At 62.8% G+C, this 230,686-nt stretch carries 191 protein-coding genes, 2 pseudogenes and 1 riboswitch (2 of these 194 only partly in view); of the genes and pseudogenes, 108 read left to right on the top strand and 85 right to left on the bottom strand.

Annotated features, from left to right (window positions below; all coding sequences use genetic code 11):
- Positions 1 to 919: the 3' portion of a LysR family transcriptional regulator gene (locus PPGU16_RS20000; RefSeq protein ID WP_180724511.1), read on the top strand. 26 nt of this gene lie to the left of the window's left edge; the window shows 919 of its 945 coding nt (coding positions 27-945); its start codon lies beyond the left edge, outside the window; it ends in the stop codon at positions 917 to 919.
- A 61-nt stretch (positions 920 to 980) separates the two neighbouring features.
- Here PPGU16_RS20000 and hpnN read toward each other — a convergent pair whose 3' ends face one another.
- From hpnN to PPGU16_RS19980, 4 genes are all read right to left on the bottom strand, one after another.
- Positions 981 to 3,593: a hopanoid transporter HpnN gene (gene hpnN, locus PPGU16_RS19995; RefSeq protein WP_180724510.1), complete on the bottom strand. Its 2,613-nt coding sequence runs from the start codon at positions 3,591 to 3,593 to the stop codon at positions 981 to 983.
- 229 nt (positions 3,594 to 3,822) lie between these two features.
- Positions 3,823 to 4,263: an ester cyclase gene (locus PPGU16_RS19990; protein WP_180724509.1), complete on the bottom strand. Its 441-nt coding sequence runs from the start codon at positions 4,261 to 4,263 to the stop codon at positions 3,823 to 3,825.
- 138 nt (positions 4,264 to 4,401) lie between these two features.
- Entirely contained in the window at positions 4,402 to 5,079 is a 678-nt protein-coding gene (locus PPGU16_RS19985) for a dihydrofolate reductase family protein (RefSeq protein ID WP_180724508.1), read from the bottom strand.
- 150 nt (positions 5,080 to 5,229) lie between these two features.
- The gene (locus PPGU16_RS19980; protein WP_224032009.1) at positions 5,230 to 5,973 is read right to left on the bottom strand and encodes a TetR/AcrR family transcriptional regulator; all 744 of its coding nucleotides are present in this window, start codon (positions 5,971 to 5,973) and stop codon (positions 5,230 to 5,232) included.
- A 296-nt stretch (positions 5,974 to 6,269) separates the two neighbouring features.
- Here PPGU16_RS19980 and PPGU16_RS19975 point away from each other — a divergent pair, with 296 nt between their 5' ends.
- The 7 genes from PPGU16_RS19975 to PPGU16_RS19945 all read left to right on the top strand — a co-directional run bounded on the left by PPGU16_RS19975 (position 6,270) and on the right by PPGU16_RS19945 (position 13,124).
- Complete coding sequence (locus tag PPGU16_RS19975; protein WP_180724507.1) at positions 6,270 to 6,971, top strand: HAD family hydrolase; 702 nt, start codon at positions 6,270 to 6,272, stop codon at positions 6,969 to 6,971.
- Positions 6,972 to 6,984: 13 nt separating this feature from the next.
- On the top strand, positions 6,985 to 8,112 hold the full coding sequence (locus PPGU16_RS19970; protein ID WP_180724506.1) for a branched-chain amino acid ABC transporter substrate-binding protein: 1,128 nt from the start codon (positions 6,985 to 6,987) through the stop codon (positions 8,110 to 8,112).
- Positions 8,113 to 8,166: 54 nt separating this feature from the next.
- Positions 8,167 to 9,498, top strand: coding sequence for an aspartate aminotransferase family protein (locus PPGU16_RS19965; RefSeq protein WP_180724505.1), 1,332 nt, complete (start codon positions 8,167 to 8,169; stop codon positions 9,496 to 9,498).
- Positions 9,499 to 9,520: 22 nt separating this feature from the next.
- A complete protein-coding gene (locus PPGU16_RS19960; RefSeq protein WP_180724504.1) occupies positions 9,521 to 11,317 on the top strand; it encodes an IlvD/Edd family dehydratase in 1,797 nt (598 codons plus the stop codon).
- Between the two features lie 10 nt (positions 11,318 to 11,327).
- Complete coding sequence (locus tag PPGU16_RS19955; RefSeq protein WP_180724503.1) at positions 11,328 to 12,098, top strand: SDR family oxidoreductase; 771 nt, start codon at positions 11,328 to 11,330, stop codon at positions 12,096 to 12,098.
- A gap of 303 nt (positions 12,099 to 12,401) precedes the next feature.
- A complete protein-coding gene (locus tag PPGU16_RS19950) occupies positions 12,402 to 12,755 on the top strand; it encodes a hypothetical protein (RefSeq protein ID WP_180724502.1) in 354 nt (117 codons plus the stop codon).
- 132 nt (positions 12,756 to 12,887) lie between these two features.
- Complete coding sequence (locus PPGU16_RS19945) at positions 12,888 to 13,124, top strand: hypothetical protein (protein ID WP_180724501.1); 237 nt, start codon at positions 12,888 to 12,890, stop codon at positions 13,122 to 13,124.
- 149 nt (positions 13,125 to 13,273) lie between these two features.
- Here PPGU16_RS19945 and PPGU16_RS19940 read toward each other — a convergent pair whose 3' ends face one another.
- Positions 13,274 to 13,852 carry a hydrolase gene (locus tag PPGU16_RS19940; protein ID WP_180724500.1) on the bottom strand — a complete coding sequence of 193 codons (579 nt, stop codon included), beginning with the start codon at positions 13,850 to 13,852 and terminating at the stop codon, positions 13,274 to 13,276.
- 208 nt (positions 13,853 to 14,060) lie between these two features.
- On the opposite strand from PPGU16_RS19940, the gene PPGU16_RS19935 reads away from it, so the two are divergent.
- Entirely contained in the window at positions 14,061 to 14,654 is a 594-nt protein-coding gene (locus PPGU16_RS19935) for a TetR/AcrR family transcriptional regulator (protein WP_243460640.1), read from the top strand.
- A gap of 104 nt (positions 14,655 to 14,758) precedes the next feature.
- Positions 14,759 to 15,024 (top strand): annotated as a pseudogene (locus PPGU16_RS19930) (S26 family signal peptidase); the annotation flags it as partial.
- Here PPGU16_RS19930 and PPGU16_RS19925 read toward each other — a convergent pair.
- Both PPGU16_RS19925 and PPGU16_RS19920 read right to left on the bottom strand, forming a co-directional pair.
- On the bottom strand, positions 15,021 to 16,499 hold the full coding sequence (locus PPGU16_RS19925; RefSeq protein ID WP_180724498.1) for a YncE family protein: 1,479 nt from the start codon (positions 16,497 to 16,499) through the stop codon (positions 15,021 to 15,023). The pseudogene PPGU16_RS19930 and the gene PPGU16_RS19925 sit on opposite strands and share 4 nt — an antisense overlap.
- The gene (locus PPGU16_RS19920; RefSeq protein WP_243460659.1) at positions 16,499 to 16,912 is read right to left on the bottom strand and encodes a DUF305 domain-containing protein; all 414 of its coding nucleotides are present in this window, start codon (positions 16,910 to 16,912) and stop codon (positions 16,499 to 16,501) included. Before PPGU16_RS19920 ends, PPGU16_RS19925 begins: the two co-directional genes overlap by 1 nt.
- 703 nt (positions 16,913 to 17,615) lie before the next feature.
- Here PPGU16_RS19920 and PPGU16_RS19915 point away from each other — a divergent pair.
- The 3 genes from PPGU16_RS19915 to PPGU16_RS19905 all read left to right on the top strand — a co-directional run bounded on the left by PPGU16_RS19915 (position 17,616) and on the right by PPGU16_RS19905 (position 20,227).
- Positions 17,616 to 18,587 (top strand): AraC family transcriptional regulator, encoded by a 972-nt coding sequence (locus tag PPGU16_RS19915; RefSeq protein ID WP_180724497.1) that lies wholly within the window; start codon positions 17,616 to 17,618, stop codon positions 18,585 to 18,587.
- 498 nt (positions 18,588 to 19,085) lie between these two features.
- Positions 19,086 to 19,667, top strand: coding sequence for a carboxymuconolactone decarboxylase family protein (locus PPGU16_RS19910; protein ID WP_180724496.1), 582 nt, complete (start codon positions 19,086 to 19,088; stop codon positions 19,665 to 19,667).
- A gap of 104 nt (positions 19,668 to 19,771) precedes the next feature.
- Positions 19,772 to 20,227 (top strand): RidA family protein, encoded by a 456-nt coding sequence (locus tag PPGU16_RS19905; RefSeq protein ID WP_180725143.1) that lies wholly within the window; start codon positions 19,772 to 19,774, stop codon positions 20,225 to 20,227.
- A 53-nt stretch (positions 20,228 to 20,280) separates the two neighbouring features.
- Here the strand turns inward: PPGU16_RS19905 and PPGU16_RS19900 are convergent, their stop codons facing one another.
- The gene (locus tag PPGU16_RS19900; RefSeq protein WP_180724495.1) at positions 20,281 to 20,874 is read right to left on the bottom strand and encodes a TetR/AcrR family transcriptional regulator; all 594 of its coding nucleotides are present in this window, start codon (positions 20,872 to 20,874) and stop codon (positions 20,281 to 20,283) included.
- Positions 20,875 to 20,953: 79 nt separating this feature from the next.
- Between PPGU16_RS19900 and PPGU16_RS19895 the strand changes: the two genes are divergently transcribed.
- From PPGU16_RS19895 to PPGU16_RS19880, 4 genes are all read left to right on the top strand, one after another.
- Entirely contained in the window at positions 20,954 to 21,835 is an 882-nt protein-coding gene (locus PPGU16_RS19895; protein WP_180724494.1) for an NmrA family NAD(P)-binding protein, read from the top strand.
- Positions 21,836 to 21,967: 132 nt separating this feature from the next.
- A complete protein-coding gene (locus PPGU16_RS19890; RefSeq protein WP_180724493.1) occupies positions 21,968 to 22,468 on the top strand; it encodes a YybH family protein in 501 nt (166 codons plus the stop codon).
- 12 nt (positions 22,469 to 22,480) lie between these two features.
- Positions 22,481 to 22,966: a YybH family protein gene (locus PPGU16_RS19885; protein WP_180724492.1), complete on the top strand. Its 486-nt coding sequence runs from the start codon at positions 22,481 to 22,483 to the stop codon at positions 22,964 to 22,966.
- A 1,004-nt stretch (positions 22,967 to 23,970) separates the two neighbouring features.
- Complete coding sequence (locus tag PPGU16_RS19880; protein ID WP_180724491.1) at positions 23,971 to 25,116, top strand: YncE family protein; 1,146 nt, start codon at positions 23,971 to 23,973, stop codon at positions 25,114 to 25,116.
- Positions 25,117 to 25,214: 98 nt separating this feature from the next.
- Here PPGU16_RS19880 and PPGU16_RS19875 read toward each other — a convergent pair whose 3' ends face one another.
- On the bottom strand, positions 25,215 to 26,765 hold the full coding sequence (locus tag PPGU16_RS19875; RefSeq protein WP_180724490.1) for a bifunctional AfsR/SARP family transcriptional regulator/alpha/beta hydrolase: 1,551 nt from the start codon (positions 26,763 to 26,765) through the stop codon (positions 25,215 to 25,217).
- A gap of 118 nt (positions 26,766 to 26,883) precedes the next feature.
- On the opposite strand from PPGU16_RS19875, the gene PPGU16_RS19870 reads away from it, so the two are divergent.
- Positions 26,884 to 28,266 (top strand): NAD(P)/FAD-dependent oxidoreductase, encoded by a 1,383-nt coding sequence (locus PPGU16_RS19870; RefSeq protein ID WP_180724489.1) that lies wholly within the window; start codon positions 26,884 to 26,886, stop codon positions 28,264 to 28,266.
- Between the two features lie 145 nt (positions 28,267 to 28,411).
- On the opposite strand, the gene PPGU16_RS19865 is transcribed toward PPGU16_RS19870, so the two are convergent.
- Complete coding sequence (locus PPGU16_RS19865) at positions 28,412 to 28,783, bottom strand: YciI family protein (RefSeq protein WP_180724488.1); 372 nt, start codon at positions 28,781 to 28,783, stop codon at positions 28,412 to 28,414.
- A gap of 461 nt (positions 28,784 to 29,244) precedes the next feature.
- On the opposite strand from PPGU16_RS19865, the gene PPGU16_RS19860 reads away from it, so the two are divergent.
- From PPGU16_RS19860 to PPGU16_RS19830, 7 genes are all read left to right on the top strand, one after another.
- Positions 29,245 to 29,964: a FadR/GntR family transcriptional regulator gene (locus PPGU16_RS19860; protein ID WP_180724487.1), complete on the top strand. Its 720-nt coding sequence runs from the start codon at positions 29,245 to 29,247 to the stop codon at positions 29,962 to 29,964.
- Positions 29,965 to 30,055: 91 nt separating this feature from the next.
- The gene (locus tag PPGU16_RS19855; RefSeq protein WP_180724486.1) at positions 30,056 to 30,823 is read left to right on the top strand and encodes an SDR family oxidoreductase; all 768 of its coding nucleotides are present in this window, start codon (positions 30,056 to 30,058) and stop codon (positions 30,821 to 30,823) included.
- 98 nt (positions 30,824 to 30,921) lie between these two features.
- Positions 30,922 to 32,211 carry an MFS transporter gene (locus PPGU16_RS19850; RefSeq protein WP_180724485.1) on the top strand — a complete coding sequence of 430 codons (1,290 nt, stop codon included), beginning with the start codon at positions 30,922 to 30,924 and terminating at the stop codon, positions 32,209 to 32,211.
- A gap of 45 nt (positions 32,212 to 32,256) precedes the next feature.
- Entirely contained in the window at positions 32,257 to 33,504 is a 1,248-nt protein-coding gene (locus tag PPGU16_RS19845) for an enolase C-terminal domain-like protein (RefSeq protein WP_180724484.1), read from the top strand.
- A 471-nt stretch (positions 33,505 to 33,975) separates the two neighbouring features.
- A complete protein-coding gene (locus tag PPGU16_RS19840) occupies positions 33,976 to 34,608 on the top strand; it encodes a TetR/AcrR family transcriptional regulator (RefSeq protein WP_180724483.1) in 633 nt (210 codons plus the stop codon).
- 47 nt (positions 34,609 to 34,655) lie between these two features.
- The gene (locus PPGU16_RS19835) at positions 34,656 to 36,161 is read left to right on the top strand and encodes an MFS transporter (RefSeq protein WP_180724482.1); all 1,506 of its coding nucleotides are present in this window, start codon (positions 34,656 to 34,658) and stop codon (positions 36,159 to 36,161) included.
- Positions 36,162 to 36,695: 534 nt separating this feature from the next.
- Complete coding sequence (locus PPGU16_RS19830) at positions 36,696 to 36,968, top strand: YodC family protein (protein WP_180724481.1); 273 nt, start codon at positions 36,696 to 36,698, stop codon at positions 36,966 to 36,968.
- 820 nt (positions 36,969 to 37,788) lie between these two features.
- Here the strand turns inward: PPGU16_RS19830 and PPGU16_RS19825 are convergent.
- Both PPGU16_RS19825 and PPGU16_RS19820 read right to left on the bottom strand, forming a co-directional pair.
- Complete coding sequence (locus PPGU16_RS19825; protein WP_180724480.1) at positions 37,789 to 38,421, bottom strand: LysE family translocator; 633 nt, start codon at positions 38,419 to 38,421, stop codon at positions 37,789 to 37,791.
- 39 nt (positions 38,422 to 38,460) lie between these two features.
- Positions 38,461 to 38,558: riboswitch (ZMP/ZTP riboswitch) on the bottom strand.
- Between the two features lie 46 nt (positions 38,559 to 38,604).
- Positions 38,605 to 38,922 carry a DMT family transporter gene (locus tag PPGU16_RS19820; RefSeq protein ID WP_180724479.1) on the bottom strand — a complete coding sequence of 106 codons (318 nt, stop codon included), beginning with the start codon at positions 38,920 to 38,922 and terminating at the stop codon, positions 38,605 to 38,607.
- An 82-nt stretch (positions 38,923 to 39,004) separates the two neighbouring features.
- Here PPGU16_RS19820 and PPGU16_RS19815 point away from each other — a divergent pair, with 82 nt between their 5' ends.
- The gene (locus PPGU16_RS19815) at positions 39,005 to 39,418 is read left to right on the top strand and encodes a winged helix-turn-helix transcriptional regulator (protein ID WP_243460639.1); all 414 of its coding nucleotides are present in this window, start codon (positions 39,005 to 39,007) and stop codon (positions 39,416 to 39,418) included.
- A gap of 28 nt (positions 39,419 to 39,446) precedes the next feature.
- Here PPGU16_RS19815 and PPGU16_RS19810 read toward each other — a convergent pair whose 3' ends face one another.
- The gene (locus tag PPGU16_RS19810; protein ID WP_180725142.1) at positions 39,447 to 40,601 is read right to left on the bottom strand and encodes an epoxide hydrolase family protein; all 1,155 of its coding nucleotides are present in this window, start codon (positions 40,599 to 40,601) and stop codon (positions 39,447 to 39,449) included.
- A gap of 35 nt (positions 40,602 to 40,636) precedes the next feature.
- Positions 40,637 to 40,945, bottom strand: a complete 309-nt coding sequence (locus PPGU16_RS19805) for a superinfection immunity protein (protein WP_180724477.1) — start codon at positions 40,943 to 40,945, stop codon at positions 40,637 to 40,639.
- Positions 40,946 to 41,124: 179 nt separating this feature from the next.
- Here PPGU16_RS19805 and PPGU16_RS19800 point away from each other — a divergent pair, with 179 nt between their 5' ends.
- The 3 genes from PPGU16_RS19800 (at position 41,125) to PPGU16_RS19790 (ending at position 45,106) form a co-directional block, all read left to right on the top strand.
- Positions 41,125 to 42,585 carry a M20 family metallopeptidase gene (locus PPGU16_RS19800; RefSeq protein ID WP_180724476.1) on the top strand — a complete coding sequence of 487 codons (1,461 nt, stop codon included), beginning with the start codon at positions 41,125 to 41,127 and terminating at the stop codon, positions 42,583 to 42,585.
- A 101-nt stretch (positions 42,586 to 42,686) separates the two neighbouring features.
- Positions 42,687 to 43,787: a malate/lactate/ureidoglycolate dehydrogenase gene (locus tag PPGU16_RS19795; protein ID WP_180724475.1), complete on the top strand. Its 1,101-nt coding sequence runs from the start codon at positions 42,687 to 42,689 to the stop codon at positions 43,785 to 43,787.
- Positions 43,788 to 44,227: 440 nt separating this feature from the next.
- Positions 44,228 to 45,106, top strand: coding sequence for a crotonase/enoyl-CoA hydratase family protein (locus PPGU16_RS19790; RefSeq protein ID WP_180724474.1), 879 nt, complete (start codon positions 44,228 to 44,230; stop codon positions 45,104 to 45,106).
- Between the two features lie 190 nt (positions 45,107 to 45,296).
- Here the strand turns inward: PPGU16_RS19790 and pdeR are convergent, their stop codons facing one another.
- On the bottom strand, positions 45,297 to 47,300 hold the full coding sequence (pdeR, locus tag PPGU16_RS19785) for a cyclic di-GMP phosphodiesterase (protein WP_180724473.1): 2,004 nt from the start codon (positions 47,298 to 47,300) through the stop codon (positions 45,297 to 45,299).
- 390 nt (positions 47,301 to 47,690) lie between these two features.
- Here pdeR and treA point away from each other — a divergent pair, with 390 nt between their 5' ends.
- A complete protein-coding gene (gene treA / locus PPGU16_RS19780; RefSeq protein WP_180725141.1) occupies positions 47,691 to 49,328 on the top strand; it encodes an alpha,alpha-trehalase TreA in 1,638 nt (545 codons plus the stop codon).
- 841 nt (positions 49,329 to 50,169) lie between these two features.
- Here the strand turns inward: treA and PPGU16_RS19775 are convergent.
- Positions 50,170 to 54,615, bottom strand: coding sequence for a DEAD/DEAH box helicase (locus tag PPGU16_RS19775; protein ID WP_243460637.1), 4,446 nt, complete (start codon positions 54,613 to 54,615; stop codon positions 50,170 to 50,172).
- A gap of 450 nt (positions 54,616 to 55,065) precedes the next feature.
- On the opposite strand from PPGU16_RS19775, the gene PPGU16_RS19770 reads away from it, so the two are divergent.
- Entirely contained in the window at positions 55,066 to 56,121 is a 1,056-nt protein-coding gene (locus PPGU16_RS19770; protein WP_180724472.1) for an aldo/keto reductase, read from the top strand.
- A 42-nt stretch (positions 56,122 to 56,163) separates the two neighbouring features.
- Here PPGU16_RS19770 and pelG read toward each other — a convergent pair whose 3' ends face one another.
- The 12 genes from pelG to PPGU16_RS19710 all read right to left on the bottom strand — a co-directional run bounded on the left by pelG (position 56,164) and on the right by PPGU16_RS19710 (position 72,860).
- Complete coding sequence (pelG, locus tag PPGU16_RS19765) at positions 56,164 to 57,534, bottom strand: exopolysaccharide Pel transporter PelG (RefSeq protein WP_180724471.1); 1,371 nt, start codon at positions 57,532 to 57,534, stop codon at positions 56,164 to 56,166.
- Between the two features lie 15 nt (positions 57,535 to 57,549).
- A complete protein-coding gene (gene pelF, locus PPGU16_RS19760) occupies positions 57,550 to 59,136 on the bottom strand; it encodes a GT4 family glycosyltransferase PelF (protein ID WP_180724470.1) in 1,587 nt (528 codons plus the stop codon).
- 10 nt (positions 59,137 to 59,146) lie between these two features.
- The gene (locus PPGU16_RS19755) at positions 59,147 to 60,316 is read right to left on the bottom strand and encodes a tetratricopeptide repeat protein (RefSeq protein WP_180724469.1); all 1,170 of its coding nucleotides are present in this window, start codon (positions 60,314 to 60,316) and stop codon (positions 59,147 to 59,149) included.
- A complete protein-coding gene (locus PPGU16_RS19750; RefSeq protein ID WP_180724468.1) occupies positions 60,303 to 61,781 on the bottom strand; it encodes a PelD GGDEF domain-containing protein in 1,479 nt (492 codons plus the stop codon). The genes PPGU16_RS19755 and PPGU16_RS19750 overlap by 14 nt, the downstream gene beginning before the upstream one ends.
- A gap of 58 nt (positions 61,782 to 61,839) precedes the next feature.
- Positions 61,840 to 62,391, bottom strand: a complete 552-nt coding sequence (locus PPGU16_RS19745; protein WP_180724467.1) for an LpoB-related protein — start codon at positions 62,389 to 62,391, stop codon at positions 61,840 to 61,842.
- A gap of 21 nt (positions 62,392 to 62,412) precedes the next feature.
- Entirely contained in the window at positions 62,413 to 66,348 is a 3,936-nt protein-coding gene (locus tag PPGU16_RS19740; RefSeq protein ID WP_180724466.1) for a tetratricopeptide repeat protein, read from the bottom strand.
- Positions 66,323 to 69,235 carry a bifunctional glycoside hydrolase/polysaccharide deacetylase family protein gene (locus PPGU16_RS19735; protein ID WP_180724465.1) on the bottom strand — a complete coding sequence of 971 codons (2,913 nt, stop codon included), beginning with the start codon at positions 69,233 to 69,235 and terminating at the stop codon, positions 66,323 to 66,325. Before PPGU16_RS19735 ends, PPGU16_RS19740 begins: the two co-directional genes overlap by 26 nt.
- Positions 69,236 to 69,460: 225 nt before the next feature.
- On the bottom strand, positions 69,461 to 70,810 hold the full coding sequence (locus tag PPGU16_RS19730) for a cation:proton antiporter (protein WP_180724464.1): 1,350 nt from the start codon (positions 70,808 to 70,810) through the stop codon (positions 69,461 to 69,463).
- A 22-nt stretch (positions 70,811 to 70,832) separates the two neighbouring features.
- Positions 70,833 to 71,282 (bottom strand): DUF3175 domain-containing protein, encoded by a 450-nt coding sequence (locus PPGU16_RS19725; RefSeq protein ID WP_180725140.1) that lies wholly within the window; start codon positions 71,280 to 71,282, stop codon positions 70,833 to 70,835.
- A gap of 96 nt (positions 71,283 to 71,378) precedes the next feature.
- On the bottom strand, positions 71,379 to 71,873 hold the full coding sequence (locus PPGU16_RS19720) for a PRC-barrel domain-containing protein (protein WP_180725139.1): 495 nt from the start codon (positions 71,871 to 71,873) through the stop codon (positions 71,379 to 71,381).
- Between the two features lie 69 nt (positions 71,874 to 71,942).
- Positions 71,943 to 72,080: a hypothetical protein gene (locus PPGU16_RS19715; RefSeq protein WP_180724463.1), complete on the bottom strand. Its 138-nt coding sequence runs from the start codon at positions 72,078 to 72,080 to the stop codon at positions 71,943 to 71,945.
- 105 nt (positions 72,081 to 72,185) lie between these two features.
- Positions 72,186 to 72,860, bottom strand: a complete 675-nt coding sequence (locus PPGU16_RS19710) for an HAD family hydrolase (protein WP_180724462.1) — start codon at positions 72,858 to 72,860, stop codon at positions 72,186 to 72,188.
- 289 nt (positions 72,861 to 73,149) lie between these two features.
- On the opposite strand from PPGU16_RS19710, the gene PPGU16_RS19705 reads away from it, so the two are divergent.
- The 3 genes from PPGU16_RS19705 (at position 73,150) to PPGU16_RS19695 (ending at position 74,216) form a co-directional block, all read left to right on the top strand.
- Complete coding sequence (locus PPGU16_RS19705) at positions 73,150 to 73,425, top strand: hypothetical protein (protein ID WP_180724461.1); 276 nt, start codon at positions 73,150 to 73,152, stop codon at positions 73,423 to 73,425.
- Positions 73,426 to 73,485: 60 nt separating this feature from the next.
- Positions 73,486 to 73,671, top strand: coding sequence for a hypothetical protein (locus tag PPGU16_RS19700; protein WP_180724460.1), 186 nt, complete (start codon positions 73,486 to 73,488; stop codon positions 73,669 to 73,671).
- 251 nt (positions 73,672 to 73,922) lie between these two features.
- Positions 73,923 to 74,216, top strand: a complete 294-nt coding sequence (locus tag PPGU16_RS19695) for a hypothetical protein (protein ID WP_180724459.1) — start codon at positions 73,923 to 73,925, stop codon at positions 74,214 to 74,216.
- 15 nt (positions 74,217 to 74,231) lie between these two features.
- Here the strand turns inward: PPGU16_RS19695 and PPGU16_RS19690 are convergent, their stop codons facing one another.
- Entirely contained in the window at positions 74,232 to 75,434 is a 1,203-nt protein-coding gene (locus PPGU16_RS19690) for a DNA topoisomerase IB (RefSeq protein ID WP_180724458.1), read from the bottom strand.
- Between the two features lie 191 nt (positions 75,435 to 75,625).
- Here PPGU16_RS19690 and PPGU16_RS19685 point away from each other — a divergent pair, with 191 nt between their 5' ends.
- The 4 genes from PPGU16_RS19685 to PPGU16_RS19670 all read left to right on the top strand — a co-directional run bounded on the left by PPGU16_RS19685 (position 75,626) and on the right by PPGU16_RS19670 (position 78,188).
- The gene (locus tag PPGU16_RS19685; protein ID WP_180724457.1) at positions 75,626 to 76,177 is read left to right on the top strand and encodes a type 1 glutamine amidotransferase domain-containing protein; all 552 of its coding nucleotides are present in this window, start codon (positions 75,626 to 75,628) and stop codon (positions 76,175 to 76,177) included.
- A 36-nt stretch (positions 76,178 to 76,213) separates the two neighbouring features.
- Positions 76,214 to 76,753 (top strand): DUF4142 domain-containing protein, encoded by a 540-nt coding sequence (locus PPGU16_RS19680; protein ID WP_180724456.1) that lies wholly within the window; start codon positions 76,214 to 76,216, stop codon positions 76,751 to 76,753.
- Positions 76,750 to 77,106: a DUF1488 family protein gene (locus tag PPGU16_RS19675; RefSeq protein WP_180724455.1), complete on the top strand. Its 357-nt coding sequence runs from the start codon at positions 76,750 to 76,752 to the stop codon at positions 77,104 to 77,106. The genes PPGU16_RS19680 and PPGU16_RS19675 overlap by 4 nt, the downstream gene beginning before the upstream one ends.
- Before the next feature lie 629 nt (positions 77,107 to 77,735).
- Positions 77,736 to 78,188, top strand: a complete 453-nt coding sequence (locus PPGU16_RS19670) for a PA2169 family four-helix-bundle protein (RefSeq protein ID WP_180724454.1) — start codon at positions 77,736 to 77,738, stop codon at positions 78,186 to 78,188.
- A 91-nt stretch (positions 78,189 to 78,279) separates the two neighbouring features.
- On the opposite strand, the gene PPGU16_RS19665 is transcribed toward PPGU16_RS19670, so the two are convergent.
- Positions 78,280 to 78,618: a BON domain-containing protein gene (locus PPGU16_RS19665; RefSeq protein ID WP_180724453.1), complete on the bottom strand. Its 339-nt coding sequence runs from the start codon at positions 78,616 to 78,618 to the stop codon at positions 78,280 to 78,282.
- A 422-nt stretch (positions 78,619 to 79,040) separates the two neighbouring features.
- Here PPGU16_RS19665 and PPGU16_RS19660 point away from each other — a divergent pair, with 422 nt between their 5' ends.
- On the top strand, positions 79,041 to 80,546 hold the full coding sequence (locus PPGU16_RS19660) for an RNA polymerase factor sigma-54 (protein WP_180724452.1): 1,506 nt from the start codon (positions 79,041 to 79,043) through the stop codon (positions 80,544 to 80,546).
- Positions 80,547 to 80,647: 101 nt separating this feature from the next.
- Here the strand turns inward: PPGU16_RS19660 and PPGU16_RS19655 are convergent, their stop codons facing one another.
- The 3 genes from PPGU16_RS19655 to PPGU16_RS19645 all read right to left on the bottom strand — a co-directional run bounded on the left by PPGU16_RS19655 (position 80,648) and on the right by PPGU16_RS19645 (position 84,323).
- Positions 80,648 to 81,820, bottom strand: coding sequence for a TIGR03118 family protein (locus PPGU16_RS19655; protein ID WP_180724451.1), 1,173 nt, complete (start codon positions 81,818 to 81,820; stop codon positions 80,648 to 80,650).
- A gap of 195 nt (positions 81,821 to 82,015) precedes the next feature.
- Positions 82,016 to 83,140 carry an FUSC family protein gene (locus PPGU16_RS19650; RefSeq protein ID WP_180724450.1) on the bottom strand — a complete coding sequence of 375 codons (1,125 nt, stop codon included), beginning with the start codon at positions 83,138 to 83,140 and terminating at the stop codon, positions 82,016 to 82,018.
- Positions 83,141 to 83,234: 94 nt separating this feature from the next.
- Complete coding sequence (locus tag PPGU16_RS19645) at positions 83,235 to 84,323, bottom strand: hypothetical protein (RefSeq protein WP_180724449.1); 1,089 nt, start codon at positions 84,321 to 84,323, stop codon at positions 83,235 to 83,237.
- Between the two features lie 283 nt (positions 84,324 to 84,606).
- On the opposite strand from PPGU16_RS19645, the gene PPGU16_RS19640 reads away from it, so the two are divergent.
- Positions 84,607 to 86,199 carry an MFS transporter gene (locus tag PPGU16_RS19640; RefSeq protein ID WP_180724448.1) on the top strand — a complete coding sequence of 531 codons (1,593 nt, stop codon included), beginning with the start codon at positions 84,607 to 84,609 and terminating at the stop codon, positions 86,197 to 86,199.
- Positions 86,200 to 86,798: 599 nt separating this feature from the next.
- Here the strand turns inward: PPGU16_RS19640 and PPGU16_RS19635 are convergent.
- Positions 86,799 to 87,371 (bottom strand): carboxymuconolactone decarboxylase family protein, encoded by a 573-nt coding sequence (locus PPGU16_RS19635; RefSeq protein WP_180724447.1) that lies wholly within the window; start codon positions 87,369 to 87,371, stop codon positions 86,799 to 86,801.
- Between the two features lie 82 nt (positions 87,372 to 87,453).
- Here PPGU16_RS19635 and PPGU16_RS19630 point away from each other — a divergent pair, with 82 nt between their 5' ends.
- Complete coding sequence (locus PPGU16_RS19630) at positions 87,454 to 88,470, top strand: IS30 family transposase (protein ID WP_180719837.1); 1,017 nt, start codon at positions 87,454 to 87,456, stop codon at positions 88,468 to 88,470.
- A gap of 158 nt (positions 88,471 to 88,628) precedes the next feature.
- On the opposite strand, the gene PPGU16_RS19625 is transcribed toward PPGU16_RS19630, so the two are convergent.
- The 3 genes and pseudogenes from PPGU16_RS19625 to PPGU16_RS19615 all read right to left on the bottom strand — a co-directional run bounded on the left by PPGU16_RS19625 (position 88,629) and on the right by PPGU16_RS19615 (position 91,869).
- A complete protein-coding gene (locus PPGU16_RS19625; protein WP_180725138.1) occupies positions 88,629 to 90,101 on the bottom strand; it encodes an MDR family MFS transporter in 1,473 nt (490 codons plus the stop codon).
- A gap of 373 nt (positions 90,102 to 90,474) precedes the next feature.
- Positions 90,475 to 90,631 (bottom strand): annotated as a pseudogene (locus PPGU16_RS19620) (cyanase); the annotation flags it as partial.
- Between the two features lie 488 nt (positions 90,632 to 91,119).
- Positions 91,120 to 91,869: an SDR family NAD(P)-dependent oxidoreductase gene (locus PPGU16_RS19615; RefSeq protein ID WP_180724446.1), complete on the bottom strand. Its 750-nt coding sequence runs from the start codon at positions 91,867 to 91,869 to the stop codon at positions 91,120 to 91,122.
- A gap of 102 nt (positions 91,870 to 91,971) precedes the next feature.
- Between PPGU16_RS19615 and PPGU16_RS19610 the strand changes: the two genes are divergently transcribed.
- From PPGU16_RS19610 to PPGU16_RS19585, 6 genes are all read left to right on the top strand, one after another.
- Positions 91,972 to 92,325, top strand: a complete 354-nt coding sequence (locus tag PPGU16_RS19610; RefSeq protein ID WP_180724445.1) for a winged helix-turn-helix transcriptional regulator — start codon at positions 91,972 to 91,974, stop codon at positions 92,323 to 92,325.
- Positions 92,326 to 92,610: 285 nt separating this feature from the next.
- Positions 92,611 to 94,230: an FAD-dependent oxidoreductase gene (locus tag PPGU16_RS19605; RefSeq protein ID WP_238268319.1), complete on the top strand. Its 1,620-nt coding sequence runs from the start codon at positions 92,611 to 92,613 to the stop codon at positions 94,228 to 94,230.
- 372 nt (positions 94,231 to 94,602) lie between these two features.
- A complete protein-coding gene (locus PPGU16_RS19600) occupies positions 94,603 to 94,779 on the top strand; it encodes a hypothetical protein (RefSeq protein WP_180724443.1) in 177 nt (58 codons plus the stop codon).
- Between the two features lie 465 nt (positions 94,780 to 95,244).
- Complete coding sequence (locus PPGU16_RS19595) at positions 95,245 to 96,486, top strand: serine hydrolase domain-containing protein (protein ID WP_180724442.1); 1,242 nt, start codon at positions 95,245 to 95,247, stop codon at positions 96,484 to 96,486.
- 49 nt (positions 96,487 to 96,535) lie between these two features.
- Positions 96,536 to 98,191, top strand: coding sequence for a D-alanyl-D-alanine carboxypeptidase/D-alanyl-D-alanine endopeptidase (dacB, locus tag PPGU16_RS19590; protein ID WP_180724441.1), 1,656 nt, complete (start codon positions 96,536 to 96,538; stop codon positions 98,189 to 98,191).
- Between the two features lie 45 nt (positions 98,192 to 98,236).
- A complete protein-coding gene (locus tag PPGU16_RS19585) occupies positions 98,237 to 99,865 on the top strand; it encodes a D-alanyl-D-alanine carboxypeptidase/D-alanyl-D-alanine-endopeptidase (protein ID WP_180724440.1) in 1,629 nt (542 codons plus the stop codon).
- Positions 99,866 to 100,090: 225 nt separating this feature from the next.
- On the opposite strand, the gene gcvA is transcribed toward PPGU16_RS19585, so the two are convergent.
- A complete protein-coding gene (gcvA, locus tag PPGU16_RS19580; RefSeq protein ID WP_180724439.1) occupies positions 100,091 to 100,990 on the bottom strand; it encodes a transcriptional regulator GcvA in 900 nt (299 codons plus the stop codon).
- 143 nt (positions 100,991 to 101,133) lie between these two features.
- Here gcvA and PPGU16_RS19575 point away from each other — a divergent pair, with 143 nt between their 5' ends.
- On the top strand, positions 101,134 to 102,429 hold the full coding sequence (locus tag PPGU16_RS19575; RefSeq protein WP_180724438.1) for an adenylosuccinate synthase: 1,296 nt from the start codon (positions 101,134 to 101,136) through the stop codon (positions 102,427 to 102,429).
- Between the two features lie 344 nt (positions 102,430 to 102,773).
- Here PPGU16_RS19575 and PPGU16_RS19570 read toward each other — a convergent pair whose 3' ends face one another.
- Complete coding sequence (locus PPGU16_RS19570; protein ID WP_243460635.1) at positions 102,774 to 105,047, bottom strand: PA14 domain-containing protein; 2,274 nt, start codon at positions 105,045 to 105,047, stop codon at positions 102,774 to 102,776.
- A gap of 863 nt (positions 105,048 to 105,910) precedes the next feature.
- Between PPGU16_RS19570 and PPGU16_RS19565 the strand changes: the two genes are divergently transcribed.
- The 6 genes from PPGU16_RS19565 to PPGU16_RS19540 all read left to right on the top strand — a co-directional run bounded on the left by PPGU16_RS19565 (position 105,911) and on the right by PPGU16_RS19540 (position 117,435).
- Positions 105,911 to 108,439, top strand: coding sequence for a type VI secretion system Vgr family protein (locus PPGU16_RS19565; RefSeq protein WP_180724437.1), 2,529 nt, complete (start codon positions 105,911 to 105,913; stop codon positions 108,437 to 108,439).
- Between the two features lie 47 nt (positions 108,440 to 108,486).
- Positions 108,487 to 111,372, top strand: coding sequence for a hypothetical protein (locus PPGU16_RS19560; RefSeq protein WP_180724436.1), 2,886 nt, complete (start codon positions 108,487 to 108,489; stop codon positions 111,370 to 111,372).
- Positions 111,373 to 111,392: 20 nt separating this feature from the next.
- On the top strand, positions 111,393 to 112,424 hold the full coding sequence (locus PPGU16_RS19555) for a hypothetical protein (protein WP_180724435.1): 1,032 nt from the start codon (positions 111,393 to 111,395) through the stop codon (positions 112,422 to 112,424).
- A 517-nt stretch (positions 112,425 to 112,941) separates the two neighbouring features.
- Entirely contained in the window at positions 112,942 to 114,660 is a 1,719-nt protein-coding gene (locus PPGU16_RS19550) for a VRR-NUC domain-containing protein (protein ID WP_180724434.1), read from the top strand.
- Complete coding sequence (locus PPGU16_RS19545) at positions 114,657 to 116,924, top strand: ATP-dependent DNA helicase (protein ID WP_180724433.1); 2,268 nt, start codon at positions 114,657 to 114,659, stop codon at positions 116,922 to 116,924. Before PPGU16_RS19550 ends, PPGU16_RS19545 begins: the two co-directional genes overlap by 4 nt.
- 22 nt (positions 116,925 to 116,946) lie before the next feature.
- Positions 116,947 to 117,435 (top strand): SRPBCC family protein, encoded by a 489-nt coding sequence (locus PPGU16_RS19540; protein ID WP_180724432.1) that lies wholly within the window; start codon positions 116,947 to 116,949, stop codon positions 117,433 to 117,435.
- A gap of 24 nt (positions 117,436 to 117,459) precedes the next feature.
- Here the strand turns inward: PPGU16_RS19540 and PPGU16_RS19535 are convergent, their stop codons facing one another.
- The 4 genes from PPGU16_RS19535 to PPGU16_RS19520 form a co-directional block, all read right to left on the bottom strand.
- The gene (locus PPGU16_RS19535; protein ID WP_180724431.1) at positions 117,460 to 120,072 is read right to left on the bottom strand and encodes a mechanosensitive ion channel domain-containing protein; all 2,613 of its coding nucleotides are present in this window, start codon (positions 120,070 to 120,072) and stop codon (positions 117,460 to 117,462) included.
- Positions 120,073 to 120,287: 215 nt separating this feature from the next.
- On the bottom strand, positions 120,288 to 120,629 hold the full coding sequence (locus PPGU16_RS19530) for an NIPSNAP family protein (protein ID WP_180724430.1): 342 nt from the start codon (positions 120,627 to 120,629) through the stop codon (positions 120,288 to 120,290).
- A 102-nt stretch (positions 120,630 to 120,731) separates the two neighbouring features.
- Positions 120,732 to 122,354: an MFS transporter gene (locus tag PPGU16_RS19525; RefSeq protein ID WP_180724429.1), complete on the bottom strand. Its 1,623-nt coding sequence runs from the start codon at positions 122,352 to 122,354 to the stop codon at positions 120,732 to 120,734.
- Positions 122,355 to 122,499: 145 nt separating this feature from the next.
- Complete coding sequence (locus PPGU16_RS19520; protein ID WP_180724428.1) at positions 122,500 to 123,993, bottom strand: sigma-54 dependent transcriptional regulator; 1,494 nt, start codon at positions 123,991 to 123,993, stop codon at positions 122,500 to 122,502.
- A gap of 1,012 nt (positions 123,994 to 125,005) precedes the next feature.
- Between PPGU16_RS19520 and PPGU16_RS19515 the strand changes: the two genes are divergently transcribed.
- The 21 genes from PPGU16_RS19515 to PPGU16_RS19415 all read left to right on the top strand — a co-directional run bounded on the left by PPGU16_RS19515 (position 125,006) and on the right by PPGU16_RS19415 (position 142,413).
- A complete protein-coding gene (locus PPGU16_RS19515) occupies positions 125,006 to 125,185 on the top strand; it encodes a Flp family type IVb pilin (protein ID WP_180724427.1) in 180 nt (59 codons plus the stop codon).
- 50 nt (positions 125,186 to 125,235) lie between these two features.
- Complete coding sequence (locus PPGU16_RS19510; protein ID WP_180724426.1) at positions 125,236 to 125,415, top strand: Flp family type IVb pilin; 180 nt, start codon at positions 125,236 to 125,238, stop codon at positions 125,413 to 125,415.
- A gap of 59 nt (positions 125,416 to 125,474) precedes the next feature.
- Positions 125,475 to 125,654 (top strand): Flp family type IVb pilin, encoded by a 180-nt coding sequence (locus tag PPGU16_RS19505; protein WP_180724425.1) that lies wholly within the window; start codon positions 125,475 to 125,477, stop codon positions 125,652 to 125,654.
- A gap of 124 nt (positions 125,655 to 125,778) precedes the next feature.
- Positions 125,779 to 126,330 (top strand): A24 family peptidase, encoded by a 552-nt coding sequence (locus PPGU16_RS19500; protein WP_180724424.1) that lies wholly within the window; start codon positions 125,779 to 125,781, stop codon positions 126,328 to 126,330.
- Between the two features lie 342 nt (positions 126,331 to 126,672).
- A complete protein-coding gene (locus PPGU16_RS19495; RefSeq protein ID WP_243460634.1) occupies positions 126,673 to 127,122 on the top strand; it encodes a hypothetical protein in 450 nt (149 codons plus the stop codon).
- A 77-nt stretch (positions 127,123 to 127,199) separates the two neighbouring features.
- Positions 127,200 to 128,039: a Flp pilus assembly protein CpaB gene (gene cpaB, locus PPGU16_RS19490; RefSeq protein WP_180724423.1), complete on the top strand. Its 840-nt coding sequence runs from the start codon at positions 127,200 to 127,202 to the stop codon at positions 128,037 to 128,039.
- A gap of 98 nt (positions 128,040 to 128,137) precedes the next feature.
- Positions 128,138 to 130,177, top strand: a complete 2,040-nt coding sequence (locus tag PPGU16_RS19485) for a type II and III secretion system protein family protein (protein ID WP_180724422.1) — start codon at positions 128,138 to 128,140, stop codon at positions 130,175 to 130,177.
- Positions 130,178 to 130,212: 35 nt separating this feature from the next.
- Positions 130,213 to 130,500 carry a cyclin family protein gene (locus tag PPGU16_RS19480; RefSeq protein ID WP_180724421.1) on the top strand — a complete coding sequence of 96 codons (288 nt, stop codon included), beginning with the start codon at positions 130,213 to 130,215 and terminating at the stop codon, positions 130,498 to 130,500.
- 85 nt (positions 130,501 to 130,585) lie between these two features.
- The gene (locus PPGU16_RS19475) at positions 130,586 to 131,788 is read left to right on the top strand and encodes a CpaE/TadZ family protein (protein ID WP_180724420.1); all 1,203 of its coding nucleotides are present in this window, start codon (positions 130,586 to 130,588) and stop codon (positions 131,786 to 131,788) included.
- A 40-nt stretch (positions 131,789 to 131,828) separates the two neighbouring features.
- Positions 131,829 to 133,205: a TadA family conjugal transfer-associated ATPase gene (locus tag PPGU16_RS19470; protein ID WP_180724419.1), complete on the top strand. Its 1,377-nt coding sequence runs from the start codon at positions 131,829 to 131,831 to the stop codon at positions 133,203 to 133,205.
- A 28-nt stretch (positions 133,206 to 133,233) separates the two neighbouring features.
- Positions 133,234 to 134,214 carry a type II secretion system F family protein gene (locus tag PPGU16_RS19465; RefSeq protein ID WP_180724418.1) on the top strand — a complete coding sequence of 327 codons (981 nt, stop codon included), beginning with the start codon at positions 133,234 to 133,236 and terminating at the stop codon, positions 134,212 to 134,214.
- Positions 134,215 to 134,263: 49 nt separating this feature from the next.
- Positions 134,264 to 135,241 carry a type II secretion system F family protein gene (locus PPGU16_RS19460; protein WP_180724417.1) on the top strand — a complete coding sequence of 326 codons (978 nt, stop codon included), beginning with the start codon at positions 134,264 to 134,266 and terminating at the stop codon, positions 135,239 to 135,241.
- A 21-nt stretch (positions 135,242 to 135,262) separates the two neighbouring features.
- Positions 135,263 to 135,790, top strand: a complete 528-nt coding sequence (locus PPGU16_RS19455) for a TadE/TadG family type IV pilus assembly protein (protein WP_180724416.1) — start codon at positions 135,263 to 135,265, stop codon at positions 135,788 to 135,790.
- Between the two features lies 1 nt (position 135,791).
- On the top strand, positions 135,792 to 136,436 hold the full coding sequence (locus PPGU16_RS19450; protein ID WP_180724415.1) for a TadE/TadG family type IV pilus assembly protein: 645 nt from the start codon (positions 135,792 to 135,794) through the stop codon (positions 136,434 to 136,436).
- A 32-nt stretch (positions 136,437 to 136,468) separates the two neighbouring features.
- Positions 136,469 to 137,926 (top strand): vWA domain-containing protein, encoded by a 1,458-nt coding sequence (locus PPGU16_RS19445; RefSeq protein WP_180724414.1) that lies wholly within the window; start codon positions 136,469 to 136,471, stop codon positions 137,924 to 137,926.
- A 172-nt stretch (positions 137,927 to 138,098) separates the two neighbouring features.
- Positions 138,099 to 139,376, top strand: coding sequence for a patatin-like phospholipase family protein (locus tag PPGU16_RS19440; RefSeq protein ID WP_180724413.1), 1,278 nt, complete (start codon positions 138,099 to 138,101; stop codon positions 139,374 to 139,376).
- A gap of 183 nt (positions 139,377 to 139,559) precedes the next feature.
- Complete coding sequence (locus PPGU16_RS19435) at positions 139,560 to 140,033, top strand: nuclear transport factor 2 family protein (protein ID WP_180724412.1); 474 nt, start codon at positions 139,560 to 139,562, stop codon at positions 140,031 to 140,033.
- A 75-nt stretch (positions 140,034 to 140,108) separates the two neighbouring features.
- Complete coding sequence (locus PPGU16_RS19430; RefSeq protein WP_180724411.1) at positions 140,109 to 140,966, top strand: 2OG-Fe(II) oxygenase; 858 nt, start codon at positions 140,109 to 140,111, stop codon at positions 140,964 to 140,966.
- A 140-nt stretch (positions 140,967 to 141,106) separates the two neighbouring features.
- On the top strand, positions 141,107 to 141,316 hold the full coding sequence (locus tag PPGU16_RS19425; protein ID WP_180724410.1) for a hypothetical protein: 210 nt from the start codon (positions 141,107 to 141,109) through the stop codon (positions 141,314 to 141,316).
- A gap of 89 nt (positions 141,317 to 141,405) precedes the next feature.
- Complete coding sequence (locus tag PPGU16_RS19420; RefSeq protein ID WP_180724409.1) at positions 141,406 to 141,600, top strand: CsbD family protein; 195 nt, start codon at positions 141,406 to 141,408, stop codon at positions 141,598 to 141,600.
- Between the two features lie 204 nt (positions 141,601 to 141,804).
- Positions 141,805 to 142,413: a biliverdin-producing heme oxygenase gene (locus PPGU16_RS19415; RefSeq protein ID WP_180724408.1), complete on the top strand. Its 609-nt coding sequence runs from the start codon at positions 141,805 to 141,807 to the stop codon at positions 142,411 to 142,413.
- A 10-nt stretch (positions 142,414 to 142,423) separates the two neighbouring features.
- Here the strand turns inward: PPGU16_RS19415 and PPGU16_RS19410 are convergent, their stop codons facing one another.
- Positions 142,424 to 142,855 carry a response regulator gene (locus PPGU16_RS19410; protein WP_180724407.1) on the bottom strand — a complete coding sequence of 144 codons (432 nt, stop codon included), beginning with the start codon at positions 142,853 to 142,855 and terminating at the stop codon, positions 142,424 to 142,426.
- A gap of 401 nt (positions 142,856 to 143,256) precedes the next feature.
- Here PPGU16_RS19410 and PPGU16_RS19405 point away from each other — a divergent pair, with 401 nt between their 5' ends.
- Entirely contained in the window at positions 143,257 to 144,897 is a 1,641-nt protein-coding gene (locus PPGU16_RS19405; protein ID WP_180724406.1) for a PAS domain-containing sensor histidine kinase, read from the top strand.
- On the opposite strand, the gene PPGU16_RS19400 is transcribed toward PPGU16_RS19405, so the two are convergent.
- Together PPGU16_RS19400 and PPGU16_RS19395 are read right to left on the bottom strand one after the other, a co-directional pair.
- Positions 144,888 to 145,322: a response regulator gene (locus PPGU16_RS19400; protein ID WP_180724405.1), complete on the bottom strand. Its 435-nt coding sequence runs from the start codon at positions 145,320 to 145,322 to the stop codon at positions 144,888 to 144,890. The genes PPGU16_RS19405 and PPGU16_RS19400 overlap by 10 nt on opposite strands.
- Before the next feature lie 27 nt (positions 145,323 to 145,349).
- A complete protein-coding gene (locus PPGU16_RS19395; RefSeq protein ID WP_180724404.1) occupies positions 145,350 to 147,794 on the bottom strand; it encodes an ATP-binding protein in 2,445 nt (814 codons plus the stop codon).
- A 186-nt stretch (positions 147,795 to 147,980) separates the two neighbouring features.
- Here PPGU16_RS19395 and glgX point away from each other — a divergent pair, with 186 nt between their 5' ends.
- Positions 147,981 to 150,152, top strand: coding sequence for a glycogen debranching protein GlgX (glgX, locus tag PPGU16_RS19390; protein WP_180724403.1), 2,172 nt, complete (start codon positions 147,981 to 147,983; stop codon positions 150,150 to 150,152).
- Between the two features lie 139 nt (positions 150,153 to 150,291).
- Here the strand turns inward: glgX and glgA are convergent, their stop codons facing one another.
- The 3 genes from glgA to PPGU16_RS19375 all read right to left on the bottom strand — a co-directional run bounded on the left by glgA (position 150,292) and on the right by PPGU16_RS19375 (position 153,584).
- On the bottom strand, positions 150,292 to 151,917 hold the full coding sequence (gene glgA / locus PPGU16_RS19385) for a glycogen synthase GlgA (protein ID WP_180724402.1): 1,626 nt from the start codon (positions 151,915 to 151,917) through the stop codon (positions 150,292 to 150,294).
- Positions 151,918 to 152,318: 401 nt separating this feature from the next.
- On the bottom strand, positions 152,319 to 152,906 hold the full coding sequence (locus PPGU16_RS19380; RefSeq protein ID WP_180724401.1) for a BPSL1445 family SYLF domain-containing lipoprotein: 588 nt from the start codon (positions 152,904 to 152,906) through the stop codon (positions 152,319 to 152,321).
- A gap of 234 nt (positions 152,907 to 153,140) precedes the next feature.
- Positions 153,141 to 153,584: a response regulator gene (locus PPGU16_RS19375; protein WP_180724400.1), complete on the bottom strand. Its 444-nt coding sequence runs from the start codon at positions 153,582 to 153,584 to the stop codon at positions 153,141 to 153,143.
- A gap of 374 nt (positions 153,585 to 153,958) precedes the next feature.
- On the opposite strand from PPGU16_RS19375, the gene cuyB reads away from it, so the two are divergent.
- The 3 genes from cuyB (at position 153,959) to PPGU16_RS19360 (ending at position 158,273) form a co-directional block, all read left to right on the top strand.
- A complete protein-coding gene (gene cuyB, locus PPGU16_RS19370; protein WP_180724399.1) occupies positions 153,959 to 155,452 on the top strand; it encodes a cysteate racemase in 1,494 nt (497 codons plus the stop codon).
- Between the two features lie 198 nt (positions 155,453 to 155,650).
- The gene (locus tag PPGU16_RS19365; protein WP_180724398.1) at positions 155,651 to 156,013 is read left to right on the top strand and encodes a RodZ family helix-turn-helix domain-containing protein; all 363 of its coding nucleotides are present in this window, start codon (positions 155,651 to 155,653) and stop codon (positions 156,011 to 156,013) included.
- Between the two features lie 106 nt (positions 156,014 to 156,119).
- A complete protein-coding gene (locus PPGU16_RS19360; protein WP_180724397.1) occupies positions 156,120 to 158,273 on the top strand; it encodes a phosphocholine-specific phospholipase C in 2,154 nt (717 codons plus the stop codon).
- Between the two features lie 88 nt (positions 158,274 to 158,361).
- Here the strand turns inward: PPGU16_RS19360 and PPGU16_RS19355 are convergent, their stop codons facing one another.
- The 5 genes from PPGU16_RS19355 to PPGU16_RS19335 all read right to left on the bottom strand — a co-directional run bounded on the left by PPGU16_RS19355 (position 158,362) and on the right by PPGU16_RS19335 (position 164,757).
- Positions 158,362 to 159,558, bottom strand: coding sequence for an amidohydrolase family protein (locus PPGU16_RS19355; protein ID WP_180724396.1), 1,197 nt, complete (start codon positions 159,556 to 159,558; stop codon positions 158,362 to 158,364).
- Entirely contained in the window at positions 159,555 to 160,190 is a 636-nt protein-coding gene (locus PPGU16_RS19350) for a VC0807 family protein (protein ID WP_180724395.1), read from the bottom strand. The genes PPGU16_RS19355 and PPGU16_RS19350 overlap by 4 nt, the downstream gene beginning before the upstream one ends.
- A 176-nt stretch (positions 160,191 to 160,366) precedes the next feature.
- Positions 160,367 to 161,335, bottom strand: a complete 969-nt coding sequence (locus PPGU16_RS19345) for a hypothetical protein (RefSeq protein ID WP_180724394.1) — start codon at positions 161,333 to 161,335, stop codon at positions 160,367 to 160,369.
- Between the two features lie 244 nt (positions 161,336 to 161,579).
- The gene (locus PPGU16_RS19340) at positions 161,580 to 162,665 is read right to left on the bottom strand and encodes an alpha/beta fold hydrolase (RefSeq protein ID WP_180724393.1); all 1,086 of its coding nucleotides are present in this window, start codon (positions 162,663 to 162,665) and stop codon (positions 161,580 to 161,582) included.
- 190 nt (positions 162,666 to 162,855) lie between these two features.
- Entirely contained in the window at positions 162,856 to 164,757 is a 1,902-nt protein-coding gene (locus PPGU16_RS19335; RefSeq protein WP_180724392.1) for an AI-2E family transporter, read from the bottom strand.
- 237 nt (positions 164,758 to 164,994) lie between these two features.
- Between PPGU16_RS19335 and pdxR the strand changes: the two genes are divergently transcribed.
- Positions 164,995 to 166,509, top strand: coding sequence for a MocR-like pyridoxine biosynthesis transcription factor PdxR (gene pdxR, locus PPGU16_RS19330; protein ID WP_180724391.1), 1,515 nt, complete (start codon positions 164,995 to 164,997; stop codon positions 166,507 to 166,509).
- Between the two features lie 10 nt (positions 166,510 to 166,519).
- On the opposite strand, the gene PPGU16_RS19325 is transcribed toward pdxR, so the two are convergent.
- The 7 genes from PPGU16_RS19325 to benA all read right to left on the bottom strand — a co-directional run bounded on the left by PPGU16_RS19325 (position 166,520) and on the right by benA (position 173,322).
- Positions 166,520 to 167,038 (bottom strand): cupin domain-containing protein, encoded by a 519-nt coding sequence (locus PPGU16_RS19325; RefSeq protein WP_180724390.1) that lies wholly within the window; start codon positions 167,036 to 167,038, stop codon positions 166,520 to 166,522.
- Complete coding sequence (locus PPGU16_RS19320; RefSeq protein ID WP_180724389.1) at positions 167,035 to 167,787, bottom strand: NAD-dependent epimerase/dehydratase family protein; 753 nt, start codon at positions 167,785 to 167,787, stop codon at positions 167,035 to 167,037. The genes PPGU16_RS19325 and PPGU16_RS19320 overlap by 4 nt, the downstream gene beginning before the upstream one ends.
- Before the next feature lie 220 nt (positions 167,788 to 168,007).
- Positions 168,008 to 169,174 carry a porin gene (locus PPGU16_RS19315; protein ID WP_180724388.1) on the bottom strand — a complete coding sequence of 389 codons (1,167 nt, stop codon included), beginning with the start codon at positions 169,172 to 169,174 and terminating at the stop codon, positions 168,008 to 168,010.
- Between the two features lie 414 nt (positions 169,175 to 169,588).
- A complete protein-coding gene (locus tag PPGU16_RS19310) occupies positions 169,589 to 170,368 on the bottom strand; it encodes a 1,6-dihydroxycyclohexa-2,4-diene-1-carboxylate dehydrogenase (RefSeq protein ID WP_180724387.1) in 780 nt (259 codons plus the stop codon).
- A 5-nt stretch (positions 170,369 to 170,373) separates the two neighbouring features.
- The gene (gene benC / locus PPGU16_RS19305; RefSeq protein ID WP_180724386.1) at positions 170,374 to 171,396 is read right to left on the bottom strand and encodes a benzoate 1,2-dioxygenase electron transfer component BenC; all 1,023 of its coding nucleotides are present in this window, start codon (positions 171,394 to 171,396) and stop codon (positions 170,374 to 170,376) included.
- Between the two features lie 58 nt (positions 171,397 to 171,454).
- On the bottom strand, positions 171,455 to 171,958 hold the full coding sequence (benB, locus tag PPGU16_RS19300; protein WP_180724385.1) for a benzoate 1,2-dioxygenase small subunit: 504 nt from the start codon (positions 171,956 to 171,958) through the stop codon (positions 171,455 to 171,457).
- The gene (gene benA, locus PPGU16_RS19295; protein ID WP_180724384.1) at positions 171,955 to 173,322 is read right to left on the bottom strand and encodes a benzoate 1,2-dioxygenase large subunit; all 1,368 of its coding nucleotides are present in this window, start codon (positions 173,320 to 173,322) and stop codon (positions 171,955 to 171,957) included. Before benA ends, benB begins: the two co-directional genes overlap by 4 nt.
- Positions 173,323 to 173,481: 159 nt before the next feature.
- Here benA and PPGU16_RS19290 point away from each other — a divergent pair, with 159 nt between their 5' ends.
- On the top strand, positions 173,482 to 174,402 hold the full coding sequence (locus PPGU16_RS19290; RefSeq protein ID WP_180724383.1) for a LysR family transcriptional regulator: 921 nt from the start codon (positions 173,482 to 173,484) through the stop codon (positions 174,400 to 174,402).
- A gap of 154 nt (positions 174,403 to 174,556) precedes the next feature.
- Here PPGU16_RS19290 and PPGU16_RS19285 read toward each other — a convergent pair whose 3' ends face one another.
- Positions 174,557 to 175,951, bottom strand: coding sequence for a dihydrolipoyl dehydrogenase (locus PPGU16_RS19285; RefSeq protein WP_180724382.1), 1,395 nt, complete (start codon positions 175,949 to 175,951; stop codon positions 174,557 to 174,559).
- A gap of 269 nt (positions 175,952 to 176,220) precedes the next feature.
- Here PPGU16_RS19285 and PPGU16_RS19280 point away from each other — a divergent pair, with 269 nt between their 5' ends.
- The 3 genes from PPGU16_RS19280 to grxC all read left to right on the top strand — a co-directional run bounded on the left by PPGU16_RS19280 (position 176,221) and on the right by grxC (position 178,134).
- On the top strand, positions 176,221 to 177,252 hold the full coding sequence (locus tag PPGU16_RS19280) for an AraC family transcriptional regulator (RefSeq protein WP_180724381.1): 1,032 nt from the start codon (positions 176,221 to 176,223) through the stop codon (positions 177,250 to 177,252).
- Between the two features lie 243 nt (positions 177,253 to 177,495).
- Positions 177,496 to 177,834: a DUF4148 domain-containing protein gene (locus tag PPGU16_RS19275; RefSeq protein WP_180724380.1), complete on the top strand. Its 339-nt coding sequence runs from the start codon at positions 177,496 to 177,498 to the stop codon at positions 177,832 to 177,834.
- A gap of 33 nt (positions 177,835 to 177,867) precedes the next feature.
- Positions 177,868 to 178,134, top strand: a complete 267-nt coding sequence (gene grxC, locus PPGU16_RS19270) for a glutaredoxin 3 (protein ID WP_180724379.1) — start codon at positions 177,868 to 177,870, stop codon at positions 178,132 to 178,134.
- A 78-nt stretch (positions 178,135 to 178,212) separates the two neighbouring features.
- On the opposite strand, the gene PPGU16_RS19265 is transcribed toward grxC, so the two are convergent.
- From PPGU16_RS19265 to PPGU16_RS19245, 5 genes are all read right to left on the bottom strand, one after another.
- Positions 178,213 to 179,097 carry a M23 family metallopeptidase gene (locus PPGU16_RS19265; RefSeq protein ID WP_180724378.1) on the bottom strand — a complete coding sequence of 295 codons (885 nt, stop codon included), beginning with the start codon at positions 179,095 to 179,097 and terminating at the stop codon, positions 178,213 to 178,215.
- A 194-nt stretch (positions 179,098 to 179,291) separates the two neighbouring features.
- Positions 179,292 to 179,528 carry a hypothetical protein gene (locus PPGU16_RS19260; RefSeq protein ID WP_180724377.1) on the bottom strand — a complete coding sequence of 79 codons (237 nt, stop codon included), beginning with the start codon at positions 179,526 to 179,528 and terminating at the stop codon, positions 179,292 to 179,294.
- Positions 179,529 to 179,537: 9 nt separating this feature from the next.
- Positions 179,538 to 181,256 carry an acid phosphatase gene (locus tag PPGU16_RS19255; protein ID WP_180724376.1) on the bottom strand — a complete coding sequence of 573 codons (1,719 nt, stop codon included), beginning with the start codon at positions 181,254 to 181,256 and terminating at the stop codon, positions 179,538 to 179,540.
- 283 nt (positions 181,257 to 181,539) lie between these two features.
- Entirely contained in the window at positions 181,540 to 182,244 is a 705-nt protein-coding gene (locus tag PPGU16_RS19250) for a YceH family protein (protein WP_180724375.1), read from the bottom strand.
- A gap of 127 nt (positions 182,245 to 182,371) precedes the next feature.
- Complete coding sequence (locus tag PPGU16_RS19245) at positions 182,372 to 182,761, bottom strand: DUF3022 domain-containing protein (RefSeq protein ID WP_180724374.1); 390 nt, start codon at positions 182,759 to 182,761, stop codon at positions 182,372 to 182,374.
- A 173-nt stretch (positions 182,762 to 182,934) separates the two neighbouring features.
- Between PPGU16_RS19245 and PPGU16_RS19240 the strand changes: the two genes are divergently transcribed.
- The 3 genes from PPGU16_RS19240 to PPGU16_RS19230 all read left to right on the top strand — a co-directional run bounded on the left by PPGU16_RS19240 (position 182,935) and on the right by PPGU16_RS19230 (position 184,483).
- Positions 182,935 to 183,360 carry a TOBE domain-containing protein gene (locus tag PPGU16_RS19240; protein ID WP_180724373.1) on the top strand — a complete coding sequence of 142 codons (426 nt, stop codon included), beginning with the start codon at positions 182,935 to 182,937 and terminating at the stop codon, positions 183,358 to 183,360.
- Between the two features lie 148 nt (positions 183,361 to 183,508).
- The gene (locus PPGU16_RS19235) at positions 183,509 to 184,000 is read left to right on the top strand and encodes a molybdopterin-dependent oxidoreductase (protein ID WP_007744073.1); all 492 of its coding nucleotides are present in this window, start codon (positions 183,509 to 183,511) and stop codon (positions 183,998 to 184,000) included.
- 159 nt (positions 184,001 to 184,159) lie between these two features.
- On the top strand, positions 184,160 to 184,483 hold the full coding sequence (locus PPGU16_RS19230) for a winged helix-turn-helix domain-containing protein (RefSeq protein ID WP_035991166.1): 324 nt from the start codon (positions 184,160 to 184,162) through the stop codon (positions 184,481 to 184,483).
- A gap of 25 nt (positions 184,484 to 184,508) precedes the next feature.
- On the opposite strand, the gene PPGU16_RS19225 is transcribed toward PPGU16_RS19230, so the two are convergent.
- The 4 genes from PPGU16_RS19225 to PPGU16_RS19210 form a co-directional block, all read right to left on the bottom strand.
- Entirely contained in the window at positions 184,509 to 185,825 is a 1,317-nt protein-coding gene (locus PPGU16_RS19225; protein WP_180724372.1) for a DUF2325 domain-containing protein, read from the bottom strand.
- A 99-nt stretch (positions 185,826 to 185,924) separates the two neighbouring features.
- Positions 185,925 to 186,449, bottom strand: a complete 525-nt coding sequence (locus PPGU16_RS19220) for a hypothetical protein (protein ID WP_180724371.1) — start codon at positions 186,447 to 186,449, stop codon at positions 185,925 to 185,927.
- A gap of 91 nt (positions 186,450 to 186,540) precedes the next feature.
- Positions 186,541 to 187,374, bottom strand: coding sequence for a DMT family transporter (locus tag PPGU16_RS19215; RefSeq protein WP_180724370.1), 834 nt, complete (start codon positions 187,372 to 187,374; stop codon positions 186,541 to 186,543).
- 169 nt (positions 187,375 to 187,543) lie between these two features.
- Positions 187,544 to 188,938 carry an FAD-binding oxidoreductase gene (locus PPGU16_RS19210; protein WP_180724369.1) on the bottom strand — a complete coding sequence of 465 codons (1,395 nt, stop codon included), beginning with the start codon at positions 188,936 to 188,938 and terminating at the stop codon, positions 187,544 to 187,546.
- A 907-nt stretch (positions 188,939 to 189,845) separates the two neighbouring features.
- Here PPGU16_RS19210 and PPGU16_RS19205 point away from each other — a divergent pair.
- From PPGU16_RS19205 to PPGU16_RS19170, 8 genes are all read left to right on the top strand, one after another.
- On the top strand, positions 189,846 to 190,958 hold the full coding sequence (locus tag PPGU16_RS19205) for an ABC transporter ATP-binding protein (RefSeq protein WP_180724368.1): 1,113 nt from the start codon (positions 189,846 to 189,848) through the stop codon (positions 190,956 to 190,958).
- Positions 190,945 to 192,051 (top strand): ABC transporter ATP-binding protein, encoded by a 1,107-nt coding sequence (locus PPGU16_RS19200; protein ID WP_180724367.1) that lies wholly within the window; start codon positions 190,945 to 190,947, stop codon positions 192,049 to 192,051. Before PPGU16_RS19205 ends, PPGU16_RS19200 begins: the two co-directional genes overlap by 14 nt.
- Positions 192,051 to 192,944 carry a carbohydrate ABC transporter permease gene (locus PPGU16_RS19195; protein WP_180724366.1) on the top strand — a complete coding sequence of 298 codons (894 nt, stop codon included), beginning with the start codon at positions 192,051 to 192,053 and terminating at the stop codon, positions 192,942 to 192,944. Before PPGU16_RS19200 ends, PPGU16_RS19195 begins: the two co-directional genes overlap by 1 nt.
- Complete coding sequence (locus PPGU16_RS19190; protein WP_180724365.1) at positions 192,937 to 193,749, top strand: carbohydrate ABC transporter permease; 813 nt, start codon at positions 192,937 to 192,939, stop codon at positions 193,747 to 193,749. Before PPGU16_RS19195 ends, PPGU16_RS19190 begins: the two co-directional genes overlap by 8 nt.
- A complete protein-coding gene (locus tag PPGU16_RS19185; protein WP_180724364.1) occupies positions 193,749 to 194,030 on the top strand; it encodes a DUF2160 domain-containing protein in 282 nt (93 codons plus the stop codon). Before PPGU16_RS19190 ends, PPGU16_RS19185 begins: the two co-directional genes overlap by 1 nt.
- 86 nt (positions 194,031 to 194,116) lie before the next feature.
- A complete protein-coding gene (locus PPGU16_RS19180) occupies positions 194,117 to 195,859 on the top strand; it encodes an ABC transporter substrate-binding protein (RefSeq protein ID WP_180724362.1) in 1,743 nt (580 codons plus the stop codon).
- A 341-nt stretch (positions 195,860 to 196,200) separates the two neighbouring features.
- Complete coding sequence (locus PPGU16_RS19175) at positions 196,201 to 198,438, top strand: TonB-dependent receptor (RefSeq protein WP_180725135.1); 2,238 nt, start codon at positions 196,201 to 196,203, stop codon at positions 198,436 to 198,438.
- Between the two features lie 100 nt (positions 198,439 to 198,538).
- The gene (locus tag PPGU16_RS19170) at positions 198,539 to 199,222 is read left to right on the top strand and encodes a Fe2+-dependent dioxygenase (protein ID WP_180724360.1); all 684 of its coding nucleotides are present in this window, start codon (positions 198,539 to 198,541) and stop codon (positions 199,220 to 199,222) included.
- A gap of 3 nt (positions 199,223 to 199,225) precedes the next feature.
- On the opposite strand, the gene PPGU16_RS19165 is transcribed toward PPGU16_RS19170, so the two are convergent.
- Entirely contained in the window at positions 199,226 to 200,137 is a 912-nt protein-coding gene (locus tag PPGU16_RS19165; protein ID WP_180724359.1) for a DMT family transporter, read from the bottom strand.
- 101 nt (positions 200,138 to 200,238) lie between these two features.
- On the opposite strand from PPGU16_RS19165, the gene PPGU16_RS19160 reads away from it, so the two are divergent.
- On the top strand, positions 200,239 to 201,117 hold the full coding sequence (locus PPGU16_RS19160; protein WP_180724357.1) for a LysR substrate-binding domain-containing protein: 879 nt from the start codon (positions 200,239 to 200,241) through the stop codon (positions 201,115 to 201,117).
- Positions 201,118 to 201,173: 56 nt separating this feature from the next.
- On the opposite strand, the gene PPGU16_RS19155 is transcribed toward PPGU16_RS19160, so the two are convergent.
- From PPGU16_RS19155 to PPGU16_RS19140, 4 genes are all read right to left on the bottom strand, one after another.
- Positions 201,174 to 202,886 carry a lactate permease LctP family transporter gene (locus PPGU16_RS19155; protein ID WP_180724355.1) on the bottom strand — a complete coding sequence of 571 codons (1,713 nt, stop codon included), beginning with the start codon at positions 202,884 to 202,886 and terminating at the stop codon, positions 201,174 to 201,176.
- A 114-nt stretch (positions 202,887 to 203,000) separates the two neighbouring features.
- Positions 203,001 to 204,446: a LutB/LldF family L-lactate oxidation iron-sulfur protein gene (locus PPGU16_RS19150; RefSeq protein WP_180724353.1), complete on the bottom strand. Its 1,446-nt coding sequence runs from the start codon at positions 204,444 to 204,446 to the stop codon at positions 203,001 to 203,003.
- Positions 204,443 to 205,159, bottom strand: a complete 717-nt coding sequence (locus PPGU16_RS19145; protein WP_180724351.1) for a LutC/YkgG family protein — start codon at positions 205,157 to 205,159, stop codon at positions 204,443 to 204,445. The genes PPGU16_RS19150 and PPGU16_RS19145 overlap by 4 nt, the downstream gene beginning before the upstream one ends.
- Positions 205,156 to 205,950, bottom strand: a complete 795-nt coding sequence (locus tag PPGU16_RS19140; RefSeq protein ID WP_180724349.1) for a (Fe-S)-binding protein — start codon at positions 205,948 to 205,950, stop codon at positions 205,156 to 205,158. Before PPGU16_RS19140 ends, PPGU16_RS19145 begins: the two co-directional genes overlap by 4 nt.
- A gap of 164 nt (positions 205,951 to 206,114) precedes the next feature.
- Between PPGU16_RS19140 and PPGU16_RS19135 the strand changes: the two genes are divergently transcribed.
- The gene (locus tag PPGU16_RS19135; RefSeq protein ID WP_180724348.1) at positions 206,115 to 206,825 is read left to right on the top strand and encodes a FadR/GntR family transcriptional regulator; all 711 of its coding nucleotides are present in this window, start codon (positions 206,115 to 206,117) and stop codon (positions 206,823 to 206,825) included.
- 55 nt (positions 206,826 to 206,880) lie between these two features.
- On the opposite strand, the gene PPGU16_RS19130 is transcribed toward PPGU16_RS19135, so the two are convergent.
- Positions 206,881 to 208,470: a methyl-accepting chemotaxis protein gene (locus tag PPGU16_RS19130; RefSeq protein WP_180724346.1), complete on the bottom strand. Its 1,590-nt coding sequence runs from the start codon at positions 208,468 to 208,470 to the stop codon at positions 206,881 to 206,883.
- 160 nt (positions 208,471 to 208,630) lie between these two features.
- Positions 208,631 to 209,554 carry a LysR family transcriptional regulator gene (locus PPGU16_RS19125; RefSeq protein ID WP_180724344.1) on the bottom strand — a complete coding sequence of 308 codons (924 nt, stop codon included), beginning with the start codon at positions 209,552 to 209,554 and terminating at the stop codon, positions 208,631 to 208,633.
- Positions 209,555 to 209,695: 141 nt separating this feature from the next.
- Here PPGU16_RS19125 and PPGU16_RS19120 point away from each other — a divergent pair, with 141 nt between their 5' ends.
- From PPGU16_RS19120 to PPGU16_RS19085, 8 genes are all read left to right on the top strand, one after another.
- A complete protein-coding gene (locus PPGU16_RS19120) occupies positions 209,696 to 210,439 on the top strand; it encodes an SDR family oxidoreductase (protein WP_180724342.1) in 744 nt (247 codons plus the stop codon).
- 172 nt (positions 210,440 to 210,611) lie between these two features.
- Positions 210,612 to 211,655 (top strand): transporter, encoded by a 1,044-nt coding sequence (locus tag PPGU16_RS19115; protein WP_180724340.1) that lies wholly within the window; start codon positions 210,612 to 210,614, stop codon positions 211,653 to 211,655.
- A gap of 159 nt (positions 211,656 to 211,814) precedes the next feature.
- The gene (locus PPGU16_RS19110; protein ID WP_079501429.1) at positions 211,815 to 212,123 is read left to right on the top strand and encodes an EthD family reductase; all 309 of its coding nucleotides are present in this window, start codon (positions 211,815 to 211,817) and stop codon (positions 212,121 to 212,123) included.
- Positions 212,124 to 212,324: 201 nt separating this feature from the next.
- A complete protein-coding gene (gene araD / locus PPGU16_RS19105; RefSeq protein WP_180724338.1) occupies positions 212,325 to 214,085 on the top strand; it encodes an L-arabinonate dehydratase in 1,761 nt (586 codons plus the stop codon).
- Positions 214,086 to 214,113: 28 nt separating this feature from the next.
- On the top strand, positions 214,114 to 214,851 hold the full coding sequence (locus tag PPGU16_RS19100) for a ribonuclease activity regulator RraA (RefSeq protein ID WP_180724336.1): 738 nt from the start codon (positions 214,114 to 214,116) through the stop codon (positions 214,849 to 214,851).
- A gap of 70 nt (positions 214,852 to 214,921) precedes the next feature.
- On the top strand, positions 214,922 to 216,247 hold the full coding sequence (locus PPGU16_RS19095; protein ID WP_180724335.1) for an MFS transporter: 1,326 nt from the start codon (positions 214,922 to 214,924) through the stop codon (positions 216,245 to 216,247).
- A gap of 45 nt (positions 216,248 to 216,292) precedes the next feature.
- Positions 216,293 to 217,351 (top strand): LacI family DNA-binding transcriptional regulator, encoded by a 1,059-nt coding sequence (locus PPGU16_RS19090; protein ID WP_180724334.1) that lies wholly within the window; start codon positions 216,293 to 216,295, stop codon positions 217,349 to 217,351.
- Between the two features lie 875 nt (positions 217,352 to 218,226).
- The gene (locus PPGU16_RS19085; protein WP_180724331.1) at positions 218,227 to 219,432 is read left to right on the top strand and encodes an NnrS family protein; all 1,206 of its coding nucleotides are present in this window, start codon (positions 218,227 to 218,229) and stop codon (positions 219,430 to 219,432) included.
- 36 nt (positions 219,433 to 219,468) lie between these two features.
- Here PPGU16_RS19085 and PPGU16_RS19080 read toward each other — a convergent pair whose 3' ends face one another.
- The 7 genes from PPGU16_RS19080 to PPGU16_RS19050 all read right to left on the bottom strand — a co-directional run bounded on the left by PPGU16_RS19080 (position 219,469) and on the right by PPGU16_RS19050 (position 228,330).
- Positions 219,469 to 220,587, bottom strand: coding sequence for a GGDEF domain-containing response regulator (locus tag PPGU16_RS19080; RefSeq protein WP_180724329.1), 1,119 nt, complete (start codon positions 220,585 to 220,587; stop codon positions 219,469 to 219,471).
- A 115-nt stretch (positions 220,588 to 220,702) separates the two neighbouring features.
- A complete protein-coding gene (locus tag PPGU16_RS19075) occupies positions 220,703 to 221,707 on the bottom strand; it encodes a chemotaxis response regulator protein-glutamate methylesterase (RefSeq protein ID WP_180724327.1) in 1,005 nt (334 codons plus the stop codon).
- Positions 221,704 to 224,007, bottom strand: coding sequence for a hybrid sensor histidine kinase/response regulator (locus tag PPGU16_RS19070; RefSeq protein ID WP_180724325.1), 2,304 nt, complete (start codon positions 224,005 to 224,007; stop codon positions 221,704 to 221,706). The genes PPGU16_RS19075 and PPGU16_RS19070 overlap by 4 nt, the downstream gene beginning before the upstream one ends.
- A complete protein-coding gene (locus PPGU16_RS19065) occupies positions 224,004 to 224,714 on the bottom strand; it encodes a chemotaxis protein CheW (RefSeq protein ID WP_180724323.1) in 711 nt (236 codons plus the stop codon). The genes PPGU16_RS19070 and PPGU16_RS19065 overlap by 4 nt, the downstream gene beginning before the upstream one ends.
- Positions 224,695 to 226,116 (bottom strand): CheR family methyltransferase, encoded by a 1,422-nt coding sequence (locus PPGU16_RS19060; RefSeq protein ID WP_180724321.1) that lies wholly within the window; start codon positions 226,114 to 226,116, stop codon positions 224,695 to 224,697. Before PPGU16_RS19060 ends, PPGU16_RS19065 begins: the two co-directional genes overlap by 20 nt.
- Positions 226,113 to 226,607 carry a chemotaxis protein CheW gene (locus tag PPGU16_RS19055; RefSeq protein ID WP_180724319.1) on the bottom strand — a complete coding sequence of 165 codons (495 nt, stop codon included), beginning with the start codon at positions 226,605 to 226,607 and terminating at the stop codon, positions 226,113 to 226,115. The genes PPGU16_RS19060 and PPGU16_RS19055 overlap by 4 nt, the downstream gene beginning before the upstream one ends.
- A 46-nt stretch (positions 226,608 to 226,653) precedes the next feature.
- Positions 226,654 to 228,330, bottom strand: coding sequence for a methyl-accepting chemotaxis protein (locus tag PPGU16_RS19050; protein WP_180724317.1), 1,677 nt, complete (start codon positions 228,328 to 228,330; stop codon positions 226,654 to 226,656).
- 483 nt (positions 228,331 to 228,813) lie between these two features.
- Between PPGU16_RS19050 and PPGU16_RS19045 the strand changes: the two genes are divergently transcribed.
- Positions 228,814 to 230,112 carry an MFS transporter gene (locus PPGU16_RS19045; protein WP_180724315.1) on the top strand — a complete coding sequence of 433 codons (1,299 nt, stop codon included), beginning with the start codon at positions 228,814 to 228,816 and terminating at the stop codon, positions 230,110 to 230,112.
- Between the two features lie 38 nt (positions 230,113 to 230,150).
- Positions 230,151 to 230,686, top strand: partial view of a winged helix-turn-helix domain-containing protein gene (locus tag PPGU16_RS19040; protein ID WP_180724314.1) — the beginning only. It continues 1,231 nt past the right edge of the window; 536 of the gene's 1,767 nt are visible here — the first part of the coding sequence; the start codon lies at positions 230,151 to 230,153; its stop codon lies beyond the right edge, outside the window.

Here is a 230,686-nt window from a genome sequence, read left to right as displayed (position 1 = left end):
CGCGTTTGTCACCATCGCGGATGTCGGATCGTTGACCCGCGCTGCGGAGAAGTTGCATCTGCCGAATTCGGTAATGAGCCGTCTGCTGCGCCGCATGGAGCAGAAGCTCGATACCACGCTGATGCGGCGCACAACCCGGAGCCTCGAGTTGACCGAAGAGGGGCAAGTCTTTCTCGAACATGCGCGTTCGATACTCGCTGCTGTCGATTTCGCGGAAGAACAAACCGTATCGCATCGCAAGCAGCTTGCCGGCCGGTTGCGCGTGAACGCCGCGACGCCGTTCATGCAGCATGTGCTGACGCCGCTGATTCCACAGTTTCATGTGTCCTATCCCGACATCGAGCTCGAACTGAATACGAGCGACGAAGTCATCGATCTGATCGAGCATCGTACCGACGTGGCGATACGGATCGGTGCACTTCGGGATTCGACGTTGAACGCGCGCGTGCTGGCTAACAGCAGGCTGCGCATTCTGGCCAGTCCGGAGTACCTCGACAGGGCGGGTAGGCCGGCTCGTCCAGCGGATCTCGAGAAGCATACGCTGCTCGGCTATTCCCAACTCGACACGCTCAATAACTGGCCGCTCCGCCATGCGGGCTATGACGTCTACAAAGTACGCCCGTCCGTGCGCGCGTCGAGTGGCGAAACGCTGCTCGCGCTGGCAGAAAACGGCACCGGCATTGCATGCCTTGGCGACTATATGACGACGGTAGCAAGACGTCGCGGCCGTCTGGTGGAAGTACTCGTCGACGACACGGTCGAGCTTTATCGGCCGATACACGCTGTCTATTACCGCAACACGAGGTTGTCGGCGAGGATCGCTGTGTTTCTGGACTTCGTCGCAGAACATTTCAAGGATGCGGGCGAAACCTCGCAAGGAAGATTGCCGTCCCGACGGCTTCAGACGGCGCTCAAATAGGGCGGCCGTTCAACGCGACATACGCGATGCGTATTCGACAACCGTGAGAAGCGACAAATGCTCAGGGTATTCGCACGGTCGCTTCGAATTGCGTGGTGCGCGGTCGGCCCATCAAGACCGGTTGGAAAACCACGGCGCCAATCAGCGTCGAGACGAGCGACAGCGCAAGTAACGCACCCAGGCTGGACGTGCCGGGGTGATGCGAGAACCACAGGCTGCCGAATGCCGCGCCCGTCGTCGCAGCACTGAAGATCACCGCATAGGTCAGGCTCGATTCGAGCAGGCGCATTTCGCCACCGCGCCACGCAATCACGAAATAGATCTTGAATGCAACGCCCACGCCGAGCATCAATGGCAACGCGATAATATTCGCAAAGTTCAGTTGCAGCCCGCACACCACGGACAACTCGAGCGTGAGCATTGCGGAAACCAGCAGCGGCACGATGGTTCGAAGGATATCGTCGATGCGGCGCAGTGCAATCCACAGAATGACGAAGATCGCCACCAGCGCATAGGCGCTTGCCTGAAGAAAAGCCTTGATGACGAGGTCGGCGGAATAAAGAATGGAAATCGGACCACCGATCGCGTTCGGCTCCGCAGCGCTTACGGCTCTCGCGAACTCTCTCAACAATGCGTCGTTATTCGGATCGACACCAGCCGGTACTTTCGGGGAGATTTCCACGATCGCTTTGCCATCGCTCGCGATCCAGTCCCTTGCTATTTCAGTCGGTAAATTGTCTTGCGTGATTTCGGCCGGTTCGAGCAAGTCCGTCAGTTGCCTGAGTGCAATCTTTAATGGCTGCGTCATTGCATAGTCGGCGCGGTCACGCACGGCGCTGGGTGCATCGGCGAGCCTGGTGAGGATGTGCGAGAGCCGCTTCGCTTCTTCGGCGCCTGGCCCGGGATGATCTTCAGCAGCGATAGCCAGCTGATTTGCCGCGCGTCGCAATGCGCTGACGCGCACGGCGTCGCTGACGGGCAGAGAAGGTGTTTGCGTGAGCGCCGGCAGCAAGGCTTGTGCGGTACTCGCAATCATCGCGAGCTTCTGTGGCTGGTCCGTTGGTATGAATGTGGTCAACGTGATGGTCCGGCCGACTTCGGGCAGCTTCGACAGGCGCGCGGCAATCGCATTGGCGCCCGTCAATGAAGAGGCCATTGCGCGCACATTGTTCACGCCCATCTCGGGCGAGTCCTTTAGCGCGAGCAAAGTCGCCATCGACTCGGTATGCGGATCTTTCAGGTGCAACGGATTGAAATCGAAACGCAATTTCCATAGTAGCGGTGACGCGCCAAGGATCACGACGGCCGCGAGCAGAAGAATGGACTTGCGATTCTGGTCGAGAAAATCGTCGGTGCCGGCGAGCTTTCTGAAACCCGGTGAGACTTGCTCCCTGTGCGGACGTAGAACCCGGATCAGCGCGGGCAAAAGCGTCACGCTGGTCACATAGGCCACGATCATGCCGACGCCCGCTATCTTTCCTAACTCGGACACGCCACGGTAAGCGGTCGGTATGAAGGAGAAGAAGCTGACGGCCACGGCAATCGCGGCAAGACGCAAGCGGCTTCCCAATGTCTTTGCGGTATTGATCAGCGCAGTGACGAGACGGTCGTCCTTGAAACGTTCCTCGCGATACTTGACGGTGAACTGCACGCCAAAGTCGACACCGAGGCCGACGAACAGCACCATGAACGCCACGGAGATCATGTTGAACGCGCCCACCATCATCAGACCGATGGCAGCCGTGAGCAGCAGTCCGACAATCAGCGTGATGAACACGGCGAGTACGAGCTTTGCCGATCGCAGCGCAAACCAGAGAATCGCGACGACGGCAATCAGGGTGAGCACGCCGTTGAACGCGGCGCCGTCCTGCACCGATGCGAATTCGTCGTCGGCGAGCGGTTGTTCGCCTGTGAGGCGGACACGAGCGCCATATTTTCGGCCCAGATTCAGCGAGCCGGCCATTTTGCGGATCGATTCAGTGGCGGTGCCGCCCGCTCTGAGTGACGCATAGTTCAATACGGGCTGCACGAGTACGAACGCACGCGCAGGCAGCTTCATATCATGGTCGCTCATCGCACGCCACGAGAACGCAGCGGGCTGATTCGCCTCGACTCGCTCCAGTACATTCGCACTACGCTGGAGCAGCGGTGCCATTCCCGCCAGCTTGACCTGTCCGATTTGCAGCGGAAGGAGCAGGGTGGTCGTCAGCAGGTTCGCAAGGCCGGTCAGACTCGGATCGTGGGCGAGGCCGTCGATGAGCGGGCGCGCTTGCGTCAGTTGCGTCGTGGTCGACTGCACGTCGGCCAATGGAAGAAAGAGCAAACCGTTGTGTCCGAAGAACTCGCCACCCTCGGGTTCTGTCACCGTGGTGAACTGGGCCGTGTCCTTCTTCAACGCGTTTGCAAGCTCTTTGGCGGCCGCATCGGCGAACTCGGGCGCATCCGCTTCGACGAGAACGAGTATGGACCCGCCACGCTGCGGGAAGGCGCGGTCCACCGCGGTCGACAATGCTTCCCATCGTTTGTCGACCGTCAATAGGCGGCTGGTGTCAGTGTTGATCTTGAAGTGATGAGCGACGAAATAGGCGCTCAGTATCGCAAGGACGAGCGAAAGTCCAATCACGCTAAAGCGGTGACGGACGGACCATAAGACGATGCGGACAACCGACGACATGATTGCACATGTGTACGGAAGCAATGGAAACGGTAGTGTAGCGAAGATCCTGAAAACGTGACGGCATGCGACGAAGCCGGCGCAGAGCGGCCGCGCATGAACGGAACTGCGGGATCACACGTTGTTTCGCATACGCACGTTGAGCGACCACGGCAGGAGAAATCACGCTAGCGTGATGTTTGCTCAATACCGGCCCGTGGTGCCGCAATCGTCGACTGATGACGCAAGCTCAGTGCTGGTCCATGCTTGCCGGCAAGGTTCCGATCTGTCGGAAGGCGGAAAACCAGTCTTCGATATGCCATGTTTTGGCGATCAGATTTCCGCGCAATTCATGGAATGAATGAACCGCAAATCTGATCGGCTTCGACGTAGCAGGAACGCCGAAAAGTTCGCCAGCCTGGGTGCCGCTGACGTCCGCCCGAACGCCCACGCGATTCCCGTGGATCAGCAGATCGAGAATTGTAATCTTCATGTCGGGAATCGATCTGGCCATGCGTTCGAAGGCCGGAATCATTTGATCAGGACCATGCTTCACGCCGGGCGGCTCGGGAATATATTCCCAGTCGTCGGTTACGACCGTCCGCAGCAGATCGATGTCCTTCGCAGCGAAGGCCTGATAGAACACGTCTATCGTCGAACGGACCGCGCTTTCATTCGCCGTGTCAGTCATGTCGGCATCCCAAGGCAGGTTGATGTCGCCTTAGAGAATAGCCGCATTCCGCCGATTGCGCAGTCCAGGCCATACAGTGCCGCGCGTTCTTATCCTGGCCTTCACTGGTGCGACCAAAATCGGGCTTCGGGCGATTCGCTATGAGGTGGTATAACGCAACCACACCGCGCCACGCTCCAGCTTTTCGATCGACGTCAGATTCAGGTACGCGGGCGCGCGCCACTTCTCCATGGGCACTTCGAACGATGAAGGATGCTCGCTGCGACCGTCCACGAGCGGGATGATCAGGACGCTCACCTCGTCGACGAGGCCTTCGTTCACGAAAGCGCCGCTGATACGCGAACCGCCTTCGACGATCAGCTTCGTGACGCTCAACTCAGTTGCCAAGGTTTGCACCACGTTCTTCAGATCGATTTCGCTCTTGCCGCCGAACATGTATGACACGCCGATGGACTGGAGATAGGCCAGATAATCGTCGGCCACGCCTTCCGTCACGACTTCGACGACATGCGAATTGAGCGCCGTATTGCTCTTCCACGCGACGCGCCCATGAGGATCGATAGAAATGGCGTATTGAGCGGCGTTGCGCTCCACAAAATGATGGGTGCGCGGGATCGGCCCTTTCGCGAGCCCTTTTGGATAATCGTCGCCGTGCGACACCTCCTGCATCGTGACGCGACCGCAGATCCAGCCCTGCGCACCGAAGGTGGCTGCAGTGTCTTCGTAAAGCTTGAAGACAAACTTGAGTTGCCAGCCGTCAGTCAGACTGCGACCGTCTAGTGACGACATCATGTGGACGACGATATGAGGTTTCATGACTGAGGCGCTCCAGATCGGATCAGGGGAAATCGATCCTATAGCAAGCGCCGTTCTCGCGTCGCGTAACAGGGGGAATTGGAAAAAGCAGGTCGTGAGCGGAGGCAGGGCGGTCTGTTTAGCGGTAAGACTTCCTGCCGTTGGGGGCGCTCATGTGCCTGGCAACTGCCGCTGAAGTCCATCTAGCACCACATCGATATAACGCTCATGGCTCTGCTTGAGCGATGGATTGGTGCCACCCTTCCATCGCACGATGAATGCCTGATTCGAAAGCCGCTTCACGTTCGACGTCAATACTGGAAAGGCGTTCGGATCCAGTTCTTCGAATCGCGTGCGCAACTTGCCTTCCCATGCGTCACGTTCATCAGCGCCGTGGCTTGCAAATTCCAGCGTCACAAATCCGACCATCGCCGTAATTACCGTGTTGTAGACGTGAATCAGGTCTTCCGGCCTGAAACCCGCAGTCAGCAAGGTCTGGAGAACAGCCTCCACCATCACGGGATTCATACTGGCGTTCGAGATGATCTGGGAACCCAGCAACGGCGCGATGTTCGGATGTCGCGCCACCGCATTGCGATAACGATTGAACAGTTCTTTCAACCAGTCACGCCAGCGTGCGGCAGGCAGTGCCGGGGGAACGAGGTCGCCTAGTGCCACTGCGATCACCTCGACGAGGAGTTCGTCGCGGCTCGGGACGTGCCAGTAGATTGCCGTCGGATAGACACCCAGCTCTCTCGCGACGTCGCGCAGGCTGAACGACGCATAGCCTTTGGCATCGATCAATGCGAGGGCTGCCTCGACGACACGTTCCCTCGACAGTCCCTGATCCCTTGCGGACCGGCCACGTCGCTTCTTTTCAGGCACAGGCGCCGCCGATTCTTCCTTTCTGCTCAACGTGAGTTCCCGCCAGTGAATTCGAACGAGCGTCACTCTACTGCAAACAATGCGATAGCGCGAGACGTCCGGGAAAACCCGCAAATTTGCGCGCTTGCGAAATTTAATTGTACAGCGTACATTAAATTCACTTCGAGGCCATCGACTGATGGTTCAGGACGTTTTTGACAATGTTTGCGCATCACCCGGAGAGACTGGGGGCGGCCCGCGTCGATCCAGCCCTTTACATCGAAGGACAGCTTTGCCGTCGTTCAATTTTCTTATGAATTAGTTGTACTACATGATGGAATGAACATATGAAACCCAAAGCGCTAACTTTCGACTACTTCGGTACGCTCGTCGACGTGACAACAGGCGGCATTCGCGGCATGGAAGCCGTGTTGCAGCATGTCGGGCTCGCGTCGGCGCACTCCGCCACCGACGTCTATCACGACTGGGACAAGCGCACCGTACAGGGGTACAGGAGCAGCGCGTACCGGCGCTATCGGGACGTCGCGCAAGATGCACTCACGAACTGTCTCGAGGCATTAACCAAAGGCAGCACCGATGGCGAGGACATGGCCGCGTTGACTGAACTGCTGCTGACGCATCTGGTCGAGTCATCTCCGCCTTTCGATGACGCTGTCGCATTTCTCGATTGGGCGCGTGACGAGTTCGTGCTGATGCCTATCACGAACATGGACACTGACCTGTGGCGTCGCAGCCGTCTTGCTGACTATTTTCCGCAAGTGACGACGGCGGAAATGGCGCGCGCGTATAAACCCTCGGAAACGATCTTCAAAACGGGACTCGCCACGCTTGGCCTGCGTGCCGACGAAATCTTCCATTGCTCGATCGGCACGTGGGCCGATATCGACGGTGCGAAACCGCTTGGTATCAAGGTCGCGTGGATCAATCGTGGCGCAGAGCAACTGGGTGATTTCCAGGCACGCCCGGACTACGAGTTCGCCACGCTCGAACCCGTTCGGGGCGTTCTCGAACATCTCATCAATCGGTGACAGGAGCACGATCATGCGCATTCCTGCAATGAAGACGCTTGTGGTTTGCTTGAGCGTTGCGTTCGCGTCCGCGACGGTTCATGCGGACACGCTCGTGAAGATCGGTGTCGCCGGTCCGCTGACGGGTTCGCAAGCTGCGAGCGGCAAGGACAATGAACGGGGCGCCAGACTCGCCGTCGATGACCTCAACGCAAAGCACATGACGTTGAATGGCCAGACGCTCAAATTCGAATTGATCTCTGTGGATGATCAATCGGACCCCAAAGCAGGCGTGACCGTCGCGCAGAAACTCGTGGATAGTGGCGTGCTCGCGGTGATCGGACACTGGAACTCGGGCGTGACGATTCCCGCGTCGAAGATCTACAACGACGCCAAGGTCATCATGATCACGCCTGCAGCGTCGAATCCTGCATTGACGGTACCCGGCTATCCCTACGTGTTCCGTCTGACGACCGACGACAACGTGCTCGGCGGGAAAATGGCCGATTACGCGGCGAACACGCTGCATCTGAAGCGCGTCGCTGTGATCGACGATCGCACCGCATATGGTTCGGGCGTAGCGGATGTGTTTGTCACGACGGCGAAGAAACTCGGCATCGATATCGTCGCGCGCGAATATTCGACGGACCACACGGTCGATTTCAAAGCGGTGCTGTCGAAAGTCAAACTCGAAAAGCCGCAGGGCATTTTCTACGGCGGCTATTACGGACAGGCGGCCTATCTGGCCCGGCAGATGCGTGACCTCGCGGTCAACGCGGTATTGATGGGTGGCGACGGGCTTTGCGTCGGTGAATTTCCGCGGCTCGCGGACGGTGCGCTCGACAGAAAGATGTACTGTCCGCAAGGCGGTGTGCCGCTTGCCGCGTTGCCCGATGGAAAGCGCTTCGAAACCCGCTTCAAGGCGGCATATGGTGTCGATCCCGATCAGAAGGGGCCGTCCTTCTATGCCGCCACGATGATGATCGGCGACGCGATCTCGGCGGCTCAGTCGCTATCGCCGGAAGCGCTCGACAAGACGCTTCACCAATCGGCCTTCAACACGCTTTTCGGCGTAGTGCGCTTCGATCAGCGTGGCGAATGGGTCAAGGCGCCGATGACCGTGTACTGGTCAGCGGGCGGTTCGATTGTGCCTGTCGAATGAGCGACCTCACTAAACCCGTATTCAGAAAAAGCATCGAATGGATCAGGAATTCATATGTCGATAGATAACGTATTGGCTCCGCAGCCGAATGTGGCCGAACTCACGCGCGCGGCTTCACTCGCCGCGGATGCGTTCGCGAAGTCGAATCCGAAAAGTGAAGCGGCGCATCTTGAAGCACTCTCGGTAATGCCGGGTGGCAATACCCGTTCCGTGCTGTTCTATCCGCCGTTCCCACTCACGATTGCGCGTGGCGAGGGCAAGCGGTTGTGGGACGTAGACGGTCACGCGTACACGGATTTTCTCGCCGAGTATACGACGGCGATGTATGGCCATAGTCATCCCGTGATTCGCGCAGCGATTGTCGAGGCACTCGATAACGGACTGAATCTGACAGGCCACAACACGCTGGAAGTACCGCTTGCGCGCCTGATGCAGGAACGTTTCGGTTCCGTCGAGTCGCTGCGCTTCACAAACTCGGGTACCGAGTCGAATCTGATGGCCATCGCGGCATCGCTCATCTTCACGGGACGCAAGAAGGTCATTGCCTTCAAGGGTGGCTATCACGGCGGCGTCCTGACGTTCGGCAGCGGCAACAGCGCGGTCAATGTGCCGCATGATTTCATCGTCGCGCCATACAACAATCTGCAAAGTATCGAAGCAATCTTTGCTGCGCATGCGGATGATATCGCCGCAGTCATCGTGGAGCCGATGCAGGTCGCGGGTGGATGTATCGTCGGCGAGCCTGAATTTCTGGAAGGATTGCGGGATCTGACGCAGCGTCATGGCGCATTGCTGATCTTCGACGAAGTGGTGACGTCGCGCCTGTCGGGCGGTGGACGGCAGGCCTTGCTCGGCATCCGTCCCGACCTCACGACGTTTGGCAAGTACATCGGCGGCGGCATGTCGTTCGGCGCATTTGGCGGCCGTCAGGACGTGATGTCACAGTTCGATCCGCGCTTGCCGGGTGCAACCCCGCACGCGGGTACCTTCAACAACAATGTGCTGTCGATGGCGGCGGGATACGCGGGGCTCTCGCGTCTTTATACGCCGGGCGCTGCCGCTGCACTCAACGAAAAGGGCGAGCGGCTGCGCGCGCGGCTCAACGGCCTGTGCCGCGAGCGCAATGTCGCGATGCAGTTCACGGGCATCGGATCGCTGATGAATCTTCATGCGGGTCTTCAGCCAATCCATTCCGTCGACGACCTCGGCGATGCCGAAACGCCGCTCAAAGATCTGTTCTTCTTACACATGATCGAACGCGGATGCTATGTCGCGCGTCGCGGCTTCATCGTGCTGACGCTGGCGCACGAAGAAGGCGATCTGCAACGTCTCGAAGAAGCGGTTGCGTCGTTCGTCGATCGTTACGAGCCGCTGCTGCACGCCTGACGGGAAGATCCAGGAGAACGCGTTGACATCTGATCAATCCGAACGCGCGCCACGGTCGCTGCGCAGTCGCCGGTGGTTCGACAACCCGTCGAACCCCGGCATGACCGCGCTGTACCTCGAGCGCTACATGAACTTCGGCATTACGCGCGACGAATTGCAGTCCGGCAAGCCGATCGTCGGAATCGCGCAGACGGGCTCCGATCTTGCACCATGCAATCGTCACCACATCGAGCTCGCGAAGCGCGTGCGCGACGGTATCCGCGATGCGGGTGGCATTCCGCTGGAGTTTCCTGTGCATCCGATCCAGGAAACCGGCAAGCGGCCCACGGCGGCACTGGATCGCAATCTCGCCTATCTTGGGCTGGTCGAAGTGCTGCACGGCTATCCGCTAGACGGGGTCGTGCTCACGACAGGCTGCGACAAGACCACGCCCGCCTGCCTGATGGCAGCGGCCACCGTCAACATTCCGTCGATCGTGCTCTCCGGCGGTCCGATGCTCGACGGCTGGTATCAGGGAAAGCTGGCGGGGTCCGGCACCGTCGTATGGGAGGCGCGCAAGGAACTGGCGAGGGGCGAACTCGACTACGCGACGTTCATGGAGAAGGTCGCTTCGTCCGCGCCTTCGGCGGGGCATTGCAATTCGATGGGCACCGCGCTTTCGATGAATTCGCTCGCGGAGGCGCTCGGCATGTCGTTGCCCGGCTGCGCATCGGTGCCTGCGCCGTATCGCGAGCGAGGCTGGTTTGCCTTCGAGACCGGCAAGCGGATCGTGCAGATGATCGAGGAGAACCTGAGGCCGTCAGACATCATGACGCGCGAGGCATTTGAAAATGCGGTAGCCGTCGCGGGGGCGATCGGCGCTTCTTCGAACTGCCCGATCCACATGATTGCAATCGCACGACACATGGGCGTAGCCCATTCGCTCGATGACTGGCAGCGAGTCGGCGCCGATATCCCATTGCTCGTCGATTGCCAACCGGCAGGGCGTTTTCTCGGCGAAGCCTTTCATCGTGCAGGAGGTGTACCAGGCGTGCTGAAGGAGCTTCTCGACGCAGGACGGCTACACGGTGAAGCGATGACTGTCACAGGGCGCACGCTAGCCGAGAATTTGTCCGGTGTTGCCGAGCCGGATCGCGAGGTCATTCGGGCATTCGGCGCGCCGCTCAAGCCTGCCGGCGGTCACGTCGTGCTCGGCGGCAATCTGTTTGAAAACGCGGTGATGAAAGTGAGCGTGATCGACGCGCGCTTTCGCGAGCACTTCCTGTCGAATCCCGACGATCCGGACGCGTTCGAAGTGACGGCGATCGTATTCGAGGGCCCTGAGGACTACCACGCGCGCATCGACGATCCTGCGCTTGGAATCGACGAGAACTCGATGCTGGTCATGCGGAACTGCGGACCGGTCGGTTACCCGGGCGGCGCGGAAGTGGTCAACATGCAGCCGCCCGCCGCGTTGATCCGTCGCGGCATCGACACGCTGCCGACGATGGGCGATGGGCGCCAGAGCGGCACATCGGGCAGTCCGTCGATTCTGAATGTATCGCCGGAAGCGGTGTTGGGCGGCGGGCTGGCGTTGCTGAAAACGGGCGACCGGCTGCGCATCGACCTGAAGACGCGTCGCGTCGATCTGCTGGTATCCGATGAAGAACTCGCTGTCCGGCGGGCTGCATGGTCGCCGCCAGCGTTGCCGAACCAGACGCCGTGGGAGGAGATCTATCGAAGCATGGTAGGCCAGCAAGGCAGCGGCGCATGTCTCGAACCGGCGACGTTGTTTCTCGACATCGTCGAGCTGCGCGGCGAATCGCGGGACAACCATTGATGGAGCACGTATGAGTCAGGAGAACCAGATAAGGATGCCGCGCGTGGCCATCGTGACGGGTGCCGGCTCCGGCATCGGCAAGGCAGCCGCTCTCGAATTGCTCAGTAACGGCTGGTCGGTTGCGCTGCTTGGCAGGCGCATCGAGCCGTTGCGCGAGATCGCGGATGCCGGTGCATTCGGTGGGCGCACGTTTGCCGTATCGTGCGATGTGTCCGATCCGCATGCGGTCGCGTCATCGTTCGATGCCGTCGTCGCGCGTTTCGGTCGGCTGGACCTGCTTTTCAACAATGCAGGCGTCGGCAATCCGCAGGGTTCGTTCGAAACATGGACGCCCGAGCAATGGCGCAGCACAGTCGATGTGAACCTCAACGGCATGTTCTTCTGCCTGCAGCGAGCGTTCAGAATCATGTCCACGCAATCGCCACGCGGTGGCCGCATCATCAACAACGGCTCGCTGTCGGCCTGGGTACCGAGGCCGAATTCGATAGCCTACACGGCAACGAAGCATGCGGTCACGGGCCTGACACGCTGTGCCGCGCTCGACGGCCGCCGGCACGACATTGCGGTGGGCCAGATCGATGTAGGCAATGCGCACAGCGCGCTTGCGGACCAGATGGCGCACGGCGTTCTGCAGGCCAATGGGGAACTCGCGGAGGAACCGCTTATCGACGCGGAAATCGTAGGGCGTTCCGTGGCCTATATGGCGAGCTTGCCACTCGATGCGAACGTGCTGTTTCACACCGTCATGGCAACAACAATGCCATTCGTCGGGCGAGGATGACGGCGATGCAATGAACACTGACGACATTTCGCGGGTTTGAATTGTGAACCACCTGAATGCCGCGAGGTGATCGTCCGTGCGATTTCGCCCTCCGGGCAAAGGGCGTCATCGCGCCGGCAAGCCGCACTACATTAGCGACACTTAATTGAAGTTAGAGAAATTAGCTTTTCTTGTTTCACGCATAGCAGCACACTGGCGCCATCCGATTCTCCACGTCCCCGATCCGACGGCCGCAATTCAACTGATCCAGCGGACCATTCCGTCGAACCCGACTATGCGACGAAGCGTGACCAGGAGGCAATCATGGCTATTCAAATCGGGAAACTCGCCAGGTTCTATAGCGCATTCCATCATCGTCGTGAACCGGTCATATACGCGTCCACGATAGTTGCCGGTAATAGACTGAAACTCTATAGCGTGCTGGCTGACAATCCGTCATCAGCAGAAGTGCTTGCGAATACAACCAGAACAGAATTGTGGTGCGTGCGCGATTGGCTGGCCGACCTCGCCGCATCTGGCTATCTCCAGTACGACGCAGCTAGCCAGCGATACTGGATGACCGAACAGCAGGCATATGCGCTCGCTGAGAAGACGGGTAATGCTTTTATCAAAGACGCCTTCGCAACCTCGCGCAATACGAAGTTATTGGCCAGATAACGCAAAACGAGAGTCACGCACGAGCGGCGTTGTCCGTGTTTCGTAACTTGTGACGCAATCAATCGCGCTGTCATGGATTGGCTTCTGCGACCCACCACTGGTGTTGGCCGCTCGTTGCTCGCGGATCGTGCCATGTTTCAGAACGTCATGCCTTCGTCGTGCCTGCCGAAACTGATTTCGATTGACGAAATTCTGTGCGCGCGTCCCCAGCAGCCGATTGCCACCACTCGCGGACGCGCCTGGAAGGGCGTGACAGTCGATTGTCATCGCCCCTATTTCAATTGCGCCGAAACCTATGCGGGTCTGGATCATCATCGGATCGGATATTGCCCTTCAGGGAGCGCCAGATTGATCCAGACCAGGGCGTGATAACCGTTGAACAGGATGCGCGCGCACGATCTCTGTTGTCATCGCCGGCGACGATGGTGCTCGGAACGCGTTGAATGGCACGCGCCTGTCACGTGCGTTGCGACGGCGGATGCGGCGAGGGCGCACAGCCGTCCGTTCATCTCGCCGCGTCAGTCGGCCAGTGCGCTCAGTACATCGGCAGATCGGCGCACCAGGCCGAGCCTCGGAAAGATGAAATCGAGCGATGCCTGATGATGCTCGGGCGCAGTGCAGCTCATGGCGTCCTCGACGAGCACCAGCGAGTAACCGTGTTCGTGCGCGGCACGGGCCGTCGACTCGACGCCGATATTCGTCGAAATCCCACCGAGCACAATGGTCTGGATGCCGCGGCGCCTCAATTGCAGATCGAGTTCGGTGCCATAGAAAGCGCTCCATTGGCGCTTCGTGATCTTGATGTCGTGCTCTTCCACGGCCAGTTCTGCGGGGAAATCCCACCAGTTCGCGGGCAATCCGCCAGGTGGGAGTGCTGCGGGTTGATCGACGGGCTGCTTCAGTGCGTCGCCGAAATCGGCGCTCCAGCCCACGCGGACCAGCACGACGGGCGCGTCCACTTCGCGAAAGCGCTTCGCGAGCGCGGCAGCCGCGGTCACGACGGCTTCACCGGAACGAGGTGCTTTGCCGAAGCCGAGAATGCCCTGCTGGAGATCGATCAGAACGAGCGCTGTCGTCTTGGGGTCGAGTTTTTGCATCGAGATGGTCTTCCGTTGAAAGGGATTGGCGGGTGATGTATTGTGAGGGGGTGCTCACAAATAGTATATGAGGATGGACTCACAAAAGTCAACTTTGGCCGCGAGCGAAGTCAAGGCGCCTAGCCGCGCGAGAGGCCATGCGCGGGTCGCATCGTTGCTCGAAGCCGCGAGTGCGGAATTTGCCGAAAAGGGGTATGAAGCAACGACGATGACGGCGATCGCCGCGCGCGCGAAGTCATCGATTGGTTCGCTCTACCAGTTCTTTCCGACAAAAGAGCAGATCGCAGGCACGCTGATCGAACACTATGTGACCGAGATCGAGGCAGCATTTGAGCGGCTGCGCGAGGAAGTGTCGTCGCTCGACGTGTCGACCGTTGCCGGCACGCTGACGACACTGTTTGCGACGTTTCGCAAGAGGCATCCCGCCTTCGTGACGCTGGCCGATGTGCACGATGTCGTGCTGCCCGGCGCCAATGGCGTGCGCGAAAGATTGCGCAAAGGGATCGCGTCTGTCTTGGCCGCACTCGCCCCGGGACTTTCCGCGAAAGAGGCGCTGTTCCGGGCCGTGATCGTCCAGCATTTGATGAAGGCGGCTGTCACGCTTAGCCACGACGCGAGCGTGAGCGACAGGAACGCGGCGATCCTGGAGTTCCAGCGCGTGATGCAGCATTACCTCGAGGACATGATGGCGGCGGCGCGCGGCGAACCGGCGAGTGAGACGCAACGGGGCGCTGCATCGAAAGAGCGCTCTAGTGCGGCCAGCAGTCCGAAGACCAAGGCGAAGGGGAAGCCGGGCGTGTAGGCGCCAACAGAAGGAGGCGATAAAAAATCGCCGCCTCAACGCCCCGATCAACCGCAAGCATTTGCTAGCGGCTGTCTGAGAAATGGAGCACCACGTCGTGGGCAATCGCGATGGGCGACAACGTGCTGTACGTCGACGGGACGCGCGCACGATATCAGGCGCTCGGGATGAACAGGCTAACCGGCGATGCGATGCTCGGCGACAATCTCGACAATAGTGGGACTCGCGATATTTCGGATTCTTCCCTCGCGATGAGATCATGGGCCGGGTGCGCCCGGTCGCATTCTCGCTGGACCCGGCGCATCTCTACCCGCCGCGATCCGACCGGTTCGGCACGCGTCTGGATTCCCTGAAGCGCGTGCCTGGCTAAAGCGCTTGCACCTGGACCACCGCGCCACGTTTCCCCGCAACGTGTGGAGCGATCATCAGATAACGACGCCTGTCGCCCGCTGCGCCCGTTTCGGGTGCGACCAGTTGGCGGATCTGGCCCAGCGCGGTGACGATGGCTGCGCCGGCTCCGTTGGTCATGAAGTCGGCCAGCGGTTCCACGGTGCCGCTGCCGTCGGGCTTGTCCGAAAGACACAGCACGTAGGGCTGTCTGGGCTCCAGCCCGGTGACAGCGGCCTGCAGCACCTGAATCAATCCCTGATCGAACAGTGTGACGGTGGTGGGCACACCGGCAGCGTCAGCGGGTTTGCCTGTTGCGACGGCTTTCATTGCGAGGTGCGTGGTCTGTCCCGCCAGGCCAAGCGGCTGCGTGTTCGCCGTACCGTCGCCTTCGGGCACCGCGTTCGGCACATAAGCTACCGCCTGCGGTGCCTGTCCGATCGGTACGTTGGCAATGACCTTGTTCGCCAGCGTATCGATGACGGTCATTGCGTCGTCGTTTTCGAGGCCGACGTAGACGCGGCTGCCGTCGCCCGATGGCCAGATCCCATGCGGCAGGTTGCCGACCGGAATCGTTGCGACCTGCGAGAAGTCGTCGGTGCGGAACACCTTGACCTGATTCAGGCCACCTACGGTCACATAGGCAAACATGCCATTCGCGTTGCGCACGATGTTGACGTGGTTCGTGATGGGCCCGGTTTCGATCGTCGTCAACGACGCAAACGGCGGTCGGGCATCGAACACCTGAATCTTGCCGACATCTTTTAGCGTGAACCATACCTGCCTGCCGTCCGGCGTCGCGGCGAGGTCCGGGCAGAACGGGCTTTCCTGCCTGACCTTGCCGACGATCCTGTGGTCCGCCACCGAAATGACTTCGATCTCCGGGTTGAACGAAGAACATACGTAGCCATACTTGCCGTCGGGCGAGAATATCTGCATGCCCGGGCCCGCGGGAACGGTAATGCGTGTCTTCTCCTTGAACGTCTTGCCGTCGAGCACGTCGACATAGTTCTCGCCGCGCACCGTCACCCACACCTCGTTGCCGTCGCGCGTGAAGAACGCTTCGTGCGGCGATCGGCCGACATAGCTGACATGTTTGATCGCGTTCGTCTGCGTATCGATGAACGTGACGGAATTGGAGCCGATCGATACCACCGCGAGTGTGCGGTGGTCCGGTGAAAAACCCATGCCGTGCACCAGCACCTGGCCGTGATATAGCGGGCTGAAGTTTGCCGGCGTCGGATCGCCGAGGCGAACCAGGCCGACCAGGTGGTTGTCGGCCGGGTCGATCACAGAGACTGTGTTGGAAAACTGCTCGGCCGCGTACACGCGATCACGATGGGTGATGGGGATATCCGGATCCGACTGCAAACCGGGTACCTGACCTGCCGAGGCTGGCTGCAGCGCGGCGAGCATGAGAGCCGCGAGTGTCGTCGCTGCGATGGACGTGGTTTTCATCATGGCTCCTTCTGCATGTTCATGTGAGTCGGGGAGGTCGAATGCAGTGGCGCGGGGATCGATGCCGGCGTAGCCTGGTCCGGCGCAGGGGCAGGAGCGGGCAATGGCTGACCCAGCGCGAGCCGCATTGCGACGATTCCCTGCTGTTGCTCGACCACGATCTCCTGGGCGATGCGACGCAATCGTTCGTTGTGTCCGTAGCGCAGTTCGGCTTGCGCCATGTCGATTGCGCCCTGATGGTGCGGTGCCATCATCGCCACGAAGTCCCGGTCGACGTCGCCTGTCGGTTTGATGGACATGTCGTCCATCATTTTCGTCATCGCCTTGTCGTTTTCGGAGAGAAAGGGCGCTTCTCCGGCTTCCACATCGACAGCGCCAGCCGTTGAGGCGGGAACACATGCACCCGCTATCATCACGAGGGCAGCGAGTACCACGGGTCTGTGTCTTTGCAGGCGGAGTACTGAAAGCATGATGAAATTCCTGTACGCAATCCGGACGGGCTTCACGTTGGCGTGTGCTGTTACCCGCGCCTCGTATGCGAAGTTTCCGGCGATTCCTTGGCTTGCGGCGTCTATTGCGAAATCGACTCCAGCGACCGGCCGCGTGTCGCCGGTCCCAGCACGCCGATCACGAGAGCATCGATGGGCCATGCACGCAGCGATCAGCAGGAGCGTAGCCGATACCCCACCGCCGCGCAGCGCATAGGCAACCAGAAATCCGCTGAAGATTCCCGACAGGCGGCGCCGCGCATAGACAAAGCCTGTCGCACGCGCCCGTACGCGTGTTGGGTAGAGTTCAGACTGATACGCGTGGAAGTTGTACGACAGCGTCGTCGCGCCGAGCGTCACAAGCGCGCCCGTCAGCACGGTCAGGGCAGCGGGGCGCGATTGTGCAGAACAGAGCCCGGTGGCGGCAACCCGCAGCGCCGGGCCGACGATCTGCCATTTGCGCTCCACGCGATCGCCATCCCACATCGCGATGAGCGGCCCGCAAGGCATGACCAGTGCGATGCCGGGCGTGTACGCGAGGCTCGTCGTCAAGCAGCTGTTAGTCTCCTGACCATCGCACACATCGTTGATGGGCGCAGCCCTGTGAATATGCCCCGAGGAGTCACCCATGCCGTCCGAGCACGCCGATGTCCTGTCGCAGGTACTCAAGCTGATCCGCCTTCGTGGAGATCACGTTTTTCACGGCGAGCTGGGCGGTTCCACTGAAGTGATTTTTCCGCCAGGGCCGGCAACGTTTTTACATCTGCGTGCGGGCGAACTGTCGGTGTCTCAATGCAATGGTCCCTCTGTGACGCTTCGATCAGGCGACTTCGTTCTCTTGCCACATGCGGACGGACATACGATTCGAAGCGGGCCAGGCAGGAAAGCACGTCAACGCTTCGAGGTGGCGGTGGACTTTGCCCCGAGCAGACATGCTCAGACGTTCAAATGGGCGGCTGACGAGGGCACGGCGGGATCCTTTCTCGCAGGATCATTCTATTTTGACGGGGCGCCGTTACGCTCTTTGCTCACCGGCCTTCCCGGGCTGATTCATCTGACATGCGACAAAGTCAGCGAGCCTCCCTGGCTGGCCTCTATTACGCATTTCCTGGACGTGGAATCGCGTAGCGCCGGGCCGGGGTCATTGCTGATGATCTCGCGGCTCATTGATCTGCTGGTTATCCGCACCTTGCGGATGTGGGTCAGCCGGCAAGGCGATCGGGTCGGCTGGCTGTCGGGACTGAGCGACGAACGCGTCGGCCGTGCGTTGAACGCGATGCATCGGGAACCGGATCGTGCATGGACGGTCTCGGCGCTCGCCGAGACCGCGATGATGTCGCGATCAATGTTCTCGGATCGTTTCACGGCGGTGGTGGGGCTTCCACCGTTGCGTTATCTGACGCGCTGGAGATTGACAGTCGCAGCAGACTTGCTGCGCGGAGGGACCTTGAAGGTGACGGAAGTGGCACACCGTGCCGGCTATGGTTCGGAGGCTGCCTTCAGTCGTGCCTTCAAGGAGGAGTTTGGCTATCCACCGCGTGACGCGCATCGAATCGCACAGACCGGCGCCTTTGTCGCGCGAAGTTCGGAGCTCCTTTGACAGTCCTTTTTACGCTGCTGGCTTGATTTGTCGGCTCCAACGCTTCGGTCCCCAGGCGGTGTCGATCTGCCACGCTTGTCCGAATGCGTCGATCGTACGATAGATCATGCAAATCAGACGCAGGGATATGGCCAGTTTCGGATACGTTCTTTAGAGTGGATAGCCAAGGTCGTCCCGTATCTGAATCGGAGAAGCTGGAGTACGGGCGCTAGCGTCATAGCCCTATAAGTGGCGTGAAGGTCGGGCATGCCGCGATGCATGAGTAACGTCGGCTGATCTCGGGCAATTCGTCGATGGGATGTTATTCAGTTTCGACCTGACATAGTTATATTGTGGATTACTAAGTGAAATAGAAAGTTCGATCCGTATCCGCGGATCTGCCGCTGAAAAATAGGCGGCTTACGGTTCGATGGTCCGTGTTGTGATGCACTTTCCGATAGAAGCATACGCGTCCGTTGTCTTCGACAATTTCTCTTGTTTTCAAAAGGCAGAGCCGATATGTCCCGTCTTCAGATACCCGCCACGATCACAGATGCACCCGCTGCTTCTCAGCCCTTTTTGGAAGCCGTCAACAAGAAACTGGGTGTGGTACCGAATCTGTTTCGTCTGATGGCCAACAGCCCCGCGGCGCTAGAGGGCTACCTTGGTCTGGCGGCAGCCTTAACAAAAGGCTCACTTCCAGCACAAACCGGCGAGCGTATTGCTCTCGCCGTCGCCGAAATCAACGGCTGCGACTATTGCATGTCGGCGCACAGCTATTTAGGAAAGAACGTGGCGAAGCTCGACGATGCGGAAATATTCGCCAATCGAAATGGTGGTTCGAATGAACCAACGGCCGCCCCTGCCGTGCAGTTCGCCGCGAAGGTCGCGCACACGCGTGGCCGCGTATCCGACCAAGACCTGCGTGTCGTCAAGGAGGCCGGCTACACTGATGCGCAGATCGTCGAGATTGTCGTGCACGTCGCACTGAGCGTCTTGACGAACTACGCGAACGTCGTTGCAAACACGGAGATTGACTTTCCCGTCGTGCGTACACATCAGGGCTTGAAGAACGGAACTCCTACACTTCTCGATACGTGATGTCGACGAACGTCGTTCGTCGTATCGGACGGTTGAACTCACTGCATCGCGCAAACTTCACCAGGCCGAATCCATTTCTTTTTCACATTACGCTGAGCCCGAACATGAACGTATCCGAACGCCTCGCGCAAGCGGGCCTAAAATTGCCATCGCCCATCAACCCGCTTGGGTCCTATCGGACGGTTTCCGTTTCGGGGAGTCAACTGTATGTATCGGGGCTCGGCCCTTTCGAGGATGGCAAGCCAATCGTCGGAATGGTCGGCCGCGAGATTTCTCTGGAAAAGGCTCAAGACGCGGCGCGCCTGACGATGCTCATGATCCTGGCGTGCGTCGAACAGGCCTGCGGACTCGACAACGTCGAGCGATGCAGTCGGCTAACCGTTTACGTGCGTGCTGAACAGTCGTTCACCCAGCATCCGCAAGTGGCCAATGGCGCGAGTGATCTGTTGCTGACGCTGTTTGGGCAAGACCATCTGCCGGCTCGAAGCGCGCTGGGAGTGCATTCGTTGCCGATGGGCATCCCGGTTGAGATTGACAGCATCTTTGAGTTGAAGAGGTGACGGGCATGGCTCGGCGCCGCGCACATACGAGCGGAATGAATGACGCGAAATCCTCATCCGCGTTTGTCCGCGTCTGGCCACGCGGACATGGCAACGTCGATGATGTTGCCAAGCGCTTCACCCGATGCGCCCGCCTGTGGAAGATTCAAAACGGCCTGCAAGACGCCGAGATAGTACCAGGCAAAGGCGTCCACATCGGTCCCCGGTGCAACTTCGCCGTTCGCCACGCCTGCCCGCAGGAGATCCGCGAAGATCTCGCGCTGCCGTGCGACACCAGCCAGTGTTGTTGTCTTTCCTGCCGCTGCGAGATCCAGCAGTTCGGCAGTACTTCGCGACAACAGGCAGCCGGCCGGCCGTCGCGACGCTGCCGGCGTTGGCAAAAATTCCCTCAGTATTGCTGCCACGCTTGCCCGCGCTGAGTCCGCGCGGGCTGCGCTCATCCGCCGTAGCACGCGCTCGGTGTAGACGGCCAGCGCATCGCGGAACAGGCCGTCCTTGTCGCCGAACCGCTGGTAGAGGCTGGAGCGCGACAGGCCGGTGGCTTCCGTGAGGTCATTGATGGACGCCGTCGCATAGCCGTGACGCCAGAAAACGTCGATTGCTGCAGCGATGACGGCGGCCTCGTCGTATTGGGGTTTCCCACTCATAAATCTTCCCGTTGACAAGCTGGAACGATTGTTCCATCATTCTTGGACTGATCGTTCCATCATACATCAAGGAGTCGACATGCTCAATCAGACAGCCCATGCATCGCGCCCTATGCGCCTAGCCGTGGCAGGCGCGACCGGCCGCGTCGGCAATACGCTAATCGATCGATTGGGCACGGATTCCGTCGATGTCGTCGCCCTCACTCGCCAAAGCGCTACGGCGCAGTTTGCGCCGAACGTCACCGTCGCAACGGTGGACTTCGACCGACCCGCCACGCTCGCCGACGCACTGGCCGGCGTCGACAAGGTCTTCGTGGCGCATGGGACATCCGCCCGGCAGGTGGAAAATGAAATTGCGCTCATCGATGCTGCCGTCGCCGCGGGGGTACACCACATCGTCAAGCTGTCGGTGATGGGACCGGCAACGCAGCTCAACCCATTCGCCTGGCACATGCGGATCGAAGCACATCTGGCTCGCCAGCCGGTCGCCTCGACCGCGCTCAGGCCGACGACGTTCGCCGACGTTCTCAAGCGCGCCGGCGCGTCGGTTGCAGCCGGAAATTGGGCCGGTGCGGCGGGACATGGAGCCGTCAACTTCATCGATACGCGAGATGTCGCCGAAGCGGCGCGCATTGCGTTGCTCGAAGACGTTCCCGACGGATCGCAGCGGGCGTATCACCTGAGCGGGCCGCAAAACTGGACGATGCAACAGGTTGCTGAGGCGTTGTCTCAAGTGCTCGGACGCCGTGTCGTCTACAACGACCGGTCGCCCACGGAGCATCGCGAGGCCTTGCTCGCGAGTGGCCAGCCGCCGCTGGTTGTCGACCTGCTTCTCGGGCTGGACAGGCTTTTTCGTGAATCTGCAATCGCAGAGACCACGGCGACTTTCGAAAAATTGACGGGCAAACCCCCACGGTCATTGTCTGAGTGGCTGCGTGAAAACATCACGCTCTTCCAGTGACACGTATCAGCGTTCACACCGGGGTGCGTTCTGGCGGGTGAGAACGCGGCGGTTCGTAGTCGGGTTGCAACGGCTGGAGGTTCCCGTCGTCTGGCCGTTCTCCATCGCAAATACGGGCATATGAGACTGACCATGACTAATCGATCATTGCGTGTGCGGCGCAGCCTGCCGGTTGTTCTGTTGCTTTCGTTGCTGACGGGAGCAGGCTGTGCGCAAGCAGCCGATGTGACGCCCGCCGATACTCAGGCGGTTCGCGCGCTGTTTCTACAGCAGGCGACCGCCGAGACTGCACATGATCTCGACGCGCTGAGTGGCATGTTCGCTTCTACCGCACCGGGACAGCCGGATCCCGTGTCGTTCGTGGCCCGCGCATATCGCTTCTGGGGCAGGGACGAGGTGCTCGAGCATTTCAGGCAGACCTTCGCCGGGACATGGCGGGTCGAGCCGGATCAGAGTGCGCTGCGCATCATTCCGCTGAACCAGGATACGGTACAGGTGTACGCGCCTACCAGGGTGACCATCGGCGCGCCGGGCCAACCAGAGAAGACGGCGACCTTTCTGATCAACGAGTTTATGATCCGCAGCCCGTCCGGCTGGAAGGTTGCAGCGGTGATTCCGGTGCCGGCGCAATAAAGGGAGACGCACATGAGCCTACAAAAAGTGCTGGCCTGCTGCGCTGCAATTGTGATGGTGAGCGCCGCGCATGCTGAAGCGCCGCATCGATTTACCGATGAAGACCGGCAAGCGGTCGAAGCCGTTTTCATCCGGCAGGCGGAGGCTGCGACCGCGCACGACATCGATGCGTTCGCCGGCGTACTCGCCTCGGCTCCGGCCGGCGAACCCGACCCGATCGTGCTCCTCGCCCGTTCGTATCAGTTCTGGGGCAAGCCGGCGCTGATCGAGCATTTCAAGGAAACTTTCAAGGGTGTCTGGAAGTTCGAGCCCGACGTCGCGAAGATCCGCGTTGTTCCGCTGAGTGCTGACGTCGCGCAGTTGTACGCGCCCACTCGGGTCACGGCAGGCGCTTCGGAAGCCACGGCGAAAACCGCGTCGTTTCTCGTCTATGAAACGGCAGTGCGAACCGCTGACGGCTGGCGCATCGCGTCGATTGTGCCGGTTCCCGCGCAGTAGCAGCGCGTATTGCCTCATGTTGCTCTCGTCAGCCGGGCCCGCTGCACGACAACTGACGAGAGGGCAAACAGCATGAGAGATTTCGAACTACCGGGACGGCAATCGGCCAACGCATTGCCACCCGCGCTGCCGCACACGTGAACTTCGCCTTCAGTCTGGCGTGGCGGCGTTCAAATTCGGCAGTAGCAGGCACGACCACATCACATACCTAAGTTCATGCCCATTCCTCTGCACGCTACACAAAGGCAATTCGTGAGTATATTTCTCTAATTCTTAGATTAAGCTTAAGAAGATATATTTTTATCAAGATTCGAATGTTTTATCTTGTGTTTTGGTAATCGAGAATTGAGTCATTCATTATTTTCATTAAATTGCAAGCTTTTACTTTTTGGCATCCTGTCGGTACAACGAATGAGTTAGATGCCAGGCGTTTTCCCTTACGTCGAATACGTTTCTCCCGGCGTCTCTCTTTCATCGTCTCCATTCCCGCTTTCCATTTCATAACGCAGCCTTACAGGGCTGACAAACCTGATTCGCGTATCTCACCGGAAGATCCGCGCAGGTCAGATCGATGTGCCCCGCGGCAATTGGTCCTCCACATCTTCATCGAGAGGCGCGGCGCTCTATAGCCCGTCAGCGATATAAACAATGCGGCATTGCAGCGCGATTTTTATTTCTGGCAAATTCTTATTGCCTCTCATTGTTATTTCTAGTTTTCAACGAATTCTCAAACTTACGAAGAAATCGATCTGGTGCGATGTGAGTATTTCGTCTTCCATACGTCCATTCAAGCCTCTGTATAGAAACCATCAATTTATTTTCTGTGCATTATTGCCGCTCATTCCTCATCCTTACCGCTGTAACGAAGCACTGCATCAAGCCGCTTCGAAGAAATGGATGACATGAGCCCACGTGTGCGATGAATCATCGAGGCGCTCCGGCAGATCCTGTGCAGCACCCTGGCATTTCCCCCACGTGTTTTTGCCGCTCAAAGGAGCCGATTGATGAACAAACCTTTATTAGCCATCCTGATCGTCGCGACGGTCGTAGTCGCCGGATGCGGCGGAGGAGACAACTCCACTTCGACTCCGGCGTCATCGACACCCGCACCCACGCCGTCCAGGCTGCTGACGAACATTGCCGTACCCAATGCCACGACACCAGCGTTCAGCTTCGATATCGGCTACACGGAAGCGGGCAAATACTATCTGGCGGATCGAAATAACAAGGCCGTCGATGTCTTCGATACGAAATCGAATACGCTGATCGCGCAGATTCAGGGAGGTTTTACCGGGGCAGGCGCGAGTACGGATGCGTCCGGGCCCGACGGGATCGTGGGTGTGACGGGAATGAATACGCTGTATGTGGGCGACGTAGATTCCGTGAAGATCGTCGATACGTCTGCGATGAAAGCGGTCAAGACAATTCCAATCAGCACATCAGGCTCGCGTGTCGATGAAGGCTGCTACGATCCCGACGATCATCTCATCATGTTCGCGAGCCCTGGCGAGACGCCGCCGTACGTGACTTTCATTTCGACCACGACGCAAGCGGTCGTATCGAAACTGGTCTTCAACGGCTCATCGGGACTGGAAGCGTGCACGTACGACTCATCCTCAAAGAATTTCCTGATCAATAACGACGGAACGTCGGCCAACCCGGACGGCGAACTGGACGTCATCACCGCCAGTTCCGTCACGTCTGGTACACCCACTGTCAGCAAATCCTTCCCGCTTGGCAAATGCGGACCCACGGGCATTGCACTCGGTCCTAACGGCGATGTGTTGATCGGTTGCGATCCGTCTGCGGGTAGTCCGCTGATCACGTTGATTCTCGATCGCAATACAGGTTCTCAACTCGCATCGGTGCCGTTCGGAGGAACGGACCAGGTCGCCTACGATCCGACATCGAACCGCTACTTTTTGCCCGCGCGCCATTGGGTAACGAGCGGCACGGCGGCGGCATCGGGTTTCACTCCGCAAATGGGTGTGATCGATGGGGCGACGCGCAAGCTGCTCTACACCGTCGCGGTGGGAACCGGCGCGCACTCGGTTGCTGTCGATAGCAACCTCGGTCAGGTCTATGTGCCGTTCCAGGCAGGCGCCGGTGCGTTCCCGAATGGTGGAGTTTCGGTTTTCGCCACGAAGTAGTCGGCTCATCATGTAGGTGACCTTCGCACGACACCTCGGTCGTCGTAGTGCTCAGCCAGCGGACAGAAGATTGTCGGCTGGCTTTTACCTTCTCACAGTTACCCCGCGAGACTGCCGACGAATTGCTTGATCTCGTCCAGTACGGGTTGCTGATCGCCCGCGAAGGGCCAGTGATCGGCGCCGTCGAGCTCGACGAATCGCGCCTGCGTGATGTGGCTGACGAGATGCCGGGCGGCGCCGATGCGAACCGCGCGGTCGTCGTGACGATGCAGCACCAGGGTCGGCACTGAAATCCGGCCCAGGAGATGCCGCACATCCATGTCGCGCAACGCCGCGAGCACTCCCTTGATGGCTCCCGGGCTCGACGCGGCGCGAAGCAGGCCTGCCCACCAGGCTCTCGCCTGAGGATCGCCGGACAGACTCGGTGCGAATGTCTCAATGCCTGCCGGGCCGCCCCAGCCCGCGACGAGCTGCTGCAGCCACATGTCATACTGACTGGCTTGAAGTGCGTGGGGATAGTCGTGCGTTGCCGTTCCCTTCGCCAACGAGGCGAACAGAATGAGACCAGCAACACGGTTAGGGTGATCGACGGCAAACCTGATGCATGCTGGCCCACCCTCCGACGCGCCGAACAACACGACCTTTTGGCTGCCTGCAGCGTCTAGCACCGTGCCGATGTCCTGCGCAGTCGCGTCGACGTTGGGATTAAACCCGACCCGGTCGGAAAGCCCGACGCCGCGACGATCGAGCAGGATGAGACGGCCCATCCCGGCGAGAGCAGACAGGAACGCCCGGCACCGGGGCTCCTCCCACACCCGTTCGACGTGAGACACGAAACCGGGGAGCACCAGAACATCCACGAGGCCGGCGCCGTAAGTCTGAAATGCGAGATGGACGCCGCCACTGCTGACGTAGCGCGTCGACGGCGGGTCCTCGATGGGCAACGTTGCGCCGGCATCAAGCAGCGCGCGGGTCTCGGATTCGGGGGCCGCATTCAGCTCGTCACGAAGGCGCTGCGTCAGAGCCTCGAGGTGCCGCTGGGCCGTGGTCCGGTCTCCCGCTAGTAGAAGGTTGCGGACGAGGTGCCGGCCGTACACTTCGCTGAACGGATCGAGCTCGACGAGACGGCCGGCGTGCGCGGCTGCGGCCGCGTAGTCTCCCGCGGCATGCTTGTCGTGCACCACTCGCTCGAGTGCTTGAATCACCCGGCCGCGCAAGGCCTCCCGGCGAAAAAAAGCCCACTCTTCAAACTGAGGGCAGTCGCCCGGTGAAAAACCTTCGAGAAAGTCACCGGGATAGTGGCGGCACGCCTGCTCGAACTCGCCGTGGTCGCAGGCTTCCTCAAACAGTTGGGAATCCACCTGCAACGTGATCGCCGCCGACCATCGAACCGTAGACCGATCTATAGTAAGTGTGTCGTCGCCGAGCGCGTGCTGGAGACGATGCAACAGACGCCGCAGCCGCGCCCGTACAACCTCTTCACCGCCTTCCGGCCACAACATGGTGGCAAGGACGTCGCGTCCGACTGAGCCCTCCGCTTCGGCCAGGTAGACCAACAGAGCCAGGCCTTTGCGCAAGGGCAGTTGGCACAGCCGGTGATCCCGACGGATCTCCGGAAATCCGAGCGTCCGCACGCTGAACAGAGCCATGGCGAGGCGACCTTCAATGACGGCGTCCAGGGGACGCTCAGGGGACGAACCAATCCTATCATTCCCTGCAAATGAGGGTCGCTGGACGGATTGCGACGGATCGAACTGGAGGATTGTCATGCCGAAACTTGGTGAACATGCGGTCGTGATTGGCGCCAGCATGAGCGGGCTGCTGGCTGCCCGCGTACTGTCCGATTTCTATACCACCGTCACGGTGCTCGAACGCGACGCGTTTCCGGACGCAGACGCGCCGCGCAAGGGTGTGCCACAAGGCCGTCATGTCCATGGACTCCTTGCGCGCGGCAGCGCGGTACTCGAAGAATTCTTCCCTGGATATAACAGCGAGGTCGTTACGCAATGCGGCGGCCTGGTCGGTGATGTAGCCAACGATGTGATCTGGATAGGCCACAACATCAGGCTTGCTAACAGCGCGAGCGACCTGATCGGTCTGCTTGCTAGCCGTCCCGTGCTCGAAGGCCATTTGCGCCGGCGGCTCATGAGGTTGCCGAACCTGCGCGCCATCGAAAATTGCGCGGTGCGGGGTCTTGCGACCGACCCCGCTCACAGGAGCGTGACGGGTGTGCGCACGTATGCCGAGGGCAAGGCTGAAGAGACCATCCACGCGGACCTTGTCGTCGATGCGACTGGCCGTGGCTCTTCCAGTGCGGCGTGGCTGGAAGAGTTGGGCTACCAGGCTCCCGTCGGGGAGAAGGTCGAGATCGGCATCAGCTACATGACTCGTACTTATCGACGTCGACCCGATGATCTCGATGGCAAGCACGGTATCGTGGTTGCCGGTAGTGCGCCGTACTGGCGCAACGGCGTCATGCTCGCGCAGGAACGCGACAGCTGGATCGTCAGTACCGGCGGTTATCTTGGCGACGATGCGCCCGACAACGATGAAGGCTTTCTCGCGTATCTCGCAACGCTGCCGACCATGGAGATTCACGACGTCGTCGCAAGGGCGGAGCCTCTCACCGATTACAGGCGCTACCGCTACGTCTCCAACCTGCGTCGGCGGTACGAGAAGCTCGCACGGTTCCCCGAAAATTACCTGGTCTTCGGTGATGCCATCTGCAGCTTCAATCCTGTCTACGGGCAGGGCATGACGGTCGCGGCAGAGGAAGCGCTCGCGCTACAGCGGTGCCTGCAGGCGGGTTCGAACGATCTTGCGCGTCGATTCTTCGCGGCGGCCGCGAAGCTCGTCGACATTCCGTGGGACATTGCGGTTGGCAACGACCTCCGCCATCCACGCGTCGAGGGCGCCCGCCCGCTGATGCTACGGTTCATCAACTGGTACATCGGCAAGCTTCACCTTGCCGCGAACCGCGACAGCACGCTGGCGACAGCGTTTCTGCAGGTCGTCAACCTCACGATGCCACCGTCGTCGCTGCTCAGTCCCGCGGTCGCCAGGCGGGTCTGGCAGGGCAACCGGAGACCTGTGCTATCGGTTCCGTCGCCCGCAATCGAAGCAGCGAGGCGGAATAGCGCCTCGCCGTGACCCGGCATTACGGTGTTGGCCGGCGCAGGTGTCTACCCTGCGCTCGCCACCATGACGTTCGCTTTTGCCGTTTTCGAAACCGAACGCTCACGCCGTCTGTGATGAAAGGAACGCGAACGCCTTCTTGAGACAGGCGTTCCTATCCTCATCGCGCCAGATAGAAGTCCAAGGGGATAAGCTCCACGGCCCATCCGCCTGCTTCGCCCAGTGTGGCAGCCGGGTGCATGGACGCGATGCGTAACGCCTCGTCAGTGCTGTCCGCCTCGATGATGAACAGGCCGCCCACGACCTCCTTCGACTCGGTGTAAGGCCCATCGGTGATGCGCGTCTCTCCCGTGCGCGGGCGGAGCGTCCTCCACTTGTCCAGATCGCCAAGAGAGGCGGAAATCAGAACCTTGCCGGTAGCGCGCATCTTCTCGTCCAATGCCGGGCACTGGCTCACCAATTCCTTGATTTCGTCTGGCGCCATCGCGGCGAATTGTTCGGGGGAGAAGTAGGCCAGGCCGAGGTATTTCATGGGAGATCCTTTGAATGGGGTTTACTGACGACGAACCGGATGGTCGGAAATCGACAATGCCCTGGCTAGTTTGTAGCAGGTCTCGCCGGCCAGTCCGCTTCGGGTCGCTCCTGCCCGACGTTGACAGACGGATGGGGAGAGATTTCAAGATTCGAGAGGCGCCCCCTGGTGCTCGCGCAAGAATTCAATCAAGCGCTGTGTCTCCCCAAGGCGGTTAAGCGTCCCGCTGCTAATGACAATCAGGACAGAAACTGGCATCGGGCGTGCCCGGGGAATTGCGCTGCTTGCTGTCGCGACGGGCACGCGGGACATCCATGCGGAAACCCACTTGGCCGCCGTTAGTCGCCACACGCGAAAGGGTCGCTAATCCCATTGTTCAGATACAGGGAGATCCCTGGTTGAACCCGATGGGTCATTTGCCTACTATCTCTACATCATACGTATGATGTAGAGGCGAAAACATGGATACGCTGCATCGGCAGGTCCTGAACCAGATGGGCGAGCAGATTTGCTCAGGGAAGTTCGCGCCGGGCGATATTTTGCCGGCTGAGCCCGTGCTCGCCGAGCAGATGCAGGTCAGTCGCATCACGATTCGCGAGACGATGAAGTCGCTGTCGGCGAAAGGCATGCTCCAGGTGCGCCGCCGTTACGGCACGATCGTGCTGCCGCGTTCGCAATGGCAACTGTTCGACCCGGACGTGATCACGTGGCGCGCGAGGGCGGGGACGGTTGACGCGGGCCTGATCCAGGACCTGATGGAGCTGCGCCTCATCATCGAACCGAACGCAGCCAGACTCGCCGCCCGACGCGCGACCGATGAAGACCGCGCCGCCGTGCGTCGCGCTTTCAAGGCGATGGAACGCGCCGTCGCCGGCCATGGCGAATATGTTCCCGCCGATCTCGCGTTTCACGGCGCAATCCTCACCGCCTGCCACAACCAGTTTGTCCAGCAGATGCAGAACGCGCTGTCGGCGATTCTGCGTACGAGTTTTGAGCTCAGCTCCGAAATCGCCGGCGGTCCGGCGCGTTCGCTGCCGATGCACGAGGCTCTTTGCGTGGCGATCGAACAGGGCGATGAAGCGGCCGCGGAGGCCGCGGTACTGACGCTGATCGAGCGTGCGGAGAAGGACTTCGATGACCGCGACAAGCTCAGGCAAACCGCAAACGACACACCCGTCTGACGCTTCCTGTTTCCACTATCGTCGCGGCGGGAGGCCGGTCGCGAGGGGCGTTTTCGCGCCTGGTTTTTGAATTCCGCACAAGGAGCCACGCATGACACAGTTATTCGACTTGAGCGGTCGCACGGCGCTCGTCACGGGTTCGGCACGCGGCATCGGCTTTGCGCTGGCCGAGGGACTCGCAACCGCAGGCGCGAGCGTGATGCTGAACGGCACACGCGCCGATACGGTCGCCGACGCGGTCAGCCGGCTGGATGCGAAGGGCTTCAGCGCGCGAGGCCGTGCCTTCGACGTGACGGACGAACAGGCCGTCGCCGATGCTTTCGCCCAATGGGACAGAGACGGCGTGAAGATCGACATCGTCATCAATAACGCCGGCATCCAGTTTCGCAAGCCGCTCATCGAGCTAGCACTGTCGGACTGGCAGCGCGTGATCGACACGAACCTGACCAGTGCCTTCATCGTATCGAAGCAGGCGGCGCAGCGGATGATTGCGCGCGGCACGGGCGGCAAGATCGTCAATATCGGTTCGCTGACGAGCGAAGCGGCCCGCGCGACAGTCGGCGCGTACACCGCGGCGAAGGGAGGCATCAAGATGCTGACCCGCGCAATGAGCGCCGAGTGGGCTGCATCGAACATCCAGGCGAACGCGATCGGTCCCGGCTACATCCTGACCGATATGAATCAGGCGCTCGTCGATAACGCCGCCTTCGATGCATGGGTCAAGAACAGCAACCCGTCACAACGCTGGGGCAGACCGGAGGAGCTCGTTGGCACGGCGGTGTTTCTGTCGTCGCCCGCATCGAGCTATGTCAACGGCCAGATCATCTATGTCGATGGAGGCTGGCTGGCCGTGCTTTGAATGCAACTCACGCAGGGATCTACCACAACTAAAAGAACGGCACGATCCCGCTCATCACGCAGTGTGTGCCGTCTTTCGCGGTACCGATCGGAGACATCATGGAAAGCGTCAAACCCGTAGCAACTCAAAGGTGGTGGTATCTGATGCCCATCATCTTCATCACCTACAGCCTCGCCTATCTGGATCGCGCTAACTACGGTTTTGCAGCAGCCGCCGGCATCGACAAGGATCTCGGCATCTCGCACGGCACCTCGTCGCTGATCGGGTCGCTTTTCTTTCTCGGCTACTGTCTGTTTCAGGTGCCCGGCGCAATTTACGCGCAGCGCAACAGCGTCAAGAAACTGATTTTCTTCAGCCTGATCCTGTGGGGCCTCTGCGCTGCCGCGACGGGCATGGTCAGCAACATTCCGATGCTGATGGTGCTGCGCTTCGTGCTCGGCGTAGTCGAAGCGGCCGTGATGCCGTCGATGCTGATGTACATCAGCCGGTGGTTCACGCGAACAGAACGATCGCGCGCCAACACGTTCCTGATACTCGGCAACCCGGTGACGGTGTTGTGGATGTCGGTGGTGTCCGGCTATCTGGTGCACAGCTTCGGCTGGCGCGAGATGTTCGTGATTGAAGGCGTACCTGCGCTGGCGTGGGCAATCGTATGGTGGTTCACGGTGAAGGACAAGCCGGCCGATGCGCCCTGGATGAGCGACGCAGAAAAGACCGAATTGCAGGCGCGTCTTAAAGCCGAGCAGGCCGATATCGCACCGGTGCGTGACTACAAGACCGCGTTCCGCTCGTCGATCGTACTGAAATGCTGTGCGATTCACGCGCTGTGGAGCGTCGGCGTGTATGGCTTCATCATGTGGCTGCCATCGATTCTCAAAACGGCTTCGACGATCGATATCGTTTCAGTCGGATGGCTTGCCGCCGTTCCCTATCTCGCCGCAATCATCCTGATGCTGCTCGCGTCGTGGCTGTCGGACAAGACCCGCAACCGCAAACTGTTTGTGTGGCCGTTGCTCCTGATTGGAACGATCGCGTTCGTGGCTTCGTACATGATCGGCAGCTCGCACTTCTGGATGTCGTTTGCGTTGCTGGTCGTGGCAGGTGCAACGATGTATGCGCCGTACGGACCGTTCTTCGCCCTCGTTCCCGAACTGATCCCGAGCAACGTGCTGGGCGGCGCGATCGGACTCATCAATGCATGCGGCGCAATGGGCGCGTTTCTCGGCTCGTGGATCGTCGGCTATCTGAACGGCGCGACGGGCAGCCCGGCGGCATCGTACATCTTCATGGCAGGCGCGCTGCTGTGCTCGGTGATTCTGATGATCACTGTGCCTGCGCACTCGGATCAACGCTCGAAGCAGGAAGGGCGCCTCGCAGTGAGCCGCTGATAAAGCGCCACACCACGACTCAACATTTGCAATGGCAGGAACAACATGGCAACGCTGATCACCGATGTAAAGGTCATCCTGACCGCGCCGGAAGGCATCAACCTGATCGTCGTCAAGGTGGAGACGAACCAGGCTGGACTGTATGGGCTCGGTTGCGCGACGTTTGCGTATCGGCATGTCGCGGTCAAATGCCTGATCGAAGAGTATTTGCGGCCGCTCCTTATTGGCCGGGACGCCGAGGCGATCGAGGAACTCTGGCAACTGATGCACCAGAACGCGTACTGGCGCAACGGCCCCATCGAGAACAATGCGATCTCGGGCATCGATATGGCCTTGTGGGACATCAAGGGCAAGATGGCGGACATGCCGCTCTATCAGCTCTTCAGCGGCAAGTGCAGGGAAGGGGTGCCGATCTATCGTCATGCGGACGGGCGTGACCTCAACGAGTTGTGCGAGAACATCCAGAAATACCGGGAGCAGGGCATCACGCACATTCGCTGTCAGAGTGGCGGCTATGGCGGAGGCGGCTACGGCAAGGCGCCCTCGGGTGCGCCGGCGCGCGCACCCGAGGGCGTGTATCTCGACAGCAGGAAATACATGCGTGAAACCCTTAAGCTCTTCGACGGCATTCGCAGCAAGGTGGGCTTCGACGTCGAGCTGTGTCACGACGTGCATGAACGCCTCAAACCCGTCGAGGCGATCCGCTTCGCGTGCGAGCTCGAGCAATACGAGCTGTTCTTCCTTGAAGACGCGATTGCACTGGAAGAGGGGGAATGGATGCGGCAGCTGCGCGCAAAGACGACGACACCTCTCGCTCAGGGCGAACTCTTCAACAACCCGTCTGAATGGCGTTTCATGATCACGGAGCGCCTGATCGACTTTATTCGCGTTCACCTGAGCCAGATCGGCGGGATTACTGCCGGCCGCAAGCTGCAGATATTCGCCGAACAGTTTGGCGTGAGGACAGCGTGGCATGGTCCGGGGGATATGTCGCCGATGGCTCACGCGGCGAACATTCATATCGATCTCGCTGCGCGCAACTTCGGGGTTCAGGAATGGTCGGGCACCGAGCCGCCCAATTTTGTCATCCAGGACCTGAAGGGGCCACGGGCGGCATTGCTGGACGTGTTCCCTGGCTTGCCCGAATTCCGCAACGGGCACGTGTATGCGAACGACAGACCCGGTCTGGGAGTCGATATCGACGAAACTGAAGCGGCGAAGTACCCGTGCGAGAACACGGTGACGACCTGGACGCAAACCCGGTTGAAAGACGGTACTTTGCAGACTCCCTGATTGAGCGCAAGGGGGAGCATGTTGTGTGTGCGGTTTGGGTTTGATTATGTTGGGCGTGCGCGCATGACCATTGGAGTAGCCGAGAGAACCCGCGCCTTATCATGGCAAAAACCTTAGTCTGAGTGTAGGCGCGACGACACCTCTTGCCCTATCTCCTTCGCGACATGGACGAAAAACCATGGCTTACGCTTCTCGCCGCTGAGGCGCCCGTAGACCGGCAAGCCGGTCTGTTCAAAGCTGGCGCGGCCACAAAAAAGCACCACAGTCGAAATCGCCGCGAATTGCCGAAAGCGCATAGACACCTCCCGTACCTGTGTAGTCGCAGGCAAACAGGTCGATTGCACGGCCATCCCGTGGCGTTTCTGAGAGCATTGCTCAATGTTTGCGGTCTATTGTGCTGGGACACGATGGTGCAGAACCCACGAGGATTTCTCCTTGAATTATTGAACAACCAGTCATAAAATGGCGTGCATGACCGATAACACTGCACCCCGGCGCGCGAGCGCCGCCAGACGGGACGAATCGTGCCCGCGCGGCCGCCCGCGCGAATTCGATACGGCTGCCGTGCTCACCGAAGCCGGCAAGGTGTTCTGGCGCAACGGCTTTCACGCGACATCCGTCGACGATCTCTGCAACGCGACAGGCGTGCTGCGCGGCAGCCTGTACGGCGTGTTCGGCGACAAGCACGGCATCATGATGGCCGCCCTGGATCATTACGCGGAAGGGGCAATTGCCGGGCTCGTCGAGCGGCTGAACGCCAATGTCCCGCCCGACGTCGCGTTGCGCAATGCGCTGCTGCACCACACGCGCACCGCGTCGACGCTGACGGGATGCTTCATCACGAACAGCACGCTCGAGCTGCAACCCGACGACGAAGCGCTGCACGCGAAAATCCGCGCGATCCAGCGGCGCGTCGTCACGCTGCTCGCGGCCGCCGTGATCCGAGGGCAGGCGGCGGGCGTGTTCAATAGCGACCTCGATGAAAAGGCGGTCGCCGATTTCCTGCTGTGCATGACGCAAGGCCTGCGCGTGCTCAATAAATGCAAGCGCAAGGAAGACGAACTGAAAGCTGTCGTCGACGTCGCGATGCGCGCGCTCACCTGAAATTTTTTTCTCCAATTGTTGAACGTTCAGTCATGAATGATAGATGCATGAAAGCGTCGGGCGTCGCCTTACCTCCCGCAACCGCATCCGCGCAGCACGCCGACAAGCCGGCGCCGCGTGCCGAAGCGCAAGGGCCGCAGCGCTTCGAGCGGCAAGGGCTGGCGCTGACCGTGCTGTTCGTCGGCGCGTTTCTCGCGCCGCTCGACTATTTCATCGTCAATCTGGCGCTGCCCGCGATCCACACGGGCCTGAACGCCACTGACGCGCAATTGCAGCTGATCGTCTCCGCCTATGCATCGGCGTATGCGGTGTTGCTGATTACGGGCGGGCGGCTCGGCGACCTGTTCGGCAGGCGGCGGATGTTCATGACGGGGATGGCGGGCTTCGTCGTCGCTTCGGCGCTGTGCGGCTTCGCACCGAATGGTCACGTGCTCGTGATCGCGCGTATCGTGCAGGGCATGGCGGCGTCGGTGATGGCGCCGCAGGTGCTGGCGACCGTGCGCGCCGTCGTGCCGCCGCATCAGCAGACGCGCGTGATGGGCTTTTACGGCTTCGTGTTCGGGCTCGCGTCGATCGTCGGGCAACTGGGGGGCGGCGCGTTGATCACGTACCAGCCGTTCGGTCTCGACTGGCGCGCCATTTTCCTGATCAACATTCCCGTCGGCGTGCTGGCGTTTATCGGCGCGTGGAAATACGTGCCGGAAAATCAGTCTTCGACGCGTGAAGGCGTCGATCTGAAAGGCGTCGCGCTGCTGTCGCTGGTGCTGATACTGCTGATCTATCCGATGACGCATGGCCGCGAAGCCGGCTGGCCGTGGTGGACCTTCGCGATGTTCGCGCTCGCCGTGCCTGCGCTTGCCGCGTTCGTCGCCACGGAGCGTCGCGTCGAGCGCACCGGCGGCAGCCCGCTCGTCGATCTGCAACTATTCCGCAATCCGGCCTTTTCGACGGGGCTCGTGCTCGCGTTTCTGTTCTATTGCAATAGCGCGTTCTTTCTCACGTACGGCATTTATCTGCAGACGGGTTTGCACTGGACGCCGCTGCAATCCGGCATCGCGATCATGCCGTTCGCGCTGGGCTTCGTCGCCGGGCCGCTGACGTCGCCCGCCGTCGTGCGGCGCCTGGGCGGACATGTGCTGACGCTCGGTTTTTCGATGATGGCGGTCGGTTTCTCGGCGACCGGCTGGGCTGCGACGCACGCGGCGCTCGGCGTTCTGTTCTACGCGGGGCTGGTTATCGCCGGCGTAGGGCAGGGGCTCGTGTTGCCGTCAATCATGCGCATCGTGCTCGGCGAAGTGGAGCCGGCGAAGGCGGGGCTTGCGTCGGGCGTGGTGACGTCGACGCTTCAGATCGGCTCGGCGTTCGGCACGGCCGCCATTAGCGGCGCGTTCTTTGGCGCGTTATCGGCGAATGCGTCGGCGGCGGGCTATGCGTATGCGTTCCAGCGCAGTCTCGCAATCAACGCCGTATTGATGGTGATCTGCATTGCGCTCAGTGTGACGCTGGTCCGGCATCAGCAGCGCGCTTCATTGCGCGCGATCAAAACGGCTTAGGGAAAATCCCGAGCGGCTGCATTTTTGTATGTCGACAGAACAAAAATACAGTTGAAAATCGTCCGATAACGTTTTCACTGTTTAGAGTCATACGATTGCAGCCGCCGTGCATTGCGCATTGCAACTAATCTTTCCCGTTCAGCAGTGATGCGCTTATTCACAGATGACGCCGGTTAATCGTGCGGCATGGTTTTTAAACCCGTAATAACGCGCGGAATGTCAGTCTGATGACAGCGAGCGGTCGGGCGTATTTACGTATACCCTGAACACGCTGCCTAAACTCCGGTTTGAGGTGTGCTGCGCGACAACATGCCGCCTTTGCCGACAGGCGATTCGCGAACTAAACAATAACGAACGAACGTTCGAGATATCTTCCCGACTATTTCGGTTTTGCTGAAAACGCTTCCAATAAAAAATACTTGCTGTCGAAATATTCGATTGTTAATCTTGCCCCACTCTTAATTATTCGTTGGAACGCGGTGCGTTTATGGCAGTGAATTTTCAGCCAGCCTAATGCTTATAACGGGGACATCCATGCTGACTGCTACTTTCGACGCATTTGATACGACGCAAACGGTGCAAATCATTGTCGGGGACGTGGTGACGCTCAAAACGGGCGGCCCGCGGATGACGGTGACTTATGTTGGGGCGATTGCCCGTAAGACGGGTGAATGGCTCGTATGCCAATGGTTCGACGACCATGGCGAATTGCGTCAGGAAACCTTCGCGCAGGATGAAGTGTGGCGGCAGCCGCGCTCGATTCCGGCGGGATCAGTGCACAGGTTTGTTCGGAGTGTTTCACCCTGAGGGGGGCGCTTTGCGCGGGCGGTTTGGGGGTGGTTTGCTTGTTTGTTCGCCGGCATCCGCGGTTTGCTTCTGGTTTGCTAGCGTTGCCCCTGTGCGGGGCGGCACCTACTTTTCTTTGCCGCCGCAAAGAAAAGTAGGCAAAAGAAAGCGGCTCACACCGCCAATTTTTGTTGCTGCCTGAGGGCCCTCAAAGGGTCTTACGCTTCACACGGCAACGCACCAGTCCGCGCTCGTTGCCAACGTTCTCTCTGTATGCCTCACCCGCTTCGCGCGCCCGCATTTCCGCATGCCGCGCCAGATCGTCCGCGGCCGCCCAGGTGGCAAACTGTGTGTAGGCCGTAGTACCTCACACGCCTCGCTTCGGACCGATAGCGCACGCGCCCCACCTTGTAAGAGCGCTATCCTGTGCGTCGCGACAACCTACACACAGTTTGCCACCTGGGCGGCACATACCATTCGCTGGCGTTCGCCCGTGTATGGGTGCCTGAAGCAGGGGAGGCTTCTATACAAAGCGTTGGCAACGCACGCGAACAGCAAGGCTGCCGCGTGGAGCGTGGGGACGTTGGGGGCCCGTGGATAAGAACACGTGCTGGCGGTGTTAGCCGCTTTCTTTTGCCTACTTTTCTTTGCGGCGGCAAAGAAAAGTAGGTGCCGCCCCGCACAGGGGCGACGCTTGCGAACCAGAAGCAAACCGCGGATGCCAGCGCAAAGGCGAAAACACCGACCGGCACCGCCTGAAGCACAAAGTCATAACCCGGATGCAAGCGAAAAGCGAAAAGCGAAAAACCAAACCAAGCCGTCGCAGACAAAATGACAAGGCTTACCGCCGCCCTTCCACCGCCATCCTGACTGCAAGCCCAGCCAACACAGTCCCCATGATCCATCGCTGCACGACGAGCCACGTCGGCCTACCCGCGAGAAACGCGGCAATCGACCCCGCCGTCACCGCAACAGTCGAATTAACAGAAATACTCAGCACGATCTGAATCGCGCCAAATACCAGCGATTGCCCAAGCACGCTGCCGTGCTGCGGATCAATAAACTGCGGCAGCAGCGACAGATACAGCACAGCAATCTTCGGATTCAAGAGATTGGTGATGAAACCCATCGTGAACAACTTGCGCGGACTATCGACGGGCAAATCGCGCACCTGGAACGGCGAGCGTCCACCCGGCTTCACAGCCTGCCATGCGAGATACAGCAGATAGAGCGCGCCACCAAACCGCAGCGTGTCATACGCAAACGGCACGGCAAGCAGCAACGCCGTAATACCGAACGCAGCGCAGAACATATAGACCACGAAACCAAGCGCCACCCCGCCCAGCGAAATCAGGCCTGCCACACGGCCCTGGCAGATCGACCGCGAGATCAGATAGATCATGTTGGGCCCGGGCGTGAGCGCCATGCCGAGCGCGACGAAAGCAAATGCAACGAGATGCGAGGTTTGAGGCATTGCGTGAACTCCGTTGAAGGAAGACCGATCGAAGGATCGTGGCAAGGCCCAGGCGCGCGGCATGACGGGATGTGCATCCCGGTTCGCGTTCCCCGGTGGTGATCCACCTCGATTGAGCGCCAGTCGCGCGAACCGGTCGATTGTTTCGCGTGCTGCCGGCGCACGCCAGATACAGAAGCGGCACTACCCGTCGATACACTTGAGCGCCGCCGCCGAGGCAACGATCATCACCATGCATGCGATCCGCGGCGCCGACACAGGATCGCCGAACAGCACGATGCCGAGCAGCGTGATGCCCAGCGACCCGATGCCCGTCCACACCACATACGCGGTGCCCGCAGGCAGATGCTTCATCGCGAGCGTCAGCAGGAACACGCTCGCCAGCGCGGCCGCCACACCGCCGACACTCGGCCAGAAGCGCGTCCAGCCGTTCGCGTACTTGAGCGCAAGGCCCATCAGGATTTCAACGACGCTTGCCGCGAGCAGGATTAACCACGCCATCACTACCTCCATTTGAAGAATGGACGCAGCGTAGAGGTATAGTGATCCGCTGACCATTACGCACCTTCTGGTAACCATGGCAATGCCCGCGCCGGACCATTCCGTCGACGCCATCAACGAGGCGCAGCACCCAGGTAACGTGTTCGACGAGGCTTGTTCGTCGCGGCTCGCGCTCGAACTGATCGCGAGTAAATGGACATTGCTGATCCTGCCCGCGCTGCAGGACGGGCCGATGCGCAACAACGCGCTGCTGCGCAAAATCGGCGGCATTTCACAGAAGGTGCTGTCGCAGACGTTGCGCGACCTGGAGCGCAACGGGCTCGTCATCCGCGAGGTCTGCGGCACGAAGCCATTGCATGTCGAATATCGGTTGAGCCCGATCGGGCTGTCGTTGAGCGACGCGCTCGTCACGCTCGACCGCTGGGCCGAAACGCACGGCGGCGCGCTGGACGCCGCGCGCGAGCGCTACGACGCGCTCGCGCAGTCGCGTCGCTAGCGATGCGTCGCCAGGCTTCGTTGCACGCTTAGCCCCGCAGCGGCCGGAAGAAGCGCCGTATCTCTTCGGCGAGCAGCGCAGGCTGTTCCATCGCGGCGAAGTGCCCGCCGCGCGGCATATCGGCGAACTGCGTGACGTTGAACACGCGCTCTATCCACGAGCGCGGCGGCTGGCTGATCTCCTTCGGAAAGCGCGCAAACCCGAGCGGTGGCGTCACGCGCTGGCCCGGCTCGAAGCGCAATGGCCGCGCGCGCGTTTCCGCATAGAGCCGCATCGACGAGCCGATCGTCTGCGTATGCCAGTACAACGACAGATCGGTTAGCAACTGGTCCTTCGAAAACACGCGCTCCACGTCGCCATCGCAATCGCTCCACGCGCGAAATTTCTCGACGATCCACGCGGCCAGCCCGGCTGGCGAATCGTTGAGCGCGAACGCGGCCGTGTTCGGTTTCGTTGCGTGCATGTGCGCGTAGGCGCCTTCAGCATCGGCAAATACGGCCTTGGACGCGAGAAAATCCCGCTCTTCCTGCGTGATGGAAGGATCGTCGGGCGCGACGCCGGGCGCGTAGGAACTCGGCAGGAAGTTGAGATGAATGCCGTCGACCTGCTGCGCATGATTGGCCGCCAGCGCGATCGACACCGCCGCGCCCAGATCGCCACCTTGCGCGCCGAAGCGCGCGTAGCCGAGGCCGCGCATCAGTTCGACCCACAGACCGGCGATCGCGAACACCGACATGCCCGGCTTCGAAGGACGCTCCGAAAAGCCATAGCCGGGCATCGACGGGACCACGACATCGAATGCATCGGCGGGGTCTGCGCCGAACGACGCCGGGTCGCACAGTTGCGGCACCAGTTCGGCGAACTCGATGAACGAGCCGGGCCAGCCGTGCGTGATGACGAGCGGGTAGGGCTTCGGCCCCGTGCCACGCCGATGCACGAAGTGCACGGCAAGATCGCCGACCTGCGCGACGAATTGCGGCTCCTGATTGAGCCGCGCTTCCGTCGCGCGCCAGTCGTACCCGCCCGCCCAGTAATCGACGAGATCGCGCAAATAGTTCAAGTCGGTGCCGAGCGACCACGGCGCGCTATCGAACGTGTCGGGCCAGCGCGTTTGCGCGAGGCGCGTCTTGAGCGCGGCAAGCTCGAAGTCGGGAACCGAAATCTGGAACGGGGTGATCTGCATCATGGGGTCCTGGTCGTTGAGCGGCGGGCGGCGCGCTATTTGCCCGAACGGTCGCGCGATTCGCGCCACCGCACGCGCTCGCCGAGCCCTTTCGTGAAGGTTCGCATGCTGAGGGTGCGGCGCGAACGCACCACTTCACCTTCCAGATTGACGGGCGGATTCGGCTGCCACGCCCAGTACAGCGCGACCAGCCAGCCGAACACCGTCCAGCCCATGCATGCGTTGAACAGGGCGAGGGTCAGTATGTCGTAGCGCTTGCGGCGATCGGCGATGATCGACGGCAGAAAGTACAGCCCCAGCGCGGCGACGGCCGCGACGCCTTGTATCATCATCTGGCTGTTCATCGAGCCTCCCCAGGCGCAGTGTCTATCCTTTCGATCCCTTCATTGTCGCGCGATCGGGCATCGTCCGCTTGCCGTTTGAAGGCTGATTGCAAGCCACGCGCCGTATGGTTCACACGAATTCGGCAAGCCGGGCCGTAAGGTCTATCATGTGCGTTTCGACTGCACCGGATATGGCCATCATGATCTCCGACGATACCCAACAAGCTCAAAAGCTGAATCACGACACACTGCGCGAATTCGTCGATCGCAAATGGAACGATGAGATCGTGCCGGCGCTCACCGACTACATCGCCGTGCCCGCGAAGAGCCCGGCTTTCGACGCCGACTGGGAAAAGCACGGCTATATCGAGCGCGTGATCACGGAAGCCGCGAAGTGGGCGGAGCAGCAGCCCGTGCGCGGGCTGAAGCTCGAAATCGTGCGTCTGCCGGGCCGCACGCCCGTGATCTTCTTCGAGTCGCCGGCCACGCGCTCGGGCAGCACGGACACCATCGTGCTGTACGGCCACCTCGACAAGCAGCCGGAATTCGACGGCTGGCGCAACGACCTCGGCCCGTGGACGCCGAAGCTCGAGGACGGCAAGCTGTACGGCCGCGGCGGCGCTGACGATGGCTACGCGATCTACGCCAGCCTCACCGCGCTGGCCGCGCTCGACGCGCAAGGCATCGAGCGGCCGCGCTGCGTCGGCCTGATCGAAACCTGCGAAGAGTCGGGCAGCTACGATCTGCTGCCGTATGTCGACGCGTTGCGCGAGCGGCTCGGCAAGGTCGGCCTCGTCGTGTGTCTCGACTCGGGTGCGGGCAATTACGATCAGCTGTGGCTCACCACGTCGCTGCGTGGCCTCGTGTCCGGCGACCTCGAAGTGCAGGTGCTCGACGAAGGCATTCACTCGGGCGGCTACGGCGGCATCGCGCCGTCGAGCTTCCGCATCATGCGGCAAATGTTCGAGCGTCTCGAAGACGCCGCGGACGGCACCTTGCTGCCGAAGGGTTTCCATTGCCCGGTTCCGCTCGACCGTCTCGACGAAGCCGAGGCGACCGCGAAGATTCTCGGCGACGACGTGTGGAAAAAACTGCCGTGGGCCTGCGGCCAGGACGGCGGCTCCGTGCTGCCAACCACCACCGACCCGAAAGAAGCGCTGCTCAACTCCACCTGGCGTCCGTCGCTGTCGGTGACGGGCGCGGCGGGCCTGCCGTCGCTCGCGGATGCGGGCAACGTGCTGCGTCCGCGCACGGCGTTCAAGCTGTCGCTGCGTCTGCCGCCGCTCGTCGATGCGGAAAACGCCGTGCAGCAACTGAAGTCGCTGCTGGAGTTCGATCCGCCGTACAACGCGAAGGTCACGTTCAAGCCGGACGCGGGCGCCGCGACGGGCTGGAACGCGCCGGAACTCGCACCGTGGCTCGGCACCGCGCTGAACGACGCATCGCGCCAGCACTTCGGCGCAGACGTCGCGTTCATCGGCCAGGGCGGCACGATCCCGCTGATGAACGTGCTGAAGGCGGGCTTCCCGACCTCGCAGTTCATGGTGTGCGGCGTGCTCGGACCGAAGTCGAACGCGCACGGTCCGAACGAGTTCCTGCATGTGCCGTACGGCAAGAAGCTGACGGCGGCTGTCGCCGAGGTGATTGCCGCCGCGCCTTGATGCCTGTCCCGAACGTTCGACGCTGAAGCGTTTTTCCGCGTGAGAGAAGCCTGTCGGCTTCTCTCACTGTCCATCTTTTTCCTTGACGAACCGATCATCGAATGAACGACACGCGCGCTCCCCGTATTCCCGTCGATCAACTGCACGCCTACGTGCGCGCGATATGGGAGCAGGCGGGCAGTTCGCCGCGTGAAGCCCAGCTCGTCGCCGATCATCTCGTTGCCGCCAATCTCACGGGGCACGATTCGCACGGCGTCGGCATGATCCCGCGCTATGTCGATTCGCTGCGCGATGGCGAGCTGAAGCTGAACACGCATGCGAGCGTCGTGAAGGACGTCGGCGCGGTACTGACGATCGACGGCGGCAAGGGCTTCGGCCAGGTCGTCGCGCACGAGGCGATGGAGCAGGGCATCGAGCGCGCGAAAAAACTCGGCGTGTGCGCCGTCGCGCTGCGCAACGCGCATCACATCGGGCGGATCGGGCATTGGGCCGAGCAGTGCGCGAAGGCGGGCCTCGCGTCGTTCCACTTCGTCAACGTGGCGGGCGATCCGCTCGTCGCGCCGTTCGGCGGCGCGGACCGGCGCATCGGCACCAATCCGTTTTGCGCGGCCTTTCCGCGCCAGGGCAAGGCGCCGCTCGTGCTCGACTTCGCGACGAGCGCCGTGGCTTACGGCAAGACGCGCGTCGCGTACAACCAGGGCAAGCAGGTGCCGCCCGGCTCGCTGATCGACCATGAAGGCAACCCGACCGTCGAGCCGAAAGTGATGATGGAAGCGCCGTTCGGCGCGCTGATGCCGGTTGGCGGACAGGCGGGCGGCCACAAGGGCTTCGGTCTCGCGGCGATGTGCGAGATTTTTGGCGGCGCGTTGTCGGGCGGCTACACGACGCACGAGGACACGCTGCAAAAGACCAACGCGATCATCAACTGCATGCTGTCGGTGATCGCCGATCCCGCCGCCTTCGACGCCCCAAACGCCGAGGCCGAGGCAGATGCGTTCGTCGAATGGGTGAAGGCGTCGCCGCTGGCGGGCGGCGCGGAGCGCATCTATGCGCCGGGCGAGCCGGAGCGCGCGACACGCGCCGAGCGCGAGGCCAACGGCATTCCCGTCGATCCGCAAACCTGGCGGCAGATTCGCGAGGCCGCGCTAGCGGCGGGTTTGTCGCAGGAAGCCGCCGATAACTGGTCCGCGCGCCTGCAGTAAAGCGCGCCGTCGATGCGCATGCCGTTGCATCCGCATCGATCGATGGACCCATGTCACCTCTCTGGGGAAAACGCGGCTGAGCGCGATCGCTTTGCCGCTTTTTGCCTCTCATCGCCCCGAATTCACAAAACAATGCAATCGGAATAACTTCGGATTGCATTAAAACGTTTGCAGCGACATTTCAGCTGGAATTAAAACAGATATTCTAATTACCGCTTTGTGCCCTTATTAAAGCGCAGGCGAGAACGTTTGTTTGAAGTTTTACTTCAGAGGGCAATCGTTTGCGCAAGCCGCGCCTGGCAAGAAGCCCGTCCAGCGGGCGTCGCCATAGTTATGAAGAACTGCATTCTTCTGTTGGTTAGGCCGCCCCACCAGATTCTGGTCTGTTTTAGGCTCGCAATGCTTCACCCGAGTTTTTAACTTCAAAAGGACCGTTCAAAATGAATCTGCAAAACCATCACGCCTGCCGTCCGTTCCTCGAAGCTGGCAAGCTGTCGCAAATCTCCGCGTATTACGAAGAAGAGCGCAACGTCATGTGGATGATGTTGCGCGCGCAACCGCGTCCATGCTTCAACCTCGAACTGGTGCACGACATCCTCGAACTCGCGCGGGCCGCGCGCGATTCCAATGTGCGCATCGATTTTTGGGTGACAGGCTCCGTGATTCCGACCATGTTCAACGTCGGCGGCGATCTCAGCTTTTTTGCCGACGCCATCCGCGCCGGCCGCCGACAGGAGCTGATGGCGTATGCGCGCGCCTGCGTCGATTGCGTGCACGCAGCGGCGCGCGGCTTCGATACCGGCGCGATTTCGATTGCGATGGTGGAGGGCAGCGCGCTCGGCGGCGGCTTCGAAGCGGCGCTCGCGCATCATTTCGTGCTCGCGCAGAACGACGCGCGGATGGGCTTTCCGGAGATCGCCTTCAACCTGTTCCCGGGCATGGGCGGCTATTCGCTCGTCGCGCGCAAGGCGGGCATGCGCCTCGCGGAAGAACTGATCGGCGGCGGCGAATCGCATACGGCCGAGTGGCACGAAAGCCGCGGCCTCGTCGACCATCTGTTCGAGCCGGGCGAGGCGTATATCGCGACGCGCACCTTCATCGACACGTTGCGCCCCAAGCTCAACGGCATCCGCGCGATGGTACGGGCGCGTCAGCGCGTGCTGCAACTGTCGCGCGCCGAACTGATGGAAATTACGGAAGACTGGGTGCAGTCCGCGTTCACGATCGAGGAGAAGGATCTCGCCTTCATGGAACGGCTCGTGATGCTGCAGAACCGCCGCGCGGGCAATTTGCGCCCGGCTGCGATGAACGTTGCGTAAGCAGGAAGGACAGTAGTCTGATTGGCAGAACGCCCCCGCGCTCAGCATTCACGCGCTCCGTCTGCACCCGTCAGGTATTGACGCAACCATCAACGTAGCAGAAGGCATCAAGCAGCATGCATTACCCAGTAGTCAGCCGTAGCAACGGCCAGGCGGGAGATCCCGGCGATCCAGCGAACTTTTCGGGGGTTCAGGCGATCAAGCGGATCTTCTGCCTGTCATGCAGCCAGCGCTCGAATTCGGCTGCGGGCATCGGCCTGCCGTACAGAAAACCCTGTACGTATTCGACGCCCAGTCCCTTCATGAACAGCTCTTCCGATTCCGTCTCGATCCCTTCCGCCACCACCTTCAGTTGCAGCGCTTGCGCGACGGCCACCATCGAGCGCACCAGCGCCTGAGATTTCCTGTCCGCGTTGATCGAACTCACGAAGCTGCGGTCCAGCTTGATCACGTCGAGCGGAATGCGCCCAAGCTGCGACAGCGACGAATAGCCGGTGCCGAAATCGTCCAGATGGACCTGCGCGCCGAGATCGCGGAATTGCGTAATCAGGTCGATCGCGGCCGCTTCGTCTTCGATCAGGCAGCTTTCCGTCAGCTCGATGTCGAGCAGGCAAGGATCGAGTTGCGCGCGCTGCAGGGCCTCCGTGAAATGCGACACCACGGCCGTATCCACCAGTTGCCGCGCCGACACGTTGATCGCCACGCGCAGCGACAGCCCGCGCGCCTTCCATTGCGCGGCCTGTTCGGCCGCCGTTTGCATCACCCAACGGCCAAGCGGCCCGATCAGCCCCGACTCTTCCGCGTAGCGGATGAACGCGGCGGGCATGATCTGCCCGCGCTCCGGCGAATTCCAGCGCACCAGCGCCTCCACGCCGTACACGGTGCCCGTGGCCAGCGAGAGCTTCGGCTGATAGTGCAGCGTCAGCTGGCCTTCTTCGAGGCCGCGCCGCAGATTCGTATCGAGCCACATGTACTCGGCGACCTTGCGGTTCATCTCCGGCGAGAACACGCGATACGTGCGCTTGCCGTCGTCCTTGGCCACGTACATGGCGGTGTCGGCGGCGCGGATCAGCGCTTCGAGGCTGTCGCCATGTTCGGGGAACATCGCAATGCCGATCGAGCAGCCGGTGTAGACCTCGACCAGCCCGAGGCTGAATGGCACGCGCAGCCGCTCCAGAATGCGCTGCGCCATCGCTTCCATCGACGCCACCGACGCAACCGGCGACAGCACGATGAACTCGTCGCCGCCCAGGCGCGCGAGCGTGTCCTCGTCGGCAAGACACTCGCGCACGGCCGACGACACGTCCTGGATCAGCCGGTCGCCGAACACGTGGCCGTAGTGGTCGTTGACCTTCTTGAAATTGTCGAGATCGAGAAACAGGATGCCGACGGATTCGCCCGCCGCCGCGCTGGCGATGGCCGCGCGCGTCTTGTCGTGAATCGCGTTGCGGTTGGGCAGGCCCGTCAGCGAATCGGTGTTGGCCAGTTCCGACAGACGTTCCTGCGCGCGGCGTTCCTCGGTGATGTCGGTGCCCGAGCAGATCAGAAACTGTTCGTCGACGCCGCTCCCGCTCATCACGAATTTGTTGCGAAAGAGGAAAAGCCGCTCGCCGTGCACGGTGCGCACGCGCCGCTCGACTTCGTACGCGACGCCCTGATTGAAGAAGCCCGAAATGTTCTGGCTCGACGCCGCGCCCGCTTCCGACGACATGAAGAGCGCCCACACACTGCGCCCGACCACGTCTTCTTCCTTCATGCCCGTGAGTTCTTCGGCGAGCCGGTTGAAGCGCTGGATGCGGCCGTTCTTGTCGACGATCACGACGACGGAATTGACTTCCGACACGACCTGCTCGGCGAATGACAGCCCATGCACCAGATCGCGCGCGACGGACTCGGTGTCTTCGTAGCCGGAAGCCGTGCCCGCCCAGGTGCTGCTGTTGAGCTTCTTGCCGACCAGATGCAGACGCAGCGCTTCGCCGAACAGGCGCACGTCCATGGTGAGATGCGAGGTGACGCCCGTGAGCCTGCGAATCTGCGCGGCCTGCGCACCCGACAGGGCAATGGCGACCGTGGCTGTGTCGTCATCCGTTTCGGGCGTCAGTTCGAGCGCATTGCTGTCGCTCGACAGCCGCCAGCAGGGGCTGCTCGTTCCGAACCGGGCGAAAAGCACCTGATCGTGTTGATCGTCGTTCATGAAGGGTCCCCGGGCAAAAAGTTGCCTCCAGTCGAGCTCCGAATACGAGTACAGCACGCGGCGGCGAAGAGTCTTATCGATGACTGATTTGCTTCATTGTAACGAAGCGGCCGGACGTACGGCTCCGAATTGATTAACGACCTTTGAATCAGCTTTCTTTAATCAGAAAGCATAGAAAAAAAGATGCTTTTCAGGGATCGGTTCCGCAAACGTTCACGCGCGATTGCGCACGTACGTGCTCCTATGCGATGCTCGCGTGGCAATCAAAAAGCGCGACGGCAGACCAGACCGGTTGTCCACCTTTCCGAGGAGGGAGACATGAGTACGCTGTCGTCTGTTCGTAGCAGGACTGTCAGTACACATCCATCAACCGCAGTTCTTTTTGACCCGATGCAATGCGCGGCGCCATCAAGCTCGCCGCCTCTGCGCAAGCGATCCGCCGCGCGTGCAGTCGCGTTTTCAAGCTTTGTGCTGCTGGCAGGTTTCGCGCGCGTGGCGAGCGCCGATACGCAGTTGGGCGGCACGTTGCCGCCGCCGCCCGACAAGTTGTATGGCGACCTGTTCGTCGCTGTGCAGACCCGGCAGATCTATCCCGACCAGAAGACCTTCGTCGACGCGTTGCCGAAAGCGGACCCCGCAACGATCCTCCAGGCCTACGAAACGCAGAAGAACCAGCCGAATTTCTCGCTGAAAACTTTCGTCGACCAGTACTTCATACCGCCTTCGGAGCCCGTGATCACGCCGCCGCCGAACCAGTCGCTGCGCGATCACATCAACTGGCTGTGGCCCGAACTCACGCGCACGACGACGACCGCGCCGCCGTACAGTTCGCTGATTCCGATGCCCAAGCCGTACGTCGTGCCCGGCGGGCGCTTTCGCGAAGGCTATTACTGGGACACGTATTTCACGATGCTCGGCTTGCAGGAGTCGGGACATGAAGATCTCGTCGACAACATGCTCGACAACTTCGCGTACATGATCGACACGTATGGCCACATTCCGAACGGCAACCGGACCTACTATCTGAGCCGCTCGCAGCCGCCGTTCTTCTCGTACATGGTGGAGCTTGCCGCAAAGGTCGAAGGGGGGCGCGTCTATCAGAAGTATTTGCCGGCCATGCGCAAGGAATACGCGTACTGGATGCAGGGCGCGTCGACGACGAAGCCTGGCGACGCAACGCGCAACGTCGTGGTGCTACCGGACAAAACGGTGCTGAACCGTTATTGGGACGAACTCGACACGCCGCGCGACGAGTCGTATCTCGAAGACGTGCAGACGGCGCAGAAAGCCACCGGGCGGGCGCCTAACGAGGTGTACCGCGATCTGCGCGCGACGGCGGAAAGCGGCTGGGATTTCAGTTCGCGCTGGTTCGGCGACAACATGAATCTAACGACCGTTCGCACTACTTCGATCATCCCTGTCGATCTGAACAGCCTGATGTTCCATCTCGAGACGACCATTGCGCGCGGTTGTTCGGAGACGCGGGATTTTAGTTGCGTCGTGCAGTTCATCGGTAAGGCGGCGAAACGTGCCGAGGGCATCAACCGGTATCTGTGGAATAGCAAGGGATACTACGGCGATTACGACTGGAAGCTCGCGAAGTCGCGCGACAACCAGACGCCCGCGATGCTGTATCCGTTGTTCGCGGGTGCTGCGTGGCCTGATCGCGCGCACAAGACGGCGAATGTGGTTGCGGGTGTGTTGCTCAAGCCGGGCGGTCTCACCACGTCGACTTACGACACGACCCAGCAGTGGGATGCGCCGAATGGCTGGGCGCCGTTGCATTGGCTCGCGATTGAAGGGTTGCGGCGTTATGGGCGCAGTGATCTTGCGCAGCAGATTGGTACGCGGTTTCTTGCGGATGTTAAGAATGTTTACTCGAAGGAGCAGAAGTTGGTGGAGAAATATGTGGTTGAAGGATCGGGGACTGGAGGCGGTGGTGGCGGTGAGTATCCGTTGCAGGATGGCTTTGGGTGGACTAATGGCGTGACGTTGAAGTTGCTCGATCTGTACGCCCCAGGCGAGTGATAGCGTAGTCGATGCGGGTGGGCGTGGTTTGGTGTTCGGGGCTTTTGCGCCGGCATCCGCGGTTTGCCTTCGTGCTTCAGGCGTCGCGGTTTGGTGTTTTGGCCTTTGCGCTGGCGTCCGCGTGATTTTATTGGTCCGCTAGCGTTGCCCCTGTGCGGGGCGGCACCTACTTTTCTTTGCCGCCGCAAAGAAAAGTAGGCAAAAGAAAGCGGCTCACACCGCCAGCACGTGTTCTTATCCACGGGCCCCCGCGTCCCCGTGCTTCACACCGCAGTGCCCTGGTCGGTGCTCGTTGCCAACGCTTTGAATGAATGCCTCACCCGCGTCAAGCACCCGTACAACGGCCAGCGACAGCGATTGGTATGTGCTGCCCAGGTGGCAAACTGTGTGTAGGTTGTCGCGTCGTAAAGCCTGGCGCGCTTACAGGGTGGAACGCGTGCGCTATCTGTCCGAAGTGAGGCGTGTGAGCTACTTCGACCTACACACAGTTTGCCACCTGGGCGGCTGTGGAATAACTGGCACGGCGTGCTGTAGTTCGGGCGCGTGAACGGGGTGAGGCGTACAGGGAGAACGTTGGCAACGAGCGCAAACCAGGGCGTCGCCGTGTGAAGCATAAGAACCTGTGGGGGCCCTCAGGCAAACACAAGGATTGGCGGTGTGAGCCGCTTTCTTTTGCCTACTTTTCTTTGCGGCGGCAAAGAAAAGTAGGTGCCGCCCCGCACAGGGGCAACGCTTGAGGCAAGCATAACAAAATGCGGATGCCAGCGAAAACGCAAACCGCGGATGCGAGCGAAAGCAAACCCAAACCCCATTCAATACCGCCGCGCGAGCCGCATTCTCATCACCTGCTTGATCTCGCCATCGACATCATCGGGCAGATTAAACTCGCCGGCAACGAGCGACGCAACGGGCACACCATCCCGATACAGCACGCGGTTCCCTGCAACAGCAGGCACCTTGTCCCCGGCAGCAACGTGCCGACCAGATTCAACGGGTCCGTACCCGCGACACACACAAAAGCACCATCATCCGCATGGCGACGCACCTCCCGCAACAGCGGAATCGCCTCTGGCAACGCAAACTGCTCCCCCGCCAGACCATTGACGAAGCGTCCGCCCCGCACCTGACCGCGTGCTTCCAGCCGCTGATACACACGCAGCAGATCGCGCCACGGCGGCAGCCATTCGGCTTCCCGCTCGAGCAACCGCCAGAACACGACGCCAAAGCGCCGCAACAACGCCATCGCAACATGCTCGATCACGTCGGGCGCGAACGAAGTCGAAGAACGCCGGGAAGAAGAGGGCGCAGGTTCTTCGGCCACAGCGGCAACCGGCCGCCGCAACAGCGCCCATCGCCCCGCATCGTCCATGCCGCCGATCAGCGCGCCCGCGCCGCGCGGACGGCGGCTCGGAAAATACGACGCGTTGCGTTTCGCGACGGGTTTCAGCAGCGCACGCAAACCCGCGAAGCTGTCCGAATTGACGAGGCCCGCCGCGACCAGTTCGCCGAGCGCGTTTTCGAGTTCGACGCGCAGCAGATGAACATCGCCCGATAACTCGTCGAAGAACATCGCGCCGTGCTGCGTCAACGTATCGAACACCAGTTGCGCTTTCGGCGACAACTCCGGCTGTTTCGACGTGTCGAGCAGCGCGGTCCACACGGGCAGCGCACGGCGCGGCAACAGCACGATGGGCGTGCTGCGCACCGGCCCGCTTGCGCCGCGCGCGCGATCCGTGAGCCGTGTCCAGACGATCTTGCCGGAACGGCACAGCTCGTCGAGCGAGGTGATCGAATAGTCCTTCAGCCGCGCAGGCAAAATGTCTTCTTCCCATGCGCTCGCAGCCGCCTGAAAACCTTCGAGCTGATCGAGCACGGCGGCGAGCGCATCCCGTCCTTCGCCGCGCGTATCGGGTGTGAGGCGCTGCCACGCGAACAGGAAGCGCATGAAGTCGTGCCGCTCGACAGGCTCGATCTCGCGCCGCAAGCGCCGCACCGTATAACGATGGATGCGCGCGAGCAGATGCCGCTCGCACCACTCTTCATCCGTGGTGCCCGGTGTGAAGCGGCCGCGCATCACATAGCCTTCCGCTTCGAGCCGCGTGAGCGCCAGTGCAACCGTCGAAGCAGGCAGCGCCAGCGCGCGTGCGATCGACGCAAGCGGCAGCGGCCCGAATCCCGTCAGCCGGGCACGCACCACGTCGACGAGCGCGTCGTCTTCTGTCCAGGGTTCGTCGAAACCCTTAGGCGCGCGGATCGTCGGCTTGATTTGCGCCTGCGGATAAATCGCCCGCAGGCACGTCAGACGTTCGGCGGGCAGCCACAGCGCGTCGTGTTGCGCGATCTGCATCCGCGCAGCGTGGCCCGTTTTCGCGAGTTCTGCGAGCCACGCGGGCCAGTTTTCGTTGCGCTGCGCCTCGGCTTCCGTGATGCACGCAAGGCCCATCAGCGCTTCGTGCATCTCGTCGGTGTTGCGCGCTTGCGGCCACGCTTCTTCGCCGACGCTTGCAATCGCGTCGGCATCGAGTGCGCCGAGATCGTCGGCGGAGTCGGGGCCGCTCGTGTAGCGTCGATTCAACACGGCCTGCGTGCGGCGCTCTTCGATTGGCGCGTCGTCGAGAAACGCGTACGGCTTGGCCGTGAGGATTTCCGCGGCGAGCGGCGACGGCGCAGGCAGATCGCGGCTCACCAGCGCGATTTGCCCGCTTTCGATCCGGCGCAGCAGCGCAAGCCAGCCATCCGTGTCCATCGCCTCGTGCAGGCAGTCGTCGAGCGTCTGATCGACGAGGGGATGACTCGGCAATTCGCGCTCGCCCGCGATGTTTTCGAGGCATGCGGCCTGATCGGGGAATACGGTTGCGAGCAGATCGTCGCTGCGCATGCGTTGCAACGGCGGCGGTGTCTTGCGGCCACCCGTGTAGCGCGGCAACGCGAGCGCCGTCGTCGCGTTCCAGCGCCAGCGCACGCCGAACAGCGGTGCGTCGAGCAGCGCCTGGACCAACACGTGTTCGGCTGTCGCCGAACGCAGATAGCGCCACACTTCATCGAGCGCGAAGCTGTGCGCGCCCGTCAGCGACAGCACGATCGCGTCTTCCGTCGCGGCCGCCTGCAACTCGAAATTGAACGTGCGGCAAAAGCGCTTGCGCAGCGCAAGGCCCCACGCGCGATTGACGCGGCTGCCGAACGGCGTATGAATCACGAGCTGTGTGCCGCCCGATTCATCGAAAAAACGCTCCATCACGAGCGTGTCTTGCGTCGGCAGCGCGCCGAGGGCCTGGCGGGCGCGCGCCAGATATTCGACGATTTGCCGCGCGGCTGCCTCGGGTAGCTGAGTCTGCTCAACCAGCCACGCAATAGCGGGTTCGAGATCGAGCGTGACCGTGGCCGCCTGCTCGGCGACGGTCGCAACGCCGTCGTGTGAATCGGAAAATGCATCGGTATCCGAAGCAATCGGTGAAGCGGTCTTCGCGACGGCGAGCCGCCGCTCGATCTCCGCGCGCAGCCGCGCGACGCCCGCCGATAGTTCATCGCTGCGCCCCGGCGCCTCGCCGAGCCAGAACGGAATGTTCGGCGGCTGGCCTTGCGCATCTTCGACCCGCACGCGGCCGCTTTCGACACGCATGATCCGGTACGACGCGTTGCCAAGCTGGAACACATCGCCTGCAAGGCTTTCGACGGCGAAGTCTTCATTGACCGTGCCGATATTGAGCCCTTGCGGTTCGAGCACCACCGTGTAATCGGCGTTTTCCGGAATCGTGCCGCCCGATGTCACCGCATAGAGCTGCGCGCCGCGCCGTCCGCGCAACGTGCCGTTGACGGCGTCGCGATGCACATACGCGGCGCGCGGGCCGTGACGGCTCGTGTAGCCCTCGGCGAGCATGCGCAGCACGGCGTCGAACTGCTCGCGTTCGAGCGCGGCATACGGCGCGGCGTGACGGAAGCGTTCGAACAGCGCGTCCTCGCTCCATTCGGCGTTGCAGACTTCGGCGACGATCTGCTGCGCAAGCACGTCGAGCGGCGCGCGCGGAATGTGCAGCAGATCAAGCTCGCCACGCCGCACGCAATCGAGCAGCGCCGCGCATTCGATCAGATCGTCGCGCGAAGCGGGGAACAGCCGCCCCTTCGGCATGCCACCCACATGGTGGCCCGAGCGTCCGACGCGTTGCAGAAACGGCGCGATCGCGCGCGGCGAGCCCATCTGGCAGACCAGATCGACGTCGCCGATATCGATGCCCAGTTCCAGCGATGCCGTCGCGATCAGCACGCGCAGCTCGCCGCGCTTCAAACGCTGCTCCGCGTCGAGGCGATGTTCCTTCGCGAGGCTGCCGTGATGCGCAGCGACGGCGTCCTTGCCGAGGCGCTCGGTCAGATGCCGCGCGACGCGCTCGGCCATGCGCCGCGTGTTGACGAACACGAGCGTGGTGCGGTGTAGCGCGACCAGTTCGGCGAGTCGGTTGTAGACGAGCTCCCACGCTTCGTTCGACATCACCGCTTCGAGCGGTACGGGCGGAATTTCCAGCGCGAGATCTCGCGCACGCACATGGCCGACATCGACGATCGCGCAGTCGGCGGGTTCGTCGCTGTCGACACGCGCGCCGCCGACCAGAAACCGCGCGACGGCTTCGATCTGCTTTTGCGTCGCCGACAGGCCGATGCGTGGCAGGCGCCGGCCGCACAGCGCATCGAGCCGTTCGAGCGACAGCGCGAGATGGCTGCCGCGCTTGCCGCCCGCCATCGCGTGGATTTCATCGACGATCACCGTGCGGACCGTCGCGAGCATCTTGCGGCCCGACGCCGAGCCGAGCAGCACGTACAGCGATTCGGGCGTCGTGACGAGAATATGCGGCGCGCGCTTTTTCAGCGCGGCGCGTTCCTGTTGTGTCGTATCGCCGGTGCGCACGGCGGTGCGAATCTCGGGGACGGGCAACCCGCGTTCGGCGAGTTCGTTCGCAATGCCTTCGAGCGGCGTCTGCAGATTGACGCGGATATCGTTCGACAGCGCCTTGAGGGGCGAGACGTAAACCACCAGCGTTTCGTCCGGCAATGCGCCGCCGTGCGCGAGCCCGTCGCGCACGAGTTCGTCGAGCGCGGCGAGAAACGCGGTCAGCGTCTTGCCCGAACCTGTCGGCGCGGCGACGAGCGTGTGCCGGCCATTGCGGATCAATGGCCATGCGGCGGCCTGCGCGTCCGTGGGCGCGGCAAAGGTTTTCTGGAACCAGCCCGCCACGGCCGGATGGAAATCGGCCAGCGGGTCGGCCAGCCCGAAGGCGGCGGAAGAGACGGAAGTCATGAGGTCGAAGATGGGGGCGGGGCGCCGCATATCCAGTGCGGTGTGGCACGCCCGTAAAACCGTTAGACCCGTTCAGTCTCGCAGGTTTCGTGGGGGCGTGCCGAGGTTGCGATCGGGTGTTCGATCGGGCACGCTATAACGCAACTACCGGTCACCCACTCTCCGAACACGCCTGCAGTGCCGGTGATGATGCATAGATGCGCGCTCATCTCATCGGTCTATAGAACATGACGCCGATCCTACATGAGCCGACGCGCGGCATGACGGAAGAAATGCGCTCGTGTGCTGAATGAAATTGTCATGAAAGGGTTATCGAAAGGCCCGGCAAGTATCCATGCGCGGATTGCACGGACGGTTGTAAAAGCCATGGCAACGCACCAGCAACATCGCCGCGCATTGAGTATTCTGATCGACTCAGCACCGCTTCATCACTCACGTGGAGTCTCGAACATGCGATACAACCAGCTTGGCCGCACTGGCGTTTTCGTTTCGGAACTATGCCTCGGCACGATGACCTTCGGCGGCACGGGTGGCATCTGGCAGCACATCGGCGATCTGCAGCAGAGTGACGCCGAACGTCTGATCGGCCGCGCGATCGACGCGGGCATCAATTTCATCGATACGGCCGACGTCTATTCGTCCGGCGTCTCGGAGCAGATCACCGGGCAGGCGCTGAAGAACCTGAAAGTGCCGCGCGACAGCGTGGTCGTCGCGACGAAAGTATTCGGCCAGACCGGCGACTTCCCGAATGCGCGCGGCGCGTCGCGCTACCACATCATGGACGGCATCAAGGCGAGCCTGCAGCGCATGCAGCTCGATCACGTCGATCTGTATCAGATCCACGGCTTTGATCCCGTCACGCCGATCGAGGAGACGCTGCGCGCACTCGATACGCTCGTGCAGCACGGCCACGTGCGCTATATCGGCGTATCGAACTGGGCCGCGTGGCAGATCGCGAAGGCGCTAGGCATTTCGGAGCGCCTTGGTCTCGCGCGCTTCGATACGTTGCAGGCGTATTACACGATCGCGGGCCGCGACCTCGAGCGCGAACTGGTGCCGATGCTGCAAAGCGAAGGCCTGGGCCTGATGGTATGGAGTCCGCTCGCGGGCGGTTTGTTGAGCGGCAAATACAAGCGCGACGAGCAGGGCGAAGCAGGCAGTCGCCGCACGACATTCGACTTCCCGCCCGTCAACCGCGATCGCGCATTCGATTGCGTCGACGCGATGCGCGCCATTGCCGACGCGAAGGGCGTCTCGGTCGCGCAGATCGCGCTCGCGTGGCTGCTGCATCAACGGTCGGTGATGAGCGTGATCGTCGGCGCGAAGCGCGTCGAGCAACTCGACGACAACATCGCTGCGACGAAGGTCGAACTGAGCAAGGAAGAACTGGCGAAGCTCGACGAAGTGAGCCGTTTGCCGTCCGAGTATCCGGGCTGGATGCTGGAGCGGCAAGGCGAGCCGCGCCGTCAGCAGATTGCAGGAACGCGCTTTGGCGGCGAAGTGTGAGCGAAGGGTGCATCGCGCGGCGTGGCAAGCCACGCCGCGTTTTTATTGCAGCATGAACGTCTCATACTCGAGCGAGTCGAGCTTGCGGTCGAGCAGATAAAGACTCGCAAGCACGACGAGCAGCAGCGACCCTGCAAACCCATAACCGTAAAAAGCAGGGTTCAGCGATAGCGTAATAGCCGTCAATACCACGTTCGAAGCGACGAACGTACCCACCAGCAACAGCACGATCTTGCGCTTGTCGAGATAGAAGAACACGTTGATCGTGCCCATGAACACGACCTGCATACTGGCCGCGATCACGTCGATATACAGCAGCGGCAGATACAGCGTCGATATCTGCAGCCATTGCAGCAGGATCGTCCCCGCCGCGAACAGCATCATCGCGGCGATCGCCTGCACCTTCATGATTTCCCAGATGCCGTTGCGCAACGCCTCGACCATCGCATTGCGCATGCGCTCGATATGCTGCAGCGACGCGCCTTCGCGCACGGCATCGTAAAACGCGTCGTAGTATTCGACGAAATCCGTTTCGATGCGCATCAGAAATACGGCCATACCGGGAATGATCGCGAGATACGCGAGAAACACAGGGATGTCATAGATGATCGATGCGCGCAGCGGACCGATCACAGCTTGCCCGGTGCCCGGCGAATACCAGAACATGAACTTGTCGGCCCAGATGCCGAGGTTATACAGCAGGCCCGTCAGCATCAGCGAAGGGTAACGATACTGCTTGCGGAACATTTCGAACGAGATGAAATGGTCGCTGCGATAGTCGCGATAGATCAGCGCGAGCAGGCCCATCAGCAGCACCGTCTGTCCGACCACGAAGCCCGACAGCAAGCCCGTCAGGCCGAACCGGTTCAACGAGAGCGCCGCGCCCGTCGTCACCGCATAGCCGATGAAGAACACGACGATGATCGACATGTATTGCTTCATGCCCGACAGAAAGATCGTCGCGATCCAGATATTGCCCATCACGACAAAGCCCGCGAGCATCAGCAGGCGATACGCAGCCGTCTGCTGCGGAAAAAGAAAGACAACAGCAAGCCCCCCTAGCACAGTCGACGCCACCGTGACGATGAACATCACCGCATGAAAATTCGGCAGCACGAGATCGCGGCGCTTTTCGAACAAGCGGTCGGACGTGAAGCGCGTGTACGCGAGCTGCAACGGCCCCGTCAACACCAGCGACAGCGAAATCAGATACGTGACCGACACCTGGAACTGCGTGATCAACCCGGTGGGCAGCACGAACGGAATGCTGAGCACACCGATCAGCAGAATGCCCACGATCGACAGCACCCACGGTCCCGCGCCGATCAGACCCGCGTACGTATAAGCCTGCATGAGCCCCAGCAGCGTGTTGCGCCGGAGCATCTTGCGCAGTTCGAAGCCAATCCCCGCCATGGTCGCGTCCCCCGTTCAGTGAGGCATCTGCATCAGAAGATCGGCTTCCGATGCGGGTGGATCGACGAGATCCGCTTGCGCGGTGAGCCTCGCATATAGCTCGCGATACGAGCCGACCATCTGGTCTTGCGTGTAGTAACGTTCGACGCGCGCAATCCCCGCCTGCTGCGCGGCATGCCAGTTGTCTTCGTCGAGCAGATCGAGCGCCGCTTCGGCGAGCGCGCGCGGATCGGCGATCTGCACGACGCGGCCCGCCGCGCCGAGCGCCGCATCGTCCCCATCCAGTCCATAAATCAACTGACGGCACGAGCCCACGTCCGTCGTGACGGAAGGCACGCCTGCCGCAAAGCCTTCGAGCACGACGAGCGGCAGCGCTTCCGAAATCGAACTGAGCACGAGCACGCCGCATTTCGGCAGCAATTCGTCGATCTTCTGGAAGCCGAGAAACTTCACCTTGTCGTTCAGGCCGAGGCTCTCGACGAGCGCATGACATTCGGCCGCATACGACGGGTCTTCGTTCTCCGGGCCGGCAATCCACGCTTCGGCATCGGGCATGCGGCGCACGACGGTCAGCATCGCGCGGATGAAGGTCTTGATGTCCTTGATGGGCACCACGCGGCCGATCAGGCACAGCGTCTTCGGCACGCCCGCGGCGCGCTGCGCGCGTAAAGGCGCGAGCTTCGGCAGATTCACGCCGTTCGGAATGTTGGCCGTTTTCGCTTCGGGCGCACCGTCCAGGATCTGCCGCAGGCGGTTGCCCTCATAGAGCGCGATGATGTCTTCAGCGGCGTCGTAGCACACATGGCCGAGCGTTTCGAAGAAGCGCACCCACAGGTCGCGGAAATAGCCGATCTGCGACACGTCGCGCTCGAAGATGCTGCGGTTGTCGCGTATCCATTCGCTCTGGAACAGATCGATCTTGCGTTCCTTCGTATAGATGCCGTGCTCCGATACGAGCAGGGGCCGCGCATGGCGATAGCGCGCGAGCGCGCCGAGAAAGCCCGCATAACCCGTCGATACCGTATGGAACATCTTCACGCGCGGCAAACCTTCGGCGATTTTCGCGAGTTGCCATAGCGGCTTGTGCATGATGCGCACGGTCCAGAAGTAGTCGACGAACGACGGGTCCGTGCAGAACTGCCGGTACTGGTCGGTCAGATAATGCCAGGCTTCCTTCGAATAGAGAAACGCGTCTTCGCCCAGTGCGCCGCCGGGGCGCAGCTCGTTCAACATGTCCTTGAGCATGCGGCCCGCAGCGTGGCGCATCGCCGGGTTGCGCAAGGCGTCGTGCAGATGCGCGGAGCGCATGAACGCCGACGCATCGCCGCGCTGCTTCTGCACCAGCGGTGGCGGTGCGAAATCGTACAGATAGTGATTCTCCAGATGCACGACGTTGTCAGGCAACGCGTACTGCATCTTCGGATAGTCCTGCGGGCGGCTGCCGAGAAAGCACAGCGCGAACGAATACTCGGGAAACGCGCGGATCACCTGATTGACCCAGCTCGACACGCCGCCGCTCACATAGGGGAACGTGCCTTCGAGCAGCAGGGCGATATCGGCGGACTCCGCGTGCGGCAGTGACGGCGTTTGGGACGAGAACATGAGGGCGGCCTCAGATGGTGCGGGGCTGCGCGGCGTTCGGGCCGCGCGGCTTCCAGAAGTCGAGGACGGCGGCCAGCGTCGGCGTCGCGGCGCGATTGTCCATTTCGGCCAGCAGCTTGCGCACGCGCGCGAAATCGCGGCGCAGGTAAGCCGTTTCGGCGAGCCAGGGCAGCATGCGTTCGCGTGGAAAGCCGCAATCGATCGCACGTTGCAGCATCGCGTCCGCGCCGTCGAGATCGCGCCGCGCAATGGCAAGACGCCCGCGCAGACGCCACAGCGCCGCGTCGTTCGGATCGTGTTCAAGCGCGGCGGCCGCGAAGCCGTCGGCCTGGTCGGCGGCATTGCGGTACACGTCGCCCGTCACGAGGTTTTCGTAGATCAGTTCGCTATACAGCTGCGCGAGCGTCCGGTTTGCGTGCGCGCGTTCCGCATCGCTCAATTCGGGATGCAGCTTCGCATCGAGCTTCGGACGTTCGACGAGTATCTGTTGCGTGAGCGCTTTCTCGCGGTTGTCGAGAATGCCGTACGCGAGCAGCCGGATATCGTCGAGCGGATCGGCGAGCATGCCTTGCAGCAGCGGTGAGACGGTACGCGCGGGCATCGTCTGCATCGCGAGCAGGGCGGTCATGCGAAACGACGTGCCCGCTTCCGAGTTCTGCAATTCGGCTTTCAGGCGCGCGCCGCGCCCGTATGACACGGTGCCGATCAGATTCGCGGCGAACTCCGGTTCCTCGACGGGCACGATGGGCAGTTGCGCGCGCGGCTGCGGCAACACGGCGGCAATCGCGAGCGCGCCGATCGAGCAAAGCATCCCACCGACAGGCACCGCGAAGTTCAGAAACCACAGTGACACGAGCAGTCCCAAGCGGGGGCGCCGGTAGCGCGCAGGCATCATCTCCGCGATACCGAGTGAGGTCGCGAGCGCGGCGCAGGCCTGCACGAGCAGGCACAGCAGCAGGGTCTGCGTGTTCAGATGCGCGGCGGCGCGCAGCGTCGAGACGTCCGTGTTGACGAGACCGCCGAGCCATTCGGCGGACGTGTCGGGCAGGCTGCGAGTCGCGATCATGAAAACGGCGATCTCCAGCGCCAGCCCGAGCGCGACGAGCAGCACGCCGACGAACGTGATGCGCGCGCCCGCAGAACGGCCGCGATCGGCCGTGACGCCGTCAGACGCGGACATCGCAGCGCTCCAGCAGGCGCCGCAGAGCGGCGATGGGTTCGTCGGCGGACACGGCCATCGAATGCACGGCGACGCGCGCCGCTTCGAAGTCGACACCATACTGCGCGCGCAGGTTTTCTTCGATCCGCAGCAGATAGCCGTCGACGGCGCTATCGCCCGACAGCGGCATCAGCGTGAGCACCACGCGATGCCGTTCGTCGCGCAACGGCCACTGCACGTCGAGCGCGCGGCGCGTGCGCAGCACATGCTCGTACAGCGTCGTGCCGGGTTCGTCGTTATGAAACACGAGCGCGACGATCGACGACTGCACCTGCGTGTCACGCTTCAGATGCACGAGCCGCGCATAGTCGAGCGCGAAGGTGTGCGGGCAAGTCGGGAAGGTGGCGAGCGTATCGCGCGTGATGACGGCGTGCTGCACGCCGTCCGCGTAGAAGTTGCAGAGCACGAGCAGGAACTGCAGGTTGTCGCGCGTGAGCGCGAGAAACGGCATGCGCTCCACGGCGAGCACGCCGACCGGATTCTTCTGCGCGTCGATCAGCGGCACCACGACGACATAGCGGCTCAGCGACAGGTCCTGATTCGCCTTCGATTCGACATGCACCAGCGTGCGCGTTTCGAGCGCTTCGCGCACGAGGGGATCGTCGGGTTCGAACGCCGAGGGCGCGCCGATCGATGCCGCCGCGATGGTCGCCGGCTTGCCGCCGCGCCACGTATGCACGCTCGCGCTTTCGATCTGGCAGGCTTGCGCAGCCGCTTCGAGAAATGGTTGCGCGCCGCGCAAATCGACGACGCCTTGCTGCGCTTCGGTCGGCTCCTGATTGAGAATCACGGTCCGCAAGCGCGCCAGCGAATCTCGCAACGTTGCGGGACGTCCGAGCAGATCCTGTTCGAGCCGTTCGTGCGAGATGCGCAGCATGAACTGGTTGCGCGTCAGAATGGACAGGCGTTCGGCGAGATAGTCGTTGGCGATGCGGCCTTGCCGCAGCCGCGTGATCCAGATGTCGCCGAATTGCCCGCACAGCATCGTGACGACGAAGCCGCCCAGAAAGAAGCTCACGGGAAAGAGCCGCGTGTGCGGCGTCTCCAGCAACGCATGCGCGAGCGAAACGGGCGCGGACACGCCACTGTATTCCGGGTACAGCACGTACCACGACGCCAGCAGGATCAGCCCGGAAAACACGCCCGCTATCGTTCCATAACGCAGCGCGATCACGAGCGGCACGATCCAGATCCAGCCGAAGCCGCTCTGGACCAGTAAAGGATCGGTGTGATCGAAGGCCCAGCAGATGGCGATCGCGATGAGCGTCGCGACGATCGTTTCGAGCGCGGCAATGGCGCGGCGGCGCGCTGAGCCGCGCGGCGGCGCGATCACGCGGGCCCACCAGGAGCCCGCGCCGACGCTTTGCGCCTGACGGCGCCGGTGCCGTCCGCGCGGCGCAGAGTGTTCGTTAGCCTGCGTGTTCATGGCGTTCGCCTTAAATCGAAGCCAGCTTCGATGATAGTCGTGCGGAGCAAGGCGCGCCTCACCGCGCGAGCGGCGACAGCAGATCGCGCTCCAGCTTCTGCGCCACACCCGACACGGCATCGCGGCTCCAGCCGGTGCGGCTGCCCGTACCCGTCCACACGACCTTGCCCGTCTGCACGTCGACCACATCGAAGGTCAGACCTACGGCCGGCTCGCCGTCCACGCCGACCTTGTAGCGCCATTCGTTGACGGCGCCCGTCAGCGCATAGCGCGCATTCTGCTGGCGCGCCCAGTTCAGCGCGTTCTGCTGCGCGTCCGGCTTCGCGGCGTCGAACAGCGTTTCGTCGTCGGCGCTCGCCGGGTAGCGCGACAGATTCGTATAGCCGTACGATGCGAGCAGGCTCTGTGCGATCGATGCCGCACGCTGGCCCGCCTGCGGCGTCTCCGTGTTGTTCGCGATGGGCAGGATCGCGAGGCTGTCGGTCTTCGCAATCGCGGGCGGCGCGCTGCGATCGACGACGGCGCAGCCCGCGAGCGTCAGCGCCATCAACGCAAATGCCGATGCAAACAACGTCGACGCGCGAGCGCGAAAGTTTTTGCTGTGGTCCATGTCATTCTCCTCAAAGGCTCTTCAATACAGATACCGATAGCGCACGCCGACTTCCTTCACGGAAGTCGAATGATTCGACGAGACGCCCTGATACGCTCCGTACAGCAGCATCTGATCGTTGCCGAACACGCTGCCCGCGAGGCCCAGTTCCGCCTGGCCCGACCAGCCCGCGCGCGAATCGCGGATCGGGCCGCCCGCGAATATCGGCCGCCACGCTTTCGAATACTGCTCGGGCAGATCGTCGCCGAACGAAAACAGCAAGCCGCCTTGTGTGAAGGTTTGCGGCATGAAGGACGCGGCCGTGAACGGCGTGTTCTCGGGCAGCAGCACGCGCAGCCGGTCGCCCGGCGTGCCCGTCGCGTTGTACTGGCCGTGCGCGAATACGGCGCGGATCGTGTAGTCGGGGTAATCGGCCTTGATCTTGTAGCCGAAGTTCGCTTCGACGAGACTGCCGTTGCCGAGGTACGAGCGGTCCTGGCCGTGAAAGCGCGCGTACTCGTAGCGTGCGCCGCCGAACCAGTGCGGGTCGAGCCGGTAGTTGAAGCCGAGCGTCGCAAGGTCCTTGGTGCCGCCCACCGTCAGTTGCGTCGATTCCGTCGCGGCCTGGTTGTAGCCGAGCGCGTAGGTCAGCGTGAGGCGCTGTGTGACGTTGTATGTGCCTTCGACGCGCGCCGTCGTGAAGTCTTCGAGCGCGTTGCGGCGCCCCAGCGTGACGTGTTCTTCGTCGTATTGGCCCTTGTGGCCATAGATCGCCTCCGCGAGCCGGTCGTGTTTCGGCGCGTAGGCGAGTTGCGAGCCGTCCACGGTCTGGTCGCGCTGCTGGTAGCGGAATTGCAGGTTCTGCGACGGCGTGAGGCGCACGCTGCCCGTCGCCGATTCCTCGGTGAAGCGCAGCGACCCCTGGTCGACGTAGCGGAATGCGCCCGCCAACGCCTGCGCGTTGCTGAGCAACTGTTCGCGCGCCATCGCCTGCATCACTTCGTCGTTGGGCTCGCGCGTGAGCGAGTCGACCGCGCTGGTTTGCGCGGCGGACGTTCGGCCCGTGAGCGCCTGCGCATCGACGCGGTTCTGCCTCGGAATCAGATCGGGCAGCGTGTCGAGCAGGCGCGACAGTTCGTTGACGTCACCGTCGTTGATCGCGAGTTGCGCTTCGGCGTAGATGGGGCGCTGGCTGTCGTCGATATACTGCTTTTCCAGCCAGGCGCGCTCCATGTCAGACGCTTCTTCGTTCTGCACCCAGGAAATGGCTGCCTCACGCGCGATCGACGAATAAAGGCGCTGGCGCTTGCGAATCTCGTCCTGCTTCGCAGGCGGCAACTGACCGATGTCGCCAAGCTCGGACGCGGCCGCCTGATTGTCGCCCGCGCCGTTACGATCGGCGCGCAGCAGGTCGATCAATACCGCGCGCGAGCGGTCGCCGTTCGCGTACAACTGCGTGAGCGCGACATAGCGGCCGTTCAGATCGTCCTGCTCGGCGGCGGGCAACGGCGCGGCATGCGACTGATCGCGCCGGCGGCGCGCCAGTTCGAGCCAGACCTGCTTGCGTACGCGCCACGCTTCGTCGACGCGGCCGTTCAGTTCGAGCGCGTCCGCGAACGTGAGACGCCACAACGGACTCTGCTGCGCTTGCGCAGCCTGTTTGTGCAGGTAGTGCAGGGCCTTGCGCCCATCGCCGAGCCGCAGCCATGCCGCGCCATACGCGGGCCATAGCTGCGGATCGGTCTCCGCGTCGCCCGCATGACGGCGCAGCGCAGCGAGCAGGGCGGCGTCCGTGCCGCGCTCGTTCAGCACCCAGATGTAGGCCGCGCGCGCTTCCGAGTTGTTGGGATCGAGCGCGGCAGCGCGTTGGATGTCGCGCAAGGCGGCATCGTTTGCGCCTGTCTGTCGTTCGTATTCGGCGCGTGCGAGCAGGAACGTGGGCGACTGCTCGGCGGCCTTCAGTTGCTCGGGCGTGAGCGAGGCGAGCAAGATGCTGATGCGGCCCCACGCATGCGCGCGCTGATAGCCGTACAGCGCCTCCGACAGCATGCGCGGCGGCCCGCCGTGACGATATCCGTACTCGGCGATGCGACCCGCGTCGAGCGGCGAGTCGTTGAAGAAGTTCGTCATCACCTCGTAGTCTTGTGCGTCGGCCCTGCCGCCCGCGATCAACTGGCGATAGCCGAGTTTTGCATCGCGCGTGTTCTGGTTCGAGTCGGCGAGCAGCGCGTAGAAGCGCCAGAATTCGTCGTTCGATGCGGGCGCGCCGCGCTTCGCTTCGTTCATCGCGGCGAGCGCCGCATCGAACTGCGTGCGCGTGTAGAGCATCGTGCCGATCTTCAATCCATAGGCCGCGTTCGGCCCGTATTCGCGTTCGAGATCGCGCCAGGTGCGCAGCGCGAGATCGTCGTCGCCCTTGCGTTCGGCGACTTGCGCAAAACGCTCCATGGCCTGGCGACGCAACGTGCCATTGAAGCGCGTGCGCAGAAAGCTCAACGCAGAATCGGGATCGGCGATGCGCTCGTACGAGAAGACGACGGCATCGAGCAGCTTCAGATTGCCCGGCTGCTGGTCGGCCTGATGCAGCGTGACGGCGAGCATCGCGGCGTTGTCGTTGAGTCCGGGCGCGAGGCGCGCGACCTTCTTCCAGTCGTCGTCCGTGCCGCGCATCTTCGCGATGGCGACGTAGTTGGCGAGCGCAATGTCCTGACGCCGGTTCCACTCCGCGACCTGCGCGAGACGCTCGCGCCAGGGAATCGACTGCGGGTCACGGTCGACGGCCGTTTGCGCTACGCGCTGCGCGTTCGCGACGTCGCCGTTCGCGAGGAACACGCGATACGCGAGTTCGTAATCGGACGTGGTTGCGTCGCTGGCGGGTGGCGGTGTCGACGGGACAGTCGCGGGCGCTGTGGTTGCAATGCGTACGATATGGACTTTGTGCGCCGCGTCCGAAGTCTCGTCTAGCGCATGGCGCAGTGCCGTGCCGCGCGAAGCATGCGGCCGATACCACGCAGCGCGCAGCCACACGCCGCGCTGCGTGCGGTGTTCGACGTTGCCCAAGTCTGCCGCACGGTTCGCCGCGAACGACGCACGACGCGCAAGCGCCTGCTCGTGATCCAGCGCGGACATCTTCATCAACCGCTTCACGTACTTCGACGCAAGATCGGGACGCCCGGCGGCCAGCGCCAGATTGGCGAGGAAGCGCAGCGTTTCAGGGTCGTCGGCAAGATCGCCGATATGCTGGTCGGCCGCCTGCATCGTCGCCGCCATGTCATTGCCCGATTGCAGCGCACGCAAACCGGCGATGAACGCGGCGCGCTTTTCGTCGCGTGTGGTGGCTTGCGCTTGCACGGCAAACCACGCGTCGGCGGCGGCGCGATGCTGCTGGTTGCCCAGTTGCGTTTGCGCGAGTTCGGCCAGCCACTCGCGCGCATGCTCACGGTCGGATTGTGCGAGCAACGTGTAGTAGCGTGCTGCAAGCTCGTTGTCGTTCAGGCCGCGTGCCTGCTGCGCAAGCATCTTCAATTGCTCGATGTCCCACCTGTAGGCGAGCGCTTCGTGCAGCAGCGCATCGAGTTCGCGAATGCGCGCGGGCCGCGCCGGGTCGTTCGGCTTCAACGAATACAGACGTTGCTGTGCAAGCGACAGGCGAATGGCCAACGCGCTTTGCCGCGCATTCGGATCATTGGAGCGAGACAGACGGTCGAGGATACGCGTCGCATCCGAAATGCGCTGACCCTTCAGGTATTCGCGCGTGAGTTCGGACAACACTTCCGCGTTGTTGGGATCGACGCGCAGCCATGCTTCCAGATAGGCGATCGTGAGACCGTCGACATTCGCGCCTTCGAGCAGCCGCGATTCGATCCGCTCGCGCGGAAAGGCGAGCGCGAGCATCACGCCGACCAGCAGGCCGAGCACGAGAATCACAGCGGGCGAAAAGAGCCGCTGCCGCTCAGGTGTCGCAGGCGACGTCGACATGCAGTTGGTGGTAGTCGTTGGTGGTGTCGGTCACGGGGCGCTTCGTCACGCGGCATGCGCCTGCGTTGGCGACGCGGAACATCGGCGCGATGTGCGAGCGCAGATCGAACGAGAAACCGTTGCGCGTGCGCACGAAGTGGTCGAGCATGCCGTTGGCTTCGGCGAGATAGGGCACATGGCGCGCCGCAGACTGATCGATCACGGCGAACCGCGCGGTGCCGTCGCCCGTCAGGTGCACATAAGTGCCGCCCGGCCCCGGCAGATAGCCTGCGACACCCGTCGCATTCGACATGTCGGGCACCTTGCCGGCGGGCAGCCGCACGGTGCGCAGATTTGCCTCGTTACGCACGACCCAGATGTTGCTGCCCGGCTCCTGGGCGATGCTGGTGTCGAGCCAGTCGAGTACCTTGCGCGCGTATTCGGAGGTGAAGACGGGCGTGACGGGCTGCTTGAGCACGGTATCGAAGATCTGCTGCAGCGCTTTCATCGACGCGTACTTCGTGCCCGTGAACATGTGATAGTAGATGTCCATCGGCTTGAAGCGAATGGGCTGGTCCGTCATCGCGAAGGTTTCGAGCACGCGCGAAAAGCCATAGAACGGCCCGTGCCACAGGTCCGTGTACAGCTCTTCGTTCTGGTTGGGCGCGAAGATCTGGAAGTAGCCGTTCTTCATCACGCCAAGCGGCGCAATCGCGGCCCAGCTCGGAAAGCTCTTCGTGATCAGCGTGTCGCCGCCGTTCAGGTTCAGCACGCCCGCTTCATACGCCGCCTTGAGAACGGGCGAGGGCACCTGGCAATCGCCGCTCCACAACACCATGCGCACGGGCTTCGACGTTGGCGCGACATTGCGGTCGATATAGTCGATCGAGCCTTTGATCTCGCGGTCGATATTGAAGCGGTAGCCGGGAATGTCGATGGACAGGCCGCTGCTGTTGGTCTGGCTGCTGCCTTCCGTCGGCGTGTCGCGCGTGTCGGCGACGCCCAGGCCGGTGACGCGCATCCATTGCAGCGGGTGCGTATAGGTATGGGTCGCGACTTCGACATTCGGCAACTCGAAGATCTTTCGGCCTATCGTGCGCAGGTGCGGCGCGAAGCTTTTGAACGGCCCTTCGTCGGTGACTTCGCCTTCGATCAGCGAGACCGTGGTAGGCATGCCGGAGTCGCGCAACAGCGCATACAGCATGTCGCCCGAGTATTGCGGCGTGATGTCGGTGTTGGGCGGCGTGTAGGTCGTGTACTCGGCGCGCGAGGCAAAGCCGTCACCGTCGATATGCGACATCAGCAGGCGCCGGCCGTTTTCGGTCGTCGTGTCCGGCACGGGCATGTCATGGTTCAGCCGCAAGGCGGTGCGCAGAAATTCGATGGGTTGCGTGACCCAGCGCGCCTGATTGACGGCATCCAGTTCATACACGCCGAACGGGCGCATTGCATAGCCGCCCCACGGCGTGATGCCCGCGCCGTCGATCACGAAGTCGCCCGAACGCAATCGCAACAGCGAACGGCTATGCGGGCCGACGCGTATCGGCGTGAAGTCGCGCGCCAGCGGATGCGGCTTCATTTCGAAGCCCATCATTTTCGGGTCGTATGACTCGACGTCGAGCTTGCCATTCGACGGCGCGCCCGCAACCGTTTCGAGGTCGAGCTTTTTCGCAAGGTCGGCATCCATCTGCGTGCCGAAAGTCGTGAACACGGCAACGGGAATCTTCGCGTCGATCTGTGCGGTGAGCCAGTCGCGATACGCCTTGCTGTTCGGCACCTGGCCTTCGAGCCATAGCACGATGCCCGCATAACGGTCGCGCAGATCGCCTTCGGGCATGGGATCGCGCGCATCGCGATAGTCGATCCGGTAGCCGAGGTAGTTGAGCGGCATCGCCAGAAAACGCACGCCGGGCGATACGTTCAGGTCCGTGCGCAGCGGCGGATCCTGAATCACCAGAATCCGGCGTTTGACGGGGTCGACGGCGCCGACGCCCATCGTCGCCAGCGCGCCGTCCGTGACATAAGGCACGATGCCCTGCGCCTTGATCTTCGCGACGGTGTCCTGCTGGCATGCGCGATCGCCGGGCGCGCAATAGTCGATCGAAATGACGGGAAGGTGATATTGCTCGCGTATCGTCCTCGCCTGATCCAGCAGCCAGGCGCGGTCCGGTTCGGAGACTTCCGTATAACGTTGCTTCGATTGATCCCAGCTGCGATACAGCGATTCGAACGCAACCGCATACACGAGGTCGTGCACCTGCGGGAGGATTTCGAAGCCGCGATTGAAGATCAGCTTTGCATCGGGATAGCGCGTCTTGATCGCGCGAATCACATTGGCCAAGCCTTGCGTTTCCCGTGTGCGTGCTTCGTCGGTCTTTGCGACGAGTTGCCACGAATCCATCGTGTCGAGAAAAAAGCCGCGATAGCCTTTGTCCCAAAGCGGCTTGATGACATGATCGACAAAGAATGCAGGCCATTCAGGCTGGCTTTGATCGACCACGCGCGATGCCCACGCTTCATTGCTTCCCGCCAGCCAGCTTTTCGGCAGATCCGCGTAATAGCTGCGCGAAGGCAGCACTTCGCCGACGCTGGCATAAGCGAACCACGTGGTATGCGGCAAACGATGCGCAAGCGGATCGAAACCGCTGTCGGGTTCGACAACGGCCGCGTCGAATGCAGAAAGCATTTCCACGGGCGGCGATTTGCCGTAATAGAGCGCAAATGAAGGTTGTGTGACCGATTGGGTAATGTCGTCGGCGAAGGCGGAGTGAATGGACAATGCCATTGCCACGCCAAGAAGGCCCGGCACGCCAATTCGCTGCAAGCTTTCAGTGCAAACTGCCAGGCACATTCGCACGAATGCGAAAATGATTTTCATCAAATAACGATGCAATTCGCTTAGCGCCATTGACAGAATGTGTTCTGCTGATTTGACGAGGCAGATTAATGTTGTGACGTCTTGTTCGGCTCAATTGCGTCAGCGCCTATCATAGACAACATTCAGGTGTGCGCCTAGCGTCATTCTTGCTTAAGAACGCACTGTGTCGCGAATGAAGCGCGTGTTTTAAAAGTGACCCGCTTTTCTATTCGCGCGGCATAGGGGTTTGTGCTAAAGCGAATAAAACGCTTAAAGCTATTTTGAACGCGATTTACGATCCGGTTGCCGGATGCGCTGATACCAGTTCATCAGCGGTGTTGCGCTGATGCCATGCACGATGACGGAAGACGTGATGACGGCAAGCGTCAACGGCACGAGGGGCGTCAGGTCTTGCATGTGACGTTGCTGCATCGACTCGAGTGCGAGCGCGAGATAGTAGAAAGAGCCGATGCCGCGAATGCCGAACCAGCTCATCAAGCGGCGCTGCGCATGCGTGGCACTCGACGCGATCAACGATGCTTCGACGGCGAGCGGCCTCACCACGACAAACAGCGTCACGATCAATACCGCGCTTTGCCACGTAAAGAGCGAGGCGCCGGAAGTCGCCAGCACGTTGCCGACGATCATCATCACGGCGACTTCGGCGATGCGTTCCAGTTCGATGGTGAAGCCGAGCACCGATTCGGCCATGAATGCGTGCGCCTTTCGCGGATCGGAGGCCGTTGCGCCGACGTCCTCGGAATCGACGGTGCCGATGGCTTCGCGCGCCGAGCGGCCGCCGCTTGCGCGATGCTCGACGCCGCGCATCGCAACGCCGGCCGCAAAGACGGCAACGAAGCCATTGCAGTGCGCAAGCAGGGCCGCGCCGTAAGCGAGGCCGATCAGCCCGAGCGCAAAGAAGCCTTCGAGGCCGAGTGCCTGTGCATGGCGCGTGCGCAACCATGCCACGGACTTGGTGGTCATCCATCCGAGCAAGCCGCCTATCACGAGGCCGCCCGGAATGCCCGCGATCGCTTCGAAGGCGATGCGCCAGCCGCTCGCCTCGTTTCCATGCGCCTGGCCGGACGTGCACAGGGCGAGTCCCAACAGCACGAACGGCAACGCGATGCCGTCGTTGAGTCCGCCTTCGCCCGATAGCGAAAAGCGCAGCAGGTCCAGATCGTCGGAGTCCTGGACGCCTACGTCATGGGCAAGCACGGGGTCGGTCGGTGCAAGAATGGCCGCGAGCAGCAACGATGGACCCCAGTCGAGACCGAGCACCAGTACGCCGACGAGCGTGAGCAGCGGTATCGTCAGCACCATCGCGACGAAGCCGAGCCGCAGCGGCAGCGTCCACATGGGCTCGAAGAGCGGCAAACGCAGACGCAGTCCGATCGCGAACAGCGAAACGAGCAGCGCGACTTCCGTCATGGGGCGCAGGATGGGCGCGTCGCGGGCGAGGTCGAGTTGCAGTAGCCCGAGACCGGGCGGGCCGAGCGCATAGCCGATGACGAGATAGAGCATCGCCGCGGACAACGGCAGACGCTTGAACGTCGTGGCAGCGATGCCCATGAAAATCAGTACGCCGCCGACGATCAGATACCACCAGACGGTCTCCGGGTGCATCAGCGGAGGGCGCGCGGCGCGTTCATGGCGTGCGGCCGAACGCTTCGCGCAGCTTGCGTTTGGCCTGCTCCAGCGTGTTCTTGCGCGATTTGGGCAGATTGCGGCCCGCGCGGTTGATGTAGAAGTTGAGCATCGACATGGCCGATTGGTACGGCGTGCCTTTGCGCCGCTTGCTATGCGTCGACGAACGCTTCAGCGATTGAGCGATTTCGTCGGCGGTCCCCGTTTTGAAGATGTCCTTTTCGATGTCCATCGCGTCGCTGGTCTCCATCACATGATGCGACCAGTACTTCGCGTTCTTCCCGGAGCGGCTCGATGCCGCCGTTCGCGCGCGGTGCGCGGCGCTGGCCTGCGAATGACGCTGGCGCGCCGGACGGCCACCTCGGGCGCGCGTCGATGCGTGGGCCGTCGTGCGCTTCTTCGTACGCGATGTTCCGCTGCGTTTGCTGGTGCCGGCCATGATGTTCCCCATAAACGGAATCCGCCCGCTATGCTGGCGTTGCGTAGCGAGCGGACGGTACTGCATGCAGTCATGCCAGGAGGCGTGGCGGGCCCCATAGCTTGACGCCTATAGCTTGACGCCGCCTGCTTCGGGCGCATTCGACGAGCCGGGCGTGACATCGCCGACGTTGAACTCATCCTCGCGGCCCCAGTATGGCTCGCGTCCGTAGTATTGATGGATCGACGTGGCCCATGTGGAATCGGCCATCGACGGCCAATGATCCTTGTCGAATCCCGGTGCGTTCTTCACGCTTTCCGACGGCATGTCGAGCAGGAAGCACTTGCGGTCCACGTCGAGCGTGAGCGCGCTCCATGGAATAGCAAGCAGTTTGTCGCCGATGCCGAGAAAGCCGCCGCTCGACAACACCGCGTACGCGATGCGGCCCGAGCGCACGTCGAGCATGATGTCCTTGATCTTGCCGATATCGTCGCCGTCGGCGCTCAATACCTTGTCGCCGTCCAGCGTATCGGCCGCCATCACTTCCGGGCCGGGCCCACGACTTCCGCCGCGGCTCGCGCCGACGATATCCGCTCCACCGTGTGTCTGGTTCTGCAATGCCATCATGGTTCTCCCTGTGTGGGTTCGTACGGGTCATGCGTACAGCGGGATTTTCAGCAACCACTATTCCTGTCAACCGTCTTCGCCGACTTCGACGGGATCGGGCAATTCGGGCAGGTCTTTCGAGGTGTCGGGCGGTTCGGGCTCGCCGCGTGGCGCGTCGTCCGGGCGGGCAGTCGGGTTGTCGTGGGGGATTGGGTCGCGAGTCATGATGTCGATCCTGTCTTCGTGGTGAGGTTCATGACAGGAGCGGTGCACGTGGCGTGCCACGCGGCACGCCTTGCGGTGTCGGACGAATGCGAAGGCGCGATTAACTCAGGGACGCGCGGCGATCTCGTCGAGATGTTCGAGCAGATCGGCGGGATCTTCGTAGACGCGCAGCGCGCCCGCACGTTCGAGTTCTTCCTGACCATAGCCGCCCGACAGCAGGCCCACGCCGAGCGCGCGGCAGCGGCGGGCAGCGAGCATGTCCCAGATGCTGTCGCCGACCACGACGGCATGCTCGATCTGCACCTTCAGGCGATGCGCTGCGGCGACGAACAGATCGGGATCGGGCTTCGCGTACTTGACGTCGTCGCGCGTCACGACGACTGTCTTCGCGGGATCGACGCCGAGCGCTTCGAGATTGACGGCCGCCGTTTCCATGCGACCGCTGGTCGCGATCGCCCACGGCGTACCGCTTTCCGTCAGTGCGGCCAGTAGCGCCTGCGCGCCGGGCAACGGACGCACCTTGGCATGCAACTGTTTGTAGGCGCGAGCATGCGCGCGCCGCAAGCGCTCGACGCGCTCGGCGCTCATGTCGCCGCCCGTTTCGCGCAACAGCTGATGCGTGAACAGTCCGCCGCTCATGCCGATCTTGCGATGAATGCGCCATACCGACAGTTCGATGCCTTCTTCGTCGAGCGCTTCCTTCCATGCGAGCACATGCTGATACACGCTGTCGACGAGCGTGCCGTCGAGGTCGAACAGAAACGATGTCGAAATACGCATGAAGTGTTCTCCTGGGTGTGAATGGCGTGCAGCGCACTGTGCATATTGCGCCATTTATCGCACGAAAGATTTACGTCCTCTTTGTAATTATCAGACTCCGCAGGGCGTGTGCGTGCGGCGCTGCGGCATTCAGCCGCCGTGTGAAAGCCTCGGGGAAACCGCGCTTTCGGGCCGCAAAACGAGAGCGGGCGCGCCTTCGCGGGGCACACCGCTTGCTCGATTTTCCCCTGACAGCAACAGGATTTTTGCGGTCGTCAGCCGCTTTCATTTCATTCAAAGGGGTACGCAGATGAAGAGCAGAACCACATGGATCGTCGCGGCATTGCTTGCGCTGTCGGGTGGCGCTTTCGCGCAGGGCGGCGGCAACGGCGGCGGTGCAGCGGGCGGCGGCGGGAACGGCGCCGGTATGAGTTCCTCCGATCAGACGGGCGCCGGGATGGCTGCGTCGGGCACGCATGCGTCGTCGAAGCCACATCACAAGAAGTCGACCTCGCACATGAAGCCGGCCAACGACACGACCAACATGCCGGGCGCCGACGCCAGCAGCGATACGAAGGGGCAGTAATCTGACCGACAGGTCCGGCGCGAAGGCGGTGCCGGACCTGCAACGTAGACGGGAGAAACCATGACGAAGGCAGCTTTGAAGCATTTTTTGCTGGCGCTCGCCGTCGTGTCGATATCGCTCGGCGCGGGCTGCAAGAAGGCGGACAACACCACCTCCGATACGGCTACGGGCGCCAGCGCGCCTGCCGCAACGGATAGCGCAATGGGCGCGAGCGGCGCTGCGGCGGCATCGGGCGCGAGCCAGTAACACGCAGCGTTCAGCGGGCGAGTTTGCGCGGCAATGGCCGGGGCAAGCGCGCGCTGGGTAACGTGAGTAATGGATTCGGTGCCGTGCTGTTTCATCGAGGACTTGAAGCAGGCGGCACGACAGCGGTACGTGGAGATCCGCACAGCGGACGGAGCACCGAAAGCGGTGTTCCGTTCGTCCGGCGATCCAGGGTTGCGCGGCACTACGATCGGCCGCGGCAACACACACGGCGCCGCATGTGGAGGTGAACGATGCGATCGAAGATTCACTATCAGAGCAACATCTGCGGCGGCGATTTCCAGCACGTGAAGGATTGCTTCCATGCCTGGAAGCAGCAGCCACTCGTGTACCGGATGAGCCAGCACATGTTCGAAGGCAAGCGTGAAGTGCGACCACTCGCAGACGATTGCGTATTCGACGATGCGGAAGTCGCGCAGCGAACGCTCGCGAACACCTGTGGGCCAAACGATAACTACGCGCTGGCCGCACAGATTCACAGTAGCGAGCGCGATATGTGGCTTGTCATGGCGGCGTACGAAGAGTGAGTCGCCCGCGCGTGCTCACGCGGTATGGGCGGTCCGCTTTTGCGCGTCCGCCTGCTTGCGCAGTGCGCTCGATTTCGTGAGCAGCTTCGCGAGCCGCGCGCTCTCGACGTCCGCCGACGCGGATGGCTTGCCGCCCTTGCGCGCATTGCGGCTTGCAAGCCGCGTGCGCTTTTCCACTTGCAGCAATAGTGCGGCGAATGCCGCTTCGTCGACCTTCATGTGGCGCTTCGCGCGCTGCGGCAGCAGGTCTGGCAATTCGCCCGCTTCAAATGCCGCGATCACTTCAGGGTGGATATAGCAGCGCTTGCATACAGCGGGCGTATTGCGTAACAACGTGGCCACTTCTTTTACGGTCGCGACGACATGACGGCGCGTGTCGGCGGCGCTTTCGCACACCAGTTGCCGCAAAGCCGCCATCGCGTACACACTGCCTGCCCACGTGCGATAGTCCTTCGCCGAGAAGTCCGCGCTGCTGATGTCGCGCAAATACTCGTTGATATCGGCAGAGCCGACCGTATGGCGCGCGCCGTCTTCGTCGATGTACTGGAACAGGTCGTGACCCGGCAACTCCGCGCACCGGCGCACGATGCGCTTGACGCGGGCATTGTCGACAGTGACGTCGTGCTCGATGCCGCTCTTTCCCGCGAACCGGAACCGCACTTCGCCCGCGCGAATCGTCACGTGCTTCTTGCGCAGCGTGGTGAGGCCATAGGACTGGTTGTCGCGCGCATATTCGACGCTGCCGATCCGGATCAGCGTCGTATCGAGCAGATGCACGACTGCGGCGATGACTTTCTCGCGCGGCATGCCTTCGCGCGCGAGATCGCGAGCGACTCGCGCGCGTATCTTCGGCAGTGCATGCCCGAAGGCAGCCATGCGGCCGAACTTGTCGGCATCGCGCGTCTCGCGCCATTGCGGGTGGTAGCGGTACTGTTTGCGGCCCCGCGCATCGCGGCCCGTTGCCTGGATGTGGCCGCGCGGGTCGGGGCAGATCCAGACGTCGGTGTAGGCGGGTGGAACGGCGAGCGCGTTGATGCGCGCGATCTGCGCCTCATCGTCGATGCGTTTGCCGTCGAGATCGAAATAGGCGAAACCGTTTCGGAGCTTTCTACGCGTATAGCCGGGCCGCGTGTCGTCCGCATGCCGCAGCCCCGCGGGCATCGTGGTCGAGAGTCCTTCGGCGATCGCATCGATCGCGTTGCGAGTCATGGTTTTCATGCGCTCTTCCGGTCTTTGTGGCGGACATGCGGTTACGCGTTTACGCATTCGCTTCGCGCAATAGCAATGCCTGAACCTGCGCCACCTGCGAAGCCGAACGCTTCGCACGCGTTGGGCATCGAACTTGCTCGTTGTGTAAACAAACGCTGATAGCTCACAAATACACAAGATTGCGAAGGGAGGACAGGCACATGGCTAGCACGCTGGCTGGATGCAAGGTGGCGGTATTAGCGCTGGACGGGTTTGAACAAGCCGAGCTGATCGAGCCGCGTCGCGCGCTGACGGAGGCGGGCGCGACTGTGCACGTAATTTCTGCCAGGGCCGGGAAGATCCAGGGATTCAGGCATGTGGACAAGGGCGACACCGTCGATGTCGACACGACATTCGACAAGGCCGCGCCGAACGATTACGACGCAGTCGTGCTGCCGGGTGGGGTCGTGAATGGCGATGCGATCCGTCTGTTGCCGCAGGCGCAGGCGTTCGTCAAGGCAGCCGACCAGGCGAAGAAGCCGATCGCTGTCATCTGTCACGGCACGTGGCTGCCCGTCTCGGCTGGGCTGATCAAGGGGCGCACGGTCACGAGCTGGCCGAGCCTGCAGGACGATATCCGCAACGCGGGCGGCACATGGGTCGACAAGGAGGTGGTCGAGGACGGCAACTTCATCACGAGCCGCAAGCCCGACGATCTTCCCGCGTTCAACAAGACGCTGATCGCGCAACTGTCGAAGAAGAAAGCGGCCTGAGCTTCGCCGGGCGCGCCGTATCAATCGGAGAGACGCATGACTATTCGCCCATTCCGCTCATTCGTTCGAGCCTTCGCTGCGCCTGCCGTGCTCGCGCTTGGCGTCGTGGCGTGCCTGCCTGCCAGTGCAGACACGAAGCTCTCGCCGGGCGACACGCAGTTCGTGCAGGACGCGTCGCAGGCAGGCGCAACGGAGATCGCCGCGAGCAAACTCGCGCTGACGAACTCGTCCAATCCGCAAGTCAGGAAGTTCGCGCAACAGATGATTGCGGATCACACGAAGCTTGCTCGCAGCCTCGATGTCGTCGCGACTGAGAAGGGCTTGGGCGCGGCGCCGGGCGCGGACTCGGCGCTGGTGGGCAAGCTGCAAGGACTGAAGGGCGACGACTTCGACAAGGCGTATATCGATGAGGTCGCCGTGGGCGGTCATCAGAAAGCAGTCGAACTGTTCCAGAAGGAAAGTGAAAGCGGCACGGATCCGCAACTGAAGGGCGCGGCGACACACGCGCTTCCGACCATTCGTCACCATCTCGCGATGGCACAGCAACTCGCCAATGCACGCAAGGCTTCGTCATGAACGGGATCGTCAAGGTGTTCATGCCGCGTGCGGCGTACGAGGACTCTCTCATGCACATCACATTCACCGATGATGCTCCCGTGTTCGATGGGTCGAGCCTGACCGTGCGCTTCAATGCGTGCGTCGACGGCGAGCCCGTCGCTTGCGAGATTTCCGCCGAGGCGCTCGAAGATCATTTCGGCGCGGACTCACCACTGGAAGACGTACTGATCAGCGCATTCGAACGCGGCCGCGCGCGTATCCGTTCCGTGTGCGCGGAAGCGCTCGACCAGAATGGCGGGGAAAGCGTCATTCTGCACAGCGGCCTGTTCCGCGTCGAAGGGATGGAGTCGGACCGACGCCTGAAGACATAAACAGCGCGCAAAAAAGGCGGCTGCCGCAATACATCCGGCAGCCGCGCGCCTAATCTTCGTCAATCTCGACGATTAAACCCAGAGCTTCTGTGCGTGTGGCGTATCGACGGCGTTGGTCGGGCGATCGTCGCTGTCGATGGGGCGACGCTCGCTTCGCGCTTCACATGCCGCGCGTAGTAACCCGTCGTGCGGTTTATCGCAAGCCTGCATGCGATCGGTGTGTTGGGCTGCCTGAGTGGACTCGTTGGCCTGGGTGAATGACGACGTATTGACGCGTATCTCCGCAACGACGGCCGACGTGACGATAGCTACCAAAAGCAGGCATTCCGCGCGCCTGATCCTCATGTTGAATTTCTCCCTTGTCGATTGCTGGCCCGCGTTATGGGTCGACCGCGCTTTATTGAAGGCTCTGCGCGGTTCGCGAGGGTCCAACATACTTATTCAGCAATATGCATGCCTCTTCGCCGTGAAAGCGCAGCCCGCATGCGGGGCGCGACGTCCAGTACGTCTGGTATTCAGCTGGAAGCAATTACTTGCCGCAACGGCAAAGACGACACACAAGTCAGTAGAGATCGGGCATGCCGGGTGCGTGAAAGCCCGCATCCCACGCATAACGGAAGGAGCGAGATATGACGACGAATGTCATTGCCGTGTTGAACGATTTGATCGAGACATCGAAAGACGGCGAGCGCGGCTTCATGAAAGCGGCTGAGAACGTACATCACGCGAGCGTCAAGGAGGCGCTGCTCGAAAGCGCGGAGCGTTGTACGCAAGGCGCGCGCGACCTGCAGGACCTCGTGTTGAAGTTGGGCGGCAAACCGGAGGGCGGTGGCAGCGTCGCCGGGGCATTGCATCGCGGGTGGATCGACGTGAAGTCGGCGGTGGGAAGCCGCGCGGATCACGCGATACTCGCCGACTGCGAAAAAGGCGAGGACGCCGCGAAGAACCGCTTTCACGATGCGCTCGAAAAAGACCTGCCCGCCGATGTGCGCGCGGTGGTCGAGCGCTTATATCACGGCGTGCTGCAAAACCATGACCGCATTCGCGCGATGCGGGACCAGTACGCCGCGATGAAATCCTGAGCTCGGCAGCAAACAAAAAGAGGCCGCCCAATCAGGGGCGGCCTCTGGCGTTATAACGCGCGCGTGCAGAGCACGCGCGAGCGTCAAACGCTTAATCGGCTGCGATCTTCAGATGGTTTTTCACACCCTTTACGCCGGACACGTTTTGTACGACGTCCTGCGCAGCAGTCTTGTCGTCAGCCGACGGCACCGTGCCCGACAGCCAGACGATGCCCTTGCGGGTCTTCACGTGAATGTGCGTGGACTTCACGTTCTTCGCGCCGAGCAGCTCGGCTTTGACCTTGGTGGTCACCGTGCCGTCGTCGATATGCTGGCCAACGCTCTCCGATGTGGCGGGCGGTGCCGAAGCCGTCGTTTGCGCCGTAGCGTTCAGTGCAAATGCAACACATGCGATGCTGCCTGCGGCCTTGAGGAACTGGATAGTTTTCATGGTTTCTCCTTCTCGGTTGGTGATCAGGGTTGCGGTCCTGTTGTCCGTGCGATCGATCGCGGCGTGAAGCCGCCGATGACCCGACCAAAGAACACTGCCGCCGCGGTTCCATCTGGTCCGTCGCCGACACAGGACGCGCCGCGCTTCAATCCTGGTAATGGCGCGTCCCTGTGAGACGGTCAGCAAGCGTCGTGCCCGCGGGGCCGAAAAATCATCTCGTGAGGCGTCATCCTTGCGCGCGCACCGATGCCGCATGATTCGGTTCGAATTTCAGAGGGTTTGTAAAATGCGCGCGGCGAACAGGCACGCGGCGTGCGCCTCGGCAACACAAAGGCGAATCAAAACAGACAGTTGCAGAAACTGGTACGACAGTTGCGTAGGTAGTGCGCGAAGCTGTTTGAACAATCACAGGAAGAGTCTGTATGCCGCCTACAATCGAACTACGCGCGAAGCAAACTTTCGCGCTCACACCGCGTCTGCAGCAGTCCGTGCGCCTGCTTCAACTGTCGTCGCTGGAATTTCAGCAGGAACTGCGCAACGCGCTCGACACCAATCCCTTCCTCGAATACGACCCGTCTGTTTCGGAAGATCTGTCGGCAGGCAAGACGGCAGAGAACAACGGAGCCGATGGCGAGACCCTGCCTTCGAACGAACGCGACAACGCGATGGAAGGTTCGTCTTCGGAGCCGGCCACGGAAAGCGTTGCATCGTCGTCGGATGATGGCGGCGATTACTCGAACAACGACTATTCGAGTGGCGACTACTCAGGCGATGCGTACGGCCGTGGCCCGTCGCGCTACAACGGCGATTCGGATGCCGCCGACCCGACCGAATGGGCCCGCGTTCAACCGACGCTGCACGAGCAGTTGCACGATGCGTTGCGTCTCTATCGGCTCGACGACCGCGACCGTGAAGTGGCGCGCCTCATCATCGAAGCACTCGATGACGATGGCTATCTGCGCCAGGACCTCGCCGATCTCACCGACGTCTTCGACATCGAACCCGCGTTGACAGAAGACGAACTGCTGGTCGCGCTGCGGCTCGTGCAGACGCTGGACCGTCCGGGACTCGCAGCGCGTTCGCTGTCGGAGTGTCTTGCGCTGCAGATCGACGCATTGCCCGCCGATACGCCGGGCCGCGACGTGGCAAAACAGGTCGTCGAGCATCATCTCGACCGCCTCGCGCGCCGCGAACATGCGGAGTTGCAGAAGCAGATCGGCTGCGATGCCGAGGAATTGCGTGTGGCGTGCGCGCTCGTGCGCAAGCTCGATCCGAAGCCGGGCAATTCATATGGCCGCGCGGACGACAACTACATCGTGCCGGATGTGATCGTGCGCAGTGTGCGCAACAAGTGGGTCGTGACCGTGAATCCCGCTGTGCTGCCGCGTGCGCGCATTCACCGTATGTACGCGGAACTGTTCGCGCAGTCGGCAGGCGCGAGCCGCTCGCCGCTCGCGCAGCAGTTGCAGGAAGCGCGCTGGCTGATCCGCAACGCGCAGCAGCGCTTCGAAACGATTCAGCGCGTGGCCGAGTGCATCGTCGCGCATCAGAAGCCGTTCTTCCAGTACGGCGAAATTGCTTTGAAACCGCTCGTATTGCGCGACGTGGCCGAAGAACTCGGCCTGCACGAATCGACGATTTCGCGCGCGACGGGCAACAAGTACATGGCAACGCCGCGCGGCATCTTCGAATTCAAGCATTTCTTCCCGCGCGAGCTGGGCACGGAAAGCGGTGGCACCTGTTCGGCAGCGGCCGTGCGCGCGCTGCTCAAGGAAATGATTGCCGCGGAAAACACGCGCGATCCGCTGTCGGATGTCGCGCTCGCGAAGATGCTCGCCGATCAGGGCGTGCTCGTCGCGCGCCGCACGGTGGCGAAATATCGACACCTGATGAAGGTGCCGCCCGCGGAGCTGCGTCGCCAGGTTTGAGGCCCGCTGGCTTGCGCGCTTGCGCGTGAAGCGCGACATACATAACGGCCGCTCCTTGAGGGAGCGGCCGTTATGTTTTGCATGAAGGAAAGGGCGATGCGTTACATGCCGATGCTCGCGCCGCCGCTCGAACTCGATCCCGTGCTGGAGCCGGAACTGGTGCCCGAGCTGGACGCCGGATTCAGATCGATTCTTCCATAGACGCCGTTCGCTTCGTCATTCGGCCCGGCTGCGAAGAACAGTGTGTTCGAAGGCTGGTTGCTCAGGTTGTTGCCGAACGCGATGCCCCATAAGCCGTTCTGGACGATCGTGTTGCCATTCGACGACTTCAACGGTCCCATCGACTTGCCGCTCGACGCATCGAACGCGTTGATCGTCCCGTCGCCAAAATTGCCGATCAGAATCGCGCCGCTGAACGTGCCGAAGTTGCCCGGTGCCTGCGCGATACCCCATGGCGCGTTCAACGGCGCGCCTGTGGCGAAGTGCTGTTTGAGATTGCCAGCCGTGTCGAATACGTCGACCACGCCGGCGCCCGCGCCCGCAACGTCGTCATGTTTCGCGGCGTCCTGCATCGCATAGGTGACGAACAGGTTCGAGCCGATCAGCTGGATGCCGAACGGCGCAAAACCGGCGGGAATGGCGCTGTCCTTGAAGCCGCCCGGCATCGTCACCTTCGTGAAGTTCGTATCGAACACGTCGATCTTGTTGTTATGAAAGTCGGTCGCATAGAGGAAGTTGTTGCCATTGTTCGCTCCGAGTGCAAGCCCTTTGTAGACGGCGCCGCCTGCGCCGTCGTCATACATCGTGAAGGCATTGGTCGGGCCAACGGCGGGCGCCCACGCCGTGATCGTGCCGCCTTCGCCCGCGAAGATGAAGGCCGCGACGCCTGATTTGCCGTTCTGCGTCACGGTGAAGCTGGGCGTGCCGTTGAACACGATGCCCGTGGGCGCAGCCTCGCCGTTGGTGCCGGCCGGTATCGTGACGACGAGCGATTGCGGCACGCCGTTGCCGTCGTAGAGCGTCGCGAGATTGGTGCCATTGTCGGCGACCCAGACAAAGCCTTTGGGGTTGAACGCGACGCCCCACGCGTTCTTCAGGTTCGGGTCGGTGTGAGGCGCGGACACTGCGCCATCGGAGACGATGGCCGCCGCGGTGAATGACGATTGCGCGGGCGAACTCGTATTGTTCGACCCGGAACCGCCGCCGCATGAAACGAGCGTCGCTAAAGCCGCGCCACAGGCTGCGATGCCGAACACCTCGAAGAGAGACTTCATAACCGCACTCCTTGCTCTGTCGAAAGGTCGTGACGGTCATTGAACGGGGTGGGGGTGGGGTTTATTCCTTCATTTGCGGGAGATATTCCCTGCTGCTACGAAGCGGGTGGCGTGCAACGATTGCGAATTCAAAATATTCCGTTCTTCTTATTAAAATATAATTGTGCGGATGTTTTTCAGTGACTTATTACGGCCTTATTTCTCCCTCATCCTCAACGGAAAAATAACCATCGCCGCCAGCAACCCCAGCGCACCGCCGATCAACGTTTCCCACGCCCGCGCCGTGAGAAATGGAATCGAGTGCATGCCGTTCACCGCGAGCGTGACGATCAGCGTGAACGCAAACGCACCGCATGCAATGTCGTATCGTTCGGGCAGCGCCATCGAATAAACGATCATCGCCAGTGCCGCAGCGAGCCAGATGAGCAGCGGCGCATGCTCCGCAATCGGCAGGCATATCAGCCCGAGCGGCACGCCGATGAGCGTGCCGATGATCCGCCGCCGCACGCGCTGCACGGTGCCCGTCGCGGACCCGGCCACGACATACGTGCACGCCGTGATCGCCCACACCGATTCCGCGAGATTCAGCCACGCGTTCAACGCGACGACCACGAGCGCGCCGCTGGCGGCCTGCAGTCCCATCACGAACTCGGGTGAAGGCCGTCCGGGCACAGGCTCGGGTCCGGGCGACAGCGCCGCGACGACGGCGGGCCGTTCGGCTGGCCCGCTCAGCAGCCGCGGCACGATCGACGCCAGCATCGCGATCAGTCCCGCAATGGCGATAGCGGGTAGATCGGCGGGTACGAGGTTCGTGCCGTAGGCCAGCAGTTGCCCGATATAGATCTGCGAGCCGAGTCCGCCGCCCGTTATGCCGAATCGCTTCAGATAGCCGACGAGGAATGCACCCGTGACCAGCACGAGCTCGGGACCCGCATGTCCGAAGGCGAGCAAGGGCTTCGCAAGGTAGACGTACATCGCTGCGCCGAGCGCGGCCGCCGCGCATAGCAGCGCGAGATCGCGGCTCGATTCCGGCCGGGTCGTGCGCGCCTCCGACACGCTCGCCCACAGCGCGAAGTTGGCCGCGAGCAGGCCGACTGACGCATCGCGCGGCAATCCGTGCGTGATGTCCTGCAAGGTGCCGAGCGCCGAGGCGAGGCCGTATGCCGTCACGAGGCGAAGCCCCTTGATGCGGCGGTGCGTGCCGGGATCGACGCGCGCGAGCCAGTCGCCGACCGCGGTAAAGGGATGCTTCGCGGGCATCTCGCGCCGCGTCGCGTCGGCGGACGGTTCGCGATCGGCGGGATCTGTAGAAGGTTCCATGGTGCGCGTCGTCACATTTGGGCAAAGATACGCATGAGGGAAAACGGCGGCTCGTCGAGCGTGCGCTCCGCACGGCAACGGCGCGATGCCCGCTTCACTGGCTTGCCGCCGAGGCCGGGTTCGCGTTGCTGGCAGGCGAACCGCCCGCGCTGGCTGCGGCATCCGAAGCGGACGCGGCGTCGGACGACGCCTGCGCCGCCGACGGCACCGACGCATCGGACGCTGGCGTCGCCGGGGGCAAGGTGCCCGATGCCGCGCTGCGGGTGACCTGCGCAGTTCCTTCGTCCGTGCCCGTTCGCTGGCGGTAGCCGTACAGGATGACGCCGATCAGCAGCACGATCACGGCGAGTATGCCCCACGCCCAGACGGGGACGCGGCGCGGGCGGGGCGCAACGGGTTCGCCCAGTTTCAGCAATTGCGCGGGTGCACCGGGCGCCGGGCGCGCGGCAGCAGAGGCAGAAGCAGACGCGCTGGCAGCGCCGCCCGCCAGCCCATTGGGACCGACGCCAGAATATCCGCCAGACCATGCTGCTTCCGCGTATGACGGCGCCCCGTTCCCCGCCGTGGCGCTCACACGCGGCATGGCCGCCGCAAGTTCGACGAGCCGTTGCGGGACGCTGTCCGCGAACGCAGCGGAACTCTCGAATCCGAGCGCCTTCGCATACGCTTCGGCGAGCCACGGCGCAGCGATCGGCCATTGATAGGCGAGCAGTCCGGGCAGATCGCCAGCGCTGCCCTGTTCGAGCAGCATATGGTGCTTGGCGGCGCCGAACACCACGGCCGATGCGACATCCGTCAGCGCATGCGCGGCTTGTGGCGGCACGCTCGTCGTGGCGGCGATGTGATCGCTGATCATCGCGATCTCGCGGCTCTCGGCAATGCGCATCGCCAGCGCATGGCCCGAGTGCTCGACGGCCTTCAGCCCGTGCGAACTCGCTGTCAGGCCGGCGAGTTGCGCCGCGATGCGCGCGTTGGATTCGGTGGACATGAGCACGAGCAACAGGCGTTGCGCGCTTTCCGCGCTGTCGGTTCTCGCCATCATCGTCAGCACGATGGCGGGCGCCGCGCGTTCCACGACCAGCCGGATCGCGTCGGGCGGCAAGCCGATGCGGCTGCTCAACTGCTCGAGAACGTAGGGATTGAAGGCGGCGTGGGCCGCGGCGACCAGATCGGCGTCGTTCACCAGAGGTCTCCTTCGAGTTAGCAATCGGATGAGAGAGTCACCTGTTGCGCGGCGGCTGGCCGCTTGCCTGTGTCCGAAACGGCCAGCTAAGTATAAGCAGGAATTCCGGCGGCAGGGCTGCGGCGGCCATTGACTTCGAGCAGGCGGCGATGACGACGCCCGCCAGGGAAATGCCCTTGCTATTTTCAAATGCGAGTATCACTCTCGATAGAGCCGCATGCCCGGGCAATGGCCCGACAGCCTGTCCGTTGCGCAAGCGGACGTCTTTACGGTGGAGCACGCCATGAGGTCCGCCATTGCCGTTCACGATCCCAGCCGTCAACTGCTGCCGTTTCGCGAGTCGCTGCTCGCGATGCTCGGCATCGCCTTCGTCACGATGCTGGTCGCGCTCGACCAGACCATCGTCGGCACCGCGTTGCCGCGCATCGTCGCCGATCTGAAGGGCTTCGATTTCTACGCGTGGGTCGCAACCTCGTACATGCTCGCGTCCGTCATCACCATTCCGATTTTCGGGCGGCTCGGCGATCTGTACGGGCGCAAGCCGTTCCTGATCGCCGCGATCCTGCTGTTCACGCTGGCGTCGGTGCTGTGCGGGCTCGCCAGCAACATGCTGTACCTGATCGCCGCGCGCGGCTTGCAGGGCATCGGCGGCGGCATTCTGATCGGCACCGTGTTCGCCACGGTCGCCGATCTGTTCCCCGATCCGAAGCTCAGGCTGCGCTGGCTCGTGTTCGTCACGTCGTCGTTCGGTATTGCGAACATCGTCGGGCCGACGCTCGGCGGCATGCTCACTCAGATGCAGGGCTGGCGGCTCGTGTTTTTCGTCAACGTGCCCGTCGGCATCGTGTCGCTGGTCTTTGTTCAGATGTTTGTGCCGAAACTTCGCCATCTGAAAGCGAGCGGGCCGATCCAGCTCGACTGGCTCGGCGCATTCGTCGTCGCCGTGACGTTCGGCGCGCTGCAACTGCTGATCGAATTGCTGCCGCGCGAGGGCATCAGCGGCACGACGGCGCTGCTGTTCGCGATCACGGCCGTGTGCGGCCTGACGCTGTACTTCTGGGAAAAGCGCATGGGCTATCCCGTCGTCCCCGTCGACGTGCTGCTCGACCGCAAGCTGGCGCCGCTCTTCGCGATGTCGGTGCTGGGCGGCTTCGCGCTATTTTCGATGGTGTTCTATGTGCCGCTGCTGTTCCAGGGCGGCTACGCGATGTCGCCGCACGACTCCGGCATGCTGATCACGCCGCTGCTGCTCGGCACGACCGTCGGCAGCGTGCTGAACAACCGCATCGTCACGCGCATCCGGCGCGCGAACGGGCTGATGTATGCGGGCTTCGCATTCTTCGTGATCGGCTGCGTGGCGCTCGTCTCGTTCAAGGGCCACGAGCCGCATATCGTGTGGATGGCGTGCATGGGCGTGAGCGGACTGGGGCTCGGCCTCGTCGCGACCAACCTGACGATCTGCTCGCAGCAGATCGTCGCACGCGATCATCTCGGCGCGGTGACGGCGCTGCTGCAATCGCTGCGGATTTTTGGCGGCATGCTCGGCACCGCGATAACGGGCGCGCTGCTCGGGCATATGTACACGCAGGGCGTGACCCGCTCGCTCGATTCGTATCAGGCGACGCAATGGCTCAAGTCGTTCGCGAGCCCCGATCTGATGGTCGATCGCAACGAGCAGTCCGCGCTGATCGAGCACCTGGTGGCGGCGGGGCATTCCAGCGATCCGATGATGCACATGGCGCGCGAAGCGCTCATTGCATCGATTCACATCGGCTTGTCCGTCGCCGCGCTCGCGGCGTTGATCGGGCTGTGTCTCGCGTGGTTCGTGCCCGCCGTGCAGGTGACCTATGCCGAGACGGAAGTGCGCGGCGCCTGAGACGCATGGACGGTTTAGCAAGGGAGCGGAAATACTTAGACTGCCCGTCCTAAAAGATCAACGACTTGCCAACGAATCCGGTCACGCAGCCGATTCCGCGAATCCGGGTAACTTCGATTCGCCGGATGTGTGACGCGAATTTGTTGGACTTGCTGGAATGTTGCCGCGACCCGCGTTGCGCCAGTTGCAACGGCTGAGTGCGGCCATGATGAGTCACTCGCCCAGCGCCACACCCGGACGTTCGAACGGCTGCTCCACCCCTCACAGGGGCCATTGCTAGCAAGCATCCGACCGTGGCAACAAGGCCAGGCTCCAATACAACGTCGTTCCCCTGACTAAATTTTTTCGCTGCACGGTTCGATTCGCGAATGCCCGGAACAAGTGCTGAACGCGTGTTCCATGACAGCGAGCGAAGCGGTCATCCTGATTCTGACTCAGTCGCGTCGGTGAAGATTGTCCGCCATTCAATTGCGATGGGTAACGTTTAGCAGATAACCGAAGTAATCGCCCGGTTATCAGGATGGAGGCAAATAGATGAGACACCGATGCAACAGATGTCTTCTCCTGCTGCCTGAACAGCGCGAACTCGGATGGGTCTGTCACCCGGGGGTGCTTTCCTTGCTCCCGGCCACCAGTTGTGTCGGCAGCGGGAAATCGATCACGGTATCGTTGATTCGGTTCACCAGGTTTCCAAAGGTGATGGAAGCGATCGACAGAGACACGCCGATCACCTGATGTTCACTGTAGCCAGCCGCGCGAAACGCATCCAGTTCAGCGGCGGGAAGCGTGCCCCGGGTTTCGACAAGAACCCGAACGAAACGTACCAGCGCATCTCGCCTGGCGTCACCTGTAGGCTTTCCTGCGCGGACTTGGGTCATCACGTCCTGAGACAGACCCGAGAATTTGCCTTTCAGCGCGTGAGCCGCTACACAGTAATCGCAGCCCGAAACCTCGCTGACGACCAGCTTGAGCGTTTCGATATCCGCGTCGGACAGTTCGCTTCGCTTCGCCGCCGCGTCGATAGCGAATATGGCCTGAAGTCCATCAGGACTGTGGGTGCCGATCGTCGCAAATGCATTGGGAACTTTACCTACCATTTTTTTGAGCTTCGCGAATACTTCTGCGGTTACGCCAGTCGCGGTTTCAAGCGTGGCGGTAGTAAGACGGGTCATGCTATTTCCTTTGATGTTTCTGTTTAACAGCTCGAGTTCTCAAGTTTGAAGTGCAACACCCCGCCTCATATAAGGTGTTGCTATGGAAAAACGATACCAACAACTCCAGCCTGAAGAGCGGCTGACGATTGCCAGCCAGCATCTGCAGGGTTCAAGCATACGGGCCATGGCCCGTATGCTTGGGCGCTCACCTGCAACGGTGAGTCGCGAACTGGCTCGCAACTGCGGGCCTGACCGCTATGCTTCGGTGCCGGCCCAGGCGTTAAGCGTGGCGCGACGTGTGGCTGGCCGGCGCCCCGCCAAGCTCGATCCGCAGGGTGTTACATGGCGCATCGTCCTCACGCTGCTGGACTGGAAATGGTCGCCTCAGCAGATATCAGGTACGCTCAAACGTATGCACCCGAATGATTCGTCCCAGCGGGTCTCGCATGAGACCATCTATACGGCTATCTACGCTCGTCCGTATGGGGAACTGCGTCGCCAGCTCGTCGCCTGTCTGCGCCACCATCGCAGCGATCGCATGCCGCGAAGTCGAGGCACAGACCGGCGCGGTCAGATTCCAGATATGGTCAGCATTCATGTGCGCCCACCCGAGGTGGACGACCGCGTGATGCCGGGCCACTGGGAAGGCGACTTCATCAAGGGTGCAAACAATGCCTCTTCCGTGGGCGTGCTGGTCGAACGCTCCAGCCGCCTTGTGCTGCTTGCCCGCATGGACGATGCGACAGCTGCCTCGGCACTCGCGGGCTTCTCCGCCAAACTGAATTCCATCGCTGCGCCGCTGCGACAGAGCTTCACGTACGACCAGGGCAAGGAAATGGCCTGCCACCAGGAGCTCGCGGCCGCGACCGGTGTGAAGGTCTATTTCTGCGACCCTCACAGCCCCTGGCAGCGTGGCACGTGCGAGAACACCAATGGTCTGCTACGCCAGTATCTGCCCAAGGGCACGGATCTCTCGGTCTACAGCCAGGACGACCTTGATGACATCGCTGACAGCCTCAACAGCCGGCCACGTGCCACACACGCTTTCCACTCGCCGTTCGAAGTCTTCGCCACCATGCTTGCACTTGCTTCTCAACCTGATAATTCCGTTCACTAGGCATTGTGTTGCGCTTCACATTTGAAACCGCCGCTATAAATCGTGTCGTGCCCAGGCGACTACAACGAAGAACTTAAGATGGCGCATGCCGGAACTGTTGTACTGGATGTGCAACCGTTGCTGGTGCCTCACGTGTGAATGGAACAATGAAGCCATGCTCAACGCTGAGGCGCTTCACGGTTTCTGGCCGCAGCAACGGTGGGCACGAGAACCGCGAAAACGACGATTGCCAACGCAACGATAAAGAGTCCGGCAAACGTCAGATGAACCGACTGATGCAACGCCTGACGAATGGCGGCAAAGTTGTCCGTACTGCCGGGTGCTGACTCGATCACCTTGCGCAGTTGATCGGAAGTGACGGCGCCAAGCGTCTTCGAATGAGCCAATCCGTAGTTGAGCAGGGCGCCGAAGACGGTTGCGCCGAGTGTGCTTCCAAGGTTGCGCGAGAACAGGTTTGACGCGGTAGCGCTGCCACGTTGCGACTTGTCGACCTGCTCCTGGATGAGCACGAGAGAAGTGACGCTAAGCGCGCCCATTCCAAAGCCCATGACCAGCGATCCGATAGCGGCTACAAGCGGTGTGCTATGAGGGGTCAACGAGACGAAGACCATCGCGCCAACGGGGATCACTGCGCTTCCACCGATCAGCAGCTTGCGCAGATCGAACCGGTGAAAGGAGCGGGCGGAAAGCGTGGCGCCCAGCGGCCAGCCCACCATGACCATGGTTAGCGCAAAGCCCGCGACCACCGGCGTGCGATGCAGTACACCCTGAACATACATCGGCAGGAAAGTTGTCAGCCCCATCAAGGCCATGCCGGAGAAAACCGTCGCGAGGTTGGTCATCGCAATGGGTCTATGCCCCCACAGGCTGAACGAGATCATCGGGTCCGGGCTTCGCCGCTCCTGCCAGACAAACAGCGCTGCGCTTGCGACGAACACGCTGCCGCTGAGTATCGCGTGCGTATAGTCCGCTGTACTCAGGCTCGTCAAACCGATCATGAGCGCAGCGATGGCGGCGGTGAAGAGAACCGCACCGCCGATATCGATCGACGGCCGGGCGTCTCTTTCCTTTTCATGCAGGAACAGGACGAATCCTCCGGCTGAAATCAATCCGATGGGGATGTTGATCCAGAAGATCCACGCCCACGAAAAGTCACGGACAATAAATCCGCCGATCATCGGTCCGAGGACGGCCGCCGTCGCCCACACGCTGGCCAGATAGCCCTGAACCTTTCCACGCTCTTTCGCCGGATAGAGGTCGCCGACGATGGTCAGCGTGACCGGTTGTATTGACCCGGCGCCGATCCCCTGAATAAGCCTGAAGACGATCATCGCAGGCATCGACCAGGCGAAGCCGGCCAGCACCGATCCGACCAGGAAAATGGCAATGCCCGCCAGCATGATGCGCTTGCGACCAAAGATATCCGCGAGCTTGCCAAAGACCACCGTCATGGCGGTCTGCGTCAGCAAAAACGACGAGAAAACCCAGCTATATAAATGCAGTCCGCCGAGTTTCGTCACGATCTGCGGCATGGCGGTCGAGACAATTGTCGCTTCGATGGCGACCATCGCCAGCGAGCCCATCACGGCTGCGATGACGAGTGGCCGGGATGTCTCCGATCTGGACGACAGGTTGACTAACATTGTGTTCATGATGTTCCTGCTTAAATGGCGACGGTTCAGGACATGATCCGTGCGTCACCGATGTCGATAGACTTGGCAAACCGCCTGTCCCAGATAAGCGGGAATCTCCGGATGGCCTGGACTCAACTCCAGGGCCGAGCGACTCGTTCTCTCCTGCCCGAAAGATTCAAAAATCTGCTCAGGCGACTCAACCGGATATCTGCCGACATTGCCCGACAAGGGGGCGAGATTATCCAGACGGAGTGAGTGATCGTTTCATCAGCCGGCAGGCGCATGGTGAAACCGGCGCGTGGGCCCTGCCGGCGTGCCGGCCCGACCCACGGCGCCGACGCAACCGAATGGCTTATTGACCGAAGGAGGCCGGCTTCACGCCGTCAATGGAGGCTCGGTCTGCAAGCGTGCTCAGCCCGGTGCCTTCCGTCAGTTGCTGAAACGTCAGCCCTTTGTGTGCCTTCGCATCGATGATGCGTGTCGGTGAGGGCGAGGCGGGAGTCCTGGCTGTATTGCGATCGGGTCATGGTCGTCACTTCGGATCAGGTGAAGTTCGGGGTCCCGGCTTCGAGTGCTTGCCGGGAACCGATGAACGAAGAATGAGCCAGTTCAGCTATAGCGTCCAAGACCGATTTGTTCTTGTCCCGATTGGTGAAACGAATAGTTGAGATGCCGACTCGCGACGGGCACCGCCCCTTTTTTTGCCCGCGTCGGTACGAAGCGTTACGGGATATTCCCTTCGCCGCACGCGTGGCACCCTTCCGTCGCGTGTTGATGCACGCCTTCCAGGTAGACATCAGTCCGCTTCGAGAGGGGGTGCACTGATTGAAGCTTGACCTATTTCCACTTCAGGCTAGCCCCACAGGTCGTGTACGAGACCAACAACGCTGCGAGAGATCTAGGCGAGGTGAGCGAGATGCCGCTGCGACAGCGCAGTCAGTAGAGTCCTTGCGAGGTTTCCCACACCAGGGGGTCGATCCCGGCAGGCAGAGTATCCGTCTCGGTCCAGTTGAGGTTAGACCTGCGCTAAACCGCCGTCGACAAACACTTCACTGCCGGTCATAAAGCTGCTCTCGTCCGACGCAAGGAATAGCGCCACGGCAGCGGTTTCGTTGGGATCAGCTATTCGCCCAAGCGGCGTCTGCACTTTCAACGCGCCGATCATCGCATCGAGTTGAGCGCCCGAGACAAGGCTCTCCATCAAACCCGGCGTTGCCGTCGCACCGGGAGACAGCACATTCACGCGGATTCCGGAGTCCTTCAGATCGAGCGCCCAACTGCGCGCAAAGTTGCGGATTGCCGCTTTCGTTGCGCTGTAGACGCTGAACGCCGGCGTCCCCTTCGAACCTGTCGTTGACCCGGTCAGGATGATCGAAGCACCCGCGCTCATCAGCGGCAACGCCTTCTGAACTGTGAACAGCGTTCCTTTCACGTTGACGTCGAACGTAAGATCGAATTGCTCTTCCGTGATCGCTCCAAGCGGCGCCAGCGACCCCAGCCCCGCGTTCGCGAACAGCACGTCAAGGTGCCCCTTTTCTGCCTGCACAGCAGCAAAAATCCGGTCGAGATCATCGAGCTTGGACACGTCGCCCTGCAGCGCCCGCACGTTGTGCCCGATGATCGCTACAGCCTTGTCAAGCTCGCTTTGACGCCGCCCCGTGACAAACACGAACGCTCCCTCCTCGACGAAGCGCTTCGCGCTCGCCAGCCCGATGCCACTATTGCCTCCGGTTACCAGTACAACCTTTCCAGTCAGCCTACCCATCTGCGTACTCCTTACAAGTTGTCGATTGCGTCTCGACATCCTAGACCTTCACTCTACTTATGGATAGTATGAACCTTTTGGTAAGTACCAATGGAATGTCGGATGAAAAGAGATCTGTTCACCTGTGGTCTCGACGCGGCGCTGGCCGTAATCGGGGGCAAATGGAAACCCTTGATATTGTTTCACCTTGCACACGACACGCGACGTTATGGCGAGTTGAAGCGGGCGATCGGAGCAGTTAGCCATAAGATGCTCATCCAGCAATTGAAGGAATTAGAGGTCGATGGCCTCGTACGTCGTGTCGACTACAAGGAGATTCCGCCGCGAGTCGACTACTCGCTAACAGAATTCGGGCAGACACTGGCAAACGCGCTGGCCCCATTATGCGAATGGGGCACCGCGCATGCCGTGGAGGTTGGCGAGATGATGACGAAACGCGAAGCACGCACCAGGTGAAATCCGCGCAACGCTGGCGCAACGCCGCCGGAGATGGCACCCAAGCGGGCTTTTCCGGTTGGAGAGCATCGCTGTGGCGATGGCTGAAGGCGGTACCAGGCGAGCTATGGGTGCTACAAATTATAATGCTCCGAAAGCCGTCGGAAATCTAATGTATGAAGAAAGCGCGGGGGCATAGTTTGCGTAAGCGGATTATCGCGAGAAGCAAATTATTCTCACGATTTATATGTTCGCCATATTTCCGCACTTCATATGCTCACGATAGACGATATACGAAGGGTCCCCTTGTTTGCCGGTCTGCCAGACAGTGAACTTGATCGTTTGGCAAGGTCCGCTGGCGATGTACATTTGCAAGCCGGAGATTTTGCCGTACATGAGGGCGGAGAGCCTGCACTTTACGCAGTGCTGGAAGGGAAAATAGAAGCCTTCAAGGTTTTTGACAGTGTTGAGCGCACGCTTGGTTGGAGAACGCCTGGAAGTGTGTTCGGTGAACTGCCGCTTGTGTTGAGTTCGCCATTCGTTATCTCTTACCGAGCTGCTTCGCCCTCCCGGGTTATGCGTGTCGACACACAGCACTATTATGCAATTGCGGCCTCATGCCGGGAAATCGCAGTAAAAGTGGGCCTTCTCGCCCGAGAGCGCGTTGGAGGTCTGCAGGAAATCGCTGACGAGCCGCCCACGCCTCGGGCGACGATGATCGGCGATCGCCTTGATCCGGCCTGCAGGGCGTTGCAACAGTTCTTGCAACGCAATCAGGTAAGTTTCGAGGTGAAGGCGCCCGATGATTTCGAGAAGCAATCTCCCGAGTCTGGGGAACGTTTTCAAGTAGCTGATTTTCCCGTTTTGAAATTGCATGACGGGGCTGTTCTCCGGCGCCCGTCAACTCGACAGCTCGCTACAGCGCTTGGCTTGCGAACCCAGCCGAGCCTTCGGGACTATGACACCGTAATTATCGGAGGGGGTCCGGCTGGGCTTGCGGCAGCCGTCTATGGTGCATCTGAAGGTCTGCGTACTCTGGTACTCGAGCGCGAGGCACTGGGTGGGCAGGCGGGTACATCATCGCGGATCGAAAATTATCTTGGTTTTCCGAATGGCGTATCAGGGGAAGAGCTTGCAAGCCGCGCGTTGCAGCAGGCGAAGAGACTCGGTGCGGAGATCGTGGTTGCGCGATCGGTCAGGAAAGTCGAGATTGGCGCTCACTGTCTACACCTCGATGGGGACGACATCATTCAGGCGCGAACAATCATCCTCGCGACAGGCGTCAGCTGGCGGAGGCTCGATATAGAGGGCTGTGACCGGTTTGCCGGTAAGGGTATCCATTATGGTGCCTCGCGCGGCGATTCCAGTGGTACACATGGTCTTGACATCTTCCTCATCGGCGGTGGCAATTCGGCTGGTCAAGCCGCCTTGAATTTCGCCAATCACGCACGGCACGTAACGCTTGTTGTGCGTGGGGACTCGCTTGAGAAAAATATGTCCCGCTATCTAATCGAGCAGATCAAGGCAAAATCCAACGTCTCCGTCCAACTCGATTCGGAAGTGACCGCGGTGCGGGGGGAGTCCCGTCTCTCGGAGATCTGTTTGCGGGATGGGTCACATGGAGAGGTGAGCTGGAAAGCCTGCGGAGGGCTCTTCGTTTTTATCGGTGCAGACGCGGAGACGGGATGGCTACCGATGGAAATCGCGCGCGATCAACGAGGGTTCGTGCTCACGGGCGACGATGTCGTTAAGGCAGGGCACTGGTCCGAAACTCGCGACCCTTACCTACTCGAAACGAGTATCCCCGGCGTATTCGCATGCGGAGATGTACGACTGAGTCCCGTCAAACGCGTCGCCTCTGCCGTTGGAGAAGGCAGTATGGCAATCGCATTCGTTCACAAATATCTGGAAAGTCGTCGAGGGTGAATCGTTAGTAGGAGTGCAAAGAAATTTATCGTCAGGCTAACGACTTGTGCAGGCCCCTGGTCTGGGCGCCTGCGGTAATCTCGTCGCTGGTGCCAGCTTTAAACATGTTGACGTAAAGATAGCCTTAGGTCGGGCCACTAGCAGACTACACGCTGTTCATCGAGAAAAATCGCCGTACGCCGCGGTCGGCTTCCGATTTGCGGACACGGCCGTTCGATACATCTTTCAGCTACGTAGTTAACTTTGTCGGGTCGTCGTGGATCCGAATGACCTGTGATCGTCCGAGACCGGTCATCACGTCTCAGTCGTTGCGAACGTCTCAGTTGGGTCGTCGCGTGGTTTCTCCAGCAGGCGGGATACGGCGACGAGCCCATGGCACTGTACAAGCTTGCGGAATATGCGGTCGAAGCCGCGCTCACGCTTGCGCATGAATCGGGCGAATGGCTGCTCGCAGACGAGGCGCTACCGGCTTTTAAGAAGCTGTTGGCGCTACACGACTCGCAACTCGCCGTTGCGCCGCTGCACAAGGTCACCCTGTTTTTTTCCTGAAAGATGACCGTTGCTTCGCGTCGGGTCGAATCACGACGCTGCACGCAGCGATGAGAGTGAACGACAAGTAGCTTATCGTGTCGATCAACGTTTTATGTGGCGCAGCGCACATACGAAACCGGAATTCTGTTATCGGTTTCTGCTGTCAGATATTCAAGTCGGCGATATCAGACAGTGTCTTCTGGAATAAAAAGAGCCTTCCAAATGTGCTTGATTATTTTTTTGGCGTAATCCGCCAATAATTAGTTCACTACGCGAGTGCTGCAACTATTTACTTGAAACCACATGCATATTGGGATGGTGGCTCCTATACTCGTTCACGGGCATATGAAAGTTGCACACTGGTTTATCCCGGCGTTTCGGATGGCGTTATCCGGATAATCGACAGATTTTTCAGCCAGAAGCCACCGGCCCCGTCGCCGCGAAAATCGGAAAGCATTGCGGTAAAGGTCGTAAGGAAAAACAATGGCTCTCTTCCGCCTGTTTTCGCAGTCGCGATCGGCGTTCGCGATTGGCGTGCGTGTATCTGCGTTGCTGATCGCGATGGGACTATCGGCTTGCGGCGGTTCATCGACGTCGAACGAGCCGGCCTATGTCACGGCATCCCGCGCCCAGATCAATCAGTTGCTTGGCACGACATTGACGCCCGGCGCGGTGGTGTACGTGCAATCACCGCAGGGCAACTGGCTCGAATCGTTCGGTACCGCGCAGCGCGGCACCAACACGCCGATTCCCGCGAACGCGTACTTTCGCGTGGGCAGCGTGACGAAAACGTGGACAGGTACGGTCATTCTGCAACTCGTGCAGGAGGGCAAGCTGAATCTGAGCGACCCTGTCAGCAAGTTTGTGCCGAACGTGCCCAACGGCGACGCGATCACGATCCAGCAACTGCTCGCGATGCGAAGCGGTCTTTACAACTACTCGCGCGATCTCGGCTTTAACCAGACGCTCGACGCGCAGCCGGGCAAGATCTGGACGACGGCCGAACTGCTGATCATTGCGTTCAGTCATCCGGTGGACTTCGATCCCGATACCTCCTTCGGTTATTCGAACACGAATACGGTGCTGCTCGGCATGATCATCGAGCAACTGACGGGCATGAGCGCCGCCGACGCCATCCAGACGCGGCTCTTCGCACCGCTGGGTCTGACGGGCACGTATCTGCCCGCACAGACCGATTCGTCGCTGCCCGCGCCGTCACCGCATAGCTATCTGTGGGGCACCAACGCCGAGACGGCCACGAATTCCGCACTGTCGCCCGCGCGCCAGGCGGCCGCGAAGGACGGCACGCTGCAGCCGACCGATGTCACGACCGCGAGCCCCTCCTGGGGCTGGACGGCGGGCTCCGGCATCTCGACCATCAAGGAACTGGCCGCGTTCGTGCAGCGCATGGTCGGCGGCGGCTATCTGAATGGCGACCTCCAGTCGAAACGCCTGTCCACCTGCACGGCGCTGACACCATCCGATCCAAACTCGCCAGCGTACTGCCTTGGTATCGCAAAGTTCGGCACGTTCTACGGACACAATGGCCAGATAAACGGTTTCAACACGTTCATGGTGTACGACCCGACCTCGAACACGACGGTCGTAACGTGGGCGACGACGGCGGACACGCCCGATGGCCGCGGGCCCGCCGACGCGATCGCGCGCATCGTGATCACCGAGCTGGGCAAGGCGGTGGAAATAGTGGACGAAGACCAGCCTTGAGCGGCGCCTTTCATTCGCAATCGACATAACCAGCGGGGAGACCTCTGCGATGAACGCGACATCCGATCGGAAGCACACAAGCTGGAGCATTGTCGTGGCGGCGTTGATGCTGGTTTCGTGCGGCGGCTCGGATCATCCGGATACGGCCGTTCCCAACGCGATCACACAGGTCATGCAAAAGCCCGCTTACGCGAACGCCACGTGGGCGATGCAGGTTGTCGATCTGGATACGGGCCGCGTGATCTACGATCTGAATTCGGGTTCGCAGGTGTTCATCGCTTCCGTGCGCAAGCTCTTTTCGACGGGCAACGCGCTCGACATCCTCGGCTCGCAGTACAAACACGTCACACCTGTCTACAAGCAGGGCACCGTCGACGCCAACGGCGTGCTCACTGGCAATCTGATCATGGTGGCGAGCGGCGATCTGACGATGGGCGGTCGCGCCAATGCGGACGGCACCATCGCACTCAGCGCGTTCGATCACAACGAAGCCGACGGTCTCGGCAACGCCGTGCTGACTGCGCCCGATCCGCTGGCAGGTTTCGATGCGCTTGCGGCACAGGTGGCCGCCGCAGGCATCAAGACCGTCAACGGCGATGTCGTGATCGACGATCGTCTCTTCGACGCGTTTCCCTTCCGCGAAGAAACGGGCTTCAATGTCACGCCGATGCTGGTCAACGACGACGCCGTCGATATTTCGTTCAGTTCGAGCGCGGACGGGGCCGTTCTTCCATTCACCTACCGGCCAGTCTCCGCAGCCTTCTCGGTGCAGTCGACCTTGAAAACGGACTCGACGACCACGGATTTCGCAGTCGAACTGACGCCCGATGCGACGCAAAACGAAGTGCCGCAATGCTTCGGCCAGTCGAACTGTTCCGGCGCGGTGTCAGGCACGGTGCCCACCGTCATGCAGCCTCCGCTGACCAACGCCTATCCGCTGATTCGCACGTTCCGCGTCAGTGCGCCGTCTATCTACGCGCGTACGGTGTTCATCGAGGCGCTGGCGCGCGTCGGCGTAACGGTTAGTGCGGCAGCCGTCGGCACGAACGACGAGCGTTCGCTGCCCGCGCAGGGCTCGTATTCGAGCGCGCAACAGGTGGCCCAGCTCACCTCCGCGCCGTATGCGCAGGACATCCGCTTCGTCAACAAGGTCAGCTACAACATCGGCGCGGACGTGACGCTGATGCTATATGGTCTCGCGAAGAACGGCTCGCGAACCATGGCCACGTCGCTGGCGACGGAACAGCAGGAACTGTCGACGACCTTCAAGATCACGCCGGACCAGTATCACTTTATCGATGGCAGCGGCGGCGGCGACACGACCGCGAAACCGACTGCCGTTATCACGTTGCTGCGCGGCATGCGCCTGATGCCCGACTACACGACGTACGTCGATTCGCTGCCTTTCCTCGGTGTGGATGGTTCGCTCACCACCGTCACCAACTTCGAAGCGGACCCGACGCTCGCGGGCGCGAAGGGCAAGGTGTACGCGAAGACGGGTACGTACGTCGGCCTGAGCACGACAACACCGGCTGTGCCGCTACTCAAGGCGCAGGCGCTTGCCGGGTATGTCGACGCGAAGAGCGGTCATCGACTGGCGTTCTTCCTGTCGGTGAACAACGTGGCATTCGAGGGTTTCGACACGGTGCTGAACGCGTTCCAGGACGAAGGCATGATTGCGGCGCAGATCTGGAAGTTGCAATGAATTCGAGGCCCGCTCCATTCGCCTGAATCTGTCGAAAGGAATGCCATGCGTGCATCGCTTGTAGTTCTTCTGGCATCGGTTGCGTGCTGTGTGCTCGTCGCGAGTTGCGGCAGCGGCGACGACGGCGATCCGATCGCGCAGATCATGAGCAAGCCGCGCTATACGAGCGCGAAATCGCAATGGTCGATGGTCGTGATGGACGCGAACACAGGACAGGTGCTCGACGCGCTCGATCCCGACATGCTCGTGCTGACGGCATCGGTACGCAAGCTGTATTCGGTGGCGACGGCGCTGAACGTGATCGGCGCGGATCATCGCTTCGTCACGCCGGTCTATCGCACCGGCACGGTCGACGGGTCGGGCATGCTGACGGGCAATCTGATCCTGCAGGCTTCCGGCGATCTGACATTCGGCGGACGGCAAAAACCCGACGGCAGCGTCGATTTCACCGATTTCGACCACAACGACGCGCGCGGCTTCGGCGGCGCGATTCTCACGCCCGAAGATCCGCTCACTGCGTTGAACGATCTGGCGCAACAGGTGAGAGCGTCGGGTATCACGGCCGTGGCTGGCGACGTGATCATCGACGACCGGCTATTCGACGCGTTTCGCGTGCCGAATGGCAACGTGCTGATCTCGCCCATCGTGATCAACGAGAACGTGATCGACGTGACGCTGACGCCGGGCGCAGCCGTCGGCGCGGCGGGCGTGCTCGACTGGCGGCCGCGCACCAGCGCGATGACGATGCAAGGCACGTCCGTGACGACGGCGGCGAACAGCACGAGTGACATCATGGTCTCCGGCGATGCGCTGAACGAGGCGCCGCTCTCGTGCCTCGCGGCGCCCGGCTGCAAGGGCACGCTGTCGAGCACGGAGAGTCTGGATGCACCCGCAACGATACCGCTCGGCTTCGTGTCGCCGCTCGTCGGCAATGGCCTCTACGTGAGCATTCTGCGCGTCGAGGATCCGCCTTCATTCGCGCGCACGGCGTTTATCGACGCACTGGCACGCGCGGGCGTCAGTGTGTCTGCGCCCGCAGTGCAGCCGAACCAGACGGCCGCCTTGCCGCCATCGCAGGACTATTCGGGCGCGACACAGGTTGCGAGCTATACCTCGATGTCGTACTCCGAATTCGCGAAGCTCGTGCTGAAGGTCAGTTTGAACACGGGTGCGAATCTGAGCTTGATGTACCAGGGGCTTGCGCAAGGCGTGCGCACTGTCGGCGATGCACTGGTCACTGAGCGCCGTTATCTGACGGGCACGCTCGGCCTCGACGGCGCGGGCTTCAACTTCCCCACCAACGGCAGCGGCACGCCCGATAGCCAGGCGACCGCTCGCACGACTGCCACGCTGCTGGCGGCAATGAGCCGCCTGCCCGTGTATCCCGTGTATCACGACGCGCTGTCAATTCTCGGCATCGACGGATCGCTCGCGGCTGTGGGCAAGAATGTCGCAGGCAAGGAACATATCTTCGTGAAGAGCGGCGCGACCATCGACAGCAACGGCCAGATGGTCGCGATGAACATGGCGGGCTACATCGACGCGAAAAGCGGCCGGCGGCTCGCTTATGCGCTGTTCGTCAATAATGCGGGGCCGCTGACTGCACTGTCGGACACACTCGACGTATTTGACGATGAAGCGATGATATTGGGGATTCTTTACGCGAGGTATTGAGGGTGCGCGTTGGCATTGTCCTGAGTGGAATCAGTGGCCGCTTGCCAAGGCTCCTGATGCCAGTTCATGCGCCCTGGCGACCTGTCAAACATCCGCCGCCTGTTCGATCGCCTGCCATCGGCCGCTATAAGTCGCTCTGCAGTCGTTGGTCCGCTGACTACTTCACATGACATTGATATCTACGTTGATGCGAAGATAGGGGCTGCAGTTGATTCTATTAACGATCTATACGTGACGTGAGAAACGACGCCCCAGATCGCGCAACCATGTCAGAAAGCTGTTAATCGCGGGGTCCTCGAGGCGAGCATTGGGGACGTAGCTGCAGTAGCGCCATGCTGGCAGGGCAGGGCTGTCGAACGGAAACATGAGACGGCCCTCTTCGACATCGAGCGCTACGAGCGCGGTCGGGCCCATCGCAATACCCAAACCATCAATGGCAGCCTGCAGCGTCAAATAGAAGTGATCCAGTTGCTGGGAATTGCGTGCGGCAAGCTGGGGGTTGCCGCACGCCGCAAACCATTCGGCCCAAAGCCCAGGATAAGTCGCCGTATGCAAGAGGGTGTGATGCGCCAGGTCTGCGATTTCGTGAATGGGATGGACATCCAGTACTTTGGGTGAACACACGGGCAGTCGGACTTCAGATAGAAATTCACTGACCACGTACCCTGCCGGCTTCTGCTCGCTGCCGCGAATCGCAACATCGCATTCTTCGCGTAGCCTTTCGATCGGTTCGTCCGAGGTCGTCAGTCTGACTTCCACAGCGGGATGGCTTAGCTGGAAGTTGGAGAGTTGCGGCAATAACCAACGCAACGCGAAAGTGGTCGGCGCATTGACCCTGATGATCTGCTGTCGCATGACACGCAGCTGCTCATTGGTGGCCAGCGCGATGCGGTCGAGCGCCGCCGATATCTCCGACAGGTAAGCGCGCCCCGGCGCGCTCAGCACGACCCTGCGGCCGCGGCGTTCAAACAGGTCGTGTCCAAGCCATCCTTCCAGCAGTCCGACCTGCCGGCTAACGGCCCCGTGCGTGACGCACAGTTCGTCCGCTGCGGCTGAAAAGCTCTCGAGCCGGGCGGCAACTTCGAATACGCGCAGGGCATTCAACGGCGGCAGACGGCGTGGCATACAGCAAATCTCTATGTGATTTTTTCTGACAGATCTGATGAGATTATATCGATTTTCATAGAAACGGTACCGCACTACAGTTGACTGGTTGGGCGCAGATCTGATCCGGATCTGTTTGATTAAGTCACCAGGAAAGCTACCGTATGTCAAACGTTGTCGTCGTTGGCGCGCAGTGGGGCGATGAGGGAAAGGGCAAGATCGTGGACTGGCTTGCCGAGGAGGCGGACATCGTCGTCCGCTACAACGGTGGGCACAACGCCGGTCATACGCTCGTCGTGAACGGGCAGACCTACAAGTTGGCGCTGCTTCCCAGCGGTATCGTGCGCGGAAAGCCGGGGCTGATCGGCAACGGCGTGGCGCTCGACCCGGAGGCGCTGCTTGCAGAGATCGACCGTATGGCCTCGCTAGGCATTCACGTTACGCCACAGATGCTGCAGATCGCCGAGACGGCCACACTCGTCCTGCCGGTCCATCGGGCAATCGACGCTGCCCAGGAACGTTTGCGTACCAGGCCGATCGGCACCACGCTACGCGGTATCGGTCCGGCATATGAAGACAAGGTTGGTCGCCGGGGCCTGCGCGTGTGCGACCTTGCTGAGCCGGAGTCGCTCGCCCAGAAACTGGATGCGCTGCTTGATTACCATAACGCGTGGTTCCGCGGCCTCGGTCTCGAACCTTTGCCGCGAGACCGCATGTTGAGCGATCTGCTGAAGATTGCGCCAAGAATCCTGCCCTACATGGGACGCGTCTGGGAACAGCTCGACAACGCCCGCGCATCTGGCAAGCGCACGGTATTCGAAGGGTCGCAAGCCGTGATGCTCGACGTCGACTGGGGCAGCTATCCCTATGTGACGTCGTCGAGCACCGTCGCCGCCAGCGCCGCCAGTGGTACCGGCATCGCTCCCTCGCATCTTGGGCGGATACTGGGCGTCAGCAAGGTCTACGCAACGCGTGTTGGTGAAGGTCCGTTCACGTCCGAAGTGGATGGAACACCCGGTGACCTGCTCAGGCAGCGCGGCGGGGAGTATGGAGTCAATACCGGCCGCCCGCGTCGCTGCGGGTGGCTGGACATTGTGCAACTGCGCCAGAGCAGCAAGGTCGCTGGCATCGACCTGCTGGCGCTCACCAAGCTGGATGTGCTCGACGGTTTCGATTCGATATACGTGTGCACGGGTTATGAGCTTGACGGGAACCACATCGACTACATGCCGTCCATCCAAGCTGAACAGCAGCGCCTGCGGCCGGTTCTCGTGCGCTTTGACGGTTGGGACGGTTCGACCCGGGGCATCCGGTCGTTTGATGCTCTGCCTCGCGAAGCCGCGGCGCTGATCGAAGTGATTCAGCAGGAAGTCGGCATTCCGGTTTCAATGGTCACCACTGGCCCTGAACGCGATGACGTGATTGTCTTGCGATCTCCGTTTGCGGACAGGGCGGCATAGCAATCCCGTTGACTCATGCCGACCCGGAGATCGTGAGTGGCCGTTATCGGGAAGGCTGAGGGACGGTTGCGAGTCGCGTCCCGAGGACTGTATTGGGCAGCAGTCCGGTCATGTCCGACCACACGCTAGTCATCCTGGCCGTCCGTTACAAGGCGACGCCCGTTCGCAAGCGCCTCAAACGTCCAGTCGCGACGCCGTTCCAGCCAGTCGAGTTCCTGCCGTAGTAGTAGCGACTTGTCCCACCGGGGAGGCAAACTTTTCATAGCAGTGAACCAGCTGCAGATAAGCAGGAAAACAGGCGTCGCTCCCGCGACGCCTGCTTCATGAGCGCTGCTAAAGCAAGCTCAGTTCGTCGCCACTAGCGGATTGGACGGCACGATCCGCACAGCAGCAGGACTTTGCACCAACGGATTCCACCACGAAAGATGCATGGCTGCCGCACCCGTGCCGTGCACGTATTCGACCTTGATCGACGTCGGCTGCTTCGCATTCAGCCACACGATGCCGCTCGTCGTCGAACGTGTCGAAGTCTTCTTGTTGATGACCTCGACGCCGTTGATCCACAGCCGCGCGACGTTGTCGCTGTTGATCGAGAATGTGTAGAGGCCTGACTGGGACGCCTCGATCGCACCCGTCCAGCGAATACCGTAGTTCGTCGCATTGACGCCCGCCGAGGCATCCGGCGAGTCGGTGCCGCGCTCCGTGTTCAGATCGAAATCGACGAGCGGTGTAACCGACGTCTTCACAGGCGCGCTGCTGAAGCTCGGATCGTTGTAGTACGCGACGTTCAGCACTGGCAGCTTCACATCGAATCCACCCGTCAGTGCCTGAACTTCCGACGTCTGCCACGGGTGACCATCGGGGTAGATGGTGCCCTGGAACGGCGTCGCCGGTTCGACTGTCGCGGGCGCGCCCGGCGTCTGGCCCCAGTGGAAGCGGGTGTTGGTGCGCCCGATCATCAGCTCCCAGATGATGAAGCCCGTGCTGCCGCCGTAGTTCGACACGATGCCCGGCATCGTCTGTCCCTCCGTGCCCGTGAAGCCCCGTTGCAGCGTCTCCGAGTTCAGCGCATTCACGTAGCTGCCGTTGACAGGACCCGTGTACGGATTGCCATACGGATGGAACGCGTAGAAGTCAGAGAAGTACGTGCCTTCGTCCTCCTGCACCTGCGGCGAATTGATCGGCTGCGTGGCGCCCGCATTCAGGATCGCGATGCGCGCATCGTTCATCAGCACCGCGCGCGTTTGCTGCAACGAACCGTTGCCGCTGCAACCCGGCTCGTTCATCGGTTCCCAGAAGAGGATGCGCGAGTCGTTACGGTGCGGCGCGACGAAGTCGGTGATGTAGTTCGCGAGGCTCGCCTTATACGTCACGGAAGCATTCGATGCCGTCGGCTGGAAGTACGCCTGTTCGATCGGCGTGCCCGGCGACTGCACCCACTGGCTGTTGTGCACGCCCCAGACGGGAGCCGGTTGCGGCCCGTATTGCGGCGTCGGATTCCAGCAGTCGTCGTAGAAGATCGGCGACACCTTGATGCCGTGGCGCGTGGCGATTTCCAGCAGGTTCTCGAACTTGCTCAGGAACGCGACCCGGTCGTTGGCCCACACGAGGTAGTGCAGATATACGGCGATCGTGTTGATGCCATAGGTCTGCGCATACGTGAGTTCGCGATTGACGACGGCGGGATCGTAGTTCTGCCAGAAGTCGATCGCGTTAACGGCTGTCGACGGCGTATAGACCATGCCGACCACTTTCGAGAAATCGAAGGTCGGCGACTTCACGGCCGGATAGGTCTTGATCGTGACGTTGCTGAACGTCGCGCCGACGCCGAAACGCCGCACGCCGAAGCTGCCGCTTGCGAACGCGGCGGGAAGCGCGTTGGTCGCGTCGTTCGCGGTGACCACGCGTTGCTGGTCGAGATCGACGGTGATGGCCGTGCCACTCGTCGTGACCTTCAGATGGTGCGTGCTGCCACCGACGATTGCGCTGTTCGGGTACTGGATGAACTGCGTCCAGTTGTTGTTCTCGCGGCCGACGACCAGCGTATGCGAGCCCGTGTCGAGGCCGATGAAGTAGCCCGTCAAACTATCCGGGCCGCCCGCCGTCGGATTGGTCGTGCGCACGATGAAGCCGGCGTTGGCCGGTCCCGCGCCGACGGGATTGCCGACTGTGACGTCCGCTTCGTAGGATGCCGTCGCATACGTGCTGCCGAGCGCGACGGCCTTGTCGCCCGCACCCGTACCGTTGGTGGCGGGCGCCGGAATCGTGATGCTCGAAGACGTCGGCCCCGGCGCCCACCCTTGCGTGGAGCCCGCCGCGAGATAGCTCGTGAAGTCGCCGAAGCTGAGCGTGGTGGTGGTGAGCGCGACAGGTGGCGAGGGTGGCGTGTAAGGCGGAAGGTTCTTGTCCGGATCGTTGATGACGACGGCCGGCGTGGTGGTTCGCATGCCGAGCGGCGTAGAGCCCGCCAGCCTGAATTCGCTTTGTACGGCCGCCGATGCTGAATTCGCGGCGGACGTCTGCGCGTCCGCTACCGCTGTTGGGTTGGGTGTATCGCTGTTGCCGCCGCACGCGGCCAGCATCACCGCGCTTGCCGAAAGCACGAAGAAGTTGCGCACCTGTCTCTCCTGAAATCCCCGGGTTTATAAAAGGTCAAAAATTATTATTAATTTATCGCGCATAGTTACGTCTCACCTATGTGCGGTGATCCAATTACCGGGAAACGGAAGCGGTGAAACAAGGGAATCGATACGACGAAATTAATAATATTATTAGTCATCGACTCCTGTATCGGGAGTTTCCCTGACTCGTGGGGAATGGTGAGGATTGCCCGGAATGTCAATCGGGCGAGGGGGAGGGACTGCCGAAGGTAAAAACGCGCGGAAAGCCGGGCGCTTTTTAGCGGATGAGGGCGCGATTGGTCGAATCTGAACGATCGATTTGCCACCGAAAGTAGCCATTGAGGGTGCGCGTGTCGAACGTCCCTTGTAGATCGATGACGGCCCGAAGGGGATCGATCTCTGGCGAGCACCTTATGCAATCAGCAACGGACCGTGATCGGCCAATAGGAGCCATTCGGCGCGATGACCTGAATCGCTGACAATACCTCCATTCGTCTTTACCGAAGGAAGTCTCGCGATGTTCGACGAAGCGGTTCTGTCAGCGTCGCGCCGAGCTACCGGTTGTATCCCGTCATGACCGAGTCGCAGCAGATCGATTCGGCTACGAGCGCTTACGGTGTGCGGGCGGCTTGATTCGCCGCAATGCATCCGTTAGCCGCCGACCCTACGCGAAAGCACCCGGTATGCATTACCGGATATACGAATCATAAGTAGAATTTTCGCGTCATTTAAAATGCCCGACGCATATTTAACCTTTCTCGATTCCAAACTAATGATTTTTTAAAATCTGGCCAATGGTTTATTCGTTTTATTCTTGTAGAATCGCGCGGGCTAAATAGTAACGGATAAAAAGAGGGGTTATGGGGGCGCAGGACGTTATCGCAGCCATCACAGGTCGTCTTGCACAGGGCGACCGGCTGCTGAAACTGGATACACTGCTCGGCAGCGATGTACTCGTGCCGCAACGAGTGGTCGGCAACTCGCGCGTCGGGCGACACTTCGAGTTCACGCTGGACGTCGTTTCGATGTCGTCGAACATCGAACTCAAGAAACTGATCGCGCAGCCCGTTACGCTCTGGATCCAGCAGTCCGATAAGTCCTATTTGCCGCATAACGGCTTTGTCCATACCGCACGCCGGCTCGGTTCGGATAGCACGCTAACGAGCTATCAGATCGGCTTTGCGTCGTGGATGCACTTCCTCAAGTTCAGGCGCGATCAGCGTATCTGGCAGGACGTGAGCGTCGAAGAAATCGTCAGTGATGTTTTCAATGCTCATCCTCAGGCTCAAGGACGATTCCAGTTTGCACTCTCCCGGCAGTTGCCTACGCGTTCGTATTGCCGGCAGGACGAATACGACTGGAACTTCGTGCATCGATTGCTGGAATCGGAAGGTCTTTATGGTTTCTGGCAGCAGGCAGAGGACGGCAAGTCACATACGCTGGTGATCGCCGACAATCTGTCGTCATTCAAGCCCACGTCGCCGAAAACGGTGAGCTTCTACCGTGCTGGAGCGAACAGCGAGACGGATGCGCTCACGCAATGGTCGGGCACGCGCACGTTGCAAAGCGCGCTGCTGACGACGCGTACGTTCGACTATAAAAACCCCGCCGGTATCTATAACCCGAAGGGCACCAGCACGCCGACGATGCCGTCACAGGGCGCATTGCCGGCGCAGGCAGAGGTGTACGAATATACCGGTGCTTATACCTACGGCGAGCAGGATCGCGGCGATCAGCTTTCGCGCATCCGTATGGAAGAGTGGGAGTCGCGAGCGAAGCGCTTCCATGGTGTCGGCGGTATGCGCGGTATCGATGCCGGACAGCGCTTCACATTGAGCGGCCATCCCGATCACGATCGCGATGCGGCCGATCAGCGGGAATTCGCCGTGATTGAAACCGTCTGGACAATCGGGAACAATCTGCCTGTCAGCAACGATGCGCCCGTCTTTCCGCATAGCCTTCAGGCAACTGTGGCGGCATTGCGCGCGCGACATGAAGGTGCATCTGCGCCGAGCACGCTGATCGGAGAGGGAGCGGAAGGCTTCTATCGCGTCGATATCGAGGCGCAGCGGACAACCGTTCCTTATCGGAGTCCATTCGAGCACGCGAAGCCGGATGTGCAACTCGAATCGGCGATAGTCGTCGGCCCGCAGAACGAAGAGGTCTATACCGACGAACTGAATCGCATCAAGGTGCGCTTCATCTGGGACCGGCTCAATAGCGGTGATGAACGGGCGTCGTGCTGGTTGCGCGTCGTGCAGTCGGATTCAGGCGGCGGTTATGGCGGTGTGCATCTGCCTCGCGTGGGGGAAGAAGTACTCGTCGATTACGTCGATGGTGATTGTGATCGGCCGATTGTGGTTGCGCGTGTTTATAACGGTGCTATTAAACCGCAGTGGCATTCGAATGGTTTGCTGTCTGGGTATCGGTCGAAGGAGTTCGGAGGTAGTGGATACAACCAGATGGTGATGGATGATGCGACTGGGCAGAACCGCCTTCAGCTTTATAGCAGCAGCGCGAATTCATATTTGCATATGGGTTATCTGATTGCGCAGAACGGGAATGAAAGAGGCGGCTACCTGGGCAGCGGTTTTGATCTGAACTCGGATGCGTATGGCGCGATCCGGGCAGGCCAGGGCATTTACGTCAGCACGCACGCGAAGAGCGCTCCAAGTCAGCAACTCGACGTAAGTGAAGCACACACGCAGATCACCAACGCGCAGAGCGTACTGGATGCGCTCTCGCAAGCGAGCGAGACCCATCAGGCCGAATCGTTTTTAGACGGCCAGAACGCCCTGAAGGATTTCGCAAAGGCAACGCTATCGAGCGCAACGGGCGCGAGTGCGAGCGGCGGCAACACGGCTGGCGGTGGCACGGGTAGCGCAAATGCGTTCAGCGAGCCCGTCATGCTGATGGCCAGCCCCGCGGGCATCGCGTTGTCGACGCAGCAATCGACGCATTTTGCAGCCAACGAACAGATCAATCTGGTTGCCGGTCAAAGTGTTCATGTGGCAACGGGTAAGTCGCTGATAGCGAGCGTCGCGCAAAAGCTCAGCCTCTTCGCGCAAAATGCGGGCATGAAACTGTTCGCGGGCAAAGGCAAGGTCGAGATTCAGGCGCACGACGACAACATCGAAGTGACTGCGCAAAAGTCCGTCAAACTCATCTCGGCGACACAGACGATCGAAGGCGTGGCGAAACAGGAGATCCTGCTGACTTCGGGTGGCGCATACATCCGGCTGAAAGACGGCAACATCGAGATTCACGCACCCGGCGCGATCGATGTGAAGGGCGCTCAGCACGGCTTCAACGGGCCCGTCCGGCTTGACGAGAAGTTCCCGTCGTGGACTAACAGCGAGCCGAAGCGGTCAGTAGACTTTTCGGGGTGACGACGATGGGGCGTCCCGTAAAAAACGAACTGAATAAAGGATAGCTAGTGGCGCAGCAACAGGACAAGCCGTCGCAAGTCGAGAATTGGGCGTATCCGTTTTCATTGAAGAACCCCGGTGCGCAGCCCGCTCCCGAAGAGTATCTGAGCGCGCTCAGTGCATCGGAAGATGGCTTTTATCCACTCGGTGCGAACGGGCTCTGGCACGGTGGCATCCATTTCGGAAAAGGCACAGCTGGCAGGTTCGACCAGGACGCCGGCGTCAAGTGTATTGCGGACGGTGAAGTCGTCGCGTTTCGCCTCAATTCGAAGATGCAGGAACTCGCATATCCGGAAAGTCTCAAGGCTGGATACTCGAGCGGATTCACGCTGGTGCGGCATCGGCTCGTATTGCCAAAGCCGCCCGCGCCATCCACGCCGTCCGCACCACCCGCACAGCCGGCGGCGAATACGCCAAACGCCGCGCCTGCGCAGAACACGAGCACACCTGCCGAAGACGTTTTGACGTTTTTCAGCCTTTATATGCACACGCTGCCGCTCGATGGTTACGGAACGTCGAAGGCACTGCCCGCCTACTACGGTGCGACCGATATCTACACGGTGGGGAACAAGGCAAACGATCCTCGCAAGAACGCGGCTGGTTCCGAGGATCACAGCCAGTCCGGCCTGCGCGTGCGGGCGTCGCATACGGCGGGTAGCGCAGCGACAGGTTGGCTTGCGCGCGATACGAAGATCAAGGTCGGCCAGAAGCACGGCTCATGGGGCAAGATCGCGAGTTTTGTGTCGGGTACGGTTCAGTCGTATCAGGACGGCGCCGCCTTGCCAGCGGATGCCGCGACAGGATGGGTTTTTCTGGGCGAGCTGGACAAGCAAAGCCAGCCGTCTGCGGTGGATCAGATCCATGTCCTGCCGAAGCCTCATGCGATCGCCGCAGGCGAGACGATTGCGCTTATTGGTGAGTATCAGCGGCTCGTGGAAGCGCGGGCGCATCATAGCTTGCCGCCCAAGCAGGGTGAACGACCGCTGCTTCATGTCGAGGTCTTCACGGGCGACGACATCAACGCTTTCATTTCGCGCAGCCGCGCACGGGCGCAGCAACTCGATCCGAAATCGCGCAATCTCTTGCTGATTTCGAAAGGCGCAAAGCTGGTGCAGCCGTCTTCTCCCAGTTCATCGATCCCGCACGGAGCATCCGTCAAGGACGCCCCGGGCTCGCCAGCGAGCGGTCCCTGGCGGAAGGTCTTGCAGGTAACCGCAAACGGACAGCCGATCAATAATCAGGCGCTCTGGATTGCACGTTCTGATCCGCAAGGCAATCAGGATCGCCCGGCGTGGAGCCAGTTTCCCTTGACCCTTCAAGCGACGGGCGGGGCGGCGGCAGCCTGGACGCGTGTGGTGAGTACCGCATCGGCGCGACGTTGCGTCGATGCTGACAACAAGACGTGGTACGCAGTGAGCATCGCCGACGAGAACAATGCCGAAGTCAACGGTTGGGTCTGCGATCACGGGCATCCTCTCGTTGAGCTGAAAAGTCCCTGGGATTGGCCGGGGTTCGACGTGCTGACTCTGCAGACGTCGGTTTCCGATATGTTCACGCGAGCACTTTATATTGCAGACAGTGGCACGCCGGATGAGATCGCGCAATTCGAGAGTTCATTTGCCAATGCGCGCTCCGACGAAACTATTCGCAAACTCGAAGACGCAATCGACGCTCTAGGGCAACGCGATGGCAAGATCACTGCGCACGAATTGCAGATGGCGCTCGGCAATCCCTGGCTCGCGGATCGGATCGATCATCTGATCGTGCGATACGAGAGTGAATGGGGCGGGGAGATGAGCAAGTGGGATGCGCTCGATTCGCATATGCATGCAGGGTTGCCTGTATGGCAGGCGGAGAAGACGCGGATTGATGTGCTGCGATTTTGGGCTGGGATCAGCGGTGTGACCGGATGGCCGACGAGCGCGAACGTTTGCCACGTGCATCCTCTTGGTCTTGTGGGGAATTTCTTTAATCCCGACGCTTGTGCTTGCGGCTGCTGCATGTCTGTCACCGGAACACGATACAAGGCAGATGCACACACCTATTGGTACGGCCCGCAGCATACGGGTACGATTTCGTTAGGTGCGTGCGCTGCGTTGACCACGATGCGTGCTAGTGGGAAATTGAGCGAGACCGAGGACAAGATTCTCCGTGCGATGTCTCAGAATGAAGGCAAGGTGGACACGGTCCAGGCGATCGACAAAGCAATTATCAGCGCAGGGGCGATGCAAAAGACTATCCGTGGCGCGCAGAGTCGGGGCGAGTTAGCCACTCAGATCGCTGCTTTTCGCGACGCGTATCCGGCCGAGTATGAACAGTATTTTTCCGGTTGCGGCTGGACCGTCACCGGTTCAGGTAGCGATGCTTCGCTCGGGTATTCGCATTCGACATTTACGAATGGCACCCGGATCGTTGGCGACGATCTCTACACCGCGCTGCGGCGCGATTGTTCGCTTGCAACTTTCGGCAAACCAGTAAAGTGCCCACCTGTTGCGTCGATGGCGCATGCTGTATCGTCGCCGCAGTATCAGGAACTGCAGGTCAAGGACTTCATCGATCGCCTCAATCACGCGATTGGCAAGAGTCTCAGTGGCTATTCCTATCAGATCAAGGACTATCTTCAATCGCCGCTTGGCCGCGCGACCGTCCTGGATCAGGACGTGAATGCGCCGGGTGCGACGGCAAACAGCATGAAAGCTTCGCTGGATCGATTTTTCCAGAACAATCCGCATGTGTCTCGCAATCCCAATGAGTGGGGGGCGAACAGGCGTGCTTACGAAACCAGCATTTTGCAGGACTATGGCCCATCACGCTTCATGGCGCAGGTCAACGGACAGTCAGTCGCACCGGGGCGATATGATCATCTGGTTCAGGCGCTGGGAATGCCAAACTGAAAAACGCGACTTCTGAATTCATGAAAGCTAATACTCCACCGTATCGAACCCGCTCTCCTCGCATACAGGCTGTACGTATCGGCGCGGCCATTGCTGCGATTTTGGTGCTAACCGGCGGTACAGTCGAATTGGCTGTCGCCGCTGCTCCGCCGTCCACACTCCGTTTCGGATTGCCGGGCGGAGGCTCAATTCTGTATGGCAAGGCCACGAACCCTCAAGCCCCGTTATCCCAGCGTGCATGGCAGGAGGCCATATTCTATTTCCCGAACGGCACGACATTCAGCGTATTGCCAAAAGCTGGTGAATCGATCTCGCCCGGTGCGGTAATGGAGCCTCCGAATGACAGCAATATCTCGCCGTCCGGCCAATATGTCGTTATTGGACGAATCGAGTCGGGATCAGTTTCGTCGAAGCCCGGGCAAGCGGAGTCCAATGCGAGCCGGGAATACTGTTCCGCCATCGAGATTCGCACGGGGTGCATTACAGCTGATCAAACTGGTGAGATATGCGGAGCGGGCTGGCAGACGGGCCAATCCGCTCAGTGGGGAACCGACGACCAGACGAACCTGATGTTGAAGGACGACCGTCCATCGGCCAGCAGACTGATGCGGTTTATCGGCGCTGGCCAACCACCGAGGTCACTCACTAGCAACGATTCGGGCGCCGACAATCTCCTTCGTTGCGACCCACCGTCAGCGGCCAATCGTGGAGTGTACCAGGGGATTGCGGCCGCTTTGCATGCCGCAGGTGCGCAAAACGATGCGCGACTGATTGACGACGCGCTTGCAAAGGCGGGCATTGGCACAACCGGTAAATCGGTTTCGTCCACCGAAGCAACGGGTCATCTCGTGGCGACCATATCGGTGCAAAGAGCGACACTTTATAACGCCCCGGATGATGCCAGCGCGGGACGCGCCTATCTGGTCAAAAACGATAGAGTATCGGTATTGAAGCAGTCGCCGTCCGGTTGGGCCTATGTGGACTACGGCAACGCTTCTGGCAAGCATCTGCTTCGTTGGATCAAATCCGATCAACTGACGATCGAGCCGTAAAGTGCTCTGCAATCTGAGCGAGATATACGACACGACTCGTATTGCTAGCGTCCGAATCGCAGACATGCAGGCAAACATGTCGCGCACCGATTCGGCCCGATATGGGATCAAAACGCTATTCAAGCGTCCGCCGATTGAGTGTCCGCTGTCGAGCAATCTCATTGTCCGCTCCGGGTCGATAACGGCCCGAAGGGATCGATCTCTGGCGAGCACCCTATGCAATCAGCATCGAACCGTGGTCGGCCAGTTTCAGCCTCTCGTCTTTGTGCATAAGACGTTCGAACGTCTCCCTCGCGAGAAAATCGGCCTCTCAGATTGCTCTTTAGGCAAAGCCGAAGCGGGGGATACCGCAAGGCGCGACCACCCATCCGGGCAGTCTCACTCATTCGGTAAATTCAGTCTCGCGGATAGCGCCCCAGTCTCGCTAATTCGGTTTCCCTGCAGGTTTCCGGGTTCGCAGACCGTGGGTTTTGCTATCATGGCTGTATAAATATACAGCCCTCCGTGTCCGATAGCCGTGCCGACCGACGCTCCCGATCCGTTCTATTACCTGTCGAATTTCGAGCGCGCGCTCGCGTGGATCGCGAGCCGTTACGACGATCTGCTCGACGACAGCGAGCGAACCTTTCTCGACACATTTCTACGCGACGACGCGCGCCTGCCGAAAGCATCGCGCGCGCTGCTCGTGCGCATGCTGATGCGCAAAGGCACGCTGTTTCGCACGGGGCGGCTCGCGTATGCGGAAATCGGTTGTCCCGTGCAGGCGGCGGCGCCGCTGGCCGCGCTCGGCTGGGTCAATGCGGACGCGGGCATGTCGCTCGACGAACTGTTTGCGTGCGCGACGCGCCCCGAACTTCAACGCATGTTCGCCGCGGCGTCTTCGCTCAAGGGCCTGCGCAAGGCCGAATGGCTCGAAGCGCTGCGCGTCGCAGACCCCGCGCACGCGCTGCAAAAGCGTTTTCGCGAATGGGATGCAGCGGCTGAGGAAGCCGCGTTGCGCGTGCTCGTCGCGCCGCTGTGCGAGCGCTTCCGGCTGATGTTCTTCGGCAATCTGCATCAGGACTGGTCCGAGTTCGTGCTCGCCGATCTCGGCGTGTATCAGTACGAGCGCGTGGCGTTCGCGCCGTCGTCGCGGGCGTTCCAGCAGCGCGGCGACGTCGACTGCTATCTGGCGCTGCACGCGTGCCGCGAAGCGCTGGAGTTGACGGGTGATGAATCACTCGACCCGCTGCTCGAAGCCGTCGATGCAATCGATACCCAGCACAACCCATGGCTCGCATTGCGCCGCGCGAAGCTGCTGTATGCGATCGGCTATCAGGCCGAACGCCGGCGCGACTGGGAGGCTGCCTTGCGCATCTACGAGCGCTGCACATGGCCCGGCGCGCGGCACAGGCGCATGCGCGTGCTGGAGCGCGACAGCCGCGATGAAGCCGCGCTCGCGCTGGCGTTGCAGGCGGCCGCCGCTCCCGAGAGCGAAGAGGAGCAGCAGCGCGTGGCGCGCATGCTGCCGCGCCTGCAACGGCGGCTCGGCGTTGCCGCGCAAAAGCCTGCCGGCGTGCGCGCGGCGCAGCGCGGCATGCTCGAATTGCCGCGTCCATTGGAACCCGTCGCCGTCGAATACGCGGTGCGCGATCATCTGTCGACGGATGACGCGCCCGTGCATTACGTCGAAAACGCGCTAATCAATTCGCTGTTCGGTCTGCTGTGCTGGGAGCCTGTTTTCGAGGCCGTGCCGGGCGCGTTCTTCCACCCGTTTCAGCGCGGCCCCGCCGATCTGCACGCGCCCGACTTCCGCGCGCGCCGCGCCGCGCAGTTCGATGCCTGCTTCGCGCAACTGGACGGCGGCACGTACCGCGAGACGATCCTGCGTCATTTCGAAACCAAAGCTGGCTTGCAGTCGCCGTTCGTGTTCTGGGGCATGCTCACGCCCGAGTTGCTGACGCTTGCGCTCGATTGCCTGCCCGCTGCACATCTGAAGCTGTGGTTCGAACGGCTGCTGCTGGATATTCGCGCGAACCGCTCGGGACTGCCCGATCTGATCCGCTTCTGGCCGCGCGAGCGGCGCTATGAGCTGATCGAAGTGAAAGGGCCGGGCGATCGCCTGCAGGACAATCAGATCCGCTGGCTCGCGTACTGCGTGCAGCACGATATGCCCGTGCGCGTGCTCGATATCCGCTGGACCGAAAGCGCTGACGAAACGCTCGCCATCAGCGCGGCGGACACGGAGGCGGCATGACGTACATCGTCGCCGTGCGCACGCTCTGCGAATTCACCGCGCGGCGCGGCGATCTCGATCTGCGCTTCACGCCCGCGCCGTCGGCGCTCGAAGGCATCGCCGGCCATCAGGCCGTGACGGCACGCCGTGCGTCCGGCTATGAAGCGGAGATCACGCTGACGGGTACGCATGGCGGTCTCACGGTGCGCGGTCGCGCCGATGGTTACGATCCCGCGCTGAACCGGCTCGAAGAAATCAAGACGCACCGCGGCGATCTTGAACGAATGCCTGCGAATCATCGTGCACTGCATTGGGCGCAGGCGCTGGTGTATGGGCATCTGCTGTGCGAGGCGCGCGCGCTCGACGAATTGACGGTCGCCCTGGTGTACTTCGATATCGCCGACCAGAAGGAAACCGTGCTGACGGAACAGCACACGGCCGCGTCGCTGCGCGCGTTCTTCGAGGATCAATGCGAGCGCTTCATCGCGTGGGCGGCGCGTGAAGAGGCGCATCGCGAGGCGCGCAACGCCGCATTGAATGCGCTGCGTTTCCCGTACGGCGAGTTTCGCAGCGGTCAGCGTGAACTGTCCGTGGCCGTGTTTCGCGCGGCGCGCGACGGGCACTGTCTGATGGCGCAGGCGCCAACGGGCATCGGCAAGACGCTCGGCACGATCTTTCCGCTGCTGAAGGCGTGCGGTGCGGATCATCTGGACCGTGTGTTCTTCCTGACGGCAAAAACGCCGGGCCGCGCGCTCGCCCTCGAAGCCGTCGAATCCCTGCATCGCGGTGAAACCACGCTGCCGTTGCGCACGCTCGAACTCGTCGCGCGCGACAAAGCCTGCGAGCATCCCGACAACTCGTGCGACGGCGAATCCTGTCCGCTCGCGCGCGGCTTCTACGACCGCCTGCCCGCCGCGCGCGACACGGCGTTGCAGGCGCGCACGCTCGACCGCGCAGCCGTGCGCGAAGCGGCGCTCGCGCATGGCATCTGTCCGTACTATCTCGCGCAGGAAATGGCGCGCTGGTGCGACATCGTGATCGGCGACTACAACTATTACTTCGACAGCAGCGCGATGCTTTACGCGCTTACGCAGCTGAATGGCTGGCGCGTCGCCGTGCTCGCCGACGAAGCGCACAATCTGCCCGACCGCGCGCGCCGCATGTACAGCGCGACACTCGATCAGCACGCGTTTCGCGGCGCGCGCCATACTGCGCCCACCGCACTGAAAAAGCCATTCGATCGCCTGAGCCGCGAATGGAATGCGTTGAACCGCGAGCGGGATGCTGCGTATGACGTGCTTCCCGAAGTACCGCCAAAGCTGCAATCGGCTTTGCAAAACCTGATCGCCTCCATTGGCGATCAGCTTGCAGAAACCCCGCAATCCGTCGATGAAAATGCGCTGCGTTTCTATTTCGACGCGCTGCATTTCATGTCGCTCGTCGAGCAGTTCGGCGATCATTCCATAGTCGACGTAACGCTTGAAGCCCAGCAAGGCGCAGCCCGCGCGAAACCTGCCACACAGATCTGCGTGCGCAACGTGATTCCGGCGCCGTTCCTCAAGCCGCGCTATGCCGCCGCGCGCGCGACGATCGTGTTCTCCGGCACGCTCAGCCCGCAGCACTTCTATCGCGACATGCTCGGTCTGCCCGACGAGACTGGCTGGCTCGACGTCGAAGGGCCGTTCAGGGCCGAGCAACTGGATGTGCATGTCGCGCATCATGTGTCGACGCGCTGGCGCGACCGCGAGCGTTCGCTCGAACCGATCGTCGATCTGATCGCGCAGCAGTACGCCGCGCGTCCGGGCAACTACCTCGGCTTTCTGAGCAGCTTCGACTACTTGCAGCGCGTCGCCGGATCGATGCGCGAGCGGCATCCGCACGTGCCCATCTGGACGCAGGAGCCGCGCATGGACGAGACCGCGCGCGACGCGTTCCTCGCGCGCTTCACGACGAGCGGCGCGGGTGTCGGTTTCGCGGTGCTGGGCGGCGCGTTTTCGGAAGGCATCGATCTGGTCGGCGAGCGGCTGGTCGGCGCGTTCATCGCGACGCTCGGCTTGCCGCAGATGAACGACGTCAACGAGCAGATGCGCCGCACCTTCGATGCGCAGTTCGGCAACGGCTACGACTATGCGTATCTGTATCCGGGCATGCAGAAGGTCGTGCAGGCGGCGGGGCGGGTGATTCGCACCGAGCAGGATGCGGGCGTCGTGCATCTGATCGACGACCGGTATCGGCGCGCGGATGTGAAGCGCTTGTTGCCGCGCTGGTGGAAGGTCGTGACATAGCAACAAGAACAGGAGGCAACCCGTGCGCGCAGGCGAATACCGTTTCACGACGATCTGGCGCGTCGACGCGCCGCTACAGGCCGTATGGGATGCCATCCACGATCCGGCGCGCTGGCCGCAATGGTGGACCTGTGTCGAGCGCGTGATCGAAGTGGAGGCGGGCGCCAGCGACGGCGTCGGCGCCTTGCATCGCTATACATGGAAGGGGCGCTTGCCGTATCGCGTCGCGTTCGACATGCGCGTGACCCGCGTCGAGCCACTTGCGGTGCTCGAAGGCGAAGCGTGCGGCGACGTGGAAGGCACGGGACGCTGGCAGTTCTCGACGCACGGCGAAGCGACGGTCGTGCGCTACGAATGGCGCGTGCGCACGCAACGCGGCTGGATGAATCTGCTTGCGCCGCTCGCGCGCCCGTTCTTCAAATGGAATCACGATTACGTGATGCAGCGGGGCGGCGAGGCGCTCGCCGATCTGCTCGACGCGCGGTTGCTTGGCGTCGAGCATTCGTCATGAGCGCGGCAGCGGGTGGTTGCAAACTCAGTGCCGCGCCACCTTCGGTGAGGGCTTCTGCACCTGCGCGTCATCCGGCGTGCTCGACGGACGCGGCGGGCCTTCGAGGTCGTCGTCGGCGGAACCGGGACTGCCTGGCGAGGGATTGGCCGCGACCAGCATGCTGCGCTGCGGGTTCGCAATCTCGATGCCCTTCGCGCGGAACGTGTCGAAGATGCGCCGGTTGAATTCGCGCTGCACGGGCCAGCGCGACGAGTCGCGGCATTGAATCTGGCCGGCGAGCGTGACGGCCGCGCCATCGACGGCATCGACGCCCCAGAAGCTGAAGTCGGACAGGATGCCGTCCTTGAACTGCTCGTCCTCGCGCAGCGCGGCGCCGATTTCCTTGAGCGTCGAGATCGCGAGGTCGACGTCCTGGCCGTACGCGATGCTGACCCGAACGGCCGCATTGCCGAGCCCGCGATTCGTGTTATTCACCGTCGATACCGAACTGAACGGCACCGTGTACAGCGAGCCGTCGCCGCCGCGCAGACGCACCGTGCGGATCGACAGATATTCGACCGTGCCGGATACGCCCGCGAGCGTCACCCAGTCGCCGACCTGCATCGCGTTCTCCATCAGCAGGAAAATCCCCGTGATGAAATCCTGCACCAGCTTTTGCGAACCGAAGCCGAGCGCGACGCCGAAGATGCTGGCGCTCGCGAGCAGCGGCGCGGTGTTCACGCCGAGTTCGCTCAGACCCGTCATCACGACGACCAGCGCGATCACCACGAACAACGCCGAGCGCAGCATCGGCACCAGCGTGCGAAGCCGCGCGGCGCGCATCAGGTCGCCGCTTCTGGTCCACTGCGCGAGGCGCTTCTCGACGGACACATTGGCGATCTCCCATACCACCAGCGCAATCACGGCGGACACGCAGATCGTGACGATGGCCGACGTCAGCCGGTGGCCGATCGCACCGGGCCGGAAGAACTGCCACACGTCGAGTCCCCACAGCTGCAGCAGCACGAGCGCGGTGACGAACACCACGAGCGCCGAGATGACGCGCCGGATCAACGGATAGTAGCGGTACGCGTGCTGGTGAATCAGCGAACGCTGCTCGCCTTCTTCGACATGAAAGAGCCGCCCGAGCGCGCCGAACAGCACGATCGCCACCACGCGCGCGGCCACCAGCACGGCGAGCGACAGGCCGCCCAGGTGCAGCAGCGTGCGGTAGCCGTTATGCACGTCGAGCGCCCACACGAACCAAAGCGCCATCACGATGAACACGGCCACCCACGCCCACATGTCGATCAGCCCGTGCGCCAGCATCGTCACGGTGCGCTGGCTGTCGGCGTCCGTCTCGCCGGTGCGCTCGCGCAGCAGCGCGGAAATCGGCGCGCGGCATTGCAGGATCATGATCGACACCATCACGTGCCCGACCAGCGCCAGCAGCTTGACGAGGGGCAGATGCGCCGCATCGCTCAGGCCGAGCGCGGTGGCGATCTGGATCAGCGCGCCGCCCGCGCCGATCACGCTGACGACGCGAATCACCCAGCGCTGCATGAACAGCGCCCAGCTATCGGGCACGCGCAACAGACGCAGTCCCGGCGCATCCGGCTGCAGGAAAAAGCCCGCGGCAATGACGATCGCGCGGCAGATCATGTACAGGTCGATCAGGCCGTTGAGCGCCGCGTCCTGAACCGTGCCGTCGTCGGTGAAGATCGACATCAGCGCGCTCGCGGCCGCGACGAACACGACGAGCGGCAGCATCCGCAACAGCAGTTGCAGCGCCGCGCTCGGCAGACGCTGCAGCGTGGTCCAGTGATGTTCCGCCTGGCGCTTGCTGCGCGCTTCCTTTTGCTGGTTGTCGGGTTTGTCGGGTTTTGGCTGCGGCGATTCAGCCGACGACCTGGGCGGCGTCGACATCGACATCGACGGCGCGGCGGGGCTCGCCGCAACGCCGGCTGCCGCCTGTGCTGCGGCGGCTTCCGTGGCCTCGGCGGTGGCTTTGGCAGCGGCATCTGAAGCAGCAGCATCCGATGCCGCCGTTTCACGCGCGTGCTCGCGAGCCTCACGCGCTTCGCGTGCCTCGCGCCGCAGGATGATCGCGGCGCGCGCCCGGCGCAGCAGTCGCCGCGCAAGCCATTCGAGCGCGATCGCGGGCACCAGCGTGCCGATCAGCGCGAGCAGCACGCCGAACACGCGGGCTCGCTCGTGCGGATCGGAAAGCTGCACGTTCCACCAGTAGCGCGCCGACGACGTGTCGAGCAGCACCGTGGCCGAGCGCTTGAGCGTCATGCCGCCTTGCGTGATCCAGTGCGCACCCTGGCGAACCAGTTGCGATGCGAGTCCGTTCGACTTGAGCGCGGTGGTCACGCTCGCGCCCGACGCGACGTCCGTCGCCGCCGTCGCCGATGCGCCCGAAGCCGGCACATCGGGCGTCGCGAGCACGCCCGCGGCGGCGATGGCCGTCAGCGTGTCTTCGATCTGCGCGCGTTTTTTGGGGTCGTTCAGTACCTGCAGTGCCTGACGGGCCTGGTCGGGCGTCAGCGTGACGGTGGTGGCGGACGCGCCGGACGCGGTCGTCGTGGCCGTCACGGCGGAGAAGGCGGGCGCGCAGAACAGCGCGAGCAGACAGATCAGGAAAAATTTGCGCATGTAGGGCCGGTGGTCGGCGGCGATGCGCGTACGGCTGGACGCGATGCGGCGCCGGAGCCACCACGATTCGACTGGGAAAGTAAAGCGACCCCGGCGGCGCACGATAAGTTCCGCAAAGCGGCAAATCCAATGATCGAACGCGCATGAATGCGTGCGATGCAGGCTTTTTCGTGCCTTTTTGTCCTATTGCGCAGTGCGATGGCGGTGCTGGCGCGTTACGTGCGAGCGGGGTGCGCGGGCTTGCCGAGCGTCCCGTCGACGACTTCCGTGAAGGTCCGTTCCTCGCGCAGGATGAAGCGTTTGGCCTGCGCCATGCCGAAGTTCTCGAGCGCTGCGGGATCGGTGCGCAGCCGCGCGCGATACGCTTCGTAAGCGGCGAGGCTGTCGAACGCAATCAGGCCCCACGCGATGTCGTTGGTCCCCTCGTGCGGCAGGAAATAGCCGAGCAGATGGCCGCCGCAGCGCGGAATGATTTCTCCCCAGTTCTCCGCGTAGTGACGGAACGCGTCGCGCTGGAACGGATCGATCTGATAGCGGATGAAACAGGTGATCGTCATGGAGGCCTCGGTCGTCGTTGCAGTTGAGTGGATGACGGTCAGTATCCGCGACACGCAGCGCGCGATGTTTCAGGCTGGCTTGAAGTGTCGATGAGCCATGCGTTACGGCGCATCCTGCGGCTTCGTCTGGCCATGAATCGTTAACGCCGCGCACGCCGCGCCCAGCAGCGCGCATAGCGCCGACACCAGCGCGACGGCGCGCAGCCCTGCGTCGACGGCATCGGACTGTGCGGCGACGATTTCAGCGGGCACGGCATGCGCGCCCATCATCGCATCCGGCGCAAGCTGCCCTTCGCGATGCAGGTCGGCGGGAATGTTCAACTGTTCGAGCCGCTTCGACAACGCTGCATCGTGCGACCAGACGAACACGATGCCGAGCACCGCGATCGCCAGCAGGCTCGCAATCCGCGCGACGGCATTGTTGATGCCCGACGCGACGCCCGTGCGAGCGGTGGTGACGGACGTCATCACAGCCGTCGTGAGCGGCGCGACTGTGATCGTCATGCCGAGGCCGAGCACGGCGAGCGCGGGGAAGAAGCTCGTCCAGTAGCGCGCGCGGTCGATGTCGAGACAGCCGGGCAGCGCGAGCAGCGCAAAGCCGGCTGCCGCGATCACGGGGCCCGCCGTCAGCAGCCGGCGCGGCCCGTAACGCGCGGCCAGGCCGCCCGTGAAGCGCGACAGCACGCCGATGACCACGGGCACGGGCAGCAGCGCCGCGCCCGCTTGCGTCGCCGTGTAGCCATGCGCGCGAATCAGCGTGAACGGCAGAAAGAACAGCGCGCCGCCCAGGCCGAAATACAGCAGCAGCGTGACGAGGTTCGCGCCGCTGAAATCTCGCGAATGAAACACATCGAGCGGCATCATCGGGTCGTGGCTGTGCGCTTCGATGGCGACGAACGCGGCGCACAGAGCCAGTCCGCCCGCGATCATGCCGATCACGATCGCATCGCCAAAACCGTGCGACGACGCGAGCGTGAGGCCGTACGTCAGCAGGCCGAGCCCCAGCGCCGCCGTCAGCGCACCCGGCCAGTCGAGGCGCTGCGACGCGCGGATGCCGCCGCCCGCCGGTATCGACGACAGCGCGAGCGCCACCGTGACGGCTGCAATCGGCACGTTCAGATAGAAGATGGCGCGCCACGAGAACGCATCGACGAGCCAGCCGCCTGCGACGGGCCCGAGCGCCGACGTGATGGCGCCGAAGCCGGCCCACGTGCCGATCGCCCGGCCGCGCTCGCGCTCGTCGAACACGGCGCCGATGATCGCAAGACTGCCCGGCACCAGCAGCGCCGCGCCCGCGCCTTGCACCGCGCGCGCCGCGATCAGCGCGGCGGGCTCCGGCGCGAGTCCGCATGCCGCCGACGCCGCCGTGAACAGCACGATGCCCGCGACGAACACGTTGCGCTGCCCGAGCTTGTCGCCCAGCGCGCCGCCAACCAGGACCAGCGACCCGAGCAGCAGCAGATACGCGTTGACGACCCATTGCATCGCTGCGACGCTCGCGCCGAGTTCGGTCTGAATGGCAGGGAGCGCGACATTGACGACGGAGCCGTCGATGAACGCCATGCTGGAGCCGAGTATGGTCGCGCCGAGCGCGAGGCGCTTGCGGCGGCACGGCGTCCGGGCGGCGGGTTGCGCGCGGATCGCGAGATCGTCGCACGGGCTGGCCTGGGCGGGGAAGGCGTGCGGCTCGCCGCGCGCGCGGTCGAGAGAAGCGCGGTCGGACATGAGGGGTGTCCACTCCATTGCGATGCGATCGACAATGCAATGGACACATTTGGCGCCGCGCCGTTCAGCGTCGACGGGACGGCGAACCGAACGGCGCGAAGGCCGCAGCGTGACTCAAGCAAAGAGACTCAAAGGAAAAAACGACTCAGCCCACCGATACCGCCGCGACAGCGCGCGCCCTGTGCGAGCCCGAATCGCTGTCGTCGCCGTCGTCCGAGCTGCCGTCCGTGCCGCCATCGGTGCGGCCTTCGCCGCTGGCACGGCGCATCGAGCGCATCGCGTTCGCATCCGGGTTCATCCGGTTTGCGTTCATCAGCCGGTAGAGCGTGGCGCGCGACACGCCGAGATCGGCCGCCGCGCCCGACAGGTTGTGCCCGTGCCGCCGCAGCGCTTCTTCGATCGCCTCGATTTCCGCCTGGGTGCGGATTTCGGCAAGCGTCTTTGCGCGCACGCCGGACACTTCCGGCAAGCCGAGATCGGTTTCCGTAATGAAGCGTCCTTCCGTCATCACGACGGCCCGCCGCACGCAGTTGATCAGCTCGCGCACGTTGCCGGGCCAGTCGTAGTTCGACATCGACACTACCGCGCCGCTGGAAAAGCCGCGAATCTTATGCGTGCCGTCCTGCCGATACATGCTGAGCGCGTAGTCGGCGAGCAGGCGGATGTCGCTGCCGCGCTCGCGCAGCGGCGGCTCATCGAGCCGCAGCACGCACAGCCGGTGATACAGGTCGGCGCGGAAGCGTCCGTCCTTCACGGCGGCTTCGAGATTCACGTGCGTCGCCGAGATCACGCGCACGTCGACCTTGACGGAGGCGTTGCCGCCCAGGCGCTCGATCGTGCCTTCCTGCAGGAAGCGCAGCAGCACGGCCTGGCATTCGTGCGGCATATCGCCGATTTCGTCGAGGAACAACGTACCGCCGTGCGCATGCTCGATCCGGCCGATCTTGCGTTGCAGCGCGCCCGTGAACGCGCCGCGCTCATGGCCGAACAGTTCGGCTTGCAACAGGGTAGGCGGAATCGCCGCGCAATTGATCGCGACGAACGCCTGCTGCGCGCGCGCCGAGCCGTCGTGCACCGCGCGTGCCGTCAGTTCCTTGCCCGTGCCCGACTCGCCCGCGATGAACACGGGCGCGTCCGTCTGCGCGCATTTGTCGATCCGGCGATACAGCTTTTGCATCGGCTCGCAATGGCCGACCATGCCGTGCGCGCCCAGCGACGGCTGTGGCCGGAAGCTCGCACGGCGCAGATTCGACAGGCCGTGCGCGTGGCCGAGCGCGAAGATCAGCCGGTCGTTCATGCACGGCGCGGTGACGAAGTCGAAGCAGTAGTCGAGGATGAAGCGGCTGGTGAGATCGTCGGTGGCGTGGCCGGGCGCGATCTGCGCGATCCAGTTTGCCTCACCGTGGCGCATGCAGGCTTCGAGCGCCGAGAGCTGCTGCTGCGTGACGTCGTCGGGCAGCGTGACAAGGCCGACCTTGATGTCGCCGCGATCGAGCAGCTTTTCCGCAGCGGCCGTGTTTCTGGCGTGCACGACCTGCCATCCCGCCGCGCCGAGGAAGGCTGCGAGCGCTTCGTCGGGCGTGGATGCCACACAGAGCACAGTGCGGTCTGAAGCGCCCGTTGTGGAAGTGGAACTCATGTTACCCCCCGGTAGTGGACGTCGCCCTTGCGCATCGCGCGACAAGGTCAGTGATCCTTGTACTACGGCAAAACGATGTGGTCTTTTGAGGGTCGCCTGCGCGAACCTGAGCGTTTTTCGTGTTCTTCTACATGCGGGTCATGAATGCCGCAATGTCGGGATGCCTTTGCGCCGCGCACATGCTTCGCAACACGAAGTTATCGTCGCATGAAATGCACAGTAAAAACAAAGATAAATGAATGGGTAGGGGCTTTATATAAGCGTAAATCAGGATGCAGATTCACCCTTCTGCAATTTCTACCTGCGCTTGAATCGTTTGCGACCCGGAGCATTTGCGTGCGCGTGCACGTGGGGGCTCGTACGTGGCGCCTTGCGCCACAAGGCCGCGCCGCGCTCGCAGCGGCGCTTTTCGCGCCGTCTCAACTCTGCGACACATCCGGCAATCGGTTCTTCAGACCGATCAGTGCTTCCCGGTGACCGGTAGTTCTGACCGGGAAGCCATTGCCATCGGGCTTTGCGGCCCGATTCGTCGCATCTTTGACCGTGTTCGGTTGGCCATGTGGCCTGGCGCACATGCGCGCCGCGCTTCGAAATCACGTTACGGGTTCGCAACATCGCGAACCGCCAGCCCCTGAAAAACCACGTGCCGCGCCAGCCCGATCACGGCGCGACAAGGGTTTGCGGGCACATGGCATACCCGTTGCGATATGGCAGTCACGACGAAATCGCTGCTGCCGGAAAGCAAGGCCAAAGGAAGTCTCCGACAGCAGCACAGAACTTCGCAGTCGCGGCCGGGGTTTGCCACATGCGACTGTGGGGGCGGCGGAGCCAATGGGGGGCGGACGTCGGTAGAAAGTGGCGCGAATGGTTCGTACGGTGTACGGCCATTCGCGACCATGACGACACCTTCGGCGGCACTTGCCGGTTGTATCCGTCCGAAAGGGCGGTTTGATTGGCCAACGCGCATGGGGCGCGACGGCTATGTGACATCTCATTTCCTACGGGGGAAATCATGAAGAACGCAATCAATCAGTTTCTGCGCGAAGAAGACGGCGTGTCGGCAATCGAATACGGCCTGCTGGCTGGTTTGATCGCCGTGGCAGTCATCACGACGGTCACGACGCTCGGCACCAACCTGAGGACTGTTTTCACCACCATCTCGAACAAGCTCGCCGCAGTAGCAGCGGGTTAACGGACTAACGGACGGCGGTTGAATTCGGCTAACAGGCTACGGGGGACACCATGAAGAATGCAATCACTCAATTTCTGCGCGAAGAAGACGGCGTGTCGGCAATCGAATACGGCCTGCTGGCTGGTTTGATCGCCGTGGCAGTCATCACCACGGTCACGACGCTCGGCACCAATCTGCGGACCGTTTTCACCACCATCTCGAACAAGCTCGCCGCAGTAGCAGCGGGTTAACGGACTAACGGACGGCGGGACGGCGGCCGAATGTCGGCTAACAGGTTACGGGGGACTCCATGAAGAATGCAATCCAGCAATTCCTGCGCGAAGAAGACGGCGTGTCGGCAATCGAATACGGCCTGCTGGCTGGCTTGATCGCCGTGGCAGTCATCACGACGGTCACGACGCTCGGCACCAATCTGCGGACCGTCTTCACCACCATCGTGGACAAGCTCGCAGCCGTGGCCGCGGGTTAGTGGACGGCGGCTGAGGCAGTCGAGCAAGCCAGTCCGCAGCCCTGTCTCGCTACGGCGAGCGTTCGAGGCAGGGCAGCGGCCGCCGGCAAAGTCCACCAGACGTATCCAGCTAACGGAGCTTTCGATGAACGGCGTACCTTTTCCGGTGGGTCCCTGCGTGTTGGCGCTGGTCGTGATGGCAGCGATCTACGACATCCATGCGCGGCGCATTCCGAACTGGCTGGTCGTCATCGGTCTGGGCGCGGGACTCGTCGTGCAGTGCGCGCTGCATGGCGCCATCGACGGGATGCAGTTGTGGGGTGGCGGCCTGCTCGTCGGCGGCGCGGTGCTCCTACCCGGTTATCTGCTGCGGATGATGGGCGCGGGCGATGTGAAGCTGATGGCGGCAGTCGGATGTTTTTGCGGTGCGAGCGGCGCTTTCGACGCTGCGTTGATGGTGTGCATGGTTGGCGGCGTCTGGGCGCTGGCGGAGATGCTGCGGCATCGGCAAGTGCGCGCCGGGCTGCACAACATGGCTGCCGTGCTGATCGACGTGTCAGTGTCGTCGGGCGGCGCAGCGGGCGGCAGCGAGCAGGGTACGGGCAACACGAGAACCAGACGGCCGACGACGGGCACGCTGCCATACGGCGTAGCCATCGCGATCGGCACGATGCTGTCGCTGTTCGTGAACGTGTGACGAAGCGGCAAGCAAAAGAACAATGAGTCACGCGGTACGGGGCAAGCAGCGAATAAACGGATTTCTACGGGGAAGCAGCGGCGGGGCCAGCAGGTGAATCAGGGCAGGACGGCAGTGCATAACGACAAACAGCATGAGCGACCGACAACAAGAGGCGAACGGCGGACAACAGCCGAAGCCCACCAGAACCAGTAAAAAAAACGCAGCGGCAGTGACAAGAGAAGCAGCAGCACAGAGCCTTCGCAGAAAGGCTTGAAGCAGATCCAGAAACGGGGTGTGGACGCGGGGTCGTCCACCTGGAAAGAGCCTTCGCAGGAAGGCCGGCCAGATACGGGGGAAGTGATGAAGACGAACGATTCAGGCCGCAAGACGGCCAATGCCTATACATCGGCAACACGGGGGAGCCGTCCCGCATCGGCGGACAACGGCAGCGGCACCGAGGCCGGCAACACGAACCGGCCACACCGCACGGAGGCCGCGTCCACAGCGTGTGCAATGTACTACGTGGACGCGGCGCCGGAACTGCTCTTCACGACCGATCCCGCCATCTATCTGCGCCAGCGCGCGCTGCTCACGCCAGTGGGCCGGCTGGAACGCGAATACGCGCTGCAGGCGCTGCTCGACGAACTCGTCGTCGCGCGGTGGGTGGCAAAGCGCGAAGCGGAACGCCGCGCGCAGCAAGCCGCGCCGTTGCGCGCCGCCTTGCAGCTGCCCGCACAAGAGCGCGTCGCAAGCATGGACGAAGACGATGCCTGCAGCCCGCCGGACCGCGACCGCGATCTGATGGACTGACGGACAGACTCACTGCCCAATCCCTGCAACACGATCCCTAGAGCGCCGTCGCCGACGGCGAGAGTCAGGAGAACGACATGAAGAACGCTCGCGCGTTGGTGATGTTGGTCGTCGCGACGGCGGCCGGTCTTGCGGCCGTGGTGTTCGCGTCGCGCTGGATGGTGCAGCAGTCGTCGACGACCACGACCAAGGTGGTGATCGCGTCGGCCGACATGAGTCTCGGCCAGCGCGTTTCGCCCGACATGCTGAAGGTATCCGACTGGCCTGCCGGCAGCGTGCCGCCCGGCACCTTCAACGATGTGAAGAAGCTCGAAGGCCGCGTGCTGAAGGCGAGCCTGTCGCGCGGCGAACCCGTGCTGGAGGCGAAGCTCTCGCCCGTGGGCACGCTCGGCGGGCTGTCGGCCGTCATCAACGAAGGCAAGCGCGCGATCACGGTGCGCGTGAACGACGTGATCGGTGTCGCGGGCTTCGCGCTGCCGGGCAACTACGTCGACATTCTCGTCAACACCGAGAAGGACAACAAGGACGGCGCGGTGCAGGGACGCGACCAGAACATCTCGAAGATCGTGCTCGAAAAGATTCTCGTTCTGGCCGTCGCGCAGGAAGCGGGCCGCGACGAAACCAAACCGAAGGTCGTCGATGCCGTGACGCTCGAAGTCACGCCCGAGCAGGCCGAAAAGATCGACCTCGCACGCAGCATCGGTTCGCTGTCGCTCGTGCTGCGCAACCAGGTCGATCCGCAGGACGCAACGACGGCGGGCGCGACCAAGGCGTCGTTGCTGAAGATTCCCGTCGCCGCGCCGCCCGCGCCGGCAGCGCCCGCGCCGAAGCCGGTGGTGCGCAAGATCGTCGCGCGGGCGCCGTCGAACTGCGTGAGCGTGATCGACGGATCGCAGGCCAGACAGGAATGTTTTTGAGCGACACGAAATTCGCGACAACAGCGCGGGCATAGAACCAGGCGCGAAACCGCAAGCCGTGACGAGACCAGACAACGGCGCCAATACGGGGGAAGGACATGAATGCCACAGAGAATCAGCGCGCGCATGCAAGGCCTGAGCGCGCTACGACGCAAGCCGCAACGTTTGCGCGCCGCTCGCGTCTCGCGCAGGCCAGCGCCTGCGGTCTGATCGGCGCCGCATTGTGGGCGCTGCCCGCTACGCAGGCCGTGAGCCAGGAAGCCGGGCTGCCGGGCCAGGCGCCGCTGCCGATGAGCATGGCGTCGAACGGCGGCGCCGTGCATCTGACGATCGGCATGAGCGGCGCCGCGCCAGCGGCCGCGGCAGGCGTGACGCAGGGCGGCCGGGGTCCGAACTGCACGGGCACGATCGCCGATCACCAGAGCGTGACGATTCCCGTCGGCAAGTCGCAGATGGTCAACATCCGCGAGTCGGTGAAGACGCGCACGGTCGGTAATCCGTCGATCGTGCAGGCGATGCTCGTGTCGTCGCAAACGCTCTATCTGCTCGGCACCGATGTCGGCACGACCAACATGATCGTGCAGGGCAGAAGCGGCTCGTGCACGATCATCGACGTCGCCGTCGGCGCCGATCCCGGCGGCCTGCAGCAGACGCTCGCCGTCCTGATGCCCGAAGAGACGGGCGTGCAGGTCAAGGCGGCCGCCGACACGCTCGTGCTGACGGGCACCGTGTCCGACTCGGTGAAGGCCGAGCGCATCGTCGAACTGGCGCACGCCTATGTATCGCGCCAGACCGCGCCCGTGCCCGTCGCCGCGCCCGCCAACGGGGCAGGCGCGCAGGGTGGCGCGATGATTCCCGCCGTGATGAAGACGGCGGGCGCATCGGGCAATGGCAACAACGAACGCATCGTCAACATGATGCACGTGGCCGCGCCGCAGCAGGTGATGCTCGAAGTGAAGGTGGCCGAAGTGTCGAAGACGCTGATCGACCAGCTCGGCATGGCCGCCAACATCCAGGGCGGCACGGGCAGCTGGAGCTTCGGCCTGCTCGCCGATTTCCTGTCGGGCGGCATGGGTGCGCTGATCGGCTCGAAGACGAACAACAAGCCGCTGAATTTCGCGTTCGACGCGCAGAAGACCGACCAGCTCGTCAAGGTCCTTGCCGAGCCGAACCTGATGGCGATCAGCGGCCAGGAAGCGAGCTTCCTCGCGGGCGGCAAGGTCTTTATCCCGGTGCCGCAAAGCAACGGCGCAGCGGGCTCGACGATCATCCTGCAGGAAGAAACGTTCGGTGTCGGTTTGACCTTCACGCCGACCGTGCTCGATAACGGCCGCATCAATCTGAAGGTTTCGCCGGAAGTGTCGGAGCTGTCGCCGACGGGCGTCGCCGTGACGGCGGGCACGGTCAGCACGACGGCCGTGCTGCCCCTCATCACGACGCGCCGCGCGTCGACCACGCTGCAGGTCTACGACGGCCAGAGCTTCGCGATCGGCGGCCTGATGAAGAGCAACGTGACGGGCACGCTCAAGGGCCTGCCGGGCCTCGGCGAAGTGCCCGTGCTCGGCGCGCTGTTCCGCAGCACGAACTTCCAGGAGGACAAGACGGAACTGGTGTTCGTCGTGACGCCGCGTCTCGCGAAGCCGCTGCCGCAGAACTATCCGCTGCCGACCGATCACTTCGGCAAGGTCACGGAAGCGGGCGTGTTCTTCACGGGCAACATGGAAGGCAAGAAGCCGCAGCCTGCCGCCGAGCCGATGACGCCGTCGACGGGTGCCGCGATTCCGTCGCCGATCCCGGTGAAGGGCGGTGCGATTGCCACGACAGGCACGGCTGCGCCCGTGGTGCTGACACCCGTCATCACGTCGCAAGGCACGACGGCGCCGTCGCCCGTACCGGCACCGGAGCGCACCCAGCCCGCTGCCGACGCGATCCGTGCGCCCGCCACGCCGCGCTCGACGGGCAGCAGCGACGGCGACGGAACGGCGCCCGTCACGCGCACCGAACCGACGGACGGAACCGTGCATACGGCCGCCGTGCAGACGGCGAGCGTGAGCGCGCAGCCGCTCGAGGCAAAGTCCGCCGCGCCGTCCGGCACCCAGGAAGCACGCGAAGCCAACGACGTGCGCCGCACGCAGTGAACGCGACGCGCATCTGACGAACACGGGAGACCGACATGAAAACCATCCAGACATTGATCCGCGCGTCGCTGTGCGCAGCAGCGAGCCTGACGCTCGCCGGCTGCCTGACCTCGACGCCGCACTGGGACGAGACGTTCGGCAGTTCCGTCTCGCAGCTGAAGGAAATGCAGACGCTGAATCCGAACGCGGGCATGAACACCGACCCGGTGGCGGGCGTCGACGGCTCGACGGCTCACGCGATCCAGAAGAACTACGCGAAGTCGTTCACGACGCCGCCGCCGCCCATCAACGTGTTCGCGGTCGGCCTGCCCGTCTCGAACTGATCGGGCGCGCCGCACACGCAACCGTAATCGCAACCGCAACAGAAACGACGCACGACACCCCACGCCCCGCACGCGGAGACTGAACATGATCGACATCCTCCTCATCTCATCGGGCCCAGACCGCTCGCGCCATATCGAGCAACTGCTAGAAGGATGCGGCGTCGCGCATCGCGTGCGGGCCGTGCACGGCTCGGTGCGGCATCTGCGCACGCACGCGGCGTCGATCAAGTCGGCGGATCTGCTGATCGTCGACGATGTCGGTCTCGAGCCGCAAGACATGGCATCGATCGAAGAGGCCGTCGCGCACGTGCCGCAACTGAGCTGCATGCTGGTGACGCCCGCGCCCTCGACGGCCCTGCTGATGGCCGCCATGCGCGCAGGCGTGCGCCATGTGCTGCCGTGGCCGCTCGACGCGCAGGCGTTCGCCGCCGAGCTTTCGCACGTGTGGGGCAAGAAGACGGCGGGCGCGCGCCGCGAAGGGCGCGTCGTGGCGCTGACGTCGTGCAAGGGCGGAACGGGCACGAGTTTCATCGCGATGAATCTCGCGCATGCGCTCGCGACGCAGCGCGGCAAGCGCGTGCTGCTCGTCGATGCGAACCAGCAGTTCGCCGACGCGAGCCTGCTGATGTCGGACCAGACGCCCGCCGCGACGCTCGCCGATCTCTGTGGGCAAATCGACCGGCTCGACAACGCGTTCTTCGACGCCTGCGTGATGCACGTCAACGACAACCTCGACGTGCTCGCGGGCGCGGGCGATCCGATCCGCGCAGGCGAGTTGCGCCCCGCGCAGCTCGAACGCGTGCTGACGCTCGCGCGCTCGCAGTATGACGCGGTGATCGTCGATCTCGGCCTCGGCATCAATCCGCTCGCGATTCACGTGCTCGACCAGAGCGACCGCATCTGCATGCTGGTGCGCCAGAGCGTGCTGTATCTGCGCACGGGCCGCCGCATGCTCGACATCTTTCACGAACTCGGCTACGCGACGGGCAAGGTCAGCGTGCTCGTGAACCAGTACGACAAGCACGCGCCCGTCAACCTGCAGACGTTCGAGCAGAGCTTCGGCATGAGCGTCGCGCATCGCTTCGCGCGCGACGACAAACATGCGGGCGCGGCGCTGGATCAGGGGCTGCCCATCATGAGCATCGCCAAGGGCAGCGCGCTCGCGCAGGACATCGTCGCGTTCGCGCACACGTTGTGGCCCGCGCCGCAGAAAGAGAAGAAGGGCGGCCTCGCGCGGCTCTTTGCGCAGAAGCCGCGCGACGTGCCGCAACTGAAGACCAATCTCTGAAGCGGCCCGCGCCATTCAACAAGAACCGGGGAGCGACACCATGTCATTGCGCGATCAACTGAAACTGCAGAGCGGATCGACGCCGTTCGACACGGCGACGGCGGCCACCGCAGGCAACAGCGCCGAAAGCATCGCCGCGCGCCGCGCGTATCAACAGCTGAAGATGAACGTGCACGAGAAGATCATCGACCGTGTCGAACTCGACAAGCTGCAACGCCTTACGCCCGAGCAGACCAAACGCGAACTCGCGCAACTGGTCGAACGCATCGTCGATGAAGACAAGATTCCGATGAACGAACTCGAGCGGCGCCGCCTCGCGCAGGACGTGCACGACGAAATGTTCGGCCTCGGCCCGCTCGAACCGCTGCTCGCCGACCCGACCGTGTCGGACATACTCGTCAACACGCCGCGGCACGTCTACGTGGAACGGCGCGGCAAGCTCGAACACACCGACATCACGTTCCTGGACGACGCGCATCTGATGAAGATCATCGAGCGCATCGTGTCGCGTGTCGGCCGGCGTATCGACGAATCGACGCCGATGGTCGACGCGCGCCTGCCCGACGGCTCGCGCGTGAACGCGATCATTCCGCCTTCCGCGATCGACGGGCCGCTCGTGTCGATCCGGCGCTTCGCCGTGAATCCGCTGAAAGTGGACGACATGGTGAAGAACCAGACCTTCACGCCCGCGATGGCGCAACTGCTCGAAGCGCTCATCAAGGCCAAGCTCAACGTGCTGATCTCGGGCGGCACGGGCAGCGGCAAGACCACGATGCTCAACCTGCTGTCGGGCTTCATTCCCAACGACGAACGCATCGTCACGATCGAAGATGCCGCGGAACTGCAACTGCGCCAGGAACACGTGCTGCGGCTGGAAACGCGGCCGCCGAACATCGAGGGCAAGGGCGAAATCTCGCAGCGCTCGCTGGTGAAGAACGCATTGCGGATGCGCCCCGACCGCATCGTGCTCGGCGAAGTGCGCGGCGCGGAAGCGCTCGACATGCTGCACGCGATGAACACGGGCCACGAAGGATCGATGGCGACGCTGCATGCGAACACGCCGCGCGATGCGCTCTCGCGCCTCGAAAACATGGTAGGCATGGCGGGCCTGACGATGCCGATCAAGGCGATGCGTCAGCAGATCGCATCGGCCATCACCGTGGTGGTGCAGGCGTCGCGTCTGACGGACGGCCGCCGCAAGCTGATGAGCATTTCGGAAATCACCGGGATGGAAGGCGAGATCATCAACATGCAGGAAATCTTCACGTTCAAGCGCACGGGCGTGGCGGAAGACGGCACGGTCAAGGGCTACTTCTGCGCGACAGGCGTGCGGCCCAAGTTTGCCGACCGGCTTGCCGCGTTCGGCCTCGCGTTGCCGGATCAGATGTTCGATCCGTCGCGGCGTTTCGAAGTCTGACGCTGGGCCTGACGCCAGGGAGGCGCAAATGGATACGACACTGCTGGCTTTTGCCGTTCTCGGCTTCGTCGCGGTCGTGCTGCTGATCGAGGGCGTGTACCTGTACTGGAACAGCCACCACGGCCCGGTCGTCAAGCGCATGGACGCGCGGATTCGCGCGATGTCGGCAGGCGGCCACGTCAGCGGCGAACAGATGTCGATTCTCAAGCAGCGCCTGCTGAGCGAATCGCCGACTTTCACACGCATGTTGATGCGCATGCCGCGCGTGCATCGGCTCGATCTGTACCTGCAGCAGTCGGGGTTGACGTGGTCGGTCGGGCGCTTCGTCGGCTATACCGTTGCATTCGGGTTCGCGGGACTCGTGTTCGGCGTGAGCGCGATGCATCTGCCGTTTGCGATCGCGCTCGCGGTGGCGGGCGCGGCCGCGCTGCTGCCGCTCGTATATCTGCGCGGCAAGCGCGCGAAGCGCATCGTGCAACTCGAACGCCAGCTGCCTGATGCCGCCGATCTGATCGCCCGCGCGCTGCGCGCCGGCCATTCGTTTCCCGCCGCGCTCGGCATGGTGGGCGACGAGTTGCCGAATCCGCTTGGCGGCGAGTTCCGCATCGCCTTCGATGAAATCAACTACGGCGTGTCGATGAGCGACGCGCTGATGAATCTGGTGAGCCGCGTGCCCGTCGACGACGTGCGCTACTTCGTGATCGCCGTGCTGATCCAGCGCGAGGCGGGCGGCAATCTCGCGGAGATTCTCGGCAACATCGCCGGCATCATCCGCGAACGGCTCAAGCTGCTCGGCAAGGTGCGCGTGCTGTCGGCGGAAGGTCGCATGTCCGCGTGGATTCTGGGGCTGCTGCCGTTTGCCGTGATCGCCGCGTTGTCGGTGTTGAACCCCGACTACTGCAAGGTGTTCTGGGAAGACCCGACGGGCCAGAAGATCGCGGGCATCGCCATGGCGATGATGTTCTTCGGCATTCTGTGGCTGCGCAGGACGGTGCGCATCCGCGTGTAGCAGCCGACGAAGACGCGAACAGATAACGACGCAACAAAACGGGGAAATCATGGAAACCGAACAGCTTGCCGTGCTGGCCGCGATGTTCGTGATCGTGTTCGGCGCAGCGTGGAAGGCGATGTCGCTGCTGCGTCCCGATCCGCTGAAGCGCCGTATCGACGGTATTGCGGCGTCGTCGGCGGCGGGTGCGATGGGGGCCGCGGCAGGTACGCCCGGCATGGACGCCGACGACAGCCCGGCGTGGATGGAAACGGTCACGAAAGTCTCGCATCGGGTCGCGAAGCTGTCGCTGCCGAAGGACGACTGGGACAAGTCCGCGCTGCGTCGGCGCTTCGCGAATGCGGGCATGCGCAGCGAGACCGCGCCGGCGATCTACTTTGCCGCGAAGACGCTGCTCGCGCTCGTGCTGCCCGCGCTCGCGCTGCTCGGCATGACGCTGTTCGCTGGCCCCGACGCGCAGAAATTCCTGCTGATGGCGACGCTCTCGATGGCGGCGCTCGGCTTCTATCTGCCGAACGTGGTGCTGAACCGTCTGATCGAGCAGCGTCGGCGCAGCCTGTTCGAAGACCTGCCCGATGCGCTCGACCTCATGACCGTCTGCGTCGAAGCGGGCCTCGGTCTGGACGCGGCGATGCAGCGCGTCGCCGAGGAAATCGGCGTGAAGAGCCACGCATTGAAGGAAGAGCTGGAACTGGTGCTGCTCGAACTGCGTGCGGGTGCGGGCCGCGACAAGGCGTTGCGCAATCTCGCGCTGCGCACGGGCGTCGAGGACATCGACACGCTTACGTCGATGCTGATCCAGGCGGACCGCTTCGGCACGAGCGTCGGCGATTCGCTGCGCGTGTTCATCGACACGCTGCGCACCAAACGCCGGCTGCGCGCCGAAGAACTGGCCGCGAAGATCGCGCTCAAGCTGCTCTTTCCGCTGATGTTCTGCATTTTTCCGACGCTGATCATGGTGCTGATCGGGCCCGCTGCGATGCAGGTCGTCCGGCAACTGCTGCCGACGATGGGCGGCATGCACTGAACCCACTGCGGGAGAGACACGATGAAAACCACGCGTCCTCATCTGCGAGTGACCCGCGCGAGCCGGTCCCTGGGACGCCGCCGCAGGCAGCTTGGCGTCGCGACGCTCGAATTCGCGTTTATCGCGCCGATACTGTTCTTTCTGCTGTGCATGGTGATGGATCTCGGCGTCGCGCTGTGGGTGAACCTGACCATGCAATACGCGGTGCGCGAAGGCGCGCGCTACGCGGTGACGGGACAGACGGGGCTCGACCCGAACCAGAAGAATCCGCAGCGCTATCTCGCCGTGATTCAGGAGATCAAGGATCAGTCGATGGGCCTGTATCCCCTCGTCAATCCGAGCTACGCGATCACCGTCAACAGCGGTAAGGCGCAGAGCTATGCGAGCGACGCGAGCTATACGTCGAGCATGTTCGGCAATCCCGGCGACATCGTCGTGCTGCAGATCAACTGCGCGTGGCCGATGATCACGCCGATGATCCGCTCGTTCTTTCCCGGCGGCTTCTTCAACTTCAGCGTCGCGGCAACCATGCGCAACGAGGGCTTCTGACATGAAGACGAGACCACGGCTCAAGGGGCGCCGTTACGCACGAGGCCATGCCAAAGGGATCGTCAGCGTGGAGTTCGCGTTGCTGCTGCCGCTGCTGCTCGGCATCGCGCTGCCGCTCTACGACATCGCGCGCAACGTTCAGGCGCAGATGATCCTCATCAACGTGAGTCGGGAAGGCGCGAACCTGTCGTCGCGCGCGGCGAGCACGTATCCGATGCAGACCATCATGTCGTCGCTCGCAGCCACCACGCCGCCGCTCAACATGAGCGCAAACGGCATGATCTACATCACCGAAATCATGGGCTCGCAAGGCTGCGACGCAAAAGGCAACGGCTGCACGGGCACGGTCGTCGCGCAATGGAAATGGACGGGCGGCAGCGACAGCGGCGCGGCCAGCAAGATCTGGAACTGCGCGACGGCGGGCACGTCGTGGGCCACGGACGGCACCGGTGCGTGCAACGGACTCGGCGGCAAGACGCCCGCGCAGGCGGTCGACCTGCTCAAGGGCAAGCTGTCCGACGGACAGATCGCGTATGCCGTCGAAAGCTTCTATGTGCAGCAGCCGCTGATCGGCGCAATCAACCTGGGCGGCGGTGTCACCACGCCCGCGCTGTCGCCGAACCTGTATTCGATGAGCGTGTTCTGAAGGTCAGGCAGTTCGAAGCACCGGGGGAAGCAATGAAAACATACACAAGAAAGACGCGCGCGCTCAGGCGCCAGCAAGGCTCGGTGAGCATACTCGTGGCGGTGTCGCTGATTGCGCTGCTCGGTATCGCGGGACTCGCGATCGACGCGGGCCTGGGCTACATGGTCAAGGCGCGGCTGGATTCGGCGGTGGACGGCGCGCTGGTCGCGGCGGGCCAGGCCGTGACGCGTGGCGCGACGCAGGCCGAGCAGATCACCAACGCCACCACGGCCGCGAATGCGTTCTTCGCCGCGAACTATCCGCAGGGCTTTCTCGGCTCGACGGCCACGCTCAGTGCGCCGTCGGTCAACATCAACAAGGGCACGGTGACCATCGATCTCGCCGCGCAGGCGAGCGTGCCGCTCACGCTGATGCAGATTCAGGGTTTCAAGCTGCTCAATGTGGCGACCACGGGCGAGGCGATCCGGCGCGATCTGGATATGTCGTTCGTCGTCGATGTGACGAGTTCGATGAGCGATACGACGACGCAGGCGGCCGTGCGTTCGGGATCGATCTCGTTCCTCAACAACTTCAACACGTCGACCGACCGCGTGTCGCTGATGCACTTCGCGACGGGCACGGTCGTAGACGTGCCGTTCAAGAGCGACCAGAGCCGCGGCTTCGACCGCACGACGATGACGAACAAGATCAATGGCTATAGCTTCGGCGGCAATACGGCCTCGGTGGACGCGGTGTGGAACGCGAAGTATCAGCTCGATCACGTGATCACGCAGCCGTCGAGCCTGCGCGTGATCGTGTTCTTCTCGGATGGCGCACCGAACAGCTTCGCGGCCAACTTCACCAGTGGCTCGACGACGACCTGCGCAACGGGTGGTTATACGATCACTTCAAGCGACAGTCCGCCGGGTACGAGCAAGAGTTCGATGCAGAACAATCCGGGTGCATTCAACAGCATGACGGTGCAGAACCAGCAAAGCAGTTGTCACGACATATACGCGGACAACGTGACCAGCATGCCCGCGACCTACGACGTGCATGCCGCATCCGACGCCAGTTCGACACTGCCCATCACGCCCGCGTCGCCCATCGCGGGCACACTGACGCGCACCGTCACGAGTTCGATGCCCTACGTCGGCCCCGTTGGGAGTAGTGGTCCCACGGCGGCGCAAACCAAGAACATATTGATCAAATACGCGAACGTGAACAACGCGTCGCGCAACCTGATGGAAATGATGGCGGCCAGGGCGCGCGCGGAAGGCATCTTCGTGTTCGCGCTCGGCTACGGCCCGTCTCTTCTGACCAAGACGGGTGCGGGCAGCGGCGAGGTGGGCCAGGACATCCTCAAATGCATCGCCAACGTCGCCGACGGTCCGAGCCGCTGCTACAACGCGGCGCAGCCTGTCGGTGTGTACTGCTACGCCGCGACCCCCGACGCCATCAAGCCGTGCTACGCGCAGCTTGCTTCCGCGATTCTGCGGATCGCGAAATAGCGGCGTGGGCCGCAGCCGGTGACGTCGCTGTGACAGGCGCGTGAACGGCGACGCCGTCGCCAGGGCCCGCGACTTGAAGTGCGCGCGCAATAAAGGTGCGCTATCGTGTGACTGCCTGCGGCGCGGCCGCAGGTCTCCAGATGAACGCTTCGTTTCTCGACGGGGAAGCACGATGGTCAAGAAAACCGCGGCGCACGCGGCGGCGCAGCCTTCTGCGCAGGCCTCGCGCGCCTCCGCACGGGTGCGCAAGAGCGAGGAAACGCGCGGCGCGTCCTCGCATCCCGGGATCGACGCCCAGGTCGTGCTGGTGCTGCAAGGCGGCGGCGCGCTGGGCGCCTATCAGGCGGGCGTATTCGAAGCGCTGCACGATGCCGGGATCGAGCCCGACTGGGTGATCGGCACGTCGATCGGCGCAATCAACGGCGCGATCATCGCGGGCAACCGCCCCGAAGACCGGATGAGCCGCCTGCGCACATTCTGGGACCGCGTCACGTGGACGGGCCAGCATGCGCCCGACTGGCTTTCGGCCTGCGCGCCCGCCTGCGCCGCGTCCGGTTTGCCCGCGTATCTGGCCACCGCGTGGGCCGCGTGGATTCCCGGCTACGAGCAGTGGATGCGTAACCTGTCGATCATGGCGCAAGGCTTGCCCGCCTTCTTCACGCCGCGCGCCGACGCGTGGCTCGCGCTGCATGCGCCCGTCGGCATCGAGCGGGCGGCGTTCTATCACACCGAGCCGCTGCGCGAGACGCTCGCGTCGCTGATCGATTTCGATTATCTGAACCGCAAGCAGACGCGGCTGACGGTCGGCACGGTCAGCGTGGGCAGCGGCCATATGCGCTACTTCACCAATCGTGACGCACCGCTCGACGTCGAGCATGTGATGGCGTCGGCGGCGTTTCCGCCGGGCTTTCCTTCCGTGCGCATCGACGGCGAGGCGTATTGGGACGGCGGCATCTATTCGAACACGCCGCTCGAAGCGGTGCTCGACGACCGGCCGCGGCACAGCTCCGTGATCTTCACCGTGCAATTGTGGCCCGCGCATGGCGATGAACCCGCGTCGATCCAGCAGGCGATGAGCCGCCAGCGCGACATCCAGTATTCGAGCCGTGCCGAGAGCCATCTCGAACGGCAGCGGCAGATCCACCGGCTGCGGCATGTGATCCGCGAACTCGGCAAGCATCTGCCCGACGATCAGCGCGACACGGCTGCCGTCAAGGAACTGCTGAATTGGGGCTGCGGCACGACGATGCAGGTGATCGAACTCGACGCGCCGAACTTCGGACACGACGATATGCACAAGGACATCGACTTTTCGAAGGACGGCATCCGCCGCCGCTGGGAAGCGGGCTACGCCGACGCGCAACGGATGATCGAACGCGCGCCGTGGCGCGAGGAACCGGACCCGATGGAAGGCATCGCGATTCATCGCTCGGACCCGGCCGCGGCGTAAGACGGCGACATATCTGAACGATTGCGCAATCGCACGGGCGTGTTGTACCTTGGATGAATGGCACTGACGTCCCGAACGATGCGCCGACATGCGCTGACATGCGCTGACATGCGGCGCCGTCGGAGCGGCAGGCTCTGGTAGACACAGGCTGGCAAAAACGAAAACGGCGAGCACAAGACCGAGATGACTCATCCCAATGCGGCATTGATCGAGCGATTCTACGAAGCATTCCAGCGGCGCGATGTCGACGCAATGGCAGCGTGCTACGCGCCCGACGTGACGTTCAGCGACCCCGTGTTCGGCGAGCTGCACGGCGGCGAAGTGACCGACATGTGGCGCATGCTGGTGTCGCGTGCGCAGGAGTTCACGCTGGCCTTCAGCCATGTCGTCGCCGACGGCGACAGCGGCAGCGCGCATTGGGTCGCGAGTTATGTGTTCAGCCAGACAGGCAGAACCGTGGTCAATCCGATCGACGCCCGTTTCGTGTTTCGCGACGGACTGATCGTCGAGCATCACGACCGTTTCGATCTGTGGCGCTGGGCGAGTCAGGCACTGGGCGCGAAGGGCGCGCTGCTCGGCTGGACACCTTTCGTGCAGAACGCGGTCCGCGCGCAGGCGAAACGCGGGCTGGCCGCGTTCCGCGCGAAGGCAACATGAACGGACTATGAACGCGCGTCGAGCCTGTCCTGAACGAGGCCCGGCGGGCGCGGCAACGAAGCAGCGGGGGATGTGATGCGCGAGATGGATGCGGCATGGCGGGAATGGCTGGCGACCAACGTGAGCCGCGGGTGCACGCCGGAATCGATGGTCGAGGCGATGGTGCAAGGCGGCTTCGAGATCGACGCGGCGCGTGAAATCGTGCGTCGTGCGGCATCGGAGACGGGCGCGGTGGCCGCCGTCCTTGCATTGCCGGACGACGAAGCGCGTGCCTATGACTACGATGCCTGTCCCGTCGCGGCGGGCAACACGGTGCACGCGTACGACCGTGACGTGACGGTGCGCATACGCTTCGAGCGTCCGCAGGTGATCGCGTTCGACGACGTGCTGTCGGGCGAAGAATGCGCCGAGCTGATCGAACGCGCGCGGCACCGGCTGAAGCGCTCGACTACCGTCAATCCCGAGAACGGCAGCGAAGACGTGATCCAGCTGCGCACCAGCGAAGGCTTCTGGTTCCAGCGCTGCGAGGACGCGTTCGTCGAACGGCTGGATCGACGTATTTCCGAGTTGATGAACTGGCCGCTCGAGCACGGCGAAGGCCTGCAGATTTTGCACTACCGGCAAGGCGGCGAGTACCGTCCGCATTTCGACTATTTTCCGCCCGGCCAGAACGGCAGTGCGTTGCATACGGCGCGCGGCGGCCAGCGCGTCGCGACGCTGATCGTCTATCTGAGCGACGTCGAAGGCGGCGGCGAGACGGTGTTTCCGGACGCAGGGCTCGCGGTGATGGCGCGGCAAGGCGGCGCGATCTACTTCCGTTACATGAACGGGCGCCGCCAGCTCGATCCGCTGACGCTGCACGGCGGCGCGCCCGTCACGAGCGGCGACAAGTGGATCATGACGAAGTGGATGCGCGAGCGCCCCTACGTCTAGCGTGCCCGCGATGCACATTGCATCCGGGTATGGCGGGTGCTGTATAAGGGCCAGCGCATGCGTGGCCTGTTCCGCCGCGATCGACGTGACGAGCGCTACGCATATGCCCCTCAGGCTCAAACAATATCAGGGGTTCGACTATGGATAACTACCAACTGGAAAGCGAGCTGCAACATCTCGAACGGGTCCTCGCCCGTATGGGCGCCGAACACCGCTTCCCACTTTCATACTGGCGCACCCGGCTCAACGCCGTGCTTGCGGCCCGGCTCGTGCCATCGCAACGCTCGCGCGCCCACAGGCTCGACGAAATGCTCCGCGCGCTCGAAACGCGTGCGCCCGCGGTCGGTTGAAACGACCGCGGCACGGGTCAGGCACAGCGGATGCTCGAATCCCGGTGACTGGCGCAACCGTTGCGTCGGCTAACCAGACGGAGTCAGCCATGAACAAGGATCAAGTGAAGGGTACCGCTGAGAAGGTCAAGGGCAAGGTCAACGAGGCTGTCGGCAAGGCCACGGGCAACCGTAGCCAGGAACTCAAGGGCGATCTGCAGCAAGGCGCCGGCGAAATGCAGAAGTCATATGGCGATGCGAAGGAAGACGCAAAGGACATCGCACGCGAAAACCGTAAGCACTGATCGCGCACTGATCGTGGCGTTGCCGGGGCGGCGCTGCTGGCCGCCCGGCCGTTCGATCATAGGGAGCGGATAAACAGACGGGCGAAGCCCGCAGGGCCGCGTGACAGCGCGGCCCGTTTTTATGTCGAGTTCATGTCTGATTGCGCGGCGCGTGTTGCCCGTCGCCATTAGAATGAACCGTCCATACCGATACGGAAATCTTGCGTGAGTCTGCCGCCTTCAACATCTTCTACCGATACCCTCGATGTGCTCGCCGCGTTGCGCGAAGCAACGGGCAGCCGCCATGCACTGATCGATTCTGCAATGCCGCTTTCGGGCGACACGCCGACTTTGCGTGACTATCGCTTGCATCTGCAACTAGTGGCTGCGTGGCTCGCGCCGCTGGAACAATGGCTCGTGAACTTCGACGATGGCCCGCAACGCGCCTTGCCATTCGTGGCGCGGATGCCGTTGATCGAAGAGGATATCGCCGACCCGTCATTGCGTAGCGGGGCGCTAGCGGATGAGCCGCTCGAATACGCCGTGCTGCCCGACGCGAACGACGCCGCCTATCGCTGGGGCGTGTGTTATGTGATCGAGGGATCGCAGCTGGGCGGCACCGTGCTTTACCGGCGTTTGAGCGAGACGCTCGCACCGCATCCGTTGCGCTATCTGAGCGGCAACGGCGTACCGCCAGGACCGCGCTGGAAGCAGTTCATCGATGCCATGCGCGTGCAGGTCGTCACGCCGCACGACATCGCGCGCGCATGCGAGGGTGCGAAGGACGCGTTCGATCGCCTGATTGGATTGCTTCCGGAAACGCGGGCGGCCTGATCAGGGGGCGCTAGTTCAACGACGCATCGCCCCCGCTGCGCACCGGCCTGGCGCCGTCGTGAAGACGGCCCAGCAGCAGATCGACCTGATCCAGCAAAGTCTCGCGCGCGACGGGCTTGTGCAGCGTGCATTCGCAGTCCAGGTCGGTCGGAATATCGGTCGATGCGCTCCACAGGATCACGGGCATGCCGTCGAGGTCGGGATCGTTCTTGAGCATGCGGCAAACCTCGGCGCCGTCCATGCCGGGCATCATCAGATCCGTGATGACGAGTGCGGGATGCACGCGCTGCGCAAGCTCGACACCTTTGCGTGGCTCGAAGGCCGTGAGTACGTGGAAACCCTCGAGTTCGAGGAGAAGGGCCCACGCGATTAGCAGGTCCGGCTCGTCATCGATGAGCAGGATGGTAGGGAGGTGGCTGTCCGATAGTGCGTTGGAATCCATATGTACAGGCAAACTTCTGATCGCGCAGCCGGGATCGGGTGCACGCGAAACGTCATCGTCAATTGGTTTGCACGCATGCATGACCCGTGCCAATGCGACCGGCGATACGTTTGAGGCTTCTGCGCGGACCCTTCGCCGCACTGCCGCACGTGGCCCGGCGCCGTACGCAGCGGGACTTTCCGCTCGTCGTTGCGTTCCGTGCAGGTGCGCATGGCACGCGGGAGGCAGATGTTTTGCAAGTAAGAACGTTTAGCAAAAAGTATCCGCGTCGTTGTAAGTTCTGACGCGCTGCGGTGTCGACTATTCCGGATTCCGCGTTGCGGAACACGTGCACGACAACCCGCCGCAAGTTTGCCGGCGGTGTCCATATGTCCCGTTTCTTTCGGGTAGACTGCGAGTCTATGGACAGATTAACCAGCCAACAGCGCGTCGCGTTGCCGGTGAACACCACGCAGGTGTTCGAACTGTTGCCGGATGCATGGCTGATCCTCGACGAGCAGTTTGAAGTCGTGCTGGCGAACGCACGTTATCGCCAGATGCATGGCGTCACGCTGTCTGATATCCAGGGTCGTTCCGTCTACGACATCAACCAGTTCGGTTCGCAATCGCAACGCGATTTGCGACGCAACTGGCTCGACTCGATGCTGCCCGGTCTTGCGCCAGGCGAAACCCGCCTTTCGCCGCAGCTGCGCTACGACACGCCCGCCCCGGACCGCCGCGACGACACGCTGACGCCACGTTACTGGCAGGTGCGCACGTCGCTGATCGATGCCGGCGACGGCAGTGCGCCGCTGATCGGCCTGTGCGTGATGGATGTCAGCGATTCGATTGCCGTCACCGAGCGCGATCAGCGCGAGCGCGCCAAGCTGCGTTCGCAGGCACGCTTGCGTCAGGTGCTGGTCGACGAGGCGAATGCGGAACTGCGCGCGCATCGCGAGCAGTTGCGGCAGGCGCTCGCGTTCGCCCATGTGGGCGCGTGGGAACTGGACCCGGCCACGGGCATGGTCGAAGGCACCGATCAATGCAAGGTGAACCTCGGTCTCGCGCCGTCGGACACGTTGACGCAGACGCTGCTGTTCGATGAACTCGTCGACGAAGCCGACCGTGCGCGCGTGAAAGAGGCGATGGATCGCGCGCTCGCCCAGCGCGAGCATTTCGAAGTGGAGTTCCGCGTCACGTGGCCCGACCGCTCGGTGCACTGGATTCTGCTGCGCGGCCTCGGCCGTTATCAGACGGACGAAACACTGAAGGCGATCATCGGCTTCACGCTCGACATCACGTCGCGCAAGGAGGCCGAGCTCGAACAGCGCGCCATCGCCGAATCCGAGAAGCGCGCCAGACAACACAGCGACGAAGTGGCGCGCGCCATGGATCACTTCGTCACAGCCGTGAGTCACGAACTGCGTTCGCCGCTCGGCGCGATCGTGTCGTGGACGACGCTGCTGCAGCGCGCAGCCGATCCTTCCCATGTGGCGCGCGCGGCGGGTGTGATCGAACGCAATGCGCATCAGCTGTCGCACATGGTCGACGATCTGCTCGATAGCGGCGCGATCGCGACGGGCAAGCTCTCGGTGAGCCTGCAACCCGTCGACCTCGGCGCGCTCGCGGGCAACGTCGCCGAGGACATCCGCATGACGGCGGAATCGAAAGGGCTGCGGCTACAGGTCGGCGAACTGGCGCCGTGCGTCGTGATGGCCGACGAAAGCCGGATGAAGCAGATCGCGTGGAATCTGTTGTCGAATGCCGTCAAGTTCTGCGCGCAGGGCGAGGTCGAGCTCAGTGTGACGGTCGACGGCCAGCAGGCGGAACTGAGCGTGCGCGATACGGGCTGCGGTATCGAGCCCGCTGCGCTGGCGCGCATTTTCGAGCGCTTCGAGCAGATCAACCCGGAAAGCGGCGGACGCGTCGCGGGCCTCGGACTCGGGCTGTGGCTCGTCAAGCATCTGGTCGATCTGCATCACGGCAGCGTGACGGCGGAAAGCGCGGGCCGCGGGCAGGGCGCGACGTTCAGGGTGACGCTGCCGCTGTATCGTTATCGGTAAGGCGGCGGCTCGTTGAGCACGGCCCAGAACATGCCGAGGTCGTTGATCGCGGCCATGAAGTCGTCGAATTCGACGGGCTTCACGACGTAGGCATTCACACCGAGATCATAGCTGCGCAGCAGATCTTTTTCTTCGCGCGACGACGTGAGCATCACGACAGGAATGCGCTTGAGCTTGTCGTCGGCGCGCACGTGTTTCAGCACTTCATGGCCATCGATTTTCGGCAGTTTCTTGTCGAGCAGAATGACGGCGGGATTCTCGTCCTTGCGGTCCGCGTACTGACCTTCGCGCCGCAGGTAATCGAGCGCTTCGGCGCCGTCGCGAATCGATACGACTGGGTTCGCGAGGCGCGTTTTTTCTAGCGCAATGAGCGTCAACTCGATGTCGTTGATGTTGTCTTCCACCAGCAGGATAGGTCTTAGCACGCGTAGTTCCTCGTTAGCATGAGCGCGTCATTCGCGCCTGGCGTCGTTCGCGCCATCTGGAGCCGGGTCCGCGTTCGACTCGGGATTGAGTTCCTTCGGCACGGGCCTGAACGGCTGACCCGGCGACAGCGCCGCGAGCCGCGCTACGGCCGCAGTCGCGCTCTCGTCGCGCACGGGCATATCGGGCGAAAACGTCAGCGGCAACGTGAAATAGATGGTCGCGCCTTCGTTCAGTTTTCCTTCTGCCCACGTCTTGCCGCCATGACGTTCGACGATACGTCGCACGCTTGCAAGCCCGATGCCCGTCCCCTCGAATTCTTCCGCGCGATGCAGCCGCTGGAACACGCCGAACAGCTTGTCGACATAGCGCATGTCGAAGCCGACGCCGTTATCGCGCACGAACACGACGCGCTGTCCCGCAAACTCGCCTTCACCCGCCTTGCTCGAAATCTCGATGATGGCAGGGGCCTGGGGATGGTCGCGAAGGCGGCTGAATTTTACTGCATTCTCGATCAGGTTCCGCAGCACGACATGGAGCAGCACGGGGTCCGCCGTGACTTCCGGCAGATCGCCGACGTGCCATTCGATCGCACGGTCGCCCGTGTTGCGCTGCTCGTCGGCAGCCAGCGTCTGCACGAGTGCGCGCAGATCGATGCTTTGCGGACGCAGCGCGGCGCGGCCCATCTGCGAGAACGCGAGCAGATCGTCGACCAGCTTGCCGCCGAAGCGCGCGGCGCCGATGATGCGCTCGACGAAATGGCGGCCGCGATCCGAGAGTTTCGCGCTGTCCATCTCGCGCAGCAGATCGGCGAAGCCGACGATGTGCCGCAGCGGCGCGCGCAGATCGTGCGACACCGTGTACGAAAAACCTTCGAGTTCCTGGTTAGCGCGGCCGAGTTCCAGCGCGAGCTGCGCCAGCTCTTCGGCGCGCCCCAGCACGATGCCGAGCAGCGCGGTGCGAAACTCGACTGCGATTTCGAGTTCGGCCTGCCGCCACGGTGCAGAGCGTCCGCGCACGGTTTCGGTCCATGTTTCGAAGCTCTCGCGCGGCGATAGCGACGCCGACAGCGACGACAGCTTCGCGCGCGGATCGCCCGCCCATTTGAGCGTGCGCACCACCTCCGCGCGAAACCAGATCACGTAGTTGCGAAACAGCTTCGAAATTGACAAGGCGAGCATGCCCGCGTATTCGGGATTCGCCGGGCGTCCCCATGCATGCGCGAGATCGTCGGTCGACCAGATGTCGTCGCTTTGCGTGTCGAGCCACGCCACGAGTTGCTCGATGGTCGCTTCGTCGGGCGCGTTGCCGATGGACACGATGCGTCCGTCGAACACGATCGCCGCGCCCGTCGAATTGGTCAGCGCGAGCAGTTCGCGCGGATCGTTCGTGAGCGCGTCGATGAAGTGATCGGTGTTCGCCATCGTCGCAAGCAGGCGCGACTGGCGGCGACGCAGTTCGAGGCGGTGCTCGGCTTCCGCGTAATCTTCCTTCGCTTCGACCTGCAGCGACAGCACCTGCGCGATGTGCTCGCACGCGGTGCGCACTTCGAAAGGCGGCACGCGTGCGCTGGCGTGATGGCATGAGATCAACCCCCACAGCTTTCCACGCACCACGATCGACATCGACATCGACGACCCTGTGCCCATATTCTTCATGTATTGCACATGCACGGGCGACACGCTCCGCAGCGACGCGTAAGTGAGATCGGTCGGCGCCTGCGTGACGGGATTCAGCGCGGGCACGAGCGGCGCGGGCGCGTAGTCCGCATCCGCGATCAGACGGATGCGGTTGCGCACGTAGAGCGCGCGCGCTTGCGGCGGAATGTCGGAGCCGGGAAAGCGCTGATCCATGTACGACGGGTAGCCTTCGTCGAGCGCTTCGGCAATCACGTGGCCGTTGCCTTCGTCGTCGAAGTCGTAGACCAGCGTGCGCCCGTAGCCGGTGATGCGCTGCACTTCCTGCGCGGCGAGCGCGGCCAGATCGGCCACGCTCTGCACTTCCTGCAAGCGGTTGATGAAGGTACGCACCAGCGGGTACATCGACGAGAACACATCGGCCGTGCCGCGCGCCGGTTCCAGTTCGACGAAGGCGATGCCCTGATAGCGATGCACGACGATGGCGAGCGGCGAGAGATGTACCCCGGGCTTCGCCGCACGGCGCGGGTCGTCGATCGAGCCGACGTAGAGCGGCACGCCTTCCGTATCGAGCGATGCGAGCGCGGTGATGGCCAGTGAAGCCGCTTCGCCGAGCACGCCTGACAGAGGCTTGCCGAGCACGTCCTCCAACGGCGTGTGCACGAGCGATGCAACGTTCGCGCTGACCTGAATGACGATGCCTTCATCGGTCACGCAGAAGAGAAAGCCATGCGGCTGGATGCCGCCCGGAATGTGGATCGGCTCGCGGGCGCAATCGACCATCGCACGGTCCATGTCTGCGGTGGGCTCTTCGTTGACGCGCGATACGTTCGACATGCTTGCTCCATGTGACGGTCACGTCATTCTCGCATAAGCGTTGCGGGTTCTGCGCGGAGCGCTTCATGGGTTTTGATTGGGGTTTCATTGACCTGTCAGGCACAACGATTGCTAAACGTCCATGTTGCTGTGTCCACGCAGACATGACGCGTCACGCCCATCCAATTCGCCCTGAGGAATACCACTATGCCAACCGATTCCCGCATTTCCGAGGGCCTGCCGTTTCCGCTCGGCGCGACCTGGGATGGCAGAGGGGTCAATTTCGCGCTGTTTTCCGCGCATGCGACGAAGGTCGAGTTGTGCCTGTTCGACGATGAAGGAAAGAAGGAACTCGAGCGGATCGAACTGCCCGAATACACCGACGAAGTGTGGCATGTGCACATGGCCGGCCTGAAGCCGGGCACGGTGTATGGCTACCGCGTGCATGGCCCGTATGAGCCTGAAGCGGGGCATCGCTTCAATCCGAACAAGCTGTTGCTCGACCCGTATGCGAAGGCGCATGTCGGGTCGTTGCGCTGGGACCCGTCGCTGTTCGGCTATACGCTCGAAACGGAAGACGACCTCACGTTCGACGAGCGCGACAGCGCGGCGTTCATGCCGAAGTGCCAGGTGGTCGACCAGACGTTCAACTGGACCCATCCGACGCGCGTGCGCGTGCCGTGGGATCGCACGATCGTCTACGAGACGCACGTGCGCGGCTATACGAAGCTGCATCCCGATGTGCCCGAAAAGATGCGCGGCACCTTCGACGGCCTCGCGCACAAAGCCGTGATCGACCATATCAAACGCGTCGGCGTGACGACGATCGAACTGCTGCCGATCCATTCGTTCGTCAACGATTCATACCTGCTCGACAAAGGGCTGACGAACTACTGGGGCTATAACACCATCGGCTTTTTCGCGGCCGATCCGCGTTACTTTGCGCGCGGCCCCGGCGTGATCGAAGAGTTCAAGGAGATGATCGACCGGCTGCATGATGCCGGACTCGAACTGATACTCGACGTCGTGTACAACCACACGGCCGAAGGCAACGAGCGCGGGCCGACGCTGTCGTTTCGCGGCATCGACAACGCGTCGTACTACCGGCTCATGCCCGACGAGTGCCGCTATTACATCAACGACACGGGCACGGGCAACACGCTGAACCTCTCGCATCCGCGTGTGCTGCAGATGGTCACGGACAGTCTGCGCTACTGGGTGACGGAGATGAACGTCGACGGTTTCCGCTTCGATCTTGCGACCATCCTCGGGCGCGAGCCGTACGGTTTCGACGAAGGCGGCGGCTTTCTGGACAGCTGCCGGCAGGACCCGATCATCTCCAGCGTGAAGCTGATTGCGGAGCCGTGGGACTGCGGGCCGGGCGGCTATCAGGTGGGCGGTTTTCCGCCGGGCTGGGCCGAATGGAACGATCGCTATCGCGACACGGTGCGCTCGTTCTGGAAGGGCGATGAAGCCTCTGCCGCCGATCTCGCCAAGCGCCTCACCGCTTCCGGCGACTTTTTCAACCGGCGCGGCCGGCGCCCATGGGCAAGCGTGAACTTCATCACCGCGCACGACGGTTTCACGCTGAACGATCTCGTCTCGTACAACGAACGCCATAACGAAGCGAACGGCGAAGACAACAACGACGGGCATAGCGATAACCGCTCGTGGAATTGCGGCGAGGAAGGGCCGTCCGACGACCCCGAAATCATCGCATTGCGCGAGCGCCAGAAACGCAACATGCTCGCGACGCTGCTGTTTTCGCAAGGCACGCCGATGGTGCTTGCCGGCGATGAATTCGGCCGCACGCAGAAGGGCAATAACAACGCGTATTGCCAGGACAACGAGGTGAGCTGGATCGACTGGGCGGGCATCGACGACAACGGCCGCGCGCTCACCGAGTTCGTGCGCAAGCTGACGACGCTGCGCCACGCGTTACCCGTCCTGAGGCGCAATCGCTTTCTCACTGGCGAAATGCGCGAGGACATCGGCGTGACGGATGTAAAGTGGCTGAGTCCCGTCGGCGCCGTGCTGACGGACGAGCAATGGGACGATTCGGCGATGCGCTGCTTCGGCCTTGTGATCGACGGGCGCGCGCAGGCGAGCGGCATCCGGCGTCCGGCCTCCGATGCGACGCTATTGCTCGTCATCAACGCGTATCACGACGTCGTCGACTTCATGTTGCCGGAGATACCGGGCAGCGATCAGTGGAGTTGCATGATCGACACGAATGCGCCGGAGCGCGACGAGTTGCCCGATTTCGAATCGGGTGACGTGTATCAGGTGACGGGCCGTTCGCTCTTGCTGTTCTCGTTGCATGCGAAGGGCGAGACGAAGCGGATCTTCCAGCGGCTCGAAGAGCGGTTGACGGAATGAGCGTATTTTGAAGGCCCCGGTTTGCAGGCGTAGTGGCGGACCTGAGAGGTAGTGGTAGTACTAAAAGAAAAACGGACCTCTTCGCGAGAAGAGGTCCGTTGCTATTTGTATAGCCCTTATAGACGCTGTTGCGTCGGCCTCACGCGCTTCGCGCCACCGTCTCCTGCGACGACGTTGCGCCATTGCTCCACGCAGTCTTCGCATTCGCTGCGCCGCTCGTATTCGCGCGACGTTGCGCCGATGCCGCTGCAACGCGTTCGACATCGACACGCGGTTGCGCCGGGCGTGCATCCGTCAACATCGCATAGAGCCTCAGATACGCCTGCACCGGCTTGCGCCAGCTGAAATCGCATCGCATCGCATTGCGCTGCAACGCATGCCACGACGAAGGGCGCATGAACGCGTCGAGCGCGCGCTGCAATGCCGCGGCGACGTCATCGGGCGTCTCGCCGTCGAACAGAAAGCCCGTTGCGCCGTCTTCAGGCAAACCGAGTTCAGGCGAACGCTCGGGCGTGTAATCGACAATCGTGTCGCGCAGCCCGCCGACGCGCGACGCGACGGGAATCGTGCCGTAGCGCAGCGCATAGAGCTGTGTGAGGCCGCATGGCTCGAAGCGGCTGCCATGCAGCAACACATCGGCGCCTGCGTGCAGCATGTGCGCGCGCCGTTCGTCATAGCCGATGTGCACGCCGACGCGCTGCGGCCAGGCGGCGGCGAGATCCCGCACTGCCGCTTCCAGATACGCGTCTCCCTTGCCGAGTATCGCCACCTGTAGCCGCGGATCGCGCGCGAGCAGCAAAGGCAGCGCTTCGACGACGACGTCGGCCAGCTTTTGCGACGTAAGACGGCTGCCGATGGCAACCAGCGGCGCGAAAGGATCGACGCTCAGGCCGAAGGTCTGCTGCAGATCGCGCTTGCAGGCCTGCTTGCCGCGCACGTCGTCGGCGGAATAGGCGCGGGCGATCAGCGGGTCGGTGGCGGGATTCCATGTCGCGCTGTCGATTCCATTCGTGATGCCCGACAGCTTGTGCGAGCACGCCTGCAGCACGCCTTCCATCAGATGGCCGAAATGCGGCGTGAGGATTTCGCGCGCGTAGTTCTCGCTGACGGTGACGACCTGATCTGCGTGCACGATGCCCGCTTTCATCATGCTGAGTGCGCCATAGAACTCGATACTGCGCGGGTCCGTCAACGCGGGCGCGAGCAGTTCGGGCGGCACGCCCATCCAGCTGCCCAATGCAAGCGGATAGTTGCCCTGGAACGCGAGGTTGTGCACGGTGAACACGCTTTTCGCCGTGACACCCGCGACCTTCATCAAAAGCGGTGTGAGGCCGGTGTGCCAGTCGTGCGCATGCACGATGTCGGGCTTCTGCACGCCGCGCACGCCACGCGCAATGCGCGTCGCCGCTGCCGCAAGCGACGCGAAGCGGATCGCGTTGTCGAGATAGTCGCGGCCCTGTTCGTCCTGATAGAGGTTGTCGCGCTTGAACAGATGATCCATCTGCAGAAGCAGGACAGGCACGCCCGTATCGGGCATATGCGCGCGCAACAGCCGCGCGTCGCCGCCCGGCAAGCCGCTGATGCGGCAGATGGGCGTCACGCCCACCGCGCGTTCGAGCGCCGCGGGGTACGCAGGCAACAGAATGGTCGAATCGACGCCCGCGTCGCGCAACGCGGCGGCGTACGCACTCACCATATCGCCCAAACCGCCGGACTTCGCCAACGGCATCGCCTCCGAGGCGACGAGAAGGACGTTCAGCGTCAAGGTTGAAACTCCTGGTGAAAGAGTAGATTGAATAAGACGCTTGAATTGCCGCCGCGGATGACTGGCGCGATCCATGTCGCGGATCGGGTCGGCGAGAAGCGAGGGACGACGGCTTCGCTGAGCAGCAAACGGTGTGCCATAGGCACGCGCATTCCGCGATGCTTATGCGGCGCGGCTCGACGTTTTCTTCAGATCTTTGCGCGGCGCGGGACTGCGGTGCATGAAGCACTGTAGAGGATGAAATGCGTCAACTTGGTGAACACGCGCGTGATAGACGTGCGTCGATATTCGAATGTAAAACGCGTTGGGAAATACAGAGGGTTTTACATGGCTGCGTTCATCCCGGCGCAAGCGAAACGGGGCGCGTTGCGCGCCCCGTGTATGTCGGCGTTCTATTACGCTCAGATGTCCAGCCGCGAAATCTTCGCGCCTTCGAGCGAAACGCCCGCCATCAGTCCGGCGTTGGTCAGCACGAATGCCTCCACCGGCTTGGTGGCCGTCGTCGTATCGATGTTGCCGTTCGCGCCGACCTTCACGAGCGCGACCGTCGCATCGCCGCCGACCGACCAGCCCTGGCTGTTGCGGAAGCTGTCGAGTGCGTCCTGTGTCATGAACAGCAGGACCACGCCCTTCGACTGTGCTCCGATCTGCAGGCCGAACGAGCCTGCTGCCGTGCTGTAGTAACCCACCGTTTGCCCGCCGACGCGCAGCGACCCTTGCCCGTATTGTCCGCCGATCCAGAAGCCTGCCTGCACGACGGATGGGAACACCAGTACGCCACGTGCTTTTGCGACCAGTTCGCGCGAGCCGTGCGCCGTCGTGTAGAGACGCGAGAGCGTTTCATCGACGCTCGAATCGATGGCGCGGCGCTTGTCCGTATTACTGGTGGTCGTCGAGGAATGCGGCCCTGTCATCGTGCAGCCCGAGAGGGCAAGACCACCCGCAGCGAGTGCGGCGCCGGTGCTGAGTATGAAATTTCTTCTATGCATCGTTGTTCTCCTGTCTGTCAACGCGAGGTCCCGGCTAGCGCCTCCCTTGGTGCTTCGCCGCAGCCGCCCGGGCGCGCTAAACCTTTGTGCGGCAAGGACTGACAATGCGACAGCAGTTAGCGTGCCTGCCCCTCGCGCCGGCGTCGATCCACATGCGTCAAGGCGCGTGACTAGTCCTTCACGGTATGGACGCGTTGGGACGGCGCAGGCATGCCTGTATGAATTACACACGCGCTAGACGTCGCCCGAGGTAGCCTGCTTCAACAGTTCGAGCAGACGCTGCGGCGTGAGCGGTTTCGCGCAATGCGCATCGAAGCCGGCTTCGCGCGCCCGCTCGCGATCGAGTTGCGACGCGTAGCCCGTACACGCGATCAGCAGCATATGCGAGGTCGAGTCGGAGGCGCGCAGGCGACGCGCAAGCTCGAGTCCATCGACGCCCGGCATGGCAATGTCGAGCACGACCGCGAATGGCTGCCATTGGGAGGCGAGTTCGCAGACGTCCTCGGCGCGATGCATGGCGCGGCATTCGAAGCCGTTTGCGAACAGCAGCAGTTGCAGCGCGTCGGCGGCATCGGCGTAATCGTCGACGACCAGCACGCGCCGGTTGTCGCTCATGTGTGCGCCGATTGCGCGCCATTGAAACTCGTCATCACTGTCGTATGGATTTTTCGTTGCCATCTTCCCGGGTCTCCAAAGTGGTGCTGCGGCGTCTTTCTACCTCCCAAGATTGCAAATTCAGCAAAGGTTGGACCCGTAACAAGTGCGATTAGCGAGCATAGGGTTTCCGTTCTGAATGGAATCAATCGTCGTTAATTAACAATTTCGACGCATCCAAGGGTTAACCAGACGTAATTGGCGGTGGTTAAAGGTGCGAATTAGCGAAAGGTTGTTGTTTATAAGGAGACTTTCCGCCTTATTCATGCAACATAAATTCTCATTCGGATTTATATTCTGATCGGCGCCGCGATAGCGGATTCGATGTAAGGCGCCGGCGGCCCGTCCATCGGCGTCGGCGGAATACGCGCTTCCAATAAGAGAGCAAGCGAGGGACTATGAATACATCGTCTGGGGTGGGACGGCGTGCGCTCGGCATGGTCGGCGGCGCGGCGTGGCTCGCAAGCGTGGAAGTTTTGCGCAATATGCATGATGCGAATGCCGCTGCGCGAACGTTTCAGCCATTGGATATTGCTGTCGAACGCGTCTCGGATATCGAGCGCCGTGCATCGATTTCTTATGTCGCGGGTTCCGCGCAACACAAATTGCGGGTATTCGACGCAATTCGCGATTTCGAACAGCGCGGCTTGCCCGCTGTTGCGCTGCCATGTTTCGAAAGCCATTTGTTTATCGACGAATTACAGCAGAACACGACGCTTGCTATCGTCGATATGGTCGCTGCGCTGTTTGCGCATATTCGCCAGCGTTATCCGCTTGCGCGCCGCGTCGGCGTGCTGACGTCGCCGGTGCTGTGCGAGCGCGGACTGTTCGAGCGATACGGCGAGCGCGCGTGTCTCGAAGTGGTGAGCACAGGTTTAACGAGTGTGGACGGGCTGCGTGAAGCATGTGACGCGCTGATCGGGCAGGGCGTCGATGTGCTGCTGCCGGGCAGCAGCGATAGCGCATTGTCGCTGCGGCGGCTCGGCGCTCAGGCCGTGCCCATCGTCGATAGCTTGTCGGTGTACGCGCAACATCTGTTGTTCGCCGATCATCGCAAACCGGCACATCAGATCAGGCTCGGCGTGGTGGGCGGCGTTGGGCCTGCCGCGACCGTCGACTTCATGCACAAGGTCGTGCGCAATACGCCCGCTGCGCGCGATCAGGATCACATCAAGGTCATCGTCGAACAGAACCCGCAGATTCCCGATCGCACCGATCATCTGACGGGCGAGGGCGCGGACCCGACGCTCGCGCTCTACGCGACATGCAAGAAACTCGAAGACGGCGGCGCCGATCTGATCGCGATTCCTTGCAATACCGCGCACGCGTTCATCGGGCCGATCGAAGCGCGCTTGCGCGTGCCTATCATCAACATGATGAACGTGACGGCTGACTATTTGCGCACGACGTTTCCCGCCGTCGATCGTATCGGCCTGCTCGCGACGGACGGCACGATTGCCAGCGGTGTCTATCGCACGGCACTCGAAGCGCGCGGCATGACCCAGGTCCTGCCGCCGCGGGCGATGCAGGCGCGCGTGATGAACGCGATCTATGGCGCGCGGGGCGTGAAGGCGGGCTTTACGAGCGGCGATTGCGCCGACGACATCATCGCAGCTGTCCAAAGCCTGTTGTTGCAGCAGGTCGAAGTCATTCTGCTTGCCTGCACCGAGCTGCCGCTTCTTTTCCCGCAAGCGGCGACGGTGACGCGCGAGGGTCGCAGCGCTCATCTCGTCGATCCGACGGACGTGCTCGCAAGATGTTGCGTCGAGTTCGCGCGAGGCACGCTGCCTGGCACTCCGGCGAGCGCGAGGCACGAAGCGGCGCCGGTCGAATATGCCGCTTATGCGAGGTGCAAGGAAGGCAATGCGGCATTTAATGCCGAACTGCTTTAAAGACAATTAGACGATGACTTTCGTGTTGCCTTTCGCTTTCTAATGGCTTTCCAATAAGAAATATTTCAAGGTATTTCTTTTCCTTGGCAAACGTTTCACAATAATTTCTTCATTCGACTTCAGACTGCGTTTCCAGCGACGGCCAGCCTTCCCCGGCAAGCCGTCATCGGTCGATTCCGCTGGAACCTGGATGCTCGAATGAACGGACTTTCTCTCTCTTCCTTGCGTGTGAGCGCAATCGTTGTGCTTGCATCGTTCGTTCTCGCCGCGTGCGGGGCGGACGATGCCGCCACGGTCAGCAATCCGACGCCCACGGCTTCGCAGGCCAATACCGCTGCGCCTTCCGCCTCGCCATCCGGACTGGCGATGCCGCCTGCCACGGCGGGCAATTCCGCTAACACCTTCAATACGCCGGCCGCGAACAGCATGAATGCAGCCGACAACGCGCGAAGCGATGCGCAGGACAGTGCCGCCATTCTCAGTGCACAGGCAAGTATCGCCGCCGACAACCAGCAGGTCGCGCCCGTGCTTCGCTACGCGCCAGGCGAAGAGAGCCATTGAATCGTCGTTCAGGCAATAAGAAATAAAGAAACAAAGAAACGCGCGTGAATGCGCGCGGTTATTCCCTTGTTAATTCCTTTCCCCCCGAGAAGAAGGCAATAACATCATGACATCCAATAGCCGTCGCCGTTTTCTAAAGACAGCCGCAACGTCCGCGGGCGCCGCCGCCGCCGTGACGATGCTGCCGGAATCGATCCGCAATGCACTTGCCGTCCCCGCCAATTCGCGCACGGGCTCGATCCGTGACGTCGAGCACATTGTCGTGTTCATGCAGGAGAACCGTTCGTTCGATCATTACTTCGGTCATATGCGCGGCGTGCGCGGCTACAACGACCGCTTTCCGATCCCGCTGCCCAATGGCAAGCCAGTCTGGTATCAGCCGTCGAAAGCCGATCCGACCAAGCCCGTGCTGCCGTTCCACCTGAACACGCAGACCACCAGCGCGCAATGCGTCGGCGATCTGGATCACTCGTGGTACAAGACGCACGGCGCGATCGACGGCGGCCGCTATGACCAGTGGCCCGCGAACAAGACGGACATGACGATGGGCTATCACCTGCGCTCGGACATTCCGTTCCACTACGCGCTGGCCGATGCATTCACGATCTGCGACGCGTACTTCTGCTCGCTGCCGGGACCGACGCACCCGAACCGTTCCTACCTGATGACGGGCATGGTCGATCCGACGGGCACGAAGGGCGGTCCGCTGCTCGACAATAACGACTTCGTGGATGGCGACGTGCCGCCGAAGTATCAGTTGCTGTCGTGGACGACCTATCCGGAGCGTCTGGAAGCGGCCGGTATCTCGTGGCAGATCTATCAGCAGGGCACGGACGGCTCCGACCCGCTGAACGGCAACTACGGAACGAACATCCTGCAGAACTTCGAGAACTTCATCAATGCGCAACCCGGCTCGTCGCTGTTCCAGCGCGCGCAGACGGTGCGCACGATCGACGACCTGAAGGCCGACGTGCAGGCCAACCGCCTGCCGCAAGTGTCGTGGCTGTGCCCGCCCGCCGCGTACTCGGAGCATCCGAAGTACACGCCTGCGTACGGCGCGGAGTACACGTCGCAGATTCTCGACGCGCTGACGTCGAACCCGGAGGTGTGGAGCAAGACGGTGCTCTTCATCATGTACGACGAGAACGACGGCTTCTTCGATCACGTCGTGCCGCCACAAGTGGCAACGTCGCGCGCGCAAGGCCTTTCAACGGTGACGGCGGACGGCGAGATTCACGACGTCGTCAATCCGGGCCGCGGCGGCAGCTACACGGCCGACAACCTGCCGTACGGCCTCGGGCCGCGCGTGCCGATGACGATCGTGTCGCCATGGACGAAGGGCGGCTTCGTGTGCTCGCAGGTGTTCGACCACACGTCGGTGATCCGCTTCATCGAAACGCGCTTCGGCGTGCATGAGCCGAACATCACGGCATGGCGTCGCGCGGTGTGCGGCGACCTCACGACGGCCTTCGACTTCCGCACGCCGGATGCGAAGATGCCGCCGCTGCCGGACACGAGCAACTACAAGAGCATGGCCGACAACCAGTGCGCGACGCAGCCCGCGCCGACGGTGCCTGCCGTGCCGGGCGCAATCGATCCGCAGGAAACGGGCATCCGTTTCGCGCGTGCGTTGCCGTATGAATTGCATGTGAACGGCAAGGTCGACGAGAAGGCCAACTCGCTGACGATCGAATTCGGCAATACGGGCGATCAGGGCGCGCACTTCTATGTGTACTCGACGAACCGCACGGACGGTCCGTGGCGTTATACGGTGGAAGCGGGCAAGACGCTGAAGGACGTGTTCAACCTGTCGTCGACGAATGGCGTATATGCGTTCACCGTGTACGGTCCGAATGGTTTCGTGCGCCGCTTTGCGGGCAACGCGCAGCCGCAGTCGAACCAGGCCAATGTGCAGGGCCTGTTCGGCCACAACCGCAAGCCCGCCATGCCGGAAGTGAAGACGCATTACGACGTCGGCAACGGCAACGTGTATCTGAAGTTCACGAATCATGGCGACAGCATTGCGCGGCTATCCGTGGTCGATAACGCGTATGGCGCGCATCCGCGCCCTGTGATCGTGCCGCCGAATGCGTCGATCGAAGAGGCCTGGGTATTGTCGGCGAGCCACCACTGGTACGACCTGACGGTGAGCGACAACGATGACGCGTCGTTCCAGCGCCGCCTTGCCGGTCACGTCGAAACGGGCAAGACGAGCATCAGCGATCCGGCGGCCGTTGCGCCCGTCATGACAGCAGCCTGATCGTCAGGGTGTAAAACAGCGCAAAAGCTTGGCCCCGGCATGGTTCACATGCCGGGGCTTTTTTTGTCTGGCTACGCGCAAGCGTGGTTCACACGCCTTCGACCAGCGTGCCGTCGCGTGCCACGATCCGTCCATTCGCCACGACCAGCTTGCGCACAGGACGTGCCGCAACGGCATGTGCGACGGTCTCCACATCGACGAGCACGAGGTCGGCGCGCGCGCCCACGTGCAGGCCATAATCGGCGAACCCGCAGCCGCGCGCAGCCGTATGACTCACGCAATCGAACGCAATGGCGAGCGCATCGTCGCGGCGCAAGTCGTAACGCATGCCGATCAGCATCGCGCGCTCCAGCATGTCGGGCGAGCCGAACGGATTCCATGTATCGCGGATGCCGTCGTTGCCGCCGAAGAGCGTGACGCCTTTCTCGATACACACTGCAAGCGGCGGCACGGGCACGGAAGCGGGCGCTGTCGTGAGCAGCGCGACGTTCAGCAACGCGAGCCGTTCGAGCAGCGGATCGCGCTCGCGCGGCGCGAGCGCGCCGAGACAGAACGCATGGCTGATCACGACGCGCCCCTGCATACCGAGCGCCTCGACGCGATCGAGCAGCAGCTTCAACGTGAATGCGCCTATCTCGGCGGGCTCGTGCAGATGGATATCGATCGGTTTCTGATGGCGTTCGGCGAGATCGAACGTCGCATTCAGTGATGCAACGGGATCGCCGTCGATCAAGGCCGGGTCCAGCGCGCCGAGCACGTCGGCGCCCGCGCGCAGCGCCTCGTCGAGCAACGTGACGGTGCCCTTGCGTGTGAGCATGCCCGATTGCGGAAACGCTACTGTCTGCATGTCGAGCACATCGCGCAGTGCGTCGCGCGTCTTCAGCACGCCTTCGAGGTGCTTGAGGCCCGCGTCGGTATCGATATCGACATGCGTGCGCAAGCGCGTCGTACCGGCTTGCAGAAAAGCGCGGGCCAGCGCGAGCGATGCAGCCGCCGCGTCGTGTCCGCTTTGCGCGCGAAAGCGGCGCTCGTTTTCGATGCGATCGGTGAGCTTAGGCCCCACTTCGTTGCGATACCAGGGCATGCCCCACATCGTCTTGTCGAGATGCGTGTGGCCTTCGACGAAGCCGGGCAACAGCAGGGCGCCGTTCGCGTTTTCGTGCGCAACCTCGTTTTCGACCCGTAAATCAGGGCCGATCGCATCGATGCGGCCATTGACGATCGACACGTCGACGCACGTGCCATCGGGCAAGCGTGCATCGACGATCAACAGCGGCTCTTTCATGCAGACTCCATTTTTCTCTCAGCGTCTATCCGTTTGAGGCGGCGCCGCGTCCAGAGGGTCCATAGCGACAGCGAGCCATAGACGCCCCAGCGCAGCGCCGTCGAAATATGCAATGCCAGTTGCGCGTCGCTCAGGTTCGTCACGACCCAGTAACGCGCGGCATTTTCGGCCGTCAGACCAATGCCCCAGACCACCGTCATCCGGCGGATCTGCGCGACGAGCGCGGGGCGCTCGCGATAGTGGCGCTCGAACTGCTCGACGTCTTCAAGCGATTCACGCGACACCGTCGAACGCGCGAGGTAGTAGACCATCGGCTTGCGCAGCAGCAGCGACAGCAGAAACGTGACGCCGATGACACCCGACACCATCGGGTCTTCGAGCGCGCGCCGGTGCTCGCCCCGGTCGATCAGCGCCCACGCGAGCAGCGGCAGGATGCCCGCCAGCACGAGCGCGCTCAATGCATCGAAATGCCGCGAGTGATACAGGTCCCATGCCATCCACGCGAACAGGGGCGCGGCCGATGCGGCGAGCGCGCCCGTCGTGCCCCAATGCGGCAGCGCAAGCCGGTACGCGAGCCACGGCAGCGCGACATTGATGACCATCGCGGACAGGTATCGGTACGGAACCTTCATACGCCCTCTGCGCTAACGGTGCGTTGGTTCTGCTTGCAACGGGTGTGCGTGCGTAGTGTCGCATATCGGCGGGGGCGGGAAAATCGGCTTCGGCGTCACAAGAGCATCAGATGAAAAACGGCGGGCGCCCTGAGGCGCCCGCCGTTGCGTGTCACGCGTAGTGCAGTGAATATCGCTCAGACCAGCGGCAACGTCTGCCGATCCAGCGTCGGTTTCATGATCGGCGTGAGCGCGGTGAAAATGCGCTGTCCCTGTTCCTCGTCGATCACGCTCTGGAGCAGCGAGCGGAAACGCTGCTCTTCGACACCGGAGACGATGTATTGCCAGCGGTACGCGTCGAGCATCGCTGCCTGCACCTCCGCGAATTCGGCATGCAGCAGCGTGCGGCCCATATGCTGGCAGAAGTACATGGCATCTTCCTTCGCCTGCATCTGCACCACGTTGTCGACGCCCGCCACCAGCGCGATCAGATCGTCGACGGCGGCATCGCGCGCGGGCTTGTCGAGCTTCGCGTCCTCGCGCATCCATTCGAGTTCGTCGATGATCGCGTGCTGCGACTCTTCCTTCCAGTGGTACATGAACACGTCCTTGAACAGCGGGGAAAGCGTGTCGTCTGCTTCGATGCTCTGACGGTAGTGCACCTGCGAGAAGATTTCGATGAAGCACGTCAGCGCGAGAATGCCCCACGTCGATTTGCCCAGCACGAACATGGCGATGTCGTCGGCATCGGGCAGGAAGCGATAACCCGCGGGCATGTCCGCGCCCGCAAGCAACTCGATACGGCGGAACAGTTCCTGGTGCTTCAGTTCTTCGTCAGTGAGACGCACGACGGCTTCGAGCGCGATCTGGTCGCCGAGCGCGTGATCGCGTCCTAGCTCGAGCATCTTTGCACCGATGAAGCGTTCTACGAGCTTGAACATGTTCGCGTACGTGCGACCCTGAACCTGCGAATAGAAGCGACGTTCGGCGTCGTTCAGAAACGGCAGCCGATATACCTGAGACAGACCGTCGGGCAGAAACTTCTGATCGATATCGAGCGTGCGCCCGCGGATCACGTCGTTGTCGATATCCCAGCGGATTCGCTTGGACACTTCGACGCATTTGGCGTAGCGATGGGAAGGCAGTTGATACTCTACAGCTTGCATCTGAGAACTCCAGTTCGGCGGATTGCAGTGGGGTGGCGCCGAAAGAAGAACGAAGAGAGACGGCGCCGACTCAAAGCGCTGCGCCGTGGTGTGTCGTATGCCGTGGCGAAACGCTGATACCCATTCTGCGCATCGGCATTTGATCGGACATGAGACGCGAGTCCCGGTACTCGCGGTGAGCAGTGCAACAAAGCCGGAAAAAGCCGGGACATGTGCCCCGTCATGCAGCGCGTCGAAGTAACAGTCAGGCAGCGGGCGCGTCGAAGCCCGCCTTGCGCGCCATCACGATGGCCTGCGCGCGGCTCTCCACTTCGAGCTTCGCGAAGATGCTCGTGATGTGATTGCGCACGGTCTTCTCCGACAGACCGAGCCGCGCGGCGATCTGCGCATTGTCGCGGCCGCCCGCAATCAGTTCCACGATTTCGCGCTCGCGTCGCGTGAGCGACGAGAACACGGGGTCCGCGTGCTTCGCGGGCGGCAGGAAGGCACGCACTTCGTCGTGCCAGCGCTGCCAGGCGTTCTCGCATTCGAGCGTCAGATGATTCTCGCTTTCGAGCGGCACGAAGCGCGCATTGGGGATCAGGCTCGCGAGCAGCCGGCTTTCTTCGAACGGCACGCGTGCGTCGCGCACCGCATGCAGCACGAGCGTCGGGCATTGCACGTGCGGCAGCAGATCGACCACGTCGATGTTGTTGAAAACACGCATGATGCGCGCGGCGTTCTGCGGTGTCGTCGAAATGCGTTCGAGTTCGTTGAACCAGCGGTGCTGGTCGGGCGTGCCACCGGGAATGAATTGCGTCGTGAAGAACTGGCGGAAGGCGGGGTTGTGTTGGCCCCAGCCGATCTCGGCGAGCTTGGCGAGGGTTTCGGCTTCGTCGCGCGCCTGCTCGGTACGCGAGCGGACCAGCCGGCCGCGCGCGTAGCCGCCATGCAGGATCAGATGCGAGACGCGCTCCGGAAACGCGACGGCATAGCTGATCGCAATCGACGCACCTTGCGAAATGCCAAGCAGCGCAAAGCGGTCGACGCCGCTCGCGTCGATGACGGCGATCAGGTCCTGCTTCCATGCATCGAATGAAATATCGGCGACGTCGTGATCCGACAGGCCGCAGCCGCGCTGATCGTAGCGGATCAGCGTGTGCTCGCGGCACATCTCCGCGATCATGTGGCTCCAGACGGGGCTCGCGAGATCGAACTCCAGATGGCTCAGCCAGTTCGCGGCCTTGACGATGGGCGGCCCGCTGCCGCAGGTCGCGTACGCGATGCGCGCGCCGTCGTGCGCGGTGCACAGCCGGATTTGCTGTCTGCACTTCGGGGCGGTCGCGGACATGAGCCTCCCGGCGGCGATGAACGAAGCGCGCGTCAGCTTGCGGACCGCATGACGCGCGCTTTCATTCAGCTTATCACCGCGTGAGCGCTTTGCTGCGCGAAGGTGCAGACAAACGACGTCTCAGCCGCGTGCGTACGGCTGAACGTATGAAGTGCATGATGTATTCGCAGGCAGGAGCCCGAGCCCGCGATCAAGCGTCGACGCTGCGCGGCGCCTTCTCGACGAGCGGCGGTGCGGATGCTGCGGCGGCCGCCTGCACGCACTGATTGACGAGATCGCTGAACGCGTTGGCGTTTTGCGTATCGCTCAGTGCGCCGACTTCATCGACGCGCTCCGATTGCCCGCCAATACCGACGATCAGTTGCGCGCGCGGCGCCCGCTCGCGGATGCGCCGCAGCAGATTGCGCAGATAGGGCGGCGCTTCGGGGGCATCGAGCGTCACCACGCAGACGATGGCCGCGCCGTCGATGCCGAGCGTGTCCGTATGGCCACGGCGGAATTGCGCGTAGTTCGCCGTGACGGGCGCGAAGCCGCGGCGCGTCAGCAACTGCACGGCGATGGCCGTCGTCACGTCGTCGAATGCGCCGCGGCCCGCCACGCACACTACGCGCAACTGCGCGGCGTCTTCCGGCCGCAGGGCGGGCAGCGCGTCGGGCGCGTTCGGGTCGGGCTTGTCTTCGGGCATGCCGTCGAACTGCTCGAGGTCCTCGACGATATCGAGCAAGGTCTCGTTCATGCGCGCCAGCTGCTCGGGCGCGAACACGCCGCGCAGCGCGTCGTTACGTGCGAGCCGCAAGCCTTCGCGCGCGACGTCGTCGTAGTAGCGGGTGAGTGCCATTTCCCTGAGGAACTTGTCGGCCTGCACGATCGCCTCGTGGGGATCGTCGGCGAGCAGGCGCTGATAGAAGTTCTGCGCAGGCGTGAGCGCTGGCTGATCGCCGAGCAGCACCGTCAGGAACTTCAGGCGCTCCGCGTAACGGCCGAGCGTGACGAGGCACAGCGTGAGCGGCGTCGACAGCACGAGACCGATGGGCCCCCACAGCCAGCTCCAGAAAATCGCCGCGACCACCACGGCGAGCGGCGACAGCCCTGAACTATGCCCATACAACAGCGGCTCGACCACCTGGCCCGCGACGACGTCGATCGTCACGAACAGCACGATCGTCCACACGGCCATCGTCCATTGCGGCTGGATCGCGGCCGCGAGAATCACCGCGAGCAGCGCCGCGATCCACGTGCCGATGTACGGCACGAAGCGCAGCAGCGCGGTCAGCACGCCGAACAGGAGCGCGCCCGGCACGCCGATGATCGCGAGGCCGATCGCGATCGTCGCGCCCGCGCCGAGGTTCACGCCGAGCTGCGCGACGAAGTAGCGCGACAGGCGGCTCGCCGCATCGTTGATCGCGGTAGTCGTGCGATGCAGGTCACGCGCGCCGAACAGGCGTATCAGCCGGTCGCGCAGGTCCTCGCGCTGCAGCAGGATGAAGATCGTCACGACGAGCACGATGAACATTGTTTCGAGCGGCCCGACCACAGGCGAGAACACGCGCTGCGCAAGTTGCAGCGGCGACGGAATGGGCTCGTGCACTTCGACGGGCAATGGCGCCGATACAGTCGGCTTCTGCGAGCGGCCCGCTTCGTGAGGCACGGCGGGGCGATCGGGCGCGACGCGTGCCAGCGCACTCGCGGCGCGCGACAGCAGCGCATCGGCGCGACCGACCGTTTTCTCCTGCACGGTCTCGACCTTGCGCTCGATAGCCGCCTGGTACTGCGGCAGCGAACCGGCGAGTTGCGCGATCTGCGCGCCGATCAGCGTGCTGACGGCGAGCAGCGTGACGACGGCAAGCAGCACCGCGACGAAGATCGACGGCAACTGGCCGAAGTGAAGACGCCGCAACAGGCTGACGAGCGGTGCGAGCAGGAAACTCAGCAGCACGGCGAGCGTGATCGGGATCAGCACCTCGCGCGCGAAGTACAAGCCGCTGACCACCACGACGAATGTAATCACCGATGTCAGGCCGTGTACCCCCGGCGTTCCCGGCGGGTAGACGCGGTTGGCCGAAGGGCGGTGCGGGGTGAGCGGAACTTTCATGGTTATGCCGGTGTTGGCCGTGCGATCGATACAAGGGGCAGCTATTGTAAGCAAGACGCAGACCCGACCGTAAAACGAGCGGGAGCGTCACGTTCAAACCGTTCGGTTCAGTGTATCAACTGCATCGCGCGGATTTGTGTGAAGGCGGGAGGCGGCGCGGCAGGCATAATCCTGAAATTGGCCTGGTTGAATTGTTCATTGTTCTTTCGGGCGTTGATCCAATTACAGGGTGAGGACATGCGCCGCGCAACGGAAATCGACCTCGCATTGAACGCGCGGCCTGACGGGGTGCCGCTCCAGCGCTGGCTCTACGGCGAACTGCGCGCGGCCATTCTCGAAGGGCGGCTCGGCCCGGGCGCGCGCCTGCCCGCCACGCGCGATCTCGCCGCGCGTCATGGCGTGTCGCGCGGCACGGTGCTGGGCGTGTTCGCGCAACTGGCGGCGGAAGGCTATCTATCTGGCGCGGTCGGGCGCGGCAGTTTCGTTGCGAGCGAATTGCCGGACGGGCGCTTCGAATCCGCGCCAGCGTCCGACGCGGCGCGGCACGTGCGTAAAAAAGCGGAGCCGCGTGGCAAGCAAGGCATCGCACTGTCCGCGCGCGGCCGTCTGCTGGCGCGCAGCTCGTTCGCCGTCGAAGGCCGTTCGTTTCCGTCGCGCGCGTTTCGTCCGAGCCAGCCCGACTTGCAGTTCTTTCCGTTCGCGTTGTGGGCGCGCGTCGCGGCGCGCCGCTCGCGGCTGTCGAACCGTTCGATGCTCGCCGACGGCGAAGCGCAGGGCTACCGTCCGTTGCGAGAAGCGATCGCGGAGCATGTGCGCGTGACGCGCGGCATCGCCTGCACGGCGGATCATGTTGCGATCGTCGGCAGCGCGCAGCAGGTGATCGATCTGGCCGCGCGTCTGTGGCTCGACCCCGGCGACGCCGCGTGGATGGAAGACCCCGGCTATCAGGGCGCGCGGCTCGTGCTCGAAGCGGCGGGCGCGCGCATCGCCGCCGTGCCCGTCGATACCAATGGCATCGACGTCGCCGCGGGCCGCGCGCTCGCGCCCGATGCGCGGCTCGCGTACGTGACAGCCGGGCGGCAGGCACCGCTCGGTCCCGCGCTGTCGCTCGAGCGACGGCTCGCGTTGCTGGACTGGGCGCACGCGCGCGGCGCGCTGGTGATCGAAGACGACTACGACAGCGAGTACCGCTTCGAAGGCAGGCCGCTCGCTGCGCTGAAGAGTCTCGACAGCGCGGGCCACGTGATCTATTGCGGCACCTTCAGCAAGCTGCTGTTTCCCGCGCTGCGCATCGCGTATGCGGTGTTGCCGGAGCGACTCGTCGATCCGTTCGTCGCCGCGTGGTCGCTGACGGGCCGGCACGTACCGCTCGATCAGCAGGCGACGCTGCACGCGTTCATTGCCGAAGGCCATGCGGGCCGTCACGTGCGGCGCATGCGCGAGCTGTATGGCGAACGCGCCGAGGCGCTGCGTGAAGCGGCGCGCCGTCATTGGGCGGGCCTGCTCGCGTTGCCGCCGATCGTCGCCGGGCTGGATGCGCCCGCGTTTCTGCCCGCGGGCGCCGACGATGCGCTGGCCGCGCGCCTTGCCGCCGAAGCGGGCATCGAGACGCGGCCGTTGTCGTCGTACGCCGTGCAGCGCGCGGCGCCCGCTGGCCTGGTGCTGGGCTTTGCGGGCGTCGGCGTGGACGAGATCGACGCGGGTGCCAGGACGCTCGCGCGCGTTCTGCAGAAGATGCTCTACCAGACCTGATATCTGTCGATCACGGCGGCAGCACGAGTGGGCCGCAGTTCGAATCCGTGACGAACACGGCGAGCAGTTTCGCGGGCTGCGTGGGGTCGAGGTTCTCGACGAAGTCGTGCAGCGTGCCGGGCGGTTCGAACCATGTCTGGCCGCTGCGATAGTCGACAGCCGGACCGCTGTCCAGCCGTGAACGCAGCGTGCCGGAGATGACGTAGGCCGTCACCGAGCCCGGATGCCGGTGCGCGCCCGTGTAGGCGCGCGGCGGAAAGTCGACGACGACCGTCGTCACGGACTTGCCCGGCACGTTCGCGAGCGGCTCGCAGGACAGCACGCGCGAGGTGGAAGCTGGGCGCTGGGCGGCTGCACCGGATGACGACGAGGCATCGCTGAGCAGCGGCGCGCTGCACAGCGCGTCGAGCCATTGGATGGCGGGGCGCGTCGGCAGCACGGCGAGCGGGGCGAGCGCAAGGACTGCGAGCGTAGCGAACGTGCGCGCATGCCGCGCGTTCGCGCTCGCGAACAGATGGGCGGCGTTCATTGCGCCGCGTCCTGCGCGTTCGCCGTGCTGCGCCGCCAGTCCGCCGCCCAGCCGAGCTGGCGTTTCGCCTTTTCGGTCGATACGACGGGATTGTCTTCGGCGATATTGAACACGCCGGCCCGCGCGTGCCGCAACGCGAGCACGGCGGCGTGCGCGGCCGCATCGACATGAACGGGGCTTGCGCCTGTCGCGTGGTCGGCGCCCGTGCCGGGGCCGTACAGTTGGCCGTACCGCAACACCGTGCCGATCAGCGGCGCCCTCAGAACCTGCGTTTCGAGCGACACGACGCCGCGCACCGTGACGAGACGATTGCCTTCGGCTTCCGTATCGAGCGGCTGGGTTTCGTCGTACGGTTGTGCTCCTTCGCGATACGCCCACGCGATGCTTTGCGCGACGAAGCGCTTGCTGCCCGCTACGCGCGCTGCGGCGATCAGATTGCGCGTGCCTTCGTCGCGAATGCGCGCATTGGCCGCCACGGCTTGCGGCATTTTCGCGGGATCGAGCGCAGGGGGCAGGTCGGTCAGCTGATGGATCACGCAGGCGGGTTCGATGCGTCGCAGCGCTTCCGTCAGCGCGCGCGCGTCGAACACGTCGACGATCACGGGCGTGGCACCCGCCTGTTCGATTTGCGGCGCGCGCTCGGCGCGGCGCGTGCTGCCATAGACAGTGAATCCTGCCTCGACCAGCAGCGGCACCAGCGCGCTGCCGATCGCGCCCGCCGCGCCTGCCAGAAAGACTTTCGTTTCCATCCGATGATCTCCGTGTATGCCGGGCTCTGGAGCCCACGTGCGGAGATTAAGGCGGATAATGGCCAACACAAAGATCCATTATCTACAGAATGATTAGGCCATTATCGATTGGAAGCCTGAAACAAAAACGGCGGCTTCGAACCGCTCGCATCTGCGTGCCGGAACGAAACCGCCGTATACGAAGACCAGCGACGCGACGCGTCGCTGGCAGCGAAGCGCGTTAGAACTTGTGACGGATGCCGAGGTTGACCATCTCCTGATGGCTCGTGCCCGCATAGCCATACGAGCCGATCGAAGCCTGCGCGTCGGTGATCGTGTTGGTGTTCGCGTCGCGCGTCTGGCCGCTCGCGTGCTGATACGCAGCCGTCATATAGAGGTCGGTGCGCTTGGAGAGATTGTAGTCAGCACCCAGCGATACCTGATGGTACGTCGCCGACGTGTCGCCGTTCGAATGCGTGTAGCTGTAGCCGACGCCGAGCAGCATCGCAGGCGTGGCCTGGTAGTTCACGAAGCCCTGGCCCGTGTTGTAGCGTTCGTTCGAACCGAACACCGAGCTGTCGTCGCGGCGATACTGCGCATTGCTGTAGCCGAGGCCGAACGTGAACGAACCGGCCGTGTACTGGCCGGCGACGCGTGCAATGCCGATCGAGTGTGCCGTCTGATAGCCGAGATTGACGGGGCCGTCGAACGTGCCGTCGGAGGTGCTGTTCCAGGTCGTGCGAATGCCTTCCGATGCCGGGCTGTTGGACGCATAGTAGTAACCTGCCGCAAGGCCGATCGGCCCGTTGTTATACGCGACCGCGCCCGAATACGACTGCTCGGAACCCGTGCTGCCTGCCACGCCGCCCAGCGAGTACATCGCTTCGAACTGCAGTCCCGCGAACACGGGGGACGTGTACTTCACCGCGTTGTTCACGCGGAAGCTGTTGTCGTAGTTGTCGACGTCGCCCGCAGTCGCGAATGCGCTGCCGAAGTAGTTGTCGGCGGTGATGCCTTGCACGAGGTCGATCAGCGGATCGTATTGACGGCCGAGCGTAATGGAACCGTATTGATCCTGCGAAAGGCCGACGAATGCCTGACGGCCGAACAGACGGCTGCCCTGGCCCATCTTGCCGTTGCTCGGATCGAAGCCGCTTTCGAGCTGAAAGATCGCCTTCAGGCCCGCGCCAAGATCTTCGCTGCCTTTAAGGCCCCAACGCGTGCCTGACAGATTGCCTGCGCTGGTATTGCCGAGCGACCACAGGCTGTTGTTGCCCGATGCGTTGTGAACGTAGGTGATCCCCGTGTCGATCGTGCCGTACAGCGTGACGCTGGTTTGTGCGTGAGCGGCGCTGGTGGCCGTGGCCAGTGCGGCCAGCGAGATCATCGAGAGGGCAGTGCGCTTCATTCTTCTCTTCTCCTGCGTGTGGTAAAGCATTGAATGAGCGAGAGACTAAAGGCGCACACAACAAATGTAAAAACGCCAAAAAGCAGCATTAGTGAAATTCACAACACGCAATGACGGGATTATTGCGGCTTCATACAAACAGTATTTCTATGAAGATGTTTGTTCAGGCATGGCCTATGGGATTGTTTTTGCCCAACGAAAATTGACGTGTATTGCCGTCGATATTTCGCAGCATCATGATGTATTCGGGAATATTGCGGGAACAACGATAATGAATTGTCTATTGCGGGGTTTATCGTTTCGCGCAATGCTTTACACTTGGCCCCGTTTCATCCTGTCTGCACGCAGCGGACAACACGCTTGAACGCGGCCTCGCGCCGCGTTTTTTTTGCGTGTTGCTTTGCGTTGGAAACGTCAGCCCTGATCGCCGCCGCCCACGGGCAGCACGGTGCCCGTGATGTATGACGCTTCGTCGGAAGCGAGAAAGAGAATGGCGCCGACCTGTTCGTCGATCGTGCCATAGCGCTGCATCAGGCTCGTCGCCTTGGTCTGGTCGACAATGCCCTGATACCAGAGCGCTTCCTGTTCCGTCTGCTGCTGCGCGTTGCGCGGCACGCGCCGTGCCGGCGCTTCCGTGCCGCCCGTCGCGACGGCATTGACGCGGATGCCGTCGGCGGCATGCTCGAATGCGAGGCTTGCCGTCAACGCATTCACACCGCCCTTGGACGCCGCGTACGGCACGCGATAGATGCTGCGTGTTGCAATCGACGATACGTTGACGATTACGCCGTGCTTACGCTCGATCATCGCAGGCAGCACTGCGCGGCAGCACCATAGCGTCGGAAACAGCGAGCGGCGCACTTCGGCTTCGATCTGCGCTTCCTCGTATTCCTGATAAGGCTTCGCCCAGATCGTCCCGCCGACATTGTTGATCAGCACATCGATGCGGCCGAACGCGCCGAGCGCCGCATTCGCGAGCTTGCATGCGCCCGCGAAGGTTTCCAGATCGGCGATCACAGCGATGCAGCGCGCCCCCGGCGCCGAGACTTCGGCTGCCACTTCATGGACGAAATCCGAACGGTCGCATAGCACGACGGTCGCGCCTTGCCGCGCGGCCGCAATCGCAACGCCGCGTCCGATTCCTTGCGCCGCGCCCGTGACGACGACCACTTTTCCTTCAAAACGTTGATTCATGATGGTCAGGCCGCGTTGGTGGCAGAGAATTTTTCGTAGTGAAAGCTCGCCGGCGTGACGCCGATTTCGCCGAGCCATCCGCGCACTGCATCGACCATCGCAACGGGGCCGCACAGATAGACGTCGACGTCGCCGTTGTTGAGCCACGCGGGATCGACGTGCGCCGTCACGTAGCCTTTGAGCGGATGATCGCTCGCGGCGTCGGCTACGCAGGTCCGGTAGGTGAAGTCCGGCAATTTGCCTTGCGCAGAATCGAGTTGTGACAGCGCGACGAGATCGGTGTCGTTGGTCACGCCGTACACCATGCGCACCGGTTGCTTCGCGCCGTCTTTGGCGGCGAGCACATCGAGCATCGACAGGAACGGCGCGATGCCCGTGCCGCCCGCGAGAAACAGCACGGGCCGCGTTGCTTCGCGCAGATAGAACGCGCCGTACGGCCCGGAAAACGCGACGCGTTGCCCCGGCTGTGCATGCTGGCTCAAATAGGTGCTCATCTTGCCTTCGGGCACGTTGCGCACGACGAACGACACGCGCGATTCGCCCGGCGCGGAGCTGAACGAATACGAACGCGTCAGCGCGCTGCCGGGCACTTCGACGTTCACGTACTGGCCCGCAAGAAAGCTCAGCTGATCGGGCGCATCGACGTCGATTGAAAATTCGATTGTCGAATCCGAGAGCTTCTGCACGTTCGCAAGCGTGCCTTCGTGACGCGCGACGCCCGTCTTGCATGCCGCCGACGAAGCGGGCACGCGAATCACGCAGTCGGAGCGCGGCCGCGTCTGACATGCGAGCACGTAGCCTTGCGCGGCATCTTCAGGCGTCAGCGCGTCTTCGATATAGCTCGATTCGGGCAGGTCATACGTGCCTGATTCGCAGAAGCCGCGGCACGTGCCGCACGCGCCGTCGCGGCAATCGAGGGGGATGTTGATCTTCTGCCGGTACGCTGCGTCCGACAAGGTTTCGTTTTCGCGGCACGTGATGAAGCGCGTGACGCCGTCTTCGAACTGGAGTGCGATGCGATGTTCCATGAACTGCTCCTGTGCTGCCTGATGCTGCTGCGTATCGTGGCGGATCGTGAACGCGCGTTCAGATGTGATAGATGTCGATGACCTGATTGATGTAGTCGTTCTTCAACACGACGTACTTGTTCAGGATGCGCGGCGAAGCGCCGCTGAAATCGATCACGTAGCGCGACATGCCGAAATAGCTGTAATTGGTTTTGTAGCGATGGCTCAGCGTGTGCCAGTTGAAGCGCACTGTGCAGACGCCATCGTCGTGGCTCTCAAGTTCTACGTTGCTGATGTTGTGGCACGTGCGCGTGTCGGGAATCGTCGCGCTCGACCGCTCGGTCTTGATGCGGAATATGCGGTCTTCCAGACCCTGGCGGCTCGGGTAGTAGATCAGCGAGATCTCGCGCTGCGGGTCCGTGATCAACTGATCGGTGTCGTCCCACGAAGGCATCCAGAAAACGGCGTCCGGGTGATAAAGCTCGAGCCATTCGTCCCATTGCTCGTCGTCGAGCAGACGCGCTTCGCGGTACAGAAATGCCTGGATATCGGCGAGCGTCGGCGCGGTGATGATCGTGCTCATGCTGCGCTCCTTTCTCGCGTCAGTGCATCGCGGATCGTTTCCACCCAGTAGCGGTGCTGGATCGTATAAAGCCCTTCGTCTTCCGTCTTCACGCCGCTCAGCAAAGGCTTGAGGCCGATCTTCTGCGCGGCTTCGTCGGCGCCTTCGATCCAGTGCGTCGAGCCCCGGCACATGTCGTTCCATTCGACGGAGCGTGCTGCATAGCCTTGCTGGCATGCGCGGAATTCTTCGAGGTCGTCGGGCGTCGCCATGCCGCTCACGTTGAAGAAGTCCTCGTACTGGCGGATGCGTCGTGCGCGTGCTTCATCGGATTCGCCCTTGGGCGCGATGCAATAGATCGTCACTTCTGTCTTGTTCACCGACAGCGGCTTGAGCACGCGAATCTGCGAACCGAACTGATCCATCAGATACACATTCGGATAGAGGCACAGATTGCGCGAGTTCTGGATCATCCAGTCGGCGGTTTCGCCGCCGCAGCGCGCGGCGAATTCATCGCGGCGATTGAAGTTCGGGCGGTCTTCCGGATTCGCCCAGCGCGACCACAGCAGCATGTGGCCGTGTTCGAACGCGTAGAAGCCGCCGCCCTGGCGGCCCCAGCCGCCTGCGTCCATTGCGCGGATCTTGTCTTCGGCCGCGTTCTTTTCCTTGCGCTGGTTCGTCGTTGCCGCGTAGTTCCAGTGCACGGCCGACACGTGGTAACCATCCGCGCCGTTTTCGGCCGTCAGCTTCCAGTTGCCTTCATACGTATAGGTCGATGAACCGCGCAGTACTTCGAGACCGTCTTCCGACTGATCGACGATCATGTCGATGATGCGCGCGGCTTCGCCGAGGAATTCGGTGAGCGGCTTTACATCGGGATTCAGGCTGCCGAACAGAAAGCCGCGATAGCTTTCGAAGCGCGCGAGCTTCTTCAGATCATGCGAGCCTTCGTGATTGAAGCACTCGGGATAACCCGCACCTTCGGGGTCTTTGACCTTCAGCAGCTTGCCGCTGTTATTGAAGGTCCAGCCGTGAAACGGGCAGGTAAAGGTCGCCTTGTTGCCGCGCTTGTGGCGGCACAGCATCGCGCCGCGATGCGTGCACGAATTGACGAGCGCGTTCAGCTCGCCCTGACGGTTGCGCGTGATGACGATGGGCTGACGGCCCATCGTGGTCGTGAAGTAGTCGTTGTTCGACGGAATCTGGCTTTCGTGCGCGAGGTAGATCCAGTTACCTTCGAAGATGTGCTGCATTTCCAGCTCGAACAGCGCTTCGTCGGTGAATGCGCTGCGGTGCAGGCGATAGTCGCCGCGGGCGGTATCTTCGACCAGATAGTCGTCGATGTGCTTGAGCTTCGGACTGCGGTCCGGGTAGATGGGGATCATCGGAAGTCTCCAGTTCGATGTCGGCGCTCGCGTCTCGTTCGGTGGCAACCCGAAAGGTATAATTTGTGAGGGCGCTGCGGGTGAGTGAAGAGTAGTTGGCGCACATACAGTGCGTCCAACACTGATTTAGTATCAGTTCAATATCTCAGGGGTATCGTCATGGAGTTGCGCCATTTGCGTTACTTCGTCGCCGTGGCTGAGGAGCGGAACTTCACGCGCGCCGCGCAAAGGCTGCATATTGCGCAGCCGCCGCTCAGCCGCCAGATGCAGCAGCTCGAAGAACTGCTGGGCGTGCAACTGTTCGTGCGCAATTCACGGCCGGTCGAATTGACGGACACGGGGCGGTTCTTTTATTCGCACGCGGTGAAGTTGCTGGCGGAAACGGCTGAGCTCGAATCGATGACGCGGCGCGTCGGCAAGATCGAACGCAGTCTGTCTGTCGGGTTTGTCGGCTCGACGTTGTATGGCATGTTGCCGAAGATCATCCGGCGCTTTCGCACCGAGCACAGTGCTGTCGAATTGACGTTGCACGAGATGTCGACGATGGATCAGATCAAGGCGCTCAAGGAAGGCACGATCGATGTCGGGTTTGGGCGCATTCGTCATGAGGATCCGAGTATCCGGCGCATCGTGTTGCGTGAGGAACGGATGATTGTTGCGTTGCCTTCGGGTTATCCGTTGTCGGAAGTGAAACCCGTTTTGTCGCTGCATGATCTGGTCAACGAGACGTTGATTATTTTTCCGAAGGCGCCGCGGCCTAGTTACGCCGATCAGGTGTTGGCTGCGTTCCGCGATCGCGGGTTGGAGCCGGCGCGGATCTACGAGACGCGGGAGTTGCAGATTGCGCTGGGGCTGGTTGCGGCTGGGGAGGGGATATCGGTTGTGCCGAGTAGTGTGTATGGGCTCAAGCGGGATGATGTCAGCTACAAGGAACTCGATGACTCGAATCTCGTGTCGCCGATTATCATGAGCATGCGGATGCTGGATGAGTCAGAAGATCTGACTGAGATGCTGGAGCTGATTTATCGCCTCTATGAAGAGGCGCAGATTGAGTATTTGCCGCCGCATGAAGGGGCGTGACGGTTTTTGTTTGTCTGCGACGGCTGGTGTGGTCTGCTGTGCTGTGCGGTGGCATCCGCGTGATGTTATTGGTTGTTCAAGCGTTGCCCCGCACAGGGGCAACGCTGGCAAACCAGAAGCAAACCGCGGATGCCAGCGCAAACCCAAACCACAATCAAAAACCGGCCAGCTGCGCAGCAGCATCCCTCAACGCGCTCCGCAAACCTTCCTCAACAACAGGATGATAAAAAGGCATCGCGAGCATCGCATCAACTGTCAGCCCCATCTGCAAAGCCCACGAAAGCAGATGCGCGATATGCTCGGCATCCGGCCCGATCCACTCAGCGCCCACAAACCGGCGCGTAGCGCGATCAACATACACATGCATCAATCCGCGATTGCGCAACATCACGCGGCTACGACCCTGGTCTTCGAAGCTAACTTCACCGGTCACGAACGACCCGTCAGGAAGATCCAAAAACCTCTGACCAACCATCGCAATCCCAGGCTCAGAAAACACAACCGAAATCGCCGCCCGCCGCACAAGCGGCTTCACATCCGGATAACGAGCGGCATTGTCGCCCGCAGCGCGACCTTCATCGGCGGCTTCATGCAAGAGCGGCAGCACATCATTCGCGTCGCCTGCGATAAACACCGGATGCTTGCCCACTTGCAGCGTCAACGGATCAAACACCGGCACACCGCGCGCATCGACTTCGAGCGTCGTGTTATGCAGCGCAAGCTTGTCCATATTCGGCCGACGGCCCGCCGTCACCAGCACATAATCGAACGTGTCTTCGCGCAATTCGCCCGCGCTATCGCGATAACGCAAATGCACGCTGTCACCTTCGCGCGTCGCCGCTTCAACCTGCGCATGCGTCTCGAAGTGAAACGAATCCTTGAACACATCACGCGCGTAATCCTTGATGGCAGGATCGCTCAACGGCCCCACGCGCCCACGTGCGCCAAGCATCGTGACATCGACGCCGAGCCATGCGAGCGCCTGGCCCAGTTCCAGCCCGATCACGCCCGCACCGACCACCGCCACCTTGCGCGGCAAGTCGTCCCACGCAAACACGTCGTCGTTCACGATCGCGCGGTCGCCGAGTGCCTGGTACATCGCGGGCACATACGGCGACGAGCCAGTCGCGATCACGACGCGCTTTGCATGCACGCGGGTGTGCTCGCCGACTTGCAGCACGTTATCGTCGACGAACTGCGCGTAGCCGATCAGCCGCTCGTCATCGGGAATGCTCTCCGTCGATTCGACGACGAAGCCAACAAAGCGGTCGCGCTCGCGCTTGACGCGCGCCATCACTTCACGTCCATCGACCCGCACGGCGCCGTCGACATGCACGCCAAACGGCGCCATGCTGCGCGCCGCATGCGCGGCTTCGGCGGCGGCGATCAGCAGCTTCGACGGCATACAGCCGACACGCGCACACGTCGTCCCGTACGCGCCGCCTTCGATCAGCACCACACTCGCGCCCGCGGCCTTCGCGGCGCGGAAGGCGGACAGGCCCGCGGTCCCCGCGCCAATCACTGCGACATCGATATCAAGCGTCTTCATGATGTTCCTCGCTCAGACGGGCGGTGGCGGAATCAGTGTGCTGTGCCGCGCGCGTCGCTGCCGTCCAGTAGAATCGGTTTGCATTGCACGGTTCTACTTTACGGTCCTGCGTGCGCGTTGCTAATCCTCGAACGATTCAAAAACATGCTTAATCGGCTCAACCCGCGGCTCAACCCGCGGCTCAACCCGCGGCTCAACCCGCGGCTCAACCCGCGGCTCAACCCGCGGCTCAACCCGCGGCCCGACTCCCGGCTCGAACGGCGGCTCACATGGATCTGCTAAGCCGCTTCCTGTCGCTGATGCCCGTGAGCGGGCGTGTCGATGTCCGCTGCCACTTCGGCGCGCCATGGGCAATCGAAGAAGGCCCCGCGGGCGTGCGGGAGATTCCGTATCACGTGCTGCTGTCGGGGCGCGCGGTGCTCGAAGACGGCAACGGGCCGCCCGAGCATCTGGCCGCGGGCGACATCATCGTGTTTCCAACGGGCAGCCCGCACCGTATCCACGACGGCAGCGGCGCGCAGCCCGCCCCCGTCACGGAGCGGCGCAACATCATGCTGACGGTCGCCGAGAACAGCGGCACGGGCGAGACGGTCGATATCCTGTGCGGCCGCTTCCTGCTCGGCGCCGTGCCGGACCGCCTGCTGCGCGATCACTTGCCCTCGCGGCTGGTAGTGCGCAGCGGCGCTCAGACGAGGGGCAATGGCGTAAACAGCAATGGCGACGCGGCGGTGAATGGAGAACCGCTGGGCGGCGTCGCGGGCTCGCGGCTCGCGCGGCTCATCCAGCTGATGCGCGAAGAGGCCACCGACGAATGTCCCGGCAGCGAAACGCTCGTCAATCATCTGTCGGCGGCGCTGTTCGCGTTGACGCTGCGTTTCGCGAGCGAAGCGGCGCATCCGCCGCACGGGCTGCTCGCGCTGGCGGGGCGGCCGCGCCTGCAGGCGGCCGTCTCGGCGATGTTCGAATCGCCCGGCAAGCCGTGGACGCTCGACCAGTTCGCCGCGCTGTGCAACATGTCCCGCGCGACCTTCGTGCGGCAGTTCCAGGAGGCGATCGGCCGTTCGGCAACCGACGTGCTCACGGAAGTCCGCATGACGATCGCGGGCCGAATGCTGCTCGAATCGACCACACCGGTAGGCGACGTCGGCGAGACGGTCGGCTATCAGTCGGAAGCGGCGTTCCAGCGCGTGTTCAAGAAGCAGATCGGCGTGACGCCCGCGCGCTGGCGCGCATCGGGCGGTCATATGCAGTCTGCACAGGATGCCGCCGCCGATGAAGCTTCGGCCGACGCAGAGCAATAGAGAATTTCATAAACCGCACAGCATGCGCCGGGGCCTCTGCGACCGGCCCTGTGCATCGCGCTGAAACCCTTGCCGTACAAGCCTTCCCGTCAATACCCGCCGTCCTCGCGCGACGTTTGCGCAGGCAACCGGTGAGCCGATCGAGCATCTTCGTGAGACGCGCCGACATTAACGGTCATCCGATGCGCGCCTACAGTTGAGCCATCCCGTCGCGGACGGCAACGCTTCTGAGAGGTGCTCAACATGAAACGCGTTTATCACGCTCTTGTTCTCGCGGCTGCATTAGGTCTGCCGCTTGCAAGCCAGGCCCAATCGCAATCGACGGCGACGCGCACGCAGGTTCGCGCCGAGCTGGTCGCTGCGCAGCAAGCCGGCCAGTACCCGCAAAGCGACACGAGCTATCCGGAGCCGGCGAACTATTCGGCCGCTGCGCCGCACGTGTTCCATCGCACGCAGGATCTGATCGCGACTTCGTATGGTCCGTCGGCCAGTAGCAGCGCCGCCTCGGGATTCCGCGCGACGCGCGCCCGCTCGCTGGCAGGCGCATCGTCCGCATTCGATGACCTCTATCGCGGCCAGTAACGCGCCGCTTCCAATACGCTCACGGAGATAACCATGTCCGCAATCACGATCTACACGACGCCAACGTGCCCGTACTGTCTCGCCGCCAAGGCGCTACTCAAGAACAAGGGTCTGTCGTACGAGGAAATCAACGTGCAGGGCGACCGCGCCACGGCGCTCGCGTTGATGGAACGCACGGGACGCCGCACGGTGCCGCAGATTTTCATCGGCGAAACGCATGTGGGCGGATTCGATGACCTGAACGCGCTCGAAACCGCGGGGAATCTCGATCCGTTACTCGAAGCTAGCGCCGTGCGTTGAGCGCGACGCACGAGTCCTGACAGTCTGAGCCGCGAACGGCAACGCGCCGTTCGCGGCTTTTCGATTTCCGCTTGCGCGTTACGAACCGACGCGTGGCAGGTACGTCGCGGGATTGACGGGCTTGCCGTCCTTGCGGATTTCGAATTGCATCGAGCCGTTGCCGTCGTCGGTCGCCGCCATCTCGGCGATCGTTTCGCCGCGTTTGACGTTGGTTCCTTCTTTCACCAGCAGCTTGCGGTTATGTCCGTATGCCGTCACGAGCGTGTCGTCGTGCTTGATGACGATCAGCTTGCCATAAGGCTTGCCGCCGTCGCCCGCAAACACGACGCGGCCGGAAGTCGCCGCTTTCACCGGATCGCCCGCTTTGGCGGCGATCACGATGCCTTTCGATCTGGCCTGTCCATATACCGCGCTCAGCGTGCCGCGCGCAGGCCAGACGAAGTTCGGCTTGCCGGTGTCCGCATTCTTGTCGTCCTTCTTGTCGGCGCTATCGGCCTTGTCGGCTTTCGGGCCGGTCGTGGCGGGGGTGTCGGGCTTTGCGGGCGCGCTCGCGCGTGGTTGCTTCGCCTGAACGGACGACGCGGACACTTCGCTGCCGCTGGCTGCATCGGGCGGCGGCGCGACGCGCAGCACACTGCCTGTTTCGATATGGCCCGGATCCGTGAGGTTGTTCCACCTGATGAGGTCTTCGCTGCGCTGGCCGTGGCTCGTCGCGATGCGATAGAGCGTGTCGCCGGGCTTCACGCGGTAATAGACGTCGGACAGCGGTTTGTCGGCATTGACGGGCGGGCGCCGCGCGAGACGGTCGGTCGAGGCGAGTGACGCTGTCTGTTGCGGTGGCTGCTGGAGTGACCGATCTTCGGGCGACATCTGCCAGGGCAGCGTCGTGCAGCCGCCGATCAGCGATAGCAGGGCGAGGCCCGCGCATGCTCGCGTGCGGCGACTCGGTTGCGTATGGGTCATGTCGATCTTCCTCTTGTCGTTCGGCGCAGCGCGGACCGGGCAGCGCAGCACAGAACGGGAATCTGACAGACCGTCGCGAAGGATGTTTCGGGAATCCTGAATGTTTTACAGCGCTTCGTATTTTTGCTTTTTATGCGCGCAATTCTGTTGTGAAGCGTCGACGGACGCGTGGTATGCGTGCGACACCGCCGCGTTCACGGGCGGCGCTTTTTCCACGCGTAATCCGCGGGCGGATCGGACGCGCCCGCCTTGCCGACGGAGCGCGGGTTCTCGCTGCAAAGCGTGACGACGCTCACGTCATCGCCGGCAGCCTGCTTCTTGCGCAGCGTTTCGGTGAACGCGAGCGCTTTGGTCATTTCGTCGGCGGCGAACCGCTCGAAGCGAGCGGTTCCCGTCGACGTGCCTTCTTCCAGCCAATACACGACGAACATGTGGTTCCTTCAATCAACTTCGACAATGGCATCACGCGAGATCGAGCGCCCCGTCAGATCGCCGATGGGCGCAAGCCCGTTCTGCACCAGCGCACGGTCACGCAGCGCGACGCCATCGAGTGGCGCGAGCCCATGCACGCGGCTGATCAGACGCAGGATCGAGTTGGTGTCGTACACCGTATGATCGACATAGCCTTTCTTCGCGAGCGGCGAAATGACCAGCGCGGGAATGCGCGAGCCCGGCCCCCAGCGGTCGCCGTTGGGCGGCGCGACGTGATCCCACCAGCCGCCGTTTTCGTCGTGCGTGATCACGATGACGGTGTTCTGCCATTGCGGGCCGCGCTGGATATGCTCGATGACGTTCGCGATATGGCGGTCGCCGGACTCGACATCCGCATAACCTGCATGCATGTTCAGATTGCCCTGCGGCTTGTAGAACGTCACGGCGGGCAGGCGTCCTGCGTCGATATCGGCGATGAAGCGGTTGGTCGACGCGTCGTCGCCCACGCCGCCGTCGCGCAGATGCCGCGTGCGTGCCGCCGTGCCGGGCGCGAAGTTCGCGAAGTAGTTGAACGGCTGATGGTGATACTGGAAGTCAGGCACCGCGCCCGTATCGCGATGATCGAGCGCGTATTGCCACGCGCCGCTATACCACGCCCAGTCGACGCCCTTGTCGCTCAGCCGGTCGCCGATGGTCGCGTAGCGCTGCGGCGGCAGCACCTTCGGATCGCCCGGATTGGCGAGCGCGGGATCGCCGCCCTCGGCGGGCCGCACCATGCTCGGCTGATAGGGCGGCGCCATCGTGTTGACCGCGTAGCCGTCGGGCGTGAAAAGCCCGTCGCTGACGAACACGGGCGGGCCTTCGAGCGCCGTCTTCGGCGAATTGGGCGCCTGCTTCAGGCGCGTGCCCGTCGGGTCGTCGCCTTCGACGACGGACACGAGCTTCTTACCCGGACCGCTGCCGATATCCGGCACGAGCGGCGCCTGCGCGGAAATCAGGAAGATGTGGTTGAGCCACGAGCCGCCGAACGCGGCCATGAAGAAGTTGTCGCACAGCGTGTACTGCTGCGCGAGCGCCCACAACTTCAGCGATTCGCCGGAACTGCGGTAATGCCCCATCACGAGGCCGCCCGAATCGCCCCATGCGGCGAACTGGTTGTTGCGGCCTGCGTTGATCTGCATCTGGTTCTGATAGAAGCGATGCACGAGATCGCGCGTGATCACGCTGTTCGGCAGCGGCGCGCCGTGCGCGTCGGTCAGATGGAACGGCTGGTTGCGCAAGCCGGCGATGTCGCGCTCGGCAATCATGTAGCGCTTGCCGTCGACTTCCTGCGCCTGCGGCACGAGGCCGCCCCAGATTTTCGGCAGTGTGGCGAGCGGCGTGCTGCCGTCGCGGTCCAGTTGCAAGTAGCGCTCGGGTGTGACGGCGGACAGCGGATACTGCACGCCGGGGAAGTTGCCGTACAGGTTCGCGAAGCTGCGGTTCTCCGCGTAGATCACGACGATGCGCTTGACCTGATCGCGCAATGCGTTGTCGAGCCTGGCGTCGGCGGCGCTGCGCGGCGCGCCCGCCGAGGCGGCGTCCACCGACTGGCAGCCCGCCAGCGCGAGGCCGAGGCCCGCCGCCGCGAGGCCTGTGAGAACGCGGCGGCGGTCGGGATCGTCGGGGCTGTCGTCGGCGGGGAGCTCGGAAGCGGTGGGCAGTTTGGGATCGTCGTGCTCGTTCATCGGTCAGTCTCCTGGCACAGTGAATCGCAAAAGAGGCACAGCGGGGCAATGCGAGAGGGGGCGCGGCGTGGCGTCGGCCGCGCGCCAACCGCATCGTCGCATTCGTTAAGGGCGGTTAGCAACCCGTTTGGCGCGCTGTTTGATGCCCGGTATGGCAAGCGTCTGCGTTTTGTACAGGTTGTTGATCGGGCTTGACGCGGCCATGTGGGGCGCCGTGGCGCAGTGATGACGCGCTGCTGGTTTGCTGCGGCCATGCACGGCAAACCGGCAGCGATTCCTGTCGCTACAGGTTTCCCTTCAGCGCATCGAGCGACACGCCAAGCTCACCGGCGAGGTGCGCCACGAGCGCTTCGAGTCGCTCGACACGCTCGCTCAGCTCGCGCTGCTGCGCGCGCAGCGCTTCGAGTTCGCCGGGCGGCAGCGGCTCGTCGGAGAGCGCCGCGGCGCCGATCTGCTCGGCCGTCGGCTCGCCGCACAGCAGATGCATCCAGCGGCTCTCGCGCTCGCCCGGCGTACGCGCCAGCTTGACGACGCGCGGCGGATCATTGGCGGCGAGTTCTTCGAGAAACGCTTCGACGGACGACGTATCGGCGAAGCTGTGCAGGCGCGCCGTGGCGAGCCGCAACTCGGCGGCCGTCTGCGGTCCGCGCAGCAGCAGTGCCGTCAACAGCGCTGCCGACTGGCGCGGCAGGCCGAGCACGCGCTCCATGTTGTGCTCGAAGCGCGGCACGCGGCTGCTGCTGCCTTCGAGCACGAGCGAAAGGCGCTTCATCGAGTTGATCGCGTCGAGAATCTCGGATTCGCTGACGTTCATCACGGGCGAACGCGAGGTTTTCTGGTTGCAGCCCGACGCAAGCGAATTGAGCGACAGCGGATAGGTGTCGGGTACGGTGTGCTGCTTCTCGAACAGTACGCCCAGCACGCGGGCTTCGATCGGCGTGAGCGCGCGCATGGCGGGGCGCGGGGTATCGTCGGTAGTGGAATTCATGGGCAATAGACTCGGATGGAAGGCCGCGTGTGCGACGTCGCGAGCACACAGGCTCGCGCGTTAGCATAGTCTATTGCCGTTGGCGGCGGGACTGGAAGCCCTCCCGGCCCGTCGCCTGGTTGGGGCGCTACAGCATGTCGTACGGTTCGTCGGGCACGTCGAAGACGCTGTCGTCCACATCGAGTTCGATCGAACAGCTATCCGTCGATGCCGGCTGCGCGCGCGACACTTCGACATGCTGCCGCACGAGATCCCTCAGACGATCCTGCACGACGCGCCGTTTGGCCGTATCCAGCGCCGCATAGCGGTCGATCTGCGCATCGCCGAGCCTGAGCGTCACGACGCAGCGCGCATCGAGCGTTGTGTCGCGGCCCGTTTCGACGACCCAGGATAGCATCAGATACGTCGTGGCGCCTTCCTGATAGGCGCTGACAGTGGGCGCTTTCGGGGATTCGAACGTCCCGACGAGGGCCAGTTCGATTTCCTCGATGCGTTGCGACAATCCAATCGTGTCCATGGCGGCTCCTTTATCTGGTTTCTTCTGACTATGAGCAACCGGGATGCCACCGTCTTGTCATGCGCCCGTCACATTGCGTGCCGTGAAGGGCCGACAGCGCCGATGACGGCTGTCACAGGCTGCGCGGTACACTGCGGAACAACACACAACGGGGCAACCCGAAGGAGAGTCGCATGCGTACCAGCGCCCGTAATCATTTCGCCGGCCAGGTCACGGCCGTCAAGGCCGGCGCCGTCAACGACGAGATCACGCTCCGCACCCAGGACGGGCTCGAGATCGTCGCGGTGATCACGCACGGCAGTGCGTCGTCGCTCGGGCTCGCGGCGGGCAAGCCGGCGTTCGCGCTCGTCAAGGCTTCGTCGGTGATCGTGATGGTCGATGCCGACAGCAGCAAGGTGTCGGCGCGCAACTGCGTCGCGGGCACGGTCGCGTCGGTCACGAAAGGCGCCGTCAACAGCGAGGTCATCATTTCGGCGACGGGCGGCGCGCAGATCGCCGCGATCGTCACCAACGACAGCGTCGACCGTCTCGGCCTCGCCAGCGGCAAGGCGGCTGCAGCGATTTTCAAGGCGTCGAGCGTGATCGTCGGCGTCGACTAGCGAGTTTCGGCGGGCGGCTCGCATGTCATAAGCCGTGCGATATGCCGCCTATGTCGTGCTTCCCTTCGGCAGCCAGCCCGCGAGCAGCGTAATATATCCACCGATACATCGTGGAGCATGACAGCGCCGCAACGCAACGGAGAGGACGATGGGAATGACTGGCTCGGCGGCGCTGCCGCTGCAGGAGACGACGGCAGGCGCCGTCATGCTGGCGGGCGATTTTCTGCGCCCGATGCAGGTGACGATCGACGATCTGCGGCAGCACGCAAGCGTGACGGCCGATCCCTTCGACCTGCGCTGCTACACGACGAACCGCTTCATCCGCAAGGTCGATCAGTATCGCGGCGTGCTGCTGAAGGATCTGATCGATATGGCGGGCCTGCGCAACGACCGGCCCGGCGATTTCAAGCGGACCATTTTCATCGCGCACGCTCACGACGGCTACGCGGTGACGTTCTCATGGCATGAGCTGTTCAATACGCCCATCGGCGAACGCGTGCTCGTTGCGTTCGAGCGCGGCGACCAGCCGCTTTCCGTCGACGAAGGCGCGCCCATTCTGTTTTCAGCCGCTGATATTCTTCCCGCGCCGCGTCATGTGAAACGGCTCGCGGGTGTGGTTGCGCGCGTGCTCGAGCTTTGATGCCGTTGTCGCGCCGTCGCTGCGGGCGTGAGCCGCCGCGTACTGGTGCAATTGCCGATTGAAGTCCAGCGTATGGCATCGTGTATGCTTGCGCGCATGAGTCAACCGGCAAACAACATGAAGACATCGGCACATCCGAAGCCCGAGGTGCGCTTCAGAATGCGCATTCAGCAGGAAGACACGATCGCGCTGGGACCGGGAAAGGTCGCGCTGCTCGAAGCGGTGCGCGAGCATGGTTCGATTTCGGCCGCGGCGCGCAGTCTGAACATGTCGTATCGGCGCGCATGGCTGTTGATGGATGAATTGAACCGTTCGCTGAAATCCCCGGCGACGGTCTCCGAGCATGGCGGCCAGAGCGGCGGCGGCAGTGCGCTCACGCCTGTCGGCGAAGAGATTATCCGGCTCTATCGCGGCATCGAAGCGCAGGCGTATGCCGCATGCGCGGACGATATCGCCGCGCTGACGAAGATGGTGCGGCGTTAGATTTCACGCTGTTTGCGAATGACGCCTAGCCGTGACGCAGACAGAAGCGCGGCGCTCCGCCGGACTGGGTATTCGTCTGCGCGTCGGCATTGAGCCGGCCGATCAGTTCGACGAAACTCGCGACGCTCGCGGTACGCAGCGGATACCACGCAATGTGGCCGCGCTCGCAGACGCGCTTGAGCATGTTCATCGAGTCGTGATCGATGCAGTCGACGGGAAACACCACCATATCCGCGCCCGGCAATGCAGCCGCCAGCAGACCCTTGCGATCTTCTATGCCGCCGTCGTGCACGGTCATCTCGCCGCCCGCCGATTCGACGATCCGTTTGATCGCCGCATTCGAACCCGGCCTTCCTCCGACATACACGATGCGCATGCGCTCCAGGATCGCCAGCGAGGCTGAACGTCCGGACGGGTCGTCGCCTGCCGTGGCCTGAAGCGTGCGTTCCAGCGCGCTCGCCTCGGCTTGCAGCGTTTTCACGAGCGCATCCATTTCATCGAGCCGCGCGCGCAATGCGCGCGCGCTTTCCTGCTCGGCCGCGACGCGCTGTTCGGCGGCTTCACGGCGGTTCGTATGCAGCGCGAGACGTTCGTCGCGCGCCGTCAATGCTTCGCGCAGCAGCTGGACTTCGGCGCGCAATGCGTCGTCGGTGTCGGCATCCTGGGTCCTCGCTTGCGCTGCGCGCGTTTCCAGTTCCTGCGCTGCGGCATCGCGCTGCAAGCTGATTTCCTGCAGACGGCTTTGCTGGCGATCGACCTTTGTGCGCAGCGCGACATTCTCTTCTTCCAGCGCGACGAGCCGCCGGATATCCGCGCGATTCGCGGCGCCGACCAGATGCGACAGCATGTGCAGATCGCCGAACGCCGATTGCCGCACGCTCATGGTGGTTTGCGGATGCGTCATCAGCGCCCAGTAGGCGGGCGGAATGTCGCCGCTCTTGAGCGCGTCTTTCCATAGCGCGAGCACGGCATCCGGGTCCTTCGCCTTGTCGAACAGGCGGATCGCGCCCGCATAGCGTTCATCCAGTGCCTTATGCAGCGCCTTGCCGCCGGCGCCGCCTTCGATCGCGAGTTCGACGGCCGTGTGATGAATTTCGAGGTCGGTGGCGCGCTGACGGTCGAGGTCGGTGAACTTCGGCACGAGCTTGCGCAGTTCATGCGTGCTCAGACACGTGCCGATGATCGAGCAATGCAGGTGCGCATCGAGTTCCGCGAGCCGCGTGCGTCGCTTGAGATCGGCGAGTTGCGCTTTCGACGGCGCGCAGCAGGGATCGGCGCGTTGCGCAGAACCGATGGACGTATCGATGCCCGGGCGGGCGAGACGAAAGGGCGGAGCGTGCATGAGGACCTCTATCCGGACGTGACGGCGGACCGGGGTGGATGCGCGAGCGGGTTGTCGAAATATACCATTGAATATATCGGGTGCGCGCCGGGGCGACAATCAGTGCACCGGTTCGGGTTGACGCCTGCGTGCTGGCAGCGGCGAGGGCTTGAGGGCCACCGTGCGCGGCGGCACGGGCTTATGACGCTCCAGCACGTGCTCGACGCACAGCCCGACGAGAATCGCGTCGACGCGCTCCAGTGCCGTCACCGTTTCGCGCATGGCCGTCTCGTCCGTGCTGAAGGACTCGGAAAACACCGCGTCGCGCGTACGTTCGAGCACGCGCGCCTGGCGGATCGCGATCTTCAGCTCGCGCAGCCGCGCAAAACGGGCGGCTTGCGCTTCGTTGGCGAGCATCGACAGCAATTCGCGCAGCGATGCGGAAGACAGGCCCTCGGCCGTCAACGCAGCCTCCCGCGCGGCTGCGAACATTTGCACGAAGCGCGTGACGCTGCTGCGCAGACGCCGGAACGCGTCGACTACGTCACGAATCTGCTGCGCGCGCACGTCGGCCGACAGCGGCTTGAGCGTGCTGATTTTCCCGGATAACGCATCCTTTGACGCATCGCGACGAGTGCTGCCCACCCCGACTCTCCCGAGATTCAAAACGATCGATGTATTCTACCGTATATATCGATGCGTCTGTCACGTCGAGATCCGATCGTTCGTTCGATGGTCAGCGGCGGCCGATTACGAGCGCGATGCCGCCCAGTATCGCGGCGGCGCTCAACGCGAGTCGCGCGGTCAGCGGTTCGCCGAGCAGCACGATGCCGCCGACGGCGGCGATCAGCGGGACGCTCAGCTGCACGGTCGCGGCCGTGGCCGCCTTGATCTCCTTCAATGCGGCGTACCAGACCACATAGCCGACACCCGACGTCAACGCGCCGGATATCGCCGCGAAAAGCAGGCCCGTTCTGTCGATCGATGCGCGCGCAAACATCGCAAGGCTGATCGCCGCCGCAAACGGGATGGCGCGAAAGAAGTTGCCGGCGGTGGTGGCCGTGGGATCGGCGGCGCGTTTGCCGCGCAGCGAATACGCGCCCCAGGCGATGCCGGCGCACAGCATCAGCAGCGACGCGAACGGAGGCGGCGCGCTCACGCCGGGCAGCACGAGCGCGACGAGGCCCGCGAGCGCACACGCGAGACCAGTCCATTGCAGCATCTGCAAACGCTCGCCGCGCGAGAACGCGTAGCCGATCATCGTCGCCTGCACCGCGCCGAACAGCAGCAGCGCGCCCGTTCCCGCCGCCAGCGACACATAGGCAAACGAGAACGCCGCTGCATAAGCGAACAGCGCGAATGCGGAAAGCCAGTTGCCGGCGATGGGCTGCGATTTGCCGCGCCTGCGCAGAATGATCCACAACACGATGGCCGCCGACACGATGCGCACGGACGTAAACGTTGCGGGATCGATCGAGGTGCCCTTCAACGCGATGCGGCATAGCAGTGAATTGCCCGCGAAGGCGAACATGGCGACGATCGTCAGCAAGGCGATGCGCATGCGCGGCATGGTGGGTTGGACGGAAAAGGAGAACGTCGTGGGCCTGCACGCTACTGTAGCGTGAGGCGATGCATCCACGCATGGCGCAGTGCAGCGTGAACGACGGAAGCGGGGCGTTGAAAACGATGCCGGATAGCAACGGGACAACGATTGCTACCCGGCATGTTGGAGGCGACGTTCAGGCCATCGAGGATGGCTTGATGTTCTGGTTATGTCGGAACAGGTTCTGCGGATCGTAACGGTCCTTCACTGCAACCAGTCGCGCGTAGTTCGGACCATAGGCCGCGCCCACGCGGGCGGTTTCTTCCTCCGTCATGAAGTTCACGTACACGCTGCCGATCGCGAACGGCGCCGATGCGTCGAAGAACGCGCGGGACCATGCAATGCAGCGCTCGTCGTCGGCGGCTTCCGTCCAGCGGCCGTGCACGTTCATCACGTACTTCGCGTCGCGATTCGAATAAGCCATGGCATCGGGCGCCACGCGCATCGTCTGGCCGCCAATCGCGCCGAAAAAGATCTCGCACTGCGGCGACGGCAGTTTGGCAATTGCATCGACGAACGCGTCGATCAGGCCGTCGTCGAGCGTTGCGAGATTGTGCGACTTCCAGTAGTTGCGCGCGCCCGGCGTCAGGAGTGGATCGAATGCCTGTTGCCATGCGGTGAAGGGCATCGGTCCGAGATGTTCGCCGTAGGGCGTGCCGAACTTGCGCACTTCTTCGACCACGGCAGGACCGTTCGCGACCGGACCCGTGTAGCAGACGGCAAAAGCAATGATTGGCTTGCCGTGTACGTCGGCGGGCAGGAAGGGGAGCGGCGGCGCGAAGCGCGCGACGGCCCACACAGTCAGCTCATCGGGCCAGGTTTCCAGCGCGGCGCGGTATTTGACGAGCGCGTCGCGCGCCTGATCCATCGGCAGCACGACGAGTCCGCCATAGACCTCGGGTCCCACTTCATGCAACTTGAACTCGAACATCGTGACGACGCCGAAGTTGCCGCCGCCGCCGCGAATCGCCCAGAACAGATCTTCATGCGAATCGGCGCTGCAGCGGATCGATTCGCCATTGGCGGTGACGACATCGGCTGAAATCAGGTTGTCGACCGTCATCCCGAAGCGCCGGCTGATCCAGCCGAACCCGCCGCCAAGCGTGAGGCCCGCGACGCCCGTCGTCGAATTGATGCCGAGCGGTGTGGCGAGACCGAAGGCTTGTGCTTCGTGATCGAAGTCGCGCAGCAGACAGCCCGGCTCGACATAGGCGCGGCGCGCGACGGGATCGATACGGGCGGACTTCATTTGCGACAGATCGAGCAGCATGCCGTCGTCACACACGGCGCTGCCCGCGATGTTGTGGCCGCCGCCGCGCACGGCGAGCAGCAACTGGTTGTCGCGCGCGAAATTGACGGCGCGACGGACATCGGCCGTGCCCGCGCAGCGAACGATGATCGCGGGACGACGGTCGATCATCCCATTCCAGATACTGCGTGCTTCATCGAACGTTGGATCGCCGGGCAATACGACCTGGCCCCGCGTGAGAGCTTTGAATTCGTCGATTGCACTGCTGGACAGATTCGCCATGCTACACCTCCGGTACGGACAAACAACGTCCAAACTCCTCGATCATGTCTGATCAAAGTAGTTCGGACGACCTGGCTTTCGTCCAGTAAACGAGTCGGATCGTCGCGCACAAATTAACGTATACCCGCACGCCTTCGCGTTTGATCCAGGTTCCTTTGAATACGAGCCGGTACGTGAGAAAGCCCCGCAAAACAAGGCTCTTTTTTGAATGGACTCACGGATGGAGTGCTTCGTAAATTGCGTGTCCGGCGTGTGCCTGCTGACGCGCAAAGGCGTATTGCAAATGCGCCGAACGAACCATAAGAAACCATAAGCCTGCTGTCTATTTCATTGCGCGAAAATCGAGCGCATGCGATTGACTTGCGCACACCGATTACGGCCTTCGGCCCGCCGTTTTCTGGAGTTCAGACGAATTGCACATCCGCCCGGCGTGCCACATTTCTTCTGTTACGCTGACCGCCAACTTGCGCTCTGTAAGTCAACCAGCGTCAATGCGTAATAGATTGTTCTACAGTCCGTAAGTACAGTAGATGGTGATTGTTCACGTTTTGTATGGTTAACCCCGATTTAAACGTAAACGAACAAAAGAGAACATTGTTGCTGTTGTTTTGATTTCCTTTTTGAACATGGGTCGTTTGGCCTGTTTTTGAAGTACCCGAATAAAAACCATCGGGACAATGGATCGACAACAGCTTCTCCGGCGCCCGTGCGGCGCTATCCCTTGCCCTGCCTCTCGTCAGCAAACCGGGCCGCCCCTCGCGGTGCCCGGGGTATATGAACGTCCGTAGTCGATTCACTGTTGTCGCCGTACCAAAGCATCTGCATTTGCATCGAAGCCGCGGTTGAACAAAGAACAAGCAGAAGAAAAGCGAAGCTGCATCAGAAGCATCGAACAAAGGAGAGCAATTTGGTTTTGGAACTCGAGCGGGTCACCGTCGTTTCGGGCGGGCTGACGCATCTGTACGGCGTCGATCTGCGGCTCGTCCCGGGGGCGATCAATGTGCTGCTGGGTCCCACTCAGGCAGGCAAGACCACGTTGATGCGCGTGATGGCAGGGCTCGACAAACCCACGACGGGGCGCGTGCTGGCCGATGCCCAGGACGTGACGGGCGTGAGCGTGCGTCAGCGCAATCTCGCGATGGTCTATCAGCAGTTCATCAACTATCCCGCGATGACGGTGTTCGACAACATCGCGTCGCCGCTCAAGCTGCAAAAGACAGAAGCGGGGGAAATACGGCGCCGCGTGAACGAGGTCGCGTCGAAGTTGCATATCGAACATCTGCTGGACCGGCGTCCCGGCGAACTGTCGGGCGGCCAGCAGCAGCGTTGCGCCTTGGCGCGCGCGCTGGTCAAGCGCACCTCGCTCGTACTGCTCGACGAACCGCTCGTGAATCTCGACTACAAGTTGCGCGAGGAATTGCGCGCCGAACTCACGACACTTTTTTCCGACGGCAAGACCACCGTCGTCTATGCGACGACGGATCCACTCGAAGCGCTGCTGCTCGGTGGCTATACGGCCGTCGTCGACAAGGGCCGCGTGCTGCAGTTCGGCCCGACGCTCGACGTCTACAACGCACCCGCGAACGTCGATGTCGCCGCTGTGTTCAACGACCCGCCCATGAACATGCTGACGAGCGAACTGCTGGAAAACGGCGACGCGCGTCTGCCCATCGGCATCGACGTGCCCGTGCGCGGCGCGGCGGCCACCGCTGTCGGGACGGGCACCTGCCGGATCGGCATCCGGCCCGGCCATTTGCGTCTCGCGCCGCGCAACGCGCATTCGATTGCCGTGCCTTGTCTGCTCGAACTCGCCGAGCTGAGCGGCTCGGAAACCTACCTTCACTTGCATACGCGTCAGGGCGGCATCGATCTCGTCGCGCAGTTGCAAGGCGTGCATCAGATTGCGCTGGGCACGCAGCTCGACGTCTATATCGACCCCGACGAACTGTTCGTGTTCGGCGCGGACGCGAATCTTGTCGCGCGTCCCAAGGTGCAGGAGGTGGCATATGGCGCGCATTGAGTTTCAGAATCTCGGCCATGCCTACCAGCCCAATCCCGCCACACTCGACGATTACGCGCTGCAGCCGATGAGCATGGTGTGGGAAGACGGCGGCGCTTACGCGCTGCTGGGTCCTTCGGGTTGCGGCAAATCGACCTTGCTCAATATCGTGTCGGGTCTGTTGACGCCGTCGGAAGGCAAAGTGCTGTTCGACGGACGCGACGTCACCGTGCAAGGCGCGCGCGAACGCAATATCGCGCAGGTGTTCCAGTTCCCGGTGATCTACGACACGATGACCGTGTTCGACAATCTCGCCTTTCCGCTGCGCAATCGCGGGCTGCCCGCGGCCGAAGTCCGCACGCGCGTGCATGAAGTGGCCGACATTCTCGACATGGCGCGTGAGTTGCCGCGCAAGGCGAGCAATCTGTCGGCGGATGCAAAGCAGAAGATCTCGCTTGGACGCGGACTCGTGCGAAAAGACGTGGCGGCGATTCTCTTCGACGAACCGCTGACCGTCATCGATCCGCACATGAAGTGGATGCTGCGGCGTCAACTCAAGAAGATCCACCAGCAATTGAAGCTCACGCTGATCTACGTGACGCACGATCAGGTCGAGGCGCTGACTTTCGCGGATGAAGTCGTCGTGATGACGAATGGACGCGTCGTGCAAAAGGGCGGGCCGGAAGCGCTGTTTCTTCGCCCCGATCATGCCTTCGTCGGCTATTTCATCGGCAGTCCGGGGATGAACCTGTGCCCCGTGAGTCTCGATGAAGGCGCGATCAAGCTGGGCTCGCAGCGCGTCGCCGTCGACGCGAATACGCTCGCGACGCTCAAGAGCACGAACGGCGATCTGAAGCTCGGCATCCGCCCTGAGTTCGTGCGTCTCGCCAACGACGGCGAAGCGGGTGCCGTCAAGGCGCAAGTCACGCGCGCGCAACAGCTCGGCAACTATCAGCTCGTGACGGCGAACTGCGAAGGTCACGTCTTCAACGCAAAGATGGAGCCGAATTTGCGCGTCGTGGATGGCCCCGTGTGGTTGCGCGTCGCTGCGCCCGAAACCGTCTATTTCAGCAACGACGAACGCATTGCGGTGCGAGCCGCAGGAGGCGCGTGATGAACAAGCCGCTCAACCAGAAGGCGTGGCTGCTCGTCGTTCCCGTTTTCATCTGCGTCGCGTTTTCCGCGATCCTTCCGCTGATGACGGTCGTCAACTACTCGGTGCAGGACATCATCAGCCCGACGCAGCATGTGTTCGTCGGCACGGAATGGTTTCGCAACATCATGACCGATCCCGATCTGCGCGGCGCATTGGGCAGGCAGATCGTTTTCTCGGCCTGCGTGCTGCTGTTCGAAATTCCGCTCGGCGTAGCGCTTGCACTCGCGATGCCGGCGTCAGGCTGGCGCGCGTCGGCGGCGCTCGTGGTGCTCGCGATGCCGCTGCTGATTCCATGGAACGTGGTCGGCACGATCTGGCAGATCTTCGGCCGGCCCGATATCGGTCTGCTCGGCTACGTGCTCAATCGTATCGGTGTCGACTACAACTACACGGCGAGTCCGACCGACGCATGGGTCACGGTGCTCGTGATGGACATCTGGCACTGGACGCCGCTCGTCGCCTTGCTGTGCTATGCAGGACTGCGCGCCATTCCCGATGCTTTCTATCAGGCCGCGGAGATCGACGGTGCAAGCCGCTTTGCGGTGTTTCGCTATATCCAGCTGCCGAAGATGCGCGGCGTGCTGATGATCGCGGTGCTGTTGCGCTTCATGGACAGCTTCATGATCTACACGGAGCCATTCGTGCTGACGGGCGGCGGTCCCGGCGACTCGACCACGTTCCTGAGCCAGTACCTGACGCAAAAGGCCGTCGGTCAATTCGATCTCGGGCCTGCCGCGGCGTTCTCGCTGATCTACTTCCTGATCATCCTGCTGCTCTGCTTCATTCTCTACAACTGGATGGAGCGCGTCGGCAAGGGCGGTCCTGCAACGACGGGAGACGACAATGCGTGACAACCGCCGCTGGATACGCGCGCTCGTCCTGCTCGGCTATATCGCGTTCGCGTTGATTCCGCTCTACTGGATGCTGTCGATCTCGCTGCGCACGAACGAAGAAACGATGTCGGCGTTTTCGATCTGGCCGCATCAGGTGACATTCGACAACTTCAAGGTGATCTTCACCGACCCGTCGTGGTACTGGGGCTACATCAATTCGATTGTTTATGTATTGATGAATACGGTGATGTCGGTACTCGTCGCATTGCCGGCTGCGTACGCGTTCTCGCGCTATCGCTTTCTCGGTGACAAGCATATGTTCTTCTGGCTGCTCACCAACCGGATGACGCCGCCCGCCGTGTTCCTGTTGCCGTTCTTCCAGCTTTATTCAAGTGTCGGACTGATGGACACGTATGTCGCCGTCGCGCTCGCGCACATGCTGTTCAATGTGCCGCTCGCGGTGTGGATACTCGAAGGCTTCATGTCGGGCGTGTCGCGTGAAATCGACGAGACCGCGTATATCGACGGCTATTCGTTCCCCGCGTTTTTCATCAAGATCTTTCTGCCTTTGATCAAGGCGGGTGTCGGCGTGACGGCGTTCTTCTGCTTCATGTTCAGCTGGGTCGAACTGCTGCTTGCGCGCACGCTGACCACCGTCAACGCCAAGCCGATTGCTGCCGTGATGACGCGCACGGTATCGGCGGCGGGCATGGATTGGGGCGTGCTGTCCGCGGCCGGCGTGCTCACCATCATTCCTGGCGCGCTCGTCATTTACTTCGTGCGCAACTACATCGCGAAGGGCTTTGCGATGGGGAGAGTGTGATGTTCACGTGGATGTACTGGACACCGGAAGTCGCGATCTTCTTCGGCTGCGTCGTCGCGATGCTCGCGGGCATGACGTTATGGGAGTTGCGCGCGCCGACTATCGAACGCAAAGGCTTTCTGCCGATTGCGACGACGCGTGGCGACAGGCTCTTTATCGGACTGTTGACGGCGGCTTACGTGAATCTCGCATGGATTGCGATCAGCGGCGAAGGCGCGAGCGCATGGCCGGGCTTTGCGGCGTCTGTCGTCGTGCTGCTCGCGGTCATGTGGAAGGGATAAAGCGTCAAGAATAAACCGGTTTCGTTGATGCCCCGGGCGGCAACCGGCTGATGATCCAAAGGGGTGTGGAGACACAGGAGAAGACCATGCAACACAGGAGACGGATCGTCGCGCTCGCAGTGGCAGGAGTGGTCGCGGGGGCTTGTGCGAATCACGCTGCACTGGCGGGTACGCCAGAAGCGCAGAAATGGGTCGATAGCGAATTCCAGCCGAGTACGCTGACCAAGCAGCAGCAGATGGACGAAATGAAATGGTTCATCGATACAGCTGCGAAACTCAAATCGCAAGGCGTCAAGGAAGTGCACGTGGTGTCGGAAACGATCGACACGCACATGTATGAATCGAAGACGCTTGCCAAGGCATTCACGGAAATCACGGGCATTCAGGTCAAGCACGACATCATTCAGGAAGGCGATGTCGTCGAGAAGCTGCAGACGTCGATGCAATCCGGTCAAAGCATCTATGACGGCTGGATTTCGGACTCGGATCTGATCGGCACGCACTATCGGTATGGCGTGATCGTGCCGCTGTCCGATTACATGGCGGGCGAGGGCAAGCAGTACACGAATCCGGGCCTCGATCTGAAAGACTTCATTGGCACGAGTTTCACGACTGCGCCGGATAAAAAGCTCTATCAGTTGCCCGACCAGCAGTTCGCCAATCTGTACTGGTTCCGCGCGGACTGGTTTGCGCGCAAAGATCTGCAGGACAAGTTCAAGGCGAAGTATGGCTATGATCTCGGCGTGCCTGTGAACTGGTCGGCGTATGAAGACATCGCCGACTTCTTCACGAACGACGTGAAGACCGTCGACGGTGAAAAAGTCTACGGCCACATGGACTACGGCAAGAAAGACCCGTCGCTTGGATGGCGCTTCACGGACGCATGGCTTTCGATGGCGGGCGAAGCCGATAAGGGCATTCCGAACGGCATACCCGTCGACGAATGGGGCATTCGCGTGACGCCGGACGGCTGCCATCCCGTGGGTGCATCGGTGTCGCGCGGTGGCGGCACGAATAGCCCGGCTGCCGTTTTTGCCACTACCAAGTACGTCGACTGGCTGAAGAAGTATGCGCCGCCTGAAGCGTCCGGCATGACGTTCAGCGAGGCGGGCCCGGTTCCCGCGCAAGGCAAGATCGCGCAGCAGATCTTCTGGTACACCGCGTTCACGGCGTCGATGCTCAAGCCCGGCAACGTGACGAATGCGGACGGCACGCCGAAATGGCGCATGGCGCCGTCGCCGCACGGCCCGTACTGGAAGGACGGCATGCAGAACGGCTATCAGGACGTCGGCTCGTGGACCTTCTTCAAGTCGACGCCCGCGAACCAGCGTGCCGCCGCATGGCTTTACGCGCAATTCGTGACGTCGAAGTCGGTATCGCTGAAGAAGTCGATTGTCGGTCTCACGTTCATTCGCGACTCCGACATTCATAGCGATTACTTCACGAAGAACGCCGACAAGTACGGCGGCCTGATCGAGTTCTATCGCAGCCCGGCGCGTGTCGCGTGGACGCCGACAGGCAACAACGTGCCTGACTATCCGAAGATGGCGCAGCTCTGGTGGAAGAACGTCGCGACCGCGGCCGCCGGCGAGAAGACGCCGCAAGCCGCGATGGACAGCCTCGCGAAGGAAATGGACCAGGTGCTGGGCCGTTTGCAGCGCGCCGGCATGAAGGTGTGCGCGCCGGAATTGAACGCGGAAAGCGATCCGTCGAAATGGCTCTCGGATCAGCATGCGCCCTGGAAGAAACTCGCCAACGAAAAGCCGAAGGGCGAAACGGTCAAGTACGACCAGTTGCTTGCAGCGTGGAAGGCGGGCAAGGTTCGCTAGTCATTCGATGTAGAAAAGCGGGAAGGTTGAAGCGGGCGGTGTCGAAAGACGCCGCCCGTTTTTTATTGGTTTTCATCGGCTCGAAACAGCAATTAAACAGGCACGATTCATCCATCAATCGAAGCGAACTGTCATTTAAAAGAGTGATGCGCAATGACCACATATGCCTTACGGGTGATTGCGAACCATTACCGTTCATGTAATGATACCGATTCTCATTTAGAAGGAGCCGGCCGGGGGGACAGTTACCGGCGGGGCGGTTCGCGTGGACACGCGAACCGGACGGGCAGGCACCGCCCGTTGCACCAAGAAAAAATCAGTTACAACGACAGGGAATCGTGATGCTTCGAACCACGCCACTCGCAGCGGCCGTCATGGCCGTCTTTGCGACGCCGCTCTACGCTCAAACGACGGCGCCAGCCACACCGGCAGTACAGGTTGCCCAGGCTGCAACGTTCGCTTCTCCCGCCAGCCAGCCCTCGGCCAGCCAGCCTTCCGAAAGCAACACCCTGCCCGCCGTCAAGGTGACGGGGCAGGTCGACAACGCCACCGACTTCCAGCCCGATACGTCGAGTGTCGGCGCGAAGGTGCCGACCGCGCTGCGCGATATTCCGCAGGCCGTCACCGTCATTCCGAAGGCTGTGCTGCAGTCGCAGGCTGCGAGTTCGTTCTCCGACGCGCTGCGCAACGTGCCCGGCATCACCATCGGTGCCGCCGAAGGCGGCCAGATCGGCAACAACATCAACCTGCGTGGCTTCTCGGCGCGTACCGACATCTATCTCGACGGTTTCCGCGATCGCGGCCAATACTATCGCGACACGTTCAACCTCGAATCGATCGATGTGCTGTATGGTCCGTCGTCGCTGTACTTCGGGCGCGGCTCGACGGGCGGCGTGATCAACCAGGTCAGCAAGGAGCCGCAGCTGAAAAAGCGCGCCGACGTCTCCGTGCAGGCAGGCACGCATGACCGTTATCGCACCACGGTCGACCTCGACACGCCGATCACCGACACCTCGGCGTTCCGTATCAACGCGTTCGGCCAGAGCCTCGGCTCGTCGCGCGACGTGATGAAGAACAAGGACTATGGCGTCGCGCCCGAAGTGAAGTTCGGCATCGGCACGCCGACGGAAATCACGCTGTCCGCGCTGATCCAGCACAACCGCGATCAGCCCGACTACGGCGTTCCGCCGCTGAACGGCCATCCCGCGCCCGTGAATCGCGGCACGTTCTACGGCTACACCGATGACCGCACGATTCAGGACGTCCAGACCTTCAGCGCGCGCATCAAGCACCGCTTCAACGACGACGTGACGGTGCGCAACCAGACGCAGTTCAGCCACTACAGCACGGACGCGCGCGCGACCAATGCGGCGGCGGTGCTGACGGGGCCGCTGTCGACGTCCACGGCGCTTGCCAACGGCAACTTCACGAATATCGATCCGTCGAAACTGTTCGTGAAGCTGCAGGGCAAGGACCGCAACATCAACGACCACTCGGTCTACAACTCGACCGACGTCGAGTGGAAGTTCAACACGGGCCCGGTCAAGCATGACCTGCTCGCCGGCGTCGATCTGAGTCACGAAACGTATAGCAACCAGACGTTCACGGCGACCTCGCCGGGCATGACGTCGAACACGATCGGTGTCGTGCCGCTGATCGATCCGCCGTACACGCCGCGCCCTGCGAACGTGAAGGAAGTAGCGACCAATCTCGCGGAATCGAGCGCGAACGGCGTGGGCCTGTATTTGAACGATACGATCTCGCTCGGCGAGCACTGGAAAGTGGTGGGCGGCGTGCGCTGGGACCGCTACGAAGCGTCGATCAAGAATTCGATCAACCTGCCGGGCTACGCGACGCAGACCAATTTCTTCACCAGCGTGCGCGGCGGCATCATTTATCAGCCGGCCGACTGGCAGTCGTACTATGTGTCGTACGGCACGTCGTTCGATCCGTCGCTCGAAGCGCTGACGCTCACCAACGGCCAGCAGAACCTGCCGCCCGAGCACAACAAGTCGTATGAAGTCGGCGCGAAGCTGGATCTGCTCGGCGGCGGTCTGTCCGTCACGCAGTCGCTGTTCAACATCGAAAAGACGAATGCGCGGACCGCGAACCCCGACGGCAGCTACACGCTCGACGGCGATATCCGCGTGCGCGGCTATCAGTTGGGTCTTGCCGGCCACATCACGGACAAGTGGCAGGTGTTCGGCGGCTACACGTACATGGACGGTGTGATCCTGCAGGCGTTCGACGGCACGCAAGGCAAGACGCCCGCGAATACGCCGCGCAATACGCTGACGCTGTGGACCACGTATGCGTTCACGCCGCATTGGGAAATCGGCGGCGGTCCGACGTACATGTCGTCGCGCTATGCGGCCAACAACAACCTCGTGCAGGTCGGCGGCTACACGCGCTGGGATGCGATGGCTGCGTATCACGCGAAGCGTTACGACGTCCAGATCAACGTCTTGAACCTGACCGACAAGAACTACTACGACGCGCTGATTCCGTCCGACGGCGGACGCGCGGTGCCGGGTTACGGCCGTACGTTCCTCGCGACGCTAAACTATCGCTTCTTCTGATCGCACGAAGCGATAGCCCACGGCACGCCGCGCGCCCGCCCGCTTGAAGCAATTCATGCGGAGGCGCGCGGCGCTGCCGCTTATGCAGGAACGTTGAACCATGATTGTTTCGATCCCGGACGTACTGAGTCCCGCCGAAGCCGCCGCGATGCGCGCGGCGCTCGAAGCCAGCGATGCATGGGTGGATGGCCGCGCGACGGCCGGCTATCAGGGCGCGCCCGTCAAGCGCAACCAGCAGATCGCGGAAGGCTCGCAGATCGCGCTGGAAATGGGCGACCGGATTGTCGCGTCGCTGGAACGTCACCCGCTGTTCATCAGCGCCGCGCTGCCGAACAAGGTGTATCCGCCGCTCTTCAACCGCTATGAAGGCGGGATGCACTTCGGCAGTCATGTCGATGGGGCGATCCGGCTCGTGCCGGGCAGCGGCGTGCGCGTTCGCACCGATATTTCGATCACGCTGTTTCTCACGCCGCCGGATGAATACGACGGCGGCGAACTGCTGGTCGAAGATACCTTCGGCGTGCAGGAAGTGAAGCTGCCTGCGGGACATGCCATTGTGTATCCCGGCACGAGCCTGCACCAGGTGCGGCCCGTGACGCGCGGTGCGCGCGTTTCGAGTTTCTTCTGGGCGCAAAGCCTCGTGCGCGACGACACGCAACGCGCGATGCTGTTCGATCTCGACGGCGCGATACAGCGCCTGAATGCCTCGAACGGCGATGAAGCGGCGCGCCGTACGCTGGTGGGTTGTTATCACAACCTGCTGCGTATGTGGAGCGACACCTGATCGTTACGCTGGCCGTCGCGCCACGGTCGCGGTCTTTTGCGGACTGCGACCGCTTTGCAGCAGGAACACACCGCCGAGTATGCAGGTCATCGCGAGCAGATCGAGCGGATGAATCGGTTCGTGCGCGACCAGCACGCCGATTCCCAGTGCAATGACGGGCGGAATATACGTGACGCTCGAAGCTGCAAGCGCGCCGAGCCGTTGCACGATGAAGTAGTACAGGATATACGCGACGCCTGTGCCGAGCAGACCAAGCCCGAGCACGATGCCGACGGCGGCGCGCGCATCGTGCGCAATCTGCGTCATGCCGTTGAATGGCGTCACGCAGGCAATCGTCAACAGCGCAAAACCGATCTGCCATGTCGACAGCGCGACGGGCGACATGTCGAGCTTCGACAGAAAGCGCCGCGCGTAGACGAACGAGCAGCCCACGCTCAACGATCCCGCCGCCATATAGGCGACGCCGCTCAGATCGACGCTCGCGACGGCGCCATTCCACGGCCGCGCGATCATCAACACGCCAACGAACCCGCACACCACGCCGATCATCATGCGCAGGCTGGGTCGTTCCGCGCGCAACAGCGCCCACGCGCAGACGAACGAGAAAAGCGGTATCGCACCGCTCAACATGCCCGCCACGCTCGACAGCAACAGCGACGCGCCTTTGGCAAACGCATAGTAGTAAACGCTCGTCGCGAGCAGCGACATCACGACGAAGTGATGCGCATGGCGCAATTGCTTCCACGCGAGCGCTTTGGTCGCGAAGGCGTAGACGAGCAGCGGTAAAAAACCGAACAGCACGCGCAGGAACACGATCTGCGCGGGCGTGATCCATAGGCTGGCCCACTTCATGAAAAGAAAATTGCTGCCCCAGATCAGGCCGAGCAGCGCGAACGCGAGATAAGCGGGATTCATGGCAAACACCATCGGATGCGAGGACGATGCGCCGATTGTGCTGCGCGCACGGATGCGGTACAAACGATTTGTTCTCGTCGATACTGCAGAAAAACTATCCTATGTCCGGTATGCCACCCTTAAAAGCGCTGGTCGCGTTCGAATCTGCAATGCGTCTGAACAGTTTTTCTGCAGCCGCCGATGAACTGAACGTGACGCCCGGCGCGGTTGGCCAGCAGATCCAGAAGCTCGAGGCGTGGCTCGGCGTCGCGCTGTTCGCGCGTCAGGTGCGGCAGATCGTTCCAACGGACGAAGCGCGCGCCTACTACGCACAGATTCAGCCCGCGCTCGCGCAGATCATGCATGCAAGCCGCCGCGTGCGTGAGAACCAGAGCAAGGGCGTGCGCGTGTCGATGCCGCCCAGCTTCGCGGCCAAATGGTTCGCGCCGCGCATGACGGACTTTCTGATCGCGCATCCGGACATCGCGCTGGAGCTGAATACGACGACCGCGATGGTCGATTTCGAACTGCAGTCGATCAATCTGGCCGTGCGCTATTTCGACGGCAACGCGCCCGATCTGCACGTGCAACTGCTACATGCCGATGAAGCGCGCGTCTATTGCAGTCCATCGTATGCGAGACGTTTGAAGCTGAAAGGCCCGGACGATCTGCAACGAGCAACGCTGCTGCACAACACGCTGCATCCGCACTGGACGACGTGGCTGAAGAAATTCAGCAAGCTGTCTACGCGGCAGATCGACGGCATTGCAGGCATTCATTTCGACCAGTCGCTGATGGCGATCGAGGCCGCTGTGCGCGGGCAGGGCGTCGTGCTGACGAGCGCGGTGCTGACGGAAGCGGAGATGGCAGCGAAGTCGCTGATCGATCCATTCGGCCAGAGTCTGCCTTTGAAGACCGCGTATTACCTCGTGCATCCGCAGTCGATCGAACTCAAGCCGGGTGCGGCGACCCTGAAGGCGTGGTTCATCGGCGAGCCATGAACAGAAACGCCCGCTCAAGAGAGCGGGCGTTCATCATGCGCGATACAACCGGACGATCAACCCGGCAACATGCCAGGTAGCACGTAAGCCTGCAACAGCGTGATCAGACCGACGATCAGCGCGAACAGCAGGCTATGCCGCACCGTGAAGCGGAACAGTTCCGACTCGCGTCCGACCAGCCCCGTCGCCGCGCAGGCCACGGCAATCGACTGCGGCGAGATCATCTTGCCCGTCACGCCGCCCGTTGTGTTTGCAGCCACGAGCAAGGTGTCCGACACGCCGATCTGATGCGCGGTAGCATGCTGAAGCGAGCAGAACAGCGCATTCGACGACGTATCCGAACCCGTCAGGAACACACCGAGCCAGCCGAGCACAGGCGAGAAGAACGGGAAAGCGGCGCCCGTTCCGGCGAGCAGCAGCGCGAGCGTCGACGACATCCCCGAGTAGTTCGCAACGAAAGCGAACGACAGCACGAGACCGATCGACAGCACCGGGCGGCGCAGTTCCTTCAGCGTTTCGCCGAACGTCGCGAGTGCATCGCGAGGCTTCACGCGCAGCAGCACCATCGAGATCAGCGCCGTCGCGAGGATCGCCGTGCCGACTGCGGAGAGCAGATCGATCTTGAGCACGGCTTCGTACGCTTTCGGGGTCGCGACGATGGGCGCCGTCTTCATCACGAGTTGATCGAGCGCGGGCACCTTGAACTTGAGGATGCTCCACGCGAGCGCGCCCTTCGACGCGAACAGCGCCTTGAACGGTTGCAGGCTCCAGATGGTGACGACGGCAGTCAGAATGCCGAACGGCGCCCATGCGCGGATGGTTTGCGCAAGCGTATAAGGCGACGCGCGACGGCTGACGCCCACAGCGCCATTCGAACCGCCTCCAAAGCCGCCGAATCCCGACAACGCCGCTGCGCCACCACTTACAGCCCCACGTGCCGTATCGCGAGCGCGGCGCGGTTGCCAGACCTTCAGGAACGACGCGAGCGCAACGAGGCTGACGAGCGCCGACGTGATGTCCGGGAGTTCGGGTCCGATGTGATTCGACGTGAAGTATTGCGTGACGGCGAAGCTGCCGCCCGCGACCAGTGCCGCCGGCCACGTTTCCTTGAGGCCGCGCTTGCCGTCCATCATGAACACGAGCCAGAACGGCACGGCGAGCGAAAGCAGCGGCAATTGACGGCCCGCCGTCGCGCCGATCAGAAACGGATCGATGCCCGTCACCTGGCCCGCGACGATGATCGGAATACCCATCGCGCCGAACGCGACGGGCGCGGTGTTCGCGATCAGGCACAGACCCGCCGCCTTGATCGGGTCGAAGCCCAGCCCGACGAGCAGCGCCGCTGTGATCGCGACGGGCGCGCCGAAGCCCGCAGCGCCTTCGAGAAACGCGCCGAACGAAAAGCCGATCAGCAGCAGTTGCAGACGCTGGTCGTCGGTCAGTGCAAGCACGGATGCGCGGATGATGTCGAACTGTCCCGTCTTCACGACCAGTTTGTAGAGGAACACGGCCGTGACGATGATCCACGCGATCGGCCATATGCCGTACGCGAAGCCGAAGCCCGCCGCCGCGAACGCCTGCTGCACCGGCATGCCGTACGCGAAGATCGCGACGGCCAGCGACAGCGCCAGCGTGCCTGCCGCCGCGACGTGACCCTTCAGTCGCAGTCCCGCCAGCGCGACGAAGAAAAAGACAATGGGAATGCTGGCCGCGAGCGCGGATAGCCAGAGGCTGCCGAGGGGCAGGTAGGTCTGATACCACGTGTGCATGTCGGTCTCCTCCGAATATGCGATTGATGAATTCTTGTCGGCGGCGCGCAGCCGCGCCCGGTGCATCGCCGCTCAGGCGATGCACGCATATCGATCTACGGGATTGAAAGCGCGTTACTCGGGCTGGCCGCGCTCGCGCATCAGGTCATGCAGACTGCGCGCAGCGGGCTTCAGCGGCTCGCGGTGGCGAGTCCAGCCCATCTGGTTCGTCGGCGAGAATGCGCGCAGTCTCGTCGCCGCCCAGCGCAGCACCTTGTACGCGCGCGGATGCGCAAACGCGCCGCTCCAGAAGCGCCACACGAACTGTTCCTCGCGGCTGAACTTCGCGCCTTGTCCACGCAGCGGATGCGCGACCACTTCGTCCGGATCGCGATTCGCTTCCGTGCGCAGGCGCACCAGCAGGTCGGGAATCGGAATGCGCACCGGGCACACTTCGCCGCATGCGCCGCACAGGCTCGATGCCGTCGGCAGGTCGGCAGTTTCTTCGAGGCCGAGCAGATGCGGCGAAATGATCTTGCCGATCGGGCCCGGATACGTCGTGCCGTACGCGTGTCCGCCGATGCGCGTGTACACGGGGCAATGGTTCATGCACGCGCCGCAGCGGATGCATTGCAGCGTCGCGCGCAGTTGCTCGTCCGCATAGGCCTGCGTGCGGCCATTGTCGAGCAGTACCACATGCATTTCACGCGGACCGTCGCGCTCGCCTTCGCGGCGCGGGCCGGTGATCAGGTTGAAGTACGTGGTGATCGCCTGGCCCGTGGCGGAGCGCGTCAAGAGGCTGGACAGCGGCACGATATGCGACAGCTTCTCGACCACTTTCTCCATGCCCATGATCGCGATATGCACGTCGGGCACGGTGGTCGACAGGCGTCCGTTGCCTTCGTTTTCGACGAGCCAGAGCGTGCCCGTGTCGGCGGCCGCGAAGTTGACGCCCGACAAACCGATGTCGGCATCGACGAAGGCGCGGCGCAACGCGCGGCGTCCCGTCTGGATCAATTCGTCGACGTCTTCCGTATAGCGCGTGTCGGGAATGTGCTGCTCGAACAGCTCGGCGATATCCGCCTTTGTCTTGTGGATCGCAGGCATCACGATATGCGACGGCTTTTCGTGCGCCAGTTGCACGATGTATTCGCCCATATCCGATTCGATACAGTCGATGCCGCGCGCTTCGAGGTAATGGTTGAGCTCGATTTCCTCGCTCGCCATCGACTTGCCCTTGATCACGCGCTTCGCGTCGTGCGATTGCACGATGCCGTGGATGATCTCGTTCGCCTCGGCGGCTGTTTCAGCCCAATGCACGTGGACGCCGCGCGCCGTGAGGTTGGCTTCGAGCTGCACGAGCAGATCGGGCAGGCGCGTCAGCGCATGACGGCGTACCGCTTCGCCGAGATCGCGCAGATGCTGCAGTTCGTCGTCGTCGGGAAACTGCGTGCGGCGCTTCGTTTGCAGAAAATCCATTGCGCCGCGGAAGCTGCTGCGCAGTTTGGGATCGTCGAGCGCGGCGCGGGCGCGCGCCTTGAAGTCCTGCGACGGCACGAAGTGCATCGGAGTGGCGTTCATGCTGCGTCTCCCTCCGTGGCGGCGGCTGCATCGGTTTGAGGTTCGACGATCACGACCCACAGTTCGCGCGGGCCGTGCGCGCCGTAGGCGAGCGTCTGCTGGATATCGGAAGTCTTCGACGGGCCGGAGATCATCACGAGATTGGTCGGCATACCCGCCTGCCAATGCTCGGCGCGCATCGCGGCGTGCAGGTCCGCATGCAGCGAATGCGCGTAGACGAGCGCGATATGCAGCGGCGGCACGAGCGACATCGTGCGCGGCGAACTGGCATCGGGCGCGACGATCAGCGTGCCCGTCGAGGCGATCCCTGAGCGCGCGACCGTGAAGCCGGCGTCGATGGTGTCGAACAGTTCGGCTTTCCAGTTTTCGATCGGCTGATCGTAGTTGCGGGTTGCCACGGAAGAGGGCAACACCTCCGCCAACGCCGCGCCTTCCGCACACGATGTATCGAGCAGCAGGCGCTTCACGTTCGTCGCGAGCAGGCGTTGCGCGATCAACGCGGGCCACGTGTGCTCCGTCGCGCGAAATACTTCGGCATGCGAGGCGGCGAGCGCCGCGTGCATCGATTCGACCAGAGCTTGCGTCGGCAGCGCCACGCGGCGGCTGTCGTAATGCAGATCGATCTGTTCGTCGAGGTGTTTCAACTCGTCGCCTGAAACCTGAGCGGGCGCAGCGGCGCGCAACCGTCCGAGCATGCGTTCGCGCGCGTTCATGCTTTGCTCCCCTTGTTTTTCGCGTCGGCGGGTTGCGTGCGCCGCCACAGAAAACTCGCGATATGTTCGACTTCGACAGGCGCGCCTTGATGACGGGCCGCATGGCCGATGTTCAACAGACAACCGCAGTCGGCGGAAACGATCCGCTCGCAGCCTGTCGCGCAAGCGGATGCGACCTTGTCGCGCACCATCGCGCCGGAAATGTCGGGATGCTTCAGCGAAAACGTGCCGCCAAAACCGCAGCATTCCGATTCGCGCTCGTGTTCGATGCGCGTGACGCCCGGCAGCGCGTCGACGAGTTCGACGCCATGTACGCGCGTGCCCATTTCGCGCCGCGCGCCGCATGACGTATGAAGCACGACGCGTTCGGACGGCGCGTCGGTGGTGGTGGGAAATTCGATGTGCAGCACGCGCAGCAGGTATTCGCTCAGTTCGTACACGCGTTCGCTGAGCGCTTGCGCTTTTTGCGCCATCGCGGGATCGTCGGCGAACAGCTTCGGCCAGTGGTGGCGCATCATGCCCGCGCACGAACCCGACGGCACGATGACAGGCCAGGGCTGCGAGAAGAGATCGAGTTGGGCGCGCGCGACGTCACGCGCCTGTTCGGGATTGCCGCTGCTGTACGCGGGCTGGCCGCAGCAGCTTTGCTCCTGAGGAAAGTGCACGACCAGTCCTTCGCGTTCGAGCAGCCTGACCGCATCGAGCCCGGCTTCGGGGACGAACAGATCGACGAGGCAAGTCGCGAACAGATAGACATCGCGTGAGGCCGCCGGATAGTGCCTTTCCTTCATATCTCGCTCCTGAATGCGTCTGCTTGTTCGTCCGCTTGATGCGCCGCCCGCGTCGAGGCGGCTCGTGCGGATCGCTCGAATCGTTGACGCATGATTCCCAAATGTGCGCGACAATACAAATTGGTTGGACCACTGAAGCACGATCGACGCAGCAGAGGACGCGTATGGCGACGGGTACGAGAGAGCGGGGCAGGGTAGAGGGCGTGATGCGCCAGATGGAAACGTCGCTGCTGGACGGCACGTGGCCGCCGGGTTCGCGGCTGCCCGCCGAGCGCGCATTAGCCGAGCAATACGACGTGTCGCGCAACACGGTGCGCGAGGCCATTCAGCGGCTTGCGGCGCGCGGGCTGTTGCAAAGCCGGCGCGGCGCGGGCGTGTTCGCGACGGACCAGTTGCGCGCGGGCATTGCGTCGCCGTGGGGACAACTGGTCGCGGATCACCCGGTGTTACGCGACGACATTCTCGAATTTCGCCGCGTGCTGGAAGGCGCAACGGCCTACTTCGCGGCGATGCGCGCAACGCAGGCGGACATCAAGCGCATTCGTTCATTGATGCGCGAACTGGAGCGCTCGCACGCCTGCGACGACCACGATAGCGAAGCCACCGCCGACGCACAGTTGCACGACGCCATCGCGCTCGCGTCGCACAACACGATGTTCCTGCATCTGCATACGAGCGTGCTCGGCATGCTGCGCGAACACATCACGATCAGCGGCACGGACGTGCGTTTGCAGGGACCAGCGGAGTCGGGACAACTGCTGATCCAGCATCGCGCGGTGAGCGATGCAATCTGTTCGCGGCGCCCGGAAGAAGCGCGCACGGCGATGCACACGCATATCGACTTCGTACGCAGTATCCGCGACCGGCAGAGCTAGCTGAGCCGCAGTCAGCGGCTCCAAAGTGGTCCAACCAGATCCACGCGTTAAAACATCAGGCCACGGCGTCGGAAACCTGGAAGGCGTCGACAGAGGTCTTCAGCCGCCCAGCCTGCTCGGTCAACGAATGCGCGGCGGCGGCAGCCTGTTCGACGAGTGCGGCGTTTTCCTGCGTGAGACTGTCCATCTGCGTGACGGCGAGATTCACCTGATCGATACCCGCGCTCTGTTCAGCGGCGGCTGCGGCAATTTCCTGCATCACGCCCGTGACGCTCGCAATCGCATCGCGCGCCTGCTGGATCGTCGTGCCCGTGCGTTCGACGAGGCCCGCGCCGTTGCCGACCTTGTCGACGGCGCGGCTGATCAGTTGCCGCACTTCCTTCGCGGCGCCCGCGCTGCGATGCGCGAGCGTGCGCACTTCGCCCGCGACGACGGCGAAACCGCGTCCCTGTTCGCCCGCGCGCGCCGCTTCGACGGCGGCATTCAGCGCGAGGATATTGGTCTGGAAGGCGATGCTTTCGATCACCGCAATCACCTCGACCATCTTCTGCGATTCCGTCGAAATATCGCGCATGGTCGTGACCGCCTCGCCGACCATCACGCTGCCCTGATTCGCGATCTGCGCGGCGCTTTCGGCGAGTTCGCTGGCAGTGCGCGCGTTCTCGGCCGTCTGCCGCACCATCGACGTCATCTGCTCCATGCTCGCCGCCGTCTCCTGCAACGAAGCGGCCTGATTCTCGGTGCGCGACGACAGGTCCGCGTTGCCGCTCGCGATTTCTCCCGCGCCCGTCGCGACGTGATCGGCGGCGTGCTTGATGGCGCGGATCGTGTCCGTCAGCGTGTCGCGCATGCGGCGCATTTCACGCAGCAGGCTGCGATTGTCGTCGGTGCGCGTGTCGATCGACACCGTGAGATCGCCGACGGCGATCGCGTTCGCGACGTCCGCCGCGTAGCCGGGGTCGCCGCCGATCGTGCGCTGGATGCTGCGATTGGTCAGCGCGACCAACGTGGCCAGCAGCAACGCAATACCGATGAACACGCCGCCGATCAGATACAGCGAGCGCATGAACGCAGCGTCGATATCGTCGACATACGCGCCCGTCGCGATGATCCAGTCCCACGGCGCGTAGCGCACCACGTAGCCGATCTTGCCGACGGCTTCGGCGGGTGCCGATGCGGAGCCCGATGCAGACGCCGGGCGCGAATGCGGAAACACGTAATCGACGAAGCCGCCATCGGGCGACTGCGCGACCTTTGCGAAAGCAACATAGTGATGGCGGCCGTCCGCGTCGGCGGTGCCGGCGAGATCCTTGCCGTTCGTCGCCGGCTTGATCGGATGCATGATCATGCGCGGCGTCGAATCGATTACGAGAAAGTACCCGTCCTCGCCGTATCGGATATCGCGCAACCGGGCGAGCGCTTCCTTGCGCGCGTCCGCTTCGCTCAGCTTGCCGCTTTGCGCGAGCTTCGCATATTCCTCGACCAGCGACAGCCCGACATGGGCGACGTTCACGAGATCGTTCTTGCGTTCCTCGATGCGCGTCTCACGCGACAGATACGCCGCCGATACCGACACCAGCAGCAACGCGATCAGACTGATGACGAGCGGCAACCACAGCTTCTGGGTAAAACTCAGCTTCAGCATTCGGACGCCTCGCAACGTGGGCGATATATCGTTATGTGGACGCGCCGCGGTGGAATGCGGCACGCATGTCTCCATCTGATATATCGACAGTTGCGGCGTGGGCTTGCGTACAGGGAAACCCTGTCATGGATTATGCGGAGTGCGGATTTCAGCGTTGGTTTCAGCGCGCGTCGAAGCGCGCGGCGAGCCGCCGCTCGCGGAATGCTTCGACGACGAAGTCGATGAACACGCGCGTTTTGGCGGGCAGCAGCTTGCGGTTCGGGTAGTAAATCGTGATCGGGCTGACTTCCGCATACCAGCCGGGCAAGATCCGCATCAGCTCGCCGTTTTCGAGCCACCGCGCGGCGTGCGGCGTCGGCAGGAACGCGACGCCGAGACCGGCCCGCGCCGCGTGCGCCATCGCTTCGGGATCGTCGAAGATCATCCTCGTCTTGCACTCGGCGAGCGCTTCTTCGCCGACCTGATTGCGCATCGTCCACGCACGCAGGCGGCCCGTGCTGCTGGAGCGGCGCGCGATGCCGTCGAGTTCCGCGAGATCGGACGGGTGCGCGGGCAGCGGCCGGCCCGCCATGTAAGCCGGCGACGCCGCGACGATCACGTAGGGCCGCGCCAGATCGCGCGCGACGACGCCTTGCGTCAGCTCGATCCCGCCGCCGATCGCCGCGTCGAAGCCACCCGCAATCAGGTCGACGGCGCGGTTATCGAAATGCCAGTCGGGCACGACGTCGGGATAGCGTTCGAGAAACTCGCCCAGCAAGGGCAGCAGATACTCGCGCCCGAACGCGACGGCCATGCTGACCTTCAGCACGCCCGACGGCTTGCCGCCATGCTGCGCGGCGCGCGCAAACGCGTCCTGCAAGCTGGCGAACGGGACGCCCGCGTCGGCCCAGAGCTGTTCGCCGCCGGGCGTCATGGTGAGCTTGCGGGTGCTGCGGTGAAACAGCCGCACGCCCAGATGCGATTCGAGCCGCGCGACGTTCTTGCTGACGGCGGCGGGCGTGAGGCCGAGGCGCCGCGCCGCCGCCGAGAAGCTGCCCGTTTCGGCAGACTGGATGAACGATTCGATGAGATTCAGCGCTTCCATGGAGGTGTCCGTCGTGCCGTTGGCGGTTCGCTCGATCTTATACCAATGGTTGAAACTGTTACTCTTGATTCGACGCTAGCGGCAATGTAATCCGCTCGGCATACTGACGTCACTGCATCAACAAACCCACTGGAGCACAACATGAACTCGAATCTGCAAGGCAAGGTAGCTTTCGTCACGGGCGGCGCGCGCGGCATCGGAGCAGCGGTTGTGCGCCGGCTGGCAAGCGAAGGCGCGACGGTCGCTTTCACGTATCACAGCTCGGCTGCGGGCGCGAACGAACTGGTCGCGAGCGTCGAGAAGGCGGGCGGCCGCGCCGTCGCCGTCAAGGCAGACGTCGCCGACGCGGCGGCGCTGACCAACGCGATCAACGAGACGGCGCGTCAACTCGGCAAGATCGACATTCTCGTGAACAACGCCGGCGTGCTGCGGCTTGGAACGCTCGACGCCTTCTCGCTCGAAGACTTCGACGCCACCGTGCAGGTCAACGTGCGCGCCGTGTTCGTGGCATCGAAGGCCGTGCTGTCGCATATGGGCCAGGGCGGCCGGATCATCAACATCGGCAGCACGAACGCCGATCGCATGCCGTTCGCGGGCGGCGCGGTCTACGCGATGAGCAAGTCGGCGCTGCAAGGTTTCGTGCAAGGTCTCTCACGCGATCTCGGCCCGAAGGGCATCACCGTCAACAACGTGCAACCCGGTCCCGTCAATACCGACATGAACCCGGAGGAAGGCGAGTTCGCGGCGTCGCTGCATGGCCTGATGGCGATCCCGCGTCACGGGAAGGCCGACGAAATTGCCGGCATGGTCGCGTATGTCGCGAGCCCGGAAGCGGCCTTCGTAACGGGCGCGAACCTGATGATCGATGGCGGCTTCAGCGCCTGAGGCATCGCTTCAAGGACAGGGTCACCGCGACGCTTGCAGGCAGGGCGTTGCGGGAACCTGTCAGAAAGCTGTCAAAGCATCGACAAATAAACGTCAAACGGCTGTCACGTAACGTTTCTGCCGTTTGCTCATGTCAGAATGGCGCTTTCGCGGAACCCACCTCGAAACGCACATGACTTTGAACCTGGCGCCCGCCACCTATGGGGCAGACCGCTCCGGCCTCGTTTGCGGATTCCGTTTTTCACCCGACAAGCCCGGCCTCGCCGTCGATACCGACACAGCGGCCGAATGGCTCGCCGAATGTCAACACGAGGCGAAAGGGTCGGGCGCGCATCCGGGCGAATTCCTCTGGCTGCATTTCAATCTCGCGCATGTGTCGAGCGAGCGCTGGATACGCACGCATCTCGATCTGCCCGACACCTTCTTCGAAGCCTTGCGCGAAGGCTCGCATTCGACGCGTATCGAACATCAGCACGGCGCGCTGCTCGCCGTGGTCAACGACGTCATGTACGACTTCGAGCAGACGCCTTCCGAAATCGCGACGCTGTGGGTCTACACGCACAAGCGGATCATGGTGACGGCGCGTCTGAAGCAGCTGCGCTCCGTCGACCGGCTGCGCGCGTCGGTGCGCAACGGCGAGAGCTTCGATACGGCGGCCGAACTGCTGATTCATCTGCTGCGCGACCAGGCCGATCTGCTGGTGGAAATCGTGCGGCGGACCAGCATCGAAGTGGACCGCATCGAAGATCATTTTTTGTCGCAGCGCGCCTGGCAAAGCCGGCGCGACCTCGGCGCGATGCGCCGCGTGCTCGTGCGTCTGCAAAGGCTGCTCGCGCCAGAGCCCGGCTCGATCTTTCGCCTGCTGGTGCGGCCGCCCGCGTGGTTGTCGCCCGCCGATGTACAAAGCCTGCGCGATTCGACGGAAGAGTTCTCGCTGGTGCTCGGCGATCTGTCGGGCCTCGCGGAGCGCATCAAGCTGCTGCAGGAAGAGATCGCCGCGCGCCTGAACGAGCAGACCAACCGCACGCTGTTCACGCTGACCATCGTGACGGTGCTCGCGCTGCCGATCAACATCATCGCGGGTCTGTTCGGGATGAACGTGGGCGGCGTACCCCTCGCGGAGAACAAGCACGGCTTCTGGGTGATGGTACTGCTCGTCGTGAGCTTTACCGTGCTGGCAGGCTGGTGGGCGTTGCGCCGACGTCCGTCGGCGTGATGAGCGCAACGAGGACGCGGCGACCAGCGCGCCGCGTTTGAAACGCGTCCCTTCGACACAGAGATTGCAAATGTCGAGCGTAAAATCCACGGACCGTTGAACTGGCAGCATGTGGCATCAAGCAACACTGCACTGAACGTCCGTTTCAGGAGGCCTCACATGGCAAAGCTCATCGCGCTCTACAAGACCCCCGCCGACCGCAACGCATTCGACGCCCATTACTTCGACAAACACGTGCCGCTTGCGAAGTCGATCCCCGGCCTGCGCCGCTACGAAGTGAGCGTCGGCCCGGTGGCGAGCGCGAAGGGCGAATCGCCTTATGCGCTGGCGGCCATCCTCAGCTTCGATAGCTTCGAGTCGCTGCAGCAGGCGATGGGCACGCCGGAAGCCGCCGCCACGACCGCCGATCTGCAGAACTTCGCGCAGGCGGGCGTCGAACTGCTCGTGTTCGACTCGAAAGACGTCTGACGCGGGCAGGGCGTTCCCTGCGCGGCGCCTTTTCAGTCTGATTCTCCGTCGCCTCTCCGTACTATCCCTGGCGGACGAAGCGCGATGATAACGCTACCATCCGCACATCTCATCGCCATTTCGCCGTCGGGAAAGACAATCCGTCATGTCCCGCCGCGCGCTTTTGCGGCCAGAAATGATAGCGTTACCAAGGAGACTGATTTGTCCTCGAATCGCAAGAAGCCCGAAGAGTTGCGCAGCCACCGCTGGTATGGCGTCAACGACCTCCGTTCGTTCGGGCATCGCTCGCGCACCGCGCAGATGGGCTATCACTCGTCGGACTACATGGGCAAGCCGGTGATTGCCGTCGTCAATACGTGGAGCGAGATCAATTCGTGCCACACGCACTTCAAGCAGCGCGTCGAGGAAGTGAAGCGCGGCATCTGGCAGGCGGGCGGCTTTCCCGTCGAAATGCCCGTAATGACGCTCGCCGAGCCGTTCCAGAAGCCGACCACGATGCTCTATCGCAACTTCCTCGCGATGGAGACGGAAGAACTGCTGAAGTCGTATCCGTTCGACGGCTGCGTGCTGATGGGCGGCTGCGACAAGACCACGCCCGGTTTGCTGATGGGCGCGATCAGCATGGACCTGCCGGCCATCTATCTGCCCGCGGGCCCGATGCTGCGCGGCAACTGGAACGGCCGCACGCTGGGCAGCGGCTCGGATACGTGGAAGTACTGGGCGGAGCTGCGCGCGGGCAAGATCACGGAAGACGAGTGGAAGGGCATCGAAAGCGGCATAGCTCGCTCGCCGGGCCACTGCATGACGATGGGCACGGCCTCCACGATGACGAGCGCGACGGAAGCGCTCGGCCTCACCTTGCCGGGCTTCTCGTCGATTCCCGCCGCCGATTCGCGTCACGCGCAGTTTGCATCGCTGACGGGTCAACGCATCGTCGAGATGGTGTGGACCGACCAGAAGCCGTCGGATCTGCTCACCGCGAAATCCTTCGATAACGCCGTCACCACCGTGCTCGCGATGTCCGGTTCGACCAATGCGATCGTGCACCTCGTGGCCGTTGCGCGCCGCGCGGGCATCGATCTGACGACGGCGCGCTTCGACGAACTGGCGCGCGTGACGCCCGTGCTCGGCAATATCCGCCCGGCCGGCCAGTATCTGATGGAGGACTTCTATTACGCGGGCGGCCTGCGCGCGCTGCTGGCCGAACTCGGCGAGCTGATCGACGGCACGCAGATGACGGTGAACGGCCAGACGCTCGGCGAGAACATCGCGGGCGCGGAGATCTTCAACGACGACGTGATCCGCAAGCGCGACAATCCCGTGGTCGAACGCGACGGCCTCGCGGTACTGACGGGCAATCTCGCGCCCGATGGCGCGGTGATCAAGCCCGCCGCGATGGAATCGCATCTGCAGAAGCACCGCGGGCCGGCCGTCGTGTTCAAGGACTACAGCGACATGGCCGCGCGCATCGACAGCGACGACCTCGACGTGACGGCGGATTCGGTGATCGTGCTGCAACACGCCGGACCCGTCGGCGCGCCGGGCATGCCGGAATGGGGCCAACTGCCGATTCCGCAGAAGTTGCTGAAGCAGGGCGTGCGCGACATGTTGCGCATCTCCGATGCGCGCATGAGCGGCACCAGCTACGGCGCGTGCGTGCTGCACGTGGCGCCCGAGTCGTTCGTCGGCGGGCCGCTTGCGCTCGTGAAGGACGGTGACATCATCGAACTCGACGTGGCGGCGCGCCGCTTGCACCTCGACGTCAGCGATCAGGAACTCGCGGCGCGCAAGGAAGGATGGAAGCCGCCGAAGCGTCCGTTCGAACGCGGCTTCGGCGTGATGCATCAATTGCACGTGACCCAGGCAAACAAGGGTTGCGACTTCGACTTCCTCGAAGAGAAACTGACGACGCCTTCGCTCGAAGCACAGGAAGCGAACAACAACGAGCCGGAAATCCATTAACACGAACACCGTCACAGCCGACACGAAAATGACTGCATCCGAAACGACCGTGAGCGCCGACGCGCTCGAACTACTCCGTCACGTCAGCACCGCGACGCTCACCACGCAACTCTTCAAGCGCGGCCTGCGCAACGTGTTCCTGCAAGGCGTCGCGCCGCTCGTGAAGCCCGCGCCGGGCGCACCGAACCTGGTCGGCCCCGCGTTCACGCTGCGCAATATCCCCGCGCGCGAAGACATCGATCACGTCGGCGTGTTCCAGGACCCCGACCATCCGCAGCGCAAAGCGGTGGAAACAGCGCCGCCCGGCAGCGTTCTGGTGCAGGACTGCCGCGGCGACCGCACGGTGGCTTCGACGGGTTCGATCCTCACGTTGCGCCTCGCCAAACGTGGTGTCGCGGGCATGGTGTCGGACGGGGCGGTGCGCGACAGCGGCACGATCTCCGAACTCGGACTGCCGATCTGGTGCGCGGGCGCGAGCGCGCCGCTCAATCTCGCGAAGCATCACGCCGTCGACATGAACGTGCCGATCGCCTGCGGCGGTGTACCCGTGTATCCGGGCGATATCGTTGTCGCTGATGTGGACGGCGTGGTGATCGTGCCGCGCGAAATGGCCGAAGAAGTCGCGCGCGATGCGACCGAACAGGAGCAGCTGGAAGTGTTCATCCAGCAGCGCATCGCCGAAGGACGCCCGCTGCGCGGCACCTATCCGCCGAACGAGGAAACGCTGGCCGCCTACAAGGCGTGGCGCGAAGCGCAGAACAAGTAACGCGCCCGACGTCACCACGACAACCTGCACAACGAGGCCCGCGCGCACGCAGCCGGGCCCGGGAGACACCGTGAACACCGTCACTTCCGCGATCGACGAATCGCGCCTCATCAATCGCCTCGGCTTGCGGCTCATGCCGTTGCTCGGCCTGCTGTATCTGGTCGCGTATATCGACCGTTCGAACATCAGTTTCGCGAAGCTGCAGATGCTCGGCAGTCTCGGGTTGTCGGAAGTGGCGTATGGGCTAGGCGCGTCGCTGTTCTTCATCGGCTACCTGATCTTCGAGGTGCCGAGCAACGTGCTGCTGCACAAGTACGGCGCGCCGAAGTGGATGGCGCGCATCATGTTCACATGGGGCGTCGTGACGATCCTGCTCGCGTTCACGCAGAACGCGACGATGTTCTATGTGCTGCGGTTTTTGCTGGGCGCATCGGAAGCGGGGCTTTATCCCGGCGTGATCTACTATTTGACGCTGTGGTTTCCGCAACGGCATCGCGTGCGGATGCTCGGTTACTTCACGGTGGGCAGCAGTCTCGGCAACATGGTCGGCGCGCCGATCTGCGGCTGGCTGCTCGACAAGGGAGGATTACTCGGACTGCAAGGCTGGCAACTCGTGTTCATCGTGACGGGCATTCCTTCCGTGCTGTTGACGCTCGTCGTGCTGTTCTGCCTGCCCGCGTCGCCGCGCGAAGCGAAGTTCCTCAACGACGAAGAGAAGAACTGGCTCGCGCGCACACTGGACAGCGAAAGTGCGCAGGCGCGCAAGAGCGCCGCGGGTCACGGCACGCTCCTGAGCGTGCTGACCGAGCCGCGCGTGATCGGCATGGCGCTCTACTACATGATGCTGTCGATCTCCGTCTACGGCGTGAGCTACTGGCTGCCGACGCTGGTGAAAGGCTTCGGCGTCAGCAACACGACGAACGGCTTTCTCAACATCATTCCGTGGCTGATGGCGACGATCGTACTCGCGTGGCTGCCGTCGAAACTGCGCGCGGGCAATCGCGCGATCATCGCGATGCTCGCGTCGGCGCTGCTCGGCATGGTGTTCTTCCTGTCGTCGGTGTTTTTGCCGACTAACACGCTGCGCTTCGTCGCGTTGTGCTTCGGCGCGCCGTGCATGTATCTGCTGATTCCGTGCTTCTGGACGCTGCCGCCGAAGTTCCTGTTCGGCGCGCGTGCTGCGGCGGGCATCGCGGCGATCAACTCGCTGGGCAATATCGGGGGTTTTATCGCGCAGAACCTCGTGCCGTTCGTCAAGCAGACCACGGGCAGCACGCAGGCGCCGATGCTGATTCCCGCCGCGTGCATGCTGATCTTCGCGTTCGTGACGATGTTCGTTCTGCGGCGCAGCGGGCGGCCCGCGCAGAGTGTCGGCGGCGCGCCCGTCACCGAATAACGCATTGGCTACAATAGCCGCGCAACGTCATCCGTTCATTCACTCATGCCGACCGCCAAGCCAACCGACGCATCGATCGATCTCAAGGCCGCGCCCGCGCGTCGCACGCGCGGCGGCCCGAAGGGCTTGCGCATCACGGATGTTGCCGCGCAGGCGGGCGTGTCGCCGATCACGGTATCGCGCGTGTTCAACAACCCGGAGTCCGTTGCGCCCGAAACACTCGAACGCGTGCGCCAGGTCGTGCAGAAACTCGGCTATGTGCCGAACCGTCTTGCGGGCGGGTTGTCGTCGGCGCGTTCGCGGCTGATTGCGGCCATCGTGCCGACTGTCGCGCACTCGTTGTTCTCCGAGACCATCCAGGTGTTCAGCGAAACCATGTCGCGCGCGGGCTATGAAGTGCTGCTCGCACTGAGCGGCTACAGCGATACGAACGAAGAGAGCCTGCTCGATACGGTGTTGAGCCGCCGTCCCGAAGGCGTGCTGCTGACGGGCGTGGCGCATACGGATTCGCTGCGCGAGCGGTTGCGCAATGTCGGCATTCCCGTGGTCGAGACGTGGGACATGACGGAAACGCCGATCGATATGCTGGTCGGCTTCTCGCATTACCAGATTGGTGTTGCGGTGGCGGAGCGGTTTTTGTCGCGTGGTGTGAAGCGGCCCGCATTGATCTCAGCGAGTGATGTGCGGGCGCTTGCGCGCCGGGCGGGGTTTCGGGAGCGGCTTTTTCAGGCAGGCATGATCGATGTCGCGGAAGTGATCGTCGCGCCGCCTAGTTCTGTTGCCACAGGGAAGGCAGCGTTGCCTCAGCTTATGCAGGACGCGCCTGATGTCGATGCCGTGTTTTGCGGCTCGGATCTGCTGGCTATTGGTGCGCTCGGCGCGGCGAAGGGTATGGGGCTTGATGTGCCTGGGCGTCTTGCGATCTGCGGGTTTGGCGACCTCGAGTTCGCGACGGAAACGACGCCGCAACTGACGACGGTGCGTGTCGACGGTACGCGGATCGGCGTGAGCGCGGCGCGCGCGTTGCTCGATCGGCTGGATGGTGTGCAGGAACGTGCGTTTGTTGATGTTGGGTTTAGCTTGGTGGGGCGCGAGTCGGCGTGAGCGACCTGGTGGAGGTCTGGAGTTGCCGGTTTGGTTTGCGGTGGCATCCGCGTGATGTTATTGGTTCGCATGCGTTGCCCCTGTGCGGGGCGGCACCTACTTTTCTTTGCCGCCGCAAAGAAAAGTAGGCAAAAGAAAGCGGCTAACACCGCGAGTTCTAGTATTTGCCTGAGGGCCCCCAACCGGTCTTACGCTTCAAACGGTAACGCGCCAGTCCGCGCCCGTTGCCAACGTCCTCTCAGTACGCCTCACCCACTTCACGCACCCGCATCACAGCGTGCCATGCCAGATAGTCCACGGCCGCCCAGGTGGCAAACTGTGTGCAGGCCGTAGTACCTCACACGCCTCACTTCGGACAGATAGCGCACGCGTTCCACCCTGTAAGAGCGCCACGCTATACAACGCGACAACCTACACACAGTTTGCCACCTGGGCGGCACATACCATTCGCTGCCGCTGGCTCTTGTGCGGGTGTCTGAAGCGGGTGAGGCATCGGTTCGAAGCGTTGGCAACGAGCGCCAGCAGAGACGTTGCCGTGTGAAGCATAAGACCGGTTGGGGTCCCTCAGGCAGACACACGAGCTGGCGGTGTGAGCCGCTTTCTTTTGCCTACTTTTCTTTGCGGCGGCAAAGAAAAGTAGGTGCCGCCCCGCACAGGGGCAACGCTTGAAGCACGTAGGCATAACGCGGATGCCAGTAAAAACAAAAAAAACACAAAACCGCATCACGCCCGAGTTGAACCGACCCGCCAACAGGTCAAAACGACCCCAGTGAAAATGACTCATCCCGGAAAAAGCACACGGCCTGCAAAGGCCCCTCAGCATTGGCACAAAGCCTGCATCGTCACCTGAGACAATCCCGCCCATGAGTCACCAGATGAAAACCGTCGCCTTCGTCCCACCACCCGAACGCTACCGTCCCGCACAGCGTTTTGCCCTCCTCAATCTAGGCTTCCGCCCCTTCTACCTGGTAGGCGCAGGTTTCGCCGCACTCGCACTGACCGTGTGGCTGCTCATGCTCGCAGGCGTACCCATCATGGGCGGCTATCTGCTGAAACTGGACCCCATCGGCTGGCACGCACACGAGATGGTCTTCGGCTTCGCGGCATCGATCGTCGCGGGCTTCCTGCTGACCGCGGTACGCGCATGGACGGGCATGCAGACGACCAGCCACCGCGCGCTCGCCGCGCTCACATTGCTGTGGCTCGCCGCGCGCGTGCTGGTGTGGAGCGGGCCCGCCGTGCCCGCTGCGCTGATCGACAGCGCGTTTCTGCCTGCCGTTGCGTTCACGCTGCTGCGCGTGCTGATGAAAGCGGGCAACCGGCGTAACTATTTTCTGGTGCCCGTGCTGCTGACGTTCGCCGCGCTCAACGCCGCTTTCCATGTGTTGACGCAATTGGGGCATCCCGATCTCGCGCTGCGCTGTCTCTACGCTGCAGCGGACATCGTGGTGCTGCTGGTCTCGGTGATCGGCGCACGCGTGATTCCGATGTTCACGTCGAATGCAATTCCTGGTTTCGTCACGCGCCGCTGGAAACTGGTGGAGTGGAGCGCCGCGCCGCTGACGCTATGCGCGCTGTTCGCCGACGCAGCCGCGTTGCCGGCCGCCATCGTCTCGACACTCGCGTTCACCGCATGCGCGATCCATTGCACGCGGCTCATTGGCTGGCGGTCGTACAAGGTGCGCGGACCGGCCATCCTGCTGATCCTTCACATCGCCTATGCATGGATGCCCGTTGGCTTCGCGCTGCTCGGCTTGAGCGCGCTCGGGTTCGTGACGCATTCCGTCGCGACGCACGCATTCACGGCGGGCGTGATCGGCGGGGCGATCATCGCGATGATCACGCGCACGGCGCGCGGTCATACGGGCAGGCCGCTCGTCGCCGACACGCGCGATATCGCGAGCTATGCGCTCGTCACGCTGGGCTCGACATTGCGGATCGTCGGGCCGCTCGTTGCGCCGGTTCACTATCAGATGTGGATCTGGAGCGCGGGCGCGTGCTGGATCGCCGCGTTCGCGATCTACGCGGGCGCCTACGCGCTGCCGTTGATGCGGCCGCGCGCGGACGGCAAGCCGGGTTAGCGAGGCCGCGTCAAGCGAGCGCCAGACGGTACGCAGTCATTGCGCCGTCGAGCGCGTTTCGTTCACACCGCCTTCCGTCGCCGCCACGCGATTTTTTCCATCGCGTTTCGCGCGATACAGCGCGAGGTCGGCGGCTTCGATCAGCGTCGTCATCGGCGCGTCGGGCGCGGGCACCTGCGTGGCGCAACCGACGCTGATCGTCACGTACTGCCCCGACGACGAGCCCGCGTGCGGAATGCGCAGCGCTTCGATTTCGAGCCGGATCTTCTCGGCGAGCAGGCGCGTGCCGCCCGCCGACGTGCCCGGCAGCACGACCGCAAACTCCTCGCCGCCGAAACGCGCGGCAAGATCGCCGGGCCGGCCGAGGCAGCCTTCCACCGTCGACGCGATCTGCTTGAGTACTTCGTCGCCCGCGACGTGGCCGTAGGTGTCGTTGTACGGCTTGAAGTTGTCGACGTCGATCATCAACATCGACACTTCCGTTTGCGCGCGCATGCCGCGCCGCCATTCGGCGCTCAGATATTCATCCAGATAACGGCGGTTCGACAGCCCTGTCAGCCCGTCCGATTGCGTCAGCTTGCGTAGTTCGAGATTCGCTTCCAGCAGTTGCTGCTGCGATTCGCGCAGCGCGCGGTACGCCTCGTCGCGTTGCAGCAGGTTCACGTACGAGCGCGAGTGATAGCGGATGCGCGCGACCAGTTCCATCCGGTCGGGCAGCTTGACGAGATAGTCGTTCGCGCCCGCCGCGAAGGCCGCGCTCTTGATGGTCGGCTCTTCCTTGGTCGACAGCACGATGATCGGCACGTCGCGCAGCTTCGTGTTGGTGCGATACGCCTTGACCAGCGTGAGGCCGTCGATGCCGGGCATCACGAGGTCCTGCAGGATCACCGTGGGGCGCGTGTGGGTGGCCGCGTGGATGGCTTCGTCGGCGCTCGCGCAGTAGTGCAGGTCGATGCCTTCCTCGTTCGCGAGCGCGCGCCGCACCGCTTCCGCGACGATCGCCTGGTCGTCGACCAGCAACACCATGATCGGCACGTCGGACAGCGCCGCCGTTTCCAGCGCGGCGCGCGCAGCTTCGAGCGCGGCATTCGCGCGGTCGGCCGACGTCGATGTGGAACCCCCCTGGTCCCGTGCCCCGATTTGATCGAAGTCCATGTGCGTACCCCTGTCGGAAATGCTGGTCATGCGTTGTCTCGGTGTTTCATTGCGTGCCGCTCTTGCATCGAATGCCCCGTTGCTTCTGTCTTTACCCCTGCTGCGTTGCGCACACTCATCTTCGCGCGAACGCCGTCAGCTGGCCGGCGATGCTGCCCAGCGGCAGAATCCGGCGCGCCGCGCCAAGCGTCGCGGCCGCCTTCGGCATGCCGTAGACGGCGCTCGTCGCTTCGTCCTGCGCAATCGTGTCGTAGCCCTTCGCGCGCATCGCCTTCAGGCCGATCGCGCCGTCGCGGCCCATGCCCGTCAACAGTACGCCGAGTGCCTCGCCGGGCCAATGCTCGACGACACTATGAAAGAACACGTCGACGGACGGACGGTAGGGCATGTCGGCTGGTTCGCGAGTGTAGTGCAGCGCGCCGTTCTGTGTCAGCAGCATGTGATCGTTGGTCGCCGCGAGCAGCGCGACGCCCGCCGCCGGCAACTCGCCTTCGCGCGCGGTGCGCACCACAACGGGCGTTTGCCCGTCGAGCCATTGCGCCATGCCGTCGGCGAACACCTGGTCGACATGCTGCACGATCACGATGGGCGCGGCGAAGTCCGCGGGCAGGCTGCCCAGCACGGTCGCGAGCGCGGCCGGCCCGCCTGCCGACGCGCCGATCGCCACCAGCCGCTGCGCATCGCGCGTGAGCGGCGCGATGGCCGTTTGCCGCGGCGCCCAGGGCTTGTCCATCAACTGGCCGATCTGGTCGATCTTCTGCAGCATCAGCAGCGCGGACTCGCCGATGCCGCGCCCGCCGAGCGTCGGCGTATCGACGGCGTCGAGCGCGCCCGCGCCCATCGCCTCGTAGACGCGCCACGTGTTCGCGCCGACGCTGCTGGTCACGATCAGGATCGGGCAGGGCGTGCGCGCCATGATGCGGCGCGTCGCTTCCACGCCGTCGATTTTCGGCATGATGAGATCCATCAGCACGACGTCCGGCGTCTGGGCGGCGCAGAAATCGACGGCTTCTTCGCCATTGGCGGCGACCCACAACACGCGATGCTCGGAGCGCAGCGCGATCACGCGGCGCAGCGCCTCGACGGCGAGCGGCAGGTCGTTGGCGATGCCGATATTCATGCTGATGCCTCTCCGATCAGGTCGCGCACGGCATCGAGCAGGGCTTCGTCATGGAAGCTGCCCTTCGCGAGGTAGTAGTCCGCGCCGGCTTCGAGGCCGCGCCGGCGGTCCTCGTCGCGGTCCTTGTACGACACGATCATCACGGGCACGGGCTTGAACAGCGGGTCGCGCTTGATCAGCGTGACGAGCTCGATGCCGTCCATGCGCGGCATGTCGATATCGGTGACGACGAGGTCGAACGTGCCGCCGCGCAGTGCGTTCCAGCCGTCCATCCCGTCCACGGCGACCGTCACCGCATAGCCGCGTTTCTCCAGCAGCTTGCGTTCGAGTTCGCGCACCGTCAACGAATCTTCGACGACCAGCACATGCTTGCGCTGCCGCGCGGCGACATCGTGCGCGCGGCCGATCCGGTCGAGCTGACCGCCGCGCACGAGCTTGTCGACGGAACGCAGCAGGTCGTCGACATCGACAATCAATACAGCGTCGCCATTCTCCATCAGCGCGCCCGCCGCGATGTCCCGGATCTTGCCGAGGCGTGGATCGAGCGGCTGCACGACGAGCATCCGCTCGCCGAGAAAGCGGTCGACGGCGATCCCATACGTCACCCGCTCGTCGCCGATCACTACCACGGACACCGACTCGCGCGTCACGCCCGCCTGCGCGCCGAGCAACTGATGCGCAGTGACGAGCCCGACGGGCTTGCCGTCGAACGCGAAGTGCTGCTGGCCTTCGAGCATGTCGATATCGACGCGCGCGAGTTCGAGTGTGCGGCGCACATGCGCGAGCGGGAACGCATACGCCTCGCCGCCCACATCGACGAGCAGGCTGCGCACCACGGAGAGCGTCAACGGCAACTGCATCACGAAGCGCGAACCGTGGCCCGGGTCGTTGAAGATGCGCACGGTGCCGCGCACGGCCTTGACCATTTCATGCACGGCGTCGAGGCCGACGCCGCGGCCCGATACATCGGTGACCTGCTCGCGCATCGAGAAGCCCGGCAGCAGCAGGAAGTCGAGCAGTTCCGGTTCGGACAGACGCGCGGCCGTGTCTTCGTCGGCGAGCTTGCGGCGGATCACCGACGCGCGCACGTTGTCGAGATCGATGCCCGCGCCGTCGTCGCTGACGCTGATCAGCAGCTTGCCCGCACTGTGGCGCGCTTCGAGCGTCACGTGCGCTTCGGCGGGCTTGCCGCGCGCGAGCCGCGCGTCGGGCGTCTCGATGCCGTGATCGAGCGCGTTGCGCAGCAGATGGCCGAGCGGCGCGTCGAGCATGTCGAGAATGTCGCGGTCCACCTGCGTCGACGTACCGACGATCTCGAACTTCACGCGCTTGCCGAGCGAGCGCGCCAGATCGCGCACGACGCGCGGATACGCGTGCGTCGCGTCGCCGAACGGGCGCATCCGGCATTGCAGCGCTTCGTCGTACAGCAGTTGCGCCAGGTTGGAACTGCTGCGGTCGTAGTGGTCGAGTTCGTCGAGGCGCGCGCCGAGCGTGTGCTGCATGTCGTTGAGCGCGGTGCGCACGTCGGCCAGCGCCGAGAGCGCGGCGTCGTCGAGATGGTCGGCCAGCGTGTCATAGAGCGCATCGAGCGCGCGCGAGGTGTCGCGCTGTGTCCGCTTGATGCGCAGCATCGACGTGGCGAACGGCTTGAGCCAGCGCGATTCGACGAGCACTTCGCCCGACAGGCTCAACACGCGGTCGAGATTCGCAGCGCGCACGCGCAGCATGCGGTCGGGGTGACGAGCGGACGCATGCGAAGCGGGTTGCGCGGGCGCGTCAGGCGGTGCAGCGGGGTCGGTTGCGGGCGCTTCCTGCCGTTGCGCGAGCGCCTCGGCCTGCAGTTGCGCCTGGAGTTGCGCATACACGTCGACGTCCTGATCGGCGTGCGTTCCGTCGCCGGCTGCCGTCTCGCGCGCGGCGCTTGCGGGCGACGCCAGCCGCCGCACGAACCCGTCGATATCGGCGCGCGTGACGGGCGCGTCCGTCTTCGCATCGCCCACGCGTATCAGCAGATCGACGCCGCGCAACAGCACGTCGATATGCGCGGGTGTCAGTTGAAGTTCCGCGCGCTGGGCGCCGACAAAGCACTCTTCCATCACATGCGCGATATCGACGCCATCCTGCAAGCCGATGATGCGCGCCGCGCCCTTGAGCGAATGGGCGGCGCGCATGCACGCTTCGAGCGCGGCGGCGTCGGCGGGGCGATGTTCGAGCGCGAGCAGACCGTCGGACAGCACGCGCGTTTGCACAGCCGCTTCCTCGCGGAACAGTTCGAGCAGCGACAGATCGTCGTCGGTCATCGCAGGCTCCGGGCAATCGACTCGAACAGCCGCGCCGGATCGATCAGGCCGACGGACCCGCCGCGCCACGCGAGCACGCCGCTTGCGTGCGACGCGGTGGCGTGCGCGAGCGTCGCGGGAACGGGCAGCAGTTCGGCGTCCGCATATCGGATCACACCTTCGACCTCGTCGACGGGCAGGGCCACGGGCGGCGCGGCGGATTCGCCGTCGTGCGCGGCGACCAGCATCCGCGCATAGCCGTTACGCGCGGCCTGCTTCGCGTCGGCGGCGCGGTCCATGTTCAGCAGTTCTCCCAGCGAGACGGCAACGGTCAGCGCGCCACGCACGTTGACGACGCCGAGCACGGCGCGCGAGCGCTGATGCGGCAGCGAATGGATCGGGCGGATATCGTCGATCTGGCGCAGCACACGGGTCGGCAGCGCGAGCCACTCGCCCGCGATGCGAAAGGCGAGCGCGGACTGAGTCTGCGCGGACGCTTCACGCGTTGCGGCTGTCGCTGCGCCCAGTTGCGCACGCGAAGCGAGATCGGTGGCGCTCAACGGCCGGTCGAGCAACTGCGCCGCGCCTTGCGCGAAGACAGGGCAGTTCAGGCAGCGAAAATAGTCGGCGAGGCGCGGGCAGGTATTGTCGCCGCGCGTGCCAATGCGGTTCCAGCAGTCGTCGACGCGCACGGCCGCGCCCGGATGATCAGGAGCGTCGTGCAGCATGGAATCCTCGTGAACGTTGCGCATCGTCCGTTGGCGCTTGAGTCGATTGTGTCGAGCGCGCCGCCGAGCGTTGCGCGCGTTGCATCAGGTTCTGCGCACCCACCCGATCGCCGCCGATGTCGAGCAAAGCGGCCAGATGCGTGAGCGCTTCGTAATGCACGGGGTCCAGATAAAGCGCCTTGCGATAGAAATCGGCAGCGTCGGCGCCGCGCCCGCGCGCATCGGCGATCAGGCCGAGCAGATAGAACGCGTCGACATTCGGGCCGTGCACGATCGCATGCTGATGCGCGAGGCGCTCGGCTTCGTCGAACTCGCCGGCATCGGCGTGACGGCGCGCGGCTGCGAGCGAGGGTTCCGTGGCGGGTAGCGGCGTCGGCGCGGGCGGCATCGTTCGAACAGCAGGTTGCGTTCGCTGCGCCGAGAGGCCGCGGTTCGCCGGCGGCGGTTTCGCGGCGACGCGCGTTGCCGACGTGAGCACGGTCGCACGCGCGGCTTGCGCCGTCACGTTCGCCGCGCTCAGAGCAAGTGGTTTGACCGCGCGCGCCGCATGTGTTTCTTCGGGCGTGCTGCGCCGGAACGCAAACGCGAGCGGAATGCGCGCGGATGTCATCGCGTGCCGCATCATCAGGCCCGTCTCGGCGGGACCGACGAAGATCGTGCCGCCGCTGGCGAGATTCGCGTCGAGCACGCGGATCGCGCGGTCCTGCGCCTCCCGGTCGAAATAGATCAGCACGTTGCGGCAGAAGATGAAGTCGTATGGCGCCTGCGCGCCCGCCTGCAAGTCGAACAGATTCGCGTGCGAGAAGCGCACCGTCTCGCGTACGCGCTCGCTCAGTTGCCAGCTGTCGCTGACGGCCGTGAAATGCCGGTCGCGAAACGCGAGCGGATGGCCGCGAAACGAATTGCGCCCGTAGAGGCCCGCGCGCGCATGCTCGATCACGCGCGCGCTGATATCGAAGGCATCGACGGTGAAACGGTTCTCGCCGATGCCGTCGTCGAGCAGTGTCATCGCGATCGTGTACGGTTCCTCGCCCGTCGAGCACGGCAGGCTCAGCACGCGCAATACGTGCATCGGATCGCGCACCAGCCGCTCGTTCGCGAGCCGCGCGAGTGCGACATACGCCTCGCGGTCGCGATAGAACCATGTTTCGGGCACGACGAGCGCCTCGATCAGCGCCTGCCGTTCGTCGCGCGACACGCTCAGCTGCTGCCAGTACGCTTCGATCTCGGCGGGATCGATAGCGACGCTCGTGTCGTGTGCCGACAGGCCGAGGCGCGTCACGCGCACGCGTTCGAGCACCGCGCGCTCCAGCGCGTTGATGCCGAGCGACGACGCGTCGATTCCCGTCTCCCGCAGGAGCCAGGCTTCGAAGCGCGGCACGAAAGCGTTCGCGGCGTTCATCGCGTATGAGATTGGGGTTGCGGGAAGAGCAGCGCCTTCACGTCGTCGTCGAGCATCTGCTGTACGTCGATCCATTGGATCATGCCGAGTTCGTCGCTCGCGACGGGGCCGAGCCAGCGCGCGTGCGGCGTCGCGATGCCGCTGTCGGCGAAGTGCTCGCGCTCGATCCGGCGCGTCTGCGTCGCGCGTTCCACGATCAGGCCGAGCAGGCGCGGGGGCGCTTCATCATCCCCGGGTTCGCGTATGTCTCGCACGTCGCGGTAATGGACGAACACGAGCCGCGTCGAGCGCCAGTACTGCGACGGGCGGCCAAGCGCGAGTTGCGCGAGATCGATCACGGGCACGGGTTCGCCGTGACGCTCGATCACGCCCGCAACCCACGCGGGCGCGCCGGGAATCGCCTTGGTGGCGGTCAGCGTCTGCACTTCGACGATGTCGGCGGCATCGAGGGCATAGCGGTCGCGGTCGAGTTCGAACAGAAGAAAGAGCATCGCCGTCACCGTGTCAGCCGTGTTGGGCCCGCCAGCGCGAGCGGGCTCACGCTTCGATCTTGAAACGCGACACACCCGTGCGCAGCTGGTTCGCAACGAGCGTGAGATCGTCGATCGCCTGCGACGACTGGCGCAGCGACTCCGCCGTCTGCTGCGCGGCCTCCGACAGCTGCGACAGCGCCTGCGTGATCTGCTCGGCGCTCGTCGCCTGGGTCTGCATGCCTTCGTTGACCAGCTGGAAGCGCGGCGCGAGCGTCTGCACTTCATGAATGATCTGCGACAGCTGCTCGCTCACCTGCTGCACGTCGCGCATGCCGCGCCGCACTTCTTCGGAGAACTTGTCCATGCCCATCACACCCGCCGACACAGCCGACTGGATTTCCTTCACGGTCTGTTCGATATCGAAGGTGGCGACGGCCGTCTGGTCCGCGAGACGGCGGATTTCCGTCGCGACGACGGCAAAGCCGCGGCCGTATTCGCCCGCTTTCTCGGCTTCGATGGCCGCGTTCAGCGACAGCAGGTTGGTCTGATCGGCGACCTTGGTGATCGTCGCGACCACCTGATTGATGTTGACGGCCTTTTCGTTGAGGATGGCGAGCTTCGCGTTCACCGAACCGGCCGCTTCCATCACGCTGCGCATCGTGTCTTCCATGCGCGTGAGGCCGTTCTGGCTCGCGCCCGCGAGCGTCGCCGACTGATCCGCGACGGCCGACACTTCATTCATCGTGCGCAGCAGGTCGCGCGAGGTCGCGAAGATTTCGCGCGAGGTCGCGCCGATCTCCGTCGTGGTCGCGGCGGTTTCCGTCGCCGTCGCCTGCTGTTCTTTCGACGTCGCCGCAATCTCGGCCACCGACGTCGTCACCTGCAGCGACGACTTCTGCGCCTGCGCAACGAGGCTGTTCAGTTCCTCGGCCATCCGGTTGAAGCCGTCCTCGAGCGTGCCGAATTCGTCGCGGCGGCCAAGCTTCAAACGCTGTGTCAGGTTGCCCGTGCGCATGACGTTGTGCACGTCGACGAGGCTCGCCATCGGCACCGTGATCGCGCGGTACAGCGAAAAGCCGGTGTAGAGCGCGACGAGCAACGTGACGCCGAGCGCCGTCGCGAGCGTGATTTCCGTACCCGTCACCGAGTCGCGGATGGCTTTCGCGGACTCGTCCGCCTGCGTGCGGTTCTCGTTGACGAGTTCGTTCGCCGCGCGGATCACGTTTTCCCATGCGGGCGCGAGCTTGACGAAGATGGCCTGGGCTTGCGCTTTCGAGGTCGGAGCGGCGTGCATCGCGTCGTTCAGTTGCGGCAGGTATTGATCCCACGCGGCCCGGAAGGCGCGGAAGTGCTCGCGATCGACGTCGCGATAGAGGGTCGCCTGGTATTCGGCCGATACCTGATCGAATTTTTGCAGTGCCTGCGGCATCCGTTCGAGATCCTGCTTCGTCGCGGCTTCGTTGCCGTCGACGAACAGCGCGCGTTCGAGCGTCGCATAGCCTTCGTTGGCCGCCGCGCGCAAGGTCGTGGCGAGGTACAGGCCGGGCACCGAGTCGCGCCCCATGCTGAGCGCTTCGTCGTCCATCACGCGCAGCCGGCTCCAGGAGATGGCGGCCATCATCAGCATCAGCACGAACAGTGCGCCGAAGCTCAGCATGATCCGGTTGCCGAGCGTGAAGCGGGCCGCGTGCTTCGGCTCGAGCAGGGTGGTGTCGCTGGTGCGGGGCGTCGCTGTGGCCATTGTCGATGACTCTTCCGGTGTTGATGTATTGAGGCGGTGCGTCGGATGGCGGTCATCCGGACGGTCCACGCCGACGCTATCTGGAAATTACAGGATTCCCTCGCGAATCATTATCCCAAAAAGCTTGCGAAACCTGTGCCAGATCGTCGTTTTGAAAGGGAGGCTAGACGGTTTCCAGCAAAGCGCAAGCAGGGTAATGGCCGGATTGCGCCTTGCCTGATAACCGTGGAAGCCGTGTTCTGGCGCAGCGGCTGATGCTCACGGGCGAGCGGAAAACGCCGGTCGCGTCGCATTGCCGTTGCAAAACGCTGTTGCGAAACGCATAAGAAAGCTTTGCGAGCGCGGCTTTGTCGCCCAGAATGTTCCGTAACACCGCATGCGCTGTCGGAACGCACTCTGGCCGGGTGTCGACCGCGAAATGCCGTCCCGTCGATCTGCGCGAAACGGGCGTGGCCGATATGCCTGGCGATATCTGGAGTAGTCATGCTCGACGATACGCTTTCGCTGCCGTCGGCGTCACGGGCCGCCCGCCAACGCTGGACGATCTTCGTCGCCAGCACGGGCGGCGCGCTCGAAGTCTTCGATTTCGTCATCTACGGCTTCTTCGCGCAGCACATCGGGCGCGCGTTCTTTCCGCCCGGCATCGGGCTCGCGCCTGCCACGCTGTCGTTTGCCGTGCTTGCCATCGGCCATCTGTCGCGCCCGCTCGGCGGCCTGTTTCTCGGCCGGCTCGGCGACAAGTACGGCCGGCGCGTCGTCTTCATGTCGTCCGCGCTCGTCGCCGCGCTCGCGACGCTCGCCATTGGAATGCTTCCTTCATACGCCGCGCTCGGCATTGCCGCGCCGATTGCGCTGCTCACGTTGCGCCTCGTGCAGGGTTTGTGCCTCGGCGGCGAGTTGCCGGGCGCACTCGTCTACGCGATCGAGACGGGCTCGGCGCATCCGGGCCTGATGTGCGGCTTCGTGTTCGTGGCCGTCAATCTGTCCTTGTTGCTCGCTTCGAGCGTGAATCTCCTGGTGCATCTGTTGCTCGATGGGCCGCAGGTCGATGCGTTCGGATGGCGGATCGCGTTCCTGCTGGGCGGAATCTGCGGTCTCGGCATCTTCGCGCTGCGCCGCACGCTCGAGGAGTCGGCGGAATACGCGCGCGCGATTGCGCGGCGGCATCGCGAGCCGCTTGCCGTGCTGTTCCGTCATCACCTGGCGGCCATCGTCACGGGAACCGGCGCGGGCGTGATGACGGGCGTCACGGGCGGACTGTTCATCGCGTACATGCCAAGCTGGCTGCAGGCGCTCGGTCATGGCGCAAGGGATGTGGCGTGGGCGCAGACGCTCTATGTGATCGCCATCGCCGCGTGCATTCCGTTGACGGCGGCAGCGGGCGACCGTTTCTCGCGCCGTCGCGTGTTCCGCGCGGGTGCCGTGATGACGGCCCTGTTCGCGCCCGTGTTCTTTATCGCCGCCTCACGTACACAACCCGATCTCGTGCTGCTGTTCGTAATCGCGGGAGCGATTGCATCGTTGATCAACGGCACGTATGGCTGCGCGATCGCCGAACTGTTTCCTGTCGACGTGCGCTTTAGCGGCGTCGCGGCCGCGATGAACGTCGGCCTCGCCGTGACGATGGGACTGACGCCGCTCGTCGTGAGCTTTCTGGTCGCCGATCTGCATCGGACACTCGCGCCCGCGCTCGCGATGTTCGCGGGCGCGCTGGTCGCATTCGCCTCGACCTTTGGCATGAAGCACGGCAGGCTGCGTACGCCGATGGTGCGGCACGAGTAGCGGCGCGCGAGCCTCGTCACGCGATGGCAGGAGCGGAGATGGAACCCACAGAGCCCGTATGGATCGCGGACGTCGAACTCGACATCGGGCGCTACGCCTTGCGCCGCGGCGGCGAGCAGATCCGGCTCGAACGACTGCCGATGGAACTGCTGATCCTGATGGCGTCGCGCAGCGGCCAGCTGGTGACGCGCGCCGACATCGTGCGCGCGCTGTGGGGTGGCAATGCGTACCGGCAAACCGATAACAGCATCAATACCGCGATCCGCAAGATCCGCATCGCCCTCGGCGAGAATCCGGACGCGCCGCGTTATCTGCTGACTGTCAAAGGCAAGGGTTATCGCCTCGAAGGCATCGGGACGGCGGCGGCAGTCGAGACGGCGCCTGCGCCGTCGACGGCGGCGGCGCGCCTGCTCGTGCTGCCGTTCGGCAACCAGACGGGCGATACGGCGCTGGACAGCTTCTGCGACGCGCTCGCCGACGAAACCTCGGCGAACCTCGGCATGCTGGACGCGAACCGCATTCTCGTGGTCGCGCGCACGACGGCGGCGCACTATCGGAACGCGAAAAAGAGCAT

It is taken from the genome of Paraburkholderia largidicola, assembly GCF_013426895.1.
Classification (GTDB): domain Bacteria; phylum Pseudomonadota; class Gammaproteobacteria; order Burkholderiales; family Burkholderiaceae; genus Paraburkholderia; species Paraburkholderia largidicola.
This window is presented reverse-complemented; position numbering and strand designations above follow the sequence as displayed.

Bases quoted from the DNA above. Each gene is read 5' to 3' on its own strand.
- PPGU16_RS19500 (WP_180724424.1), top strand. From the start codon at position 125,779: ATGAACGGCGTACCTTTTCCGGTGGGTCCCTGCGTGTTGGCGCTGGTC.
- PPGU16_RS19360 (WP_180724397.1), top strand. From the start codon at position 156,120: ATGACATCCAATAGCCGTCGCCGTTTTCTAAAGACAGCCGCAACGTCC.
- PPGU16_RS19685 (WP_180724457.1), top strand. From the start codon at position 75,626: ATGGCTAGCACGCTGGCTGGATGCAAGGTGGCGGTATTAGCGCTGGAC.
- PPGU16_RS19680 (WP_180724456.1), top strand. From the start codon at position 76,214: ATGACTATTCGCCCATTCCGCTCATTCGTTCGAGCCTTCGCTGCGCCT.
- PPGU16_RS19730 (WP_180724464.1), bottom strand. From the start codon at position 70,810: ATGCACCCGGAGACCGTCTGGTGGTATCTGATCGTCGGCGGCGTACTG.
- PPGU16_RS19905 (WP_180725143.1), top strand. From the start codon at position 19,772: ATGAACGTATCCGAACGCCTCGCGCAAGCGGGCCTAAAATTGCCATCG.
- PPGU16_RS19280 (WP_180724381.1), top strand. From the start codon at position 176,221: ATGGATCTGCTAAGCCGCTTCCTGTCGCTGATGCCCGTGAGCGGGCGT.
- PPGU16_RS19320 (WP_180724389.1), bottom strand. From the start codon at position 167,787: ATGGAAACGAAAGTCTTTCTGGCAGGCGCGGCGGGCGCGATCGGCAGC.
- treA (WP_180725141.1), top strand. From the start codon at position 47,691: ATGCAATGCGCGGCGCCATCAAGCTCGCCGCCTCTGCGCAAGCGATCC.
- PPGU16_RS19200 (WP_180724367.1), top strand. From the start codon at position 190,945: ATGGCGCGCATTGAGTTTCAGAATCTCGGCCATGCCTACCAGCCCAAT.
- PPGU16_RS19900 (WP_180724495.1), bottom strand. From the start codon at position 20,874: ATGAGTGGGAAACCCCAATACGACGAGGCCGCCGTCATCGCTGCAGCA.
- pdeR (WP_180724473.1), bottom strand. From the start codon at position 47,300: ATGAACGACGATCAACACGATCAGGTGCTTTTCGCCCGGTTCGGAACG.
- PPGU16_RS19465 (WP_180724418.1), top strand. From the start codon at position 133,234: ATGGATACGACACTGCTGGCTTTTGCCGTTCTCGGCTTCGTCGCGGTC.
- PPGU16_RS19845 (WP_180724484.1), top strand. From the start codon at position 32,257: ATGGCAACGCTGATCACCGATGTAAAGGTCATCCTGACCGCGCCGGAA.
- PPGU16_RS19955 (WP_180724503.1), top strand. From the start codon at position 11,328: ATGAGTCAGGAGAACCAGATAAGGATGCCGCGCGTGGCCATCGTGACG.
- PPGU16_RS19285 (WP_180724382.1), bottom strand. From the start codon at position 175,951: ATGAAGACGCTTGATATCGATGTCGCAGTGATTGGCGCGGGGACCGCG.
- PPGU16_RS19870 (WP_180724489.1), top strand. From the start codon at position 26,884: ATGCCGAAACTTGGTGAACATGCGGTCGTGATTGGCGCCAGCATGAGC.
- PPGU16_RS19940 (WP_180724500.1), bottom strand. From the start codon at position 13,852: ATGCAAAAACTCGACCCCAAGACGACAGCGCTCGTTCTGATCGATCTC.
- PPGU16_RS19480 (WP_180724421.1), top strand. From the start codon at position 130,213: ATGAAAACCATCCAGACATTGATCCGCGCGTCGCTGTGCGCAGCAGCG.
- PPGU16_RS19430 (WP_180724411.1), top strand. From the start codon at position 140,109: ATGCGCGAGATGGATGCGGCATGGCGGGAATGGCTGGCGACCAACGTG.
- PPGU16_RS19440 (WP_180724413.1), top strand. From the start codon at position 138,099: ATGGTCAAGAAAACCGCGGCGCACGCGGCGGCGCAGCCTTCTGCGCAG.
- PPGU16_RS19690 (WP_180724458.1), bottom strand. From the start codon at position 75,434: ATGAAAACCATGACTCGCAACGCGATCGATGCGATCGCCGAAGGACTC.
- PPGU16_RS19755 (WP_180724469.1), bottom strand. From the start codon at position 60,316: ATGTCCGCGTCTGACGGCGTCACGGCCGATCGCGGCCGTTCTGCGGGC.
- PPGU16_RS19810 (WP_180725142.1), bottom strand. From the start codon at position 40,601: ATGCAGATCACCCCGTTCCAGATTTCGGTTCCCGACTTCGAGCTTGCC.
- PPGU16_RS19575 (WP_180724438.1), top strand. From the start codon at position 101,134: ATGTCAAACGTTGTCGTCGTTGGCGCGCAGTGGGGCGATGAGGGAAAG.
- PPGU16_RS19915 (WP_180724497.1), top strand. From the start codon at position 17,616: ATGCCGTCCGAGCACGCCGATGTCCTGTCGCAGGTACTCAAGCTGATC.
- PPGU16_RS19315 (WP_180724388.1), bottom strand. From the start codon at position 169,174: ATGAAGCGCACTGCCCTCTCGATGATCTCGCTGGCCGCACTGGCCACG.
- PPGU16_RS19045 (WP_180724315.1), top strand. From the start codon at position 228,814: ATGCTCGACGATACGCTTTCGCTGCCGTCGGCGTCACGGGCCGCCCGC.
- PPGU16_RS19660 (WP_180724452.1), top strand. From the start codon at position 79,041: ATGCCGCCTACAATCGAACTACGCGCGAAGCAAACTTTCGCGCTCACA.
- PPGU16_RS19340 (WP_180724393.1), bottom strand. From the start codon at position 162,665: ATGTCCGCGACCGCCCCGAAGTGCAGACAGCAAATCCGGCTGTGCACC.
- PPGU16_RS19265 (WP_180724378.1), bottom strand. From the start codon at position 179,097: ATGACCCATACGCAACCGAGTCGCCGCACGCGAGCATGCGCGGGCCTC.
- PPGU16_RS19720 (WP_180725139.1), bottom strand. From the start codon at position 71,873: ATGGCATTGCAGAACCAGACACACGGTGGAGCGGATATCGTCGGCGCG.
- PPGU16_RS19245 (WP_180724374.1), bottom strand. From the start codon at position 182,761: ATGGACACGATTGGATTGTCGCAACGCATCGAGGAAATCGAACTGGCC.
- PPGU16_RS19735 (WP_180724465.1), bottom strand. From the start codon at position 69,235: ATGGCGCTAAGCGAATTGCATCGTTATTTGATGAAAATCATTTTCGCA.
- PPGU16_RS19080 (WP_180724329.1), bottom strand. From the start codon at position 220,587: ATGGACTTCGATCAAATCGGGGCACGGGACCAGGGGGGTTCCACATCG.
- PPGU16_RS19375 (WP_180724400.1), bottom strand. From the start codon at position 153,584: ATGGCAACGAAAAATCCATACGACAGTGATGACGAGTTTCAATGGCGC.
- glgX (WP_180724403.1), top strand. From the start codon at position 147,981: ATGCCAACCGATTCCCGCATTTCCGAGGGCCTGCCGTTTCCGCTCGGC.
- PPGU16_RS19520 (WP_180724428.1), bottom strand. From the start codon at position 123,993: ATGAGTTCCACTTCCACAACGGGCGCTTCAGACCGCACTGTGCTCTGT.
- PPGU16_RS19655 (WP_180724451.1), bottom strand. From the start codon at position 81,820: ATGAAGTCTCTCTTCGAGGTGTTCGGCATCGCAGCCTGTGGCGCGGCT.
- PPGU16_RS19990 (WP_180724509.1), bottom strand. From the start codon at position 4,263: ATGACTGACACGGCGAATGAAAGCGCGGTCCGTTCGACGATAGACGTG.
- PPGU16_RS19565 (WP_180724437.1), top strand. From the start codon at position 105,911: ATGGGGGCGCAGGACGTTATCGCAGCCATCACAGGTCGTCTTGCACAG.
- benC (WP_180724386.1), bottom strand. From the start codon at position 171,396: ATGGAACATCGCATCGCACTCCAGTTCGAAGACGGCGTCACGCGCTTC.
- PPGU16_RS19085 (WP_180724331.1), top strand. From the start codon at position 218,227: ATGAAAACCGTCGCCTTCGTCCCACCACCCGAACGCTACCGTCCCGCA.
- PPGU16_RS19435 (WP_180724412.1), top strand. From the start codon at position 139,560: ATGACTCATCCCAATGCGGCATTGATCGAGCGATTCTACGAAGCATTC.
- gcvA (WP_180724439.1), bottom strand. From the start codon at position 100,990: ATGCCACGCCGTCTGCCGCCGTTGAATGCCCTGCGCGTATTCGAAGTT.
- PPGU16_RS19865 (WP_180724488.1), bottom strand. From the start codon at position 28,783: ATGAAATACCTCGGCCTGGCCTACTTCTCCCCCGAACAATTCGCCGCG.
- PPGU16_RS19395 (WP_180724404.1), bottom strand. From the start codon at position 147,794: ATGTCGAACGTATCGCGCGTCAACGAAGAGCCCACCGCAGACATGGAC.
- PPGU16_RS19325 (WP_180724390.1), bottom strand. From the start codon at position 167,038: ATGAACGCCGCCCATCTGTTCGCGAGCGCGAACGCGCGGCATGCGCGC.
- PPGU16_RS19075 (WP_180724327.1), bottom strand. From the start codon at position 221,707: ATGAATATCGGCATCGCCAACGACCTGCCGCTCGCCGTCGAGGCGCTG.
- PPGU16_RS19585 (WP_180724440.1), top strand. From the start codon at position 98,237: ATGCGTGCATCGCTTGTAGTTCTTCTGGCATCGGTTGCGTGCTGTGTG.
- PPGU16_RS19530 (WP_180724430.1), bottom strand. From the start codon at position 120,629: ATGACGATCACCTGTTTCATCCGCTATCAGATCGATCCGTTCCAGCGC.
- PPGU16_RS19120 (WP_180724342.1), top strand. From the start codon at position 209,696: ATGAACTCGAATCTGCAAGGCAAGGTAGCTTTCGTCACGGGCGGCGCG.
- PPGU16_RS19290 (WP_180724383.1), top strand. From the start codon at position 173,482: ATGGAGTTGCGCCATTTGCGTTACTTCGTCGCCGTGGCTGAGGAGCGG.
- PPGU16_RS19885 (WP_180724492.1), top strand. From the start codon at position 22,481: ATGAGCCTACAAAAAGTGCTGGCCTGCTGCGCTGCAATTGTGATGGTG.
- PPGU16_RS19880 (WP_180724491.1), top strand. From the start codon at position 23,971: ATGAACAAACCTTTATTAGCCATCCTGATCGTCGCGACGGTCGTAGTC.
- PPGU16_RS19860 (WP_180724487.1), top strand. From the start codon at position 29,245: ATGGATACGCTGCATCGGCAGGTCCTGAACCAGATGGGCGAGCAGATT.
- PPGU16_RS19920 (WP_243460659.1), bottom strand. From the start codon at position 16,912: ATGATAGCGGGTGCATGTGTTCCCGCCTCAACGGCTGGCGCTGTCGAT.
- PPGU16_RS19140 (WP_180724349.1), bottom strand. From the start codon at position 205,950: ATGAAGGAAAGGCACTATCCGGCGGCCTCACGCGATGTCTATCTGTTC.
- PPGU16_RS19525 (WP_180724429.1), bottom strand. From the start codon at position 122,354: ATGTCCGACCGCGCTTCTCTCGACCGCGCGCGCGGCGAGCCGCACGCC.
- PPGU16_RS19825 (WP_180724480.1), bottom strand. From the start codon at position 38,421: ATGCCTCAAACCTCGCATCTCGTTGCATTTGCTTTCGTCGCGCTCGGC.
- PPGU16_RS19630 (WP_180719837.1), top strand. From the start codon at position 87,454: ATGGAAAAACGATACCAACAACTCCAGCCTGAAGAGCGGCTGACGATT.
- PPGU16_RS19840 (WP_180724483.1), top strand. From the start codon at position 33,976: ATGACCGATAACACTGCACCCCGGCGCGCGAGCGCCGCCAGACGGGAC.
- PPGU16_RS19180 (WP_180724362.1), top strand. From the start codon at position 194,117: ATGCAACACAGGAGACGGATCGTCGCGCTCGCAGTGGCAGGAGTGGTC.
- PPGU16_RS19910 (WP_180724496.1), top strand. From the start codon at position 19,086: ATGTCCCGTCTTCAGATACCCGCCACGATCACAGATGCACCCGCTGCT.
- PPGU16_RS19060 (WP_180724321.1), bottom strand. From the start codon at position 226,116: ATGAACGCCGCGAACGCTTTCGTGCCGCGCTTCGAAGCCTGGCTCCTG.
- PPGU16_RS19805 (WP_180724477.1), bottom strand. From the start codon at position 40,945: ATGAACAGCCAGATGATGATACAAGGCGTCGCGGCCGTCGCCGCGCTG.
- pdxR (WP_180724391.1), top strand. From the start codon at position 164,995: ATGCGCCGCGCAACGGAAATCGACCTCGCATTGAACGCGCGGCCTGAC.
- PPGU16_RS19985 (WP_180724508.1), bottom strand. From the start codon at position 5,079: ATGAAACCTCATATCGTCGTCCACATGATGTCGTCACTAGACGGTCGC.
- PPGU16_RS19275 (WP_180724380.1), top strand. From the start codon at position 177,496: ATGAAACGCGTTTATCACGCTCTTGTTCTCGCGGCTGCATTAGGTCTG.
- PPGU16_RS19745 (WP_180724467.1), bottom strand. From the start codon at position 62,391: ATGGACCACAGCAAAAACTTTCGCGCTCGCGCGTCGACGTTGTTTGCA.
- PPGU16_RS19710 (WP_180724462.1), bottom strand. From the start codon at position 72,860: ATGCGTATTTCGACATCGTTTCTGTTCGACCTCGACGGCACGCTCGTC.
- PPGU16_RS19050 (WP_180724317.1), bottom strand. From the start codon at position 228,330: ATGGCCACAGCGACGCCCCGCACCAGCGACACCACCCTGCTCGAGCCG.
- PPGU16_RS19615 (WP_180724446.1), bottom strand. From the start codon at position 91,869: ATGGGTAGGCTGACTGGAAAGGTTGTACTGGTAACCGGAGGCAATAGT.
- PPGU16_RS19925 (WP_180724498.1), bottom strand. From the start codon at position 16,499: ATGAAAACCACGTCCATCGCAGCGACGACACTCGCGGCTCTCATGCTC.
- PPGU16_RS19895 (WP_180724494.1), top strand. From the start codon at position 20,954: ATGCTCAATCAGACAGCCCATGCATCGCGCCCTATGCGCCTAGCCGTG.
- PPGU16_RS19155 (WP_180724355.1), bottom strand. From the start codon at position 202,886: ATGCACACGTGGTATCAGACCTACCTGCCCCTCGGCAGCCTCTGGCTA.
- cuyB (WP_180724399.1), top strand. From the start codon at position 153,959: ATGAATACATCGTCTGGGGTGGGACGGCGTGCGCTCGGCATGGTCGGC.
- PPGU16_RS19350 (WP_180724395.1), bottom strand. From the start codon at position 160,190: ATGAAGGTTCCGTACCGATACCTGTCCGCGATGGTCATCAATGTCGCG.
- PPGU16_RS19125 (WP_180724344.1), bottom strand. From the start codon at position 209,554: ATGGAAGCGCTGAATCTCATCGAATCGTTCATCCAGTCTGCCGAAACG.
- PPGU16_RS19695 (WP_180724459.1), top strand. From the start codon at position 73,923: ATGCGATCGAAGATTCACTATCAGAGCAACATCTGCGGCGGCGATTTC.
- hpnN (WP_180724510.1), bottom strand. From the start codon at position 3,593: ATGTCGTCGGTTGTCCGCATCGTCTTATGGTCCGTCCGTCACCGCTTT.
- PPGU16_RS19770 (WP_180724472.1), top strand. From the start codon at position 55,066: ATGCGATACAACCAGCTTGGCCGCACTGGCGTTTTCGTTTCGGAACTA.
- PPGU16_RS19855 (WP_180724486.1), top strand. From the start codon at position 30,056: ATGACACAGTTATTCGACTTGAGCGGTCGCACGGCGCTCGTCACGGGT.
- PPGU16_RS19210 (WP_180724369.1), bottom strand. From the start codon at position 188,938: ATGGCGAATCTGTCCAGCAGTGCAATCGACGAATTCAAAGCTCTCACG.
- PPGU16_RS19815 (WP_243460639.1), top strand. From the start codon at position 39,005: ATGCCCGCGCCGGACCATTCCGTCGACGCCATCAACGAGGCGCAGCAC.
- PPGU16_RS19455 (WP_180724416.1), top strand. From the start codon at position 135,263: ATGAAAACCACGCGTCCTCATCTGCGAGTGACCCGCGCGAGCCGGTCC.
- PPGU16_RS19515 (WP_180724427.1), top strand. From the start codon at position 125,006: ATGAAGAACGCAATCAATCAGTTTCTGCGCGAAGAAGACGGCGTGTCG.
- pelG (WP_180724471.1), bottom strand. From the start codon at position 57,534: ATGGCGGGGATTGGCTTCGAACTGCGCAAGATGCTCCGGCGCAACACG.
- PPGU16_RS19410 (WP_180724407.1), bottom strand. From the start codon at position 142,855: ATGGATTCCAACGCACTATCGGACAGCCACCTCCCTACCATCCTGCTC.
- PPGU16_RS19170 (WP_180724360.1), top strand. From the start codon at position 198,539: ATGATTGTTTCGATCCCGGACGTACTGAGTCCCGCCGAAGCCGCCGCG.
- PPGU16_RS19600 (WP_180724443.1), top strand. From the start codon at position 94,603: ATGGCACTGTACAAGCTTGCGGAATATGCGGTCGAAGCCGCGCTCACG.
- PPGU16_RS19830 (WP_180724481.1), top strand. From the start codon at position 36,696: ATGCTGACTGCTACTTTCGACGCATTTGATACGACGCAAACGGTGCAA.
- PPGU16_RS19425 (WP_180724410.1), top strand. From the start codon at position 141,107: ATGGATAACTACCAACTGGAAAGCGAGCTGCAACATCTCGAACGGGTC.
- PPGU16_RS19750 (WP_180724468.1), bottom strand. From the start codon at position 61,781: ATGAACACGCAGGCTAACGAACACTCTGCGCCGCGCGGACGGCACCGG.
- PPGU16_RS19790 (WP_180724474.1), top strand. From the start codon at position 44,228: ATGAATCTGCAAAACCATCACGCCTGCCGTCCGTTCCTCGAAGCTGGC.
- PPGU16_RS19675 (WP_180724455.1), top strand. From the start codon at position 76,750: ATGAACGGGATCGTCAAGGTGTTCATGCCGCGTGCGGCGTACGAGGAC.
- PPGU16_RS19945 (WP_180724501.1), top strand. From the start codon at position 12,888: ATGTTTCAGAACGTCATGCCTTCGTCGTGCCTGCCGAAACTGATTTCG.
- PPGU16_RS19505 (WP_180724425.1), top strand. From the start codon at position 125,475: ATGAAGAATGCAATCCAGCAATTCCTGCGCGAAGAAGACGGCGTGTCG.
- PPGU16_RS19250 (WP_180724375.1), bottom strand. From the start codon at position 182,244: ATGAATTCCACTACCGACGATACCCCGCGCCCCGCCATGCGCGCGCTC.
- PPGU16_RS19965 (WP_180724505.1), top strand. From the start codon at position 8,167: ATGTCGATAGATAACGTATTGGCTCCGCAGCCGAATGTGGCCGAACTC.
- PPGU16_RS19545 (WP_180724433.1), top strand. From the start codon at position 114,657: ATGACGTACATCGTCGCCGTGCGCACGCTCTGCGAATTCACCGCGCGG.
- PPGU16_RS19260 (WP_180724377.1), bottom strand. From the start codon at position 179,528: ATGTTCGTCGTGTATTGGCTGGAAGAAGGCACGTCGACGGGAACCGCT.
- PPGU16_RS19715 (WP_180724463.1), bottom strand. From the start codon at position 72,080: ATGACTCGCGACCCAATCCCCCACGACAACCCGACTGCCCGCCCGGAC.
- PPGU16_RS19495 (WP_243460634.1), top strand. From the start codon at position 126,673: ATGAAGACGAACGATTCAGGCCGCAAGACGGCCAATGCCTATACATCG.
- PPGU16_RS19595 (WP_180724442.1), top strand. From the start codon at position 95,245: ATGGCTCTCTTCCGCCTGTTTTCGCAGTCGCGATCGGCGTTCGCGATT.
- PPGU16_RS19110 (WP_079501429.1), top strand. From the start codon at position 211,815: ATGGCAAAGCTCATCGCGCTCTACAAGACCCCCGCCGACCGCAACGCA.
- PPGU16_RS19510 (WP_180724426.1), top strand. From the start codon at position 125,236: ATGAAGAATGCAATCACTCAATTTCTGCGCGAAGAAGACGGCGTGTCG.
- PPGU16_RS19970 (WP_180724506.1), top strand. From the start codon at position 6,985: ATGCGCATTCCTGCAATGAAGACGCTTGTGGTTTGCTTGAGCGTTGCG.
- PPGU16_RS19195 (WP_180724366.1), top strand. From the start codon at position 192,051: ATGAACAAGCCGCTCAACCAGAAGGCGTGGCTGCTCGTCGTTCCCGTT.
- PPGU16_RS19670 (WP_180724454.1), top strand. From the start codon at position 77,736: ATGACGACGAATGTCATTGCCGTGTTGAACGATTTGATCGAGACATCG.
- PPGU16_RS19640 (WP_180724448.1), top strand. From the start codon at position 84,607: ATGAGGTCCGCCATTGCCGTTCACGATCCCAGCCGTCAACTGCTGCCG.
- PPGU16_RS19795 (WP_180724475.1), top strand. From the start codon at position 42,687: ATGAACGACACGCGCGCTCCCCGTATTCCCGTCGATCAACTGCACGCC.
- PPGU16_RS19065 (WP_180724323.1), bottom strand. From the start codon at position 224,714: ATGCTGCACGACGCTCCTGATCATCCGGGCGCGGCCGTGCGCGTCGAC.
- PPGU16_RS19420 (WP_180724409.1), top strand. From the start codon at position 141,406: ATGAACAAGGATCAAGTGAAGGGTACCGCTGAGAAGGTCAAGGGCAAG.
- PPGU16_RS19380 (WP_180724401.1), bottom strand. From the start codon at position 152,906: ATGCATAGAAGAAATTTCATACTCAGCACCGGCGCCGCACTCGCTGCG.
- PPGU16_RS19835 (WP_180724482.1), top strand. From the start codon at position 34,656: ATGAAAGCGTCGGGCGTCGCCTTACCTCCCGCAACCGCATCCGCGCAG.
- PPGU16_RS19130 (WP_180724346.1), bottom strand. From the start codon at position 208,470: ATGCTGAAGCTGAGTTTTACCCAGAAGCTGTGGTTGCCGCTCGTCATC.
- cpaB (WP_180724423.1), top strand. From the start codon at position 127,200: ATGAAGAACGCTCGCGCGTTGGTGATGTTGGTCGTCGCGACGGCGGCC.
- PPGU16_RS19555 (WP_180724435.1), top strand. From the start codon at position 111,393: ATGAAAGCTAATACTCCACCGTATCGAACCCGCTCTCCTCGCATACAG.
- PPGU16_RS19740 (WP_180724466.1), bottom strand. From the start codon at position 66,348: ATGTCGACGTCGCCTGCGACACCTGAGCGGCAGCGGCTCTTTTCGCCC.
- PPGU16_RS19365 (WP_180724398.1), top strand. From the start codon at position 155,651: ATGAACGGACTTTCTCTCTCTTCCTTGCGTGTGAGCGCAATCGTTGTG.
- PPGU16_RS19535 (WP_180724431.1), bottom strand. From the start codon at position 120,072: ATGCGCAAATTTTTCCTGATCTGTCTGCTCGCGCTGTTCTGCGCGCCC.
- PPGU16_RS19165 (WP_180724359.1), bottom strand. From the start codon at position 200,137: ATGAATCCCGCTTATCTCGCGTTCGCGCTGCTCGGCCTGATCTGGGGC.
- pelF (WP_180724470.1), bottom strand. From the start codon at position 59,136: ATGTTCTCGTCCCAAACGCCGTCACTGCCGCACGCGGAGTCCGCCGAT.
- PPGU16_RS19875 (WP_180724490.1), bottom strand. From the start codon at position 26,765: ATGGCTCTGTTCAGCGTGCGGACGCTCGGATTTCCGGAGATCCGTCGG.
- PPGU16_RS19215 (WP_180724370.1), bottom strand. From the start codon at position 187,374: ATGCCGCGCATGCGCATCGCCTTGCTGACGATCGTCGCCATGTTCGCC.
- PPGU16_RS19935 (WP_243460640.1), top strand. From the start codon at position 14,061: ATGACGGCGATCGCCGCGCGCGCGAAGTCATCGATTGGTTCGCTCTAC.
- PPGU16_RS19175 (WP_180725135.1), top strand. From the start codon at position 196,201: ATGCTTCGAACCACGCCACTCGCAGCGGCCGTCATGGCCGTCTTTGCG.
- PPGU16_RS19485 (WP_180724422.1), top strand. From the start codon at position 128,138: ATGAATGCCACAGAGAATCAGCGCGCGCATGCAAGGCCTGAGCGCGCT.
- PPGU16_RS19775 (WP_243460637.1), bottom strand. From the start codon at position 54,615: ATGACTTCCGTCTCTTCCGCCGCCTTCGGGCTGGCCGACCCGCTGGCC.
- PPGU16_RS19055 (WP_180724319.1), bottom strand. From the start codon at position 226,607: ATGCTCTTTCTTCTGTTCGAACTCGACCGCGACCGCTATGCCCTCGAT.
- PPGU16_RS19850 (WP_180724485.1), top strand. From the start codon at position 30,922: ATGGAAAGCGTCAAACCCGTAGCAACTCAAAGGTGGTGGTATCTGATG.
- benA (WP_180724384.1), bottom strand. From the start codon at position 173,322: ATGATCCCCATCTACCCGGACCGCAGTCCGAAGCTCAAGCACATCGAC.
- PPGU16_RS19635 (WP_180724447.1), bottom strand. From the start codon at position 87,371: ATGACCCGTCTTACTACCGCCACGCTTGAAACCGCGACTGGCGTAACC.
- PPGU16_RS19190 (WP_180724365.1), top strand. From the start codon at position 192,937: ATGCGTGACAACCGCCGCTGGATACGCGCGCTCGTCCTGCTCGGCTAT.
- PPGU16_RS19650 (WP_180724450.1), bottom strand. From the start codon at position 83,140: ATGGAACCTTCTACAGATCCCGCCGATCGCGAACCGTCCGCCGACGCG.
- PPGU16_RS19230 (WP_035991166.1), top strand. From the start codon at position 184,160: ATGCGCATTCAGCAGGAAGACACGATCGCGCTGGGACCGGGAAAGGTC.
- PPGU16_RS19800 (WP_180724476.1), top strand. From the start codon at position 41,125: ATGATCTCCGACGATACCCAACAAGCTCAAAAGCTGAATCACGACACA.
- PPGU16_RS19235 (WP_007744073.1), top strand. From the start codon at position 183,509: ATGGGAATGACTGGCTCGGCGGCGCTGCCGCTGCAGGAGACGACGGCA.
- PPGU16_RS19475 (WP_180724420.1), top strand. From the start codon at position 130,586: ATGATCGACATCCTCCTCATCTCATCGGGCCCAGACCGCTCGCGCCAT.
- PPGU16_RS19240 (WP_180724373.1), top strand. From the start codon at position 182,935: ATGCGTACCAGCGCCCGTAATCATTTCGCCGGCCAGGTCACGGCCGTC.
- PPGU16_RS19335 (WP_180724392.1), bottom strand. From the start codon at position 164,757: ATGAAAGTTCCGCTCACCCCGCACCGCCCTTCGGCCAACCGCGTCTAC.
- PPGU16_RS19070 (WP_180724325.1), bottom strand. From the start codon at position 224,007: ATGACCGACGACGATCTGTCGCTGCTCGAACTGTTCCGCGAGGAAGCG.
- PPGU16_RS19725 (WP_180725140.1), bottom strand. From the start codon at position 71,282: ATGGGGAACATCATGGCCGGCACCAGCAAACGCAGCGGAACATCGCGT.
- PPGU16_RS19460 (WP_180724417.1), top strand. From the start codon at position 134,264: ATGGAAACCGAACAGCTTGCCGTGCTGGCCGCGATGTTCGTGATCGTG.
- PPGU16_RS19705 (WP_180724461.1), top strand. From the start codon at position 73,150: ATGAAGAGCAGAACCACATGGATCGTCGCGGCATTGCTTGCGCTGTCG.
- PPGU16_RS19310 (WP_180724387.1), bottom strand. From the start codon at position 170,368: ATGAATCAACGTTTTGAAGGAAAAGTGGTCGTCGTCACGGGCGCGGCG.
- PPGU16_RS19445 (WP_180724414.1), top strand. From the start codon at position 136,469: ATGAAAACATACACAAGAAAGACGCGCGCGCTCAGGCGCCAGCAAGGC.
- PPGU16_RS19090 (WP_180724334.1), top strand. From the start codon at position 216,293: ATGCCGACCGCCAAGCCAACCGACGCATCGATCGATCTCAAGGCCGCG.
- PPGU16_RS19450 (WP_180724415.1), top strand. From the start codon at position 135,792: ATGAAGACGAGACCACGGCTCAAGGGGCGCCGTTACGCACGAGGCCAT.
- grxC (WP_180724379.1), top strand. From the start codon at position 177,868: ATGTCCGCAATCACGATCTACACGACGCCAACGTGCCCGTACTGTCTC.
- dacB (WP_180724441.1), top strand. From the start codon at position 96,536: ATGAACGCGACATCCGATCGGAAGCACACAAGCTGGAGCATTGTCGTG.
- PPGU16_RS19700 (WP_180724460.1), top strand. From the start codon at position 73,486: ATGACGAAGGCAGCTTTGAAGCATTTTTTGCTGGCGCTCGCCGTCGTG.
- PPGU16_RS19405 (WP_180724406.1), top strand. From the start codon at position 143,257: ATGGACAGATTAACCAGCCAACAGCGCGTCGCGTTGCCGGTGAACACC.
- PPGU16_RS19115 (WP_180724340.1), top strand. From the start codon at position 210,612: ATGACTTTGAACCTGGCGCCCGCCACCTATGGGGCAGACCGCTCCGGC.
- PPGU16_RS19185 (WP_180724364.1), top strand. From the start codon at position 193,749: ATGTTCACGTGGATGTACTGGACACCGGAAGTCGCGATCTTCTTCGGC.
- PPGU16_RS19665 (WP_180724453.1), bottom strand. From the start codon at position 78,618: ATGAAAACTATCCAGTTCCTCAAGGCCGCAGGCAGCATCGCATGTGTT.
- PPGU16_RS19150 (WP_180724353.1), bottom strand. From the start codon at position 204,446: ATGAACGCCACTCCGATGCACTTCGTGCCGTCGCAGGACTTCAAGGCG.
- PPGU16_RS19470 (WP_180724419.1), top strand. From the start codon at position 131,829: ATGTCATTGCGCGATCAACTGAAACTGCAGAGCGGATCGACGCCGTTC.
- PPGU16_RS19135 (WP_180724348.1), top strand. From the start codon at position 206,115: ATGGCGACGGGTACGAGAGAGCGGGGCAGGGTAGAGGGCGTGATGCGC.
- PPGU16_RS19345 (WP_180724394.1), bottom strand. From the start codon at position 161,335: ATGCAAGCTGTAGAGTATCAACTGCCTTCCCATCGCTACGCCAAATGC.
- PPGU16_RS19610 (WP_180724445.1), top strand. From the start codon at position 91,972: ATGAAAAGAGATCTGTTCACCTGTGGTCTCGACGCGGCGCTGGCCGTA.
- PPGU16_RS19355 (WP_180724396.1), bottom strand. From the start codon at position 159,558: ATGAAAGAGCCGCTGTTGATCGTCGATGCACGCTTGCCCGATGGCACG.
- PPGU16_RS19100 (WP_180724336.1), top strand. From the start codon at position 214,114: ATGACTGCATCCGAAACGACCGTGAGCGCCGACGCGCTCGAACTACTC.
- PPGU16_RS19975 (WP_180724507.1), top strand. From the start codon at position 6,270: ATGAAACCCAAAGCGCTAACTTTCGACTACTTCGGTACGCTCGTCGAC.
- PPGU16_RS19950 (WP_180724502.1), top strand. From the start codon at position 12,402: ATGGCTATTCAAATCGGGAAACTCGCCAGGTTCTATAGCGCATTCCAT.
- PPGU16_RS19890 (WP_180724493.1), top strand. From the start codon at position 21,968: ATGACTAATCGATCATTGCGTGTGCGGCGCAGCCTGCCGGTTGTTCTG.
- PPGU16_RS19145 (WP_180724351.1), bottom strand. From the start codon at position 205,159: ATGAACGCGCGCGAACGCATGCTCGGACGGTTGCGCGCCGCTGCGCCC.
- PPGU16_RS19255 (WP_180724376.1), bottom strand. From the start codon at position 181,256: ATGAACGAGCACGACGATCCCAAACTGCCCACCGCTTCCGAGCTCCCC.
- PPGU16_RS19820 (WP_180724479.1), bottom strand. From the start codon at position 38,922: ATGGCGTGGTTAATCCTGCTCGCGGCAAGCGTCGTTGAAATCCTGATG.
- PPGU16_RS19225 (WP_180724372.1), bottom strand. From the start codon at position 185,825: ATGCACGCTCCGCCCTTTCGTCTCGCCCGCCCGGGCATCGATACGTCC.
- PPGU16_RS19160 (WP_180724357.1), top strand. From the start codon at position 200,239: ATGTCCGGTATGCCACCCTTAAAAGCGCTGGTCGCGTTCGAATCTGCA.
- benB (WP_180724385.1), bottom strand. From the start codon at position 171,958: ATGAGCACGATCATCACCGCGCCGACGCTCGCCGATATCCAGGCATTT.